The organism is Chitinophaga sp. CF118 (assembly GCF_900112615.1).
Classification (GTDB): domain Bacteria; phylum Bacteroidota; class Bacteroidia; order Chitinophagales; family Chitinophagaceae; genus Chitinophaga.
On sequence record NZ_FOMK01000002.1, the window covers coordinates 1 to 230,686 of the forward strand.

Below are 230,686 nucleotides of genomic sequence, written 5' to 3' on the forward strand. Positions count from 1 at the left end.
GCTGGAGAACTAACATTTGCCACAATCACTGTATCACCCGTAAATGCCTGCGTACTGGCAAGGAACTCCGCACTGATTACATTATCAACCGTTTTAATCACTACTGTATCATGCGCCACACAACCATCAATATCCGTAGCTGTTATATCATAAATGCCAGCCTCGTTTATTCCTACCACAGCCGTATGAGCAGTATATCCGTTATTACTGTTCCAGCTGTAATCTGCTCCATTCGGAATAGTACCATCTGTAACTGCTACCTGACCTTTACAAAGCGTACGGTCAACACCCAAAGAAACAGTTAATGGCTGTGGATCTACGAGGGTATATGTATGACCTATCAAACACCCTGTACTATCTTTCATCTGTACAGTATAAGTACCGGCACCCAGTTGCTGTATATCCTTATTTGTGCTACCAGTACTCCATTGATAAGTATATGGTAAACGCCCTCCGGACGGTAGCAGGGTAATAGCAGCATCCTGGAAACCTGTACAGGTAGGCTCTTTTATGGTTTCTCCTATGGCCAGCGCACCAGGTGCTATAACCGCCGCGGTAGAATTTAAGATACATCCATTGGCATCGGTTACTTTTAAAATATAATCACCTGCTTCTAAATTTTTAATACTGGTATCAACAGAGCCGTTGCTCCAGGAATACAAATAAGGCGCTACGCCACCACTTACCGTAGCTGTGGCGGCACCATTTGCTTCACCATTACATCCCACTTCCTGAAGTACAAAAGTGGTATTCAATGCCGGTGGTTGTGTAAGTTTAATATCAGCTTCTGCTATTACACCACTCATATCTGTAACTTTCAAATGATATGTCCCTGCAAGTAACTTCTTTGCTACTGAATCTGCAGCACCATTTGACCACGCATATACGTAAGGCCGCACCCCTCCGGTAACATAACCATATACCTGTCCTTGTGTACTGTCATGACAAAGGACCGGCGCCTGTTGTTGTAATGCCAACACCAGTGGGTCCGGTTCATGCAACACAAATGTTCTCACAAGACTGCAATTATGAGCATCAGTAATAGTAAGATTATAACTACCATCACCTACGTTACTCAGATCTGGCGCAACAGTGCTATTACTCCATGCATACTGATAAGGCAATGTACCTCCTCCTACAGTAGTAACAACACCTCCATCTGTAGAACCATAACGTGTTGGTGTGGTAATGACCCCAGTAGCAGCTAAATCATCCGGTTGTGTAATGGTTGTGTCAGCAGTTGTTACACACCCATGTGCATCTTTAATATCCAGATAATAGTCGCCCGGAGGAAGATTGTTTACATTAGCTGTAGTAGCTCCATTGCTCCAGGTATACTGATAAGGCAAAGTACCACCGGTAGTATTACTTAACACTATTCCATTTGCCACGCCATAACAGGTAACATTGGTAGGCGTAAGTCCCAGTATCAGTAAGTCCGGTTCTGCAAGATCAATACTGTCAATTGCTTGATTATTATTAGCATCAGTAATCGTTACTGAATAAGTCGCTGTTACTAACCCGGTGATTTTCCGGGTAATTTTATTCGTATTCCATAAATAAGTGTATGGACCCACTCCTCCTGTCACATTTGCCTGTAATGCCCCATCGCCATCGCCCTTACAACTGATAGGAGTAGTTGTGAAACCTACTACCAGTGAATCCGGTTCTACAAGTAAAATACTTTGAGAAGTAGTACATCCATTCAAATCCGTTGCCACTACATCAAAAGTTCCACCACCAAGACCTGTAATAGTTGCAGTACTTTCTCCATTGTTCCAGGCATAGGTATAAGGAGATGCACCACCACTCACACTGATGCCCGCGCTGCCATCATAAGTATGATAACCTTTGGGATCAAGCGCCACAGAAATATTGGATGATATACCGGTAGGCGGCTGCCCTACTGTAGCTACTTGTGATGCAGCAGCTAAACATCCATTGCCATCTTTTACAAGAATAGTATAATCACCTTTTATCAGGCCATTGAATACATTACCGGCCTGCCATGTAACGCCATTATTTTTGGAATATTGATATGTATTATTACCTCCCGCAGCTGTAATGGTTACGGATCCATTATTACCACCGAAGCAGGTAGCATCAACCGGCTGAACGGAGAATGTTACAGGGGCCGGAGCCGTAATAGTAAAATGATAATAGGTTCTGTTTACTTCCACTACACTCCCATACTTTCCTTCTACGGTAAGGCTGTAATCACCTGGAGGCATATCACGCAATCCTGTAATTGTTACACTTTTATTGACATCCAGACTGGTAATATCAGTATTAGTCTGATCCCAGATAATGGAGTCTGTAGGTGAATTAAATTTATAGATAGAGATGGGTTTTAGCACCTCACCTGGTATCATATCCCTGTCAAATTTTACAGTTACAGAATTACTAACACTATAAGAACATAAAGGAGATGCTCCTGTCACGGCAACAGGTATCGGCGTAGTGGGGTAAAAATATAATACCCATGGATTAGATCCTTCACTGGCCAGCCTGGGATAATGTGAACTATCAGATTCTAAAGTATATGCGTTATAATAACTTGACGACATTGTAGCACGGAAGAAGACAGGTTTACCAATAAAATTGACGTAGTCCGTGCCAAAAGTCTGTTTCAACGTACGTGAAGTATAGTTGTTGGTAAAATCCATGTAATTGGGCAAGTTAGCATACGTCTGTGCATCAAGACTATATTGCCATTGTCCATAACAGCTGCCCGCACTCGCACTACAATAACTATATTCAAAACGTATTGTCTCATCAGTGGTATAAACGTTATCAGCCGGGGCACGGTCCACATTATTAATCATCAGCACTCTCGAATTATAGAGATCAAAATGCACCTGCTGAGGAGCGCAACCCAGATAAAATGATCTTCCGGTACCAGAGTTTCCAGGAATAACATAATCATACTCCTGGTTAGCGCAACCAGTTCTGCTAACATCCGCATATACATGTGAAAGTAGTGCAGTCATATAAAGGTTGGTATCGATCACTAATGTAGAAGTAGGTGAAAAATTTGCTCTTTCAAATATTTTCTGTTTACCGGATCCCTGCCAGTCAGTTTTATATAATGTAACCGTATAATTATTACCTGCCGGTACTACGATATTGGCATGAATACGTAAAAGATTGGGTGCACCCTTCTGAGCCACACTACACAGCGAGAAAAGTATACAACTTAAAAAGAGTAATATTTTTTTCATTCCATTATTATTTGAAGATAGCGCCACTAGTATGTCACTTTTTCAATTACAGAGAATTGACTTTGCTGGCCACTCTTTAGTATCGCCTTAATCGTGTATTGGTAAATGGTATTTATTCTCAATTGGCTGTCGGTATAGTCCTGCTTTGCACCAGTGAATGTTTGCAGCAATGCAGGTGGCTGGTCACCTTCTGCACGGTACAGCCAGTATTGTGCAACATCGCCCTGCTCCATACGCCAGCTAATTATAATTGCCTTCTCCTCTCTATCTGCCTTACAGCTTATTTTTGGCCGGGAAATGCTGGTAATATCTTTAGCAATATAAATGGTGAGTGGGGTAGCCTGGGGTGATATTTTTCCATTGGCACCAATTGACTGCACTGTATATTGATACTCTACATCTCTTAATGGTATAGGATCTGTCAAACTATCTTCTTCAGCACCAGCGTTGGGAATATCTTTCAATACCTGCCATACAGCAAAAACGGAATCTTTACGTTTACGCAATACCTGGTAACTGGCAACCGTTTTTTCATAACTGTTAATCCAGTAAAGTTTCACTTTCCCGCCTTCAATGCTGTAATGTTTAAATGCCGGCGCAGACGGAGCCTGTAAGTCCGGTTTCGTTAATTCCAGGATATCGGAAAATTTAGACGTGTTATAACGCTGATCCACCGCCTGTATCTTATAATAAATCTTAGTATGCAATGTATTTACCTGTACTGTATCATAGAAAACAGTATCTGCCTGCGGAGAAACCGTAAGCTGAATAAACTCTGCATCAGCGCGGGTTCCTCTGAAAATACGATATCCCATCAGATCTTTTTCCATATTGGCTGGCCAGTGAATGGTAACGCGACCTGTTGTATCTACCTTTCCCTTTAACAATGAAGGAACTGCAGGAGGAATGGAGTCTATCGGTTGCACCAGCACAGGAAAAGAAGGTGCATGGGTACCATCTAGTCCATTGGCAACAACTGCCATATAGTTAGATGCCTGTAGCGGTTTTTTAAGTATCCATTTACGTTCGGATGCCGGAATGTTTGCCTGTAATGTATCATAAGGCCCACCTACATTAGGTGCACTTACTATACTGAAGCTCTTGATAAGTGCATTACCTTCCTTTGGAAATTCCCAGCCGAAGCTCACCTGATTTGAACCTGTGATATCGGATGCTGTGATGCGTGGGTTATATGGTAATGACGGCAATCCCTGACCAGTAACTGTATCCGAAGGAGCTCCATATTCACCAAAGGCATCCATTCCTTTTACACGGTACATATAGGTAGCAAAGTTCTGCGGAAGACTATCCACATAATAAATACGTGTAGGTCCACTGCTGTCACGTTCATTTGCATTTACCAGCGGCTGTGCATTTATTCGCACAAATGGTTTTCCTGCACCTTCTGAACGTTCAATAATATAACTGTTGTAAATCTGTTTCAGCAATGTAAAATTCCAGCTAAGCATGGCCTTGCGGTCATTGAAAACAGCAGACAGATCCAGTGGCGGTGGTAAAACCTGATAATCTTTTAATCCCACATAAGCTGCGCCAGTATCTGTTTTCATTTTAGCAGCAGGGATATTCGTAAATACGCGGTACAGGTATTTCTCATCCTGCTTTGCGGTGGAATCCACCCATCCAAGACCAGCAAATTTTGCCAGACCAAAATTCCCGTCACATGCAAATAATGCATAGCCGAAACGCTCTTCCAGCTCGGTGGCCTTGCTGGCTATCTCCATCATCCCTCCTTTGCCTTGTTCAATAGTGGATTTAAAACTCTCTCCATACAGCGCCATTGCTATAATAGCAGCACCATCGCTGCTATCTGTAAGCGGCTTCCAGTCGGGCTGCGGATGTGGTTTCACTGGCACCGGTGTAAGCAGTTTCCTTTCCGGTATGGTCAACGCGTGTCCCCCACGGGTAATGGTATATCTTTCTATCGTATAACCGTAATTATTAGCATACTTCCATGCCAGCGGAGAGTTGATTGCCCAACGTAACCAGATGGCATCCTTTTGTGGCTTCGCCAGCACCATCACCGCAGGAGTGGGTGGTGGTGCTGATGATGATTTCTGCTGGGCTTTTACTTTTGGCACTAATGCCACCAGACAAACAAAAGCCATAATTCTAACACTGGCCCTAAAGCCTTTCAGGTCTCGCATACGTTTAGTTAATAGGATTGAACAATGTTAATTTCCCGATACTTCCCCCCTTCTTACCAGGCATCATATACTGCAGCTGTAAGTCGTAGTTGCCTCCTTCTATCAGCGGGAACATGCTTGTAAGAATACGCTGCCATGCAGGATCCACACCACCACGGATCATTTGTCCGGCAAGTTGTACCTGGATATTATACATATCCGTTTTGAACTGGTATGGCAGATGGTAACGGAATGGCAAACGGTCTGCTTCGGGATAGTTATAGTAATTCTCTATCGGGAATATGGACCATGCCGGAATTAATGACTGCTCTGCGGTACGTGGCAGATTTACCAGGCCTCCATACGGATAACTGCTATAGATTAACGGATTAATCTCCTGTTCGAAATAATGATTACCTGTCAGTATAGCCGTAGGCATTATCAACGGTTTATTGTCAGTATACTCAGATCCTCTCAGTTCTACAGCATCAAACAGTTCAATATCCTGCATCAGCACCTGTAATGCATGTACATCAGGCAGGAAGATAGGTTCTCTCAATACTTTGGTAATAGATACAGCACCTATTTTCTGTGCGAGCGTAGTATACATACTGGTACTAAAGTCATATTTAAGAATATCCTTTGCACCAACACTACTGTTAGACATATTACCACTGGCCTGATTATTCCTTATAGACAAATCTCCACCTGTACTATCTGCTCCGCTAACCTGTACATAGGAATTGCTGACAGACTGACCTGCACCTTGTGTTCCCGGAGGAAGATTCACAATATCCAGCGTATAGGAAGTTTGCTTACTGAGCGTTGGCATGGTAAACATTACCTGTTTATTGGCGGTATCATATGCAATGGATAACGCCTGAACATTACCCGTTTTATCCTGCACCTGTAATTGCTGCGACCAGCCCGTAGCCTGATCAAACAGGTAGGATTGTCCTCTTTTCAACCGGATATACCCGCTGTTGGATTCGCCGGAGAAATAATGCTGCTGATCTACTACCGGGTAAGCATATTGTACATTGCTCAGCGGAATACTTTCCGGAGCATCGCCGGTAGTAAACGTAATGGTTTTATTTTCTGTTGTCACCTTACCATTCGTCATCACAGGGCGCCAGCTACCACTTACCTGTTCTTCAAAACGTACCTGCACAGTCGCTTTCAGGGAAGTATGAGGAGGCAGGATTTCAGAAGAATAGAATGCAACTGCATCATTATTCTCAGACCATTTTAAATCACCAGCCAGGTTTGCACCACCATTTGAGATGTTGAAGAAGTCAAGTGTTGCACGGTATTGCTTAGTATTACCATTATCGTCTTCCAGCTCCATTGTCTTATTCAAAGCGATATTGAATACAGCCTGTGGAGCGCCAAATACGTCTATATCTTTAGATTGATCACGTGGAGTAAGGTCTGTAATCACCGGCACATCACCCAGCGGATTACTGCCTTCTATTTCACACTCTTCTCCCAATGTAACTTTGAATCTGCATTTACCCTTTATCAGTCCACCCATCACAGAATAATACCCACCTGCATAACCAGTGAACCAGAAAGGATTAGGCAATTTAGCCTGAACCAACACTCCTACACCTAGTTTCAGAATACTTATTTTACGCCGTTTCATAAACAGCTTGAAACTAATCCCTACATCACCCTGTAAGTATGCATAGGCTTGTCCGTTAGCATACCATCCGTTCATACCTATAGGACCTGAATGACCTTTACAATGAACGTCAGTTCCATAATCTTTCAACATGATATCAAAACCTAATCCCATATCGAAGCTGGCATAGAACATAAGGAAGGTGAGATCTCCTGTACTCAGGGAAAGATTTGCACCAAAGGCAATACCTTTTCCGGAACCGAGGGCGTTAAGATCACGCATATAGTCAAGCTGCTCCTTTTCTACACCCAATATATCTGCCAGGATATCCGGTGGCGGCGGACTACCAGGCAGGTTATTTCCTACCATAAAGTACGAACCTACCTTCAGATTAATAGGTCCTAACCCAAACCCGATTCCACAACGGTTATCTGGTCGTCCAACATTGATATACCATTCATTTGGATCAAAGTGAATTACGACTGTCCCCGCTTTATAATTAGGGCCTGTCCCTTTTAAAGGACCGGCATTTATATACGCTTCAAATACACCGTGCAGGGAATTGTTTACAAAGTCAATATCCAGACTGGCGACAGCAGTTATAGGAGCATCAGAAATTTTCTCCCTGTCTTTATCATATGCCTTCTGAGATTCTGCATTGTTGAAATTCAATTTATCCATGTTCTCAGCAACACCATCAATAAAGTTTGCCGGCAGTACGCATGCAATTTTTGCGGTACCATCAAAATGGATATAAGCTATACCTCCGGTACTGAGGAAGGCTATTTCCAGGGTAGCACGACCATTAAGTACCTTATCTGACTGTGTGGCAAAACCTACAGATGCTTTAAAACCAAAACTGATAGTATTATCAGGTTTATAGAGGTAGCCGGTAGGTGTAACACCTATACCCGTTTTAGCATCACTTTTACCTGCCAGTCGCATATGTGAATACGCACCACCACCAAGACCATTGAGCTTGAATCCAGGGAAAATAGGTATCCCCGCTACACCCAGGTCAGCAAAAGCATCGGCGTACCAATACCGGTATGTAGGCAGGCGGCCAAAAACCGCTTTGGCCTCTACTTTCACTTTCAGCTTCTTCAGATTCAGTGTGAGATCACCGGCAAAGCCTTTACCATAAATAGGATCATCCTCAAAAATAATGATATGGCCATCCAGCTCAATACCACTATTATCAAAGTGAACACCCAGGCTATCCAGTTTCATCTTCTGAAACTTCCAGTTATCATGGTTATTCTTTGTACCTATCTGGCCAATGAGTTCCAGCCTCGCTCCTGCAGCAAATCCACCATCTCCTTCACCAGCCAGATGTACTGCAACGGTGAAAGCTAATCTTGCCTGGTCATTGCTGGCAGCTACCTCAATATTGCTGATGCTGGCCGGGAAATTACCAATAGAGATGTCGCCATCATATCCGAAGCTGGCTACCTGGATCTTGGGAGATACTGTTTGCAGTTGTAATTCCTTAAACTCTATTCCAGGCATTTTGCCCAGGCTGCTATCTGTAACCGGCGCATCTGATTTCAGAGATGCATTAATGGTCATTTTACCACTCAGGGTAGCCTTGGGCAGGAACTTACCATCCAGTACTCTTAATTCAATGGATGAGTTCTTATACAGGGTAACCTTTGAAGCCCGCAGAAATTCGAACTGCAGGGTATCTTTAGGTTTTACAGTGAGCAGGTATTCATTACCCGGACTGATCATTGCATCATACAGGAATGATGTCTTCTCATCTACCGGTAATTTTATCGTACCTCCAAATCCTGCACCCTTCAGGCTATTAGCTCTTACCTCTAACGAAAACCTATCGATAGAGAATGGCCAGGTTCCTGCAGAACCATCACCAATACTAACAAGACTATCGGCTGTAACGATACCACTGAAGCCCTGATTATCGATCAGGATATTCTTCCCTGTAATACTTATACGCTGATTATTACTCCCCCGCTTTAATTGCCGGGGCAGATCTACACGAAGGCTACTGATATACACCCCTCTCCATACGTTTGAATTACCTGGTAGCAGGTAATCCGCTTCATAGCCCTGGGGGAATTTAGTAGCAGGATCATTACGCAGGTCACTGAAGTCAAAAACCGCTTCGTTGATACTAAAACCAAAATCCTTTACTCCTTTTATCTGAAAATCAGGCAGATTAATTTTTACGAGGATATCATTCCAGTCGCCAGCTACCGCCTTAAAATTACCTTTAACCATTCCCGTATCCACATCCCCATTAGCATTAACAGGCAGCAGGATATCGCGAGAGAAGATCACATCTGCATTGAGGCTAAGTTCCTTAAACCCGGAGCAATCAATACTGGCATATGTTTGCGGCTCACCACCATTCACCATATTGTTCTTGCTGTCAAAAGCACCCTTCAATATCAGCTTCACTTTCCCGCCACCAAGATCAATAGGAAAATCGCCCAGCAGAGCCAGCTTGGCATCACCTATCAAACCACCGCCACGGGAGAGTTTAACACCATGTGCACCAAAGAATAAATCCTTTGCAGCCGTGGTACCCTGTTGGGGTATCTTAATTCTCAAAAAGGCTGTAAACTCCGCATAGGTGGGATTCATTTTCACCTGTGTAATACCCACAGTATACTCCACATTACTCAGCGTACGTTTGTTGCCGATAGGGAGCTTCTGCAGATCATCAGGTGTAATATCCTCCACATAGTTGTTCTCTTTATCGATCTCATCGAATAAAGCAGCAGCTATCTGTGCAGACATGGAAGTATCTACAGGCACAGTTGCAGATACAGGGTCAATGGTGGATGTCGTCAGGTCTTTCCCTGCAAAAGCATTGCTATTTGCCAGTAAACAACCGGTAACGATGATCCATAGGTATAAGTACTTTCGCATGCGCGATACAGGATTTTAAGGATATTATTTCAATAGGGTATCAGATATTATTCACCATCAAAACCTTGATCATCTTCATCTTCATAGGTCTTTATTGTCCATTTCTTGTCAGCTTCTTTTTTAAAAGCCATGTATGCGTCATATCTTTCACCGCTTTCAGGCATTTTATAATTTTCAATAAGGTTGCCATCACTGTCCCATTCTTTATATGAAACATAGAGACCATATTGCTTCAATCCTGAAGATTTGACATTTCCTTCTTTATCCCATCTGTAACATTTTCCATGTGCAAAACCTTCTCTGTATTTCTGCATATCAGAAACTTCTCCATTCGGATAATAGGAGATCATCCATCCATGAAAACGGCCATTTACCACTGCTGCATCATACTCTTTTGTATTAATATGAACAGGGTGCTCACCATACACCATGCCGGTGTATGGTTGCCCATCTAATTCCATGTAATAATATTCCACTGCAGAATCTTTTTCTGAGGTATTATTTACATATGAAAAGTTCATATATAGCTCATCCTTTTTCATTAGTTATGTAGTATTATTATTACATCAGTAGTTAATGGATTACAATAATTACATCTTGGAGGGAATCCTAGTGGCCCCGTTTCAGGTGCCAGACTCCTGTTATGTAAAATTAATTCTTTCAATGTAGCATCAGTAGCTCCCGGTATCTCTTTCAATGCCTGGTCCAGTGCCCTGATTTCGGCATGGGTACCGGGTATTCCAGCTGTTAAATCAATCATGCTAGGATTTTCTGCAAGCTTTTTCAGAAAATCCATCACACGCTTTTGCAAAACAGGATGAAGTTTATCAACCCATTCAGTGATGAATTTAGTGTTATTTAGCAGAACTTGTCCATCCCCAGGAATGATTCCAAATCTACCCAGCTCCTCTGCAGTAAGATTTATCCCAAAATACCTTTTTCCGGTTGCCGGGTTTAAAACACCGCTGAGCACTGGACCACGTGTAGCTTTATCTAATGCCGCCATCTCAGAGATTGACATTTCCTGTAATTCATTAACCAGTTTAACGGCATCTGGTCCAAATTCCTTTTCAATAGCTACCAGGTCATATCTATCCATAGCCCGGTAGAACATCTTGAAGAATGTCTTATCACTTCCTGCTACTGTGAAACCTTTTTTATTGGAGAATAAAGCAAAGAACTTCTTATATTCTTCTCTTATTGCAACAAATGGTTTCGTTTCAAAAGGAGCCTTTGCCAATTGATTAGCCTTAGTAAACATTCCCTCTATTTGCTCTGCATAGTTATTCTTACCAATAACATTCAGCAGCGCATCACGAAGGTCTGTTTTCACACCTTTTATAATTACAGACTCACCTGTCAGCCTGCTATCTTTAAGTGCTTTAATAAGCATTGATTCCCCGTTAAAGAGTTTCATAAATGCCTCATTGTCGCTTAACAGGGCGGCCAGGTCTTCTCCGATATTAAATGCCTGTCTGAGTGCATAACGAGCCTCATTATTCACCACCCGCATGACAATGCTTCCCCCAACTGTCTTTACAGCTTCCAGATCACCAACTATCGGGGCTTTACCTGCAGCACTTTCATACTTGATATTTTTGAAAGTACTGACAACACTCTCTACTTCACCATGAGCGGAAGCACTATACCAGCTAATATCCTGCAGCACAATATCACCATCTTTTAAGGCCGCAGTTGCAACCTGCTGTGCAAAGCCTTTCGGTACCTGCATACTCACTTTAGCCCCTTGCGATACCAGCAATTCCGTTCCTGGAATAAGTTTTGCAAACTTCAGCACACTCATATTTAGCTTCCAGGCCAGCACTGTAGAGTAAAACAGGTTTCTACCCGCAGCACTCAACTCTGTAGTAGATGATAATAATACCAGGAACCTATCCAGCGCCGCCTCCAGGTCCGCAGCTGATTTAACAGTTTTTGTCAGAGAACCGGCAACATCACCTAATAGCTGTGTAGTATTAATAGTATAACGGGTAACAGTCTGAATTACCCTGGGAGCAACATTTACAACTAACACCTTCGAAATCATAACCCCACCATACAACATGTAAATCTGGTTCCACAATTCACTATAATGTTTCTGTGTATCAGTTCCATGGCTTGCAATGTCATCTTCGGCCAACGTAAAGCCAATATCGATACCGTTAAAGAGTACTTCTGCCGCGAGTAAGGGGCCCGGTTCCATTGTAGCAACAGAGAGTATCACAGCACCCACATTTACACCAATTCTCACACTGTTCCAGTTCTCAATTGTTTCCTGGCGCTGAATTAACCAGTAAGCCCATATAGCTGGTACTACAATTTCTGACCCCTGCGTAATCTTCTCATTAGCACCCAGCTTAGCAAACCGGTAGTCATCCATGAACCTCAGATGTACATAATCATACGGGCCGCATGCATACTTGGTTGTATGTTCCTTGCCGTGATGCAATGGATCTGATTTATTATAATAAGTGAAAGTAATCTGACCCGTACTTTCATTCATATCAGCTTTTGTAAACGCCTTTAAGCCATCTACGTCATTTGCTGTTATCTTGATAACGCCTATGAATGCAGTGGCATCCGTTGGTGCATCATCTACTTTTTCCGGCCATTTAAGAATATTCGAATTCGTATTGGGTTTTAACTTCGTTAAGGAATTAGATACGCGACCAATAAGACGGTCAATATCTCCACCATTAATGTCGTTAAACAAAGTTCTGAGTAGTTCATACTTCTTATCCTTACCTTCAAGTTCATCGAGCAGGCCTGACATCTGATCATCTGGTGTCATTTCCACCAGATCAGCCATCAGACTTTCTTTCGAATTCGTCCATGTCCTTTGCGTATGCAGATGTAATAATGAAGTGCGCAGATTGAGCGGCATACATTTTATTACACAGGAACGACCTCTCACATTGTTCCCATCAAGCATATCTACAACATTATCAACATCAGTCTGATCTTTCAGCTCCAGTGACTTATTCTGAATGGAGTTGTAATAAATATTAAGTGTCTGATATAGATATTTATAGAAGCCTTTTGACTCTTTATGCCTTCTCTCATACTCCTGTTTCATGATAGCCGTTTCTACATACGTCTTAGCTACGTAAGTTGCATCCGGCTGTGTATATAATGAACGGTTATCTGCATCCACCTGTAAATTTGCTGCTGATTGTGCATCTGTCACACAATTAATCATATTCGGCATCTTTCTGATCAGGGAGGCCGCCTTATAGGCGTATAATGCATTTTCACCACAAAGATTTCCTTCAATTCCGCAAGTACTGAGGAATAGAATTTCATTTTGTGTAAGCGCAGGCATATCTGCAAAAACCTCTATAGCAGCATCCACACCATTCAGGTATTCAGATAAGAAGAATATGTCTTTAAGTGTGCCATCTCCCTTATTATACTTATCAACCTTAGCCATATTATCATTGGCAGTCAGGTAATTTGTCGGGAATACTTTGAAAACCGGCGCACCATTGTTCAAGCATGGTATACCTACCAATACATTGATATACTTTTTAAGAATGCTGACAGAATCAAGGTAAAAAGTTTTCTTATCCAGTGAATCTAAATATCCATTGAAACTTTTGTTGGCACCTGATTTCACCGCGTTGTAATACTTATCGTTTACCTGGAAAGCAACCAATGCTCCTAAAGGCACATCACTATTATCGGAGAGCCAGATATCTGTAGAAGTAGAGAAGCTGACCATTGACAACTTACCTTTTATCGTCAGCGGCTTGCCTGCCAGACTTAAGAAAGTATAAGTACCGTCAGGATTTACGAATTTCTTCAATGCCGTCATATCAGTTACTATCGCCTGTGCAGCATCTCCATCTTTCTCAAACACACCCCATACTATCGCAGGGTCATGTATAGCATCCCATTGCATTTTAGTAAAGCGGGTACCATCATGATAATTCATGACGTTATCCTTCAGGTCACTGTCAGTGAAGCCAAAACCATCAAAAGTATGTTTCAGATGGAATACACCATGGCCGACTTCATGCGCAACAGTTGCAGCTACGTCATTATTACGGTCTGTAAAGATGTAACCGTATTGTTTTGCACGTGGCATATCTCCGCGCAGTACCTGACTCTCTGCACCAGTACCACCTTTCAGTACAAACAGATATACAGATTGTGCATTCACTCCGCGTGCTGACGCATAAGCTGCATGCAGCGCTTTCATCTCAGCCGTTTCTGTGCTGAACACACCACTTCCTGTAACATTCAGCAGATGGTCATTATCACTATCCCATAGTGATTCATCTGTAAACGGTTCATCAGTGACAACTGTCCAATGAACACCCACAGAATCATATATACTGTTCAGTTTCTGTTCCAGTTCATCAGCATCCGGCATCTCGCCATTGACAGGAACCAATACCAGTTTGCGTTCCAGCGCCTGATAAGAAGCGATTAAAACTTTACCCAGTGTTATAGGTGTCTGACTTCCGGCAGGGAGATACACAGCATATAATTCCTGCGCATCATTTGAGCCTCCACCCACTATATTTACAGTGTAAGTACTGCTGTCAGCATTCTTATAACTTGTAAATACAGTACCTTTTCCTGTGATAAAATAAATACTGTCTGGATTTATAGACTTATCCTTTATGCTGATTTCCGCTGTTATTACGTCCGGCTTACCTGCTACTGTTGCTTTTGCAGGCACATAATAATCGTTGGCAAGTTTTTGATATTCGGCACCAAATAACAGACTATTACTATACACAGGATTCCATGCATCAAATGCATATACCTGTGCAGGATGAGATGTAAAGCGCACAACAGCTTTATCTGCATGTAACTGATTCAATTGGGAAGCAGCAGGTAATCCCTGATTAGTACCACCTTTTGCAATCTGTGTTACCTTATAATCATCTCCGTCTTTAGTAACACTATATACATTTCCAGCAGCATCCTTCACTGTTACAGGTACATTGGCTACTTCTTTGGTAATAGTCTCTCCGTTACTGCCAGTAATCGTAAGCGTTACCCCGGTGCTATCATGCGGCGTAACTTTAATATCCTCAGGTTTATTGATAACTACAGGCACTGTAATATCTGCACTGTCTTTACCCGTAACAACTGCACCAGTTGTGCCTCCACCTTCAAAGTATTTATCCAGATCATTAATACCACTCCAGGTAGCGTCATACTGTGTAATCACCTGGCCTTCTGCCAACTGATAGTCTGTATTTATAAGTACATTGGAGAAACTAACTCCTATTTTAGCATCGTTGAGATAAGGTACTACCACATATCCCACCCCGGTAAAACGACCCTTAGAACCTTCTACTTTAGTAACGTTGATATCAAAGTCGCCAGCTTTGAATTCATCACCGGCCTTCATGGATTCCAGCGGACTTTGATTAGTAATAGCAATTGCTGCCGGTATTACACCACATTTATAAGTAGTGGTATCTCCCGCAGCTGTAGTAGTCTGTTGCGAAGGAGTAAAACTACTCTGTGCACCATCACTGCAATTTGCTCTTACTTTGAATTCATAAGCAGTATTGGCCAGTAAACCAGAAAGCGTATACTTGTTACCATTTACTGTTTGATTAAACCAGCTGGCATCAGCTACATTCGCTTTACGGTAAGAAAGCTCAAACACTTCCTGGTCTGGCGTGCCTCCCAGCCAGCTGATCTCCAAACGGGAACTTCCTTTTGTCGTTGCTGTTAGTCCGGTAGGTGTTTTGCAGGTACCCAGGTATATAAAGCTGTAAATTTCGCTGTAGCCATTATTCTTGAAGAGATCCATCTCCTCCCCGTTCACCATACTTTTCGCCTGCACACGGAACACATATGTTCTGCCGGCTGTAAGCGGAGGTTCAGAAGGTCCATATACCAACATGGTATTGCTGGTAGTGGTTTCATATAAAGGAGTAGTTGCCAGGAAAGCTGCCTGAGGATTTGAATTAAACCCGGGCAGCAGTTCCACTAATTGAAAAACATATTCTGTACTAAAAGCTGAGTTAGGGGATCCTTTATGGCGGGGAGTCCACTGAAAAGTAACATACTGCGGATCATTTACCGCTACATTCGCATTATTGGCAGGGAAGTTAATCAATGGTGGATCATTCATCACAATCCATGCATTAGCACATCCACTGGCTACACTTAGTTTCGCTCCTGTTTTAACTTCATATACATCAAAACAAACCCTGTAAAACCCTTCCGGTAATTGCCCGCCTTTTTGCCGGTATTTTGCTGCGGTGATACCATTCAGTATTAAATTATCCGCATTGAAATATGGAGCAAGGTCAGTACCACTTAAACGTTCGGGTATACCACCATCAAGAGTAATGATAGGTATATTGGCAGTAGGGTTCGTACGCAGACTAACGCCTTGCCCTTCTATGTTTACCCGGAGACGCACCTGCACATTGGATGCCTCAAGGTCACGCAGCAGCAGGTTTACAATCAGTTTATCATTGACAGAGTTTACGTAATCGCTGGTATACGGACTGTAAGGGGGAATAATAATCGTATTCACCTGTACCGGGTATATCTGCTGCGCCTGCAGCAAAGACGATGAGAGCAAACCTACTGTCATTAACAGTATATATGTTTTCCTCACATGGAGTAAACATGATAAGATCCGGGTAGACAGCGTAGAATATTTTTGAAGTAGGTTCATCATTAAAACAGTAAAGTATACACGAAATAATAATAGGCAGTTTGTCCCTGTTAAAAGCTATAGCTATAACCTGCAGTTGTTGTCAAATCGAAAAGATGCGCCGGTGAACTTGTCTGCGCCCGCATATTATTCCTGAAAAGTGAAACAACACTAAGATTAAAATTGTGTTTTCTTTTCCAGGTATATCCTGCGCTCCCCCTTAGATTTACAACACTCATCTGAGTGGCTCCGTTGTTTGCACTGGTATTGTAAGATGCAGACAAACGGGTTTTTATCTTCTTATTAAAAAATGCTTGTCCAACAGCCAGAGTAGGTCCCCAGGCCAGAGAGTTATTTCCAGGTAGTACAGAATAACTTAAATTCAGTGCCACCGTAACAGTAGTAGCCGTAGGTACTAAAGACAGATTGTATCCGGCATTGGTATTATAAAACTTAGTCCCGCCTGTAGTATCAGCATGTCCGGCCTGCTTTTCAGTGGCCTGCTGATAAGAAAAATTGACATTGAGGCTTTGTCGTCGTTTTTTGTTACCTGCCAACTGGTAGTTCATGTTAAGATTTGCATTCTGCGATATCTGCACATAATTCAGTGTATCAAGATTGTCATAAGGCGTTAGTTGATTCACCACAGCAAACTGCGGTTTGATATTGGTGAACGATTGAAAGTTCCCATAAGATGCATCAAACTGTAACCTGTCACTGGCGGTATAGTTAACATTAAGTGAACCTACAAGGCGACGCATATTGCTGATTTTTTTATGAGCGAGATCATCGTTCTGGACACCTGCATTTCCACCAATCGTCACCTTATGATTGAAAATACTTTGAGAGAAGTTAACAGTGATATTCTGGAAGTCGTTCGTAAAATAATATGCCCCCAGCGTAGCATACTCTGGATCTACCCTTTCATAACCAATACCTAATGTAAATGATTGAACATTATAATTTATACCTGCTTTGTAAGCATGATAAATACCGGTAGAAGTGCGGTTACGAATAAATGGATTAGTGACATTAAAAGCCCCATGTTCAGCCAATGGAGAGCGGATATCGCGTGTCATCTGACTGGTAGCATATTCACCGGTAAACGTAATGTGTTTGTAAATGGTAAAGCCCCCTGTAAATCCTATGGCGATATTTTCCTGTGGCACTACCTGCAAACTATCCGGTATTGCACGCACAGAATTTATATCATCTTTTGCACGGAATAAATTAATACCAAGATTATAATTGTCTCCTGCATATTCAATTTTAATACCGTAACCCATACGTTTATACGCAGGAAGGTATTCCGGATGGGCAGTATCTATGCCTATAGCCTTTTGCAATCGCCCATACATAGCGCTGTAGTGCAATCTGCCCGGAGGTGCGGCTTCCACACCCACTCCGAAAAACTGGTGTCCATTGAGTGTATAGGGCGAAAAATTCATGCTTGTCCATCCGATATGTGTTGTTAACCACTTATAAGTTGGATTCAGACTATATTGATTAAAAGGCTGGGTGTAGCTAAATGTGTGGTTAGTATAAGCAAATGTTAATGGTACACTCCATCCGTACAGGTTGAAATTAATATTACCATTTATAAAGAAACTAAAAGGACTACGAGTAGCGGGGCCATTAGAAGTATAAAAAATACTATTCATGGCTATTCCCCCATTAACTTTCAAGGCCTGTCCTTTACCAATAGCACCCACATCCTGAGATTTGATCTGGAAAGAATATAAAATGATTACCAATAATAAATAAATAGTGCGTACAGTTCTACTCAAAGTAACTTTGGATTCATAAGTTAACAGATCTCACGTAATAACTAACTGAGGATTAATAGGTATTGGGCTCTTGTCCGATTGCTTAGTTATTATTGCTCCATAGGGTCCCGGAAACAAATATATAAAAAATATTAATTGATAAAACTTTTTTATACTAATAGTAGTAAAATTCAGGGGAATCAAAAGACAATAAAGGGTAGACTTAAAAGAGTCCTTTACGAAACAAGGAGGTAAGTGGCAGGTGTCTGGCACAATAGTTTATAAATAGGTTATCGGTAAACCATAGGTTGATCATCCTTTGTTCGCTGTACCAAGCGATGAAAGGATGACCAACCTATGGCTTACCGATGTTTTATAAATGCGCTACTCTCAGAGACTCCCCGGAGCTGCTAGTAACTCAGGCATACCGGGGCCCCAATCTTATTGACAATCATCCATTTATTTTATAGTTGCTCTCACCATCTTCACCTGGGCTGGCGTAATTGCAGCAGCCTTATTCCCGAAGTTATTACGAACAAAAGTAAGCACATCTGCAATTTCCTCATCTTTAAGGGCTGCCTGTGCCGGCATAGGATTGGAATAATATTCTCCCTCAATCTCTACATCTTCGTTTAGTCCGAGCAGTAATACTTTAATGAGTTTCGTTTTATCTCCCAGCACGTACTTTGTTTTGATCAACGGCGGATTCATTCTTGGTACTCCTGTGCCATCTGCCTGATGACAAGTGGCACAGATTTCCTTATATAAAATCTTCCCCCTTGCAATTGAAGCAGTTACGCTTACGGCTGTAGGTTTTTGCTGTGCTGCATTCTTTACAGGTGCTGTTTTTTTCACCTGAGCAGTAGCAGGCACCGATATGGCAATTATTGCTGTGATGCCTGTCAGAATCCATTTGTTCATACTATTTACCCTTATAAACAATCCTGTAGATTGTTCCTTTTACGTCATCAGATATATATAAAGAGCCATCCGGGCCTTGTGCCAGTCCACAGGGGCGGTGCTGAGCCTGGCCGGGAGATTTAACCGGTGCAGGGCCTGCAAAGCCATCTGCAAATACTTCCCATTTGCCGGAAGGTTTGCCATCTTTAAAAGGTACGAATACTACAAAGTATCCTGCCTGATCTTCAGGTGAGCGGTTCCAGGAACCGTGGAAAGCAATAAAAGCGCCATTACGGTATTTTTCAGGGAACTGAGTACCCGTGTAGAATAACAGACCATTAGGGCCCATGTGTGCAGGAAAAGCAACTACAGGATCTTCTACTCCTTCGCCGGCTGTCTTTTTACCATCGCCACCATATTCAGGAGCCAGCATCTTTTTATGCTGTTCAGGATCGTAATAGATGTATGGCCAGCCATAATCAGCACCTTTCTTTATAGCATACATACATTCTGCAGGCAGATCTGCTGACTGTTTTTCATCATAGAGATCAGGGAACAGGTCATGCAACTGATCACGGCCATGCTGCATAACGAACAACTGATTCAACTGCTGGTTCCAGTCCAGCCCTACCACATTACGTAAACCGGTAGCATAACGCACACCATCACCATAGGTTTGTCCCGCTTTATCTGCTTTGAATTGCCAGATACCTCCCGCAGAGTCGAGCACAGGGCATGGTTTCATCCCCATAGAACCTTTAGTCCTGTCCTTTTCCTGGCAGGAATTGGAGAAGGCTCCTATGTTTACGTAGATGTTACCCTCGTTATCAAGCGCAAGTGATTTAGATTCATGCTGATGACGATCGATTAAGCCGGTAACAATCTTTTCCGGATGTTCGGGGTCAACTGTCTGTTGTTTAGCATCCAGCTTATAACGGAATACTTCTGTATTGGAAGAAGCATACAGGTAATTTCCTTTTATGATAATTCCTGTTCCGCCATAAGTACCAAAGCCTGTTTGTTTGTCGACCTTACCGTCGCCATTTGTATCCTTTAGTAACAGAATACCTTTACCCTCTTTGGGCCGGTCCAGTTTTACATAAATATCACCGGAAGCGGTTACGGTAATGTGACGGGAATGCCCGATTCCATCCGCCGCTTTTAAAGCACCAAAGCCTGCAGGTAATTTCAATCCTGCATTGTCGGCATCCGGTTTTACAGGACTATCCGTTGCGCCCGGTTTACCAGGGCCTCCGGTACCTGCGTACGCAGTGTTGATGCCTGCTATTATTATAGCGGCTGACATAAACACCTTACTCATTTTGTACATAAGCATAATATGGGTCATTTATAAAGATTGTGATTAAAGCCAACCCAAATTACGAAATACCAGGGGCTCCCTTTACTATTTATTTGATGAGTGGAAAACAGGCTCTTTTTTGAAAAAGAACAGGCTTCCAAAACTGGAAGCCTGTTCAATATAAAGATTTTGGCTAAGTCTGACGACTAGTATCCCGGGTTCTGCACCAGTTTGTTATTTCGGTTTATTTCATCACGTTGTATTGGCATAAAGTACATTTTATCCAGCCACAAGCGATTCTCATTTACGAGAGTTACCGGCGTATAGGTATAATCGTAATTAGCCGGATCGTATTTGTACAAAGTGACCTTGCTTCCCGCTTTCAGCTTACCCGCCACATTAATACCCTTTAACGCACGGCCAATAGTTTCAGGAGCAATCATCCAGCGGCGTACATCAAAGAAACGCTGCTCTTCAAACACCATTTCAATTTCCCGTTCATGCTGATATTCCGTTTTCAGGGCAGCACCGGATGCTGTGATGGCCGGCATTCCTGCACGGGTACGGATGGCATTCAGATAAGTGCGGGCATCTCCCTCCTCTCCTAATTCTATGCAGGCCTCCACATAATTAAGAATTACCTCTGTATACCGGAAGAATGGATAAGGTACTTCCTGGTGGAAATACTGTGCATCTACAGCCGGGTCTATGAATTTCTTAATATAATAACCGGTGAAGCTGCCATTCCAGTCTTCTACAGGTCCCTGACGAGTATCTAGTCCGGGGTTGGGGATTGCCTTCTGGGCCACCGCATCCCACACTTCATACGCACCGGTCTGTACCTGGTTAGCCGGATCTTTATCCGTTACATCTGAAGGGCGCGGCCGCCAGTTAGCTCCATCATAAAGAATGGTAGCATAAAAACGCGGGTCGCGGTTACTATAGGGATTCGCTTTATGCGCGGTTACATTCCAGTTAAATGGTGTGCCGTCGCTCATCTCATAATCATCTATCAGTAATTGAGTAGGTGTATTACCAGACCAATTATGATAACCATTTAATCCATTGTATAAGCCAATCTGTCCGCCTGCTTCTGATTTGTTATTCGAGAAATAACGGCTAAAAATACTTTCACTGTTATCTTTCAGAAACATCTGCTGATAGTTACTACTAGCCTCAGATGCACTTGCCGGATTAGGAAAAGCCAGGGAATAAGCGCCCAGATCTATCACGGCTTTTGCAGCAGCTTTTGCTTTCTGCCAGCGTTCAATACGATCACCAGAGGGATATCCCAGCACTTCCGGTGATTGTGCAGCGGCGATAATGGGAGACTTTGCCTTGGCGGTAGGAAGATCATGCAGATCGCTGGCAGCATATAATAAAACGCGTGATTTTAATGACAATGCACCTCCTTCATTCGCACGCCCTTTTACTATAATAGCTTCCTTGCCATTCAGATACTTTGCAGCAGAATCGCAATCATTAACAATATGATCTACACATTCAGCAAAAGTGTTACGGGCTTTGGTATAATCGTTATCATCCAAACCATACACGTTATCAACCAATGGAACGCCACCATATGCACGTACCAGTTGATGATAATAGAAAGCCCGGAGAAAAAATACTTCTCCTCTTAATCTTTCTCCCAATGCGGGTTTATCGAACGGCACCTTATTTATATTCGAAAAGAACACATTGCAGGCACGGATTCTTTTATACATTTCACCCCACTGGAAAGTACCACGGCTTGTTACAAATTCGGCATCCGTAGGACTGATAGTAGATTCCACCATGTTTTTCAGTCCGTAGTTATGGGTGAACATAGTTTCATCCGTAGCGGAGGCCAGCATAGTTTCCAAGAATCCACCGCTACTCAGACCATTATAGATATCGTTTACAAATGCTTCCGTTAATGCAGGATCTTTCCATACATCGTCTGCGGTCGCTTCGCCCAAGGGCTTCGTACTCAGAAAATCAGTTTTACAGGCACCCGTTGTTAATACAGTAGCCAGTGTAATGCCGAAGTATATTTTTTTAATAATCTGCTTCATACCAATCATACTTTAAAAAGTTAACGTAAAGCCTGCATTGATCACTCTTGCCTGCGGATAATACCGACCATTTCCATTGATAGATTCTGGATCAAAAATCTTCAGCTTATCAATGGTGAACAGATTGAGACAGTTGGCATAGATTCTCAAACTGTTGATACCTATTCTTTTCCTCAGAAGATCTCCCAATCCGTAGCCCAGTTCCAGGTTCTTGAGGCGCAGGTAGTTAGTATTGCGTAACCAGTAAGTGTTACCGGTGGCCCAATAGGTATCATTGCGGTCATTTACCCGCGGATCAACGCTGCTCGGGTTATCCGGACTCCAGTGATGATCGGAGTAGTCCTGTGTAAAGTTGCCAATCTCTCCGGATTCGGTATTCACAGGCAATGCACCACCAAGTGCGCCCTGCATCAGGATGGTACAGTCAAAATTCCTGTATTGCAGACTGATGTTCAGCCCACCGGTGAAAGTAGGTTGTGTACTTTTGGAATTACGCACTTTATCATCCCCATTAATCTTACCATCAGCATTAACGTCCTTAAATTTCATATCGCCCGGACGCAGGTTGTTCGTGAGTGCGCTGTAGTCTATTGTATTTTTGTTGATGGCATCAAAATCCTTAAACACACCATCATACTGGTAATATAATGCGGTATTCATTGGCTGACCTGTAGAACGCTGCCAGGAAGGAGCACCAGGAGTTTCGTCCCAGAATACGATCTTGTTTTTGGAAACACCACCATTCACACTCACATCGTAACGGAAATCATTGCCAATTTTATTGTTATAGCCTATGCGGAATTCCCATCCTTTGTTATCTACTTTACCAATGTTTTCAGCAGGTAATGTTAAACCGGTACTTTGTGGAATAGAGGCATTTCTCCTTACTAAAATGCCTGTACGTTTATTGATAAACGCATCCAGTTCAAAGTAGATCTTTCCATTGAGCAGTGCACCATCCAGCCCTACGTTATAGTTATTGGCCACCTCCCAGGTGATATATGGATTAGGGATACGAGCTTCGAACAACGATTTTGCAACAGTACCGCCCAGGATATAACTGTCAAATCCATAGGTAGAATAATATTGGTATTCCTGGAGGGTGAGTTCACCATCATTATCATCATCGAAGTAGATCTGATCATTCCCGAGTTTACCCCAGGAAGCACGCAGCTTCAGGTAATTCACAACAGGCACATTGTTTTTCCAGAAGTTCTCCTCTGAAATACGCCATCCGGCCATGATACCAGGGAAGAAACCAAACCGGGACGTTGAAGGGAACATATAGGAACCATCATAACGCCATACAAATTCAGCAAGGTATTTCTCTTTATAATTATAGGCAGCACGACCGAAATAATTAAGACGGGCACGGTCCCAGGCACTACCTCCATTATTTTTTTCGAGTTCGCCACCAGCAAGCATCTGGTCGATCAGAGAGGAGGTAAAATATTTACGGGAAGCATTGAAGTTATCAGAGTTCACAGTTTCCCTTTCTACCCCAAAAACCAGGTTGACTGTATGTTTTTTATTGAAGGTATGATCGTAGGTGAGTAATCCACGTAACAGCATATTACTCTGATCTTCGTCACCCTGGGCAAGTGTAGCCTGATCAATACCACGTTTACCTTTTACAAGTAATGGAGTGGTACCATCTGCTTCATATGTCTTCTTATCCCAGGTATAGAGGTACCATGGTGTCATCCATGTTTTGGTACGTTTGAGATATTTATCGAAGGCAACGTTACCACTCAGCTTTAAGCCATCTACCCAGGGTACTGTCACATCCAGGCGGGCATTAGTCTGCATAAAGTAACGCTTATCCCTGTCATACCCTGTCTGATCAGTGGTGATCACCACCGGGTTGTTTCCGTATTCAATATCCGGACCAGGTAACCCGTTTGGCCAATAGGCGGGTTCTGTAGGTTTTCCACGCATCAGCATCCGGAAAATGTCGCTGGCATTGCGGGTGGGGAAATGACGATATTCCTGACGCCCCAGCACATCTACACTTACACTCATATATTTGTTGATCCTGCCGTCCAGATTAACACGCAGGCTGTACTGATCGTAACCGGTAGCAGATTGTTTGTAATAAGCATCCTGTGACTGATAACCGAAAGATGCCAGATAACGCATAGCATCATTACCTCCTGAGATCTGCAGGCTATGATTGGATTGTGGAGCCCAGGTCTTGAAAGTAGATTTGTACCAGTCAGTATTAGGATGTAACCAGGGATCGTTACCGTCTTTGTATTTTTGAATCTCTTCCTGTCCGAAAGCTACATTCCATTGTTTATTCGTAACAGGAGAAGTGTAAGTGCCATTCTGTTTATATACTTTCCAGGCAGCATCCCATTCGTTGGCTGGCACATCCCTGTAAAGGCTTAATTCATCCCGTATCTGTGCATATTGCGCAGCATCGGCCATATCCGGGATATGTGTTGGTTGCGACCATCCCTGGTTGAAGGAATAAGTCAGTTGAGGTTTACCGCTTTTACCTCGTTTGGTAGTGACGAGAATTACACCGTTTGCTGCTCTTGCACCATAGATAGCGGCAGAAGCATCTTTCAATACGGAGATACTTTCTACATCAACGGGATTTAGTCTTTCAAGCCCACCGGTGCGAGCCGCCACACCATCAATAACAACGAGGGGATCGTTGTTACCCAGAGTGTTGGAGCCGCGGATGCGCAGGGAAGAACCATCATATCCGGGTTCTCCGCTGTTCTGCATGGCTGTTACACCAGGCATGCGGCCTGCGATAGAGTTTGATAGATTGGTAGCTGGTGATTTGATTAGTTCTGCACCTTTTACGGAAGCAATTGCACCTGCCACAGCTTCCTTTTTCTGTGAGCCATACCCTACAACCACCACTTCGCTCAATCCCTTGCTATCCGCTTCCAGCATGATATTGAGCGGAGCATTATTTTTTACATCAATCGTTTGTGATAAGAAACCGATTGCACTAATAGTTAATTGTGCATTTGCCGGAATGCTCAACGTAAATGAACCATCCGGACTAGTTGTGGTACCACGTGAAGTACCCACTATTTTGATAGTAGCACCAATAACCGGGTCACCATTCTTATCTACCACTTTTCCTTTAAGGGTAATATCCTGGGTAACGGAAAATGTTATTTCCCTGGAAAAGACATTTACGGGTGACTGGAAAGCGATTAATAAAGTAAGAAGTAAAGTTATTTTCATACGCAATGGTATTGACTGCCAGACATGAGAATGCCTGACCTTCAACAGGCCTGAATTTTTCATACTTTAAAGTTTGACAAAGTTTAGAAATAGCATGCCGAGTGTAACAGCTGGCTACCGGCATGACAGATTTTGGTTTTACTCAGAATGAGATAACATCCTGGTAGTTTACACACTTTTGTTTCTGATAATCCTCATAACGTGTTTGATTTTAATAGTTAAAGAATGGCAGGCAATGGGTCAATAGTTGAACTATACACGGGCTTCCAATATATAATACCTGCAAAGAGATGATGTGCTACAATATCTTTTTTATGCTTTTAGTACGAACAAAAAATACGGTTTGTTTTCATAATGGGTTATAACACATGTTCGCTAGTGTCATCCACAGGCCTAAAATAGAAAAAATAATTAAAGATTTATAATTCTTTTAACATCCAGTTAGTGCAGGAAAAATGACCGGTATTACCCTGTGGACTATCAAGGTGTTTAAATCCAAAATATTCGTAGAGTTTAATGGCTTTCTGAAGTTCGGATACGGTTTCCAGGTAACAATGAGTATAATTTTCCGTACGTGCAAAATCGAGGCATTTTTCTATTAATGCGCGGGCAATACCATTTCCACGAAATGCAGGCAACAGGTACATTTTCTGTAATTCACAAATATGTACGGGACCTCCTTCCAGTGGGGCAATACCAGCTCCGCCGGCAATTTCTTTATCTATTCTGGCAACATAATATATAGAACGCGGTGTTTGGTAGATATCTGATAAGTGGTCTAATGTAGTGTCTGCAAATGCCGTTCCAGGCTTGTTAAGACCAAAGTCTGTTAATACACTCCTTACGATATGGGCTATTACCGGATTATCATCCGGTTGGATCGGGCTGATAGTAATAAGTGGCATTTCTTATTTAATTGATTGGTGAAGATACTAAATGAGCAATATAACAGGCTGGTTAATATTCCTGTACAAAAGAGATGGAGGTAATACTAAAAGGACTGCTACCTTTAGCTACCAGATAGAGGTCGTGTACCCCGTTAGAGTACTTTGGATTTCCTGTAAATTTCAGTGTAAATGTTGTATCGCCGGTAAATGGAATTTTCAGTGTCCCTATCTTCCTGCTTTTTTTACCTCTTGGTTTATCTATCCGGAATTCTAACCGGGCATTCTTGCTATTTTTACTTTCACAAAAGACAACAATCCTGAACCCTACTTCTCCCATACTGAGGTTCACCTGTCCGAAGCCGAGGCAACTCCCCGATTTCATTTTGAATTCGGTTTCGAAATTCCCCTTTTTTGTTTTTACACTGTCCGCTGGCGCAGCGACTGGCGGTGAGCTGGCTGGCGGTGGAGCAGCAGTCTGCCCCCTTGCTATTAACTGCACAATAATTAAAAAAAGACATAGGATCGGCCTCATATAAAATCAGTAGGTCTGGCATCTTGTAAAGGAAGCTCAACCAGTGTCTAAATTAGTAATCAGGGCGAAAATTACGCAATTTATATTAAAAATTACAATAATAACCTTACAATGATTACCAGTCGGTTAAAACTCTCATTAGGTAAAGGTAAATATCAAGTAACCTTTGGAATAGATACGTAAATTCTTGCCTTTTATTGTGTTGAGAGGAAAAGTTAATAGCTGAAGGAGATAAGCAAAGACTTAAAAACTACTTAAATTAGTAGCTATATCCCCCAGATATCCTAAAGCTAATCAGCGTTTACTTATTGCGGATTTGAAACAGAAAGGGCTGATCCGCTAAATAATTGCTGATCAGCCCAATAGATTTATTCAAATCTTACTTTGCTTCTTTCTGAACCATATCAATAGTGATAGCACCAGCTACGATGGCAATTTTGTTAACATCTTCCGGACAATCTTTCTCAATAGTAACGCGGTACTTGTCGGCAGTGGTAAATGCTTCCTTCAGGATACCGGCCCATTTTTTAGAGATCGTACCTAATGCTTTTTCATTAGAGTCTACAATGCTGAAATTCCAGGCTTTCCAGTCACCTTTGATCTGTGCTATTGTTTCACCATACTGATTGGTAATATGATACAGGGGTTTCATAAATGCAAATTTCTGCTTGATACCACCTATCTGCGTGCCATTACCATCCAGGATCAGGATTTTAGACGTCCAGAAAGTCCAGCCACGTTGAATACTGGCCACAACTACATTGTTCATGTCTGTGATATCCAGTGTGAACGGAAATATAGCTTTACTCAGAAATAAACGTAAAAATTTGTGCCAGAGAGGAACGGTTTGCTGGACGTTGCCAATCTGCTGCCCCTGCTCATTGTACACTTTGTACGCATTTGAAAATTTGAGGAGTCCTACTTTTTCGTCAATAAAATAATCATCGCATTTAAAAAACTCTGGTAAGTTCGTTTGTCCCATAAGGTTGAATAAAGGTGGTTAAATAATAGAATGAATGGGCGTAAAGATATATAAATTATTTTCCTTCTAAGTAATTATCTAATAATTTAATCAATTTCAACATTTTATCAGGGTATTTCTCTGCCAGATTTACTTTTCAACAGGGTTTTGAATAAGATTAAAAAGTTCAACTATATGCATGGCTTCAGGGTAATACTTACCTGATAAATGGGCTTTTAGTGAGGCTGATTGAATAATATATAATACCCTCTTGACTGATTTTTAAATTAAAAAGCTTCATAAGGATTGCAGTTTTATGGCAATCCTTACGAAGCTTTTTATAAGATCAGCATTGACGTTTATTAGTTGTATCCCGGATTCTGGTACATTTTAACAGGATCCAGTTTGTATTCATCAAAAGGAATCGGGAAGTAGCGGTCTTTTCTTGTAAAGTTGCTTAACTTGGGAGTACCAAAGTCTCCCTGATTCTTTGCATGGAAATGGGTCACCAGTTCATCAGTTGTAAAAAACCTCAGCAGGTCGAACCAGTATTTATGCTCAAAGGCTAACTCTATCCTCCTCTCGTGTAATATTGCCAGTTTCAATGTAGGATATTTAGTACTGTAATCAGCATCTGTAAGCGATACTGTGTAGCCGGGCAAACCAGCTCTTGCACGGACCATATCCAGATAAGATATCGCAGTCGCATTATCTCCCAGGTACATATTTACCTCTGCCAGCATCAGGATCACATCTGCATAGCGGATCAATGGACAATCATTACCGCCATAACCATTGCTACCTGCCAATGAAGATGTATCACGATACTTGGTAACGAACCAGTCTTTTACATTTGATGCATTCGCATATTTAATGGAAAAATCTTTGCGAGGGTCTGTTGTTTCATACTCATTTACGAGGTCATGTCTTACATTTCCTCCTATTCCTGTAGTTACTCTTTTGGAGTTTATGGTTTCTAAATTCGCCTGGTTATTGCGGGCGATGGCAGAAGAATTATCTATATCTCCCTGTTTGTAAACGATGGTCAGGATTAGCTCTGGACATTTAGTTTTTTTGGTAACATCAAAAACATCCGCGTAAGGAATATCCTTTAGGTTAGTGAAAGTACGCATATCATAACAGGCTGTCAGATATGTCTTAGCATTTGTAAGGTTTTCATTCTTCTTGCCCTCATCAATTGTAGTTGCCATGGTAAGGTATACCTGTCCAAGTAATGCATTTCCAGCTGCTTTGGAGACTCTACCTAAGTTGGCTCCTGTCTGAAAATTCGGTAAAGGACTGGCCAATACATCTTTCAGGTCTTTTACAATCTGTGCATATACAGCCGTATCTTTTGCACGGAAAGTATAATCGGGAACTTCAGTTGAAGTTAATTGTTTTGTTACCAATGGTACATCTCCCCATTTGCGTACGAGGTGGAAATACATCAATGCACGGATAAACTTTACTTCAGCTATGTAACCTGCTTTTGTATCTGCATTGGCGAATTCCACCCTGTCTATATTTGATAATAAAATATTGGCACGGGTAATAGACTGATAAAAGGCCAGCCAATGATTTTTCACGTAAGAGTTACTTGGCAGAAGAGAAAAATCACCAAACTGAAAAGGTTCTCCGGAATTAGATTGCACATCAATACCACCAGTATTTCCAGCGCGGTCTTCAGTAAACAATCCACTGGTTTCACCAATACAGTTACCGCTTCTCAATGACTGATAAACGCCGTTCACTGCCACCAGCACATCGTTTTCCGACTGATAATAATCAGTTATAGTCGATGCGTTAGGGTCTGTCTGATCCAGCAGATCCTTGCTGCAGGATGATAAAAACATTGCAGTTGTGAGAAATAATATTATAGAAAGTATATTTTTCATTTTATGTCTGTTTCTGTATGAAAGAAATTAGAAAGCCAGTTTTACGCCTGCATTATAAGCACGTACAAGGGGATACATACCATAATCGACACCTGGAGCAAGATTTGAATTTGTCGTGCTGTTTACGTTAAAATCAACTTCTGGATTATACCCTTTGTATTTTGTAATCGTAAAGGCATTGTCTACACTGGCAAATAAAGTAGCGCGACTTATACCCAGGCGGTCCTGCAGGAAACGGAATTTAAAGTTATAGCCAAGAGTTGCATTTGTGCATCTGAAATAAGAAGCATCCTGCAGATAGAATGTAGATAACCTGGTGCTGTTACTTTGTGTACCAGCTCTTGAAGGCCGGTAAATATGTCCGTTACCAGGTTCTGTTATTGAACGGAAATGTTCTGCAACATCTGCATACTGATTACCGGAACCTTCCATGTTATAGAGATAATAATCCTGTCCGTCCAATACCTGGTTACCATAAGAACCGTTAAATGAAGAACTGAAATAGAAATCTTTATAGGTTGCAGACAGATTAAAGCCGTAAGTGAATTTAGGATAAGGATTACCGATCACGTCTTTATCAGCGTCATTCACAACACCCTCTCCTGTTTTATCATAGAAGTAAAGGTCTCCCGGATGCATTGGATTAGATGATGAAGCAGACGGTGCTACTTTATTATAATTATCCGCAGTAGCTACACCCAGAACTTTAAAGCCATAGAACATGCCAACTGGTTGCCCTGTTTGTGTGATATGAGTTTTATAAGAACGTTCTGCACCAGCGGTAATGATAGTGCTGGCACCACCCATATCAAGTACTTTATTTCTGTTCACAGAGATATTACCCGAGAGGTTAAGGTGAAAATCTTTCCCATCAATTACCCTTGCATCAATCTGCAGATCTATCCCTTTGTTGCGTATTTTTGAATCACGCAGGTTGGTAAGCATAGTTGCAGATCCGGACACTGCAGAAATAGGCTGATCAAACAGTAAGTTATAAGAATAACTCAGATAGTAGTTGGCAATCACAGATATACGCCCATTAAATAAGCCGACATCCAGTCCCGCATTATATTGGGATGTTGATTCCCAACCCAGTTTTTCATCTCTGATATCATCTGGATAAGCTGCATTCAATACATTATCGCCAATTACAACACCAGTTGGCTTAGCCATTACTTGTATTGATTTGTAATCCCCAATATTATTATTACCACTCAATCCCCAGCTGGCACGCAATTTAAGAGTGGAGTTTTGGCCCAGCCAATCATGATAAAAAGATTCATTAGATATATTCCATCCTGCTGCAACAGATGGGAAAGTACCCCACTTATTCTTGGGTCCAAAACGGGATGATCCATCTGTACGGAAAGAAGCCGTGATGAAATATTTACTGTCATAGTTGTAATTAACACGAGCCAGGTAAGATAACAAAGTTGTTACTCTCCTTGTAGCTTTTGTTAAGGTGAAATAAGCTGCTGCAGCGCCTTTGGCGCTCACATCCTGGATACGGTCATTGTCAAATCCTTTGGCTTGTACCTGCAGCACATCATTTGTTGTTTTCTGAGCAGTATAACCAGCCAATACATCAATTTTATGTTTATTGATCTGTTTATTATAGTTAAGAGTATACTCTCCCAGCTTATCCAGGTACGTGGTATTTTCTGCTTTTGCATTTGCTGCATTTTTAGCATCAACAGAATAAGGTGCACTTACTCCAGAGCTTAAACTGGTTGGGTAGTAATAGTTATACTTTTCCGAATAACTTTGCATTCCCAGGTTTGCTTTAAAGGTCAATGCAGGGAGGATCTCATAAATAGCATAAGCATTATAAGTTCCTCTGTTGCCGTTCCTGGTAATATTGATTTCCTTTGCCAATGCAATTGGATTCTCGAAGCTGTTATAGCCATAGGTTGAAGAAAATTTCGCTACCTCATTCTTTGCAATATTACCCTTCTCATCATAAGCACGGTATGAAGGTAACATCAGCAAAGCTGCCATTATAGGATTATGATCCCAACGCCCTTCTTCCGTTTCTCTGTTCTGGTTATTGGTATAAGAAACATTCATGCCTACTTTCAGTTTTGCATTTACCTTGCCATCAATATTTGCACGAATGTTAATTTTCTTAACCCCTGTATTTAATATAATACCATCCTGATTCTGATAACCACCACTCAGATAATAACGAACATTATCTTTACCCCCTGAGAATGAAAGGTTATGTCTTGCAAAGAAAGCATTTCTATATAATTCATCCTGCCAGTCAGTGTTGTACTTTGATTTGATGATCTTCTGATTAGCGAAATCATAAAATTCAGGTGCTATACTAATGGCATTGGCATTACCAATATTTGCGATACGGGTAGCGTTATCATCAGAATACATAGCATCTGTCCATGGTTTATTAGCATTTACCATGAAGTCATGATAAGAGTTATTTCGGGCATCTACCATTAACTGTGAAAACTGGTCGGCATTCAGCAACTTCACCTTTTTAGCCAGTTGGTTGATACCTGACTGGAAGTCGTACTCAAATTTACCTTTGCCATCCTTACCACGTTTGGTAGTGATCAGGACCACACCACCAGAAGCTCTGGAACCATAAATAGCCGCAGAAGCAGCATCTTTCAGGATATCTATTGATTCAACATCCTCAGGATTGATATAAATATCATTGTCCATAGGATAACCGTCTATTACATACAACGGATTGGAAGAAGCATTGATAGACCCTATGCCACGCACTCTGATCTTAGTGCTCGCATAAGGAGCACCACTCACCTGGGATACCATCACACCGGCCACTTTACCAACGAGTGCCTGTCCTACAGAAGGAGATGTAAGATTCAGCTCACTTGCTTTCACACTGGAAATAGCACCAGTAACATCGCTTTTCCTTACTGACTGATAACCGATAGCTACGATTTCTTTTAACTGGCTATTCTGTACTTTCAGTTGCACATTCAGTGAAGGCTGATCTGTTATAGTTGCTTCGTATGGAGCATAACCAATGAAATTAAACACAAGTACATCACCGGTATTTACCGCGATACTGTATTTACCATCTCCGTCGGTAGAGGTGTTCTTTTTTGTTGTTTTCTCATATATACTCACACCGGGTATGGGCTGATTATTTTCGTCTGTCACTTTTCCGGAAACTACTATCTGCACAGCCGTTATAGTGGGGGCTAGCTGCTTTTCAGCTATCTTCTTCTTTTCTACTTTCAGGAAGATGTGTTTATCATCTACCTGTTTAACAGAACCTTCATAGTCTGCCAGGAGTTGTTGCAATACGGCAGACAACATTGCGCTTTCTGCTTTGCAGTTTACCAGCTGGCCCGCATTTACAGCCGTTGCATTGTACCCTATGGAAATACCTGTTTTCTGTTCGATTAATATGAAAACATCTCTCAACGGAACTTTCTTAACATTGAGGCTGATGCGTGTGTCGCGTACATTAATGGTGATATTCTGCCCATGCATTTCATTTGCAAAACAGATCACATGACAAAAGAAAAATATTACCAGCAAGCGCAAATGCCGGGTAAAAAAAGTTGGCGCATTACATTTTATTCGCATGACGTAGTGTTGATTTTTATTTCATGATTATTTATATGATAAGTGATTCCTGAAAGCTGGGATAATAGATGCATTGCATTCTCAATAGGCTCATTTTTCAGTTGCAGGGTATAACGGCAAGTTCTTTTGGTGCTACCACTGAGAGTAATGGTAATATTATATTGTCTTTCCAATACAGCAGCGATTTCAGCAATGGTAGCCTGTTGGAAATAGAACCGGTTTGTCTGCCAGTCGGCTATTTCAGCGGCATTTGCGACTTTCAGCTGATGTTCATTTTTCTGTTCATTGTACGTAAGCATCTGGTTATGTGTAACGCTGGCAGCCAGTACTTCATGATCATTTTCTACCCGTACTTTTCCTGTTAATACAGCTACCTGTATCGCTTTTTCTTCAGGATATGCCTTGATATCAAAAGAAGTACCCAGTACGACAGTCCTTAATTTACCAGTGTGAATGATGAAAGGTTTGCTTTCGTCACTTTTAACATCGAATACTCCTTCTCCTATGAGGAACAGTTCTCTTTTTTCTTTTCCGAAGTTGGATGGAATTTTCAATGCAGACAGTGCATTCATGGTAACAACAGTACCATCGGGTAATGTGATCTTTTTCCGCTTTCCTTTTCCAACATTGATCTCCGCATATGTAACGGGAGGAGGTGTTCCTTTGAAATGCCTGAAGAAAAACAGAAGTCCCGTTAATGCCACTACGAGAACTGCAGCTACGCGTAGCAGGGGGACATAACTAATCCTTTTTACTTCCGGGAACAGCTTACGCATTACATTTCCCGCCGCTTCATTAGCAGCAGCTGTAAATGCCGGATCGTCCGGAAGCTCATTCTCGAAGGAATGAAACCACTCCTGTATACGTATTACCTCTTCCGGTGTGCATTCACCGGATCTGTACTTTTTTAAAAGCGCTAAGATGGCAGCTTTGTCTGATGATGTTCCCATTCATCAGTAAAGTCTTTAAATCATGCAGGCGGTACCATTAAGGAATTGTGAACACAATGTTAACGAAATGTAAACAAGCATCCAGTGATCTGTATTCAGTTTTAGTCTGATCCGTTTAAGCGCAAGGGAGATATAATTCTTAACGGTTTGCTCTGAAAGACCATATTCTACCGCTATTTCGCGAATAGATTTTGCTTCCCAACGGCTTGATACAAAGACCTTTCTCATTGTATCATTCATCTTAGATACTTCGGAATCTACTTCGTTTCTCAGCTCCATTGAAATCAGCTGGTCCTCTATAGGAAAAGCGGTTGGCTCATCTTTTTCAAGTAATACGGTTTGCCTGGCAAGAATCTTTTTATGCTGAATCTGCCAATCGATCACCGCATAATATGCTGCGCGGGTTAAATAAGAGAGAATTCGATCCTGTGTAATAATGTTCTGCCTGTTTTTCCAAAAGGAGATAAAAATCTCCTGAAGCAGATCCTTGGTGTCATGTTCTTCGCGGATACGCGCATAGATGAACTTGTACAGCGTAACATTATACCTGTATACAAGTGTCTCAAATGCCTTTTCATCATCCTTTTTCACTAGTGATAATAGCTCCGCATCGTTCAGATTCTTCATCATAACACAAAAAAGTTGGCGAATAGTATTGCGGTGCGAAAATATACATCGCAAATTTAGCCTTGTGTTATGTTTGCGTTAAGAGTGTTCTCTCACTATCAGAAATATGCCAACCGAGATAAGCTCCTTTTTAACAAGGGAATTCATCCTGGAAGGTATCTCCTCTCTCCATTGCATTTATTTCATCTTCATTACACAAACATGCTTCCATTTCCATTGTGATCTGATGCTGATCCAATTCCTTCCCAATGATGACAAGTTCATTCTGCCTGTCACCAAAACGTTTATCCCACTTACTTTCTATTTCTGCCTGATTATCCAGAAAGGAAGCGTAACGGATCCTTTCTTTGTAAGACATGCTGCTCCACCATACACCGGCACGCTCGGCACGAAGACTACCGCCTGCCTGGCTCCAGTTCAAAGCATCGTCTTTCCGGGAAGCGAGCCAGAACAATCCTTTACTGCGGATAACACCGGAATGCCAGTGATTATTGAGATATTCCCAGAAGCGTTCGGGATGAAACGGACGGCGACTACGGAACACGAAACTGCTGATACCATATTCTTCAGTTTCCGGCGTATGGTGCGACTTGTTCAGTTCTTCTATCCAACCGGCACTCTGACTGGTTTCTTCAAAATCAAACAGGTTGGTATTGAGGATGGTTTTCAAGTCTACCTTGCCAAAAGAAGATTCTATGATCTTAGCATTTGCATTGAGTTTCTTCATTACAGATTTGAGGACCCCAACTTCTCCAGGTTTCATCATATCAGTTTTATTAAGGACGATTACGTTTGCAAATTCGATCTGATCTGTGAGCAGGTTTACGATAGTTCTGTAATCTCCTTCCATATCTGTTACCTGCCTTTCCTGTAATGTTTGTATACTGCTGAAATCTCTGAAGAAATTAAAGCAGTCTACAACGGTAACGAGTGTATCCAGGCGGGAAATTTTACTCAGATCTGTACCATTTGCTTCATCCTGATAGGTAAAAGTCTGCGCGACCGGCAACGGTTCGCTGATGCCGGAACTTTCTATCAGGAGATAATCAAATTTATTTTCTTTAGCGAGCTTCTCTACTTCAATGAGCAGATCTTCGCGCAGTGTACAACAAATACATCCGTTACTCATCTCCACTAACCGCTCTTCTGTTCTGTTCAGTGTATTTTCATTTTTAATAAGTTGTGCATCAATATTTACTTCGCTCATGTCATTTACAATGACGGCTACTTTCATCCCTTCCTTGTTGTGCAGTATATGATTGAGCAAAGTAGTTTTACCGGCACCGAGAAATCCACTCAGCACCGTTACTGGTAAACGGTTCGTTATCATAATAAATTAAATATTTTATTGTTTTACCTGTTCGGCCCCTTCCAAAATGTAATAGAACTCATTCACATCTTTTTCGTTAAGGCGTAGTTTTCCTTTAAAACTGCGGTATTGGTCAGTCCGATATTTTGTATTGGGTACTTTAAGATTAATTGTCATAACGGAAGCCGGTCCAGCCTTTCCACAGAAAAAACATGCAGCATAAGAGTTGGCAGAGAGGGCGATCTTAGCGCCGGTTTTATCAAAAGGAACGACGTATCCTTCTATTCTTACTATTTTCCCGTCGAGTTTTTTTAAAGCAGGTGTAAAGTTGGGGAAAAGCATGTACCCTCCTATCTCCTTTACAAATGCTTCTCTGAAAGGCACGTCCTGCAAGGTATCCCAGCTTACGGGTAAAACTTCATTCTGTAATACGAATGATTGCAGAACACCTAAACAACTAACTAATAATATAAACTTATTCATCTGCCAGGGTTTTAGAGATATTTAGTTTAAAGACGCTTAATGCAGGAAAAACAGATGCGATGATGCCGATACCAAGGGTTACGACCAGTAACACAATTTCTCCGTTTAGAAAACTAAAGGCCTGCAGATTGAAATGATATTCAGCAGAAGCATAGTTGTTCAGCAGAAGCAGTCCTATCCTACTGACTACAATACCACTGATAAAACCAACAACAGATAAAAGTAATCCCTCTGCCATGATGATACTGAAAAGACGGAAACGGCTATATCCTAGTGAGCGAAGTAATGCCATTTCGTATTTCCGTTCATGGAGACGATTGAATAATGAAATGAATACACTAAGCCCTGCCATTATCATGATAGCAATAGCGATATATTGTAAAGTAATTACGCCTATGCCCATGAGCCCGACAAGACGATTGATTTCCAGCACAGGTGAAGCAGCCTGCATATTCGTTGTTTCATTAATCATTCGCGGCAGTATCATGAGTCCCATAGGGCTGCGAAATTTGACCAGCACAGCTGTAATCTGTTTTTCATTATGGTCATCAACATCGCCATCATCATGATGCTCGTGAATTTCTCTTATTGTAGCAATGTTGGTGATTACCAGATTATCGATCACTGTACCGGTAGGCCGCAGAATCCCAACGACTTTGTAATAATGCCCTTTATGCTGGTGACCATGAATCCCTTGTCCGTGTGTGCCAATAAAAGTGCTGCCGACATCCATATTATTAGTAGCCGCCACATTACTTCCCAATACGGCTTCCATTGACTGATGAAAAAGTTTTCCTCTTGCAAACTGTGCCTTTTTTATGTAGGAGCTATCTGTTCCCAGAATGCAGTATCCCCGGAAGTTGTCACCATAAGCTAATGGAATGGATTGCTGAATTAATGGGTTGTGTATGATCCTGTTCACTTCATTTTCGGAGATATTCCCGGTGGGTGCATCTACATGATAAATAGCGGATAAAACCAGTTGCAATGGGCTGCCCTTCGCCCCTATTATAAGATCTACATCCTGCAAATCGTTACTGAACTTTTGTTCCAGTTGTTGTTGTACGACTAACAACAATGATATAATAGCCACACCGAATAAGAGCAGTATCCAGCTTAACACTGTTGACAGCGGCTTGTATAATATATTTCGGATGATGAGTTTAAGTGTCATAGCAGAGAGATGCTTTTAGAGATTTCTTTTTTCAGTCGATCATCGTGCGTTACTATTACCAAAGCACTCTGATACAGAGCAGCTTGCTCCTTTAACAGGGTAATAACAGCAGCTGCATTTTCATCATCGAGACTGCTCGTAGGTTCATCTGCAAGCAGTACGGCCGGCTTATTAATGAGTGCCCTTGCAATAGCAACCCGTTGCTGTTCCCCCTGACTGAGGCGGGAAGGGTAATTATTCAAGAGGTGACTGATCTGCAGATTCTCTGCCAGTTGCTGCAGATTTTTATTGTGTTTCGCAGCAACGAGTATATTGTCTTTTACAGTGATGGAGCGGATAAAGTGTGCGCGTTGAAATACAATACCAACACGTTGCCCTCTGAATGTATCCAGTTGGGTGGTAGTGAGATTGTTCAGCAATACATTATCAATACGCAACTCTCCCTTATAGTCCGACAGTAATCCTCCCAGGATATGCAGCAATGTTGTTTTACCACAACCTGATTTACCGGTGAGTAACAAGGCGTCTCCCGGATTACAGGAAAGATCCGGATAGTGCAGGGCAGACCTTCCCCTGTACGAATAAGTAATTCCTTTCGCTAATATCATTGATTAGTATATGTAAATGTGTATTATTCCACTCCCGGCATAAATTGACAATCTGAATAATTGCAACAATATTGCAAATCTATTACTTTTAAGATAATATCCAAATAATGCTTTGAAACTGCGGTATAACATTTGGTGTAATTTCTTAACTTCCTGTTGTACCCCAAATTGTTTACTATGAAATCCACGTACATCATTGCAGCCTGTTTGTTATTTTCATCCTGCACCAAAACAGAAACCCGCTTCCAGGTATTTCGTAACCCTTCTACTGTTATTCCCAAAGCAGACATTAACAACTTTGTGGAAGAGCAATTAAAGCAGCATGAATACTTTGACTGGAAAATGGCCGGGGATACTATGACATGGAGCGCCCTGATCCAGTCTGACAGTGTGCTTTCCATTGGTTATCAGCCAGCAGGGGTAAGAGACCTTGACAAAAAGATCCATACCATCGATTTTAAGAGTGCTGCCTGGAAGGAAGCACGAGCTGATATACTCGCTCTTGTGAGAAAAAATGAGCAGTCGGACGTTACACAGATCGTTTTTAAAGAAGGGTCCCTGCCAATGATCAACGTGAAGGTGAGCCAGTTTGCCACGCTAAAAGCATTGCGGGCATCCCCCCTGGTGCGGTATGCAGAACCTATCGGTTATGGCGCATATATGGACGACACGAAAAAATCTGACCTTGAGGCAGCCTCCAGCATCTTATCCTCAGGATGCGGTTATAATGTACCAAAAACAGATCTTGTAACGAACATTGATTATACCCCGATCCTTCCGGGCGCTAAAGCATCCTGGAACTACGATTATCACAGGATCAACCAGGCATGGGCTAAAAGCAGCGGACAGAATGTGACAATTATGTTGATTGATACAGGAGTCAGCGATGCACAGGAGAATCTTGGGAATGCTTTTAATCAGGGTCTATCTTCCGGACGGAGTATTCAAAAGCTGGTTACCTTTTCAGGGGCATCCGTGAATGATGAATGCGGACACGGGACCAGTATGGCAGGTGTTATTGCCGCGCCGAGAGGCATTGACGGCAATACAGCGGGTATTGCATACAACAGCAATCTTATTACCGTGCATGCTGCCGAAAATGTTGTGATCCTCTCCTCTGCTGCGATTAATGGTGTTACTAATGCGTATGTGCTGGGAGCTGATGATCCTTCCGTAAAAATAATCAGTATGAGTATGGGCACGATTTTCAGTTCAGGTCAAATAAAAGATGCGCTAAGCTATGCGTTTAACAAACAGAAACTGATGTTCTGTGCAGCGGGCACTTCCACATCTTTCTTTGCAAGTTTTGTAGGAGTTATCTTCCCGGCAAATCAGCCGCAGGTAATAGCCGTAACCGGTATTAAGGACAATCTCACTGATCGTTGTGGCCCTTGTCATGTAGGAAGTAAAGTGGACTTTGTGATTGTGATGGAGAAGACCAGTACAGGAAGGAATCCACTTTCGACCGCAATGAGCGGAGATGTACCCTCTACAGTGGGCGGCTCCTCAGTAGCGACTGCCAGTTGTGCGGCCATTGCAGCACTGGTGTGGAGTAAGTATCCCGCTTATCCGAAGGATAGTATTGTTGCGCGACTTACAAGAAGCGCGAGCAACGCTTATAACAGAAGCAGTAAATTTGGATGGGGGGTTATTAATGCAGAAGCGGCAGTAGGAATTTGACTGTACATGTATGATGAATGCCTAAATGGTTTCTAAATATAATTTCTGAGGAGCACTGGCATTAATATCACTGGTTCAGCAGTTCATTAGTTGTTCTGGAATCAAGCCGATAGTGGGTTCATCCATCAGGATGACGCCTGCATTATTTGTCAGATCGATAGTTATGCCGACCTTCTTTTAGTAGGTGTGCCTGTGAATTTCAGGATTACAGAAAAATAAAATTATAGATTTAAGAAAGAGCGGAGCAGTTGCAACACTCTTTCTTAAATTTTAAGAATTTGAAAATAATTTTTGATATCCCAATAATTTATTTTTACTTTGATGTCATTACATGTGAAGTTTGTTAACCGTTAAAATGTCCAATCCCGGACATTGACCACCAACAGTCTACTTAGGAATAGATTGTTTATGAAAAAACAACTCACACAATGATATATTATCAGATGCATGATGTAAAAAGAATGTCAGTAAAGATTTGGAAATTGGTATCGCAGATGCTGGTTTAAATGAGATTATTGCGTGATTGTAATGATTTATTGAATCATGTGAATAATATGTAACAATAAAACTACAGGAATGAGAATTTAAAAAAAATTAACGCACAATTATGCTATACATGAAATTCGATTTGTTAATCCGAAAAGCTATCGTCTTTTCTTAATAATTGCACTCTCAATTATTTAATTAAAATATCATTAAGATCCTTTACTGTAAAGGATTTCACATTTGTTAACCAACAATTTATTTAATACATTCGCATGGCAAAGATATATATAGACACTTCTGTGGTAGGAGGATGTTTTGATGTTGAATTTAAAGAACCCAGTCTTGAGCTTTTTGAAGTATTCAAGACTGGGCTTATGAAGGTGATTTATTCGGATATTGTCATCATGGAATTATTGCCTGCCAGACAGGAGATAAAAGACAAAATAGACGAGATTCCAGTAAATTATGTAATTGATGTTGAAAATAATGAAGAAGTTGAAAAACTGGCCGATACATACATTCAGCAGAAGGTATTGACCAATAAAAGTTATGGTGATGCTCTTCATATTGCACTTGCCACATTGAATAATGCTGATACACTTGCAAGCTGGAATTTTAAACATATCGTTAATATTGACAAGATAAAATTATATAACGCAATCAATTTAAAATTGGGCTACAAGACAATAGAGATCATGACGCCCAAATTAATCTTAAAATCCATAATTCATGAAAAAGAAAAAAGAGTATGATGCAGTAGCAGAAGTCCGCAAAATCAGGGATGAGTTAAGTTTGAGATATTTGGAAAATCCGGCTCAATTCAGACTGGATTTGAAAGCTGCGGCCAAATTATTCCGCGAGCAATCCAAGCGGGTATTCGTTCAAGCATAGATTGTAAAATCTTTGAATCGGGCTATCAAACATTAAAACATGACGCCCGGGTTAATCTTAAAATCAATAGTTTATGGAAATGAAAAAAGAATACGATGTAGTAGCAGAAGTCCGCAAAATCCGGGAGGCAAATAGTCTGAAACACTGGTTTAACCCACTACAATTCAGACTCTATTTGAATACTGCGGCTAAAAATCTTGATGAGTCACGCAAATTAGTGCAGATTCAATGATAAGTTGTGAAAAACAGCACATTATTAAGAATGGGGTGATGCAAAATCTAATGATGTGCTGCTTTTATATTCTCTTTTAGCCTAAGTAGTACATATTGCTGTCCGCTCTAAAAACCTATTATATAATTTCCAGATTGTAATCTCTTGCATTCCAGGAATTTGTTTATTGCCACCAACTCGCTTTCAAAGAGAATAGGTACTGTATGTAAAATACAAATTTACAATTCCTTCTTTTACATCATTTTATGCAGTGAAGAGTATTGCCAGCCAATTGATGGTATTGCATTTCCCGGAGAATTATATTAGTCTTGCATAAAGAATATATCCTATAAAAGTCCCTACATGAAAAGATACCTGTTAGCTGTATCCCTATTCCTGTTCTGTAGTTCCGCTATTAGTCAGCCCACCGCCAACTCTATGAAATATGCAGGATCCGGGGAAGAACATTTCACACACATTATCAAGCTCAATAATGGAAATTATGTGTGCGGGGGATATAGTACTTCCGACGCAATGGGTAATCATGGGGGAAGTGATTTTGTTATAGCATGTATTTCGGCTCAGGGTGAAGTGATATGGAAAAAGATGGTAGGAGGAAGTAAAGAAGATGGTGGTAATTATTCCGGTAATAGAGAATGCCTTAGTCTTACGACGGATGGAGGTTTCTTTTTTGCAGGAGCTACCTCCTCTTCTGATGGTGATATTACAACATCCAAGGGTGGATGGGATATTTTTGTGGCAAGATTTGACATAAATGGAAAGATAACATGGGAGAACACATATGGAGGTGATAAAACAGAGTATTTATCCGGTATAGCGACTACATCAGATGGTGGGTGTATTTTTTCGGCTACGACCTATTCCGGTAATAATGGAGATGTTCCGGCAAATCATAGTGTGGATACAAGTGATATCTGGATTGTAAAGTTGAATGCAAGGGGAACCATTGAATGGAGTAAAACTTATGGGGGCTCAGGCACAGAAATGGCAATCAGTATCAAAACCACCAGTGATAACAGTTATATTTTCACAGCTGATGTGACATCGGAAGATGGTGATCTTAGCGGTAGTGTACCTGAAGGTGAGGTGAGAAATATGGATATGTGGATTGTTAAAATAGATAATGCAGGAATGATTAACTGGAATAAAAGGTTGGGAAGTGATGAACACGGGGCAAAATAATTAAGCTCGCCTTTATTAATACTAGTAGAAGTATCATAACAGTACATTCTCCACATTTAATAAACTAATCCCCTAAAGATAATATACTCTTTATTAGCCCTCAATGATTAAGAGTGACATTAGGTCAATCTGAAGAAGTGTGTTTTGCTTTAATAACCTTAATTTTGGCGAAAGTTTTTTATGTTGGGAACCGTTCTGATAATAGATGATGAGGAAAAGTTACGCAGCCTGATGAAACGGATCATTACGCTGGAAGGATATAATGTGCTGGAAACAGGTACTCTTAAGGCTGCACAGAAGCTGTTGGAAAAGGAAGAAATTGATGTTATCCTATGTGATGTAAAACTACCTGATGGCAGCGGTGTAGACTTTTCCCGTACCATTAAGGAGAAGTACCCTTCCCTGGAGGTAATATTACTTACGGCCTATGGCAACATTCCCGATGGCGTACAGGCGATCAAAAACGGAGCGTTTGACTATCTCACCAAGGGAGATGATAATAACCGCATCATCCCTCTCCTTAACCGTGCCTTTGAAAAGGTACAGCTACAGAAAAGGATTGATAAACTGGAACAGCAGGTAGGTAAAAAGTATAGCTTCGACAGCATCCTGGGTAGCTCCCGCGTTATTAAAGAAGCTATAGAACAGGCTAAAAAGGTGGCTCCTGCCGATACTACTGTATTATTATTAGGAGAAACAGGTACGGGGAAAGAAGTATTTGCACAGGCCATCCATAATAATAGCAAAAGAGTTGGCAAACCTTTCGTTGCTTTAAATTGTAGTGCTTTTAGCCGGGAGTTACTGGAAAGTGAGCTGTTTGGGTATAAGGCTGGTGCTTTTACCAATGCTGTGCGGGATAAGAAAGGATTAATAGAAGAGGCTAATAACGGGACTATTTTTTTAGATGAAATAGGAGAACTACCACTGGACTTGCAAAGCAAGCTGTTGCGGGTACTGGAAACCAGCGAGTTTATTAAAATTGGAGATACCAAACCTACGAAAGTAAATGTGCGGATCATCACTGCTACTAACCGCGATTTGAAAGAAGAAACTGTCAAAGGACAATTCCGGGAGGACCTGTATTACAGACTGAATGTGTTTGCAATTGTTTTGCCTCCTTTGCGGGAACGTAAAAAAGATATACCGGTGCTGACGGAGTATTTTGTAGGATTCTTCTCTGCAAAGATTAATCAGAAGAAACTTTCTGTTAGTGATGCTTTTATTGAAAAACTGCAGTTGCATGAGTGGAAAGGGAATGTCCGTGAGTTAAAGAATGTACTGGAAAGAGCCGTGATCATGGCAGGAACAGAAGAATTAACCGTAGCCCACCTTCCATTTGAATTACAGGTGAATGATAAGCCTGTGCATACATTGTCAGCATTTGATCTTGCCAGCGTGGAAAAGCTGCATATTATCCGGGTATTGCACCATACAAAAAATAATAAAACAGAAGCCGCGAAGTTGCTGAATATTGGACTTGCAACACTATACAGGAAGATCGAAGAATACCAGATTGGGTAGGATAAAACTATATGGAGACAAAGTAATACCCTGCTGAGATAAAGCAGAGATTCGAACATCCTACGTTCATCCTACGTTAAAAACGTAGGATGAACGTAGGATGACTTTTACCATCCTTTATAACGAGTGAATTACATATTAAGATGTGATCTTGGTTGAAGTAGTATTTTTAGACATTCCTCATCATTATGATAAAACCCTCTCAAATTGAGAGGGTTTTTTATAGCCCTTTAGACCTCTCCCTTCTACACTAAAACATATAAGTAATTCATAATGAATTAGTTAAATGGGAGAGATTATACTATTTAAAGAACGGGCATGCCATTGGCCTATCTATACTCAAATGAAACAACTATGAACCAGTATGAAGTATCTGCTGAAATAGCCGATGAAATCCCGGAAATACAAAAAGAGATTGTACGCGAACCTGTATTCGGAAGTGTATATATGTCGATCAAAGTATTGACGACTTACACCGGAAAGATGCTGCATGAACATCAATTACGGCAGGTAGAACGCTGCATGAAATTAGCCGACAAAATCTACAATAAAGGCAATAAACTGGTAAAGACTGCTGTAGAGAACGTATTCGTTTATTCATTCTCCAACCTGCAGGGATCCTGCACAAGAAGAGAATGGCAGGAAATACAAACAAAGATGCCTGTTATGCTGTTCTCTCTCTACATACAGCAAATTATGAAACCCGGAATCTGATAAACTTTAATAATATGCTCACATTTCTTTACCTGGTTATCATGCTGGGATGCTTTTACATCTTCTTTAAATCAATTGATTTCTTTGAAAACATTTAAAACACCTGCTATATGATGACAATGTTGCTCATAACATCCATTCTCGTATTCATTTACCTGGTGTATGTTTTACTGAAACCTGAAAAATTCTGATCCTTAAACCTTTCAACTGATGAATAGCGAAATGACAGGCGTCATCGTCACATTTATTATCACCTTACTGATTGCTTTTCCACTTGGTAAATACATTGCCAAAGTATTTAAAGGAGAGAAAACAATCACCGACTTCATGTCTCCACTGGAACGGCTCATATTTCGTATATCCGGAATAGATACCACTAAGGAAATGAATTGGAAACAGCATATGGTTGCTTTACTCTGTATCAATGGAGTATGGCTGATCTATGCTTTTTATGTGCTGCTTTTCCAGGGCAGCCTGCCGCTGAACCCGGATGGTAATCCCAGTATGGCTCCTGACCTGGCATTTAATACCAGTATCAGCTTCCTGGTAAATTGTAACCTGCAACACTATTCTGGCGAAACAGGACTAACCTATCTTACACAGTTATACGTTATTACATTCCTGCAATTTGTTTCTGCTGCAACAGGCGTAGCCGCAGTTGCTGTACTGTTCAGGGCATTTGCAGAAAAAACAACCGAGAAGCTGGGTAACTTCTTTGTGTTCTTTACCAAAACCATTACCCGTATTCTGCTACCACTGAGTATTATCGTTGCCTGCTTACTGGCATTTAACGGAACACCTGCCAGCTTTGATGGAAAAGATAGCATCGTAACTCTGCAAGGAGATTCTGTCCAGGTATCCCGAGGACCTGCGGCAGGGATGATTGCTATTAAACACCTTGGAACAAATGGTGGTGGATGGTTTGGTGCTAACTCCGCTCATCCGCTGGAGAACCCTACCTATTTCACGAATATGGTAGAAGTAATAGCACAGGTGATTCTGCCAATGGCGCTCATCTTTGCTTTTGGTTTCTTTATCCGGAAAAGAAAACTGGGATACGCCATATTCGGCGTGATGACTTTAGGCATGCTGACCTTTATGATCCCTACAATGTTTTCAGAACTGGGAGGCAATCCTTCATTCGCTAAAATAGGGCTGCATGATATCTCTGCAATGGAAGGAAAAGAAGTGCGTTTCGGGGTACCGGCGTCTGCTTACTGGCAGGTAATGACAACTATCATTTCTACAGGTTCGGTGAACTCAATGCATGATAGCTCCATGCCTTTGTCAGGTGCTATGCAGATGCTGGGGATGATGACTAACTGCTTTTATGGAGGTAAAGGTGTGGGGCTACTGAACTACTTCATTTTCCTGATAATAGCAGTATTCATTTCCGGTTTGATGGTAGGTAGAACGCCTGAATTCATGGGGCGGAAAGTGGAAGCCCGTGAAATGAAAATAGCAGCAATGATCGCCTTGTTCCACCCATTCCTGGTGCTGGTGGGAACCGCGATATCTGCATATATCGTTACTTATCATCCTCAGGCAGCATGGGCTGTACAACCAGGCTCCTGGCTGAATAATCCCGGAAATCACGGGTTCTCAGAAATGCTTTACGAATACACTTCTTCCTCCGCTAATAACGGATCCGGATTTGAAGGATTGGGCGATAATAATATCTTCTGGAATATCACTACTGGCATCGTGATGCTATTGGGGAGGTTTATTCCTATCATAGGACCAGTAGCCATTGCAGGTATCCTGGCCAAAAAGAAATATATCCCTGAATCAGCGGGTACATTACAGACGGATACGGCGACTTTCGGAATTATGACTTATGCTGTAATCATGATCCTTGCAGCACTCGCCTTCTTCCCTGCACTTACATTAGGCCCGATCGCTGAATTCTTCCAATTGTAATAAATTATAAAAATCATGTCTGATCATAAAAGTAATAAACTCTTTGAAGCGGCGCTGGTAAGTGAAGCATTGAAACAAGCTATTGTGAAGCTGTCTCCTAAAAGTATGTTCCGCAACCCGGTGATGTTTACCGTAGAAATTGGCACTGTCATTATGATGATGGTGACTATATACACCTGGTATTCCGGAGATCGTGCACAAGGTTCTTTCGGCTATAACCTTGCAGTATTCTCCGTGTTATTGTTAACGCTGCTGTTTGCCAACTTTGCGGAAGCGATTGCAGAAGCGAGAGGTAAAGCACAGGCAGAAAGCCTCCGGAAAACAAGAGAAGAAACACCTGCGAAGAAAATATTTCCTGTAGGTGAAATGTTTACAGATGAAATAAAGATCGTTCCTTCTTCACAACTACGTAAAGGTGATCTGTTTGTATGTGAAGCCGGAGATATGATTCCAATGGATGGTGAAATCATTAAAGGATTAGCTACCATCGATGAATCTGCTATTACCGGTGAATCTGCTCCCGTAATCAGGGAATCCGGCGGAGATAAGTCATCTGTGACCGGAGGTACGAAAGTACTGAGTGATAAGATCATTGTGCGGGTTACTACAGATCCGGGCGAAAGCTTCCTTGATAAAATGATTGCATTGGTAGAAGGTGCCAGCCGCCAGAAAACACCCAATGAGATCGCATTGACTATCCTGCTGGCCAGCTTCACCATCGTATTCATTATTGTGTGTGTGACCTTAAAACCTTTTGGCGATTATGCTCATACACCAATCACTATAGCGGCCTTTGTGTCTTTGTTTGTTTGCCTGATCCCTACCACTATCGGTGGACTGCTAAGCGCCATTGGTATTGCAGGTATGGATCGTGCTTTACGGGCCAATGTAATAACCAAGAGCGGGAAAGCTGTGGAAACAGCGGGCGACCTTGATACCTTACTGCTTGATAAAACCGGGACTATTACTATTGGCAACCGTAAAGCCACACACTTCTGGCCAGCCCTTGGCATCGATAAGAAAGAATTTATTGAAACCTGTGCGATGGCTTCCCTGGCAGATGAAACTCCTGAAGGAAAGTCTATTATAGAACTGGCAGCTGAAAAAGGTGTGAAAGTAAATCTCCCGGATAAAAATAAAGTCACTTTTATACAGTTCACTGCTGAAACAAGAAGTAGCGGACTGGATTTTGACGGTATAAAAATCAGAAAAGGTGCTATGGATTCTATCCGGAACATAGTACTGAAAGCGAACAATCCTTTTACTGATGAAACAGTAGAAAGAGTAAAGGAAATAGCTTCTAATGGTGGTACTCCGCTTGTAGTAAGCCGTAATTCTCAGATAGCAGGCGTGATAGAATTGCAGGATATTATCAAACCCGGCATAAGAGAACGTTTTGAAAGATTACGCCGTATGGGTGTGAAAACTGTAATGGTAACGGGCGACAACCCACTTACTGCAAAATACATTGCAGACAAAGCCGGTGTGGATGACTTCATTGCAGAAGCAAAACCTGAGGATAAAATGATTTACATCCGTAAAGAACAGGAAGGCGGTAAGCTTGTAGCTATGATGGGCGATGGTACCAACGATGCTCCTGCCCTTGCACAGGCTGACGTAGGAGTAGCGATGAACAGTGGCACACAGGCTGCCAAAGAAGCTGGTAATATGGTAGACCTGGATAATGATCCTACCAAACTGATAGAAATCGTTGAAATCGGTAAACAGCTGCTGATGACAAGAGGTACTCTTACCACCTTTTCTATTGCAAACGACGTGGCTAAGTATTTCGCTATCGTACCTGCACTTTTCATTACCTCTATTCCTGCATTACAGGGACTGAATGTGATGCATCTTGCCAGTCCTGAGAGTGCGATTCTTTCTGCTGTAATCTTTAATGCGCTGATCATTCCTGCGCTGATTCCGCTGGCGTTGAAAGGGGTGTCTTACAAACCAATTGGTGCGAGTGCCCTGTTACGCAGAAACCTGCTGATATACGGATTAGGCGGTGTGATTATTCCTTTTATAGGGATCAAGCTGATAGATCTACTGCTCGCTCTTTTTATGTAATTATCTTTTAAAGAAAACAAGATGAAAAAGTATTTGCTTCCTTCTATAAAACTAACAGCCCTGATGATTCTCCTATGTGCTGTGTTGTATCCCCTGTTGATTGCAGGGATTGCCAAACTGGCTCCGGGACAGGGAAAAGGAGAAACCATTTCGCTTAATGGGAAAGTAGTAGGATATGAAAATATAGGACAGAAATTTACTGCTGATAAATATTTCTGGGGGCGTCCTTCGGCTGTAGATTATAATGCAGCAGGATCTGCAGGTTCTAATAAAGGCCCTTCTAATCCGGATTACCTGAAAACAGTACAAGCCCGTATAGATAGTTTCCTGGTGCATAATCCGGGTGTGCGTAAGGAAGATATTCCTGCAGAGATGGTAACAGCTTCCGGTAGCGGACTGGATCCGGATATCTCCCCTGCTTCTGCTATCATACAGGTAAAGAGAGTTGCAGCGATTAGAAACCTCAATGAAAATGCAGTGATGGATCTCGTAGCTAAACATACAGAAGCTCCGCTGCTGGGCATACTGGGACCTAAGAAAGTGAATGTACTGAAACTGAATATTGATCTGGACAAGTTACCATAGAATAACCGTACAAAGTGCTGGCTTCTTAAAATATATGTGCAGAAGACGAGATTCGAATTCCCGGTTGCCTAATCCAGACCTTTTAAAACTTGAATATCGACCTATATATTAAACAAACAGAAATGAAACGAATCTTATTAAGTGCTGTAATTGCGCTGAATGTAATCAATGTGAATGCTCAGGATAGCACTGGAACAAAAAACGCGGATAGTATCGTAATTAAAAAAGTTCCCTTTGATGGGATGGATCTTACCTGGATCAATGGCCAGAACAGACAGAAAGATTTTCCACTGGTGATGAATGATGCTAAGGGAGAAACGATCCTTACAGGAGTTGTACTTGTGGATGGTTATTTTAACTACAACTTTGCACGTCCGAAAGATAATACACAAACTATTTCGGCCACTACTGCCCGTAGTAATGAATTCTCTCTGAATCAGGCAAGTATTGGTATAGAAAGCAATTATAAGAACATCATCACGCGGTTATGGTTACAAACCGGTAGTCAGACCGCTGTAGTACAGGAAGCCGATGGTTCTGTTGCCAGGGGACGAAATACCAGCACCGGCAACCTGAAATTTATACGTGAGGCAGCAGCAGGATATCATTTCAATGTCAAATATGGTTTGAATATAGAGATGGGGATTTTCATGAGTTATATCGGACTTGAAAGTTATGTAATGCAGGAGAACTGGAGCTATCAGCGTAGCATGGTGTGTGACTTTACACCCTTTTACTTTCAGGGAGCCAGAATCCAGTTTTATCCTACTAAAAAATTCAAAACAGAATTATGGTTATTGAACGGCTGGCAGAGTTATAACAGCTGGAGCAAGAATCCGGGGGTAGGTAATTCAAACTATTACCGTCCTAATGAAAATCTGCAGTTAGTTGCCAACTTCTATTATGGCAATGACAGCAAAAGTGGTACGACCGAGTTATCAAAAGTGCATCGTTTTCACCATGATAACAGCATCGTATACCGTTATTATAAAAGCAAGAGTGGAAAGGGAATTTCTCAGGCGGCTTTTAGTCTGAATAACCATTACGGTTTTCAATCGGGAGACGGTGTGAAAGCGAAAGATAATTATATGGCAGGTTCTTCCCTGGCAAACAGGGTTTGGTTTAAGCAGAATAAGCTGGCTTTGACATTACGCGGAGACTACGTCACTAATCCGGGAGGTTATCTGGCCTTTTCTCCTGCTGCCCCGGGAGCTATTCCAAATGACTATGATATTGCTATTGCGAATGGAGAAAAGTTGAAAATGACACAGCTTTCAGGAACATTTGACGTGATGCCGAATGATCATGTCACTTTCAGATTTGAATTTGCGCATCGCAATAGTAATGTTCCATATTTTGCAGGCCCCGGCGGCACTACCTCACAAACCGGCTTCATTACAGATGCCCCCGATCCTACATGGAAACCTGACCTTAGAAAAACCGAAAACAGAATCATTGTTGCTGTAAATGTAAGGTTATAGAGGTGTAACCAATGGCGGCCTATTTATTAGGTCGCCATTACATCCTTAAAAATAAATAAAATGGAAGATATTATAGTCCGTGTGGCTACAGGAAAAGATGAATTGTTTGCAAAGATTATTACTGACGAAATGGAAGCGTCTGCTAAAGTACGTGGTACAGGAATTGCCAAACGTTCTCCTGAGGCCATCATCGAAAAAATAAGAGATGGTAAAGCTGTGATTGCGGTAACCGGGAATAATACATGGGTTGGTTTTTCCTATATAGAGACCTGGGCTAACGGAGAATTTGTATCCAACTCAGGTCTGATCGTAAGTCCTTTATTCAGAGAATTAGGAGTGGCCTCTGCCATCAAACAAAAGATTTTTAAATTATCGAAACAAAAATATCCTGCTGCTAAAATATTCAGTATTACTACCGGTCTGGCAATTATGAAAATGAATTCCCGGCTGGGGTTTGAACCCGTTACCTATAATGAGATTACACATGAAGAACGTTTCTGGAACGCCTGTAAAAGTTGCCCCAATTATCAGATACTGGAAGGCAAATCCTTCAAAAATTGTATGTGTACTGCCATGCTGTATACACCCAAAGATCATAGTCCGAAAACAAGAAGATTAGCTGTTAAATATAATACCTTTGAAAAGCATGAGAACTCCGTATGACTGAAAAAGAAAACAATGCACAACACTTCCTTGATCTGATCCGGCAATCCAGACGTGGAAAATTTAAAGTGTACATAGGCATGAGCGCCGGTGTAGGTAAAACCTACAGAATGCTGCAGGAAGCCAGTACCCTGTTACGCAATGGTGTGGACGTAAAAATCGCCTATATAGAAACGCATAACAGGGCGGAAACACAGGCCTTGCTGGAAGGACTACCAGTAATACCCAGACGACAACTTTTCTATAAAGGTAAAGAGCTGGAAGAAATGGATGTGCAGGCTGTACTGAACCTGCATCCTGAAATCGTGGTGGTCGACGAGCTTGCACATACTAATATAGAAGGTAGCAAAAATGAAAAGAGATGGCAGGATGTGATTGAAATCCTGGATGCAGGTATTAACGTAATCAGTGCGGTGAACATCCAGCATATAGAAAGTCTGCAGGAAGAAATCAGGAATATTACCGGTATAGATGTGGCAGAAAGGATTCCGGACAGCATACTCCAACAGGCTGATGAGGTAGTGAATATAGATCTTACGGCCGACGAACTGGTGATCCGGCTGAAAGAGGGCAAAATCTATACAGCAGATAAGATAGCAATTGCAATGAAGAATTTCTTTCAACCTGAGAGAATTCTGCAACTGCGGGAATTGGCGTTAAAAGAGGTGGCATCGCAAGTGGAGCGAAAGATAGAATCTGCATTGCCGGGAACAGCGCATTTAAGGAATGAACGTTTTATGGCCTGCATCAGCAGTAATCATACTGTTGCCAGGAAAGTGATACGCAAAACTGCCAGGCTGGCCGCTTATTACCACTCCAAATGGTACCTGCTGTATGTACAGACGCCTAAGGAAGACGGAGATAAGATAGGACTGGCAGCACAGCGACATCTGATCAACAATTTTAAGATGGCCATGGAAATGGGAGCAGAAGTGATCAAAGTGAAAAGCACTAATATTGCTAAAACTATTATAAATTCGGCGGAAGAAAAAAATATTACTACTATCTGTATGGGTAAACCTCATCTGAACCTGACAGGCATCATATTAAATACGGCTGTTTTTTCACAATTGCTGGGGAAGCTGTCTACATCGGATATCGATATTGTAATTTTGTCATAACATGCGTCTCAAAACTAAATTAAGTATAGGCATTGGTTTTTTATTTATTGCGATCCTGGTATCCGGGATCCTGGGGATCTTATCGATTCGTGTGATGAAACATGATGCACGCATGATCCTGGAAGACAATTACGAAACTTTGGTTTACAGCAATAACATGCTGCAACTATTGGATATGTTCATGGAAGATTCTACCAGCGTACCGCTGTTCGAGAAAAACCTGAAGCAACAGGAAGCCAATATCACCGAACCAGGAGAAGCTGCCGCCACTGAAGCTGTTCGTACATTATTCGAACAATTAAAACGTGTTCCAGGTAATGACTCCCTCCTCTCCCTCATCCGCCAGAAAATATATATTATCAATACGGCTAATCAGCAGGCGATATTGAAGAAAAATCATATAGCTGAAATGAATGCCAAAAATTTCAGTAACTGGCTGATGATCATTTTTGGTATGCTCACACTTATAGCATTCACACTGGCTGTTAATTTCCCAGGCATAATCAGCGAACCTGTAAAAGCATTATCAGATGGGATTAAAGCGATCGTCAATAAAGATTATTCCAAAAGGATCCGGCTTTCGCAAAAAGATGAATTCGGCGATCTGGCGCAGGCTTTTAACAGCATGGCCGAAAAACTGGATGAGTATGAACATAGTAACCTGGCTAAAATAAAATTCGAGAAAAGCCGTATTGACACTATCATTAATCAAATGAATGATGGTATTATCGGTCTTGATGAAAACAGGCGATTACTATTTCTGAATAAAGTGGCCGAAAAATTACTGGGCTTAAAGGAAACAGAAATTATGGGGCAGTATGCACCAGATGTGGCCCTGCATAATGACCTGATGCGGAACCTGCTGCAAACAGAAGGGAAAGAAAAAGAACTTAAGATTTATGCTGATCAAAAGGAAAGTTATTTTCACCTTGACATCTTCAATGTAAATAATAATGAAAAGGTGATCGGCCAGGTGATAGTGCTCCGTAACATCACTCCTTTTCATGAATTGAATGAAGCTAAAACGAATTTCATCGCAACTATTTCCCATGAACTGAAAACACCTATTGCTTCTATTAAGATGAGTGCACAACTGTTATCCGACACAAGAGTTGGCGGTGTTAATAAAGAACAGGAAGAACTGGTGAAGAGTATAAATGAGGATGCTAACCGGTTATTGAATATAACGAGCGAGTTGCTGAATATGAGCCAGGTTGAGACCGGGCATATACAGTTGAAAATACAACCAGTACTACCATCTATCATTATCAATAACGCGACTAATACCGTTAGTACTACAGCACAACAGAAGAATATTTCTCTCAGGGTCATTAATAATTCTTATAATGAAAAAATCCTCACTGATCCTGAAAAAACGGCCTGGGTACTGACAAATTTCCTTACCAATGCGATCAAATATTCTCCTGAGGAAGGAGAGATTGTGTTAACTACTTCTATAGAAGGAGCTACTATCCGGTTCACGGTACAGGATCACGGAAGAGGTATAGAAGATAAATATCTTCCCCGGATCTTTGACCGTTACTTTAAAGTACCCGGTACAACAGAAAAACCTGGCACAGGGCTGGGGTTATCTATTTCCAGGGAGTTTATTGAAGCACAGGGCGGACAGATATGGGTGGAAAGTAAACTGGGAGAAGGCAGTACTTTTGGATTCAGCTTACCGAAACAATAGCTATATTAGCGCTATATGAACAAGATAAGCGTAATCATTACAGGCGCTACCGGTATGGTAGGTGAAGGCGTTCTACACGAATGTCTGCTACACTCTGAAGTAGAAGCCGTACTATCTATCAGTAGAAAACCTTCCGGTGTTACTCATCCTAAACTGAAAGAAGTTATTCATGCAGACTTCTTTAATTTATCGGCTGTAGAAAGCCAGCTTAGTGGCTATAATGCTTGTTACTTTTGCCTGGGTGTTTCGTCTATCGGTGTGAAAGAAGCAGAGTATACTAAAATGACGTATACCTTAACCATGCATGTAGCAGAAACGCTCAGTAAGCTAAATAAAGAGATGACGTTCTGCTATGTATCGGGAGCAGGAACGGATACTAATGGAAGATCGATGTGGTCGAAAGTAAAAGGGAAAACAGAAGATGATCTGTTTAAACTACCTTTTAAAGCGGTATTTGCATTCCGTCCGGGGTATATAAACCCCACCAAAGGATTGAAGAATACACTCTCTTTTTATAAGTATATAACCTGGATGTATCCGTTTTTCAAGGTTGTGTTTCCAGGAATGGTTTCCACGCTGAAAGAAGTAGGATTAGCGATGATCAGTGTTACACTATATGGAAGTGATAAGCGGGTGCTGGCGGTGAAAGATATTATTGCGTCTGCGAAGAAGGCGGAATAAAAAAAAGCCTTTCATTTCTGAAAGGCTAAAGGGGGTGCAATCAAAAGGATACGGGCTTTCATGGACAAGTAAAATATCATCAGCATACTGTTAATATGCGGTTAGTTATATTCTATAATGTTTTAGGTTTTTTGTATGGTGGAATCTTTCAATACTGAAGATGATACAAATATAAGTTCCCACTTATATTAATAAAATACAACTAACCGGCTATTTTTTATATATGAGTACACTGGCACAATAAATCAATGTGGTATTACGTTTGCGGCAGCGCTCGCTATTAAGTATTGAAACTGATGGGGATAGGGATTTGTTATTCTCTAAAAGGGCTATGGATAGTCCGTACCCCTTTATACTCATTCCTTTTTATAAGGAAATAAATAAGTCTGAATAAAATGAGAAACAGGCCAAAACCTGCAAATACATAAGCTCCAAAAAATCCATCTATTCCCTCTATTTGTACGTGCTCAGAAAAGAATTTGTCATAATAAACAGTCACACTATCTCCAATTGAATAATAAGCCGTATTTGAAGACATGTGCGATATATACGTTTTCTTCTCTCCATTTTGCCCTGTATATTCAGCTATGGGCGACCACGTATTATTAAAAGCACTTCCTTTTCTACTACTTGTTCTCTGGTAAAATCCGACTATAAGACCTTTTGTTTTTACCGCTTTTGATTTAAAGCTTTCTCCGTTATAAAACAACAATCCCCCTGTGAAAAGTAGAATTACGCCTATCACTAAAACTATATTGCTTAACCGGTTAATAGTTATTACCACGTACGTTTTATTTTCAAATAATAAAAAACGATCCTGCCCCACTTTAAAGAGTAATCGACACAAGGTCACATAGCCAGTAAAACGGCTACATAGTGGCATACAGCTGCTGCAAATACCAGTGCATGCCATACTGCATGGGTATACTTATATTTATCCCATACATAAAAGAATACCCCAATAGAATATAACCCGCCTCCTATCGCCAGCAGGATAATAACAGGCAGTGGCAATAATTCGAAGAATCGCTTACCTCCTACTACCATAATCCATCCCATTACCAGATAAATCAAAGTGGAAATGAGATTGAATTTACCGGTGAACCAGCTTTTGAATAATACGCCTACAAGGGTAAGCCCCCACAATACCGATAACAGGCTAATACCAAAGGCATTATTCATGTAGATGAGCAGAAAAGGCGTATATGTACCAGCTATTAAGAAGTAGATACTAATATGGTCAAAGATCTCAAAGATCTTTTTTATGGCAGTTTCCTGTGAAAGATGATAGACCGTAGAGCAGGTGAAAAGCAGCAGAAAGCAAAAGCTATAAATACCTGCTCCTACTACACCAGGTACATTACTGTGGGATGCAGCAAGACCAGTCAGCACGGGTAGGGCCCCCAATCCAAAAACGACTCCTGCACCATGAATCAAACCATTTACAATTTCCTGTTGGCGGCTATATATTTTATGTTCCACGATATTATAATTTAATCCTTTTTACAGCTGGTAATATAGGATTAAATTCTAAACCATTTTATGACTTTACCACATATTGTACCTATTTTTCAGTCAGCCAGGTATCTATTGCCACACCTATGGTACTGGTTTCTTCAGTTTCATTATCTGAACCTTCTACAAACCAGTGGCAAGCTCCTTCATTGTCCTCTTTCAATACCAGTGTAATATCTCCGCCTAGCAGGTGAACGGTAAAATGAGTATTGTCCAGTTGCTCTACCAATACGGTATCATTGTTATAATCAATTTTAAATGAATTCATACTATTCTTTTTAGGTATATGCACAATCATTGTGCCTGTATTAGGCAGAAATGGCACAGAGTTGGTGGGCTTACATTACCTTTGTGCTTATGACTGACGATTTGCAGGTTATTTCTCAAACAAAGAACTGGATCAGGGTATTGGTAGTGGGTTGTAACTTCTGCCCGTTTGCATCAAAGGTGGCTAAGCAGGAAAGTATCCATTACCGGGTAGAAAATGCGACTACATCTTCAGCAGGCAAGGATGCCCTACTGGAGGAATGCAGACGATTGGACGAGGATCCTTCAATTGCGACTACCCTGCTCATTTTCCCAGATGCATTTCCGGTATTTGATCAATATCTTGATTTTGTTTTTACTGCAGAAAAAATGATGCGACAAAAAGGATATGACGGGACTTATCAGCTTGCCAGCTTTCATCCGTTATACCAGTTTGCCGAAACAGCATTGGAAGACCCTGCAAATTATACTAACAGATCGATCTATCCTATGTTACACTTATTAAGAGAAGATGATATTACAAAGGCACTGGAGCGATATCCCAACTCCTCCAAAATACCTGAAAACAATATCAACTTTGCCAGAAGCAAGGGTGAAGCTTATATGAAAATGTTAAGAGATAGTTGTCTGTAAAACATATTTATTTCCGGTAAGTTTGTGAGCTGCCGCAGGAAATCCAGACCGAAAAATCTATAAAACAGGCATGTACAGATCAGGGCTTTAACCATACCAGTCTGGCATTTCTTTGTTTCCCTCTCCTTTCCACTTTTAGAGTGATGAAAATATTATTTTCCCGGTCATAATCAGATACTGTAAATAATGCGAGATTAGAGAAATTCTCTTTTGCGGGTTTACCGAATATAAAATTTCTTTCAGGAAGCACATTGCTTCCATCTAAGGAGTAATAGAAACCATTACATTCTCCCAATGCCCGGATCGTTGTAATGTGTCCTTTTTTAATTGATTCTGCATTATCTTCCACATCATTCAGCAATGCATATTTTTTCTCCTTTCCATCCAGGAACATGAATGATTTGTACTGATCGCCCTTTGCAAGCTTCTGAGCACTATTGATCCTTTCTGACAGATAAAAGGAAGATACTTCCAGCTCACGCATTACCTGTGACTTGGGAATCAGACTACTACTGATCTCTTTTCCTGTTACGTCGAAAAGAGCAATAGCTGCACTGTTCATGAAACAATAAACATAAGGACCAGAATTCAGCGATGTTATAACCGAATGTGTCAGCTCTTCATATGCAATTGAAAAACCACCATCATCTTCAATAAATAATTGCTGCGGCATACCAGTGAATGCCTGTTTTTGCCCAAACAGTTCCTTTTTACGGGTATTTACCTTTTCAGGATAGATGTTTACTTCCTTGTCTACTTTTTGTGTGTATGGGTCCAGGATTGCCAGGAAACCATCATATTGCTCTTTCCTCGTTCCCTGTGCATGAGAAGCACCTAATAACAGGAGTTTTTTAGTTAAAGGATTAAATTTCACACATGCGCTGTCCACTATTTGTCCGTCTCTTACCGGCACATCATTCGCAATCATATGATCTATCCCTTTATCCAGATTAGAGATTACCAGGTGTCCGTCTTTATAATCTTCAGCTACCTGATCATATGCAAAGCCGATAATACTCAATTTCTCGCCTCCCATTACGGCCATATCCAGGTAATCAAAATACCGGTAGTGTTGGAACGGAGGTACATAAAAATTCTTATTTACTTCTTTATGCATACTGTCATACAGCACTACTTCAATCGCCCGTTTCCCGGCAGAATTATCATTCCGATGCAGGATCACGAGCCCATAATAGTCACTGTTGGGATCTTTGCGAATAAAGAAAGAGGAGTCCGGTCTGAATTCAGGAATGATAGACCGGAACTTGGAGGAATACCTGTCTGCTTCTGCTATCTTATCTTCATTTTTTAATTCGCCGGTATTTCCATCGATTTGTACCCTGTAGAGTGCGGGATGTTTATCATTTATCTCACTGATGAATAATACGGCTTCGCCCGCAATCTCAAAGATACTATTGATACGAAACCCTCTACTCTTGCCCAGTGCAGGTTTCAGATGTTTCTGTACTTTCCGCATATGGTCAGCACCATATATGCTGACATCTATCGTTTCTTCCTGTGAAATATAAAGACAGAGGGTATTCCCGTTTTTCATCTGTAAAATCCTGGCGTAACCAGATTCGGGTTCTTCAAATAATGGCCCTTCTGCAATAACGTTAAATTGCGCAAAAGTGAGTACCTGGAATAATGTAAAGATGAATAGTAGGGACAGCGTTCGCATAGGATATTTGATATTCAGTCAAACAAATATAGCCATTTTTCTGAATATCTAAACAGAATAGAGGTTGTTGTTACAAAGCCCTGTAATCACTGATTACAAGGCTTTGAGATGAAATCAGACAACTACGCATTCCAGGGAACAGATAGTTGGACAAATGTGATTACAACTGGAATTACTGATGGCGTCATTTACCTGACCTTTCCCTGATACAGGGCTTACAGGATTTAAGCTGGCAATCTTGATCTTTACAAGCTGCAGTTTTTTCTGGGTGTTCTTTTTCATAAAAGATAGTTTATAATGGTTAAATACCTAGTTAGTAAATTAACCATTCTTTCTATGAAAAAGCCCTGACGGAAATTAAAATCAACTTAAAGATCGCCTAAGATTATCATGTTAGGAATATGCCGGATGCACAGAAAAGCACCTGGGGTAAGCCTCGTCTGTTTAATGATAGGTTTAGCTTCCATTGCCTGGTGCTTTGTAAGGATTTTTCATACAACACTGGCTGCACCTAACAGGGCTGCGTTTTCATCGAGCGTTGACAATACAAAAGATATGTTCAGGTTTCTCTCATTCAATTTATGCTGGAGAGCAATTTTAAACAAGGGAAATGTTTGTGCAATATTCCCACCCAGTACAATACGTGAAGGTACTGGATTCAATGTACTTAAGAATAAAGCCAGGTTTGTTCCAAATTCATTGAATACTTCGATGGTGTATTTATTCATCAGCCTTGCTATTTCTTTTACATCCTTTGCCTCCCTGCCGCTTATTTCACGATATCTTTTTACAAGCCACCTGGAACAGAAATAATCTTCGGCTCTGGATGCTAAAAAAGGAATATCATAAAAAGCAGCATCCCGGGCTATGCCATTTTCAGCAATGGCAGAACCAAAGCCAGTACCCAGAGTGAGCCCAGTGACATCCAGTTCTCCCTTTACAGCACCATTAAAAAGTTCTCCCTGTAAAAAGCAGCGAGCATCGTTGGCCATCCTTATATTACAGGCTTCCATCTGCAGTTCTTCTGCCAGCAATGATTTCACATTCAGCCCGTACAATGCTTCATATTTATGTAACCCGGTAATCAATGAAACACCTGCTTCGTAATCAAAAGGTCCGGGCATGGCAATTCCAATCTGGTATACTCCTTCTGCAGCACACAGGCTTTTCCTGATTACCTGTCCCCAGCTTTTGATAATATTACCGGCACTACCATTTGCGTTTACATGCTCACGTTGGAACGAACCTGGTATTATTGTACCACTCTCCATATCAATGAGAGCTGTCGTAATATGAGTTCCTCCAATATCCGCTCCAAGGATGATGAAATGGTTCATTTTTAATGCATTAAGTCTTTCCAATAGTTTTGAATCTGCTCAAGGGATTTACCCTTGGTTTCAGGAAGTAATCTGAATACGGCAATGAAAGCCAGTAAACAAAAGAATGCGAAGAACCAGAATGTCTGCGCTACGCCCAGTGCATGTAAAAGCATTGGCGTGAGCTGGCCTACAATTGCATCGGCGACCCACATTACCAGAATACTTAAAGACAAAGCTTTTGCGCGGATGTTATCCGGAAAAATCTCTGCTGCAATTACAAATTTCAAAGGACCGATCGAGAAGGCAAAGAAAGCCAGGAAGGCCAGTACACATAACAATAACCAGATACCATTGCTAGCTCCCACATAAAAACAAATGCCTGTAAGCAGTAAGCTGATTGTAGCACCTGCAGTCCCCCAGAGATAAAGGGGTCTTCTACCCAGACTGTCTACTTTCCAGATGGCGATTAATGTAAAAAGTGCATTGGCAGCACCAAAGAAAAGCTGGCTCAATAAAGAATTACTTAGAGTGATGCCTGCTTTTAATAAGATAGTAGGGCCATAATAAATAATTGCATTGATACCACTGAACTGGGAAAAGAGAGGCAGTAAGATCCCTATTAGTAAAGCCCTGCGCAAAGCAGGAGCAAATAACAGTCCATATCCGGCCTCCTGTTTTGCAGGTGTTTTTTCGTCCTTCTGCATGAGCCAGCGCGGGCTTTCCGGAATAAACATTAATCCCAGCAAAAAGAGTATTGCTGGCAGCATGCCTACACCAAACATTATTCTCCATACATTTATTAGTCCTGATGAATCCAGCTTCAGTAACAGGCTGTTGCTCAGGTAAGCACAAAAGATACCGATGGTAATAGCCAGCTGATAAAAGGTAACCATTCGTCCCCGTTTATTATCCGGAGCAATTTCAGAGAGATATAGGGGAACCACACTGGAAGCGATTCCCACAGCCAATCCGCCAGTAATTCTTGCGATAATTAACAGTGAGAAATCCGGAAGGAAAGTGCAACCCAGTGCAGCCAGCAGGAAAAATAATGCCGACAGGAACATGCTCTTTTTACGGCCCAAGCGGTCACTAAGGTCACTGGCGAAAACTACCCCGGTAACACATCCTACCAGTGCAGAAGAAACGAACCACCCCTCCTGTAATGAAGACAGGCCGAACTGTTTTTGTACCAGTGGTAATACGCCCGATACTACGGCCATATCAAAACCAAACAGGAAGCCGCCTAAAGAAGCAACCAATGTGGTTAGTACCAGTTTATCATTTGATTGTTTTTGCATGTTATTTATATAGACGTTATACTATTAAAAATATAATGGTCTTCTTTTAAAAAGGCTTTAATCACTTTTGCTTTTCTCTTACCTAAATTACTAATAAGGCACATCTTAGTCGCGGCAGGAATGACAAAGGTTTCTGCGTATTGATAAACAGTACTTTCTCCATTTGCTGCGATTACAGTAATAGCACTACCTTCTACCAGCATCATTACCAGGCAACAGTCATAAGTCTGTACCACAATTTCCGTATCAAATTCCAGCCGGTGTACATCGTAAAAATGATCTGCGTGTGTAGGTAAATGTACAACCTGCCAGTCTGCACTTTTCTCTATTATCTTTGGTACGGATAACAATTGTTTGTTTACAACAGAACCCTGGCGGCTGAAATTCAGATTATTGAAAGCATGGGGAATATTGATGGCTCTTGGTTTGTCATCAAGGCCCCGTCTGAGCCAGTCGTACATCTTAAAGGTAAAGATATATGGTGTAGCGCTGATCTCAAGAACCATATTATTAGCGCCTGCACTATGTACGGTACTGTTGGGTATTAAGAAAAGATCGTGTTTATTGGCCTTATGTTTCTGTACGTACTGTTCAATATCCAGAGGCTGGTTATTATCCCTGCTGAATTCCAGTTCTTTCCTGAATGTAGCTGCATTAATCCCTTCCTGAAAGCCCAGGTAAACTACAGCATCTTCTTTGCAGTCCAGAATATAATATGTTTCGTCCTGGGTGAAGGTTTCTCCGAAATATTCTCTGATATAATTCAGTGAAGGATGACATTGTATTGACAGGTTACCACCATCGAATGTATCAAGAAAGTCGAACCGTATCGGGAATTCGTACTTGAAAATATCTGCATGTTTGCCAAGGATGGCTTTGTACTGATAAAACATCATCCATTCAAATGGCAATTCCAGTATGTTACCACTACTTCCAAATAAAACTCCGTTTTCCGGCACGATCATTTCGAAAGACCATGCATAATTTACTTCTTCTTTGTTCAGGCCTTCGATATGTTCTTTCATCCATTGGCCGCCCCAGGCCCCCGGCTCAAACCAGGGACGTACACGAAATACAGCATTACAGAGTTGTGCTATGCCTTCCTGCAAGTCTGCACTTGTGATCCAGGTGAGAGTATCGTACCACTGAGCATCTCCCAGAATCCTGATCCTGTTCATCAGGGTACGTTTATATTCATTCAATACAACCCAATCTACAAAATAAAAGCGTTTATACATTTCCGCTTGTGCCGTGATAGCTTTACTACCCAGGTTGACTGCCTCCCCCGCACGCATACGGTATTGCAATTCGTTCTTTGCAATTTCCAGGAATACAACAGGTCCTTGTAGCCGGGTTAATGCAGCACCCGTACCTAATACGATATTGAGATCGAAGGAAGCATCCGGTTCTACAGCAACCAGTTTATCCGCATCAAAAAAATCAGCTAATGAAAGGGTACTTTTTGTTCCCCATACATCTCCATCTTTACCAATAAAAGGTATTACGAGTGCATCTATTACTTCTGGATCTTTAAACAGATTTTCCGTAAAGTGCCACTTAACTTTCACATGGAGCCGGCGGAATTCCTTATCTAAAGCATCGTATACAATGTTCCAGAAAACACCTGTATAACCGTCTATCAGTACCAGGTTTTGCGTAGCCATCCAGTTAGCCAGACTGGTATATCCTTCATGAATCTTTCCATTTCCTAATTCATGAACCGGATAAATATTGTATCCATTATGTTCTTTTTGCCCATCTATATGGACTGGCAATAAAGGTTGTCCTGAATTACGCCATTCTTTAAGTATGTTCATCTCTCCTATTTAATTGCTACACGGATCATCATCACATCTTTCGCAGGTATATTGAATGTGGTACTAAGTGGAGATTTATTCTCTTCCAGCAAAGTGCTCTCCCATATATTCAGAGAGGCCATTTTGTCTTTAGCAGTCAGCGTTACTGCGGCAGGTGTTTCCTGTACATTCACCAACTGCAGCAATACACTTTTACCATCCCTGGAAGGATTGATATTTTCTATGTATACATTCTTAGCAGTTATATTAAAGAACAGGGATTCTTCTGCAGGGCCGGCAGCAGGCATAACAACCAGTTGCTGATGATTTTCGAGACCATAGCGATTTACATCGTCTGCATTATAGGCATTATGTACCTGGAGATAATAGCGGAAAGTAGTCAGTCCTTCCTGATCTCTCCGGAAATTGGTATGCCATAAGTTATTCATTACCCAGGAAGAGATTGTGGGTTGCTGTTCTGTGAAATTCAGCCAGTGTTTCGGATCATCAAGGCTACCTAATAATCCAACAGTGGTATATTTACCGATTTCGAACAATGGAGCATCGGGACTTGACCAGGTGATGCCAAAATCTTTGTTGGACACATCTACCCATCTCTGCATCGTGTACCAGTTCCTGTTAGCATGTTTCAGTTGGTCAGCTTCAGCGTTGATACCTGCCCATGGAATGCTGTAACGTACCTGTGCCGCAGGCACACGGAAAGAAAATGCGAAGTGTACACTTTCTTTTGCAGGGACAGCTGTTTTGTCGATGGTATTGATCAGTTCTATGTTATCCAGACCTGCTACCAGTCTTATTTCACGGGTGAGTTTATTTGCACCCGGAGCAGATGAAGATACCAGCAGACTTGCTACCAGCGGGCCTTTTTCTTTAACAATGATAGTTGCTTTACCTGTGTATTGAATCTTTTCCAGGGAATCACCGGGTAGGTAAGTATATTGATTGAGACCTGTAGAATCGGCCAGGTTATGGGTATTGCCGGCCTTTTGTAATTGAATGATGTTACCTGTAATTGTATCCAGAACGATAGTATAAATACCATTCTGCAAACTGTTTCCTCTTACTGTCACAATACCTTTTTCATATGCTTTACCTTTCTGAATAGTAAATCGCCGTTTTGAATAAGGAGGAATTTGTTCCGCCAGGATTGCCAGTTCTCCTGAAGTAAGGCGCTGGGAAAGTACTTTTTTACCATTGCTGTTCGTCACAAGATCTCCCGCAGAGCTTTGGGCAGTTGGAATAATAACAAGGCCGGTATGTATTGTGTTCAGTGTGTTATATACATCTATAGCATTGGCCACAGGAGTACCTTTTGCGCTTTCTGCCAGGAGAGCCTCTGCCTGAGATTTACCATTCAGTGCAAAAGCCTGTTTGTAATTCCATTGAGAAACTGCTTTAGGATCTTCCGGTTGGGAAACACTGTTATATGCCCCCCAGGTATGTTCGTTGAACATTACAATGTTAGTCCAGGCTTTATCAAAAGCAGCAACGGGATAGTCTTGTTTGCCTCTTATAGCCCATATAGCACCTGCTTGTTGCAAATGATCTGAAGCATTCCTGTTGATAGCTGTTTCACGTGCAGCAGAGGCGATTCCGTCTGTCCAGTATTCTGTGTAGTCCCCTTCTATTACCGGAATCTTATCTTTATAAGCTGTTTCGAAATCCTGGAAGAATTGTTTTGTAGAGGTAATAATTAAACGTGGTGATGCATAATGTTCATTCCATGCTTTTACAGCTTCCGGTAATTCCGGATCTATGGGTGCATTATCGCTCATTGCCCATGTAAGCAATGTCATATTGTAAGGGTAACTTTTCTGATCAAGTTTAGCGAGATAGCCGAACAGATAAGGGTTCAGGAAGTTTTCAGAAGGTTTACCAGTAAAATATGGTTTAGGATCTTCTATAGTAAAGAAGTTTGGGATTTTAGTCCCTTTGAGTGCGTAACCGATGGAATAGGGAGAAGATTGATAGAAGAGTAATTTCTGATTACCGGAGGGGGAAGACCAGTAGAATGGTTTATCGCGCCAGGAATCTGCTGTACCAATACGGTCAGAAGCATTTGGTGCGCTCAGAAAATATTTGATACCTGTAATATCGGCCTGGCTGGATAACCCCCAGGAGGAACCGGGAACATCACCCTGGAACATGGTGTTTACTTCGATACCATGTTCTTTAGCAATGCGGGTACCGGTGGCGAACATATGCATGAGTTGTGCAGGACTGGTAGCGCTTGTGTTGATATTACCATAGGCACCATCAAGATTGATCCATCCTTTTTTCACGGCGTCCCAGAAAATGCGTTTCTTTTCATCATCTGCACGGGCCAGGTAGTTTTCCACTACCCAGATAGCTTCCGTATTCCATTTAAAGCGGGCTTCGGCCGGATAATTTTCTGAGTGCTGCCCGATTTTAATAGCTTCATCGATATTATTCATGTGAATAGCCAACACTTTTTCCTGTATGTTCGTATATCCCACATCGACATGAGAGTGAGGCATTATGTATACACTCCACTGGCGTGTAGGAGCTACGATACAGCGGGCGACATATTCCTGTCCGTTTGACTGATAGCGGACACTTAACTGTCTCTCTTCTTTTACAGGAGCACCCGGCAGCGGCAGTTCGTAATATGAGAGACCGGTTTCGCTGGCGGCTATAAGGAGACTGTCTTGCAAACCGTTAAAAGAAATATAGACCTTACCTGGAGAATAACTGTTACCACCGTGAAATATAAGCCGGACCATACGGCTTTCAGTTCTTTTATATTTCAGGTAGGCAACAGTTGGCTGCAATTCTACTGAAGTAAATGATGGCTTTGCATGTTGTCCATTGGTTTGCCCATGGGATGCAAGGCAAGGTATACAGCAGTACATTAAAAGTTTAAACACTTTTGTTTTCATAAAAAACCTTCTATGTACAAACATATATACATACAATCAGGAATGCAAATAAAATTCTCCAGGCAAGGCCTCTATTTTATCTAAGTAACTGTTTTACAACACTTAAAACCCGGTATTATTGGGTTGTAAGTTAGGATTCACATCTATTTCCTGTTTTGGAACCGGGAATAATAATTGTTTTTCGGCGAAAGTTGCGTTGAAAACGGTAGTATGTCCTACAAAGTTATCCCAGTTGCCAGTCACATCATTATGGACTTTCCTGGTACGGATCATATCAAACCACATTTTATTTTCGAAGCACAGTTCATAATAACGTTGCAACCACACTTCCTGTTCAAAAGCCGTCTGGTCCAAAGCACCTATCGCAGCCTGGTTAGCACGGGCACGAATAGCATTCACATAACTGATAGCATCAGGATTAGGCGCCCCCTCTGCACGGTTAGATGCTTCTGCATACATGAGGTAAACATCTGCCAGGCGGTAAAGGGTGAAGTTCAGATCGGATTTCGCGGTGCTGGTAATAGCTGTAGAATCGAAGAACTTATAGATGTAAGTAGAAGAAAATGTAACAGTATCAGTGCTATTGATTTTACGATATTTTGTATAAAAGAACTGTCTTTCCTGTACCCTTTTATCTCCAACAGGGAACGATTTTATAAACTGAGGAGTTGGATATACAGAGCCATATTCATCGGAATATTTTGAGATACCTGCATAATTGGGAATAGTAAGTGGAGTTAGCGGATTGGTAGACGGAACGGAAGCCGCATACTGCACCTGGAAAATAAACTCTCCTTTATTCTTATTAGCGGGATTGATCATATCGGTATAATTCGGGAATAAGGAATAGCCACCATTCTGGATCACAGCTTTTGAGCGTTTGGCAGATTCAGCATAGAATTCCTGTCCCCCATTGATAGCAGCTCCCGCATATGTGAGGTATACATCTGCGAGAATAGATTCCACTGCACTCATAGATACTTTACCTGTGTTGTCCGACCATGCCAGTGTTGATTTCTCAGCTTCCAGCAGATCGGGGATAATGATGCTATCATAGATCGCTTTGGCCGGTGTACGTGAAAGATTGAGATCCAGCGATGTAGGTATAGTAGTCACTTTTGGTACTGCTCCATACATCCTTACAAGGTAAAAATAATACAGTGCCCTCAGTGTATGTGCTTCTGCCAACATGTTTGTTTTATCGGCATCTGCAACAGAACTGATAGGTGGAATGCTTTGCAGGGCAAGGTTACAGGCACCTACACCGAGATATAAATGCTGCCACCAGGTATCCACATAAAAAGAGGTAGAGTTATAACTCAGATTCTGGAAATTGGTGAAGCCTGTTTGTCCGAGATCTGTATTAGCTTTCCCAGTCATAAATTCCATGAGGTTATATGTATTACCACCGTAGGAACCTGACTGGCCATTTAAAAAGCCCTGAAGGTCTGTATAACAACCATTTGCAAAGGCGCGTGCCACTTTCTCGCTGGAAAGACCTGTACCAGGAGAGATGAAATTGGTAGGATCTTCTTCCAGGAACTTCGTACAGGAGAAGTTCAGTAGTATTACTGCTGCTAAGAATATATATTTTGACGTTTTCATTTTGTATTAGTTTTTGCTTAAAAAAGAACCTCTTACAATCCCAGTGATACACCTACGTTCCATACGCGGGGACGTGGATAGGAGAAGAAGTCAAGGTTTTGTGAGAATGCATTGTTTGCACCATAACTTGAATTATAAGTATCAACTTCCGGATCGTAACCTGTGTATTTTGTAATCAGGAAGAGATTTTGAACGCTTGCATAAACACGCAGACGGCTTATTTTCATTCTTTGGTTAAAGGCATCAGACATGGTATATCCAAGTGTGAAATTCTGGCCACGGATGTATGAGCCATCTTCTACCCACCATGTATCAAAGTGAGAATCCTGGGTAAATTTATAAGTGCGTACCTGTGCTATCATTGTATTCTGATGCTCTGGAGTCCAGGCATTCAGTACTGTTTTCAGGCTGTTAGCCAGAGTTTGCCTGTCTTCCGTGGAATGTTTGAAGGTAGCAGCAGTATTTACCCCTTGTACAAAACGGATATCGAATGAGAAGTCCCATCCTTTATAATTAATGGTACTGCTAAAGGTTCCTGTCCATTTAGGATATGCACGCCCAATGATGCTGTAATAATTACTACCGTCAGCATTGTAGATATATTTCCTGTCTCCCGGTTTCAGATTGTGTGTGGCAGCGTCAGCAGCTTCGTCGGTACTGTAGGTACCCAAACGTGTCATACCATAGAATGAACCGATAGGCTCACCTACACGCAATACGTTTGTTTGGCCGAGGAAGTTAGGACCCGGAAAGATATCTGCGTTACCGTTATTCAGTTTCAGTACTTTGTTCTTGTTGGTAGTAAAGATGAAGTTGGTTGCCCATGTGAAGTTTTTTGTTTTCACATTTACGGTATGCAGGTTTACTTCTAAACCGGTGTTTCTTACAGAACCTACGTTCTTATATACATTCGCATTACGCATACCGGCAGACCATGGAATAGGAGCCTGTAACAACAGATCTTTTGTAGTACGGTTGTAAAGGTCCACGTTCAGATCGATACGATTTTGTAATAATCCCAGTTCAATACCAGCATCAGCCTGCAGGGAACGTTCCCATTTAAGATCTGCGTTACCAATGTAACCGGGCAGTAATGTAGACTGGTTAGCACCGTTCAGTACAGTTGTACCTGGCTGTACCTGTGCGATGGACTGGTATTGTCCGATTTCCTGGTTACCCGAAACACCGTAGCTGGCGCGAATTTTCAGATTATCGATCCATTTAGAGTGTTTTAAGAAATCTTCTTCAGAAACACGCCATGCAACACCTGCAGAGGGGAAGAATGCATATTTGTTATTAGCACCGAATTTGGATGAGCCATCATACCTACCGGTAGCAGTGAAGAGATATTTATCATTGATATTATAAGTAACACGAGCAAAGTAGGAGTTCATGGTCCATTTGTAATTCAGAGATCCTGTATTAGAACGTACGGACCCTGCATTCAGATAGTACCACTGGAAGAAGTCATCCACGAAGTTTTGTGTTTCAGCCAGTAAAGTCTGTTGCTGGAACTTCTGAAAGGACATACCAGCCAGGGCTGTCAGGCGCTGACGTGAAGTAACCTGTTTATTCCAGGTGAGATAGTTTTCAGATTGCCAGTAGGTATTTGTATAACTGGTAATACGTGCAATACCACCCTGATCTTCAGATAAGTGAGGCAGGTCACTTGCAGAATAGAAATTGTTCTTTTGTGAATTCAGGTTATAACCGAAATCGGTTTTGAAATCGAGATCTTTCGCAATATGAAACTGCAGGTAAATATCTCCCAGCACTTGTTGCGAATTGGAAGTAGTATCCCTGTTTTTTGCGATATGTACAGGGTTTGGACCACCTTCCAGACCTGCAATATCAAAGTTACCAGCCCAGCTGCCATCCGGATATTTGATTGGAACGATGGGTACTTCTTCGCTCACCATGCGGGGAACGTTCAACGAACCATTAGCATCTGATACTACTTTTTGCTGACTCTGAATGAGTGAAAAGTTACCTCCTACGGTAAGCCATTTATTCACATCATTGTCGACTGTCAATCTTGCTGAATATCTTTTAAAACCGGACTCTATCATCAGACCATTCTGATTGAGATATCCTACTGAAAGGCTATATAAAGATTTCTCCGAGCCGCCCTGAAAGTTCAGGTAATGGCTGGTTGAATAAGAAGGTTTGTAAACCTCTTTTTCCCAGTTAGTATTATAAAGAGGTTTATCATTCTCATCAAACAGTTTGGGCAGGCTGGCATGATTCATTTGTACAGGGGGAGTCCAGGTACCACCATTTGGATCGAACTTGGTAGCATTTGCAAAGGCCAGGTTGTAGGTCTTAACAAATTCTTCTGAGTTCAATGTTTCCAGGTGTCTTGACAGAGTACTCACGTTTACATTTCCTTCGTAGGTGATGTGTGATTGTCCGCGTACACCACGTTTGGTAGTAACCATGATTACACCGTTTGCACCTCTTGCTCCGTAAATAGCTGTTGAAGAAGCATCTTTCAACACTTCAATGGAAGCAATGTCATTAGGATTGATGGCATTACCATCCACTCCTATTACACCATCTACCACATACAGCGGGTCGATATTAGAGTTGATGGAACCGATACCACGAACGCGCACTTTAGCTACCTGACCGGGAGTACTGCTGTTCACGTTTACATCCACCCCTGCCACTTTACCCTGCAGGGCCTGTGAAATATTCGGGACGGGTTTGTCCATCAGCTGTTCTGCTTTAAGCGTAGTAACAGCTCCGGTGAGGTCGGATTTTTTAACGGCACCATAACCAATTACTACAACATCATTCAGTGTACCTATTTTCTCCTCTAAAGTGATGTTGATAGTTGTCTTGCTACCTACGGTTACTTCCTGTGAGGCGTACCCCGTATAAGAGAATATCAATACAGCCTTTGCATCAGGCACCTGTAATGTATAGTTCCCGTCTACATTCGTGACAGTACCACTAGAGGTTCCTTTGACGGCAATATTAACACTGGGCAACGGCGATGCCCCTTTTGCATCGATAACCCGACCGCTTATTTTTAGCTGGGCCATTGCATTCATGGAGAATAGAATGCATGCAAGGACATAAATAAAAATCCTTTTCATAACGAAACTTTTTGATGTTGGGAATTGTTTTCAAAAACTTTTATAACGTGATACTCTAATCCTCCCTAATTATGAGTTTCCGGGTATTTTTCTCTGCTACAATGTCGGGTCTTATCCGGGTTTTTATTTTTGTTGGGCTGCCCACTGTTTTAACAGTGTAATGGCATCATACAATACGCCGGCTTCTCCTCTGAAATTGCCGGATCCTTTAGGTTCTCCTGTCTGAACATCATACCATTCGTAGAAGCCATTGTGCTTAATAGCGCGGTCAATGATTGGGTTCAATTCATCCCAGGCTTCCTTGGTAAATCCATTTAGCAACAATGCCTGAATCATACGTCCACCGAACCATGTCCAGTCACCTGCATTCTGATACAGGTAGGGTTTCATGTTTGGGAATTCCTTTACCGGATATGGTGGGTAAACAGTAATACCGATGGTAGCGTATTTTTCTTTTGATGCTGCTTGCACTATTTGTTTATTGATCAAAGCAACTTCTATGGGCGTATTAAAGCCAGCAAGAATTGCACAGGCAGAACCTCCTGTATACAGAATTTCTTTTTCGTTGAATGATGCAGAGAACGGACTTCCATCCAGATAAATATGCGGTAGATATTTATTTTCTTTAGTCATCCATAGGTGTGTGCGTACATTTCTCCGGATTTCTTTCGCTACTTCATTCCAGTTTTTCGAAGAATTATAGTTATGCGGTTTCATGGCCAGAAAGTCCTTGATAGCGATCACATACATCGCGTTATCATAAATATCGATGGCCCATTGGGTTTTATTGTTAATAGCTACCCCCCACCCTGTTTCTGGCTGAACGTCTCCCCAGTCGATGGTAGTAGCACCGGTTACCAGTCCATATTGTTTCGACCATCTTTCTTTAAGGATATAGTTGAGAGCATCTTCCAGCCGTTGCAATACAATTTTATCACCTATCTTTTCTGTGAGTATGGAACTGTCTTTTGTAACTTCTATATATTTTCTTACAGCCTGTACCAGTGATGATTCCTGGTCCGTTTCCACTGTATTTTTGTGTGCGGCCCATCCAGGGGCGAGGGCTGAATAGCGATACTGATAACCTGCATTTGCTTTGCTGCTATCAATTACACCATCTACAATATCTCCTGTATTTCCCTGCATTCTGAAAAATAGTAACAACATCTCCCTTACCTTTTCCGGAGTCTGGACCTTCAGCGATCCCTTGATGAATGTGTTGAAATCTCTGATCCAGACCTCTCCATAGGATGTACCGGCGGCAAATCCGGTGAGCAGACGCAATGAGCGATCCTGGATTGTATCCAACCTTCTATCAGTTAAGATAGCTTTTGCAAGTGATGCCGGAACCTGGATTTGTGCAGATGCATTCTCAAAAAAAATACCGGGTATCCAACAACTGAGTACAATAACGGGAACTATAACAATTTTTCTCATGGGTCCTTCAATTCAGAATACTATGTACAAACATAGAAACAACATGTTATTAAAGCAAGAGATTATTTTTAAAATTTAACTTTTTATATGAGATTTATTTCATTACACTGATATATAATGATTTATAAATTTATTATAAACACAATAATACATACATAGTCCTTTAAAAAGGATGCTTTGAGCATACATATTATACAAAGTAATCTGGTAAATTGTACTTTTAGGTAATTTTTTACCTTTTACAACATGAATTTTAGTATAGATCATAAGAATCCTTTACCTCTGCACATCCAGGCTGAAAACCTCTTACGCACCATTATCAAGGATCCACAGTATGCTGAAGGGAAATTCTTACCAAATGAAGTGCAGTTGGCTAAGCAACTTGCAATATCCAGGTCCACATTACGCCAGGCATTAAATAAGCTGGTGTATGAAGGCTTGCTGATCAGAAAAAAAGGGATCGGTACTAAAGTTGCAGAACCTGCAATCACTTCAAAATCGAAGAACTGGCTTTCCTTTACACAGGAAATGACAGCCAGAGGGATCGCCATAAAAAATTATGAGCTACATGTTACGTGGACTACTCCGGAAGAAACAGTCGCCAACTTTTTCGATATTAATGTAAGTAAAAAAATATTGAAACTGGAAAGGCTTCGAGGAAAAGCAGAAGGCCCTTTTGTTTATTTCATCTCCTATTTTCATCCAAGAGTAGGATTATCCGGTGATGAAGATTTTAAACGTCCGCTGTATGAAATCTTAGAGAAGGACCATATGGTAACGGCTACACTCTCTAAGGAAGAGATCAGTGCAAAAGCTGCAGATAAATTCCTTGCAGCGAAACTGGAAGTAGAGCCGGGAAGCCCATTACTAGTGAGGAAGAGATTTGTTTATGATCAGGGAGAAAGGCCGATAGAGTATAATGTGGGATATTACAGAGCAGATAGCTTTGTATATACTGTGGAGAGCAGAAGGGAATAAGAGACAAACAACAGATGAAAACTTACTACACCTGTAAGTGTGGCGGAAGGGGGATCTGTTGACTTAATTCATCAGCCAACGGGTGCATTCTTTTTGTTTCCAGGGGAATAATCCCAGACCATATAGGAAGTGCCTGATCTTCTTCATCATCAATTGGCATTCCGGTACGCACCTTTGCAGATGCTTCGTCCAGTTTAAATGCCAGCACTGTTGTTTTTCTCACTTCATTCTCTTTAACAGGCCGCAGGTAATCCCAGCTGCCAGGTACAACCTTTTCAGTGAGCCATTGGAACATGGCCTTCTTCAACTCCGGGTCTTCAATCTTCTCTGCTTCAGCAAATATTACTACAGAACGATAATTCATTGAATAATTGAAGGCTGACTTAGCCACGACCAATGCATCGCCCAGCGTAACAGCAATACATACCGGTATCCCCTTTTCCAGCTCACGCATAAAATGACTACCCACTGATCCATGGATGTAGATCTTGTCCTCATAGCGAACAAAGGCAGTTGGAATAGTAAATGGCTTATTATCAGCTGCATAGCTTACAGTGCAAAAGATTGCTTCATCCAGGATGGGATAAATAGTGTCTGCATCAAAATGTGCCCGTTTGGCCAAACGGCTGGGAATTAGGTTTGCCATGTATTTATTTTTTACAAAGTTGTACCTTTATTGGATGGATATAATCATCCAGTTTTAACAAAACGAGTAGTCCACTTTATCATGCAACCACTTTCCACCCTCCTTACAGTCGATAAAACGGTTCGTGAACCAGTTTACCTGCAGATTTCCAATCAGTTAATGGAATTAATCAAAAAGGGTACGTTACAAGCCGGACACCGGCTGTTAAGTACAAGAGAGCTGGCGGAACAACTAAACATTCACCGGAAAACGGTGGTGCAATCATATGATGAGTTGCTGGCGCAAGGCTGGCTGGAAAGTCATGCAGGGAGTGGAACATTTGTAGCAACTCATTTGCCGGAGATCAAACCACAGCTTTTGCTGAAGGATGCTATCAACCCGGCCAGAACAGCAGGATTTACCTTTAAGGCAACACCGCACCTTAACAAGGACGTGGTTAAACCTCAATTCAATCTACACCTGGATGATGGCTTTCCGGATGCCCGGCTGGCCCCGCTGGAAGAGTTATCAAGAGCTTACCGCAGCCAGCTGTTGAACGGCAATCCCTATTTACGTTTAGGTTATGGGGATACCCAGGGATCCTCCTGGCTTCGACAGGAATTATCCTCTTATCTGAATAAAACACGTGGACTAAAAACTACCCCGGAGAATATCCTGATTATCAGGGGAGCAGTGATGGGAGCCTACCTGATAAGTACAAGCTTCCTGCAGAGCGGAGATAACGTAGTGGTAACCACTTTAAGCTGGGTAGGCGGTAATATGAATTTCATGCAGGCAGGCGCTAACCTTATAAGGATAAAAGTAGATGAATACGGCATGGATGTAGATGAACTGGAACAGCTTTGCAAAAAGAAGACAATCCGCATGGTATATGTGACCTCTCATCACCACTACCCTACTACTGTGCCATTACGTGCCGACCGCAGGATCCAGTTACTTCGCCTGGCTGAAAAGTATGGCTTTATCGTTTTTGAGGATGATTATGATTATGACTTTCATTACCAGAGCAAACCCTTACTGCCTCTGGCCAGTGCCGACCAGAGAGGTATGGTATTATACTGTGGTTCTTTTACCAAAACGGTCTCTCCCGCCTTCCGGGTGGGTTACATGGTAGGATCCGAAAATGTGATCCAGCACCTGGCAAAACTACGCCGGATCATAGACAGGCAGGGTGATGCGATGCTGGAGAATGCCATGGCTGAGCTATTGCAAAATGGTGTTATTCAGAAACACCTGCGTAAGTCATTACGATTATATAGAGAAAGAAGGGATGTCTTCTGCGAACTACTGAAAAATGAGTTATCTGATTATGTGCAGTTCAAGGTTCCTGATGGTGGTATGGCTGTATGGACAACCTTTGATCCCAAAGTAAACCTGGTGAAACTGGCACAACAGGCATCGCAGCAATTGCTTTATATTTCTGACGGGGTATGGCATCATAACGATGATCAACAAGCAAACGCTACCCGCCTGGGGTTTGCATCTTCTACCCCTCAGGAGTTACAGCGATGTATTGAGATACTATCAGAATTACTTAAACACAAACAGGTGAAAAGTGCATACTTAATTAAGCAATGACAGGGTATTGAAATTACATAAGGTAGTAATTATACAACCAGGACTACTCAATATACACTGACGGAATACTCAAATTATGCAAGGTTGTGAGTATATTACCAGGATTGATCAATCACTGACAGAATATTACCCGCAATGTCTGTAAACCAGGCAACATTGGGTTTTCCCCGGGAAATACCTTTCTCATCTGTTTTAATCTGACCTTCGTATTGCAGGAACTTCACACCACGGCTTGTTAACTCATCCACTGCCTTATCAATATTATCTACCGGAAAATTCAGGACTGTGAAAGTTGCTGATATATGGTTATCTTTAGGATAGATGAGCACGTTTGTACCGCCAGCAAGATGTAATGTTAACAACATCATATCATTATCCTCAGAAACATTTAAACCCAATATTTCCTGATAAAATGCTTTGGTCTTTTGCAGATCGTTTGTAGAAAAACTGCTGAATGCTTTGGTGTTACTGAACATGGTGCTAATTGTTTGGTGATTTAAAAATTGAAATAATATATCAGAGAATATTTGTTCTTAATGTGTAATTATCTGGCAATATAGGCGGGATAAAGTCATCCTTCGTTCATCCTTCGTTTAAAAACGAAGGATGAACGAAGGATGACTTTATCTCATTCCTCTCTCATTTGTTATCAAATTTTGTTCCATTGATATTTAATTAGTTACAACAGGAGATACCTGGTAATATCAGAGAGAAATTAAAGCTAACGATAAGGTAACATACAATTAACAGTTGGCTCATCAATTCCTGCTAATTTCGCGCTTCAGTAAAAATTAGTTCACGGATTTGTTACATTATACCTGCATGCAAGGCGGGTGTTCTTTTGTAATTAAATATGCCTTCTTGAAAATCGTTCTACTATTCTTCTCAGTAGCAATACTGTGTTTTGCCCAACTTGCCTTTCACCCACCTGTTAACAGAGCCGGGGAGTTAGCCATATCTTATGCTGAAGCATTTGGTAAAGCGACTCTTATACTGGAAGAAGTAAGCAGTGCTTATAAATTCAATAAGGCATCCCTGGATACGCTGAAGGCCACACTCAGTAATACACGAAAGGCGTATAAGAAGATAGAGTTCCTGCTGGCATATTATTACCCGGAATATACTGAAGAACATATTAATGGAGCACCGGTACTCCGTTTAGAACGGAATGATTCGCGTGCTGTAGTAATGGAACCACAGGGATTACAAGTACTTGATGAGCTGATCAGCACTGGGGAAACACCTGTAAAGATAGCCTCAACGGCACAACAACTAAAGATACATTATAGTGTATTGCTGGCTGATTTCAGAACACGGACATTTAATGAACGGGACTGGTATTCGGCTATACGATTGCAGTTAGTACGCATCTTTGCAATGGGCATTACCGGCTTTGATACACCTGGCTCGTTGAATGCTCTGGAAGAAACTAGTAGTTCATTAACCGGAATAAGGAATATTACGGAGGCGATAAGGCCGGGAGATGAAATTATGCTATTGCTGGATAGTGCTATTGCTTATCTGCAACAACCAGTTTCCTTCAATGATTTTAACCGGCTTATTTTTCTAAAGCAATATATTAACCCGTTGTATACTTATTATGGGACAGATGCTATTTCTGATAATAATGCGTGGAATAATCAGAGCAAAAACATCTTTTCGGAGGATTTTTTAAATCCTTATTACTACACAGAGTTAAGAAAAGACGATGACAATAAAACATTGCGGTTGTTAGGAAAGAAGTTGTTCTATGATCCCGTACTGAGCAGCAATCATCAACTAAGTTGCGCCTCCTGCCATAATCCATCTATGGCCTTTACTGATGGGCAACCTCGATCCTCCGGTATTGTAAAAGATCGTCCGGTACAACGCAATGCCCCTACGCTACTGAATGCGGTGTATGCTGACCGGTATTTTTATGATCTGCGCGCATTTAGCCTGGAGCAACAGGCGGAACATGTGATCTTCAATCAGCAGGAATTTAATACAGCATATGAGGAAATTATAAAGAGACTGGAAGGAAATAAACAATACAAACAACTATTCAGGCAATGCTTCGGTAAAAAAGCAATCACTCGTGATCACTTTTCAAAAGCACTATCATCTTATGTGTTATCGCTAAGATCATTCAATAGTCCGTTTGATCAATATGTACGGGGCGAATCAGCAACATTAGATACTCTGGTACAACAGGGGTTCAACCTATTTATGGGAAAAGCCGGTTGTGGTACATGTCATTTTGCCCCCACTTTCGCAGGACTTGTTCCTCCTTTATATATAGAAAGCGAAAGCGAGATTCTGGGAGTATTACAAAACCCGGATGCCAGGCAGAAAAAAGCGGATCCTGATAATGGAAGACTGGATAATCAACTTTATAGTGAGATGACCTGGATTAATGAGAAATCATTTAAAACCACTACAGTCAGGAATGCAGCGCTTACGGCTCCATATTTTCATAATGGCGCCTATAAAACACTGGAGCAGGTAATTGATTTTTATGATCATGGTGGTGGTACAGGGGCTGGCTTGCACATTAAGAATCAGACATTGCCGGCAGATTCATTACATCTTACAACAACAGAAAAACAAGCACTGATCGCTTTTATCGGAGCTCTCAGTGATACCACTATATTGGCCCACATACCATGAAACGAATAACAGCCGCTTTGTGCGTATCTATATTATTATTGCTGATTCAATCATCCTTCCGGAATACTGATCCAGATGAAGAGTTGCGTGCTGTTATTATGAAAAGAGCAATGTTATTATCCGCACAGGTACATGCACTTCATAATGCCGCGATTGGTTATGCAACAGGTAAAACATCGCTGGCCGTACTTCGCAAACAACTTCTCAAGACCAGGAATGCTTATAAAGGCGTTGAGTATATCGTAGAATATTATTACCCGGAACATACGAAGGAATATCTGAATGGTCCTCCTTTATATCACCTGGATCCATATCCATATCATGAAGGAACATATTATTCTATGCCTGCGAAAGTGTATGTGAATAGTATGCCGCTGGATTACCTGGATAAAGATCATTACCGGGATGAGGCGAAAGTGATTGCTCCGGGAGGATTACAGGTGCTGGATGAATTGGTTTTTTCAGAAGCAGTTGATGCCAAAAGAGTGATGGCACTGGCCATTGCATTGGAGACTAAGTGGGAGATTATTGTGCAGGCATTATCCAAAAGAAAATATTTCAGAGCCTTTGAAATTACAGAAGCAGTCAGATTGGAACTGATCCGTTGCTTTACGCTTGGTATTACCGGTTTTGATACACCTGGCTCATTGAACGCGCTTGCAGAAGCCAATGCCACCATGGGAGCCCTCCGGGAGGTGATATGGCCGTTATTAAGGCAGACTAATCTTGCACAGCGTACAGAGGTTCTATTCTCAAAAAGCATTCTCTATCTATCTCAAAACAATCACTTTGATACATTCGACAGACTTACTTTTCTGACGGCATATATCAATCCATTGTATAAGGTAATTGGAGATGTGCATGAACAGTTACACCTTAAAACGTCTGCTGTACTTAGTGGGAAGGTAGCATCATGGAATTTTTACAGCAGTAATATTTTTTCGGAGGATTTCCTGGATCCCTATTATTATACCCTGCTAAAAAAAGAGAAAGACAATGATACATTGAGGGCTTTAGGGAAAAAACTCTTTTATGATCCGCGGATCAGTCATACAGGTAAGATGAGTTGCAGTAGTTGCCATCAGCCAGCGATGGCATTTACGGATGGGGTAACGAAATCATTTGAGCGAAATTCGCCTTCATTAATTAATGCTGTGTATGCCGACAGATACTTTTATGATCTGCGTGCTTTTGACCTGGAAGATCAGGCCAATCATGTGATCAAAAATCATCTGGAATTTGATACTGATTTCCCGGAGATTCTGCAGAAGATAAATGCTGATACAGCCTATGTAGCCTTATTTAACAGTGTTTTCCACAAACCGGTAACCAGGTCACAGTTTTCATCTGCACTATCATCATATGTATTATCGTTACGATCTTTTAACAGTCCATTTGATCAATATGTAAGAGGAGAAAAACGTACGCTTCCCAAACAGGTAAAGGAAGGGTTCAATCTTTTTATGGGAAAGGCCGCCTGTGGAACCTGCCATTATGCACCTACATTTAGCGGACTGGTACCCCCACTCTATCATGAATCGGAAAGTGAGGTATTAGGTGTATTCCAACATCCTTTGCAGCAGTTGACCGATGACGATAAAGGTCGTGTTGCCAATCATACATTTTCTGAAGATGTAGATATATACCGATACTCGTTTAAGACCGTCAGTGTAAGAAATGTGGCGATTACCGCACCTTATTTTCATAATGGAGCTTATACTTCCTTAAATGATGTAATCGATTTTTATGACCATGGAGGAGGATTGGGTATGTTAACTAATCAGACATTATCAACGGATTCACTGCATCTGTTAAAATCAGAAAAGGCAGCTTTAATAGCTTTTCTGCAATCATTAACAGATTCATCTGCCATCCGGAAATTTTCCAGGTAAGTTTTAAATTTTAATTCAACCTATATGCAAAAAAAGGAGTTATGGATGCTGCTACTGGCCATTGCAGGATTCTTTGTGACTGCGAACGGTCAATCCCTACCGGGAGACTCTATCGTATTTGGCCCAATGTATAGCCCGGTCTATAATGACTCTGTAAGAGTATGGATACTCACCAAAGACAATACCGGCTCCGGAGATGTGCTTTCATTGGAAGTATTGGGCTCTCTTGGGTCTGTGCTTTTAACCGGAACAGAATATCAATCTGATGATCGGCTGGGATATCACTTACGGTCGTACGTATATTCCAATCTTCACACCGGTGAAACGTATACAGCAATCATTCGAAAAAATGGGATTCCTACTGTACGTAAGGCGATTATTAAGAATGCCGTTAATGAAGTGGTTGATTTTGAGTTTCTGGCAGGCGGATGCGGACGTATTTATGATACTACCCGTTGTATAGACCGGCCTGAATCGCAAACGCACGTGAACGGAGATCCAGCTATTTATAATAAAATGGCAGGTGAAGGCAGTGATATGATGATCTGGTTAGGTGATGCTACCTATCTGCTGGGCTTACAGCATGCTAATGGTCAATGTCCTAACGGGGTAGATGACTGGGCGAATAAAGATATGGCCTTTGCGCGTTACATGTTTTACCGGAAGTTTCATGATTCACTGACCCGTGCCATGCCACAGCTGGCGATTACGGATAATCACGATCTGGGACCCAATGAATATGATAAAACAATGCCTACTCTGGCAGAGACGAAGGATATTTTTATGGACTGGTGGCCGAATCCTCATTATAACAGCACCACTGAAGGACAGGGCTTATTCTCTTCTTATAAATACAAGGATGTGGAATATTTCCTGCTGGATAACCGGAGTTATCGTGATGGTATACAGCAGCACCTGGGCCCCGAGCAACTGGCATGGTTAAAGCAAAGCCTGCTGCATTCTACAGCTACGTTTAAGGTTCTCATTTCAGGAACACCGGCTTTTGCCAAACACTGGGGAGGCAGGAACTTCTCTGTCACAGCACAGGGAGATGAACTAGTAAAATATATCAAAGATAATAAGATTGACGGAGTACTTTGTTTCAGTGCGGATATTCATGAGCAGGAATTATACGGTCGTTATGGTGATGTAAATTATCCTCTCTATGATATCCTTTCCGGCAATCTGAATTCGGATGTAGGTACTGGCCAATATACGATTGATTATACCAGCGAGAGTATATTGAGAGGAATTAAACAAACTTATTTAAGAGTTAGTGTATATGGACAGGAAGGTAACAGGCGGATGAAGATAGCCTATGTAGGATTAAATGGCCAACCTTATTTTGAATCAGTGATCCATGCAGATATGCTGAGAAGTGTGGACGACAGTACTATCAATTTATCATTGAGTTTTGATGGATCTGTAACAGATTCTTCTGTATATGGGCATGTATTTCAATCCTCCGGAATTACCTATGAACCAGATAGAAAGAATAAATTGCAATCTGCTATTCGTTTTAGCCCGGGATCTGAAGTACGGGTATTCGATTCCAAGAAACTGGAACTAACGGATCGCGCTTTTACGTTCACCTGCTGGGTAAATCCATCACAGCTACCTGATACCAGCGCTGCTATTTATTCCAATGCTAGTATTACACTCGGCATTGATAAGGATGGTTATCCGCAGTATATTGATCATGTTGCCAATAAAACGTATACAGGTACAAGTAAGATCTTTATTAATAAGTGGACACATCTTGCATGGAAATTTGACAATGTAAAACACCAGTTGTTTATATATTATAATGGCATACAGATCCAACGCTGGACGAATGTAATGCCACCCGCACCTAATAATGCGGTTCCTATATTATTAGGTAATAATTATCAGAACAAACATTTTATCGGTTCCATTGATGAAGTAAAGTTATACGGTAAACTTATTTCGGATATACGTATACAAGAGGTTGCCGAATATACTACTCATCGTGGTGATGTACTGCAATTATCGTCTGCTTCAAGGATGTTTGTTCCCTCTACCCTTGTTAATGCTGCACTCAGCAAAGATTTCACTATTGAATTCTGGGGGAAGTTAAATGCAGATCCGGGAACTAATTTCAAGATCCTTGCCAGCAACGCCCGTGTGAATAATAATACCACCGGACTTTCTTTTGAGTTTCCTGATAATAATAAGCTGAACGTAGTTGCCGGTACGAATGGCAGTAGCTGGAATTCTATTTCAGATAAAGGAGACGTATGGAACATCGGGGAATGGAACCACGTAGCAGTTACTGCTATACAGAATGGGAGCCTTATCTATTATGTGAACGGAGAGAAAGTAGGAGAAACAGCTTTTGCCTCTTATGTACCAAATACCACAGGATTAGGACTTGGTTATAGTCCTGCGTATGTTAGTAATGTAGCAGCAGAGATGGATGAGTTAAGAATCTGGAAAGTGGCCCTGCCACAGGACAGTATCAGAAAACATATGCATTATCCGGTAGCAGTTCCTGCAAACGGACTCGAATTATATTATGACTTTGGTACACATACAGATACCAGTATCCTCAGTACTGGTACACAGCCCAGTGAAATCAAGCTGAATGGAGGAACGCTGATAGCAGCAACTTCGCCAGTAACTGATGTGGCACCTCTATACCAGGATACAGTAAGGGGTAACTGGAGCCGTGGGAATAAGATGAATGCTGGTCTTAGTTTCCCTGATAAAATTACTTCTTATACTAACAATATTATAGTTGGTAAAGATGTTGACAATTCTTTTGGCGTTAAAGGTGACATATATTATCTGAAAGGTGGCTGGGAGATTGATCCATTAAACATTTCTTTTGCCAACATAAAAATCAATCTGGCACAGGCTTTACCAAAGGCAGATTCTATAGTAAAGAAAGCTGGATTGTATTATCTGCTGAGTACGGATTCGCTGGTAATTATCAGTCAGGGGGTATCTGATGGAACGAACATTACCTTTGCGAATGTATTTCTTGAGAAAGGCATTTATCGTCTTGGCTGGAAAGCTGATACAGCCGGTGTGATAGGCGCCACTTTTCAGGTAAGTGCGGGTAGTGACGATGCGGAACAGGATATTACTGCCGGTACAATGTATCTCACCAGTTCAGATCTTGAATTTACGAAAGACGGTGCCAGTGATCAGTTACTGGCTGTAAGATTTGCCGGTGTAACTATTCCACAGGGGGCGGTAATCAACAGTGCTTATCTGCAATTTACTGTAGATGAAGTAAATACTACCGGTGATGTGAATGTGCTGCTTGGTGTGGAGAATGTAGATAATCCGCTTACCATGAGCACATTTGATTACGATATTTATCACCGTATCATGTATTATGGTGATACTGTGATCTGGAAGCCAGCTGCTTTTACAACTGTTGGCGAAGCAGGTGTTAATCAACGTACACCTGATATTTCCGGACTTTTGCAAACCATTGTAGACCGACCAAACTGGACACCCGGCAATGCAGTATTATTTAGTATGATAGATCCGGCTGCCGCCAGGATTCCCGGATATACTGCGAATACCGCAAAACGGGTAGCACAGGCATACGAGAATAATCCTTCAAATGCTGCTCGCCTGGTAGTGAATTATATCATCCCCCACAAATATTATAATGGAAAGTTTCCTGTTCCTGCAAAGACTTCATGGAAATATCATGATAAAGGTATTGATCTCAAAGACAGCAGTTGGACAGCTATCAATTACAATGACAGTGCCTGGGCCTTTGGTGATGGCATCTTTGGCTATGGAGACGGGAACGAATCCACTACCCTCAACTACGGCACTGACGCTGCACACAAGCGTACTACCTATTACCTGCGTCACATTTTCAAAGTAGATGATCGCACACAATACGACTCTCTCCTGTTTGATGTTCTGAGAGATGATGGAGCCATTGTATATGTAAATGGCACGGAAGCATTCCGTATGAATATGCCTTCAGGAAGCATTGGTTATAATACCTATGCTTCTTCTACTGTGAATGATGGGGATGAAACGAAATATTTCAGAACAAAAACGGCTAATTTATTAAAGAATGGGATCAATGTAATTGCGGTTGAACTGCATCAATCTTCTGCCAGCAGTTCGGATCTGAGTTTTGATATGTCTGTTGGTTATGAGCTGCCTCCATTAGGACCGGCTGTTTATCCATTAGCCAAAGGATCTGCATGGAATTATCTGGATACGGGTGTTAGTCTGGATGCCGAGGCATGGAAAGATACAACCTATAATGATACTTCCTGGCCAGAGGGCAAAGGTCCGTTGGGGTATGGAGATCCGATGACGACAACTATTTCTTATGGTCCGGATAATGCCAATAAAATCATTACTGATTATTTCCGCAGGGCTATTATTATAGATACTTCATCGATCGCTGATTTTGTGGAAATTGGTTTAAGAAGGGATGATGGAGCAGTTGTATACATTAATGGTAATGAGGTGATCCGTGATAATATGCCAGCGGGTACGATTGATTATAAAACGATTTCGGTTAACACAATAGATGGAGCGGCAGAAACTACCTATTATACTTTCAGGCTGCCTAAATCCGTTTTTATTTCCGGGAAGAACCAGATAGCAGTGGAAGTACATAACCGCAATGGTCAAAGTTCAGATCTGGGTTTCGACCTTTATATGAAAGATGGGCCTACCCTGAATCCGCCAGCAGATTGCAATGGAAGGCATATCTCCTGTTTTACGTCTATTGTACCAACAGCACCTACAGATAAACTGGTCATTGCAGATGAACATCGTTTCCAGATGATCTTTAAACAAGGTCAGAATTATACTATAGGTGGTGCAGTACCTGGCAACGCTGATTACACGGCATACCTTCCTATTAATGGCAGCAGTACCCGCGGGCATCTTTCAGTGAACCATGAAAATACACCGGGGGGTGTTTCCATGCTGGATCTGCATTATAATGATTCGTTGCGCCTGTGGATGGTGGACACTTCTCAACCTGTGGATCTTTACAATAATAACCTGATAACAACAACCCGTAATTGTTCCGGAGGTATCACCCCCTGGGGCACAGTCATCACTTGTGAAGAATCGCTGAATAGCGGTGATGTAAATGGAGATGGTTATGAAGATGTAGGCTGGGCAGTAGAAATTGACCCTGTAACATCAAAAGTAATAGACCATGATGGTGATGGCAAACAGGATAAACTCTGGGCACTGGGACGAGTGAATCATGAAAATGTAGTAGTATCATCTGACCGAAAAACAGTGTACTATGGGGAAGATGGCGGTACCCATTGTATGTATAAATTTGTAGCTGACGTTCCCGGCAATCTTAGCGCGGGTACTGTTTATGTGTTAAGTCTTGATCAGGCACTGGTGAATGATGAGCCTACTGTCAGTACCGCTAAATGGATACAGGTACCGAATACGACGCAGCATGACCGTAATAGTATGAGCGCGATTGCCGCTTCTCTGGGCGGTACGAATTTCAATGGTATTGAAGATTGTGATATCAGTCCGATAGATCATAAAATATATATTGCGTCCAAGGGTAAGGGTCGTGTGTATCGTTTTGATGATAAGGGAGATGTGGCTACAAACTTTGAAACATTTGTAGGTGGAATGTCTTATAACATTTACACGAAACAGGGAGTGTATACCGAAGCATGGGGTGGCGGTAATGATAACCTGGCATTTGATGATAAGGGGAACATGTGGGTATGTCAGGATGGTGATAACAATTACATCTGGGTGGTTCGTCCGGATCACTCACAGAGTGCACCGAAAGTGGAACTTTTCGGATCTTCGCCTGCCGGCGGAGAGCCTACCGGTTTGACCTTCTCTCCTGATTATCGTTTCGGCTTTATTTCTATACAACATCCGAACGGCTCTAATGCAGCACAGGCAGATGCGACTACTAATAATGTGAAATTTGATAATTCAGCAACGATCGTATTTGCACTTCATGAGAACCTTGGCAACCAGCCTCCGGTAGCGGGATTCAAAGCGGATACAACGGTGGTAGTTGCCGGGGGGACTGTGGTGTTTACAGATACCAGCCATTATTATCCGACTACCCGTAAATGGCTCTTTGAAGGAGGTTCACCAGCGACATCCGCGAGTGCCACTGAAACAGTCATTTATGATAGTATCGGGTTCTATACCACCACTTTGCAGGTAGCAAATACTGCGGGTGCTGATACGGCTGTTTATCCTAAATATATAGAGGTGATTGCTCCCCCACCGGTGGTAGATTTTACAGCGTCTACTATGGAGGTGTTTAAGGGCAATGAGATTACTTTTACAGATCTTAGTACGAATAAGCCTGCTAGTCGTAACTGGACATTTACTGGTGGTACTCCTGCCGTTGCGGTTGACTCCATGCCGGTTGTGACATATAATACGCCTGGTATCTATGATGTAACGCTTCAGGCGGGTAACCGTGCCGGGTTTAATACAGCTACGAAGAGCCGTTATATTCTTGTAAAGGATAGTGTTGAGATTCCGAATAAAAACGTATGGATCTTCCCGAATCCTACTGATGGTCGTATTACGATAGAGTTTAAATTACCTGCCGGGGAGAATGTATCCCTGGAATTGTTTAATATGGCGGGAAGCAAACTGGTACAGATAGGTAGTTTAAAAACAACTGGTAGTTTGCAAAAGCTGCATTTTAATGTTGCACCTTATGTAAAAAACAGTCAGGTACTTGTGATTGTAATTCGTACGGCACATACGAAGACACGTCGTTTGTTATTCTATTCGAAGTAATGTAACAGGAATTACAAGCAGGAAACTTCTAACGGAGTTATAATTCAGTTATGAGTTTCCTGTTTGTATTTTCGTTTTTAAAGTATCATTTTATGAAGTTAGTAGCACTGTGTATGATGTTTTCTATTAGTTGCTTTGCACAGCATGCGAATCCTGTTAAGGAAGTTGTTTATTATAATATTGCGGAAGCGATTGTTGCAGATGGTAGGCAGTTAAATTTACGCGACCGGCAGTTGTTTAATGTAAATGACAGCATTACGCTTTTGAAGCACCTCCGGTTTTTGAACCTGATGCGGAATAACTTTGAAACATTTGATGCGAATATATTTTCGCTAAGAGAACTGGAAGTGTTAAATGTACAGGAAAATAAACTACGGGATATTCCATCAGGAATTAAGTATTTAAATCGATTAGTGAGGTTGGATTTAGCTAATAATAACATTTCAAAATTGTCTGCGGAGACCGGGAAACTCCAGAAATTGCTTTCACTGAATGCCGCATTGAATAACCTGATATTAGTAGATGATGCGATTGGAGACTGTCGTAAACTGGAAGTGCTGGAACTGGAGAATAATCAATTGAGTCATTTACCTGGTACAATAAAAAGATTACATCATCTCAGGGTTTTTAATCTTGGATACAATCAGTTTAATGAATTTGATCCTATGTGGGCGGAGCTTTCTAACTTAGAAGAATTAAATCTCAGTTATAATTATATAAGACAGATTCCGGAATCATTGGGGAATATGCAGCACCTGCATACATTGATCATTAACAATAATAAATTAGTTACTATCCCCCATTCTCTTACACAGTTAACTAAATTACAGTTGCTGGTGATATCAGGAAATAGTATTACTACTTTACCGGCGGATATTAATAAATTACAACGATTGAAAACACTGATAGCATTGGATAATCAATTTAGTGCTGAGGAAAAGGAACGGGTTAGAAAAGCATTACCACAGTGTAAGGTGTATTTTTGAAATTATATTGCTTTGTTAGGGACAAAACGTTTAATGTGGGCTACTTTACCACTATCCTGCACTTTCCAAAGATCGAATTTAGATTGCAAATCCAACCAGAATTGGGTATCTACATAAACCCTGTAGTCCTGAATTGATTCAGAACTACAGGGTATAAGATATTCAGCAATTAATTGGAATTACTCTTTTATATAGGCAAGCGTTGCATTCTTATATTCGGCTTTCTTCAATTGTTCTTTCAGCTTTTTGAAAGTTTCATGCGGGCCTTTTGCTACGAACAAGTTTACCAGCCAGGCGGGTAACGAACCTCCCGGATCAGTTTCCAGTGTGTATTCGATTTTTACGCCGTTCTTCTGAGGTGTGAGTACCCATCTGCCATAAGAACTCTTTACCCTGACGATATCCTTTTTTTCTGCCACATAGTTATCTACAACCGGACCGTCTATTGTAACAACCTTACTGTGAGGATCCTGTGTAACTTTCAGGTGGGCTACAAAGTCCCGGTTACTGATGGGCCAGGGTAAACTTACTTCGGAGTAGTAATACAACTCGGCAGCACTCACTTTTTTGAGTAAGGAACTGGATTTGGTACTGTATACCCAGTCGACTGCGGTATTGACGTCCATTATGACAGTCACCAACTGTGATAAAGTGACTGGAAGGGCGCAATGCACCCTGATGGCTTTCAGGTTGGAAGTCTCTACTGACTTCGTGTAAATTTCAATTCCATCCTTGTTTTGTTTCAGTTTCCAGTTATTTTGCCCTTTGCAAAAAAGGCATAATAACATGGCCATGCTAAAGATCATTATATGCTTATTCATGTCTATCGGTCTCTTATCCGAATGCAATTTACGGATAATCACCTTTAAATCATGATTTCAGACACTTCTTATATAACACTTCATCCGCCATTTTGTCCGTTTCGGTCATTTTAGGCCCTATCCGGCTCACAAATGAGTTTCAGGCAACAGTTCCGAAAGTAATCCGTCTAAGCTAGCCGTTAACAGTAACGCTCTTTGTTCGTGCCTTTTCAAGATCCTTTGTTTCGTACAATGCTTCCGGAATTTCAGCAAGTGTGGAATAATGCACTTTATCTCCAAGACCATAGAATTCCTGAAAGCTCATGATGAGGGGCCGCCATTTATCGGGATCTACCCGGTTAGGATTTCCATCCATTAAAATGGACTCTTCAAGATGCACACGCTGCATGCGTAATTCAAAAGTTATAATCTTTCCGCTGAGAGCCGGATCACCTTGTGCCAATCCGTGTGTACCTTCCAGAACAGCTTCAAGTTGTACGGGACATTCCAGTACTCTAGGAGGCAGAACCGTCTCAGAAGCCACCGGAGTAAGACCAGCCAGGTCGAATTTCTCCCGTTCGTACCTGTAACCCCTTTGAAATTTTAGCGGGGGAACAGGATCGACACCGGTGGTTTTGGCCAGCAGGTTTACTGCCTCTACCTGGTTAACTGATGGGAGATTCAATACACATTCACCCGTACGCAGGATATTCTGTGCTGTTTTTCCGGATGTTCCAAGGCCAATCATACAGCGCCAGCCCAGCCAGAAAATGGACGACATTGGAGCCAGGTTATATGAGCCATCTTCATTTAAAGTACTAATCAGTACTACAGGTGTTCCAAAGTATAAAATAGCAGGTGTTGAATTGAGATGCATTGATTATAGAATTTAAATACATCTCAAAATTATATTCGTTCTAAAGCAGGGACAACCCGATTCTTGCGGAGGTTATTCCCATTCTAAACTTCTCATATAAGGTATTGGATTAAAACCAGAGAAAATTAGTAAATTAGCGAGAATAACTTCTTATTAAAAAGAATTAGTTTCTTAACTCTAGTTACAAGTACTTTTATATGGACCCCATCTCTACTAAAGCTCTGCAACTAATACTTGATGCAGAGGGACTCAATCAACCAGGCAAATGGCCAGGAGGTAATTCTGGTGTAACTATCGGTATCGGATATGATCTTGGTTTCACTACTGTAGATAATTTTGAATCAGACTGGGAAAATGATTTGTCTTCTTCGCAGCTACAAAGGCTCAAGGATGCAATTGGTCTTACCGGAATTAAAGCCCGGAATAAAGCCGCGCTATTAACTGATATCAAGGTTAAAAGAGCTGGTTCTGAAAGGATTTTTAAAGAGCGGACAATTCCACAGGTACAATTTATTACAGAGAAGGCATTTCCCGGTATTGATGCATTACCACCCGATGCACAGGGCGCATTGGTTTCACTGGTTTATAACCGGGGTGCTTCAATGGTGGATAAACCAGGCCAGGATAATCGTAAAGAAATGCGGGCAATCCGTGATGCAGTGGCTGCACATGATCTCCAGAAAATCGCTGATCAGTTACGCTCTATGAAAAGACTCTGGATCGGTAAAGGACTGGATGGTCTTATCAACCGAAGAGAGGCAGAAGCAAAACTTGTTGAATCCTCCATTCAAACATCTTAAATAAAAAAATCCCCTGCTCAAATTGGAACAGGGGATACAAAATCTGATTAACTGGTTAACCGGTAACTAAACAGAAACCGGGAGTTTTATCTGCTTATGAGAAATAATTTATACGATGATCCTGCTGTCGATATAGCAGGATATTATTAATCTTTACTGTCTAATTTCTGTTCAAATTTCCTGGTTATCGTTGCATCCATTTCTTTCAGGTGTAGCCTTGTTTCCTTATTAAGAGCAAGATTCTGCACTCCTTTTTTGCAAAGCTGCTGTATCTGACGGATATTATCTTTTATGATACCCGGCAGATCGCTGAGATACATATGAAAGCTATAATCGCCTAAAATCACACTCGGATCGTCGGGTATGAAAGCCTCCTCCAATAAACGATACAAATAGGTTTTCTGAAGGTTACGTCTGTAAACATCTACATTTTTTCCGGCATATAATTCGGTCATGATTCCCTTGTTTAAATCGGTGAGCATTTCCTGTAATGTATAAGTTTTATTAGCGCCCAGCTTGATTTCCTGATTCATTAACCGGCTCATACGATCCCTGTTAATAACGGCATTGATAGCTTCAATATTCAGGCTTGCCAGTTCAATAGCGAAGTTCATAGGCAGCCTATCAGTAATGCTGCTTTCATTCAGCCACATAGGTGTTGTGAATACATGTTTATTAAGGAATTCCACTGCTGCTTTCTGCCGGGTAGGTTCTACTGAAACATAAACAGGTCCAGGGTCGCCAGCAATTTTCACATTATTATATATGCCTCCAATGCTTTTGAGCACATGCCCAACATATCTCATATACTGGCTGAATACAACTGTGTAAGTATGGTTTAATTCAAGTGTTCCTTCCCCAGGAATAGTGGTCCATTCAGGCAGTTGTGGAACAATACGCTGAAGGTTTTTGATTCCATAGGTACTTGCTTTAACGGCATCATCACCAATGTCTTCACTCTGAGATCTCGGATCATAAGGCTCAACTTCGCTACCAAACCAGAGACGGTGATTATTTTTCAGACTGTCTGTTACGATCTTAGTTAGCGGTAACATTTCTTCCTCTGCTGTTTTATATTCAGGGCGCCATCTGTAGCCCCATTCAATCGCCCATTTATCATAATCGCCAATACGGGGATAGAGGCCAGCAGTACCAATGTTATCCTCTGGTTGTGCTACATAGTTGAAGCGGGCATAGTCCATGATAGAAGGTGTGTGACCATGTACTTCTACCCAGGCTTTATTACGCAGATTTTCTACAGGAACAGTGGAACTGGAACCGAAGTTGTGTAATAAACCAAGCGTATGACCTACTTCGTGAGAAGATACAAAACGAACGAGGTCGCCCATTAGTGCTTCATCGAATATTGGTTTTCTTGCACGCGGATCAATGGCACCACATTGTACCATGTACCATTTCTGCAATAACTGCATTACGTTGTGATACCAGAAGATATGGCTCTCCAGAATTTCGCCACTTCTCGGATCTGCCACGTTAGGGCCCATAGCATTTGCAATTTCTGAAGGGCGATACACAATAACGGCATGACGCGCATCATCAATGCTCCAGGTACTGTCCTCTTCTTTTGAGGGTGCTTCCCGCGCATAAATGGCATTCCTGAAACCTGCCTGTTCGAAAGCCTTCTGCCAGTCGTTCACCCCCTTTATCAGGTAAGGTACCCATTGTTTCGGTGTTACCGGATCTATATAAAATACGATTGGTTTTATGGGTTCTACCAGTTCGCCTCTTTTGTACTTTTCAACGTCTTCTGGTTTAGGTTCGAGTCTCCATCGACGAGCAATAACTTCGTATTGAACATTCTGAGGATTGGTTTCAAAGTCTTTGTGCGCAACTGCAAAATATCCTACGCGATCATCAACAAACCTGGCCTGCATTGGTTTCACAGGTAACAGCACCATAGAAGCATTCAGTTCAACCGTATAACAAGGACCGCTGGGGTTGAGTCCTGCGGTATAGGTCTTTATTGCATTAATCTCTATGTTAGTAGGATAAGTATGTATGTCCTTTATGTAACTTCTCTCATTAATCTGGGATCCCATACCGGCCCTTAATTTGAATACAGGACGCTGGAAGTAGATGACATCATTATCACGATTGAGGAACTCAGTAGCCTCAAATACAACACCTGAAGAATCCGGGCTATAAGCCAATACAGGAAATGCCTCCGCAATCGCCTGTATATTATTCTTCTTCAAACCCGCATAAATGGAGATAGTGCTATCTTTCGCATATTCTGAAAAAGAGATGCGTCTCATAAAGATCTTATTACCGGTACCTTTTTCAAAGGTATACACTGTTTCTCCGATCTGATCACCTGCGTATCCGTTTGGCCCGTTGCGCATATCAGCAGAAGCCTTTGATATACGGCTTACGATCATAATATCGCGGTTGAGAATACTGTCGGGTATTTCGAAAAAGTACTTATCTTCTTTGTTGTGTACTTTTATGAATCCTGCGCAGGTTTTCATCTCTTTCGTGATCACTTCACTGTAAGGCTTTATTTTAGGGGGGTCTTTCTTTTTTGTAGAATCTGCTACAGGTGGCGCTGCAGGCATGGCATTTTTCTTTTTTCTCTGTGCTAAAGTAAGTGTGCTTATACCAAGGAATGCACACGTCATTACACAAGCGAAAAATTGCGTTCTTCGTTTAAACATAAAATATAATTTGATTTGTCTTTATTATAGGTTATCGCGGATTCTGTTCGATTTCCGGATTTAACTGTATGTTTTTATCTGCGATAGGAAATACGTAACGGTTGGCTCCAGGTGCCAGAGAGAATGTTTCACCCAGGAATGTCCTGGTTATCGTCTTAGCGAAAGCCTGTTCTTTGTTTAACCTTTTCTGATCAAACCAGCGGATACCGCGACAGAGGAGTTCTCTTCTTCTTTCATCAATTACCAGTTTTAATGCTTCATCAGCATTGGCAGCAGAAAGGTCTGAATAGTCTACTGTTCTGAAACGGTTTGTACGCAATGTATTCAGGATAGTCACGGCTACCGGGAATGTTCCTGTTCTGGCTTCGCTTTCAGCTTTGATCAGCATCATTTCAGGCACATTAGGCCCCACTGGTGATCCCTGATAATTGAGGTATGGTCTGTAATAACCCCGGCCGACAAAGGAATTAAAAGTGAATTGTGAACCATTTGCTGTGAATAATTTATAGCGCAGGTCTGTTGTATCATACAGCTTCAAAAGGCCAGCGCTTAAAGGGAATACTGAGGAAAGTGATAACACTTTTGACAGGATGGTTTCAGGATCTTTCAGTTTCAATGGCATAGATCCAGGTGCCGCTATATAAGATTTCAGATCCAGTAGGGCATGCTGGCGTACCAATGCACTATCTGCAAATTTACCGGCATCTGCATATTCTTCTTTTTGTAAAGAAGTCTTTGCCAGAATAGCATATGCAGCTGTTCTGGACGGATTTGAAGGAACATCCGGCAGCTCTGGTAAGTCGGCGACAGACAGTTCAAGATCCAGTTTTATCTGGTCGTATACAGATTGTACGGACGCTCTGTTCAGTTTAGCAAACAGGTCAGGCTTTAACAGCATGGGTACACCGGGATCGGTAGCGGCGGTAGCAGCATCATACTGTTTAGCATATACATTTACCAGGTTAAAATAGGCATATGCACGGTGTACTCTGGCTTCGGCAAGGATCATACGTTTTTGTGCATCTGTACCACCATCACTGGTCATTACTCCATCAATGGTCTCGTTACAGATGTAGATTTGTTTATAGAGCAGGTCCCAGTCTGAATCAGACTCATCACCAAAAATTTTTTCTGCCCACGTGTAAGCACGGGATAATTTATCATTCATTCTCTGTTGAAATCCTTCATCGGTTATCTCTATATCATCACTGGCCAGTACGGGGTAAGTATATACAGGTTCCATATTGGTCAAATTGTTCAGTATATATTGATAGTCGGATGTATAGTGCAGTGAACGGATTCCCTGCTGATCAATCTCCACATATTTGCGGCAGCCTGTGGTTACTGACACCAGCAGGCAGGCGATGAATATATATATGTTCCTGGTCATTGTACGAATCGTTAAAATGAAACATTAATATTAAAGGTGTAATTCTTAGGTTTGGGAAGCGAGTTATATTCACCAGCAAAAATATAGTCTGGATCGAGTCCTTCTTTATTCTTTCTCCAGATCAGTCCAAGGTTACTGGCAGTGGCACTAAAGGTCACTGACTTCAGGAAATTAACCCTTCTGAGCACAGATGCAGGCAGTATATAGTTCAGTGTGATCTGTTGTAATCTTGCATTATCCGCATCTATTACATTAATATCTGAATAGGCGTAACGGTTAATGCTGTTGAAGTTATTGTTCTGGATTCCGGGAACATCTGTAAATGCCTCATCGCCCGGATTTCTCCAGCGTCTGGCCATAGCTTTGCTGCTGGCAAGGAATCCCTGAGCAGTACTACCTGTAGGATAAAGGGTGGTATTGATATCATTTTTCAGCAGTTTATGTCCCAGGTAGAATACCATTCTTGCCGACAAACTGATGTTTTTATAACGAAGTGTGTGTAAAAAACCACCAAAATAAGGAGGTGTTTTACGGCCTGCGTATTTTTTATCGGACGGTTTCAGATCTGTACCATTCATATTGGCAGTCAGGATCTTAGCACCATCATAATAGATCTGTGATTGTCCTTTATTATCAAGTCCTGCCCATCTGTAAACAAACAGATTATCTGTAGGATAGCCATCAATTACCAAAGAGACATTACCTGGTTGCTGTATAATATCCGGATAACGATTATCTGTTATTTTATTTGTGTTGTAAGAGATATTAAAGTTTGCATTCCAGCCCCAGTTCTTTTTACGGATAATATCGCCGGTAATATTCAGTTCTACCCCATGACTTCTCATATCTGAGGTATTATATGTAAGGGTAGTCCAGCCGTAGGTTGAATTGATTGGCAGGTTAGAAACGATGCCATAGGAATACTTACTATAGATATCAAGAGACACGTTTAGTCTGTTTCTTAACATTGTTGCATCCATTCCACCATTCAATGTTCTTGTGGTTTCCCAACCAAGCATCTGGTTACCTGGAGTACCAATGTTACCATATATTAACTGGCTATAGGGGTCATTGCCGAAAATTGATACCAGTGGGAATGGCGTTCCATCTTTGGGTACACTTCCACCCAATCCATAAGTCAGCCGGAGGTCAAGAAAGTCCAGCCATTTAACTCCTTTCAGGAATGCTTCTTTACTCATGTCCCATTTAGCACCAGCAGACCATAATGGTAGTGCCCTTTTTCTACGGTCTACGCCGATCATACTATAATCATCAAAACGAACACTAGCAGATATATGATATTTGTCCAGGTAAGCATAGTTGGCATTACTATAATAAGAAAGATATCTTTTTCTGTCCATGTATATTCCACCGTCAGTGTTGCCCAATGTTCTGGTAGAACGATAAATGGTTGTATAAGGGATTAAAGGATTTACTGTCACGAAACTACCAATATCCTCATTGTATCCGTATTTGGTTTGATTATAACCGGTGTATTTGGTTTGACGAATTTCATTACCCAGGATTACTGTTAAACGATGTTTCTCGCGCCAGCCCTTATCTATATTTAACTGGGCCCTGAGTGAATATTCTTCAGAAGCTGTGTTACTCATTTTATACACTCCTCCCATTGGCACACCATATACTGGTTTACCATTCACAATAGTAGTGCCTGTGTTAATCAGGTCTACCGTACTATAACTGTTCTGTTCTGCCAGATTCTTCATTTCGAAAAGAGCGCGCTGGAACATACCGGAAACATCCAGTTTCAGCCAGTCCAGAATTTTTGTGCTTACGAGGGTATTAAGTCTGGTTCCAGTCTTACGGTAATAAGTATTGTTTCGGTTTAATTCTTCGATAGAATTTAACTTCCATGGAAGATAGCCCAAACGTGTAAGGCTATCTGTTACCCTTGGTGTAAAAACAATATCACGTCCGATAGAATTACCCTGGTCATCAACCAGCATTTCATAGGGGCGCAAACCGCCATAACCAGCACCTATAGCATCCAATGCAGCCTGATTCACTGTACTATTGGAAATGGACTGGTTAATACCTGTAGATACTGTTACTCTTTTATGAAACAGTTCATTAATAAGGTTAGCAGTGAGGAAATAATTTTCCGCATTATTACTTTTAAAGACAGTCCTATCTTTAGAATAATTTCCTGAAATATAATAGCTGTTATTATCGCTACCACCGCTTAAGGACAGGTTATATTGCTGTGTCATTGCATTTTGCAGCAGATATTTCCTGATCTGATCATGATTACTTCTTTTGCCTAGCGCTGTCAGTTTCTGATCTCTATCTTCAGCTGTGATAGTACCTCGTTGCACCTGGAACATATATTCCAGTGCTTCGCTCTGATTTGGATAACGCCAGTAAGATGCCGGATCAGTGAAGTAATTTTTATCGAACAGTTCTTTTTCATAATCGATGTATTCACTGCTGCTCATAGTATTCAGGTTCGACATATCTGCGGGGGCCGAGATACTGACTGTTGAATTGAAGTTTGCACTCGTAGTGCCTTTGCGACCTTTTTTAGTTTCTATTACAATTACGCCGTTTGCAGCACGGGACCCCCAGATAGCTGCAGCAGCAGCATCTTTCAGGAAGGTGACACTCTGAATATCTGCAGGATTGAAAGAACTAAGGATTGCATTGTTGGTAGCAAAAGTGGTACCCTCTAAAGATGAACCGGGATTTTTTGTCAGATCCTGATCCATTGCAGGAAAACCATCAATAACTACCAGCGGGGGTGTATTTCCAAAATAATTGTTTACGCCACGGATCTGAATGGAATTATCTTTCAGATCGAAACGTACACCAGGTATAAGTCCTTCAAGTTTTGCCAGTATGTTGATATCAGGACTAGCTTCAATTTCTTTGGCAGTAATAACACTGTAAGAACCAGTAGTAGCCTTCTTTTCCATCAACTGGTAGCCTGTGCTCACAGTTATACCTTCCAGTTTCATTAAAGAAACCTTCATGGTAATTTTTACATTCAGGGATGAATTGCCGAGTATTATTTTCTGTTCCAGCTTTTGAAAGCTGACATGAGTAATTTGTAATGTATACTCCCCCGGAGGTACATCCGGGAAAGTAAAGATACCGGAGCCACCGGTTACTACGCGCCTGTTCAGTGGTAGTAATGTAATGGAAGCCTGCTCAATAGGATTGCCATTTTCATCTTTTAAAGACCCTGTAAGCAGTTGCGGCACTACCGGCGCAGGAATATCGGCCAGCATCTGGCTGACCATAGATCTTTTTGTAACGATGATGGTTTTATCCTCGAAGGAATAACTGAGGGGCATACCTTTCAGTATCTGCCTCATGAGGCTTTCCAGGGGCAGGTCTTTCACATTCAATGATACCCGCTTTGAAACATCCAACTCATTCTGATCATAAAATACGAGGTAGCCAGTTTGCTGCCGGATCACCTTAAATACATTTTCCAGCGATTCATTCTGGCAAGAATAGGTGATACTTTGCGAATACGTTTTTGCACTTACCTGAATGCAGCAGGCAAGGATGATAATGGTTGATAATCGCATAACACGCAGTGTTTGGATACTTAACCGGTTGTTGTTTAAACAATGCCACAACAACAAACTATTGCGCTTTATAAACATAGCAATAGCATCCCGGTTACAAAAAGCTTCAAAATGCATACTTTTGTAAAGGTTATTGGTTGATAAATAGATTAAGTCTGAGCAGACCTTTTTTATAATGAGATCATAGCCATTGCCGTTCTACCTCCCCGTAGAACGGCTTCTTTTTATGATCTTTACTCCCCGACTATCAGTTTCCGCCCGTCCATGCGGAATTTTACATCCATTTTTTCCAGGATATGCAATACCTGCAGTAATTGCAGGTTGCGCTGAATAGCGCCACCAAAGTGCCGTTCCGGCACTTTGCCACTGAAAACTACTTCTACATCATACCAGCGGGACAACTGCCGCAATACGGACGACAGATCAGTCCCATCAAAGTCGAAGGCACCATTCTTCCAGGAAACTACCTGATCCACATTGATGTTATCTAACACTTTCACAGCTATATTCGCTCCTGTGATTCTGCCCTGCTGTCCTGGCAGCAGAATGATCTGTGGATTATTCCCGGTCAGCAATCCTACACGCCCTTCCACAAGAGTGGTGTTTATAAAAGGCTCATCTGTATAGGCATTAATATTAAAACTTGTACCGAGTACCTGTACTACTACTTCTTTATTGATCCTTACAAAGAAAGGCTTCCCTGCCATTTTAGTCACATCGAAATAAGCCTCTCCGGTTACATTAACAGTACGATCTGCGCTGGTAAAGGCTGTAGGAAAGGTTATAGAAGATCCGGCGTTCAGCCATACATCTGTACCATCTGGCAGGGTGAGGTGAAACTGGCCACCACGCGGAGTAGTGAGTGTATTATAGCTGATCCTGTTATCGTTGTTGCTGCCAGCGTATTGGAGCAGTCCGCCAGATTGCCGGATAGTGGTGTTACCCTGCTTGATGACCTGATTGCCTGTACTGTTCAACGTTACGGAAGAGCCATCGGCCAGGGTAAGAACAGCTTTGTTCGTACCGGGCATGACTACCTGTGCCAGTTGAGGTTTTACACCAGGTTGCTGCCAGAAAAAAGTGGTAATGCCTGCCAGTAACAGGACGGCGGCAGCGGCTGCCCAACGGAAGCGGGATATGAAGCGAACTTTCTCCTTTTTGCCAAGTATCGTTTCCAGGATAGGTTGCCCTGTCGTTAATGAAAAACGCGGATCGGCAACCGATAGGTTTTCCCATTGTTGTTCCAGTAAGGAAGCCATGACCTGATCCTGCACTGGATCTTCCAGCATGTTCATCAGCTCCTGAATTTCGTCATCTGAAGCTGTTTGTGTGTAATACTGATTAAAAAGTTGTTTTATTCGTTCCATAGTGATTCCTGTATACAGGACAACCTGGAATGTCCAAAAGTAGATATGCGATTTAAAAAAAGTTTAAAAAAAGAGGGAAGCGAGTAAAAGCGGGGGAATAATGAGGTGATACCTCTCTCTTATATAATTACTTATGAATTCCGTAGCCAACTGAATATATTTTTTGATGGTAGACAGGGTAAGATCCATCTGTGCAGCAATTTCTGCCTGTTTTAACCCTTCCCTGCGGCTGAGCAGAAATACTTTCTGCTGTTGAGGAGGTAATTTAGAGATCGCTTCGTCGATCAGGGAATGGTAAATCAATTGGGAATCGCCTGTATCAGCCACTGATTTGTATTCGTTCTTTAGCCAGGTTTTCTGGTTATTCCGTTCCCGGGCCTTCTTCTTTAAGGAATTCAGAGCCTGGTTTTTTGCAATGACCCAGAGATATGGTTTGAAATTTTCTACATTAAATAATGATTCCCTGCTCATCCAGATCTTGAAAAATACATCCTGGACAATTTCTTCTGTTTCAGGCATTGAACGGGTGATACGGAATACATGCGTTGATAATAATGGGTAATAATTATTGAACAAAACAGTAAATGCCGTTTCATCACTAGCTGATACTTTTCTCAGCAATTCCCTCTCATCCATTAAATTGTCCTGTTCCAATAAAGTCCCCTTTGTATTGTTTGCCCAAAATGGAGGCATAAAAATAATAAAAAACGAATATGGGAAAGGACAAATCTGGTAGTTATAACCGGGGGCCTCTTTTTAATGAGTACTATCATCATAATGTTTGTGAATATCGATTTTCAGTACGATTCTCTGCTCAGCATCATTTTTATTAAAAAAAGACTGCCCCGATGAATGGAACAGTCCTTATTTAGTAAAAGATTATTAGTGCAGCTTAACAGATGTATTGGGCATATAACCGGCATACCACTTCCCCAAATCAGTAAGAGTACCATCTGCGGCTACCAGTGCAGAAGGCCATAACCTGGTACTTGTAGGTGAGCCGGAGAACCATGAGTAACGCTGTACAAAAGGTAATGCTTCCAACTGGGGTAGTAAACGCTGCATAAATGCCAATACCTGGGCAGGAGTGTATCTGTTTGCCTCCACAGTTTTAGCATCCTGATCAACCGTTGCAAATTCAGTGATCCAGATAGGCAGATGGTATTTATTGTAGAGGTCCTGCAATACCCCTACAAAATGTACATCATCCAAACCAACGTACATGTGTACACAGATAAAATCTACCCGGCGTTTCTGAGCAATTGCCTTATCCATGAAGTCATAGATCCATTGTTGCGTAGGCCAGGCAGCAGCCGGACTTCCAAGTGGCAATCCTATGGTTTCAAGCTTAGGCCAGAGTGCCAGAGCTTCGTCTACAGTCATGTTTGATTGATCACCAAGATCTGGCTCATTAAATCCGAGTACGTATTTAATCATACCAGAATCCTTCCATTTCTTTACGTACGCAATGTTCTCATCTGTAACATTTGCCTTGCCCCAAAACATGCTTACAAATTCAGCATTCTGAGGTTTTTGCTCAAATGGCAAAGTGGTACCCCAGGTATAAAACCAATGGCTCTTAAGGTTCACAACATTTCCATACCAGCTGCCATTTGTGCTTCCTGTATTGAAATCGACACCTTTTTTATTGGTGAATGGTGTGTTTACAGTTGGTGAGGTGGTATCCTTCTTTTTGCTACAGGCCATTAATAACAGACTCAGTGAGAGTACAAGTTTGTAATTCATTCTAAAGTTCGGGTTTTGTAGAATAATGGTTATTTACGCAATATTATTAATTTTAATTAACATATTACATTAATTAAAGCTCAGGGCTTCAATACATTACTAATGAATAACTTAACTAATTTCAATTTTTTCATGAAAAGAACGAAGTATTTCTAACTTTGCGCTTTGCTAAAATCCAATACATATAATCCCTTTGAGGAACTGACGCCGGACAGGATCCGGCAGCTAATCCAGCTGAAAGATTATTTCCTGGTGGTGCAGCGTTTTCAATGGGTAGGTCTGCCAGCAGGCACCGGTTTTATGGCTTCTTATTATAATGACCTGCAAGCTGCAAATGAGCATCAGTCGTATTTAGTAAATTACGACGGCAAAGTAGTGGATCTTCAACAGGAAGATCAGAAGAACAGGTTTCTTCAGCTGTTCAAAGCAGGATCTCCCTATGTTGTTTATATCAATACGCTGAAGGATAAGGACTGGGCTAAACAGATGGTAAAAGCCTATGCTGAAAAAATTCGTCATTACATCAGAATTTCCGGTAAGATAAAGGTAAATCGTGATTATGGTATCGAGATTGACTTTAATCTGAAACATGGGTATGTAATGGCAGTCATCCACTCCGGAGAGCAAAAGATGGAAGTCCCTTTTTATGAAATTATAAAATAACCTTTGATGTGCTACGATATTTCATTCAATAGTGATATACTGTTAACTATAGATGCTTTCCCTACCATCATCAATGATCTGAAAACAGAGTTTGATAAGGAAGCGCTGATCCATGTGGAAGGTCATCGTCTGCCTGAGTTTTATACCATCTATACCACCAATAATACTCCTCACCTAACTACTATGGCATGGGGTGTAGATCCGCTTTATATAAGTGATCTGAAAGAAAGGTTAAGCAGAAGAGCCGGGATGTTAAATGCCCGAAGTGAACGTATTCTTGATGATCATAAATCTTATTGGTATAGGATAAAAGATAATCGCTGCCTTATTCCTGTAACAGGGATCTATGAACACCGGCAGATTACTGGCTGGAAGAATAAAGTACCTTACCTGATTCAGTTGCAGGATGCAAAGATCTTTTATATTCCGGGGCTTTACCAACTGAGAGATGAAGTAGATACGACAACAGGAGAGATTTTCCGTTCTGGTACTTATACCGTAATTACCCGTCCGGCAAATGCATTGATGGGAAACATCCATAACAGTGGTGAGAACAAACACAGAATGCCCCTTTTTATTACGACTGAAATTGCACAGCAATGGATAAATCCAGCTCTGACAACTACCGAAGTACGTGAGATACTGGCATATGAAATACCTTCTGATAATTTAGCCTGCAAGACAGTATATAGTATTCGTGGAGGAAAACACCGGCCTGATAATAAGGATAAAGATGCTTATTGGGAATGGGCGAATCTGCCATCTTTAGGAAATGATAATCCATTAAATATGGTATCGCAGCAAAGTTTGTTTTGATCTGTGATTGTGCTGGTTCTTTTAATGCAGAAAAAACGATGAGTTGTTGTCAATATCCCGATTTTAGTTTGCTAAATCACAGATACCCAAAATAATCCCGGTTTTAAAGGGTATATTAGATAGTCTATCTGACCGCATGAAATTTAACCCAGATACAGGTAGTTTAAAGACACAACAAACAAAACCTTAACCCAGGCAATACTTATGAGCAAAATTATCAATTCTAAAACGGTTGTATTTGTAACCGGAGCTTTTGTCAGCAACAGAGGCTGGCAGGAATGGCAAACCTATTTTGAAAGCAAAGGATATAAAACCATTGCACCAGCATGGCCTTTTAAAAATGGTACTGCGGCTGAACTCAGGAACAGACAACCCAATGATACAGATTTAGCGGCATTAACGCTTTCTGAGCTGATAGATCATTATGCGAATATTGTAAAAAGTTTTCCTGAAAAACCAATTGTAATTGGTCATTCTCTGGGAGGCTTGATTACTCAGATCATCGTAAACAGGGGCCTGACGGCTGCCGGTGTAGCGATACATCCTGTTCCGCCACAGGGTGTATTTCCTTATGAATTCTCCTTTCTAAAAGCAGGATGGAAATCCCTGGGGCTGTTTACTTCTCTGAAAAAAACCTACCTGATGTCTTTTAAAGACTGGCAATATGCATTTGTAAATAATATGCCCCTTGATGAACAGCAGAAAGCATATGATGAGAATACCATTCCAGAGTCTAAAACAGTAGCACGCGGAGGATTGACCAGTGCTGCAAAAGTTGATTTTGCGAAAGAACATTCACCATTACTGATTACTTCAGGTAGCCTTGATAATATTATTCCTCCTCATCTGAACTACCGTAATTTCAAAAAATATAAGAAGAATAATTCCATTCTTGAGTATAAAGAATTCGCTGGAAGAAATCACTTTGTAGTAGGACAATCTACCTGGAAAGAGGATGCGGATTATATACTAGAGTGGCTAAAGAAATAAATGTGTTAGTTCCTGCAGGGATCAAGCCTTGCAGGAACTTTTTGTATATGTGGAGTTGATAAGGCTGTTACTAATAACTTCCTGTATATTTTTTATTTTTTATAAGCCAGCTGGCACATTGATAATAAGCTATTGCCTGCTTTGACAGGCTATCTGTTAATGCTACGCTGGTCGCCTTGCCTGTTTTGAAATCTGGCTCAAATTCAGTTTGTTTTCTAACAGGTGAAAGAATTACCAGTTTGTTTGCTTTAATATAACCCAATCCCTGATAAGTACTGATAAACGCTTTTTCATTTCCCGGAGCTTCTGTAAAAATATCCTGTCCAAAGAATTTACTCTTGTAATTAAAATGCAGTAATCCCAGGATGGTTGGTGCAATATCAATCTGTGCTGTTAATTTATTTACCTTTTGTGCTGATATATTTCCGGGAGAATAAATAATCATTGGTATGTGATATCCGGTAACCGGTAATTGTACGCTACCAGCACTACCTGCACAATGATCTGCTACTATCACGAAAATGGTATTACTGAACCATGACTTGCTTTTAGCTTCCCTTAAGAATTTACCGATAGCATAATCCGTGTATTTTACGGCGCCTTCGCGGGTTTGCGTGGAAGGTGGAATATTGATACGCCCATCAGGATAAGTAAATGGACGATGATTAGAAACAGTCATTACATGTGTAAAGAAGTTTTTCCCTTTCGCATATTCCTGGTCAACCTTTTGTAAGGTGAGTGTGAAAAGATCTTCATCAGCAACTCCCCATATATTGGCATAATGGATTTGTGCGGGCAAAAGGGCATCCCTGTCAATTACCGTATAACCATTATTACTAAAAAAGTAATTCATGTTATCAAAATATCCATATCCTCCATAGATGTATTGTGTACTATATCCTTTTGATTTAAATACTGACCCCAGAGAGAACAGGTGTTCATTATCCGGACGTTTTACAATGCTTTGTCCGGGGGTAGGCGGAATAGCCAGTGATAATGCTTCCAGCCCTCTTACAGTTCTTGTTCCGGAAGAATAGAGGTTGGTGAACAACATACTTTCTGTCGCCAAAGAATCCAGTTGGGGTGTGATATTGCCTGTATTACCAAAGGACTTCATAAAATCAGCACTCAAACTTTCTACACTGATCAGCACCACATTCATCTTTTTCTCCGGTTCAGCGGGCGTAATTGATCTTTCAATATCAAATACATCATTGCTGGTAAAATGAGCATTAGGTGCAGAGAGTTCTTTTCTCAATATGGTAAAGGCTTCTTTATCAGGTAAAGTGCGATAGAATTTAAAATAATCCAGTTCATTATTCCAGAAAGCCGTTCCAAATTCAAACATGCCATTACCGGCCAATTCATTCACATATTCATTATCACTGAATTTTCGTAATGAATTGCCCACTATGAGATAAGAAGCAAGTGGCAGTAACAATAAAGCAACAGAGGAATAAGAGCGCTTGAATAAACCCGGACGATATTCCAGGGAGCGCATAACGGGTTTTCTTAATAACCACAATGTAGATACGGCTAGTACGAACACCCCTGTCAACAACCACCCCACAGGGTAAGACTCCCAGATATTTCCTGCTACTTCACTGGTATATACCAGGTAATCCACCGCTATAAAGTTATAACGGGCAGAAAATTCATTCCAGAAGAACCACTCGCTGACCGCATTAAAAAGCAACAGGTAAGTGATAATAAACATGTCTATCATCAATACCCACTTCCTCCACCCCATCCTGAAACGTTCGCCTGCAAAGGAGAGTGATATGTAGATAAGCAACCGGACCATCACATAGATGATCACGAACTTCCGGAGGTCTTCGTTGAAGTCTTTTGGTACGAGGTCTGTAAAAATGAGAATCCCCAACAGCAGCAATCCTGCCACTATGGCTATAATCCGGCGTCTGGCCGTATAGATCCCTTCATTAATTCCCCATAAATGGAGTACCAACGGGATCATGACATAAGAGGCTATAACAAGATCGTAAAACAATCCTATCCCCACTATGCCTGCAATATTTAGCAGGCTCCAGTCAATACCCGAAGCGGAATAGACAGCAAGTGAAATCCTTGTAAGGGTGGAAATAATCACTGCTACCATGCAGACTATAAAAACAGGCGTGTAATAGTGCTTTAGTGACTTTGCAGAAATATAGGAACTACTCATGACAAATGAAATCGCGACCTTTTAATAATCAATAACTATTTTATGACAATCATAAAATAGTTAGCAAAGTTGACTATAAAACCCGGTTCTGTCAATGCCTATTTGTCGGAATCTATTGTATATATTTCGGGTAAAATGGTCAATTCTTCGTCTGAGAATACCCGGGAGCGGGTATGGAACCTTACTCCCAATGGTATTTCCAGGGAGAAGCTGCTGCCCCTCCCTGGAATTACGTCCAGGATCAATTGTGTATGCTTCCAATACTCAAACTGGTCTCTTCCCATATAAAATTTACAGCCTCCTACTTCTCCCAGGCACACATCGCTCTGGCCAGTGCGAAACTCGCCCTCTGTAAAACACATGGGCTGGGAACCATCGCAACATCCCCCGCTCTGATGGAACATTAAGTTACCATGCTGTTGTTGTAATTTTCCTATTAATTCAATAGCGGCTGTTGTCGCAATAATCCTTTCCGGCATGATCACTGATTAAAAGAAGCCCAGCTTCTGTTTATCGTAAGAAATAAGCATGTTCTTGGTTTGGCGGTAATGATTCAGCATCATTTTATGGGTTTCCCTACCAAATCCAGATTTTTTGTATCCTCCGAAAGGTGCGTGTGCAGGATAAGCATGATAGCAGTTCACCCATACACGGCCGGCCTGGATGGCCCTTGGCACCTGGTAGAGTTCATGTGCGTCGCGGGTCCATACACCAGCACCCAATCCATAGAGAGTATCATTTGCTATCTGGATAGCTTCTTCAGTGGTTTTAAAAGTGGTTACGCAGAGTACCGGACCGAAGATCTCTTCCTGGAACACTCTCATTTTGTTATGCCCTTTCAGAATAGTGGGCTGAACATAATAGCCATGCTCCAATCCATTGTTCTGGTGGAAGGCTTCACCACCGCAGAGCACCTGTGCCCCCTCCTGCTTGCCAATATCCAGGTAACTAAGTATTTTATGATACTGGTCTTCACTAGACTGAGCCCCCATCATTACGGTACTATCCAGAGGATTACCCATTATAATGGCATTGGTACGCTGGATGACACGTTCCATGAACCGATCGTAGATATGCTCATGTACAAGCATGCGACTTGGACAGGTACAAACCTCTCCCTGGTTGAGCGCAAACATTACCGCACCCTCAATTGCCTTATCGAAGAAAGCATCATCAGCATCTGCTACGCTTTCAAAAAAGATATTTGGACTCTTGCCACCCAGCTCCATTGTTACAGGAATGAGGTTTTCAGAAGCATATTGCATGATGAGGCGGCCGGTAGTAGTTTCCCCAGTAAAGGCTACTTTTTGTACACGGGGAGAGGATGCCAGAGGTTTTCCTGCCTCCACACCGAACCCTGTCACGATGTTCAGAACGCCTTTGGGCAGGATATCGCCCACCAGTTCCATGAGACACATGATGCTGGTAGGAGTTTGTTCTGCAGGTTTTACCACTACGCAGCAACCGGCAGCTAAGGCAGGAGCTATTTTCCAGGTGGCCATCAGCAGTGGGAAATTCCAGGGGATGATTTGTCCTACCACACCAATAGGCTCGTGCAAGTTGATGCTAACAGTGTTTTCGTCGTGTTCGCTTATAGTCCCTTCCTCACTTCTTAATACTCCAGCGAAATACCTGAAGTGGTCCACGACCAGAGGCAGGTCGGCTGCGCGGGTTTCCCGGATGGCCTTGCCATTGTCTATTGTTTCAACAATAGCCAGGTATTCCAGATTATCTTCAATGATCTGGGCAATTTTCAACAGCAGGTTACTACGGTAAGCAGCCCCTGTTTTGCACCATGTTTCAAAAGCCTTATGTGCGGCTTCGATAGCTTTGTCAATGTCTTTAGCATTGCCTCTCGCCGCCTGGGTAAAGACCTTTCCATCTATTGGAGAAACATTATCAAAGTATTCTCCGCTGGAAGGCGCTACCCATTCTCCGTTAATGTAATGATCGTACCGAGGTTTAAATGTGGGACGTGCTGCCAGATTGGACTTAGGCACGGCAGTGGCTGTATTGCTCATAATAAGTGGAATTATTTTGTATTGTTAAACAATACTGCAATATCAGTAACAGGGAATAGTAATCTGACATTTTAGTATTTTTTAATAGCACAATCGTACTTTTTCTATTGTTTGTCCTGCCGAAAAAATAGCTTAACTTGTTAATAATAAATTCCAACGTTGATATGCAGGTAAATAACTATTTGCAGAAGCCCGCTCTAACGCGGCCAGAGGAATTGCAAACACTGGTGGAGAACAGGCGTATATTTAATCTTAAGAACTGTGAACTGAATATTTTTGAGAGTTACCAACAAGCTTTACATGTACCCCTCACATTTAATGACCTCGTTATAACCAGTATGATACGAGGCAAAAAGGTGATGCACTTGTTTGATAAACCATCTTTTGATTATTTGCCCGGGGAAACGGTGATTGTACCATCCAACGAAACTATGATCATTGATTTTCCAGAAGCGACTGAACAAAACCCTACACAATGCATTGCACTTGCAGTAGATGAAGCATATATACTGGATACTCTCCATTACTTAGACAGCTATTATAATACTGGTAATGAACAGCACCACTGGAATCTCACCTTTAATCAATATCACTTTGAGAATGATCATGAGGTAACAGAACTGATCAATAAACTGATCAGGGTTTGCAGCAGTCAGGATAAAGCAAAAAACATTTATGCAGATCTGCATATGAAAGAACTGCTGATCCGGTTAATACAGACTCAACACTTAAAACAGGTAACCCTCGACAGTCTGACAGATAACAATCATAACAGGTTGAATTATGTATTGAATTATATTCAGGAACATCTGACAGAGAAGATAGCTGTAGATGTATTAAGTCGTAAGGCATACCTGAGCCGTAATATGTTCTTTAAATGGTTTAAGGAACAGTTTGGCATCACTCCACTGGAATATATTAACAGGGAACGGTTGAAGCTGGCCAAGCAATTGTTGTGTAAGCCAGAGCATAATATTTATACCGTAAGTAAGCTATGCGGTTTCTCTGATGTAAATTACTTTGTAAGGATCTTTAAAAAGATGGAAGGTACTACTCCGAAGGCTTATCAGACATGTATATTGTAATTATATCCTTTATACTTTGTTACATTTTATCCCCTTCGTCTATAATATTACAATAGGACTAATCTTCAAAATGACCTTCATCTATAATTTTATAGCTGGCAGCGTACTGCTTAATATAACTGCGCATTTCGCCAATATTCGTTTTTGCAGCAGAAAGATGAATTTTTAGCTGTTCATTATTATGATATGTTAACAATACCTCTGGTAATTTAAGATCATTATTAATACTAAATTGTGTACGAAAGCTTCTAACAGTATTCCAGTATATCATCTTCCTCCCATAAAGCATTCCCTCTCTATCAATTGTAATCATGAATTTAATTCTGAAGATTCCCCGCCAAAAATAAATAGTTCCAAATAACTGCAAACCAATGAATGTGATGAGAAGGGATAGCTGAAAGGTATTCAACGAGTGGATGTTAATCCAGGTAATCAAAGCTGTGAAAATAGTGGTCAAAGTAATGATGATAGAACCACTCGAGGCGCTTGCCGATTTCTTAATATAAATAGGTTCCATAGGATAATATAGATTTCCTCTACAAAATAATACCAATATAATTCCGTTTATGCTATTGAACCATAAAAAACCTAAAAAGCGATCAACTACCAGGATGTACTGAAAACCCATGTCTACCTTTTCCTCATCATAAACATTTAAAGCAAAATGAAAAAAACAAGTAGTTTTTTATTTGCGGCTATGAGCATTTTAGCCGTTAGTTGTACCAAAAAGAATCTTCCTGACAAACTAATGCAAGAGAAAGATCTGGCACTGAACATCCAGTCATCTCCTGTAGGCGATGTTGTGGGAAAAGTTACGGTTGGCTACCAGGGCTGGTTTGCCTGCACCGGAGATGGCTCTCCTATTAATGCATGGTGGCACTATACACAGAACTGGGGACAAGCTCCTTCTGCCACGAACAATGGTATAAAATCCTGGCCAGATGTAAGGGATTATACTTCTACTTTTGCCACTGCCTGGGCTAATCTTGGTAATGGCCAGCCAGCAAAATTGTTCTCGTCTTTTACTGATCAGACAGTGAATACACATTTTCAGTGGATGCAACAGAATGGCATCGATGCAGCCGCTTTACAGCGTTTTAATCCAAACGGACAGGAAGGTCCCGTGCGTGATGCAATCACTGCGAAAGTAAAAACTGCGGCAGAGACCTATGGCCGCAAGTTTTACATCATGTATGATGTGAGTGGATGGACAAATATGCAATCAGAACTGAAGACCGACTGGACCAATAAAATGTCTGCATATACTTCGTCATCAGCGTATGCAAAACAGAATGGCAAACCAGTGGTATGTATCTGGGGGTTTGGTTTTAATGATGATAATCATCCCTGGTCTGCAGCTGTATGCCTGGAGGTAATCAACTGGTTTAAAAACCAAGGGTGTTATGTAATAGGAGGTATCCCTACACACTGGCGCGAACAAAACAGCGATTCAAGGCCAAATTTCCTCAATACCTATAAGGCATTGAATATGATTTCTCCCTGGATGGTAGGTAGGATCGGCAACATCGGTGATGCTGATAATTTCTACACCAATGTGAATACACCGGATCAGGCTTATTGTAATGCCAACGGCATCGATTATCAACCATGTGTATTACCGGGTGATCTGCAGGAACGTCAGCGTGCACACGGAGATTTTATGTGGAGACAGTTTTACAATATGATCAGACTGGGTTGTCAGGGGATTTATATTTCTATGTTTGATGAGTATAATGAAGGTAACCAGATTGCAAAGACGGCCGAAAATGCGGCTATGATACCTGCAGGATCTTCCTTTCTTACATTAGATGAAGATGGTGTTGTCTGCTCAGCAGATTATTACCTGCGCCTTACCGGAGATGGAGGCAAGATGCTGAAAGGAGAAATTGCACTAACATCTGTTCGTCCTACCCAACCAGTTATAGGAAATAATACCGGGACTGTCCCTATCGGACAAACAATTACTATTAAATCCAATGGGTTGTATGTGTGCTCTGAGAATGGCACACAGGCGATGAATTGTAACCGTACAGCCGTTGGCGGATGGGAGCAGTTTAAAGTAGTGGATGCAGGGAATGGCAAGATAGCACTGATCAACAGCGATAAATATGTATGCTCTGAGAATGGTACTCAGGCGATGAATTGCAACCGTACTGCTATTGGCGCATGGGAACAGTTCGAGTGGATCAGAAACGCGGATGGTTCCGTTTCATTTAAAGGAAATAATGGTAAGTTCGTTTCAAGCGAGAATGGAACAAAGGCGATGACCTGTACGAAAGATGTGGCAGGAGCAAGTGAATCTTTCAGGATAAACGAGTAGAATTTATATCCTTATTTTAAGCGGGAATATTACAGACTGTAATATTCCCGCTTTTTTATTACCTGTTTTTTGAAGAAATATGTTATTTGCTTACATTGTGACACTATTACAAACCTCAAAACATAGTCTAAATTATAATAACGTATATTATACTTATTGTTAACCAAAACTTCAATAGTTTATAGGAAGTGAAAAAATAATTTCACTTTTAAGTAAAAATGTGTAATTTTATGGGAAGGGAAATGAAATCCAAACTAGTTACCCTAGAAAATTTTTCCGGTTCCAAAGCAACGATATATTCGATCTTAGAACAGGGACACGGTAATGAAGCTTTTATGCACTTTGATCGCTTCATCAACAATCATAAAAAAGATAACCTGGCGGAAGTATTAGATATACACCGTCGCTTAAAATCTATAGGCAATATTACAGGTTGTAATATTAACTTCTTTAAGCAGGATGAAGGGCTAAACGCTGATGATTTAGTATGTGCATTGTATGATGTACCTAAAAAACACCTTCGTTTATATTGTATTCGTCTCAGTGATAAGATTGTTATTATCGGAGGTGGCGGGCCAAAGAATACACGAACGTGGCAGCAAGATGCTTTACTAACTAAGGAGGTTCATTCTATGATGCATATATCGGGAATTATCAGGGCGAAATTAAAGACTGGTGATTTGTGTATTTCATCATTGGGTTTAAAGTTAGAAGGAGATCTTCATCTGTCAAGGGTGTAAATTGCGCGGAGTTGATACTATTTATCGTATATATTCTGAGGAAATTTTTATTGTTTAAGGATAAAATGAAGAGACCTTTATTGTTTAAGAGCAAAAGAGGAAGCTCTTATTATTTAATTGAAGAGACCTTTATTGTTTAAGAGCAAAAGAGGAAGCTCTTATTATTTAATTGAGGAGGCCTTTATTTTTAAGAGCAAAAGAAGAAGCTCTTATTATTTAACTGAGTGAAACCTTTATTTTAAAGATAAAATTATGAGTAAGATGAAAAAAATTGAAGATTTTGGAGACTCTTACAAGAGTGATTTGATAAATGAGATGTTTGCCCAGATTACTCCTGAGCAACAGGAAGAAACAGATTACAAGATGAAGATGGCAGCAAAAATCTATGCTGCACTTCAACGTAAGGGCTGGACACAAACCCAGTTAGCCGAAGGTATGAATAAACAAGTGTCCATCATTTCCAAATGGTTGAGTGGCACTCATAACTTCACTATGGATACATTAATTTCTATACAACACATCCTGGATATCCAGTTACTTAATGTAGAAGAAACGCCTGTATCTCCTTTTAAGTTGACCGTTTCATCCAAAGCAATTCCTATCAGCAAAAATGATCTGCATCAGCTTGCTCAACAAAAAAGTGGTATGCGTATGACAAGTATTTAAACCTTACGTTATATTAATAAAAAAATGACAGAGATAGAATCCCCCTATCAGATAATCGCGGCTGACATTACACATTTTGAAGTTCAGCCATCGGTTAATATTTCAATTGCTCCCAGCCATATATTAGATTATGATGTGGAACAGGAGCAAAAGTTAAATGCTAAGAAACGCCTGCTTCTCTTGACTACATCAGTAAAGATCCGGTCGAAGAAGACTGGTGAGCTAATCATAGCTATGGAGTGTATAATTGTCTTCAAAATCAGAGATTTTGAAAAGACAGTCTATCTACTAGAGCCAGATCAATTTTCCTTATTGCAGGAGGTCAGCATATCCATTAATAAGATATCCATCGGCGTAACAAGAGGATTATTATCAGGAAAATTAACTGCAACCTTTCTCTCCGGTGCCATACTCCCACTGCTCCCTTTTGAATATTGAACCTGGAAAGTATTAAGGATCAAATAGCTACTTAAAAACAGAAGCCGGCTCAGATTTCTCCTTTTTTCAGCTGTGTAAATGCATGGTCTACAGCTCTTGCTGTTAAGGCCATGTACGTCAACGACGGGTTCTGCGTAGAGGTGGAAGTCATACAGGCACCATCTGTTACATAAACATTATTGCAGGCATGCAGCTGATTCCATTTATTTAGCATTGATGTTTTAGGGTCATGTCCCATGCGTACTCCGCCCATTTCATGGATATCCAGTCCGGGAGCCTGTTTAGAGTCGTTGGTTTTAATGTTAGTAAACCCTGCTTTGGTGTACATTTCTGTCATTTGTTCGAAAAAGTCTTTCAGCATTTTTTCATCGTTATCATCATAACCAACATTTATATGCAAGGTAGGAATGCCCCATTCGTCTTTTCCGTTTTTGTCCAATGTGAGCTGGCTACTTTCTTTGGGAATGGTTTCGCCCATCATATGGGACCCAACGAACCAGGGACCCAGTTCTTCGTTTGAGAGTTTGTTTTTTAGTCCGATACCGAAGCCTTCATTGTCTGACCTCAGGCGACGGCCTCCATCGAAACCGGCAGCATATCCACGAAGGAAATCTGTTTCCTGCTTTACCACGTTGCGGAACCTGGGAAGATAAGCGCTGGTAGGACGGCGGCCATCTGTTGTAAAATCTTTGAAGCCTTCATATTGCGCGGAAATATGGCCTCGGTAATTATGGAAGGCAAAATATTTACCCAGTACACCACTGTCATTTCCTAATCCGGCCGGGAAACGGTGAGAGACAGAGTTTAGTAAAATAAGATTGGTATTTACTGCTGCTGCATTTACAAAAATGACACGGGCGTAATACTCAGTCATTTCTTTTGTATTTGTATCTACGACTCTTACTCCTGTAGCCTTTCCTTTCTGTTCATCATAGATAATGGAATGTACCACTGAGAAAGGACGCAGTGTCAGATTCCCTGTTTTCTCTGCCCATGGTAATGTAGAAGAGTTACTGCTGAAATATCCTCCAAATGGACAACCGCGCTGACACAATACTCTTTTCTGACATTTTACCCTACCCTGTTCTATATGAATAGGTTTAGGCTCTGACAGATGTGCGCAACGTCCGTAAATCACCTGACGATCTTTATAATTAGCCGCAACGAAATCCTTAAAATAATTTTCAATATGGGTGAGTTCCATTGGTGGCAGGAACTCGCCATCAGGCAAATTAGGCAGATTGTCTTTATTACCGGAGATCCCTACGAATTTCTCTACATAACTGTACCAGGGTGCAATATCTTCATATCGGACAGGCCAATCCACAGCGAAGCCATCTCTTGCGGGACCTTCGAAATCGAAGTTACTCCATCGCTGGGTTTGCCGAGCCCACATCAGGGATTTACCACCTACCTGATATCCGCGGATCAGATCGAATGGCTTGTCTTGAATATAGGGGTGTTCTTTGTCTTTCACAAAAAAGTGCATGGCATCTTCCTTAAAAGCATAACAACGGCTGATGACTGGGTTCTCTTCCTTTATAGCCTTCGGTACCTGACCTCTGTGAGGAAATTCCCAGGGATACATATTTGTAGTGGGATAATCTTTTAAGTGTTTAACATCACGACCTCTTTCCAGCACCAGTGTTTTTAATCCTTTTTCCGTGAATTCTTTTGCTGCCCATCCTCCACTGATACCTGATCCAATTACAATAGCATCGAAGGTGCGGTCTTGTACACTATTATTGATGTTAGCCATACTAAAGCGTCTTCTTTTTTAAGTCTTTAACGGGAATACTGCCATGAAAGCGGGCAGGAACCAATTCGTATTCTTCTACTTTGGTGAGATAATACTCGGAGCTGGTGTAAGCCTGGATCGTTAAGCGTTTGGTTACCTGGTAGAAATGAGCGGCTGGTACTTTTGCCGGATCTTCCCTTTCCAATATTTTCAGGAATACTTCTTTTTCTGTGGAAGTAGATTTTACAAAAGAATGTCCGTTCGTCTTTTTACACAGTTCTTCAAATGCTCTCATCCCTCCGAGCCACTTCTGTTGCCTTTCTTTATCAAAACAATCGTCAATCATTGTAATCGTAAACAGGTGAGCGGATACTTCTTTCGCACCGGGCGTTGTAGTGGTGGGGATAATAGTTGCGGTCAGTTCGGCCAGCATCTTCTCATCATCACCGTCGACATCTATATTTTTCAGTTTGACGGAAGCCGGCGTTTTTTGCAGGCATGAGGGTAGCAATGCTATTCCGGCAGACACTAATAAGACCTGTTTAATTGCAGTTCGTCTACTTACTGGCATGATAAATATTTACATTAAGGGGCAATAAGGTATCAGTTATATTTAATATTTCCAAATGGATGTACCATTCTTTAGGACGAGTGGTAAAAAACGGGGAAGCATGATACTTTTTTTACCCGATCAATATAAAATTATCAATGCTTTTTTCTTCACCATTGATGATAACAGATAGTTGTTGCTGACCGGGGTAGAACGCCCTGGTGGTAATAAGTTTAAAACTCTGATTCCGGAGAACTTCTGCCCTTTCGCCTGGTTGATAGATGCGTTCGCTGATCTTAAAGACCTTCCTGGCCAGCTGACCATTTGCTCTTCTGTAATGAACTGCATATTCCAGTCTGACTGTCTGCTCCTTTGTATGTTTATTCAGAAAAGAAAAAGTAAAAGACAGGCTCTCTCCTATTTTCACCTTCGGAGTGAGAATTTTAAAGCTGGTCAACGTTATATGTTTGCCTACAAGGTCGTAGTGTTTTAATATTTCTGTATGGCCCTGCTTTAACAGGGTACGACTGCCATGTTTGATAATGGCATCAACTTCTTTGCTTATACCTTTCCATTGACCGGCGATCCGGATGACAATATCCGGATGATCTTTCGCTATATCATTCAAACTATTGGCAACACTTCTCCTTACAGATTCTGAAGGATCCTGTTTCAGGTTGTCCAGGATGGGTAGAATAGGTGCAGGGTCTTTTTTAAGGGCCGGTAATGCCATTGCCCAGGGTAAGCGTGGCCTGCTGCCTTCACTAGCTAAACGCCTCACACTGGCGTTTTTATGCAAGGACCAGGCATTCATCTGCTCAATCATCTGCTTTTCGTATTTGAGTATGAAAGGCCTTACTGCGAATTCACAGCTGATGAATATTGTAATGAACTCAAATGCTTTTACTGAATTTTTATAGTCTTCCAGTCCGAAGACCTCTATGTAGTCGGGAAAGAACATGAATTCAAGCCTCCCATTTTGGAAGCCGTCCTTTCTTAGTCCATTTATAATTACAGTGAATAATTTTACTGTTTCCGGGTAACTTTCGGGCATGAAAGTATGTAATACTCTCGCGGTATGCCTCATCCTTTCTTTCAGTTCCATATTTTCAAATTCTTCTGTGAAGATTTTCTTTATGAATGCTGATTTTTTGAATGCAGGAACAGTTTTCACAAGACTGTCTGCAAACATGTTGTAGAATGGTAATGAGTAGAGGTCTTTGAGTAATGCCATTGCCAAATATTGAGATGCAAAAGTAAGGTATTGAGAGAAAATGATGGGGGATGTTTTAGGGTATAGATTGTAATTGATCATAAATACACTGCGTCTGCCTGTTAGTATCTTAATTTAGATTTAGAATAAGATTCTAGATTAGATCTTTATTAAACCTCACCTAAGTATCACTGCAGACAAGGTGTATTTATTGATCAATTACAATCACGCATTGTCAGCAATCCGACTATAAACTTGAAATTACAAACAGGAGATCATAAACTTGAGACTATAACGAAGAAAATTGTGGAGTGTCAAATCATTTTTATTATAAAGAAACAGGCTGTATCATTTTGCGATACAGCCTGTTTTCATTCGGGTCACTGATGGCGATATATAATCGTCCTAGCAATTCTCAGCCCCTCTTCAATGGATTAAACAGGATATGGATTACTTTTCAGGCGGGCACACCTGCATCATTTCCACCGCACTGCTAGCCTCATAAGATTGTACAATACCCGATGGACAGGGTATTTTATAGTTCCTGTATGTAATACCGCGGGTAGCATCCCGGTTACCCCAGGCTGTATTGATATTTTTCCTGATCCAGGGTAGATATTGTTGTTGTCCGGCATCTGTGATAAGGGTCATGATATAGTGACCAAATATTGCTTTCAGCACTCCCTGTTCATTCCAGTCTCCTTCGGCGGGTAAGATCCCATCTTTGTCACTCATGGTTTTCTGTGTATAGTCTGCCGCCAGCTTTGCATTATCGAGATAAGACTGTTCACCGGTTGCCTTGTATAGCATTACAGCTGCCCCGATGAAGGTCCCCAGATTATACGTGTAATCAGACCATCCTTTATTACCATTGACATTATTATCTGCCACTCTGCCTGTAGTATTATCGTAGAGGTTAGTAACACCCCAGCTGTATATACTTTTGGCTTTATCCAGGTATGCTTTGTCTTTGGTAATGTTGTATAATGTCATGGCTGCTATTACTGTCGGGAAATTGATGCAGGAGTTCTTGCCGGTATGGTTAAAATCCCACCACATACCACCATTGGCAGCATCGTATGAGTTATCCCATACATGGTGAAAACCAGCTATCGCATGGGCCAGGTAATCAGCATTACCTGTGATTTGGTTAGCGCGTGCAAGAGAAATGATCCACCACATCATGTCATCATAAATAAACCAGACAGTTTTATTAGTCCAGTCGAAATGATCATAGCGGTTATAGCCGCCCTGGTAGATATCGTTGATCATAGCAAGTTGTTCCTGATCAGATGTACGCTTATAGATATCCATTACCAGATCCCAATATACGGCCTGTGTCCAGATGGCTCCGATGTCCTTTTTCTCAGTGGTTGCGTAATACAATTTATCAGTCTTGCTGTAGAAGTAACTATTAAATGTATAGAATGCAGCATTTGCATCTTTTGCTGTAAAAGACACAGTAGGTAATACTACCGGAGGATCTACGACCGGGCTTGCAGGGCTGCTTTTACCACATGAAGTGGTAAACAGCAGTGCTGCAGTGGCGATGGAAGAGAATAAATTTTTCATGATGAATGTCTTTTTAGTTATTACCATCCTGGGTTCTGCACTATTTCCTTATCATTACTTACATCATCGGATGGGATCGGGAAGAAATAATGCCTTTTGTTGAATACACGTGTTTCAAAAGTAACCACATTCAGAAAGTCTGGCATATCCGCACCGATATTTAATCCGCGCATAGCACCATTCTCAGTTTGTTCTGCAATTTTCCATCTGCGAACATCGAAGAAGCGACTGTTTTCGAACGCCAGTTCTACACGGCGTTCTTTACGGATAGCTTCACGCATGGCAGACTGGCCAGTTGGAGCGGGTAATTCGGCAGAACCGTACAATGGCACGCCAGCTCTTTCACGAATGAGGTTTAAGTATTTCAGTGCATCTGCGTTAGCAGGATCTGCTTCATTTACACACTCAGCATAACTGAGGTAAACTTCTGCCAGGCGCAGGAGTACCAGTGTACGGGCATCTATATTCCATTTGCCTAATCCCATTGCTTTACGTACAATGTAACCAGTTGGTGAGTAGTCTCCCCCACCTGTTTTTTTACCGGAATTACCTGTGTTATACAGACGGGTAATAATCTCTCCAAAGGAGGTATTCAGCCAGGTACTTCCATCGTAGGTAATGTTCACATAAAAGCGTGGCTCACGATTCACCCATTGATTATAGATGCTCTTGATATGTGTATCATTCGGCGCCTGGAAGTCGGAATAACCGGTAGCAACATATCCTGATAACGGATCGTCAATATTTCTGCCATTGGCTGTAAAGAAAGCATCAACCATATTTTGAGTAGCACCTAATCCACCACTGCCTTTTACATCGCCAGAACTTTGTCCGCCATGATAGGGACACAATTCATATTGACGAGCACCTACTGAATTACGTGGGCGACCAAAGATCACTTCAGAGTTCCAATCGTCCAGCATTACATCGCGGCAGGAAAGGTATGGACTGAAATTACCGTCTGCATCATTCTTCCTGTACAAGGAATAAACACCAGGAACAAATTTATCCAGATAAGCTTTGTAGGCATCTGCTGCTATTTTCCATTTATTTACATCAAAAGACTGGCTAATCAGTTGTTTGCCATCTTTATTAACAAGATCCACCTGTTCTGTATTGCCATTGTATAAAGGGCTGGCAGCATACATCAATGCGTTTGCCCTGAAAGCTAAGGCAACGCCTTGGGTAATGTGTCCATAATCCAGATCATTGGTCTTTATTGATAAATCCGGTGCTGCTTTTTCCAATTCGGTTGTTATATAAGTAACACATTCATCGAAGGAGTTACGTGGCAACTGGATGCTGGCATCTACTGGAATTGCTTTTTCGTCGAGGATAATAACAGGTCCGAAAATACGGATCAGGTAAAAATAGTACATGGCTCTCAGGGCTCTTGCTTCGGCCTTATATCGTTTTATAAGATCCGGAGAAAGGTCTGTGATTTTATCTGCATTTTCCATGAACACACTTGCCGCCCGGATACCACGATAATAGTTCCTCCAGTAATCTCCTACAAAGGAAGAACTGGCGTCCCAGCTACCTGTGTTTACATCATTGGACTTTACAAATGACCACAAATATTCTCCTTCATCAGAACCACCGGTCCAGAGGCCGGCACAATTATCTCCACCGGGATTACGCTGTCCGAATTCATCGGGTACACGGCGGTATACATCCGCAAAGAATTCTTCTGCAGTAGCCCAGGTTCTAAAGGTTTCATCGATAGTAAGCCTGTCATCAGGCACCTGATCCAGATATTTGGAACAGGATGGGAATATTATTAAAGTAAGAAAAATATAGAAAAGCTTTTTCATAATCGGTTACTTAGTGGATTAAAATCTTAAGTTCATTCCAAGAGAAATCGTTCTCACATTTGGATAAGTAGATCCGTTGATTGCACCCTTGTTAGAGAAATTCAGTTCAGGATCCCACAGTTTGAATTTGCTAAAAGTAAGCAGGTTAATACCCTGTAAATAGATGGAAGAATTACGGATGCCCACTCTGTTCAGAAAACCTGATGGCAGGTTATAGGCAATCTGCGCTGATTTAAGTCGCATGAAACTCATATCCTTTACCCACCATGAACTAGCCTGTGTGTTATTAATATTCTCTGATTCACCATATGCTAAACGTGGATAGAATGCATTCTGATTAGGATTCTCTGGTGTCCATCTGTCTGTTGCAATACTGTAGGCATTTGTTTTTCCACCACCACCATTGAATGGAATGATAGCTGACCCTTTCAGCATGCGGTCAGCATCAGAAACGCCCTGAAATAATACGCCGATGTTAAAGCCTTTATAGCTCACATTGAAGCCGAATCCATATACTACTGAAGGCACGTCACCCCGTCCTATTTTAGTGACATCATAATTATTGATCAGGCCATCATTATTAAGATCTTTATATTTGATATCACCTGGTTTCACTGCTGCTTTTGCACCAGGAACAGGGCTGGCTGCGATCTCTTCATCAGTCTTAAATAATCCGTCTGCCTGATATCCATAGATTGCGAGTACATTGTTACCACGATGTTCCATCCATGGGTAGTTCTGCGGAGGACGATCATCTTCAATCAGCTTGTCTTTTGTGTAAGTGATATTACCACGTACGGACAAACCTACTTCACCTATGGTGGTATTATATTCTACTGATGCATCAATTCCTTTATTGTCTACGATTCCGAGGTTAGCATATGGTTGGTTCTGTAATCCCATGAAAGCTGCATTTGAAGCTCTTTGCAGGAAAATACCGGTACGGTGTTCTTTAAACAGATCGATGATTACAGACAGATGGTCATTCGCCGTGCGAAATTCCATTCCCAGATCCTGTTTGTTGGATAAAGACCATTGTACATTGGTAGCGTATCTGTCTATGTTAATCCCGTCTACATGTGTAAAGTTCTTACCAAACCAGTATGCCTGATTATAATTATTCAGTTTTGTGATGTACAGAAATCTTTCATTCGCACTACCCAGTCCGGTGTTACCATTTGAATAACGGAACTTCAGGAAGGAAACAGCTTTCTTCAATGGCTCAAAGAATTTCTCATTGGATACAACCCAACCGAAACCAATAGCAGGGAAGAATCCATAACGATTTTCAGGAGCGAATAATTCGGAACCGTTATATCCGAAGTTAAATTCGGTAAAGTAGCGATCGTCGTAGGAGTACATAACTCTCCCGGCAGCACCTAATGATCTTTCAGGAATAGAGCTGATGAAATCGTTGGCCAGTGTGTTTGATAAGTCGCTGGAATAAAATAATCCCAATGCTCCAACTCTATGTTTACCGAAAGATCTATCGTAGTTGAGGGCACCTTCTGTGTAGAATTTGCGGGTAGTTTTACGGTCACCATCATTTTTATCGAAGCCCAGATAGTCATTTCCCGTGAAGGTTTTAATCAGGTTCAGGCTACCATCATCTTTATAAGGGTTTGTCTGATCAGGAAAATAAGTGTCCTCTCTTTTTGAACGGGTGATGTAGTTTTGATTGTATGTATCAAAAGCAAACATCAATGTTGCTGACAAGCCTTTGGTTAAGAGGCCCAGATCCTGAGTAGCCCTGATATTAGAGAATAACTGGTTTTTGAATTCATTACGATAACCTCTCCTGGTGAGATCCGCATAAGGATTTCTGAAACCACCATTAGATGACTGCCCCGGCACCATACCTCCGGGGTACATTACAGGATACGCAACAGGAGCAGCATCCATTGCACTCTGGAAAATATCTGTCGTATTAATACCCGGATAATTTCCATTGGAGAAATATCCCTGCAAACCTACATCCAGTTTAGTCGTTTTAGTGAGCTTCAGATTGAGGTTACTTGTAAATGTATAACGGTTATATTTCAGAGAAGAATTATAGTTTGCCAGTTCATCTGTTTTAAGGAAACCGGTTTCATTGAAGTAGCCCAGTGATACATAATACTGTGCATTTTCCACACCGCCGCTGGCATTCAGGTTTGCGCTGCGGGTATGTCCATATTTGTTGAACACAGCATCCATCCAGTCTACGTTTGGATACAACAACGGGTCAACGCCATTCTTAGTATTTTCGATATATTCCTGTGTATATTGAGGAGCGCGGTTACGTGTTGTATTGGCTTCATTTGCCAGGTTCATATAAGTGATCCCGTCCAGCATTTTGGGCCTTTTGGTAAACGTGTTCACCCCTTCATTGTAATCGAAATACACCTGTGGCTTTCCTACTTTACCTGTTTTTGTTTTGAGCAGGATTACGCCATTTGCACCACGCACACCGTATACAGCAGTACCAGCCGCATCTTTCAGCACAGTAAATGATTCAATATCTTCCGGAGAGATATTATTAATGCTACGTTCAACGCCATCTACAAGAATTAGGGGATGGGAATTATTACCATCGCCAAAAGTAGAGATACCACGAATCCAGATATCAGCAGCGCTTTTACCAGGTTCTCCGGAGCGTTGTACACCTACTACCCCGGCAATGCGTCCGGCCAGCATTGTGGAAATATCTGCCGCAGGCTGTTTAAATTCTGCTACTTTAACAGAAGACTGTGCACCGACGAGACTCACTTTACGTTGGGTACCAAAACCTACTACGGCAACTTCACCGAGTGATTTACTAGCGATTCTCATCTGGATATTAAAAGTTGTTTTAGTACCAACAGAGGTTTCTACTGTTTCATACCCGATGAAACTAAATGCAAGCACTGCATCCGGAGATTGTACAACAAGTTTGAATTTGCCTCCACCATCGGTGGTGGTCATTGTACTTACGCCTCTTACGGAAACGCTTACACCGGGTAGTGGTTTTCCGTTTTCATCAATGACGGTACCGGAAATCACGATATCTGTCCGTGTTTGTTCAGTCTCCGCGGGAATGATTTTGCTGATCACCACGATATCATTGACTTCTTTAAAGCCCAGTTGTTTATGCTGGAATAACTGCATCAGTACATTATCAAGGCGTTCATTTGAGAAAGAATAGTTGCCGATGGGATAAGAGCTGAGCAGTTGTTTGTCGTACGCAAAAGTTACTTTCGTAGATTGTTGTAATTCCCTGATAGCAGATTCAAGAGAACCGCCTTTCAGGTTAATGGTAACATTCGTCTCTTTCAAAATCTGCCCCTGCCCTGCATATACAGGTAATATAAGGGAAGCCGTTGTGAGAATGAAGACGATGGCCAGCACTCTGTTTCTGAGTGTTTTGATCATTTTTTTCATACGTAGTTCAGGTATTGTATGTGATATGGAATTTTAGCACAGAGGTCTGTACGCGATTAAGATTTCAGTTTGTTATTCGTAAATCAGAATTTGCCGGTCAACGGCTTTTACTTTCAGTTGATGGATGGCAGCCAGTACCTGTACTGCTTTCAGAGGCTCCATAGCTGTGGATAGTTCCGTGGTGTACCTTGTTGTTTTGACACGAAGCTGGTTGGCGGTGATAGTAATTCCGAAATTCTTTTGCATCATGATAACCATTTCATCAAAAGAGGCATCGTTGAGCAGCAGTTTACCGTTCTGCCATTCCAATGTATTTTGATCCAGAGAGTTGATAGTGCTGGTATTGGTTTGTTTGTCATATATCAGCGCCTGATCTTTTATCAAGATGTTTGCATTCACACTCACCTTACCGCTGACTACCCCTACGCTGAGGTTATGCATTGCTTTATAGGCGGTAACATTAAATGAGGTGCCTAGTACAGTAGTGAGCAGCGGGCCACTTTCCACAATGAATGGTTTGCGCGGATCTTTTTTGACCTCAAAAAATACTTCCCCATCAATGATGTTCAGCCTTCTTTCGGAGGTAAAATTTGCTGCTATATGGATTGTAGAACCCGCATTGATGATGAGGGTGGAACCATCTTTCATGTGCAAGGTTCTCCTTTCACCAGCTTTGGTGGTGATTTCCGTATAAGCAGGCCGGACTGACTGTTGCTTCAGCAGGAATAAGGTAAGACCGGCACCTGCCAGTAAGAAGGCAATGGCAGCGGCTCTATACAGGTAGATGCTTTTAGCGACTACAATTTGCGGCTGGATCTGCTTCCACATTTCCAGGCGAAGCCGATCTTCTTCAGCTTTGCTTAGTGTTACAGGCGGGTCCTCATCAAAGGAACTATACCAATGATCAATGATCCCGGATTCTTTTTCCCGGGCCTGACCAAGCAGATATCGCCTGAAAAGTTGTTTTAGTTTTCTAACTTCCAAGGGAACTCGTTTAATAGCTTATCTCAGAAAAAGAGATTTGGTACTAGTCTGTTGAAAAATTTTATTTTCAACTATTTATGGACCTCGCAGAATATATAGAGAAGCACCAATGCCCATTCGCCTGGAGTATTGGATTGTAAAGAGTTACGTAGCCTTTTAAGTGCTTCTGTAAGTTGGTTTTTAACAGTTTGTTCAGAGATATTTAAAATTCTTGCTATGTCTGCAATAGAGTAATCTTCTTCCCGGCTCATCCGGAAGATCTGCTGCATACGGACGGGTAGCCGGTTGACGGCGGCTTCTATTGATGCTTTAAGTTCTTTAGTTTCGAGTGCATCCGTTTGGTTATCAAGCGCATTGAACAGTTCAATCTTTTTGATTTCTGCAGAATTGAAGGCATAATGGCTAATTACCCTGTATTTAATCGCTGTAAAGAGGTATCGGCCCAGTTCTCCGTCTTTATCTACCGTGATAGTTTTCCTGCGGCGCCACAGGCTCATCATGACTTCCTGAACAATATCTTTCGCTTCATCCTTATCTACCCGTTGGCAGGCTTTGAGATACAATGCTTTCCAGTAGCGATCATATAAAATTTCAAATGCAGTAGTATCGTCTCTCTTTACAGATTGCAATAACTCTCCATCGCTGATCTGCTGTTCGTTCATTTATAAAGAGTTATGTGTAAAATAGTACATATTCACATAAAATAAGGCATAAATTTAATATTCTCTGCTTAATTCGGAGTTTAATTTTAGGACTTAATGTAAATATTACATTATCGCCAGTTTTAAAATTGGGCCTTTATTTTTAGACGTAGTCATTTATTGCTATTGATCATAAATACACTGCGTCTGCCTGTTTAGATTATTAATTGGGCTTTAGAATAAGATTATAGATTTATTCTTTTTTATACTTCACCTAAACATCACGGCAGACAAGGTGTATTTATTGATCAACAGCAACAACATATTATCAGGAGACATATACCCGAAGAGCAATAAAAACGAAACCCGCTTTAATCTGTGGTTAATTTACATCTAAGCGATTTGTAGCGCAGACAGCATCGCCTGCTGTGCATTTAACTGCTGTTTTAATACTTCTATATATTGCATGGTTTCCCTTTTAAAGGATGGGAGCAATCCTTTATAATATTCAATACCTTCTATCAAATTAGTTTTGAAGGTATTCAGATATTTACTTTGTTTGGCATTCATAGTATCTACACTCTTCCCGATCAATTTTTTCAGGTAGTCAATATACAACTGTGCTTCATTCACAAACATATTAGGCCGTGGCAATGAATTTAGTACATTCCACCGCCCATAGATATGATCTACCATTTCCCGGAGGGAGAACACGCCTGAGAAGTAAGCCAGATTGGGGCCTGGACAGATAGTAACCGCAGTCATCTTATGCGGCACCGGAATATTATCTTTCAGAAATACTGACACGCTGAGACCTTCGCACAAACAATCTTTGCTGGTAATATGATCAAATTCCACCTGGAACTCTGCTTCTGGCAAGTTCTTTTCTTTCAGCTGTTTTATTTTCAGATCCTGGTACTGACGCGATGCTGTACAAATCGGTGTTGTTGTAAATTCAGTATCAGAAGCCAGAAACTTTTTATAACAGGGGCTTCCCGGTCTTCCTTTGGCAATGCGTTCTTTCCGTTGTTCTTCTGCTGTACTGTTTCTGAAATTCTGGAATGGTATTCCCAGAGGAGAAGCTGCACTCAAAAAGTAATCTTCTTTTTTTGCGGTTGCCAGTTGCTGCAAGGTGTGGTCATCTACATTTGTAACCTCCGGTACAAGTAAGAACGGACTCCCCCACCCTGTGCCATCCACCCCATAATATTCCATCAAAAACAGGTCTTCATTGGATGTTCCGATTCCCCCCTGTACGGTGATCTTTAATGGAGGCTGTTGTGGGAAAACAGGGTTCCCTTTTACCATGTTAGCGATGTTGCAAAGTTCAAATAACTCTGTTGCCAGTTCAGATCTTTTTTGTTTGAATTCTTCCAGGATGGGGCCAAGCAACATTCCTTCGGTTGCGAAAGCATGTCCACCACAATTTAAACCGGATTCTATTCTGAATTCAGAGATCCAGATGCCTTTTTTTGCAAGCAGCTTACCCTGGATTAAAGCGGAGCGGAAATCACTTACTTTCAGAATCACTTTTTTGCTTAGCACACCATTTGTGTCCGGGAAAAAACATGGGAAGTTTTCTATGTAATTATATAACCGTGGATTATATCCAGCAGAGAATACAATGGATGAATGTAACTGACTGTTTGCAATACCCCTTAATGCTGATAGTGCATCTGAGAACTCAGGGCTGCCATGCGTGAGGTTGTCAATCTTGGACATAATATTTACATCAATAGCACCGGGCCGGATTTCCTTTCTCAGCAGTTCCTGCAATGTTTCTTTTTCACTACTGATCAACATCACTTCATAATGTTTCCTTACTGGGGAATCTATAGGCAGCATCTCGAAATACTTTACGATATCAGCATCTTTTGTAAAAGGTTGAACTAACAGTTCCTTCATTTGCCTGTCTACTATCCGTCCTAATAAATCCAGATAAGCAGTTATCCTGCGGGCACGATAATCATCATCTTTTTCCGTAATGGCAATATATTCTTCATCAGACTGCGCGCAGTGGTATTCCCGCATCTTCTCAATCAGTCCATCTTCAACGACTGATACGACTGAGGAGATCCCAAACCTGGCCACTTTTACAGGTGTATCAATAGAATAGCCTAATCCCAAAACTGGTATGTGAAAGGTGTGTAACGTTGTTTTACGCATTTATCATGTATTTTTTTCTAAAAACAAACAAAGGTTAGTTCATTTTGTTATCAGAATAATGACCAATATCATCCCTTCAACTGCCAGTAAACAGATTATTCTCAGATAATAAAAGACATTTTTGTCCTAAATAATCACTGGATCTCAGATAGTCGTAACAGGTTTATCTGCTTTATCTAATGAGAATAGTTCGATTCTCTATAATGATTTCTATAACATCATCAATTACCAGGTTAATATAAAAACTGCAATCATGAATCAAAAATTTCAATTAGCAGCAACAGTTATTGTTTGCTTGTTTATTTACAGTTGTGGCTCTAGTCCGCAAACACCTTCCAGCACTTCATCATCAGTTGATTCCTCCATGATAAAACCGGAAGCGAATGCCGGAGCTGCTGACTCCAAAGGGACTGGAAAGTTTACTGATGTAAAACTTACTCATCCGTTAGACAAGAAAATGATAGCAGCAGGGATAAGCACGTACGATATAAAGTGTGGAGCATGTCACAGGCTGACTAATGAAAAACTGGTTGGTCCGGGTTGGAAAGAAGTCACAGACAGAAGGACACCTGAATGGATCATGAATTTCATAACTAATACAGATGAGATGATTGATAAAGATGCCGCAGCACAGGCGATGCTTGAAAAATGTATGGTACGCATGCCCAATCAGCATTTGAAAGATGAGGAAGCCAGGGAAGTGCTGGAATTCATGCGGCAAAATGATGGTAAAAATTAATTTTCACTTATACTTCCAATATAATTATGAAACAAATTTCCTTAGCGCTTGGCACTGTTGCTGTAATAGCATTTCTGCAAAGTTGCAAAATGAAGAGCGCGGAATCTGCCGTAAAAGGGGATGCCGCTGAAAAAGCATATGTAGCACCAGGTAAATATGATGAGTACTATAACTTTGTATCCGGTGGTTTTAGTGGCCAGGTATCGGTATATGGGTTGCCTTCAGGGAGACTATTAAAGGTTATCCCCGTATTTTCAGTATTCCCGGAAAATGGTTATGGTTATAGTGAAGAAACAAAGCCAATGCTGAACACCACGAATGGCGAAGTTCCATGGGATGACCAGCATCATCTTGATCTATCACAAACAAATGGAGAACAGGATGGGCGGTGGCTCTTTGCCAATGCAAACAATACCCCACGTGTGGCAAGAATTGATCTGACCACATTTAAAACGATGGAGATTATACAGATTCCTAACAGTGCGGGTAATCACTCTTCTCCATTTATTACAGAGAATACCGAATATGTGGTAGCTGGCACCCGGTTTTCTGTACCAATGGGAGAAGAGGATGTTGCGATAAGTTCATTTAAGAAAAACTTTCATAGCACGGCTTCATTCATTAGTGTTGATAAAACATCCGGGCACATGAACATCGCCTTCCAGATTGTATTGCCAGGAATGAACCTTGATTTGAGTCATGCAGGGAAGGGACCATCACATGACTGGTTTTTCTTTTCCAGTTATAATACTGAGCAGGCTTATACCCTACTTGAAGTAAATGCATCACAAAAAGACAAGGACTATATTATAGCGGTAAACTGGAAAAAAGCAGAGGAATATGCCAAAGCCGGTAAGGGGAAAAAGATTCCAGCTGAGTACGCCCATAATACATTTGATGAAAGCAAACAAACAGCTACTTCAGTAATAGAAAAAGAAGTATTACTATTAGATCCCAAAGATTGTCCGGGTATGGTTTACATGATTCCATGTCCTAAATCTCCTCATGGCTGCGATATTGATCCAACAGGAGAGTATATTGTTGGCAGTGGGAAGCTGGCGGCATTAATACCCGTTTTTTCCTATACCAAGATCACCAACGCTATTCAGAACAAACAATTTGAAGGTGATTTTTATGGTATTCCGATTATAAAATATGAAGCTGCTTTACACGGAGAGGTACAAAAGCCTGGTCTTGGACCTTTGCATACAGAATTTGATGGCAAAGGTAATGCGTACACATCTATGTTCCTTTCATCGGAAGTAGTTAAGTGGAGCATAAAAGATCTTAAAGTATTAGACAGGGTACCCACATACTATTCAGTTGGTCACTTAATGATTCCCGGAGGAGATACAAAAAAGCCATGGGGGAAATACCTGGTAGCGTATAATAAGATAACAAAAGACCGTTTCCTGCCAACAGGTCCGGAGCTGGCCCAATCAGCCCAGTTATACGATATATCAGGTGATAAAATGCAATTAATACTTGACTATCCGACTATTGGTGAACCTCACTATGCTCAGGCAATTCCAGCGAGCATGCTGAAGGATAAGCAGGTTAAATACTTTGATATTAGTAAGAATCAAAATGAGTTTGTAAGTATGGGTGAGAAGAAAACAAATGTTGTTCGTCAAGGGAACAGGGTTGATGTATACATGACTGCGATCCGTTCCCACTTAACACCTGATAATATAGAAGGTGTGTATGTAGGTGACGAGGTTTATTTTCACGTTACAAACCTGGAGCAGGACTGGGATATTCCACATGGTTTTGCCATCAAGAATTCAACAGCGGCAGACTTACTCATTATGCCAGGCGAAACACTTACAATGAAATTTACGCCTCAGAAAAAAGGTATCTATCCATTCTATTGCACGGATTTCTGTTCAGCTTTACACCAGGAGATGTCCGGGTATTTACGCGTATCTCTCAAAGGGAGTAGTGTACCACTAAAATTTAGTACAGGAGTTATCGCAGATGCTACCGAAAATAAATAGTATTTAATACCAGGGTGCATCATGCTTTTGATGCACCCTTTCTATTTGGATCGCTTTATTATTTTTGAATGCATACTCTATTTCTAAGATCATGAAGAAGTTAACTATACCAGGAAAAATAAGTGTTTTAATAGTTATTCTATTCCTGGCAACATTATGGTTGTTCCCAATGTGGCGGATTGATTTGAGAGCGCCACAATATCCAGGGGGATTGTCCATGCAAATATGGCTAAATGATGTAAAAGGTGATGTGGATATTATAAATGGTCTGAACCATTATATTGGTATGAAAATGATCCATAAAAATGATTTTCCGGAATTTGTTTATTTACCGGCTGTCATGTTGATCTTTATGGGATTGGGTATTGTGGTGCTGTTATTAAAGCGAAAATTATTTTACTACATATGGGCGTCTACATTCATGGTTATTGCTATATACTCGTTTTATGACTTTTATAAGTGGGAATACAATTATGGCCATAACCTTGACCCACATGCCCCAATTCAGGTACCAGGTATGTCATATCAACCACCATTATTTGGTTATAAGAAGTTGTTAAACTTTGAAGTATTATCTCAGCCGGATATTGCAGGATGGTTTTACATGGGAGTTGGGGTTTTATTGGTTTCGATAACAATTTATGAATGGAAAAAGCAATTGAAATGAAGAAGTCGGCCTTGATATTTTTTATGATCAGTCTTATTTACTTACCGGGCTGTAAACAATCCTTTGAGCCAATCAGCTATGGACATGATGCGTGTGTGCAGTGCAAAATGACAATAATGGATAAACGGTTTGCAGCTGAAATAGTAACCAGCAAGGGGAAAGTTTACAAGTTTGATGATATAGGCTGTTTACTGAAATATGCAACCGGGCAAATTTCCAGGGATACAGGCGCACTGATACTTGTATCTGATTACAACAATCCGGAGAATCAATTCATAAACGCATATCGGGCAGTATATCTGCATAACGAAATTTTTAAAAGCCCAATGAATGGTAATTATGCAGCCTTTGCCACCGTAGAAAACACCGGGCAACTCAAAGACAGTCTGCATACTGAATTACTAAAGTGGGAAAACCTGCATAAATGAAAAGTATCCCGGCCATTATATTATTGAGCTCATTTCTACTACTTGCGATTGCAGATAGCTTTGCGACCATTACAAAAGTAAATCCTGGCCCTAACAGTATCCACAATGCCATAAAAGCTGCAAAAGATGGAGATACCTTGTTATTACTAAAGGGATTTTACAGAGAACATGATATTGTTATTCAAAAGAGGCTTATAATATTGGGAAGTGATTTTCCGGTAATTGATGCTGAAAGTAAATACCAGGCTTTTATTATTATGAGAGATTCTGTAACACTGCAGGGGCTGCAGATACAGAATATTGGCAAAGCGAGTATTACAGATATGGCTGGTATTAGAATTGTAAATGCAACTCATGTAATAATACGGAATAACAGATTGATCAATAATACCTATGGTATATATTTCCAACATGCCGGGCAATGTGATATTCTCAATAATACTATTCATTCAAATGCAAAAGGTGAAATAAATGGAGGGAATGGGATCCATGCATGGAAATCTGACCATCTAACGATAAAAGGGAATTCGATATCAGGGCACCGTGATGGCATTTATTTTGAATTTGTTACGGATTCACGCATTACCGGAAATATTTCTTACAGCAATGCCCGTTATGGATTGCATTTTATGTTCTCTCACAATGATACTTATACTCAAAATACATTTAAGGATAATGGTGCAGGAGTAGCCGTAATGTATTCCAAAGGTGTAATTATGCATGAGAATGAGTTCCTGTTAAATTGGGGTGACGCTTCTTATGGTCTTTTATTGAAAGAGATTACTGATAGTAAGATTGAGCATAACCGGTTTATAAAAAACACAATAGGCATTCATATGGAAGGCACTACGCGTGTGGACGTACAACATAACCTATTTCAGAATAATGGATGGGCATTGCGTGTTCAGGCAAGTTGTAGCGGAAGTAATTTCTTAGAGAATAATTTCACAGGAAATTCTTTCGATGTGTCTACAAATGGTACGATGATGCTAAATACATTCAATAACAATTATTGGGATAAATATGATGGTTATGACCTTGACAAAAATAATATTGGGGATGTACCATATTACCCGGTAAGTGTATATTCAGTAATAACTGAAAAAATACCATCGGCGATGGTGTTATATCATAGTTTCCTTACCGACATCATCGATCAGGTAGAAAAAGTAATGCCCACCATGATACCTGATAAATTAAAAGACAATTATCCCTTGATGAAAAAGCTAAACTTATGATCGCTATAGAGCACCTTACCAAATCATACAGAAAATTTAAGGCTTTAAATGATATTAATCTGGATTTTAAACGTGGGCAAACTATATCACTATTAGGACCTAATGGCTCGGGAAAAACTACGCTAATAAAATCCATCCTGGGACTTGTGGTTCCTGAAGGCGGAACAATCAAAATAAACGGGAGTGAGATAAAGACCCATTGGGAGTACAGGTCAAAAATAGGATACATGCCGCAAATAGGTCGTTATCCGGAAAATATGACTATTGGGCAGGTAATCAGAATGCTCAAAGAGATTCGAAAAGATTGTGTTAGTTATGATGAAGAATTGATTGAGGGATTTCGTATTCCGGATTACCAGCATAAAACAATGCGGAGTTTATCCGGAGGTACCCGGCAAAAGGTGAGTGCAAGTCTTGCATTTCTTTTCTCTCCCGATATATATATTCTTGATGAGCCAACGGCAGGGCTTGATCCGTTATCCAGTGAAATGCTGAAAGATAAGATTGCAAAAGAAAGGGCAAATGGAAAGCTTATTCTTATAACTTCCCATGTACTCAGTGATCTGGATGACATTACGAGTCATATTGTATATCTGCAGGATGGGAAGTTGATGTTCTATAAGACGGTTGGGGAATTAAAACATTCTACCGGTGAGGAAAAGCTGAACAAAGTCATTGCCTCAATTATGAAAAATAATTATTTAACAGAAATCCTGACGAATGAAAATAATCATTAAATATGTGCTGCTTGATTTGTTAAGAAATAAAACCATACTTGTTTATACATTTATACTTGCCGTATTATCAGTAAGCTTATTAAGTATGGACGACAACACGTCGAAAGGGCTTTTAAGCCTGTTAAATATTACCTTATTATTTGTGCCTATTATCAGTATCCTTTTTTCTACAATCTATTTTTTCAATTCCGTAGAATTTATCGAATTATTGCTGGCACAGCCTATAAGAAGAAAAACGATGTTATTAGCAGAATATGCAGGCATTGCCTTTGCGCTAAGCATTGCTTACCTGCTGGGGGTTGGCGTTCCAATCTTTGTTATGAGTTATAGTACTGCAGCGGTTACTTTAATAATAAGTGGGTTATTCCTGACATTGATTTTCACAGGACTTGCGCTTCTTATTTTTGTATTATTTAAAGATAAGACGAAAGGTATAGGTGCCGCAATTATTACCTCATTATTCTTTGCCATATTATTTGATGGCCTGCTTCTTTCATTTATTTACTCATTCAGCGACTATCCGATTGATAAACCATTATTGGGATTAATATCTTTAAATCCCATTGACCTGGCCAGGATATTAGTTCTATTGCAATTAGATGTAGCTGTCATGATGGGTTATTCAGGAGCCTTATTCAAGAAATTCATGGGGTCTGCTACCGGAAGTATATATAGCGTTGTCTGCATGCTGTTATGGGTAGCTGTTCCATTGATGATTTCAATGAAGGTATTTAAAAAGAAGGACCTATAAGTAATTATTAAGCATTACAACAGGTTGCAAAAATTTTCGTACAAGCGTAATGCTTAATTCTTATGAGTACTGGTATAAATTTAATTCAATTCAAAGATTGTCTTTTTTATATCCGGCCACTCTGTGTGTAAGATACTGTAGAAGATTACATCCTGATAAACACCATTCTCTACAAAATATTTTCTAAAGAGCCCTTCTCTGGTAGCTCCTATCTTTTCCAATGCTCTTTGTGATTGCAGATTTGACCCTCTGGTTCTGAATTCTACCCGCACAAAGTTTTCTTCTTCGAAGATGTATTGCAGCAATAGGTATTTAGCGATCTTATTCAGTCCTTTCCCCTGGAAGGCTTTTCCCATTCAGGTATATCCGATCTCTACCCTCTTATTTTCCGGTGAAATATTTGCGAAACTGGTATTACCGATGAGTTGCCCACTTTTCTTATCAATAATAGTGAACTGCATTCTTTGAAACCGTGCTTTTTCATCGTCTGCATTTTGCAGGAATAACTTCAGCTGTTCTGTGTTTGTTACTTTTATGGAAATATGTTTCCAGATATCGGGCTCTGTAACCTTACTTAATTCGGTCAGATCATCAGGCTGGGAAGGTCTTAATAAGAGCCTGTCATTTTCAAGGATCAGACCTGGGTTAAATAATTTCATATCAATTTACCAAAAAACGGGTGATGTGAAAAAAGAATGTGGTGTTTGTCCGGTGAATGATTTGAAATCTTTTATAAAATGGGCCTGATCAAAGTAACCGGCGGCATGGGCTGCCGCAGTCAGACTGGTTGATTGCGGATATTTCGCTATCACATTTCTCCATCGGACGATACCCGCAAATTGTTTCGGTGAAGTACCCACAGTTTTGCGGAATCTCTTTTCAAAAGCATCCTGACTGATATATAGTTTGCTGATTAATGATTTGATTCTAAGATCTCCGTTGGCTTGTTTTATCTCTTGTATAGCATTGGTTATGAGCAAGTCTGACTGCTGTACTTTTAATATTGATAAGAGGAAGCGCTCAACGATTGCAATTCGTTGTTGCGTGTTACCTGCTTCTCCTAACCGTTCTTCCACTTCATTCAACCGAAAACGTGGGATTAAATCATCCAGAGATAAACTACCCTGGAATAGCTCGTGCAAAGGTTGTTTTAAAAATGCAGCTGCTCCACCTTCGGTGAAAATAACAAGTAATGCAGCCGTTGCTTTCGAATAGCCAATTAAGCGTGGAGAATTTCTGAGGCCGCTAATCATAGATACAGGTAATGGATTACCTGCAATGGAAATATTCCCCATATACCTGAAGGCCATCACTACGGATGTATCTGGCAATGTATTGTTTTCCATTCCATTGTCACTTTCAATGATCATGAAAGCTTTAATGAATGGTTTTAGGTTATCAGCCGGAAGATATCGCTCTATTTTCATATTGAGTTGGCAATATTCAGCCTAAAAATAAGGAAAATTTATAACGATGTAATATCTGCCGGTATTGAAAGATTATTAATTATTGCTATTTTAGGCGAATCAACCCATTTACCACGTATGAAAAAATTGATTGGCCTGGCTATATTACTACTGTTGTTCTTAACAGGATTTACCCAGGGTAAAGAATTGGCGGCAAAACATTCCATTATATATAACAAACCGGCTCCGGGCTTTTTTGAAGGTGCCTTACTGGGTAATGGTGGATTAGGTATAGTGGTTACCACCCGGCCGGATGCGATTGTGTTTTATTTCGGACATAATAATATATGGGATATCAGGATTGCGGAAGAGCATAAAGAAGAATTAAAAGACTTCAATTATGTATTTAATAAGGTGAAGGATATACCAGATACTCTGACTAACCTATCCGACGATCCCTGGTATAACCAGTATAACCAGATGTCCGGCGACAACTACCGTAAAAAGTATCCCCGGCCTTTTCCCTGTGGATCGATACTATTGGGATTCGATACGCGGAAGGTTCAGATGGTCGGTCATACGCTGGATATTTCAAATGGGCTGTGTTCAGTAAGACTATTGACGGTTGACAATAAAGAATTGATTCTTCGGATATTCACCAATATGAAGGAAGACAAATTAATGATGTTACTGACTGATAAAGATGGTCATCCTCAGAAAAATATTTTTGAACGGGTAAAGGTAATACCGGATCCTTCCACTCCTGCAGAATTCCCCCATTATGCTGTACAAGAGGAACTTTCAAAGGGCATCCTTTCATTCCGGCAAATATTACCATCTATTGATAACAAATCGAATAAGGCATTCCGTTTGACCGCAAAGATGAATAGCCTACTGAGTAAAACGACACGGATTAACTGGAATGGTAACAAGGAAACGATGTTATCACTTGAAGCAGCGTTATCGTCCGAAAATATATTTAATGCAGTAATGTCACTTGAAGAAGGAACAGATTCACTTGTTAGCAAAGAACCGGATATGGAACAGCCACTTTCTCCTGAAGAATATAACCGGGTATTTAAAACCAATGTTGCTATCTGGGATCAATACTGGAGTAAATCTTCTGTGCAATTAAGTGATTCTTTCCTGGAGGAAATATGGTACCGGAACCTTTACTTTTTTAACTGCGCCGCCAAAGATGGTGTTACATGTCCGGGGTTATATGCCAACTGGAGTTATAAGGATATTGGTACAGCCTGGCATGGTGATTATCACATGAATTATAATACCCAGCAACCTTTCTGGATGACCTTTAGCAGTAATCATCTTGAAAAGAACCTGCCTTATGTTAACCTCATTGAATCCCTGATGCCAGTGAGCCGCCAGTGGGCAAAGGAATATTACGGCCTGCCCGGGGCTTATTTTCCCCATTCCGCGTACCCTGTAAAGATGACAATGAACCCTTATCCTGTTCCTGACTGGGGCTGGGAAGTATGTGAAACACCCTGGGCTGTACAGGGCTTATGGTGGCATTATCTGTATTCCGGTGATACTGCTTTCTTAAGGACAAGAGCATATCAGCCTATGAAAGCGGCTGTTGAATTCCTGACCGCCTATATGAAAAGACCGGATGCACATGGTGATGCACGATGGAAAGATAAAGACTATCACATCTTCCCTACTATTCCTCCGGAGTTATATGGATTAAGGCCGGGCTTTAAGTATAACTATGACTGTTCTATTGATCTGACATTAACACGTTTTATTTTCAACGCATTTAAGCAGGCTGTTGAATTATTGCACACTGATGAGAAGAAATTACTGGCAGATGTTAATGATGTGCTGGCTCATTTCCCCGCATACCCTACAGCTCATTCTAAGGAATATGGAGACATTTTTGTATCTGCGCCGGGTGAACATGACAAGGTGGTATATAATGTCCCTAATGCGCTAATTACTGTGTTCCCGGGGGAAGATCATGGCTTGCACTCAGATCCCGCTACACTGCAAAAATTAAAGAGCACTTTTTATAATCAGCAAAATGAAGGAGGCAATGCACTTGTATTTATGAACCTGCAGGCTGCCCGTATAGGGATGCTGGACATTGAGCGGTTTAAACGTCATGTGCAATACGCCCTACTACCCAATGGTACTGCAACGGATGTAGTATTGCAGGTTCATGGACGTTATAACGACCTCACAGATTATTATTACATGTCAAAGATGGGGATCTGGTTTGAGAACTTTGCCCTGCCAGTTGTAATCAATGAATGTTTAATGCAGAGTTATGATGGTAGCATCCGTTTATTCCCGAACTGGCCTGCTGCAAAAGATGCAGCCTTTACTGATCTGCGTGCTGCAGGCGCTTTTTTAGTAAGCGCCCGCCAGGTGGATGGCAATATCTCTTCTATAAAAATTCTTAGTGAAAAAGGTAATGAGCTGCGGGTGATCATTCCCTGGAGTAAGGGAGTGATGATAAATGGAAAAAAAAGGGTGAATACTAAATTACTGACGATGAAGACATCACCCGGAGAAATGATCACGTTAACTCCGTGATCTGTTACGGTTTAAAGTTTATGGGAATTTGCCTTATTCAATAAGAATACTCTCTTATGGCCTGCCTTTTGATACAAATATCTTATTACTCACCTTTAAATTCTATGCAATGAGAAAGTATTCAAAAAAAAGCGCTGAGAAAGTTGAAGAAATCATAAAAGAAATGAAGGCAGGAAAGTTGAAAAGTGGACGTAGCGGAAAAAAGGTAACCGACAGAAAACAAGCTATTGCCATTGGTTTATCTGAAGCAAGGGCGGAAGGTGCTAAAGTACTAAAGCCTAAGAAAGCTACTGCGAAGAAAGCTGCCCCTAAAAAGGTCGTGGCTAAAAAAGCTGCACCAAAGAAAGCAACGGCAAAGAAGGCTGCTCCTATAAAAGCCACAGTTAAGAAGGCTACTCCTAAAAAAGCCACAGTTAAGAAGGCTATTGCAAAAAAAGCGACACCAAAGAAAGCTACAGCTAAAAAAGCTGCTCCTAAAAAAGCTGTGGCGAAGAAAATGTCTGCACCTAAGAAGAAAGCAGTTCTCCGGAAAAAAGTTACAAAATAACCTGGAAAGAAATGGATTTTGCTGAGTCTGATTTTAATGAGATAAGAAGTATTCTCCTTAGTATACCAATATCTTAAAAAGAAGGCTGTTGCGAAATCCATTCCATATGTGTACTGAACGTTCCCTTTGTTTTAAGGAATCCAAGGAACTGATCCATCTTTTTATACATTTTTATACCGGAGGTTTTGCGGATATAAGCAGGGAGGCTATATCCTTCCAAGTCATTTAATTCCCAGGGATGGAAATAAAATGACAACAGATGATCTTTTCTCAGAATACTGTTACTGAAATAACGGGTGACTGCACCCGGCATATTCTTTACGCTGAGCCAGAATACAGGATAACGGCACAGGGGAGAAACTGAAGAAGGCATGACCCATAAGCCGTTCTTCTGAAAAGGTATTCTAGGTTTATCCAGGTTATTATAACGACCTGGGAGCCATGTAGGATTTAAAGAAGCATCATACTTATAACCTGCCTCCCTGAGTTTTATATAATCCACAGGGCGAAGCCGGGGCATTCTGAATCCATGTACCGGCTTCTGACAGATCTCCTCCAATACCAACCTGGAACTTTCCAGATGAGACATTTCAAATTCACTATGAAAAAAGAGATGAGATGCTATTTCATGTTTCTCTGCGAGTGTACGGACCAGCTGCGGATAATGCTGTGCCCAATAAGCAGTGATGAAGAAAGTAGCTGTAACATTATGGCGTTCAAACAACTCCAGCGCAGATAGTAATCCCTTATGAGAAACGGAGAGTTTCTCCTGCAGAGAAACCTCCCCTCCGAATTCTTCAGGAATATCAAATTCTTCTACATCCATGCTGATCAGCAGTTTATTATTTATACTCATTTCCTGTTGGTTAAAATCTTTAAATAATTCCGTAGTTCCTTTAGCAGCAGTTTTGTTCTGAAAGAAGAGAAACTGACACCTGGTCGACAACTGATCGTGATTGGATTAATTCTAAGTGCTGTATTTCTGCTTGCCTTATAAATGAACTCACTATCATATAAGAACCCGTCAATAGAGGTACGCTCTAATACGGATCGTCCCATCCCGTTAAATCCTTTCAGACCTGCCTGTGCATCACAAACCGGCAGTCTTAATACCAGGCGGTTGATAGTCCTGCTTAAACGTGTAATGATACGACGTTTAGCGGGTAATAGTTCCAGATAGGCATTTCCTCTTTCTCCTGCTACTACATCGGCACCAGCCAGCAGTTGATCATAAGCTTCTTTTATCGCAGCTGTTCCAAATGGGAAATCGAGATCTGTACAAATCTGCAGCTCAAAGGTAGCTCGTTTTATTCCTTCTCTCACAGCGTGGCCTTTTCCTTTGTTCACCGGGTAGCTGACGATAATAATTCCGGGGATAGAAGCTTTCAATTGCAGGATATGCTGTGTGTTGAAATTAATAGTAGATCCATCATTGACTACAATTAATTGTAACGGTACAAGGGGCACGATCTGTTGTACCTCCCTATAATGTTTTACTAAAGTATTTACCCAATCCTCAGGAGGATTACAGCAGGGTAAAATCAGATCGAAGCCGGTCGTTATTTGCAATAACGATCCTGATTCAGCTTTATCAGCTGAATGTTTAGATAAAAATTGTACAGACATAATATAGGTTAGCGATAAATTATTTAATTGCCCACATCACAATGTTTATTGAGTTTTTATAAAGACGTTAGAATTTTTCCATCCCCCTATATATCCCTGTAAAAAAATTAAGGTAACCGTACAGGCGAATGATTTTATATGATAAGCAATGGCATACTGGTTAATGAATTTTGGGACAAGATCTGTTGGGGAGAGGCTTGTCAGTACTAAAGCAAGCCATAATAACATACTGCGCCACTGCGGTTGCAGCGGCATTGCATAACATGCAACAGCAATGCCCAATACGGCGATAATATAAGTTGGCGACTCTGTGCTTTGGTTAAAGATTACGATCCATATTAACACATAGGAAATCAGTAACCAGGGATACATCCTTACTTTCCTGATAAACCCACATAATAAGGTATAGAGCAATAATGCGACTGCGGCTAATAAAGCAACCTTGTCGAATATAGCAGCGACAGAAGGCTTTAACAAAAGCATGGTATGCAACATACCTAATAAAGATCCGTCTTCTTTAATAGTGGTACTCGTCAGCAGTCCTATCCAGTCGATATAATGCTGCCATAATAAAGTAGGAGAAATAAATAGCAGGGGTAACGCTGTTCCTATAATACCCCATACTAATCCCCAGCCAATGAAAGCTCCTTTACGCGGAAAAAAGAGAAAAGCAATAGCTGCGATACCACCATATCCTTTTATTAAGAAGCTTAGTGCTGCAAATAAAGCGGCGCGTGCCGGCTGTTGTTTCTGAAGATACACTACGGTGAGTACCATAAAAGCAGCCATAGCAGGATTGGTTTGTTCTGACTGGATGGCATTGCTTAATTCTACCAGCAGAAACCAGGTAATAACACATTTAGCATTGTCACTGAATGGCAGTTTACGCAGCATAGCCAGGAAGATGGCAGTGCTGGTCATCAGCCAGCATAGCAGTCCGGCTTCTTTTGGCAACAGCGCAAAAGGCGCGAATACTACCGGAAAAGAGGGATGATAAAGGAAATAATCATAATATTCTGCGGGGTAGAGCTGGTATAACGGTAACCCATGAATAAGATGATAAAAAGATGTACGAAAAATGATAAAATTGTTATACCTGCCGGTGGTAATGGCCTGTATATAAAGGATGAGTGTAATTAAAAAATAGATAACGGTAATACTAACCGGTCGTTGTGTCCACCCAAAAAATTTCTTCAGCCTCTGGGGTATAGAGATATTATTAACAGCTATAGTTGTCATACAAAATACGGAATAGGTATCGGTCAAACGTAACATAATATTAAATGTTACACCTTTTCAAAAAAAAGGTCTACATGTTACAACGGCAAAAGTTGTGATCCCCCCTATAGATACCTTTAAATTTTTTTCAAAAAGGTTTATGTTTGTAATATGACGACGAGCCAGGTTAAAAGCAACAAGCTATCTGATATATACCGTATAATAAAGTTATCACTCAATGGAGAGCAGCAGGACTACACACAGGGAAGTATTCCCCGGGCAGTATTCCTGCTGGCCATTCCCATGATCCTGGAACTGAGCCTGGAAAGTGTGTTTGCGCTGGTAGATATGTTTTTTGTGAGCAAATTAGGGCCGAATGCCATTGCTACCGTAGGGCTTACCGAATCTGTCATTACCCTTGTGTATTCAATAGCGATTGGATTAAGTACTGCTTCAACAGCGATTGTAGCCAGGAGGATTGGGGAAAAGAACGCAGGGGATGCAGCACATGCAGGCGCACAATCGATTGTAATTGCCCTGATTGTCACGGTTATTTTGAGTATATCAGGGATTCTTTTTGCGGGTGATATCCTATCCTTTATGGGTGCCAATCCGGAAGTGGTAGCAGAGGGGGCTATTTTTACACGGATCATGTTCGGCGGATGTTTGTTCATCATCCTGTTATTTCTGATTAACGGTATATTCCGGGGAGCCGGTGATGCTGCAATGGCGATGAAGAGCTTGTGGGTAGCCAGTATTATTAATATCATCTTATGCCCTGTTTTTATTCATTTTTACGGATTAAAAGGTGCGGCTATTGCTACTGTTATAGGCAGGTGCTGCGGGGTGCTTTACCAGTGTTATCATTTATTTAAGGGCAAACGGATCCTTAAATTTCATGCTTACCAGTTCAAGCCAGATATGAAGCTTATTCAATCGATCTTCAACATTGGGTGGCCGGCAACTTTACAATTCCTTATTGCCAGCGGCAGCTGGATCATTTTAGCAAGACTGGTAGCCGAGACAGGCGGAACAAATGCATCGGCAGGATATCAGATTGCTGTTCGCAATTTTGTATTTTTTATATTACCGGCCTGGGGGTTAAGTAATGCTGCGGCTACGCTTGTAGGTCAGAACCTGGGGGCCAAACAAATAGACAGGGCGGAACAGAGTGTTTTGCTGACAGCAAAATATAATGCCATATTTACTGGTTTTGTAATGATATTGTTCTTGTTTTTTGCAACACCCATTATACGTTTCTTCACACATGATGCGGAAGTAGTACAGTATGGTGCGCTTTCATTACAGATTATCGGATCTGCTTACATCTTTTACGGTATAGGAATGGTAATGACTCAGGCACTAAATGGTGCGGGTGATACCAGAACTCCAACCGTTATCAACTTTGTATGCTTCTGGTTGTTCCAGATTCCATTCGCCTACATTCTGTCAAAAGGTCTACATTTGAATGCAACCGGTGCCTTTATTGCAATCCCGGTTGCAGAAACATGCATTGCATTACTGGCCTGGTACTTCTTCAAGAAAGGGAAATGGAAAGAGGTGAAACTATAATACCTTTAAATGAGCACTAAGAAAAAAACGAAAGAACAGATACTGTCATTTAACAGTTTGCTGGATCAATATATTTATCTTGATCTACCCGTAGACATGATAGATACGACTACCCAGTTTACCATTCATAACCTGAGAGAGATTCATGCTGAACTACCTTACATCTCCCCTACTTACCGGGCTAACTTCTACTCTTTTGTATTTGTAAAAGACGGAGAAGGCAGATATACGACTGATGCGCAGTCCTTCCCTACAGAGCCGGGTACCATCTATTTCACAAATCCGGGCCACTACAAATCCTTTGAGTGGAAAAGGCTAAATGAGGTGTATCTGATTACACTAAGTGAGTCCTTTTTAAAAGAGAATGTACATCCCAATATATTTACAGAATTTTCATTTTTACTGGCAGAAACTGTACCTCCAAAAACATTGCATGATGAAATATTTGCTGAGTTCGAACAACTGTACCAGCAGATTCTAAAGGAATATTTTTCCCACTCTCCTTATAAAAACAGAATGATAGGCAACCTGTTTGTCGTTTTGTTACTGAAGATCAAAGAATACTTCTGGGAAGACTACAACCCCATTTATGAGGGTAACCGCAGTTCCCAGATAGTAAAGAATTTCAAACGTACGCTAGAACAACACTACCGGGAACTAATGAGTGGAAAAGTGGATAAGCCTTTCCGTGTACAGGATTATGCGGATGTACAGGGGCTTCATTCCAATTATTTAAGTAATGTGATTAAGAGTAAGACGGGGAAACCTATTGGGACCTGGATTATCGAGAAAACGATCTCGGAAGCCAAATCTTTATTACAGAATACGTCTGTTCCTATTAAAGAGATTTCTTATCAACTGGGGTTTGCAGAATCCACACACTTCAGTAATTACTTTAAGAAACATACCGATCTTACTCCTGTGCTGTATAGGAAACAAAATTCTTAGATTTTGGCCGTGGGATATAAATCCTACGACCCATGTAATGCAGTTGATCAATAAATACATTGAATCTATCTGTTTGGTTTGTTAATTGGGCTTTAGAATAAGACTCCAGAATAGGTCTTTATTAAACTTCACCCAGGCAGCATGGCAGATAAGGTGGGCTTCTTAGATATTTGCAAAGAATAGTGTGATATATGTAATTCCTGGAATTACCAATGTCTGATCTTTGTTTTAAATCATTCTAATATGATACTCAAAGTTATTAATTCATTCCTGATCCTTATTGCTGTGTTTATGGGACTAAAACAGGGATGGGCTATGTTCAGCGGAAAACCTGAAATGCTCAGCATGTTTAGCAAATGGAATTTCACAAAGACTGCTGTAATGATCAACGGAGCAATCACTATCATCAGTGCTTTGCTTATCTTGTTCCCTAAAACATTTCTGTGGGGGAACTTCATAATGGCAGCAAGTATACTGCTCATCATCTGCTTTCATCTCCTGGATAAGGATCTGAAAGGAGTTGTTATTGAGTTACCGTTTTTGTTTTTGAATTTAGTAATTATTTATTTGCAGCATCCGCTAAATACAAACAGCAATCCCGCCACTACATAAGTAGGCGGGATCGACTGTTTCATCAGGACAATTTTACCATTTAGAATTCTGGATCAAGTTAGGATTCAATAATAATTCCTGAGTAGGCAGTGGGAAGAGGTAATCCCTCTCCTCACTAAATGTTTTAGGGATAGTACCATTCACGATGATATTACCACCGGCGGTACCATTTTCCAATACGATATCTGTACCCAGTTTTAAGAACTGTACATTGGGCACGGATGGAGGGTTACCTGAATAGATAATGAGATCTGTGTTGCCATCTCCATCCAGATCGAAATTACCTTCGCCGGGGAAATAAGCGCCCTTGTACTGAACAGCCAGCAGATGTCCTTCTTTCCAGCGCATAAGGTCATTCCAGATGAAACCTTCCATTACAAGTTCTATACGACGTTCACGGCGAATTTCAAGGATGATACCTTTGTTTGTACCCGTTACATGGGTGTACTGATTAGCCAGGTAAGAATCCGGATCTGCATTGGCAGCTGCCAGGTTCATTCCGGGCATTGATACCCTGTCACGCAACAATTTCACAGACTGATCCAGATCTGCCTGCGTAATTGTTCCCAGTTCGGCTTTAGCTTCAGCATAGTTTAAGAGTACCTCAGCATAACGAATTACAGGTAATGGATTGGGCGATTTTCCATTTGCATCATTGCCCGCAGCTGTTACGAATTTGGTTAACTGGTAACCCGTAACCGTTCCTGCGTATGAAGGCGGCAATACTACATTTCCGTCAATTCGTTTATAGCCAGCCGTACGGATGGTTTGAGATAAGCGGGGATCACGGTTCTGCGTTTCGTCGTAGAACTGCATAGTAGTATAACCGGGGATATCTGTGAACCGGGTACCATCTTTCATCAGGTAACTGTTCACCAGACTTTTTTCCAGTCCTGGTTTACCAAAAGAAGGTGAAACCGTATAATAATTTACGTTGTGAAATATTTGCAAAGCAGCACTGAACTGTCTTGACAAAATCACTTCTTCCGGAATGACGGACAAAGACGAGAACAAGTTACGGTAAGCCTGATCAGGAGTACTCTTATAAATAATATATCCACTGGAACTGATTACTTCAGCCGCTGCATCTACAGCCTTTTGGAGAAATACATCTGCATTTGGCAAACTAAACTCTGTATGATACTTCCGGAACGTACCCTCAAATAAGCATAAACGGGATTTTAGAGCCAGTGCGGTCCACTTTGAGACTTCAGCCACATTCCTACCTGTTCCCAGATGAGCAATAGCAAAATCGATATCATTCAGTACAGAATCCATTACCAGCGTACGGGAATCTCTTTTTTTATTCAGGCTGGCCGTATCGTTTGATTCTATCACTTTTGAGTACCAGGGCACATCACCGAAACGGGCTACCATATTAAAATAGAAATATGCACGGAAAAATTTAGCTACCGCTACATATTTATACGTGATAGTCGTATCAAGGCTGCCACGCTGATAATTCTGCAAAAAGTAATTGATATTACGAAGGTTTGTCCAGTCCCAGCCTCCACCAGACACTGGTACGGTACGGTTACCAGTATATTGTGGTGTAAGGCCGTTGAGTACTATATTGTTTGATGTTTCTGTATACAAACCGGAGGTACCATTATCCTCATTATCTGCTTTAGGCAACATTTTATCATAAAAGGAGTTGACATATAATTGTAGTTCACTCTCAGAATTAAATCCATTATCCGGAGAAATCTTTGACAGCGGTTGCCTGTCGAGAAATTTCGAGCATCCTGAAAGTAATACCAGACCGGTTGCGGCGAAAAAAAGTATTCTTTTCATCTTATTATAGAGCTTTTAAATTAGAATGTAATATCAAAACCACCAGAGTATTGTTTAAAGAAAGGATAATCTCTTCCTCCTGCATCATTAGCACCTGGGCTCACTTGTTCAGGATCTATGTATTTGGTTTTCATTTTTGTAAAAGTGAGTAGATTCTGACCTGTGAAATACAAACGTAGTTTCTGCATCTTCCATCTTCTAACCAATGATGTTGGCAGATTATAACCAACTGTCAGGTTCTTTAAGCGGATGTAGGCCAGGTTCTGCAGGTATTTATCATTATTTACGGATAACTCACCACCGGGATATGCAGCATATCCTCTCAACAATGGATAATAAGCATTGGGATTGTTTTCACTCCATATCTGGCTTTCGAAATCTTTAGGTACAAAAGAAGCATATGGTCTGCCATAAGGGCCCCAGAATTTGGAAGATTCTACGTTAGGATACCAATTTTGTTTTCCGATGCCCTGGAAGAATAAAGACAAATCAAAATTATTCCAATTGAAAGCAGCATTAAAGCCAAAGGAATATCTAGGCAATGAATTCCCGATACGACGCAGATCTCCGTGATCAGCAAGAGTATTTTTTCCCTCGTTCACAATTTTATCGCCATTCAGGTCTTTAAATTTCAGATCACCGGCATGCAGCTTGCTCCATTCGCCAGGAGAAGTGAGGCGTTGGTCCCTATCCACATAATCCTGATTAATTGCCCAGTTTTGTGCTTCTGATTCTGATTTAAAAAAGCCGTCAATGCTATAGCCCCAGATTTCGCCTAATTGCTGACCTACATAATGATTGCTCAGCAGGTTTTCAGGGTTATCGAATTTGGTAATCTTAGCGGTATAATCTGATAACACGACACCAACATTGTAAGAGAATGGTTTGCCAGCCAGTTTGCCATGATCCTGCCATTTTACCGATACTTCAAAGCCTTTGGTCTGTAAGTCTCCTGCGTTTTGCAGCGGAGAAGCTGCGCCAAACACGGAGGATAATGTTTTACCTGGGATCAGCATATTCGTAGTTTTCCGACTATACCAGTCGTAGCTGACCTGAAGGCGGTTTTTCATAAACCCTACATCGATACCAGCATTTGTGGAAGCTGATCTTTCCCATGTAAAATTTGGTGTTATAGGATCCGGCACACTTAATGTTTGTGTTTGGTTACCGTTAACTATCCATTTGCTTAATGTGCTGTTCATTACAGGCACATACGGATACAGGTTATCATTTCCTACATCCTGGTTACCCAGGGAACCATAAGAAGCCCTTAACTTAAACTCATTCATTACATTCTTTAAGCCTGAGAAGAAAGCCTCTTCACTGATGCGCCATCCGGCAGAAACAGAAGGGAAGAAACCGTACCTCTGATTAGCAGGAAAACGGGAACTACCATCATAACGACCATTCAGCTCCAGCAAATATTTACCTTCGTAATCATAATTAATACGGGCAAAGTAGCCCAGTAATGCCCATTCAGCAGCGTTTCCGGCAACGGTGGTTGCACCTGTACCAAGATCTATCTGGTTCAGGTCTTCAGATAACAGATTTTGTCTTGCTACGGAATTCAGTTTGTATTTCTGCAACTCCATGTTGTACCCGCCTACCACTTTCAGATTGTGTTTACGCAGACTCTTTTCATAAGTAGCAAAGAGGTTTACAGAATGATGCTGATCGAGATGTACATTCTCACTTAACTGGTCATTTCCTGCTTTATTGATGATACCAGGATTCACAGACCAGGGGATAAATGCGGTACGCTGATAATCGGAATACGGATCCAGCTGATAAGCGTAATTACCGGTAAGGGATAAGCCTTTCAGGATAGTAGCATTAAACCCCACTGTATTGGTGATATTATAGTTTTTGTTACCACCATGAGATTTACCATTTTGCAAATCTGCATACTCGTACGCACCATAATTATTAAGATTTGTTCTGAAGGTAAAAGTACCATCAGGGTTTTTAGGTAGATAAGAAGCCATTGCATGGTTATACAGACCAGTCATATTCTGATTATAACCCGGCCAGGTATAATCGTTCGCACCAAATTGTGTATTGCTGTAAACAGTTAACCAAGGTGCCAGATGAACATTGATCTTTGCCCTGAAGTTATAGGCATTATAGATATCCTGTTTCAGATAACTCTGAAACATTCCTTTCTGCTGGTAGTATCTGCCGGATAATAAGAAATCCACTTTATCACTACCACCACTCATACTGAAATGGTGTTCTGTACCGGGCTGACTTTTTCTGAAAAGGAAATTCCACCAGTCTGTGCTACCATAATATACATATTGGTTTTGTCCGTTACGGTTTTGAAGCACTACGGAGGGCAGGGATTTATCTGTTTGTCTTTTTTTCAGTTCTGCATAATCATCCGCATTGTAGCCGGTATAGCTGTTTCCCACGTTGCGGGAGAAAGCAATATCTGCCAGGTTCACTTGTGTATAACCATCGGTGATAAAGTCGGTTCGGGTAGTATTTTTCTGGGTACTTAAGCTGGTACCGTAGTTAATACTCAGCGCACCTTTTTTAGCCTGTTTAGTAGTAACCAGGATAACCCCGAATGCCCCTCTTGCGCCATAGATTGCAGCAGAAGCAGCATCTTTCAAAACGGTGAGTGTTTCGATATCCTGAGGATTCAGCATGTCGATATTACCGGGTACCCCATCAATAAGGATGAGCGGAGAACCGCCAGAGTTGGTGATAGACGCATAACCACGGATGTTGAAATTACCGGTACTTCCCGGATGACCATCGCCAAAGGTGATATTCAGGTTAGGAATGGCTCCCTGTAATGCCTGGGCCACGTTTGACACTGGTTTGTCTGCAAATGTTTTTGCATCAACCTGGTTTACAGCACCGGTCAGATTCACTTTTTTCTGTGTACCATATCCAACTACAACTACGTCATTCAGTCCGATACTTTTTTCAGTTAATCTTACCAGGAGTAAATTCTTACCTTTATTTTCCACAGTAAAATTCAGGTAGTCATTCTTTTCATATCCCATGATGGAGAAATGAAAGTCGTACTGTTTACCTACCTCGAAATTGCGGAATATAAAATCCCCATTGGGATCGGTAAGGGTATTAAATTTTTGTCCACTTCCCTTTTCAATAGCCTGTACGGCCACGCTGGGCAATGATTCACCTTTTACAGTGAGCACGGTACCGTGAACGTCTGATACCCCATTCTGAGCTACCGTTCGTTCTCTCATGAACATAATAAATAACAGGCATACAATGCCCTTGAACAGCGTTCTTGCTTGTCCCATTTTGATTAATTTTGATTAATTTTTTATGATCAGATGCTACTTATAGGGAAAGAAAATTTATTGAATGATAAATACTCCTTCTCTGGAGATCAGTGTCAGATTATTTATTCTTGTGATAGTTTTTAATATCAGCTCCACTGGATCGGAGGCCAGTACTTTCCCTGAAAAATAAACGGATGAAATGCTTTGTTCATCATATTGAATGGTGATATGATACTTGTGTCTGAATAATTCCAGTACATCTTTCAGTGGTGCATTATTGAACACCATGTTATCATCATAGATACTTATGCCCTTTTGCTGAACAGGTACAGGTAATATGTTATTATGTATTCCTTCAAAACGGCTTACCTTTTCTTTATGTGTTACATAACTATATACCAGTTCCTCTCCGGGGCGCAGGCAAACTTCTTTGAATGCGTTATCCGTTTTTCTAACTACCACTTTACCGGAAAACAGTCTTACCTGTAAGTCGTGCGACTGTTGTGCAGACACCATAAAAGATGTACCCAGTGCGATGGTAGAAAAGCCGGCAGCATTTACAATAAAGGGTTTTTCCCTGTTTGCGGTTACTGTGAATGATGCTTTCCCTTCCAGGTATAATGTTCTGTTATTATTGTTATATACAGTTGAATCATATTGCAGAAATGCCCCAGGCTCTAATGTGATGATTGATCCATCAGTCAGTTTTATCCTCATTTTTTTATTTGCCGGCGCATTATAAGAGATCCCGTTTATTGCATGTTTATTTTTCAGAGAAGCGATGGGAGTAACTTTCCTTTCATTTCTTCTCACTATGAAGAGGGAGCAAATCAATAACACACTAGCTGCAACTGCTATTTTCACCCAGGTCATGTTTCTTACCCTTGTTTTGCTACCAAAAGTATTGGCATGAATGGCAATCAGCATTTCTGCCTCATACCCGTTACCTGTAAATGGGGTATTTCCCCACTCTTCAGAATCGGTTTCCTGTGCAAGGAGCAAGTCCATTACCATTTTCGCTTCATCCGGCGTACATGTCCCATTGTAAAACTTATCTAATAATGCTTCTTCCCGTTTCATATGCGTTTATATATACACCACGAATGATGGTTGTCCCCTACCGGTAACAATTCCTTAACAAACCAGTATCACGAATACGATCACCAGTTCGGCAGATAGTACCCTCATATGCTGATGTGCTTTAGTAATATGGTTTTCCACTGTCTTTACGGAAATGGATAATTCTTCAGCAATTTCTTTGTTGGATAGTCCTTTGTGTACTTTGAGCAGGATAATTTTTTTGCGGACGGGGGATAATTTTACGATAATCTTTTCCAGGTAATCACTAACCTCAAAGTGGCTATAAGATTCAACATCTGACTGTTCTTTAGAATAATTCGTATCTCTTAGTTTCCGTCTGTTTTCCAGGCGGATATGGTTGATGAGGATTGACTTAGCGATAATATACACCTGTTTTTCCAATGGATGCTGTTCTGACAAACTTTCCCGGTAGTGATATAAACGGATGAAACATTGCTGGGTAAGGTCTTTTGCAACATCCGTCTGACCGGTTTTTTTAAGAAAATAATTAAAGACTCTCCTATTTAGCAGGTGATACATTTCTACAAAAGCATGTTCATCCCCTTTCTTTATTAGCAGAATATCGGTTGGCTTATTCATTGCAGACCCTTTACTTTGTGGCACCTGCAAAGTTAGAAATATGATATCGGGAGGTATATTACCTTCTTATTAATATTTTTGGGCTAATTCCTTTATAAAAATTACCTTTAAATCCCCACCTAAAGAATTTTTTTTCTAAAACGAAAAAAATAATTATCTGCAAAAACGCTCCCCCTGTAAAAGCTTCTATAAATACTTAATCCAGTAGAGATAAACTCATCCTACGTTCATCCTACGTTTTTTTCGTAGGATAAACGTAGGGTTCCGGCCTATAAAGTAATAAACCGTTACTATACCCGCTTATAAAAGTGCGCGGATAAAGCGAATCTCTGCACTTATCATGCACCTTTTGTTTCGAAAAAATCATTAAATTTAATAAAAGACAAAACAATGGCTAAGTGGGTACGTGAGGAACCTCCTCCTTTTACGGGTACAAAAGATGGCGTTACTGTTTATCAGTTACCGGATGGTCTGTACTATGCCCGCATGCAAAGTTCTATCACCGGTAAACGGATAAAGAAAGACAAGGCTTTTGCCAACTTCAGGAGAAGTTCGGGAAGGCTGAGTGAGGGCTCCCGTATCGCATCCCAGCTTTACCGGCAGTTACCCGTAAAGAATCATAAGGTGTACAGGGAAATGACCGGGAAAGCCATTTTAGGGCTGAAGGAAGGCCTTTCAGCGGAAGTCATCACAGCTAACCTTTCCAGGGAATACCTGCCTGTTATAAAAAAGGTAAGCAAAACAGTGGTGCCTGTTGTACGTAAATCTACCCCAAGGCTCTTTAAAACATTGCCATTCAAGACCTTTATAAGAAAACAGAACCAGATTAAATTACCCGATAATACAGCCCCTGCCAAGGAGGTCATGATTTTACGGGAGTAGACAAACTGCGCGGTATATACGGGTGAAAGCAGGGATAAACCAGGATGATCTATGGGATTAAGCAGGATGAAATATGATGGATTCCATCAGATACAACGTAATAGCTAACCTGGAGAACATCCAGATAATATACACCTACAGCAGCGCCGGCGGTTACCGCTTACTAAAATACATATCGAATGATTCTTTCACGTCCTGGATATCTTCGAAAGTTGGTCTTATAAATCCGAGTGATGGTGTATCAAGATCATGGATTGTGTTTATGATAAGGATACTTATAATCATGAAGATAACAGCCGTAATATGTAACTTGTTATGGTGAATTTTATTAATAAAACCCATGAGCACCCCTATCAGTAATGAAAAAATTACCAGGATCAGCAGGATCAGATGTGGAGTATTTTCATGGTAGGAATACATTAACCTGTAATAAACATCCTCCATCTGTTCTATCAACCCTATTAGTTCATTCACCTCATGCTCTCTTTCCGGAGATGATCTGGCATACTGGATAAGATAAGTATCCAGGTTATTATCAAGCGTTTCTATTTTATTGATGGATTGATGTACAACTTCACGTGATGACTGAATCTCACCAAGCAAAATTTCAAACAACCGGCTATAATAGGGTTTTAACTTCTCCTTCAACTCAGGGTCGTACAATTCACTCTTACGGATCAGCAAAGCCATTCTATCACCAGTGTCATGAATATACACCATTCTCTCCCGGTGATGACTCGCCGCCTGTGCCAGGGAAAAAGAGATTAATAAAGCATAAAAGCCAACCATACCGTTTTCCACACCCAGCAGCTTCCACTCATATTTTCTTTTAAGCGCCCGTTTGGCAAAGAAAGCCCCTACATATAGGCTTGCCAGTAACAATAATGGGTATATTACCAGGTAAAAGAGAAGTGAGTTCATATGGAAGAATTAGATATTTGAAATCGCTTTTATATCTTCTTATAATTCTCATGATTCTGTGGAGAAAATTTCTATCCTTACACTTAAATACCTTGCAGGCTTCTTCAATATTCCAAAGATAATAATACATTCTTTAAAGCAATCACATGCGTATAAACCTCAAATAAATACCAATTCAATAAAAATAAAAGTTACATTAGAGTTGCAACTCATAATAATCAACTTCTTCGTTTCAAAGTTTTATAGTACAGATCTAAATAAAAAGATCTTTACATATGAAAATTCTCAAAACAAATCATGTAGTAATCTTGTTATTAAAATTGTAAGAAGATTTATTCTTATTGTCTTATCTGCAATCTTCTTTGTTTTAAAGTAAAATTTAAAACTCCTTCTTTCCTTTAAAATATGAAATAGTTCTGCTGTAAAACATCACAGCTGTTATTTCGCATTCCATACAGTACATTAAATATAATCCCCAGAAGATAATCATAAGTTATTAGATACATTTCAACGATTTCACTTCTGAAAAACAAATTAGCTTACCGGAGAATCAAAAACTTTAAATATTTCCCTAAATGGAAAAAATAGAAATTCTGTTAATAGAAGATAACTTAAATGATGCTGAAATGACTATTCGGGCATTAAAAAAGAATAATCTGGCTAATAATATTATTCATTTAAAAGATGGTGTATCAGCCCTGGATTTTATCTTTTGCACGGGAGAATATAGTAGGAAAGATCCAAAAAATAAACCGAAGCTGATTCTTCTGGACTTAAAAATGCCGAAAGTGAATGGAATTGAAGTGTTGCGCAAGATTAAGGCTGACGAAAGTACTAATACAATTCCTGTGGTAGTTTTAACTTCTTCTAAAGAAGATCCGGATATTCGAATCTGTTATGATTTAGGTGTTAACAGTTATATAGTCAAACCTGTTGAATTTGAAAAATTCACAACCGCAATATGCGAAATAGGGCTGTATTGGTTAATACTAAATGAATATATTCCGAAAGCACAAGTGACAAAAAATTCTGCTTAGACATATCAATGATTAAGAGGGATCAAACAAAAATGAACCAGCTAATAAAAATGTTACACCTTGAAGACTCTCCAACAGATGTTGAATTAATTGGATATGAATTAAGAAAGTGTGACTTTGAATTCGAAAGGTTAGTAGTTAGCGATAAGGAAGGCTATGTAAAAGCGCTTGAAAGCTTTTGCCCGGATATTGTTTTATCTGATCATTCTCTTCCTTCGTTCAATTCATTGAAGGCCTTTGCAATCTTACAGGAAATCAACGCTAATATCCCATTTATACTTATTACTTCCAGGATGTCGGAAGAATATGCAGTTGAAATGATGAAAGAAGGCTTTGATGATTATATTTTTAAAGACCGTCTTCAACGACTCCCAATTGCAGTGAAAAAAGCCATAAATAAAAAAAATGAGGAAAAGCTTAAACAGTTACTTGCCAGAGAAAGAGAAATAAGCGAAATGCGATTGAAGTTTGTTTCACTGGCATCTCATGAGTTCCGCACTCCGCTAGGGACAATTTTATCCTCAAGTTTTCTTCTTTCAAAATATGTTAACACAGAAGATCAGGGCAAAAGAAGAGTACATATAGACCGAATAATAGCATCTGTAAACCTACTGACTGAAACGTTGAATGATTATCTTTCTATCAGCAAAATTGACAATCAAAAATTAAGGGTTTATTACTCCAGTTTTAGTATAACAGATATAACTTCAGCTATTGTAGATACCATGAGATTATCCAGTAAAGAAGGGCAAACTCTTATATATGACCACGAGGGGTTGGATTTAGTAGATTTAGATTCAACTCTTTACAATGCAATACTAACGAATCTAATATCTAATTCCATTAAGTATGCTAATGAGGATGGGCTAATAAATGTCAGAACAATAGTTACCAATTCAACATATATATTATCTGTAAAAGATAACGGAATAGGAATTCCTAAAGAAGAAATTCCGTTGTTGTTCGAATATTTCTTTCGTGCATCTAATGCAGCTAATATTAAGGGAACAGGGCTAGGGTTATACATTGTACGTAGATATATTGAACTTATGAATGGCGTTATAGAATGCAAAAGTGAGTTAGGTACCGGAACTGAATTCATCGTACAATTCAAACTGAATAACTAACTGCAGTTCAAAAAATCACGCTAATTTATACTACCAAAACTTTTGTAAATGAATACCAAAACAGAACAAAGTACTAAAGAAATACAATCACACCTGCAGTCGCATCTAGCCGCCATTGTAGAATCTTCCGATGACGCAATTATCAGTAAGACGATGGATGGGCTTATTGTTTACTGGAATGTTGGAGCCGAACGGATATTCGGATACTCCTCTCTGAAGGTATTGGGGAAATCCATCAATATTCTTGCTCCACATGAAACAGATGAGCATAAGCAACTATTAAAAAAATACAAAAAAGGTGAGAAATTAGAACACTATGAAACACAAAGAGTCAAAGAAGACGGTTCAATCATAGATGTATCCTTAACTATTTCTCCCATTTTAGATGGCAAAAAAAAGGTTGTTGGATTTTCAACCATAGCGAGAGATATTACAAAGCGGGTTCTTTATTCTCAATATGCAAGAAGCTTGATTGAAGCAAGTTTAGATCCGTTGGTTACCATTAGCGCGAACGGAAAAATTACAGATGTAAATGAGGCTTCTGTAAAAGTTACAGGTCTTAATCGCGAAAAACTAATAGGAACGGACTTTTCAGATTATTTTACGGAACCAGAAAAAGCAAGAGAAGGCTATCAACAGGTTTTTGAGAAAAGTTTTGTTGCGGACTACCCTTTAACTATCAGACATATTAGTGGAAAATTAACTGATGTCTTATATAACGCTTCGGTTTATAAAGACGACAGAGGTAATGTACTTGGTGTTTTTGCTGCTGCACGTGATATTACCACACAAAAACAAGCGTCACAGTATGCCAGAAGTTTGATAGAAGCAAGTTTAGACCCATTGGTTACCATTAGCGCAGACGGAAAAATTACGGATGTGAATGAGGCTTCTGTAAAAGTAACAGGCATTAATCGCGAAAAACTTATAGGAACAGACTTTTCAAATTATTTTACAGAGCCTGAAAAAGCGAGAAAAGGTTATCAGCAGGTATTTGAAAAAGGGTTTGTTGCAGATTACCCTTTGACCATCAGACATATAAGCGAAGAATTGACTGATGTGTTATATAACGCCTCCGTTTATAAAGATAACAAAGGCAATGTACTTGGAGTTTTTGCTGCTGCGCGTGATATTACTACACAAAAGCAATTAGCGGAAAGAGAAGTTGCAGGACGGGAAAAAGAATTAATGCGATTGGAGGAATTGGAAAGATTCAGAAAATTGACTGTAGGAAGAGAATTGAAAATGATTGAATTGAAAAAGGAAATTGAAGAATTGAAAAACTTAAAATCAGTTTAAGAAAAACAGAACCATTTTAAAATTTAAAAAGAAATAAATGCGCAATTTCCATCCTCGGAATAAAATATCCCATACCGATTTCAGGGAATTTAAAAATATTCCGCCAACAAATGATGCAAATGTTCTTCAAGAGCAAATTAATCTGATGGATATGCAAAAAGCATTATTAAATATTTTAGATGATTATTCTGAAGAGAGATACAGAGCTGAAGATACACAAAGAGCTTTACTGAACATATTGGAAGACTCTGCCGCTGACAAAATAAATATGGAAAATATTCAGCGTGCCGTACTTAATATTCTGGATGACTATTGCGAAGAGAAATATCTCGCAGAAGACACACAAAGAGCTTTACTGAACATATTGGAAGACTCTGCCGCTGACAAAATGAATATGGAAAATATTCAGCGTGCTGTTCTTAATATTCTGGATGATTATCTGGAGGAAAAAATAAAAGTAGAAAGTATTAATATCGAATTAATTTCTGTCAATAAAGAATTAGAAGCATTTTCTTATTCTGTTTCCCACGACTTACGGGCACCGCTTCGTGCTGTAAATGGATATGCACAAATATTGAATGAAGATTATGGAACAAAATTGGATACTGAAGGAAAACGAATTATAGAAACCATCAGTCATAATGCATTAAAAATGGGAACACTGATAGACGAACTACTTTCGTTTTCAAGACTTGGGCGTAAGGAATTGCAAAAGACGGAAATTAACATGAATGAATTGACAGAAAAAATTTTAATTGACCAGAATATATCAATTTCTAATACGGTAAAAATAAAGATAGGCAAATTGCACAATGTAAAAGGTGATTACGGTTTACTTCACCAGGTGATGTTCAACCTTATTTCAAATGCACTAAAATATTCTTCAAAAAAAACACATCCCTTTATAGAAATTTTCTCAGAAGAAATAAAAGATGAAATTATTTTCTCTGTAAAAGATAATGGTGCGGGATTCAATATGGAGTATTATGATAAACTTTTTGGAGTATTCCAACGGTTACACATGCAGGATGAGTTTGAAGGAACAGGAGTAGGACTAGCGATTACACAACGCATCATAATGAAGCATGGAGGGAAAGTATGGGCAGAGGGAATAGTTGATAATGGAGCAACATTCAATTTTTCGTTAGCAATATAAATTAAAATAAAAGTTCCCTTAGCTTAACATTTGCCCTGGGCGCCACCATTTGCTTTGATGAATCCATAAAATCCCTAGGCAAGGGAGGTGTTTACGGAAGGCATTCCAGACCTAAAAATACTATAGGCAAAATTCTGAATCATTCATAGTATCTTTAGCATATGTTAGAACTTCCTATTACAGTAAGGATACCCACAGACCAGGAATTAGATTACCGCCCGGATCTCGATGAGATCCTGATGAAAAGGAGAAAGGCAAATATCAGGGAAGGCTATATGCTTAAGATGAATGATAACCCGCGCCTGCCCTTCAGGTTCCAGGCAACGATCAATATAGACAACAGCAGTTTATGGGAACTATTCCAGGCGCTTGCGGCAACTTTCCCTTCGAAAGTGAGTTGTGTGTACGGCCTACATGAAGATGAGAGCGCGACAACAGAACAATTACAAAAAGCCTTTGTGTTAAAGGAATTAGAAAGATATGAAAGCGAATTAACACAGGATTGCCAGCTTGAATTTGGGCTACTCTTTCATAATAAAGATGTGCTGATAGAGCTAAGTGTGAGCGAAAGTAAATATATCCGGTACTGGGGTGTGGAACTGGAACGTTTTAAGCAACTGATGCAATCATTTCAGTTACCGGCAGATGATAAGCTGGAATTTATTGATGAATATCCTAAAATAGTACTTCCGTTAAGAGAAGTGAAACAAGGTTCGAAAGCCCCGGAAACGGTGATCTATTATCTCGATCAGGCTTTTCATATCGACAGGAGCGCTTCAAATGCTTTGTTCGACTGATCCTCTCCCCAGTAAAAATGAATGTAAGAAGCTAATACGTTATTTTGTTTATAAATGGGCGTGTCTACTTTGATGCCCTTTGCGTTCTGCACCTCTCCTACCCGTTTTATACTGCTTAATTCCTTACAGGTTGAATAATGAAACTCATGGCCTTTAAAGAAACTATTTACCGTGCGATAACCCAATGATAGTTTAGCCTGTTCCATAGAGGTATTTATATCCAGGAACCCGGCCATTGGGTAACTATTGCCATCTTTATCTGTAATAGATTTCCCCAGGTACATCATACCACCACATTCAGCTATTACTTTTCCTCCGTTATTACAATACCTGAGCATTGCTTCTTTCATTTCCGTATTAGCGGATAATGCTTCCAGGTGAAGCTCGGGATATCCACCAGCGAGATATAGCAGGTCTGTCTCCGGGAGGATGGTATCATGGATGGGGCTAAAAAAAGAGATTGTTCCCAGCCGTTTTAATACTTCTATATTTTCATAATAAGTGAAGTTAAAGGCATCGTCTTTTGCTATAGCTATTCGTAGTTTACCCGTTTGCGGTAGATCGGGTTTTTCAGGGATAATTGCTATTTCTGTTGCAGTGATAGCAAGCAGTTTTTCAACGTCTACCGTTTTACTGATTTGTGCGGCGATAGCGTCATAATCATGCTCAGTAGAGATTACCAGTCCCAGGTGGCGAGAAGGAATCTTTACCAGATCGTTCGCAGGGACGTATCCCAGAGCTTCTATACCTACATCTTCACAAGCCTCTTTTAAAAACCGGTAATGGCTTTCTGTATTGACGAAGTTGAAGATGACGCCGACAATATTTATGGAGGGGTTAAAATGTTTAAAGCCGAAAAGTAAGGGAGCGGCGGAGTAAGCCATTGCTTTAGCGTTTACCACCAGGATCACAGGCAGGTTGAGCAGAATGGCTATTTCAGCACTACTGCCTTTCATCCTGTCGGCCCCATCAAATAGGCCCATGACACCCTCTGTGATTGCTACATCGGCATGATTGCTATATTTATTATAGAGTGTTTCCACATGTTTGGCACTCATCATAAATGTATCGAGATTGATACTCTGAGTGGCAGCTGCTAATGAGTGGTGTTTTGTATCTATATAATCCGGTCCGCATTTGAATGGTTGTACCTTTAATCCCTGGTTATGCAGTAGCCTTAACAAACCAAGTGTTAACGTGGTTTTACCGGAGTTACTCGATGGTGCAGCAATTAAAAATCGGGATCTCATTCGGGCAAAGATAGTACATTTGCGAGATTAATTTTTTCGACCAGATGCAAAGATTAAAGCCTATCATGTTTGTTGGCACAGCATCCGATGTTGGCAAGAGCATTATCAATACGGGGTTCTGCCGCATCTTTAAGCAGGATGGTTATTGGCCCGCACCGTTCAAGGCACAGAATATGTCCCTGAACAGTTATGCAACTCCGGAGGGCCTTGAAATAGGACGGGCACAGGCCGTACAGGCTGAAGCCTGCGGCATTGCCTGTAATACCGATATGAACCCGGTATTGTTAAAGCCCACATCAGAGAAAAGCTCGCAGGTAGTATTGCTGGGTAAACCAATAGGTAATCAGTCGGCCTATGATTATTTCATGGGAAACAATAAACAGGAACTCTTTAAAGAAGCGAAAGCAGCATATGACCGGTTGTCCGGAAAGTACAACCCCGTTGTATTAGAGGGCGCCGGTAGTATTTCCGAACTGAACCTGAAACACCGGGATATTACTAATATGCGGATGGCTATGCATGCCGGAGCTGATGTATACCTGGTGGCTGATATTGACCGGGGTGGCGTGTTTGGCAGTGTGTATGGCACTATTGCCTTGCTTACCCCGGAAGAGAAGCAACTGATAAAAGGTATTATCATTAATAAATTCCGGGGAGATGCCCGTTTATTTGAAACAGGGAAAAAGTTGATAGAGGATCTGTGTGGGATTCCGGTAGTAGGTGTAGTGCCATACAGAAAAGATATTCATATTGAAGAAGAGGATTCTGTAGGGCTGGAACAGAAACATCATCAGTCCTCCACTGGCAAAATCAATGTAGCCGTTGTACTGCTGAACCGCTTGTCGAACTTTACGGATTTTAATGTATTGGAAAAGGATGAAAGGGTGCATTTGTTTTATAGTAACAATCCCACAGAAATAGAACAGGCTGCAATTATTATTATACCGGGCAGTAAGAATACGATTGCAGATCTGATAGATCTTAAGAATAATGGGGTTGCGAAGGCTATTGTAAATGCGCATAAACAGGGCAAAACAGTAATTGGTATATGTGGTGGTTACCAGATGATGGGGCAGCATGTAGAAGACCCTTTTCATGTGGAAGGCAGCATAGAATTGATGCCGGGACTGGGACTACTGCCTGTGAAGACTGTATTGACAGAAGAGAAGATCACGCAACAGTGTACTTTTCACTATAAACAGGATAAGGCAACCTGTACCGGTTATGAGATTCATATGGGAGTTACGGAAAGTGACAAGCCTTTGAACCAGACAGGAACAGGTTTTGACGGTTACTTTCAGAGTGATACCTGCTGGGGAACTTACATTCACGGTATCCTGGATAATGGGGTAGTAATTAATGACCTGCTGAAGAGTGATGTAAGGATTGATAAGCCTTTTGATTATAACGTCTTTAAAGAGGAACAGTATGATAAACTGGCGGCACATCTCCGGGAACATCTTGATCTTAATTACATTTACAGTCAATTATTAAAATAATGCTAAACGGTCACGGAGACGACAGGTATCTGTTTGGTAAAGAGATTACGGCTGACTTCAGCTCTAATGTGTATTATGATGGCGTATCTGATGGATTGAAGAAGCAACTGGCAGCCAGCTTAGAGAAAGTAAATAATTACCCGGAAGCGAATGCACAAAGCCTGCAAAAATCGCTGGCAGCATGGCATGGTATTGATCCGGAGCAGGTGCTGGTGACCAATGGCGCAACGGAAGCCTTTTACCTGATAGCACATGCTTACCGTAATAAGTCTGCCACTATTATCATTCCCGCTTTTGCAGAGTATGAAGATGCCTGTTCCGCGAATGATATAGCGATACAATATCTTCTGTGGGCGGATGTTTCTGCGACGACGGTATTTAATACTGACCTTGTATTTTTCGGTAACCCTAATAATCCCACGGGGGCTATTTTTCCCAAAGGGATGATTAAAGAAATGCTTGCCGGGAACCCGGCAACAGTGTTTGTGATAGATGAAGCCTATATTGATTTTACGCGGGAACGGGCATCGATGGTGGAAAGCATAGGTAAGAATTTAATTATTGTGAAGTCTCTCACCAAAACTTATTCTATTCCCGGTTTACGATTGGGATATCTGTTAAGTGATATAGCTATCATCCAAAAAATATTAAAATATAAAATGCCGTGGTCTGTCAATGCCCTAGCCATTGAAGCAGGTATTTATATTACACAACACAGGGAGGCTTTACCGCTGGAAATATTATTACAGGATACAGCCGAATTGATTAAACAGTTAAGGCAGATTGATGGCATTACGGTGCTTGATTCTCACACTAACTTCTTATTATGCAGGACTAATAAAGGTACTGCCGCTGCGTTGAAGTTATTCCTGTTAGATACATACGGTATCCTGATCCGCGACGCCGCGAACTTCCGGAGTTTAAGTCCTGCGCACTTCCGTGTAGCCACGCAGACAAGTGATAAGAATGCATTACTGGTAAAAGGGATAAGTACATGGATGAACAGTTGATCCCTTTGGTAGCAGGCTATCTGCTGGACCTACTTCTCGGTGATCCCCGCTGGCTCCCCCATCCTATCAGGCTGTTTGGAACGATAATCGCGAAAGGGGAGCAACTGCTTAATAAAGGCAGGTATAAGTTATTAAAGGGAGCATTATTAAGTGTAACTCTATGCGCGGCTGTTTATCTGTTCTTCTATATGCTGGAGTATTATATTCCAGGTTATTATTTATTCAGTGGTATTTTTGTTTTTTACGGGCTGGCCAATAAAAGTCTTTTAGAGGAAGGCATAGCAGTATTTAATGAATTGCAGATACATGGCTTGGCAGCAGGGCGTAAACGTTTATCCTGGATAGTGGGCCGGGATACGAGCCAGCTGGATGAGAACCAGATACGTACAGCTGTATTTGAAACCCTGTCTGAAAACCTGAGTGATGGTGTTATTGCACCTTTGTTTTATTATGCCATTGGTGGTGTACCAGCAATGATGGTATATAAAATGATTAACACACTGGATTCCATGATCGGTTACAAAAAGGAACGGTACCTGTTGTTTGGCAGGTTTGCCGCCCGGTTGGATGACGTAGCTAATTTTATTCCTGCCCGGCTTACCGCTTTATTAATGGTGTTGGTTACGTTCAGTAAACAAGGATTGTTATACATTTTTAAATATGGGCATCAGCATGCGAGTCCGAATTCCGGTTACCCCGAAGCTGCGCTGGCAGGCATTATGCAATGCCGGTTTGGCGGTCCGAATACCTATGATGGAACAGTTGTACATAAACCGTATATAGGGAATGAAGCACGCCTTATTCATCATCATGAGTTAAGAAAAGTAATGTATGTTAACCATGCCGTAACCCTTGTAATGGTTGCCGGTATTATTCTTATACGGCTTTTTATCAAAATTTAATTACTTTTACGCAAGTTTTTGGTTTTTGTCGGTCCATTCAGGTACTGATAAAATTAAAAGGGAACCTGGTGAGAATCCAGGACAGTTCCCGCTGCTGTAAGTTCTATTAAAGCTTTTAACATACTACTATGCCACTGTTCCCCCGGGGAATGGGAAGGCCTTAAAAGCAGAACAAGTCAGAAGACCTGCCACAAACAATGTTTATCCAACGCTTCGGGAAAAAAGCCAGGGAGATGCAAACATCATATGTAATGTTTGTCCTGCCATTTTATTTCCTAAAGTTTTGTTTAATCGTTAACGGGTAATTAACTGTATTAAAACAATTTGTTAAAAAGTATGGCGATCAAAGATCTGACCAAAGTGCAGAAAATTGTGTTTATCTGCAATGGAGGCACCTGTTCTAACAAATCAGGATCTGATGACAACACAGCAGAATTAAGGAAACATCTTACGGAGCATGATTTGAATGATGAGGTTCACACTATACGTACCAAATGTATGGGGCAGTGTGATAAAGGGCCTATTATGTTCATTCATCCCGATGGTATATGGTATGGTGGGGTTAACTTAGAACTTACCGGAGAAATTGTAAAACAACATCTGAAGGAAAATATTGTAATAACAGAAAGTGTAGTTTTCCCTGAACAGGAAGTAAGCGTCACCAAAAACAATTAGGCCCCACCTTTATCAAGTTACCAGCGTATGAAAAGAATTTTAAGTAAGGTTACCTTATTTACTATGCTCGTTTGCAGTATAGAAGCCAAAGCACAAACCGCCAGAATCACAGGTACAGTTACTGATCACCTTGACCAGCGTGGCATACCAGGAATCAGCGTATCAATTCCCGAAGCGACCAAAGGTGTAGCTACAGATGAAAACGGGAGGTATACATTTACGCATCTGCGTGCAGGAGAATATACTATTGTATATTCTTTCACAGGATATCAGAAAACAATCAAAAAAATAATATTATCAGATAACGAAAGCAAAAAGTTAGATATTTCTCTGAAATCCGATATCATGAATCTCTCGGAGATTAACATATCAGCATCTACTACCAGGCAGGGTGAGAATAAAATGGATCTGCTGGCGATGCAACTGCAACCGGTAAAATCTGCACAGGATCTATTACGTGCTGTGCCAGGGCTGTTCATTGCGCAGCATGCAGGTGGCGGTAAAGCAGAACAGATTTTTGTACGGGGAACAGATAATGATCATGGTACTGATTTCGCTATTTTCTTTGATGACATCCCGGTGAATCTTCCCACCCATGCACATGGACAGGGCTATGCAGATATGCATTTTATGATTCCGGAAGTAACTGGAAAGGCCAGTTTTTTTAAGGGACCTTATGATGCACGGTTAGGTGATTTTTCCATTTCCGGTGCAGCATTATTTAACTCCCTTCCACGCCTGGAGACCAATGTAGCAAAAGTAGAATATGGAATGTATAATAGTCAGCGGGCATTACTAATGGTAAATGCACTGGGTAAAAAACATCTTGTAAAAAAGTGGGAAGACAATGCCTACATTGCTGCAGACTATATGTATAATGATGGTTATTTTATCAATAAGCTCCACTATAAGCGTTTCAATATTTTTGGTAAATACAATGCACACATCAGCAGAAATACAGACCTTACCTTTACGGCATCTACCTTTTCCAGCGACTGGGATGCCTCCGGACAGCTGCCTTTACGTGCGGTAGAAGCAGGCAAACTCGACAGGCTGGGGTCTGTAGATCCCTCTGAAGGAGGTAGTACTTCCCGTACAAATATCAATCTTAAAACTATCACTACGTTTAGTGATAACAGTACTTTTAAGAACCAGCTTTACTACACGAAGAATATCTTTACATTATACTCCAACTTCACCTTTTTCATGAATGATAGCATTAACGGTGATGAAATCAGGCAATGGGAAAACAGAGATCTGTTTGGCTATAAAGGTACTTATAACAGAACTGATAATATAGGCAATACCAGCTTGAGTTCTGAAGCAGGTATTACTACAAGGACGGACCTGATAAACAGAGGAAGAGATCATGTAAAGGAACGCCAGTTATTGAGTGTAGATGATGTGGGTTATGCGCAGATCACCAATTATAGTTTTTATATCAATGAAAACTGGCAGTTTCATCCTAAATGGAATTTAAACCTGGGTTTAAGGAATGATGTATTCGACTATAATTATGATGATAAACTGAATGCCGCTAATTCCGGTAGTAAGTGGGTATACCGCTTTAACCCGAAGCTGAACCTCTATTATGATGTTACTAATAATGTAACGTTGTTTGCAAAAGCTGGTTCCGGATTTCACTCCAATTTTGTACAGGCGGTAGTTGCTAAAGACGCCACAGCCAACCCGATACCCCGGTCTTACGGAGCTGATCTGGGATCGAATTTCAAGCTGGGACATCATATGGTAGTAAGCCTCACAGCCTGGTGGATGCATGTAGGCTCCGAATATCGCTTTAGTGGTGATGATGGTAGTTTTGAAGATATTGGCAATGCCAGAAAAGTGGGCGTGGATGCGTCTGTCCGCTATCAGGTTACTCCTTTTTTATGGGCCGATGTGAATGTAAATTATGCACATGGTATTTTAATTAATGCACCTAAAGGAGAAAATCTGTTGCCATTGCATCCAACGTGGAATTCTACCGGCGGACTGACCGCCAAGCTAAAGAAGGGGATTAATGCCAGTTTGCGTTACCGCTATATGGGAGACCGTCCGGCCACTGAGGATGGTACTGTAAAATCACAAAGTTATTTCATCACAGATGCTGTTATTAAATATACAAGATCAAGATTTGAACTTGGCATTTCTGCAGAAAACCTCTTCGATGTGAAATGGGCAGAAGCACAGTTTTATGATGAGTCGAGACTTAAAGATGAACCAGCACCGGTATTCGATTTTCATAATACACCCGGCACTCCGTTTTATTTAAAGGGAAGTGTGAGTGTATTCTTTTAAACTATTCATCAATGGAAGCATTGCATCACAATTTTACAGGATTTATTATCCTGGCCGTATTGGGCTTACGTCATGGACTAGATCCTGATCATATCACCATCATTGATGGTTATACTTACCGGCTGCATTTAACGAAAAGTGTGTGGACACGATGGGTAGGCACTTTATTTACCTTTGGTCATGGCATCATGGTAACAGTGATTGCCCTAACGCTATGCATCTTAAAGAATAACTTTGAGATGCCCTCAATGCTGGATATTATTGTAGAGTGGACATCGACAGTGATGCTGTTCTTTATAGGAGTTTCCAATCTGATTGCCTTAACACGAAAGCAACAGGGGCAACTTAGTGGTGTGCGGAAATGGTTATTACCCAAATCCTTCAGTAACAACATCAGTCCCTTTACGGTGATTGTAACCGGTGTGATCTTCGGGTTTATCTTCGATACTTCCTCACAGATAGCGGCCTTTGGTTATGCCATATCAGTGTCCAATCAATGGATTTACGCTATTATTGGCGGGCTGGTATTTTCGCTGGGGCTGATTATGACCGGCACCTGTGACTCGCTGCTATTGAGTAAACTGTTAAAAACATTTGACCAGAAAAAGATCCAGAGTCACCGGTTTAAGCTGAATGTACTGATTACGATCATGTGTTTTGCCATTCCTTTTTATAAGGTACTGAGCACAATCAATCCTTCGCTGGAGCTAAGTGACCTTCAAAATAATATTGTAGGCCTGACTTTTATTACTATAATCATATCTTTATATACTGATTTATATTTAAGGCATAAATACGCGAAACCAGTATTAACTGTTCATGGAGACGATTAGTATATTAGGTTGTGGATGGCTCGGGCTACCATTAGCAGAACATCTGTTTCGGGAAGGTCTTTCAGTGAAAGGCTCCGTATCCCATCCACAAAAGGTTGAATTATTACGACAGAAAGGGATTCTACCCTACGAGATACAAATTACAGACACTGAAATAACCGGGGATGATATTCCCGGTTTTTTGGCGTCTGATATACTGATCATCAATTTCCCACCTGCCCGCAGGGAGGATATCGTAACTTATCATACCGCACAGATGACGTTATTGATAGATGCGATTAAAAAGAGTAGTGTACGTTATGTGCTGTTTGTAAGTTCTACGTCGGTATATCCCGAGCTCAACCGGGAGATTACAGAGGCAGATCAGTTTGAGCCTTCGAAAGGCAGTGGAAAGGCCTTGATAGCGGTGGAGCAGATGTTGCAATCGCAAACTGGTTTTCAGACCACGATATTGCGATTTGCCGGATTGATTGGTTATGATCGTCAGCCAGGAAGATTTTTAGCAGGGAAAACGAATGTAGAGAATGGAGAATCTCCCATCAATGTAATTCACCAAGATGATTGTATTGCCCTGATTACAGAGATTATCCGTCAGGGAGCCTGGAATGAGGTTTTCAATGCCTGTTCGGATATCCATCCTACCCGAAAAGAGTTTTATACATTAGCAGCAGAAAAGATAGGATTAGTATTGCCAGACTTTGCTCCTTCCGGGAGTAATCAGTTTAAGATCATTAATTCGGATAAGATCAAACATCGTTTAGGTTATTCTTTTAAATATCCTAACCCACTCGAAACATTATGAAGGGAATATTAATCTGCGGGCATGGCAGCCGCGACCCTGAAGGCGTTGAAGGGTTTAAAGAATTAGTGCGGTTATTGAAAATCCGCTATCCGGATAAGGTAGTTGATTATGGATTCCTGGAGTTTTCACATCCGGTATATGCAGCAGCGGTAGAGCGGATGTATGTAGCCGGTGTAAGGGAAATCATTGCTATTCCTGCAATTCTTTTTGCAGGAGGGCATGCCAAGAATGATATTCCTTTTGAGATGAACACATTACAGGGGCAGTATCCGGATCTGAAGATTGTGCTGGGCAAACATATCGGCATCACTCCTTCCCTGTTACAGTTGTCGAAAAAGCTGGTGGAACAGGCAGAAGCAACAGCCCAGGAGATAGATAGAAAAGATGCCTGCCTGCTGGTTGTTGGCAGAGGCACGTCTGACCCGGATGCCAATTCCGACGTTGCAAAGCTCACTCGTTTGTTATGGGAAGGATTGGGTTTTGGTTTTGCCACAACGGCTTATATCGGGGTTACACAACCTCTTTTAAAGGATTTTCTGCCAGTGGTGGATGTGTTGCCTTACAAACGGGTGATAGTGCTTCCGGTCTTCTTATTTACCGGTGTGCTGCTTAAAAAGATTTATGCCCAGGTAGATGCATTCAGGGAATTATCTGACAAAGAATTTATTTATACGCGATCATATGAGAGTGATGAATTGTTGCTTCAATCATTGGATGATCGTATAGCAGAAGTAGAAACCGGTAATCCGAATATGAATTGCCAGTTGTGTAAATACCGCACACAGATTATTGGATTTGAAGATGAAGTAGGCAAAGAGCAGATTGGACATCACCTGGCAGTGAAAGGAATTTTGTTTGAGGAAGACGAGAAAATTGAAGATAAAAATACGGTAATAACCAAGTTTAAAAAGATTTTAGGCATCTGATGGGGAAGATATATGGCGTATCACTTGGACCGGGAGATCCTTTGCTGATTACAGTAAAAGGGTTGCAGGTATTGCAGCAGGCAGACAGGATTTATTATCCGGGATCTTTGCTTTCTGATGGAACGACCAGCAGTTATTCGCTGGCCATATTAGAACATTATCAGCTTGAGCCCGTTAAATTACGGGGAATGTTCCTGCAAATGTCTGACGATCGTGTTTCCGCAGAACGTACTTATGCAGCAACATTTGCCGAAATGCTGGCAGATTATAACAATGGATTGCAGATAGCTTTTGTGAGTGAAGGAGATATTTCGTTCTATAGCACGTTTGCTTATTTATTGAAACATATTCAGCAGGCGGGATTGAATCTTGAGATTATTGCAGGGGTGCCTTCTTTTATTATGGGAGCAGCGGTGCATCAGTCGCCCTTAGCGATACTAAATGAAAAGATAGCCATACTTCCACGTATGAAGGATATTGAGACGTTAATGCGATGTATTGAAGAGTTTGAAACGGTGGTATTGATTAAAGTAAGAAGTGTGATCAACGACATACTTCCGTTTATTAAGCAGTTGCATATTGTGTATTGCGAGCGGTTAGGAACTTCGCAGCAATATATCACTACAGATATTGAAGATCTGAAGGATAGAGAAATACCATATTTTTCATTACTTATATTAAAAAGGATATGAGGCTGAGTGTAGTAGGCATTGGTCCGGGCGGACAGGATTACATTTTACCGGTAGCACAGCAGGTATTGGCGGACGCAGATATTGTAATAGGCTATAGCTATTATTTCCAGTTCATACAGCATCTGTTAAAACCGGGTTGTGAATGTATAGGAAAAGATCTCACAGAAGAAGAAGCCCGTGCAGTACTGGCGGTAAATTCGTGTGAGCCGGGGAAACATGTGGTAGTGATCAGTTCCGGAGATGCAGGTATTTATGCGATGGCATCGCTGGTATATGAGTATGCCAGCACTCGTCCGGATAAAGATCTTGATTTACAAACGATACCGGGCATCAGTGCTTTCATTGCTTCAGCAGGAAAGCTGGGAGCTCCTTTGGGGCATGACTTCTGTTGCATTTCCCTATCGGATTTAATGACGCCGTGGACGACTATTGAAAAGCGGATTCATGCAGCAGCCACGGGCGACTTCGTTACCTCTCTTTATAATCCGAGAAGTAAAAAAAGGCATTGGCAGCTGGCACGTTTTAAGGAAATATTCTTACAACATAGGGAACCGGAAACACCGGTAGCCATTGTACGGCAGGTAACCAGACCCGAAGAGCAGATTATCATTACTACTCTGGAGGAGTTTAATGTGGAGCAGGTGGATATGTTTTCTCTTGTGATGATTGGCAATTCGCAAACGTATCAATTTAAGAACTTCCTGGTAACACCACGGGGTTACCTTGCACGTAAGCCACAGACGGGGCAGGAAATACAGGATGAAAGTTTCCGGCAGATAACATCGGAACTTCATCGTACGGATGTCAGCGCAGCCGATCAATGGGCTATTACCCGCTGTATCCATACGACGGCAGATTTTGAGTATGAAGATTTGTACCTGTCTAATAAAGATGCGATCCTTCAATGGCATAACTATTTAAAGAACGGCGGAACAGTGGTAACGGATGTAACGATGGTACAGAGTGGTATTACCAAAGAGTTCATCAATCGTTATAATGTACCAGTATTTTGTTACCTGAATGATGAAGGCACTATTCCTTTAGCGGAAAAAGAGGGGCTTACCCGTAGTCAGGCGGGGATGCGGATTGCGGTAGAGAAACATCCCAATGCGTTGTTTGTAGTAGGTAATGCTCCTACAGCATTGTTTGAGTTATGTGATCAATTGCAGGACGGAAATTTTACCCCGGCAGGCATTATCGGAGCACCTGTAGGATTTGTCAATGTGGTGGAATCAAAGTTGAAATTACAGGCAATGAAACAGGTGCCTTATGTAATTATCAAAGGTCGGAAAGGTGGCAGCAACGTAGCTGCCAGTATTGTTAATGCAGCTTTTACAGTACAATCATGACAACAGGAAAGATGTTTACAGAGAAGGAGGCCGAACTGTTGGAAGAATTTATTCTAAACAGAAGAGACGTTCGTGGTAATCGTTTTTTAGATAAAGCGGTAGAAGATGAAATACTGGAAAGGCTCATATTTGTTGCATTGAATGCACCATCAGTAGGCTTTTCACAACCCTGGGAATTTGTAATTGTCAAAGATCCTGTTATTAAAGAGCAGATAAAACAAACTTTCAACGAAGAAAATAACAAGGCTTCTGCATGTTTCAATGACGAAAAGCAACAGGAATATATCAGGTTAAAGTTAGAAGGAATAATAGAAGCACCGGTTAATATCGCGGTATTTTATAAGCCATCAACGGGGCCGGTACTGGGGCAGACAAGCATGGAAGAAGTTGGGCTGTACAGTGTAGTATGTGCTATTCAGAATATGTGGTTAATGGCAAGAGCGCTGAATATTGGAATGGGTTGGGTGAGTATTTTAGATCCTGAAAAAGTGAAAAAGATCCTGCATGCACCTGATAGTAATAAACTGGTTGCATATTTATGTATCGGGTATGTAGACAAGTTTTCCGAGCGGCCGGAACTGGAAATATTACACTGGGAAAAAAGAAAGGAAAAAGAAGCAGTCGTTTTTTTTGACCGCTATAAATAGAAAATGAAGTACATCGTAATCGGCATATCAAACAATCCTGCTTTCGTCCTTACAGATGAAATAAAGGAGTTATTGCCATTACATAAGATATTCTCGGGAGGCAGGAGACATTATGAGCTGATACAACAGCATTTGCCTTCAGGCCATCAGTGGATTGACATTAAAAGTGAGATGGGGCAATTGTTTGCGCAGTATAAACAACTTGACGAAACGATTGTGGTATTTGCTTCCGGAGATCCTTTATTCTATGGTTTTGCCAATACAATTAAAAAGTTTCATCCTGAAGCGGCATTAAAAGTATATCCTCATTTCAATAGTTTACAGGTATTATGTCACCGCTCTAATATTGATTACCGGGAACTCAGTAATACATCCGTACATGGCCGCACCTGGGATGAACTTGATACGGCGCTTATTTCCCAGAAAAAATTGATTGGCGTACTGACGGATGGAGTGAAGAATCCTGCATCAATTGCTGAAAGGCTGTTGGAATACGGTTTTGATAACTACCGGATGATTGTAGGAGAAGCGCTGGAGGGACCGCAGGAAGTGATCAGGGAGTTATCTCTTACTTCCGCAAGAGATAGCAGCTTTCATACATTGAATTGTGTGTTGCTGGTAAATACGTTTACAAAACATAAGGCATTGGGGATTGCTGATGATCAGTTTTCGGGATTGGAGAACCGTCCGAATATGATTACTAAAATGCCTATTCGTTTAGTAAGTCTTTCGCAGTTGGATTTATATAACCGTACAACTTTCTGGGATATTGGATTTTGTACGGGCTCTGTTTGTATTGAAGCTAAGAAACAGTTCCCTGCTTTACAGGTGACGGCTTTTGAAAAACGGCCGGAATGCAGTGAGCTATTTGATATGAACACCCGCAGGCATTGTGCTCCCGGTATTACAAAAGTAATGGGAGATATTTTCTCTGCTGAATTACCAGCTTCTGTAGATGCAGTATTTATTGGCGGGCATGGCAACAGGCTACTGGAATTGATTTTATTGATTGATAAACATCTTGTACCTAAGGGCCGGCTGGTAATGAATGCAGTGAAAGTGGAAAGTAAAGAACAATTTATAGCAGCAATAGCACAGCTGGACTACCATTTACAGGAACCGGTTGTAATAACAGTAGACGATCATAACCCCATCACCATATTAACGGCAGAAAAAAATTAACATGAGTAATACAGCGATTATAGCGAGTACTGACAAAGGAGTAACACTGGGTTTACGGATTCAGAAAGAGTTCTCTAAATCTGTATTGGTAAGTACACGGTTGAATAATATTGAAAGCATTGCCGGATTTTTAGAGAGTAATTTCTCAAAATTTGATACACTTATATTTATCGGAACGTTGGGTATTTGTGTAAGAAGCATTGCACCTTATCTCAAAGATAAGAAGGAAGATCCCGCTGTAATCAATCTGGATGATAATGGCACTTTTGTGCAGTCGGTCGTATCCGGGCATATTGGCGGAGCGAATGCGCTTGCACGGAAAATAGCCAATGCCATTGGGGCACAGCCGGTGATTACCACCTCCAGCGATTTGCAGGAGCTTTGGGCATTGGATACTTTAGCGGCGCAATTTAACTGGAAAGCGGATAGTGATCTGAATAAGATCATCTCACTGTTTGTGAACAACAGGCCTACGGTTTTATTACTCGACATTAAAGATAAGGGAACACAGTATCTGGAAAAAAGCAAACCGGCCTTTGTAGATTGTTATTATAACATTGACCAGATAGATTTTTCTCAATACGAATTGTTTATTGCTGTTACCTATAAAACTTATACCGTTTCGATACCTGCTTTATATTATTATGCACCTGTATTGAATATCGGCATGGGATGTTCCCGTGATATCGAAACGGAACTGTTATCCGCTTCTTTTCAGGAACAGATGCAGCAACATCAGTTAGCCGTAGCATCGGTAAAGGCGCTGGGGTCTATTGATGTGAAACATGATGAAACCGCGTTTATTGAATTAGCCGCGGAGCTTCATGTTCCATTTGTAACTTATACGGCAGATGAGCTCAACTCTCAGACTGTGATTAATCCGTCTGAAGTAGTGATGTCTAAACTAGGTGTACATAGTGTATCAGAAGCATCGGCTATGTTATTGTCCGGCAATAAAGAACTGGTCCTGGAGAAGCAAAAGATTTCGCTGGCATCCGGCAAGAAACACACCATTGCAGTGGCTGTTGACAAACAGGTTTTACGAAAGGCTGTAGTAGCCATTGTAGGTGCTGGTCCGGGGGATGCGGAACTTATCAGCGTAAAGGGTAAACAATTACTGGAAGAAGCAGATCTGATATTATATGCAGGTAGTCTTATTCCTGAAGAGCTGACCCATTACGCCAAACAGGGAGCTATTATCAGGAATTCAGCCAGTATGACACTGGAAGACCAGGTAACACTGATGGACGAACATTATCTTAAAGGACATCTTATTGTAAGATTGCAATCGGGCGACCCGTCCATATATGGCGCTATACAAGAGCAGATGACGATTTTTGATGAGAAAGGAATGGACTATTATATTATTCCGGGCATCTCTTCTTTCCAGGCCGCCGCAGCATATTTAAAGTCGGAGTTTACTATTCCGGAAGTAGTGCAGAGTATTATACTTACACGGGGAGCAGGTAAAACACCATTACCGGAGAATGAGAAGCTGAATGAGATGGCAAAACATAAAGCGACGATGTGTATCTTCCTGAGTGCAACTATTGCCAAATCTGTACAGGAACAATTATTGGAACATTATGAACCAGAGACGCCTGTAGCTGTATTATACAGGGTAACCTGGAAAGATGAAGAAGTGTATACCGGGCAGTTAAAAGATCTCGCTCAAATCATTCGTGAAAATAAGCTTACGTTAACTACACTGGTGATTGTAGGTGCGGCAATTGGTGCGAGAAAAAATCGTTCACATTTGTATAGTCCGGAATGGAAACATACTTTCAGAACAGGTAAAGAAGTAAGAATATCATAAGATGATTTTAGTATTTGGCGGAACAACAGAAGGCAAAAAAGTAGCTGGTATTCTTGAGAAATCGGGGTATCAGTTTTGTTATTCCACCAAGACTGAGATTGATTTTCAACCAGGGGAATATAGATTCGGAGCGTTTATTAAAGAGCGTTTAGAAGAGTTTTGTATACAGCATGGTGTAGAGGTAATTGTACATGCCAGTCATCCATTTGCAGAAGAGTTGCATCAAACAATTCATCTGGCGGCAAAGGTACCTGTATTACGTTTTGAACGGGCTTATCCGGAACGGTATCATCATCCACTGATAAAATATTTCTCCTCCTACCCTGCTGTAATAACTTATTTAGAAGAGAAAAATGTAGAGGGGCTGTTAGCTTTAACGGGTGTGCAGACTATAGAAAAATTAAAGCCTTACTGGGAAAAACATAAAACAGTTTTCAGGATTCTACCTAGAGAGAGTTCTGTTGTACTTGCAGAAAAGGCGGGGTTTCCAAAAGAGAACCTGATCCTGGAAATGCCGGGTGATGATATAGTACACGAACTGGCTATCATCAACAGTAATAATATTCAATGCATTCTTACAAAGGAAAGCGGAGAATCTGGTTTTTTATCGGTTAAGATTGCCGCTGCCCTACAGGCAGGCATTCCTATCCTGATTATTGAACGCCCTGCATTACCGGAAACATTTATCCCGGTACATAACGAAGAAGAGCTTTTATTTCAATTAAATCAATTGTTGAAATGAGTTTACAAGCTATACCCGAAGGTCCGCTAAGAACTGGCTACACAACAGGAGCCTGTGCTACTGCATGTACCAAAGCGGCTTTACTGGCACTCATTCAACAGAAGAACATACAAGAAATAGAAATTACTTTGCCTTTAGGAGAAAAGGTAACCTTTAGTGTTAACTGTTCATTCACAGCGGAACAGGCGACCTGCACCACGATTAAAGATGCAGGCGATGATCCGGATGTTACACATGGAGCCACTATTGGTTCTACTATTTCATTTAATACATCCGGTGAGGTGAAGTTTTTACGGGGAGAAGGCGTAGGTTTAGTAACGTTACCCGGACTGGCTATTAGTGTGGGAGAACCTGCTATTAACCCGGTACCAAGAAAGATGATGACGGATGCGGTTCATTTTTTAACGCATCAATATAAGATAAACAAGGGCGTTGATATAAAAGTTTTTGTGGTGAATGGAGAGGAAATTGCGAAGAAGACCCTCAATTCGCGTATAGGTATTCTTGGAGGGATTTCTATATTGGGGACCACTGGTATTGTGAAACCATTCAGTGCATCCGCTTATATAGCCAGTATCACGCAGGGTATTGATGTGGCTATGGCGAATGGTTGTACGGAGATTGTGATCAATTCGGGCGGCCGGTCAGAGAATATTTTACGGAAGCGGTTTGCTCATTTGCCGGAGTTTGCTTTTATACAATATGGTAACTGGATAGGTGAAACATTGGATAAAATAAAGGGGTCTTCTTTACGAACTGTAACGATGGGAATTATGCTGGGCAAAGCGGCCAAGTTAGCACAGGGAGAGCTGGACACACATAGTGGAAAGTCGTCGTGGGATAAACAATTCATTTATGATCTGGCGAAAGAATGTGGTTATAGTGATGAACAATGTTTGCCAATTCTTGATCTGAATATGGCAAGGCGGTTAACGGAAATATTTGACTTTACAGAGGATGAGCCTTTCTTTAAAAAACTGGCAGAGCGTTGTTATACGGTATGTGCAGCTATCATTCCAGGGGTACAGTTACAGATACTACTGATTGATGCGAATGATACCATTCTCAATTTTTCGATGTTATGATAGGATACTTATTTACAGATTCGATATTATTAGGGATCCAGCACTCTTTTGAGCCGGATCATATGGCAGCGGTATCTGTACTGGCATCTGACAAGGCCAATAACAGGATTAAAACATCGAAGCTGATCTGGCGATCGTCTCAATGGGCATTAGGGCATTCTGCATCTCTGATCCTCTTCAGCGTATTTGCATTGTTGTTAAAATCGGCTTTGCCGCTGAATATTTCCGCTTATGCAGAAATGGCTGTTGGTCCGGTAATGATATGGTTAGGCATTTCTGCCATCAGGCGCAATCATAAATTGAAGAAGATGATGGCGGAGCATAAAGTGTTTGCAGAACATGAGCATATCAACAATGCACTGCATATCCACGGTAAGCAGGGGCAGGAAATAGCGATGAACCCGTTGAGTCGCTCTTTCTGGGTAGGCATGTTACACGGCCTGGCCGGAACCGGAGGAGCCTGTGCTATTGCGTTGGTATTAGCTTCGGAAAATACCAGTACGGCTATTGGCATTATCGTATTACAGAGTGTAGGCATTGTGCTCGCTATGACCACTTACAGCCTCGTATTGGCGTTTTCTGTTTCCAGGTTCATAGAACGTAACCAGGTAGCTTTTAAGTCAATGAATGCCATTGTAGGCTTATTTTCAATTGGAGTAGGATGTCTCTGGGTTTATAATATTTTTATATGAAAGCATTTCCATTTACAGCCATTAGCGCACAGGAAGATTTTAAACTGGCACTGATCCTTTGTATGATAGATCCCAGTTTAGGTGGTGTGCTGGCATTAGGCGACAAGGGAACAGGTAAAACAACAACCGTACGCGGGTTGAGTAACCTCATGCCCGACTTTCCATTTGTGAACCTTCCGATAGGTGCTACGGAAGACAGGGTGCTGGGCACTATGAAACTCGATACACTGATCAATGAGAAGAGAACGGAAGTACAGAAAGGGCTGTTGGCCGCTGCCAATCATGGGGTATTATATATTGATGAAGTGAACCTGCTGAATGATTATCTTATGGATGTATTATTAGATGCAGCATCCAGTGGCGGGTATTATCTGGAAAGGGATCATATTTCGCAATGGCTGGAAAGTAAGTTCTGTTTAGTAGGTACCATGAATCCGGAAGAAGGTGAATTAAGGCCACAGTTGTTAGACCGTTTCGGATTGAGTGTTACCATAAAAACACCAATGGATAAGGCCATCCGGATGGAGATCGTGAATCGTCGTTTACTGTTTGACGCCGATCCTGCCGGTTTTTGTGAATTGTATAAAGAACAGGAGACTTTATTATCCCAGCGGATTGTCCGGGCAAAAAGTAAACTGCAATATGTCATCTTATCCTCTGTACTTCATGAAGCGATTACAGATACCTGCATTCAATACCAGGTAGAAGGATTGCGTGCAGATATCCTGTTAATGAAAGCAGCAAGGGCGCATGCAGCGTGGTATGATAAGAAAGAAGCTGATAGTGATGATGTACATAAAGTAATGTCATTTATATTATCTCATCGTTCAAAGAATTTCTCACACAATAAAACTCCTCAGCAGAACAGGGAAAATCAATCCCCGCAGGAAGAAAAGGAGGGCGAGACGAAAAGCTACAATCTGGCGTAAGTTCGGGATTGCAGCAATATCTGCTCCAGGCAAAAAGCACACAGCGATATATGAAATATAAAGCTGGTAAAGAAGAAGCCAGGAAGGGATTGAAGATCTCTGCTCACAGGGGTATTAAAGAACAGATCAAAGCTACAAAGGTAGATGTACTATCGACCGTTAAACATTATCTGTTGGCCGATAAAGTAGATCTTAAATTCAGGGGGAACAACACTAAAGCAGATATGCAGTTGTTGTTTTTAATTGATTCCAGCGGGTCTATGGTAAAAGACCAGCAGATTGCGTGTATGAAAGGGCTGATCCAACAAACGATAACCCATTACAAAGGCAAACGATTGAAATATGCAGCAGTAGCATTGAGTAATGGAGAAGCACAGTTATTATCTCCCTTTACTATTGATTCAGATCATATGTTGCATACTATCGCACGACTAACATCCGGCGGCAAAACCAATATGAAAGCAGGATTTGTGCTGGTCAATCAGTTGGTTAATAACAACGTTCGTTTGTACATCTTCACCGATGGACAGATTAATGCAGGTGGTAGTTTTCATGAAGCAGTTACTTATTATAAAACTTATCTCAGGAAAATAAAAGAAACAACAGTAATTGACAATGAAAGCGGGTTTATTCAACCAGGACTTTCGAAAAAGCTGGCAACAGCCATTGGTGCAAAATACATTCAATACTAAATATATGATCTATTATATATCGGGCGGTCAACGATCCGGAAAAACAAATTACGCATTGCAACTAGCTTTGTCATTATCAGATAAACCTGTATACCTGGCTACTTCCAGGATATGGGATGACGATCACAAAACAAGGATAGAAAGGCATAAAGGTGAACGGGATCAATCCTGGGAGAGTATTGAAGAGGAAAAAGAACTGAGCCGGTTGGATCTGAAAAACAAGACGGTTGTATTGGATTGTGTGACCCTATGGCTCACCAATTTTTATACAGATACGAATCATGATATTGCCTCTTCATTGCAACAGGCAAAGCAGGAATTTGATCTGTTCATACAACAGGAAATGAACCTGATCGTTATCTCCAACGAGATAGGAATGGGTACTCATGCAACTACTGATATGGGACGTAAATTTGCAGACCTGCAGGGCTGGATGAATCAACATATTGCGCAAAAAGCAGACACTGCTACTTTTATGGTATCTGGCATCCCGGTTAAAATTAAATAGACAGATGAAAACGTTCAACATCAAACCCGTTAACAGGAACAACGCAGCGGCATTAGAACTGAAGATCAACTACAAAACGAAACCGCATGGTGCTTTAGGGTTGCTGGAAAAAACAGCCTTTCAGATCGGCTGTATCCAGGATACTTTAACACCTGCATTACATAGCCCTACTATCGTGGTATTTGCCGGTGATCATGGGATAGCCAGAGAAGGTGTTAGTCCGTTTCCGCAGGAAGTAACTTACCAGATGGTGTTTAATTTTTTACAGGGAGGTGCTGGTATTAATGTATTTGGTCAACAAAACGGGATAGCCATTAAGGTAGTAGATGCCGGTGTAAACTTCAACTTTGATCCACATCCAGACCTGATCAATGCAAAAATTGATATGGGTACCAAAAGTTACCTGGATGAACCGGCTATGACAGAAACACAATGCGCGGCCGCGATCAATAAGGGAGCCGAAATTGTACAGGATATTCATTCTGCCGGATGTAATGTGATTGGCTTTGGTGAAATGGGTATTGGCAATACATCTTCTGCTGCTATTATTATGAGCCTGTTATGTGAGCTTCCACTTGACCAATGTATTGGACGTGGTACGGGATTAAATGATGAAGGGCTGGAAAAGAAAAAAGCAATTCTGACAACAGCGATGACACGACAGAATGGTTTTGAAAAAACACCATTTAATATACTGAAAACCTTTGGAGGATTTGAAGTAGCTATGATATGTGGAGCCATGTTAAAAGCTGCGGAGTTACAGATGATCGTCCTGGTGGATGGATTTATCACGACTGCCGCATTGCTGGTAGCAGCAGCCATCAATTCGAATGTGACTGAATATTGCATCTTCTCTCATCAATCAAACGAGCAGGGACACCGCTTAATGCTTGAACACCTGAAAGCTGAGCCCTTACTACATCTTGGCTTACGCCTGGGAGAAGGCACGGGTGCTGCTGTAGCATATCCTGTTGTGCAATCAGCGGTTAATTTCTTAAACCAGATGGCAAGTTTTGAATCTGCCGGAGTATCCAATAAAGCATAATATGCAATTGATAAAAAACGAAATACGCGTATTCCTGGCAGCAGTCATGTTCTTTACGCGCATTCCTGTTCCTCACCATAATACGGCAGACCTGAATAGGGCCAGTCGTTATTTACCATTGGTGGGCATCATTGTAGGGCTGATCGGGGTCTTCATATTTTCAGTTGCACATTTTTTGTTTAAGGATTCTTTTATAGCCGCTTTTCTTTCCCTGGGAGCTACGTTGCTAGCAACAGGCGCTTTTCATGAAGATGGGTTAGCAGATGTAGCAGATGGTTTCGGCGGAGGCTGGACGAAAGTCCGGATTCTGGAGATTATGAAAGATTCACAGGTTGGTGCTTTCGGGGTTATTGCACTGATTATAGTGATTGGGTTAAAGATCTGTTTAGTTGCAAGGTTCGCAGATCTTTGTAGTTCTTTCAGATTTGGAATGATCTTTATTTCAGCACATTCTGTAAGCAGGATTATGCCAATATTTCTTTTACGGTTTATGCAATATTCACGTGAAGACGATACTTCGAAAATAAAGCCATTAGCTACAAAAATTAGCTGGTCTGGTTTAATTTGTGCCATTATACTGGGTATTTTACCCTTATTTATCTTAGTTTTTGTTTTTCATTTTACGCCTTATGTGTTCCTTAGCCTGGTTCCCTGTGGATTATTAACCTGGTATCTTGCAAGATATTTTAACAAATGGATCAATGGATATACAGGTGATTGCCTGGGTGCGATACAGCAATTAAATGAAATTTTGTTTTATTTATCAATACTTCTATTTTGGAGTTATTCTTCGTAAGACATATCAAACCGGCTATTGCAGCAGGTATCTGCTATGGGCAGATGGATGTTCCTGTTCCGGACGGCCATCAACCGGAAATCATTAAATTACTACCTACGGACTTTGATATTGTGTATACCAGTCCGCTTATCAGGTGTAAGTTATTAGCGGAACAGATATCTTCTACAGCGACTTCCGATACCCGCTTAATGGAATTGCATTTTGGAGATTGGGAGGGGATGAAATGGGATGATATTGATAGAATGGCATTAGATATCTGGGGAGAAAATTATATTGATTCTCCCCCACCTAATGGAGAATCATTGCTGGATTTGCTGGGAAGATTACAGTCGTTTATTCAGGAATTGAGTGAACTATCTTATAAAAAAGTAATTATAGTTACGCATGGAGGTATTATCCGCTGCGCCATGCATTTATTTAATGATATTCCTTTACATCAGGTGATGATGGAAAAGGTAGATTTTGGAGGAATTTATACATTTAAGCTATGAAGATTTATACAAAAAAAGGTGATAAGGGTACTACGGCATTATTTGGTGGCAGCCGTGTAGATAAAGACGATGTACGCGTGAATTGTTATGGTACGCTGGATGAAGTTAATTCTACTATTGGATTATTACGTGCTAAATTAGGTAATGACCATGAATGGCAGCCTAATCTACAAAAGATCCAGAAAGATATGATGGATATGATGTCGCACTTAGCGCGACCGTCGGATTGTAAGAAAGAGAATCCCAATCCGAAGCCAATTGATGGCGCTGAATTTTGTGAACAATGGATTGATGAACTGGAAGCGGCAATGACAAGCAAATCTGATTATTTTTTATTACCTGGTGGTAATGAAATATCAGCTCTATGTCATGTTGTAAGAACACAGATGCGCAGAGGTGAGCGACTGCTGGTAACACTAATGAAAGTGGATATAGTAGAGGATTATATTTCTGCATACATCAACCGTCTTTCTGACTTGTTCTTTATTCTTGGTCGCGCCGAAATGGATAAAGCAGGTGTAGCGGAAGAGAAATGGCAATTGTTTTTGTATAAGAGAAAGAAGCAGGTAGAATAGTTATAAAATAGAAACAGGCTCTCTGATAGGAACTGGAATCCTTTCATTTGTACCTTCGACATCATTATACTTCATGTATGTAATACCAATACTAACAATTTCCTTTCCTGGTATTGTAAAATTATGACTTGGAATTATCATTGTTCCACCTGAATTAGAATCATAGGAAACGGTAGTTGTTGTCGGAGCAGTATCAGTATTTTTATAAGTAAGCTGATTAGATCTTAAATCACGGCGTATAGCATCAGTCATGGTAATATAAGCTAAATTGTCTGTTTGCTCTATTACATCATAACATTTTAACCATCCGGTGTAAATCATGCTTGATTCTTTTGTCATAGCCAAAACTTCTACTACAATAAATGACAGTTCGTTTCTTTGATCAGGCGAGAGTAACATTCCTGAAAATAATTTGTACCAGATATTATTACCCATTAATAAACGAAATAACCATGGTTTACTACCAAAGTTGTAAACCAGCAGCAGGCCTAGTAAAAAAGCTATAAAGGCCTGGATAAATGTGTATACGAGGAAGGAGATTAGTTTAACTTCAAATTGCATCGCCTCCATATTTAATACATCATCTTTACCTGAAAAAACATTTAACAGCAAGCCAAAATCAATCTTACAGTGAAATATTTTTATAATTAGTAATGATACAAAATGAAGGAAAACTGGTATGATGGAAAACAGAAAAACTGTTTCTGTAAAGTTTAATTTAGAGAAAACTTTACTAACATTACTACCTATCAAATTTGTCTTGTTATCAAGCAAATAATCTTTCCGGATTGGCATTGATATTCCTATTCGAAAGAAGAAAGCCGGAAGTAACAGTAATATGATTAGTAGCGCACTGAGAGCTAAATTCATAGGAAATTGAGGATAACAATGATTGGGAATAACAAACTATAACTGACTATTGCTTTTTGGCTCTTTCAGGAAATGCTTTTAACATCAGTGCATCTACATCTATTTCCTTACCATCGCACGGAGAATAAAGTTTATATCCTAAACGCCTTTGATAATCATAAAATAATGCTCTTGATTTTAAAGAATCTTGCATTATCCGGTAACCTTCTTCGTTTAATAATGGTTCCATAAAGTATTGTTTTTTACAAATATAAATCCCGCAAGATAATTTTCAAAAATATTCTTTTGATAACCAACCATGTATGATCAGACTATTATCACTTCGATTCCCAGATTCTCCAGGTCATGAATCATGGTTTGACTGATACCATCATCCGTGATGATCTGATCGATATCATTCAGCGGGCAGATTTTTCCGAAACCCCTGCGACCAAATTTTGACGAGTCTGTAAGGATGATCGTTTTCTGTGCCGTACGGATCATTGCTTTGTTTAACAATGCTTCCATCATGTTGGAAGTAGTACAGCCCTGTTCCATATCGATTCCATCTACGCCAAGGAATAACTTGCTACAGGTGAAATTATCGAGAATGCTTTCAGCATAGTTACCGGTAACGGAAGTAGATGTTTTACGTACAACGCCTCCCAGTTGTACAATCTCAATATTAGGTTTATCGAGCAATGACATGGAGATGTTCATAGCAGAAGTAAGTACAGTCAGTTTCAGTTCGTCCGGGATAGCGCGGGCCAGTTGTAATACAGTGGTGCCGGAACCGATGATGATAGCATCATCTTGTTCTATCATTTCTGCTGCTCTTTTTCCAATACGGATTTTCTGATCTGCCAGGATATTTTCCTTTTCTCCCACACTACGGTCTTTACTGTACGGATTTGCCTGACTAATGTTCCCATGTGTACGAAACAGAAGTTTCTTATCTTCCAGGATCTTTAAATCTTTCCTGATAGTGACGGCAGAAACATCTAAAGCGTCGAACAGATCCGCAACCCGAACATTTCCTTCCGTTTGCAAACGTTCAAGAATATAGGCATGACGCTGTGACATTGAATCAAATTTCATAACAGTTTTAACATGGTTTGGTAAAATGCTGAACAATTACACAAGGTTAACGTTTTCCTAAAATAATAGCAAAACAAAGAAAAATTTGGAAATAATAACAAAACGAAACATATTTACATAACAAAAGGAAAGTAAAAGAAAGTTTCGATTGGTTTAAATTACTTATTTTATGGATAGATCACAGTTATTACAGCAATTATCCTCTGAAAGTCAATGGGATGTGATCATTATAGGCGGAGGCGCCACAGGTCTGGGAATAGCGATGGATGCAGCAACTCGTCAATATAAGACCCTATTAGTTGAACAGGCTGACTTTGCCAAAGGAACTTCCAGCAAAGCAACCAAACTGGTACACGGCGGAGTTCGTTATATGGCACAGGGCGACCTTGGACTTGTAAGGGAAGCCTGCCACGAAAGAGGATTACTCCTCAAAAATGCCCCTCATCTCACAAAAAACGAAACATTCATCATACCCAATTACTCCTGGTTTAATAATATCAAATATACTCTGGGATTGAAGTTTTACGACATGCTTGCCGGTAAACTCAGTCTGGGGGCTTCTAAATACATAAGCAAAAAGCATACTATCGAAGCCCTGCCCACTATACGGCAGGAAGGATTGAAAGGAGGTGTACTGTACCATGATGGGCAATTCGATGATTCCCGCCTGGCGCTGAACATTGCCCAGACGGCCATCGAAAATGGTGCAACTGTGCTGAACTACATGAAGGTAGAATCCCTGATAAAAGATAACAATAAGAAAGTAGTAGGGATTATTTCGAAAGACATAGAAACCGGAATTACCTATAAAGCGGTAGGAAAAGTAGTAATTAATGCTACCGGGGTGTATGTTGATAATATCCTTCATATGGACAGGCCGGATGCGCCACATATGGTACGCCCTAGTCAGGGAGTGCATATTACACTCAGCCGCTCCTTTTTGCCCGGAGAAAATGCTTTGATGATACCGGAAACAGACGATGGAAGAGTACTCTTTGCGGTGCCCTGGCATGATAAACTGATTGTAGGAACTACAGATACTATCCGGGATCATCCGGAACTGGAACCACATGCATTAGATAAAGAAATTGAATTTATCCTTTCTACTGCCGGGAAGTACCTTGTTAAGAAACCACTCCGCTCAGATGTGCAAGCCGTTTTTGCGGGCTTGCGACCATTAGCAGCACCTGCAAAAGAAGGAGCTAAAACTAAAGAAATATCACGCAGTCATAAGATCATCATATCTGATTCCGGTCTGATCACCATTACCGGCGGTAAATGGACCACCTTCCGGCGGATGGCACAGGATACCGTACAGAAAGCCATTGAGAAAGGGTTCATTCCTAATAAAACTTGTGTAACAGAACATCTGCATATACATGGGTATTCCGGTATTGATCACAAAGATCCTTTGCATTTTTACGGATCTGATCTGGCAGAGATTCAGAAACTCATAGCTGCCAATCCTGCTCTCGGAGAAAAGTTGCTTCCACAATATCCATACACTAAAGCGCTGGTAGTATGGGCCGTAAAGAACGAGTATGCAAGACATGTGGAAGATGTGCTGGGACGCCGTTTCCGTCTGTTATTCCTGGATGCACGTGCGGCTGTTTCGGCAGCTCCTGAAGTAGCCCGGATTATGGCAGATGAATTAGGCCGTGATGCCGGTTGGATTCAAAACGAGATCAATGATTTTACTCAATTAGCCAAAGGATATACGTTAATCTAATCACATAAAATTTTGCTTTATGAGCACAACAGAAAAGTTCATACTTGCCCTAGATCAGGGCACTACTTCTTCACGTGCAATTATTTTTAACCATGCAGGTGAAATTGTAGCCGTCGCACAAAAACCGTTTGAACAGATCTTTCCTCAACCGGGATGGGTAGAACATGATGCCAACGAAATATGGTATAGCCAATCATCTGTGGCTGCAGAAGTAATAGCTAAAGCAAACCTGAATGGTACCAATATTGCAGCTATTGGGATTACAAATCAACGGGAAACGGCTGTTGTATGGGACAGAGCAACCGGCACACCTATATATAATGCAATTGTGTGGCAGGACAGGCGTACGGCTAAATATTGCGACGAGCTGAAGGAGAAAGGCTTATCAGACAAGATAAAAGCAAAAACCGGACTTGTTATCGATGCTTACTTTTCCGGCACAAAAGTGAAATGGATTCTTGATAATGTGGAAGGCGCGAGGGAAAGAGCAGAGAAAGGAGAACTTTGTTTTGGTACGATCGATAGCTGGCTGATATGGAAATTTACCCGTAGTGAAATGCATATCACTGATGTAACGAATGCCTGTCGCACGCTATTATTTAACATTCACACCATGCAATGGGATAAGGAACTACTTGAACTCCTCACCATCCCCGAAAGCATGTTACCGGAAGTAAGAGAAAGCAGTGAAATATATGGCAATACCGCCACTACCCTCTTTGCGACTAAAATCCCTATTGCAGGAATTGCAGGAGATCAGCAGGCAGCGTTGTTTGGCCAGATGTGTGTAGAAGAAGGTATGGCCAAGAATACTTATGGTACAGGATGTTTTATGCTGATGAATACCGGCAATAAACCTGTGCCTTCCAAAAACAATTTACTGACAACTGTTGCCTGGAAAATAAAAGGTCAGGTAACGTATGCACTGGAAGGAAGCGTGTTTGTAGGCGGAGCAGCAATACAATGGTTACGCGATGGGCTTGGTATTATCAAAACTGCCGCTGAAAGTGAAACCCTTGCAGCATCTGTGAAAGATAATGGCGGTGTATATTTCGTGCCCGCATTAACCGGCCTTGGCGCACCTTACTGGGATCAATATGCCCGTGGTGCAATCTTAGGAATTACCCGTGGTACAACGTCTGCACATATTGCACGTGCTGCATTGGAAGGAATTGCATTCCAGGTGAACGATCTGTTGCGCAGCATGGAATCTGATTCCGGAAAAAAATCAACAGAACTAAGAGTAGATGGAGGTGCAGTGGCAAACAATGCATTGATGCAATTCCAGTCAGACATTTTTGGCAGTAATGTAACACGTCCACGGATACTCGAAACAACGGCTTTAGGAGCAGCTTATCTCGCAGGACTTGCGGTAGGTTACTGGGATAACGTTGACGAAGTGAAAAAGCAGTGGGCCGTTGAAAGAAAATTTGAACCTGAAATGAAAAAAGAGGATACTGAAAAACTACTTCATTTCTGGAAAAAAGCAGTAGAAAAAGCTCAAGGATGGTCTGAAGAATAAGAATCACACGCGCAGTTCCACAACTCCACGTTAAAGAAGACATTTCTGCCAACTTTAAGATTCATTCAGACATCCTTGCATTAGCATTGATAACTTTTTAATGTATTAATTATGACACCCTTTATTGCAGAGATAATTGGCACCGCCCTCCTGATACTCCTGGGCAATGGCGTAGTAGCCAACGTTGTATTAAAAGATACTAAAGGTAATAGCGGTGGATGGATCGTTATTACCACCGCATGGGCTTTTGCAGTGTTCGTAGGTGTTGTTGTCGCGGGGCCATACAGCGGGGCGCATCTTAACCCTGCTGTTACCCTTGCGCTTGCCATAGCCGGCAAGTTTCCCTGGGCTGATGTGCCAACATATATTGCCGGGGAATTTATTGGTGCTATGATAGGAGCATTCTTTGTATGGCTCACATATAAAGATCACTTTGACCGTACCGAAGATGGTGGTACAAAAATGGCGGCTTTCTGCACCGCTCCTGCTATCAGGAATACCGGCATTAATTTTATCAATGAAGTAGTAGGCACCTTTGTGCTTATCATCAGTATTTTATACATCACAGGGGCCGAAATAACGCCTACGCACCAACCTGTAGGAATGGGTTCAATAGGAGCATTACCTGTATCCATAGTTGTATGGGTGATTGGCCTTTCCTTAGGAGGAACTACCGGATATGCCATTAATCCGGCAAGGGATCTTGGGCCCAGGATTATACATGCACTCCTGCCAATTAAGGCTCAGAAGGCCGGCAGCGACTGGGGATATGCCTGGATTCCTGTGCTGGGACCGATACTGGGAGCCTCCCTGGCTGCTGTTGTTTTCCTGTCATTAAAATAATACCATCTCCTGAATCTTTCGTAAATGCAGACTAACCGGCTGCACGCCGGTTAGTTATTTGTTCTAAACACTAGTTTACCATTAAAAAAAAGGTACCAGAAGCCTCTCTGGTTTACCTGTCATTAAATAACAGACATCATGAAAACATTCTTAAATGCGGGCCTGCTGGCTGCCTGCCTGACAATCGTTTGCCTAAACGGAAACGCACAGGATAAGGACTCTCTTCCTGTTAAGAAATACCAGCCTTTTAATGTAAATCTACAAGTGAGGAGTCTATATTTATGGCGCGGTTTTAAAGTCTCCAATGCGCCCATCACAGATGTTGACATGTACTACATATCTAAAGATGGACACTTCCAGGCAGGCTTCTGGGGCGGCGCCAGCTTCACCGGAGATTACAAAGAGTTTGATTACTACGTGAAATATACTGCAGGAAACTTCAGCGCGGCAATATGGGATATTAACAACTTCAGTAATTATCCGAATGCTAATATCTTCGATTACAGCAAGGATAGTACTTCTCACTTTATTGATGTAGGTGTAGCCTATAAGATTCCGATGAAGTTACCGCTTACCGTTAGCTGGAATACGATTATACTGGGTAGAGATACATATAGAAATAAGAATGGCGATCTGACAAATGCCTATTCACATTATGTACAACTTGATCAGGCACTTTATATTGCTGATACTTATAACGTGCATGCTTTTGTTGGTGGTGGATTTGCGTTTGGATTACAGAAGAATTTTTACGGAGATCATCCTAATGTAGTGAATGCGGGGATTACAGTGAACAAAGATCTGACGGTGTTTAAGTATCATATTCCGGTGTCGGCCACTGCGATGTTAAGTCCGGAACATAAGTATGGGGCTTTGCAGCTGATTGCGAATATATTTTAGTTAGTTTGGTTCTTTTTATATAGCCAGACGGCGTCGGGGTATATAAAAAGAACCATTCTCATGCGGAAAAAGATTATGCTGTCGCGTTGGATTCATGTAGGATTGTGGGCTGTACCCGTTTGACAGTAATTCTATCTGGCTTTATCAAACGTATGGACTTTAGAACATCAATTGGACGATATCAAGCGTGTGTCAAATGGCCAAGGCCCACAATTACCCACCCGAAGCCTCAGATATTCAGACTACCTGCAAACATTGTCTTAAGTCAATTATTTATATTTCCGTTTCTACAAAAAGTGCCTGTAAACGTTCCAGTGTTTCTGGTTTGGGTTCTTTCCACATACCCCGTTGTACAGCTTCCAGCATCCTTTCTGTCATATCTTTTAAAGCCCAGGGGTTTACCTGTTCAATAAATTCCCGGTTGTCTTCATTGAATAAATATTCCTGTGTGATGCCTTCATACATAAAGTCATCTACCAGGTTGGTAGTAGCATCATAAGCAAACAGGTAGTCCATCGTGGCGGCCATCTCAAAAGCACCTTTATATCCATGCCGTTTTACCCCTTCTATCCATTTGGGATTGATGACCCGTGAACGGTATACTTTCAGTAATTCTTCTTTGAGTGTTTTCACCTTCGGGTTTTCAGGACGGGCATGGTCACCGAAATAAATAGCCGGCTGCTCCCCTTTTATGGATTGCACCGCATTCGCCATTCCTCCCTGGAACTGGTAGTAGTCGTCTGAATCCAGGATATCATGTTCGCGATTGTCCTGGTTGTGCATCACGATCTGGATATCTGACAAGCGTTTTTCAAATACTTCGTGTGCTGATTCTCCGATACGATCGCTTCCATAGGCATAACCGCTCCAATTGATATATACTTTGGCAAGGTCTTCTTTTGTTTGCCAGTTCTTTTCATCTATTACAGCCTGTAAGCCTGCACCATAAGCGCCCGGCTTAGATCCGAATACACGGAATAATGCCCGTTTGTGCGCTTTACTTTCATCAACTCCCTTATCCTTCCATTCCTGTTTTTCTTTCAGGAAACGCTTGCGGACAGGATTCTGATCCAGTGGTTCGTCTAGCTGTGCTATCCTTTCCACAATAGCATTGAATAAGGAAATCACGTCCGGGAAAGCATCTCTGAAGAACCCCGAAATCCTTAACATCACATCTATACGTGGCCTTCTTAGCAAGATGAGGGGGATGATTTCGAAATCAGATACTCTTCTGTTTGCCATCTGCCAGACCGGCTTCACACCCATTAAAGCAAATGCCTGAGCAATATCATCGCCACCGGTACGCATGGTAGAAGTGCCCCAAACGGACACGCCTATTGATTCAGGATAATCTCCATGCTCCTGCAGATATCTGTTGATTATTAAATTTGCACTTTTCAGACCCAGATTATACGCTGTTTCTGTAGGAATGGTACGAACATCCACAGAATAGAAGTTACGCCCTGTAGGCAGTACATCAAGCCTTCCGCGCGTAGGTGCTCCTGAACTGCCGGAAGGCACATAGTATCCGTTCAATCCGGTTAAGAGGTTGCCTATTTCTTTGGTGGTAAGGCGTATTTTGGGAAGTGTATCTTCCAGAATAAATTTACAATGAGCAGTTGTAAGTTGATACTGCATTGATTCTGTAAGCTTACCCGAATCGGTTGAATCGCCTGACAGTAATTCCGTAAGTATTGATCTGATTAATAATTCCAGTACTTCAACAGCATCTCCAATGATTCTGCAATCGGTAAACAGCGGATTGCCTGTCATTGAAAATGGTTCCTTATAATCACAGTTCAGGGGATCAAATGGTAATTGTAAATCCTTTGCCAGAGATTGTGTAATCCCTGCTTGTCCTGATACCGGTACGCGGTGCAATGCTATCAGCAGATCGATTAACTGATCGCCCTCAGGTGCCTTGCCCAGAATATGCAGTCCGTCGCGGATTTGAGCTTCTTTCAGTTCACACAGGTAACCATCCAGTTTAACCAATAGTTCATCAATATCATTGACAGATGATTGCAGGTCTGTTTCCAGGTTAGCCTCACTTACCAGTTGTTTGATCTTTGTTTTGATGCTGGCCGTCCGCTTAGGATCTATATTATATGCTTCGTAATATTCATCGATTAAATGTTCCAGTTTCGTTAACGCGCCATAACTCTCAGCCCTTGTCATAGGGGGAATCAGATGGTCAATGATAACAGCATGATTCCTTCTTTTTGCCTGCGTTCCTTCTCCCGGATCGTTGACGATGAACGGATAGAAGTGAGGGATGGGATTGAGCAATGCCGCAGGGAAACAGCTATCTTTACTTAAAGCAACACTTTTACCCGGCAGCCATTCCAGGTTGCCATGTTTACCTACATGGATCACAGCATCTGCATTAAACACATTGTTCACCCAAAAATAGTAGGCAAGGTAAGCGTAGGTAGGCGCTAGATCGGGCGAATGATAGATCGCCTTTGCATCCTGATTATATCCACGCGAAGGTTGGATACTCACAAAGATGTTTCCCAGTAAAAATCCGGGGATGATAAAAGCATCCTCATTATAATTTGGTGAGTTTTCCGGCTTGCCCCATTGCTGTGTTACTTTCTGTTGTAATGCGGAAGAAAGCTGGTTGAAGTGATGAGAAAACTGTTCCACAGAAAGGCTTACCTGATAGGGCCTGTAGAGCGAAGTATCTGTATCGTTGGTAACATAGTGTGTAATCAGTGCTATCAGTTCTGCACTGTTGGCCGGGATAAATTCCCCCACGTGATAAGCGTGTTGTTGCAAAGCATGCAGGATCTCTATGATGCTGGCCGGAGTATCGAGACCCACGCCATTTGCGAGACGGCTATCCTTATTGGGATAGTTGGGCATGATGAGTGCAATATTCTTTTCCTGGTTCGTTTTGTATTTGAGTGTGATCCATTTCCGGGCAAATTCCACTACTACATCACAACCTTCCGGATGGCTACTGTACTTCAGCAGATCTGAATCTGTCAGTGCATCTTTACCCAATGATGATTTGAAGGAAACCGCTGTAGTGATAATACGCCCATCGATTTCCGGCAGGGCAATATTCATGGCCACATCTGTAGGCGTTAAGCCAAACAGGTTTTCCTCCCATATTTCCCGGGTGCAGGATGCAAAAATAGCCTGGATAACAGGTGCATTTATTTTAAGGAAGATGAACTGATCATCTTCTTTATCACTTAATGATTTTATGGAAAAACTTGTAGTGTTAATGATTACATCAATAACGCGTGTATTCCTGTTAGTGAGCAGATCAAATAATTCATCGCAGGTATGCTGATCCCGTAAATTGTTCACAAAAGCAATCACAGGATTGACCTTACTGTTGCTTAGCTGTTCTGCGAGATAATATACCGGCTCCAGGTTATCTGCAAGGTAATGAGTCTGGTATACCAGGATTACGACATTAGGCAGATTATTATTACAAATAACTGTCTGTTCTTCCTGGGAGATAATTCCCTTTACAGGATGGAATAAAAAAAGATCCGCAATACGTTGAGGGGCTATAAATGAATATTGTAAATTAAAAACAGCTTTGAAGATATATTTCAGGCCGTTAATAAGGTTCTGTTTCCCACCAGCACATAAATATTTCCAAACGGTATCGGCAATATTTGCCTCTACCGTAGAGCTGTTCAGCAGTTCAATATCTGGAGCATCATACCCTGGGAGGAATAATACGGGGATTTTCTTTTGTTCACATATAATACTAATGGCTTCAAAGAGATATGGGTAATAATTCCTACCACCCAGTAAGCGGCAAACGACCAGCTTAGCCTCCCCTATCACTTCTTCAACGTATTTGTCAATCGTTAGTTCCTGTTTAAGGTAAACAAGATTGGCAATACGCAGTGAGGGAATGTCTGATTGACCGTTTGCAGCTGACTGGTGAATTTCCCTGTATGCATTATTCAGTGAATGTATTTCTGTATCGGCAGCCGAGAGAAATACAATATCACCGGGTGTCTGCTCTATATGAAAAACGCCTTCGGCATTAGGATTCCAGCCTCCTGGAATAGTAGGAATTAAGTGCAATTATTTTCTGTTTAGTTTTCTGAGCTGATTATTAACCTTTCATTGATGATCGATTCCAGGTTCTTTTCGTGCAGTTCATCGCCAATGATCACGAGGCTTGTTTTACGGGTTTCGCCCTCTTTCCATTTACGGTCGAAATAATGTTCGAACCGGCTGGAAACACCCTGTAATACCACACGCATGGGTTTATTCTCTATATTAACAAACCCTTTCACACGGTAGATCTCATGTTCTTCTATCAGTTCTTTCAGTATTTCCACGAGGCTTTCGGGAGTATGAGGCGTATTGATATTTACCACTACTGAATCGATATGATCGTCATGTTCATGTTCCAGGCCATTGGCATGATCTTCTTCATGATGAGAATGGCGGCTTTCCAGATCGTTTTCTGCCGCGGCATTAACACCCAGCAGGATACCAGTTGCCAGCACTCCATTGGAAGCAGATACCATTTTCACATTAGGACGTACTTTATTAGCGATAATGGCTTTAACAGCTTCGAAATCTGTTTCGCCGATCAGGTCCTTTTTGGTCATTACTACCAGGTCTGCACAGGATAGCTGGTCTTCAAATAATTCCTCGATTGGTGTTTCATGATCAAGGGAGTCATCTGCAAGGCGCTGTGCCTGTACGCGTTCCCTGTCGCAGATTTCACCTGTAGCCTGGCCGACTGCATCTACGACGGTCACTACGGCATCCACGGTAATTTGTGGTTTCAGTTCAGGCCAGTTGAAAGCATGTAACAATGGCTTAGGTAAAGCCAGTCCGGATGTTTCGATGATGATATGATCAATGGTATCTTTACGTTCCATCAGTTTCAGCATTACAGGAAGGAACTCTTCCTGTACGGTACAGCAAAGGCAGCCATTGCTCAGTTCAAGTACATCATCTTCATTCGTACAACAGGACTTCAGGATTTCACCATCAATTCCCATTTCACCAAATTCATTTACGATCACAGCCAGCCGACGGCCTTCTGCATTTTGAATGAGATTACGGATCAGGGTGGTTTTTCCAGAGCCTAAGAAACCTGTTATTATTGTTACCGGAATTTTATTCATAATCAATTTTTTAGAGGCACTAAAATACGTTATATTCTTAAATCTGAAAGTTTAGTATAATCTTCCACGTATGCAGCTGAGGTCTATCCAACAGCTGCAATACTTCCGGCCCGCCGGGTTTTGTTATTATTATCGCCTTCATTAGTTGTTTTAATTTTAGATCAGCTCATTGAGATTCAACGGCAGCAGTAAAAATCGTCCAATTAATGTTTTTCCTGCAATGTGTACTTGCGCCCCTCATTCACTTTTTTCAGATAACTCATTAGTGGAGCAAAATAATCAACCATTGCCTTAGCGCTCATCTCACTATGGATAGACGATTTTTGTAGTTCACGCCAATCCGCGCTTGCTCCAGGTTTCATTATTTTGTGCAGGAAATTGCCTACTGCTTTATTGCCCCAGTAATTGGTAGCATGCGGGTTCTGATGCAAAATACTGTCGGCAATATAGGTATGAAACTGGAACACCAGTACATTTGCAATTGAGTAATCATAGTACTGAGCCGGATCATCATTAATATGCGTTTTTGTAGCAGCATCGCAATATTCTTCTCCACGAGGTGAGGAAGGTACTATCCCCTGATATTCTTTTACAAGATCCCACCAGAGTTTATTATATTGGTCTTTCGGCAGTTTTTTAGCATACAGATTATATTCGAATTCCGTCATTACCCCGCTACCCCATGGAATGTTTACGATATAACTCAGAGCTTCTTTCAGTAGTTTCAATGTATCATTGGTAGGGATATTTTTCTTAATCAATCCCAGATTTTCCAGGAAGGGCTTTTGCAGCGATGCTAGTCCCATCATGGTTCCAAATGCTTCATGATATCCTCTGTTGGCACCAGCACGTAAAATAAGAGGAACTTCTGGATTGGAGTAAGACTGGTAATAATAGATATGTCCGAATTCGTGTAATACAGTACTCCAGTATTCTGTTGTAGGTGTAATGCTTTGCAGTGAGCGTACATCCTGATCCAGGTCAAGATGCCATGCAGAAGCATGATTATTTTTGGTAAAAGGAGAATCTACAGGAACGGGATATAAGCTGCTCTTTTCCCAGAAGGATGCAGGCAGTGAATCAAAACCAATACTCTTATAGAATCTTTCCCCTTCATGCGCCATCCATTCAGGACCGTGGGTTTTTAATACCGAATCAATGCTCAATCCTTTAACATCAACTAATGCGGACCAGTCCTGTCCCCAGCGGTTAGGTAACCATTCTGCCGGGATATAATCCGGCACCGGCTGTTTATATTTAGCGGCCAGTTCATAACGCGCCCAGGTATGTAGTTCCCTGTAGAGTGGCCAAACTTCCTTTATGAACTGATGTGTTATCTGCAGAATCTCATCTTCACCCATTCCATACTCACGGGCATTATAATCGAAGAAGTCTTTATAACCGAGAGGTGTTACAGAAGCATTACGCAGGTATTGCAGGGAGTCCAGCCCATCTTTCAATACTTTACCCACTTCTTTACTCGCAAGCCATGCTTTAAGACGTTGTTTAGGATCTGTAGACGATTCCAGTAAAGCATCAATATCGCCAGTTGTAACTGGTTTCCCATCGATGCTGAATTTAAAGCCAAACAGTGCTGAAGTTTGCTTGTTATTAGCTATGATTCTGCGGTTAACAATATCCCCTGCCACAGCAGGGTTGTTACCCGCATTAAACAGTATCACTTCAAACTGGCGAACCTGTAAAGGGGTGAGCTGGTCTTTTATAGCCAGGTATTTTTTCGATGAATCAATATTAATTTTGCTACCGGTGAACTGCGCTATTGCTTTATCGGCAGCATCTGCCAGTTGTCCGGTAATGGTATCTCCCTTTACAATACGGGTGTTCAGTTTCCACTGAGCAAGATTATCAGCATAACATAACTCCTGATATTGTTTATTGTAGCCATCCAGGTATGTTTGCGCCTGTTGTTGTACTAACTGATGATTGTCTGGTGTATTACAGGCTGCCAACAATAAAGCAATACCTGTACCCATGATAAAAATGTTATTCATGTGGGAAAGATTTAGAGGCACTAAATTTAATGCTAGTTTTTCATATTCCAGTCACTTCGTTTTAAAAGGCCTTATACGAATGCCAGTGGTCGGGTATTTTTTTAATAATTTCTTTTAAGTGAACGAACATTCATTTATATTTGCATTATTATGCGTGTTCTTAATGAAGCTAAAAAGGAAACGGTAAGGGATACCGCCTTACAAATGATTGTTGAAGAGGGATTTAAGGGGCTTAGTATGCAGAAGCTGGCAAAAGCGGCCGACATTTCTCCTGCCACTATTTACATCTATTATAAAGACCGGGAAGATCTCCTGAATCAATTGTATCTATATGTATATAATACGTCTAATCATTCTGCGCTGGAGAATTTCTCAGCAGATATGCCATTCAGTGAAGGCATGAAAGTATTATGGTTAAACCGGTTTAATTATTTTACTGCTCATCCTTATCATTCCTTTTTCCTGGAACAGTTTATTAATTCGCCCTTAATCACGGCAGCAGTCCAATTGGAAGACAATACCTACAGAACGCAGATGAAAGCGTTCTATAGTAATGCTGTAAAAAAGGGGGAAGTAAAAAAGCTGGATATTGAAATCTATTGGTCAATTGCTTTCTCACCGCTATATCAACTTATTAAATTCCATAATCAGAAAGGTCCTCATCCTCAGAAACCAAAAGGCATTACCCGGAATAAGGTATTGCAATGTCTGGAGATGGTACTAACCGCTTTAAAACCTTAACCTATGAGATTAAATCACATCAACTTAACAGTTAAAGACGTGCCTTCTGCACGATCTTTCTTTGAAACTTATATGCAGTTTCAATCTGCAGACAGTAAACCTAATGATACATTATCTGTGCTAAACGGACCCGATGGATTTGTGCTGGTACTGATGAATGAGCGCCTTAATCAGCAGGGTAATACTTCCTACCCTGATGCTTTTCATATAGGTTTCTATCTGAAGAATGAAGCAGAAGTATTATCGCTTTTCGAAGATCTTAAAAAAGGTGGAATAACGCTGGAGCAGGAACCACAAAGGATCAGGAAGACCTTTGGTTTTTATTTTCATCTGCAGAATATCTTAGTAGAAATAGCTGTGGAACTGAGTGAATAAAGAGTGATAAATAGGAAAAGACAATCCTGGCGATTGTCTTTTCCTATTTAAATTAAGCTTTTTGCCCCTGTAATTTATGCCATGTGATATAAGAAATAACCAGGACTACAAACATTATAACCGGGAAAAGTGCTTCAGGTTTAAGTCCATCCACGGCAATAATTCCAATCGTGGCTGATATAAAATCAATACCAAAAGCAACGTATGCCCACTCTTTAATGCGATTAGGCAAGAATGGCAGAATCAGGATGATTCCTCCTATGAATTTACCAATACTTAATTCCCAGTGAAACCACATTGGTAATCCCATATGTTCGGTTCCTTTTAAAGCCATTTCGCTTTTCACGAAGAAAATACCGGGGAGGATAAATGCTGCCAGAAGGCCGGTAGTAAACCAATAAATAATTTTGATCTTTTTGTTGCTTTGCATGTTATTTAGAGTTTTGATTGAATTCTTACCATACATTTTACATCCTTCTCATTTAAATACCATTCTACACATGCACCTTCAGGATCTATACGCGGATCTGCCAGTAATTGTTCAAATGTTTTTCCAATTGCCGGTACATCTTTCATAAAATCAATAATGTCTATACTAATATAGTTTCCTTTCTTCAGAACAAACTTTTCAAGATGTAATCTCTCCGCTTCACCTCCAGATAACTCTTCAACACCAGCCTTATAGATGATTTTCCGGCTCTTATCAGGACGCGAAATTCCAAACTGTTTGCGGGTACTGTAATCCGGAACCAGGGAATGCAACTTTTCAAAAGCAGGCAAAATACCAGCAGGGAATGAATCAGCAGTAACACACATTACATTGATATCATCTTTTAATATGAAGTTTTCCATGACTGATCTATTTACAAACAAAATTAAGCCCCATTCAGGCAATGGAAGGTGTGTGAATACGACAAATGTGGAGGCTGATTGCGACATAAAAAAGCCTTACAACGTTATGGTGCAAGGCTTTTATCTGATTTCATTCTTAAAGGTTTGTCTTTTATTACTGTTGTCCCCACATATATGCATAATAGGCTGCAGCATCCTGGTTATCCGGATTGAGTGCCAGTGCTTTACTGATTGCTTCTTTTGCCAGCTCCGGCCGTTCTGCCATCAGCTCACATAATCCTATTCCAAGATAGGCATAATCACTGTTGGGATCTTTGCTGAGGATTGCATTAAAAGCGGCCAATGCTTCCTGTGCCTGCTGTAGTTCAATGAAACATAAGCCCTGGTTATACAATGCCATCCAGTTGTCCGGCGACAGTTCCAATGATTTATCGAAATAACTGATTGCTTGCAGAGCTTTTTCCCTGATACTTTCTGATAGATTTTTCATTGCTGCGATCAGTGTTTCCATTTCCGGTAGTTCCTCTGCTGTGAAATATTGTTTCCATTGGGCAGGAGCAGCGTGGATCCAGCTGGGCAACATTTCTTCGGGTAATTTTTTCAGGATGTTTTCGGATAGGCTTGCGTAAGCCATACCGATGGGTGAATGCTTATAATCTAAGTTACCACGTTGCTCATTAATAGCTTTCATGGTTTCGTGGGCCAATTGCGTCCAGTATTCCGGGTGAGATCCGCGTTCTGCATAATACATCTTCAACGGTTCATACCACCAATCAACAAAAGCAACCAATTCCGGCATCTTCTCCTCATCAATATCTAATAGTGTATAATCTGCCAGTTCCTCCGGGGAAGGCATCTGACAATAGCCGTAATCGTTATTATAACGACATGCATCTGTATCTATGACTATTTCCCTGATTTCGTGCATGCTTTTGTTCTGCATCAGAGCTGGCAATTCAGCTGGTTGTTTAGTAACAACATATGATGGTATCAGGGCATAACATATACTGATCAATTGTGTATCTTCTTCTTGTAACAGGGATGCGTTCAATGCCAGCAAAATGATCTCTTCCAGCGGAATTTCTTTCGGAGGCTGAGCATCTTTACCTGTTAGCCGGCCGGTAGCGACGAAACGTTCCCACAACTCCCCTCCAGCATCAAAATAAAGCATTCCTTTATTTAGCAATTCAGGAGGGATGCTTGTCACATAATCACTCCATTCCTCTTCCGGATGGCAGAAGATGCCCACTTCAGGGTTATTCTCGCCATCCCAATCAAGACCAGGCACCCGACAGATCGTTTCATATCCGTGCAGGTTATCAAAATATTCCTTGTTTGCCTCATAATCCGGGTGCTCCTGCACCGGGAATACATAAGTAAACCGGTGATAGAGTAACTGTTCCAGTACATGAAAGTGTTGCAGGCTTGCATCCCAATTACCAACAAAAGCAGCAATAGACGCGTACATAGACCTCAGATCCAATTGCTCGCTGTCGGCGCTACCATCAAGGGCAAGTACTAATCCGTCTGCCAGTCCTTCAAACTCATGCATTCCCATATGTATTCTTTTAAATAGTCTGCAAATATAGTCTTTGCGGGTATTGTTTCCATTACAGAGAACCTGTACATGTATTTATAATAGGAATTGGGATCGGAGAAGTAATGGGGGATGGAATAAGACCTGGATCAAGTAAATAGAGAGAGGCCATATCAGAAGAATACAGCCTCTCTGTCATTTTGTTATTCAGTAACAATAAAAGTCGCTTCATTTACCTTTTCAAGTCCGCTCATTCCACTGCCATCGTAAGTAATCTGGTACTTACCGGCTGCGGCTACGTCATAGGCTTTCAGCAAGTCAATGCTTACTGTTACACTTTTTCCTGCAGGCACAGTGGTATAAGCATCTGCCGGAGGAGGCATGATTCTTTTTGCCATAATTCCTTTGTAACGAACTTCTTCTCCATTGCTGTTCTTAATATTAAAGTAGGAGTTTTTAAAGCCTTCAAAAGGAGTGTGCCATTTACAGAATTTAAGTTCTTTTCCTGAAGTGTTACTTACAGTAAATGTTAACATTAATGGGCTTCCAACTTTTACGGGTTGTTGTACAGAAATGTTGGTTACTAATTCTCCTGTTGTTGCAGGAGCTTTTTTTGTACTTGTACAGGCTACAAAACTGAATAAAGACAGGCATGCTGTCACGATGCTAAGCTGGTTTCTCATTCTAAATTATAATTATGGGCGGCAAATTAAAGGAAATTATTCAGAACAGAATGTCATTTTTAATCTTTGGGCAAGTGCAGAATCGCTTAACTGGTGAAAGACAATCATTTGTCATTTATTGAATGTTCTATTGCAATTTTACAAAATCAAAGTATTTCTTTTTTTCATTTTCGAACAGTTCTGCTCCACCAAGAGTGTATGCTCTTAAAAGATATTCCTTTGCATTCACTGTATCATTCAGTTCAAAATAGCTCTGTCCCAAGCGAAGCATAATAAAAGGGTTGGCATAACCGTTTTGCTCATTATTACTCTTCGCGGCAAAAAAATGCGCAGCTGCTTTTTGAAAATCATTCAACAGGAAATAGGCATCTCCGATAGAGCTATGCAGCCACAAGCTCTGACTAAAACTATTTTTAGGTTCTGGAATTAATCTAAATGCCTGTTCCCATGTTCTGATTGCTTTTAAGTATTCATTTTCATCAAACAATTCACTACCTTCCTCACAAATCCTGTCTATCTGTTCAAGCATATCATTCGAAACGGTATGTTTCGCACTGATCACTTCTTCATTCTTAAACCAGACTTCCAGCAGATCTTCTTTTTCGAATGCCTGCATGATCGATTCCTGATCCGTGATTTTTTTTGAAGCAATATCCAGGTATAAGGCAGGTTGATCGGCAAAAGTTGCCACCCCACCTATTTCTAATGCTTTTTGCAGATATTTTTGTGCTTCTATTGCCTGTTCAAGAAAGAGCAATGTTTCTCCCATGAGCAAATAAGGGGAAGCTTTATCAATTTTGTATCCACTCATTTCCATGTCTTTAATCCAGCGATCAAGCAACTGTCTTGCATCTTCATGTTTTAGCGCAAAATTCAGGATATAAATACAATCATGCAGTAGTGCATCCGATGAACTGGTATTAAATTTAGGTGCAGGAAGGAGTTTCCAGGCAGCATGTATACTAACTACTGCTTTATGAATATCATTAGGAAAATATCTACGGGCAATCCGCTGCTGTTCAGCAATTTTAGCTGCCAATTCGGCGGGAAGGCTTACTACTACTCTATTTTCGTCTTTTTCCATGATTTGTTTGTTATCGGCACAAACTATGAAACTAGCTCTTTTTTGCTGATTTAAAGAATAAAGAGCGATTGTACCGTCTGACGGCTGTGTGCCAAATAGGAAACCGGCGAATGAAGCTAATCGTACTTTTAATGGCGTAACCATAATGTTTGTTTTTAAATTCCGGCGGGCATAAGGTGCCAGTTCAGCCCAGTAAAGGCTGCGTAATTGGGGGTGGATCACTGGTCACACACATCCGGAACATCCTTTGAGCACCTGTTCGTGTTCTAAGAGTGTTCAAAGTATGTTCTACGTGTGTTTCAGGTGTGACGCAACTATAGACTCACTATTAACTTGCTATCCACTTACTATTAACCTGCCCTCCCATTTGTCCATAATCCCTGAAAGGTTTCGTATGAATTTATTATTTGTGGTCTTTTCCATTATAGCGGGTTTAAGGATGAATAAATTGATTGTCATCGTTATTACAATTTAAGTACTAATTCATTTCCTATTCCGAAAAACTATATGGGCATCACAAAAAAACTACATGAACACCTTAAAAAGCACCATGAACGATTTTTCCCCTGGTTTATAGTGGCAGGCCTGACAGAAAAAATCTGCAGAAACATGGATATAAAACATTCATAATCACGGTGCAAAATGTTAAAAGGCACCCCTCTAAGCCAAAATAACTAAGTCAGATTTCCCATAACAGGAAAATGTTATTATGTTCGTGAAACAAAAATGACGCTTTGGGACAGATCAATTTAAATACAATCAGGATTTAGCCTTTTATACACTTACTTGTGGGACATTATCAAAATCTATTCATTGACGATTTTGCATTCTTGTGCGTAAACGAAATATTAAATGAGTTTCTTCAAACGACTATTTTCACCAACAGATAGTAATGATTCTGACAATTCGATTTGCTTTTCAGAAGGCGACATCTTTTATACGCAATTTGAGGATAAATGCCATATTTACAAATTGCTTGTAGAAGATGCGGAGACTTATCACGTTTTGACATATGTCGAATTGGACAAATTGCCAAATATTCCAGATCTTGACAATCTACCGGTATTAATTCATCATTCCCCATTCGACAGAAAAGCATTCGAAAATGCAGTTTTGCTGGCAAACAGACCGGTTAATTCGATTGACTTAATTGGCTACCACGAATACCTGAGACAGACACAATCCCCTAATTATTATGTTCAAATAGCAAATGATTACTATCAATCTGGACTAAGATTAACTGATGAGAAGTTGTATAAAGATGCAATTGATGTTTATTCAAAAGCAATAGATTTGTTTCCACAATTTTTTGAGGCTATCGATAACCGGGCATTTTGCAAAATGGATCGGGGACTATGGAATGAGGCAATTGAGGACTTTAAACTTTCATTGCAAGTAAATCCCAACAGTTTGCTTGCTGAATTTTCTATTGGAGAATGTTATTTCAATATGAGCGACTATCAGAATGCCAAACTACAATTTGAAAAAGCACATCAAATAGATCCTAACCATCCGGCACCGCTACATTTTTTAAACAGAGTGAATGAAATAATTAAGGGATAAAACATTATTCCTTTATAATCTTCTTATTCAATTGAAGGTTGTTATGGAAAGATTTTCTGAATTTCCGAATGTACTCAGAGGGATTCATGCCAAAAAGTTCATGGAAATATTCGCGGAAATATTTAGTATCATTAAATCCTACCATATTGGCAATTTCCGTGATATTGTATTCGGAATTTATCATAATTTCTGCCGCTTTCCGAAGCCGGATAAAACGTATAAATCCTTTGATAGATTGACCAGATACGGATTTTACTTTTTTATACAGGCTCGAATGGCTCATACCTATTTCAGAGGCAAAGGTTTTGATCGAGAAGTTATCATCATCCAGATGACTTTCAACTATTCTCATACAGGTATTGAGAAATTCCCGGTACTCTTCAGAAACCTTCTGTTCATTTTTTTTCAGTGTGACTTCATTATAAAAATATTGTTGCAGCGTATTCCTTTTCTTAAGCATACCAATTACCCTGGCATACAATAAATCATTCTCAAATGGTTTGGTAATATAATCATCTGCACCACTTTGAATCCCTTTTAGACGGGTTTCCGAAGCGGTACTGGCCGTTAGCAGGATAACAGGAATATGTGAGATAACGGGATCCTCTTTGATCAATGTACAAAGTTCTATACCATTCATACCCTGCATGGTAATATCACTTATAATGATATCCGGCAGGTAATGTTTGGCCAGTCTTGCTCCTTCCGTTCCATTATCAGCTTGTATAACAGTAAATTCATTTGCAAATACCTGTGTAATATAAGTTCTCAGCGCATCATCATCATCTATCACCAGGATTGTCTGTTTTTCAGTTACCAGCAAGGCCAGGTCAATGTTTGTTTTTTCGGGAATATCTTCAACAGGCCTTTCATCAACCAGTTCATGCAACAATGTGCCCCCCTCTGCAATATCATCATATACAGGCATGTTCCCAAAGTGCTCATTCCCCTTTCGTAATGTGAGCAAAAATGTAGTGCCTTCTCCTTCCCTGCTTTCATAACTTACCGTTCCAAAGTGACTTTCCATAAAATGCTTAACAAGATAAAGACCTATCCCGAAACCACTACCAGAAGAAACATTGCCCCTTACCTGGTAAAATTTCCGGAAAAGCCCTTCTCCTACATGTGACGGAATACCAGGACCACTATCCGCAATCCTGACCTCCACACTGTTTGCCATCTCCTGTACAGCAAACAGGATCTTCCCTCCTTCTGGAGTGAACCTGAGCGCATTAGACAAAAGGTTATACAACACTATCTCCATCTTTTCGCGGTCTACATACATTTCCGGCATTGCGCCCGAACTCTCAAAATGATAGTCGATCTTTTTTATCCGCGCCTGCTCCTCAAAACAATAATATACTTCACTACAAAGAGAACTGAAATCCAGTTTAACCAGTTTAAGACTATCGCCATCAGTATCAGCTTTGCGGAACAATAACAAATGATCTACAAGTCCCAATAACCTACGGGCATTCCGATATATGATATTTAACTTTTCCGGTTCCGCTTCATTCCGCGCACTGGCTAGCATCTCTTTTACCGGATTAACGATCAGTGTAAGCGGCGTTCTGAATTCGTGTGAGACATGGGTAAAAAAGGCCATCTTCTTTTCATTCATCTCCTTTTCCTTCTCTGCACTCACATGGGCAACCCTGATCTCATATTTCAACCTGTTTTGCCGGATCTTATAAAGGAAAAACATGTACGCTGTACAAGACAATATCATTCCATAAGCAAGCAGTGCCCACCAGCTTCTATACCAGGGAGGCAATACAGTAATATACAGCACAATCTCTTCAGGATTCCAAAGCCCTCCTGCATTAGTACATTTTGCTCTGAAAATATAATTGCCTTCGCTGAGATGTGTATAAGCAGCCATTCTCATGTTACCGGCGTTGGTCCAGTTCTTATCCCAACCTTCCATAAAATAGGCGTATCTGATTTTATCGGGGGCTGAGTACTCAAGCGCAGTAAAGTTTAACAAAATAACCGCCTCATTATAAGGCACCTTTATAGATACGATGTGATCATCATCTACCTTGCTGATATATTTATTATACTGTTCCAATGATTTACCATCAACATTTACCCCTGTAAGGAACAGACGTGGCATGGCATGAACCGGAGATATACTATCGGGATGAAATAAATTGAACCCTTTTATGCCACCAAAAGCCATTTCACCGGAATGTAATGCTGTTGCTGCATTAAAGTAGAACTGATTGCTCTGCAGTCCATCTCCCTGGTAGTAGTTTTCAAATTTCTTTTCTTCAATACTGAATTTTGATAATCCCTTGTATGTGCTCATCCAAAGATTACCATGATCATCTCCCAGGATATTCAGCACTACATCGTTAGACAATCCTTCAAGTGTAGTATAAGTAGCTGTTACCGTATTTTTTGTCCTGTCAAAGAGCATCAGTCCGCCGCCTTCTGTACCTATCCATAAATTGCCTTTTTTATCTTCATAAATGGTTCTTATAGTATAACCAATATGGTAAAACTGATGCTTCTTATTAAGCTTATCTATTTTTACCAATTGCTCCAGATTTCCACCCCATAGCGTACCATTACGGTCTTCTTTCAACGTAAAAAGGTCTGAAAGATCAGTGTCAAATGCTTCAAAACGGTCTGCTTTATCATTATACCGGTACAGAGCTCCATAGACTCCCTTGGTTCGTAAAGTACCTGCCCACAATTGATGTCCACTGTCTTCATACAAAGAAAATACCACATTGTTCTCTTTGCCCGAAACAGGATTCATACAAGCATAATGCTTAAATCTCTTTGTAGCATTATTAAAGCGGTTTAGTCCATGTCTGTATGTTGCAATCCATATATTCTGTGCATGATCTGCTTTAATACCAGTAATGAAATTATCGGATAATGATTCCGGATCTGCCGGGTTATTGGAATAAAAGGAAAAAGTATTCCGCTTCCTGTCCCATACATTCACCCCATCACCATCTGTTCCTATCCACAGGCTTCCATCAGGCGCTTCGTTCAATGCGGAAATTGTATTACCGGTAAGACTATTAGTATTCCCTGGTTCATGCGTAAAGGTCTGGAACCTGTGTTTCTGAGGATCTATGATATTTACACCGCTCCTTGAGGTAGCTATCCATTTCCGGTGATCTTTATCCTCATAAATATCGCGGATACCTCCTCCACCCAGTGAAAACCGGCTATCACCCGGCGTCAGGTATTCCATCTTTTTTGTGTCAAGGTCTAATATATTCACATTGCCGGATTCGGTGCCGATCCAAAGTTTACTATTACTATCCAGAATAAGAGATTCGACTCTGTCTGTTCCTTCTGTTAGTTTAATGGTGGAATGACTTTCTGTATCATAATCATATACCGTATTTAATTCGCCCATCCATACGTGCTTTCCATCTGTTTCAAGGCAGCCTGATGATGGAGCAGACTGATCTACCAGTCGCAATTCCATAGAACCGGGATCAAATAAGCCCAGGCCATGATCCTGTACAATCACCCATACTCTGTTCTTCTTGTCTACTCTGATTGCATGTACACCATAGCTCGTTATTTTAGTGCCCGACTGTATCAAAGGAACAGAAGCAGCCGTAATCATACCATCTCTGCAAATCAACAAACCAAGACCCTCAGTGCCTATAAAAACATTGTTTTTTGTGTCCGACTTAATATCTCTTACAACAGCCCTTAGCTTTTGAGCCGGCTTGTGACCACCCGGATCCCAGCTTACGGTAGTAAATTTATCTAAAAGATGATCAAACCGGCTAACTCCCTGCCTGGTACCAATCCATAAAATGTGGCGCTGGTCTTCTGTGATAGAATAAACAATATTATGTACCAGGGAAGTACTATCGCCCGGCCTGTTTCTGAAAACTTTAAAATCATATCCATCATACCTGTTCAGGCCATCATGAGTAGCAAACCACATAAAGCCCTGATGATCCTGATAAATGTGCCGGACACTATTATTTGACAAGCCATGCTCAATCCCTAAGCAGGTTATAGGGGGGTATGGGAATGCAGGAGTCCCGGTACTTGTCAACGGGGAAGTTATTAAAAGGCATATAAAAGCCCAAACCACTTTCATGTTCACTCTTTTCATAACGCTATAAAGTGGGAAACTAATAAATTTTAAGATCAGTTGTATACAAAATACCCTGATATTTCCGGACAAAAAAATGGGCGGGATTACCCTATGTGGTAACCTCGCCCGGTCCGCTTATGCCCGATATACTATTCTGGCCTGATCCAGATAGCCTGACCTCCGGATGCTACAAGTTTTACATCCAATACTGTTGCGGCATCTATCTTTTTTTCCGTCATACCAACTTTAGTAGCAGTATTAACGGCAGGATCATCCTCATATATTTTTGCAATAAACTTTTTCCCTTCCGGAAGGAACCGAAAGTTGATCTTTATTGTCCTTGCTTTATCATTTGTAATGGTTCCCATGAACCACTCCTCTCCTTTTCTCCTGGCGGTAGTAATATATTGTCCCGGACTACCCTGTAAAACTTTGGTTTCATCCCATGTAACCGGAATATGATCCCAGAATTCCAGTTCCGGTTCATTGTGACTTCTGGCAGGTTCATCATACCAATACAATGTTTGCAAAGGGCTGTAATAGATAGCTGCTAATGCCAGCTGGTGGGCATGGGTGGTTTTGATTCGTTTATCATAATAACAAATTGTATAGTCTGCCGCGCCCGCTATATAACGGGTAAAAGGCAAAACTGTATTATTAGTAGCATCGGGCATTTCTTCATTTCCCCGGACCCCTTCAGCCGTCATTAGGTTAGGCCATGTTCTCTGTTCGCCCGTAGGGCGCCAGTCGTCATGTACATTCACCATTATCTGATTTTCGGCAGTTTTCCTGAACATGTCTTCTATCCAGGTGGTCCAGCGATGAGATCCCGTTTGTACAAATCCGAATTTGACACCTTTTACGCCCCATTGTTTATATATGGAGAACAATGAATCCGACTGTGCATACAATCCCTGCAGGTTTACATAAAGCCATACCCCAACGCCTTTTTCTTTTCCGTATTTTATAATGCCAGGTAGATCAAAATCAGGAATGGCCACTTTTGTGGCATCCGAATTGAATGTAAAAGAAGGACCATACCATTTCCAATCGAAGAGGATATATTGCAGATGATGTGTTGCAGCAAAATCTATGTTTTCTTTTGCAGCTGCTGTTGTTTGTGTCATCACCCTCATTATTTTACCTGGCTTGATCCAGTCAGGATCTTTGATCTTTGAAGGATCATTGAGGTTAAGGATAATATTGTTGTTAACTATCAGGTCGCCAGGTTTTTCAGCAATCATAATCACCCTCCATGGCGTTCCGAAAGGAGAAATCAGGTCGGCCGGAGTATACATGCTTGTAACAATAGTGTTTCGCTTCGCAGTACTGAGTTTAAATTTAGCGCGCGCATAATCGACCATCCGTGCTTCTGCAAGGCAAGCATATATATTACCTGGAAGTTGCAAAGTGAGTGGTCGCTCACTCTCATCCGGCCAGTTATTGATTGGCAATAATCTGTATGGAGCCTGGGCCCAGGATGCATGCCATGCAAGGGTACCTTCAGGCAAACAAAATTCTGTATTTTCATTTGTTATCCTGTAATAAGTCCCCCGTTCATTTTCCGGGAATACATAACGAATGGCAGCGCCTTCATTATATACCCGTATTTCTACCAGCATTGAATAAATCGGATTATCATCCTTTACCATTTCAACGGTAGCTGAATTATAGTGATCACGGATAATGTTCCGCTCTCCATATAATGGTTGCCAGGAAGTATCTTTGGAAGCAGTTGTAATATGCTTTATCAACAGGTTCTCGCACCACTTCTCATGCCTGTCAACCTTTAAAGCCATTGCCTGCTCGGAAAGATGATTATCCAGTTGAACATCAAGAGCAGATTCGTGAATGACTGTACTGTTCTTAAACGACAGCTGGTAATACATTTGCTTTTTTCCGGGCGACATTTGTTTCTGATAAAACTGAAGGGTAATACGCTTGTCAGGAGATTGAAGTGTTACCCTTGTATCCTTTAATATATCCTGTGCAATAGCCGTTGTTCCCACAGTTAACAACAATAGTATGTAGCATAAGTGTTTAATCATTTTCCAGGCTGCTTTTTTAGTTTCTTCGGAAATAAGGAAGGAGTTAACACTCCTTCCCTTCACGTTTGTTCCTATTCTATAAAATAATTTTACATGCAGAAACTATTGTTTAATTACTTTTTCTGTTGTGACAGTATCACCGTTTTTAATTTTCACATAATACACTCCCTGCATCCAACCTCTGGTTTCAACTGTATTGATTACATTCGTTAACCGCTGTGTATGCACTATTGCACCATTATTATTAAACACATACACGATTGCATTGTCTGCTACTTTACTGATTTGTACGATCAATACATCTGCTACCGGATTAGGATACATCTTTATAACTGCTTTTAACACATCTGCCTGCCAACCACTTTTCACAGCAGTACGTGTGGCAGCACCATTAGCAACAGGTTCCGCACCATATATCAACTGTCCTTTATAGTAAACGGTAACATGAGAATTCTCTCCAAATGAAGACAACGGCAGATAAGAGTAATCATTTGTTTGTACAAAATTTGACCAGTTAACTTTGGCAATCCGGTATTGAATATTCCCTGTATTGCTTAACGGATACAGTATACCAGCAGCAGGTTTCACCTTTAATTCAAAATAAGTATCAGCACCATCGGCCGTTGGATTTAACCGTTCAAACCGGCCAGTAATATTATAGTTACTTAGCTTCGCATAGTCTATCCAATAGTTTAAAGCAGTGGTATCTTCTGCTGTAAACCAATAGCGAACCGACACATCTTCATAAGCCACCGGCATATTCCCCTCATTATTTATTTTCAGGTAAGTGCTAATGGTATTCTGTGCGCTGCTTATGGACTGGGTATAGGCTTTCAAACTCATTACCTGTGCAGCATTTACCGGTTCTTCGCCCCAAATAAGCTGACCATTGCGATACAAGGTAATGTGACTATTGGCTGTATAAGTTTGATTAACTGCATAAGAATAATCATCTGTTTCAGCCAGGATTGACCAATCTTTATTGGCTATCCTTGATTGAATAATCCCGGAATTACTACCAGCGGAAATAGTGCCAGCTGTAGTATCAAAGCTGTATTCAACATACCCGAAAGCACCTGTGCGCGGAGCATCCAATGCTACATAATTCATCTTTATATGGTTACCAAGCGCGGCATAATCAATCCAGGTATTTATACCCGCGAAATTCTCAGCCGTAAACCAGTAACGCGCAGTGAGTTCTTTATAAGTAACAGGTACGGTATCCTCGTTCACAATTTTAAGATACGGCCGGAGAATGTTGTTAGCAGTCTGCCCAATATCTCCATCACTGTGCATTACTTTCAGATAAAGCGGAAGTACGTTCAATGTTTGCGGATAAGTAGCCGGTTTATGAGTAACATCCCCCGCTTGCGTAGCTGTAATAATAGTACTACCCGCTTTTAGCAAATGAACCACACCATTTGTTACCGTAGCCACCTGTTCATTACTGTTGATAAATGTTACAGGAAGGCCGGAAGAAGCAGTTGCCACCACATTAAAATCAGTGTCACCTGTTTTTCTGCTATTGATAGGAGCAAAAGTTATTACCTGGTCTACCTTCAACGCTTCTGCAATTTCAGCGGCATTTAATGCCCTGCTGTAGATCTTAAATTCATCTATCGCGCCCTTAAACATTGGATCAGCTGAATACTGTGATTTCCCGATATAGTTCTGGTTAGTACTTCCCAGCGTAGCAGGTTTAATATTAACATTTGTATTTGATGCAACCAGCACCCCGTTGATATAAAGGCTGCAGGTATTACCTGACTGAGTAACAGCAAAATGCGTCCAGGTATTCAATGGCAAAGTGTAGTTGTAAGTAACTGCCTGCTCTGCTCCTCCATTTTTAATAGCATAACGTATGATTGATTTACCAGAGGCAGTCCCTCCCTGCACAGTCAGGAACAGGTATTTACTGGTACCAGTGCCAAAATCAAAGATCCGTATCCAGTTAGAAAGCGCATCCATGCTCACCCAGGCACTGATAGTAAAATCATTTAAAGTACTTACCAGATCCGTAGGTAGAGATGCATAAGCAGTAGCGGTGCCATTCAGTTTTAGCGCCTGACCGGCGTAGCCGGTACTGCGTGTAGCTGTGGTAGCTAAGGTAGCATGATTAGCACCCCATGCATCAACTCCACGAGTACCACTTAGTTCATCGTACTTCCAGTAACCGTATTGCCCGATATTGGGTATGGCTACCACAGTATCACTGTTAGGGTTTTCTGTAACGGAATCTGCGGAAGCAACCACATAATAGTATGCGTTTCCGTTAGTAACTGTTGTATCTGTATACTTAGTGGTATTAACGTTTGCAATAACAGTGTAAACACCATCCGGAGTAAGCGAACGTTTTACATGATAACTAAGATTCTGGATAACTTCCCATTCAATAATATTCTTTCTATCACCAGCTGCAACAATAAGACCAGCAACAATGTTACTCAGCACCTTCAGTTTGAGTGTAGCCGTTCCGGTGCCAATTGCATTTGTAGCACTTAATGTAACAGGGAAAGTACCTGATACTGTAGCTATACCGGAAATCACACCTGTACTTGTATCTATACTCAAGCCAGCAGGCAGCCCTGTTGCATGGAAACTAACAGGTGATTTGATAGCCGTAATAGTATAACTAAACGACTTGCCAATTAATACAGTGGCGGTGTCTGCGCTGGTAATCATTGAAGGCGTTGTACGGTCGTCCAGTAACAGGATATCATTGCCGGTTCCGCCTTTGTAAGTAATCCTGAAATTGAAGCTACCAATGCTAACGGGAGCCAGTTCCGGTAAGCCGTTAAAGGTGCCCGTTACAGCTGCGCTTCCTGTATTATCAATAATAGTAAACGAAGTGCCTAAGGGCAATGAATCTGCACCAATAACGGTAAACGATAAACGGGGATTGTTAAGATTTAAACCATTCGCACTTACTTTGTCGCCTTTACCCTGGCTCGTATTCAGCTCAACATTATATGCCGCATCTGGCTGCATGGTCAGCAAACCTGTTGTGGTAAATGTACCTATACCCTGGCTGCCCGGAGCCAGCATTGCACCCGTTCCTGATCCTGTACCAATATTCAGCGCGGCGTTACAGGTACCTATGCCCCCGATAGTACCTCCTTTAACAGTAGTGACACTAGTGATCTGCCCTACACTATCCAATAATAAGGTACCCGCAGTAACAGTTGTTGTACCACTATAATTATTGTTACCAGTGAAACGGAATATGCCTGTACCCTCTTTTACAATAGTAAGTGCTCCTGTAATTACACCGCTGAAAGTTGTATTTGTATTCAATGCCCCAATACTGATAACAGGAGTTCCGTTATCTCTGCGTAACTGCCCGCTACCTGACATGGAACCAAAATGAATCGTATCTGTAAAAGTAAAACCTTGTCCGTCTGTAAATCCATTGTTGAATACCCAGTTTGCTTTAGCACTGCCAGAGGCTGCTGTATTAAAACGGATACGGTGATTGGAGCTTCTGTTTATGGAGATAAACGTACCTGTGAACTGACTATTATCTCCGTTTAATTGCAAACCATTCGTACTATTACCATCATGTTCAATAGTGCCGCCGCCCAACAATCTTCCTGCAAAGGTTAAGCCACCTGGTTGACTATAGAGATAACTCTTTACACTATCTTTTACGACAACGTCGTTATAAATGACCGCACTGCCAACGTTCATCAACGCACCACCATTCATCACCAGTGCACCTGTACCAACTGGTCCTGATATTGGCGCACCAATAGCACCTGTGCCTATACCGCCAATGGTTAATGTATAACTGGGTGCCCAGCCTCCCGCACCACCACCATTAATGGTAGTACCGCCGGTCCATGTATTTGCCCCTGTGAGGATAGCGGATGCCGGTCCGCTTTTAGTAATGCTGCCGCTACCATTGATGATACCACCCAGTGTAATATCACCAGCATTCGCGTTGATAGCCGAAACCCTGTTTAGTGTTACCGGAAGGTTAATGACCTGTGCATTTACAGAATTGTTTGTAATATCATTGCCAAGAGTAATTGTATTCCCTCTTATTGTAAAGGCGTCGGCCCCGGCATTAAACTGCATTCGCGGAATTTCCAGCCCGGCAATATTATTATTCAGTGTATCGGTGGTAGAACTGTTGAAAGTAACTATCGCGGGACTAACAGGAGCTATTCCACTCACCCAATTCGTGTCCTCATTCCAGTTACCCGTTGCCGCCGTGGAGCTCCAGCTACCGGAAGAAGATCCTGGTATTGCCAATGCTTCAATAGAATTAGCACTTTCAAGTACTCCCCCCTCAGCAGAAATTACATAGTAGTAATATGTTCCATTGCTCAATCCCAGGTCGGTGTATAACGTATCGGTTACTCCCGAAGCAATGGTAGTATAAGGACCGCCACTAGCGGTACCCCGTTTAATATTATAAGTAACTGCTCCAATAGCAGCAGGCCAGCTCAGACTCACCTGTCCATTCAGATTGATGACAGCAGGTATTGAAGGTACCGACGGAGGTAACAGCAGCGAAACTTCATTGGAAACAATACTTTCCAGAGCCCCTGCCAGGGCTGTAACGATATAGTAGTTAGGACCGGGAAAAGCGCTAGCATCAACATACGACGTTCCGGTAACACCAGACATAATAGTCGTATAAGGTCCTCCGGCAGTCATAGAACGCTTCACCGTATAGCTGGTAGCGTTAGCAGATCCTGTCCAGGAAAGCTGAATACTGGTATTGCTTTCTTTAATAGCAGATAACGATCCAGGAGCAGCCGGTGCAACATTACTTAATACTGTCAGCATCAATATGGCAGCCCCTGTACCACTTCCATTCGTAGCATTCAATGTTACAGGAAATGTACCAGTAACAGTAGGCGTTCCCGTAATTACTCCGTTAGCGGAATCAATGGTCAGTCCTGCAGGCAACCCAGTCGCGCTAAAGCTGGTGGGCGTTGCCGAAGCAGTGACCGTATAATGAAAAGCCGAACCAATAGTCGAAGTATCGGCAGTAGCGCTAGTGATCACAGGAGATCCCGCGGGAGAAGGATTGGTAATAGCCACTCCGGTAAAAACGGAAGTGTTCAGTACCGAAGTGTTGTGAGAAGTAACGCATAAACCAACATACAGCGAGTTAGCCATGGCAATCTCCACAGAACTGATACAGGTCCAGCTGATTCCATCAAAAGAGTGAAAGGCCGTTATCCTGCTACCTGATTTTTCCAGCTTCAACCAATAAGGCACTGCAGGCAAATAATGATCCTGGTATCCCCCTGGCGGATTATTCCATGAGGTAGCCGTTTTATTCCAGGCAGTAGCACCACGCCAGGTGACCACAGCGCCTCCATTTGCACGTAAAAACAGCCCTACATACCTGGAATCATTGGTTAATGATTCCCTGAACATAATACCCGCTTTTGCCCCGGCATCCGTATTTTCAAGCGCCGTTACACGGGTAATAATCACTGCATCTCCGGTAACTTTCTGAAAGGCGAAGTTAAATGCATCTTTAGCCGTAAGCGGCGGAACTGGGATATCAGCCCCCGCCCCTTTGACTGTCCAGCTATCGTTGTTATAGCTGGCACTTCCAGCAAGCCCTGTATTTCCAATGTCCGTATTAGTTAGATTGGTAACACTTTGTGCTGCAGGGTGAATGATAGGCGGCAAGGCTGTAGCAGAAGAGGGGTCAGCACTTTTCCGGTAAAGAAAAGTGCTGGTATTTTCACCCACCACATTCCGCATTTGAACGGTATAGGGAACCGGAATACTTTTCCGGATAGCATATGCACCTTCAATAATATTATAAGTCCTGATCAGGCGCTTGGCAGTACCATTCGAACCCCATCCATTATACGATGAATAGGGGCCACCAAATGGGATAAATTTCAGGCCAGTAGTGTCAGTATGAAATTTTGCATATAACTCACTAATTGCCAATAAGCGATTATCCAGTTCACTAAACACATCAATGCCTTGTTTCCAAGCTACTTCGGCACTCCATGCAAGAGCCTCCGCCTCGCCAGCCCAATGCCCCTCATCACGCCCGGCATCTCCCACCTCTCCATTGCTAAGGCTGTTCGCTAGTCCGCCCCCGGCATCTCCGCGGTATGATGCAATTGCCTGTCGCCATTTGGTAGTGTCGTCCAGAAATGCAGCAATGCCCACAGCTGCTTTCAGCTCAAGAGCACCCTGATTAAGTCCCCTTACCGGATTGGGTACATCCAGTTTTGGCCAGAGCACATTAGCGAAATAATTGTTCACATTGGCTGTATTTTCAGCCGTCCATCCCGGATAAGTTGATTTGAGTATATCCGCTCCTGTTATAAAAATATCAGCATAATCTCCCAGGTCAAGAAAGATCTCGTCGCCTGTCCACTGGGTATTGGTTAGTGCCCAGGCATTCAATATGCCAGTTGCTTTTTTAGCATAGGCAGTATCGCCGGTAAAGATCCACATAAGGGCAAGATTGTGGACAGCCGTCATATCATTCATCCATGGTCCGCGGTTTATATCCACTGCACGTCCTACAGTAGCGAAAGGCCCTTGCATCGCGTAGCTAAGTTGCGACTTTGAATCGCTTGCCAATGAATTATAAGCGGATAACCAGGGCTCTGTTTTGATATTTGTTTTTAACAAATTCAGATCACTTGTGGTGAAAGGTATACCTGGATGTACAAATTGCTGAGCTATTATTCTCTGGGATATACCCATAGCAAATAGCAATAACAGCATTTTCATTAAAGCAGTTATTCTTTTCATAAAGGGAATTATTTGCTGAGCATTATTTCCAGGGTTCATTTTGTGTAAGAATACCCTGAGAACTAGTGATCATATTTTGAGGAATGGGGAATCTGCTGAATTTATTATAATTGAAATTTGCCCGTTGATATACATTCTTCAACAGGTTTTCTGTATATCCTGGCACTACTTTATTGTATCGTACCAGATCGAACCAGCGATGACCTTCCAGCGCAAGTTCAATGTGGCGTTCATGCCAGATTTTCTCACGCAGGTCTGCCTTATCTGTAGTGATAATTTCAGGTAGTACACCTGCATCGGCAAAGGTTTTATTACCACGTGCCCGGTAACGGATCTGTTCTAATGTAGTAAGAGCGTTACCTGATTGTCCCAATTCATTGCTGGCTTCCGCATAGATCAGTAAAATCTCCGCATAGCGCATGAACATTGGGTTTACATTCTGAAAAGAAAATTCACCATTGTTCCAATAAGATTTTGGCCAGATCACTTTCTTGTTAGCATAATTAGTATTTGACGGAAAGTATACGCTACCGTCTTTGGGAGTATTGGCATTTTTACTTTCCCAACCTGTTACTTTATCCCCTTTAAAGAAGATGGTAGCAGCTTCACGAGGATCATTAGTCTCATAGCTATTCACCAATGCATCGGTAGGATATACAACGCCATCTCCAAATTCACCTGCTACTCCCTGATATTGTAAATACGGGTTATACCAGCGGCCGGACCAGATAGTGCTCGTGAATAAATATCCACCCGGCATCATGTTCTCGCTGGAGTACAAGTTATCCGGACTAAATAATGCCCGGTAGTCTGCAAAAAGGCTGTATTCCCCTCCTGTGATTACATCATTCGCATACTGTTGTGCTTTAGCATAATCCTGGCGGAATAAATATACTTTAGCAAGCAGCCCTTGTGCTGTACCTTTTGTAACATGTCCTAATCCTGCTGCCCCCCATTGCCCACGGGTAGGCAGCTTTTCTATAGCATATTCAAGATCTTTAATGATCAGGTTATAAAATGCATCTTCATCGCTTTTCGGAATATCATATTCAGCAGCAGAAGGCACATGATCGCGCAAAGGAGCCTGACCAAATACATTTACCAGATCGAAGTTGTAATAAGCCCTGAAGAATTTAGCTTGTGACTCCGCTTTTTCCGCAAGATCCCGGTTTTTCATAGCCGGAGTCCGGTCTATTACCTGATTACAAAAGTTGATGTTAGCGTAAGTCCTGTCCCAATATTGTTGTATATAAGCATTGCTAGCATCATAAGTATATGTTTGAAACATATTCAGCACAGTACCGATACCATTATTTGTGTTCCCTACAATATCTTCCCCTCCCATTTCGTGCGTACTGAAAGACTGGCGGCCTATTGTATATTCGCGCCAGCTGATTGTTCCATAGATCCTGTTTACAGCCTTCTCCACATTTTTTTCATCTGCAAAAAAGAGTTCATCAGATACTACTGCCTGCGGTGATTTCTCCAGAAATTTTGTACAGGAAACCAAGGCCAGGATATTCGTTGCTAAAAGAATATATTTAATGTTTTTCATAATGTCTACACTTAAAATGATGTTTAGAGAGTCATATTCACACCTATCCTTGCCGTACCTGAAACTGGGTACGTGCTGAAATCTGTTCCCATTTCCAATACGTTAGAGTTGGCAATCTCCGGTGAAAATCCTTTGTATTTGGTGATGTATAAAGGATTCGTAAGGTTTACATAAATGCGTAGGTTAGAGATCTTTGCTTTATTCAGCAGACTTTTCTGCATATTATATCCCAGCTCCACATTGCGGATCTTACCATAGGTACCATCCTGCACATTAAAGCTTGATCCCCATGAGTTGTTGGAATTCGCAGCTAAGCGGGGCATATCTGTATTGGTATTAGTGGGAGTCCATGCTCTCAGCCAGTCTTTGTGCAGATTAGTAGTGGTAGTAGTGATCTGGTTGCGGGCTGTATTATAAATTTTTGCGCCAAAACTGCCCATCAGGTCTATCGCAAAATCAAAGCTTTTATAGGAAGCAGTCAATGTTAAACCACCAATAAATTTAGGATGCGGTGAACCTATATTGGTTTGGTCATTTCCTGTAATATACCCGTTGCCATCTGTATCAGCATATATCAGGTCGCCTGGTTTAGCATTCGCCTGATATTCTTTCCCCTGGCTGTTCTTGCCATTATATTCACTGATCTGCGCCTGGCTCTGGAATATTCCAATTGTTTTGTAGCCATAAAAATAACCGATAGGCTGACCTTTTTCTCCTCTGTGAACAGAAGAGGATAAGAATTGGGTACTGGAGATGATCTGACCGCCAAAATCAAGTACCGTATTTTTGTAAGTACTTCCTGAAAACCTTATCCCATAATTCAGATCGCCGACGTTGTCGTTCCAGTTCACCTGGAATTCAAACCCTTTGTTACGAATACTACCTACATTTGAATAGGTCGGTGCTATACCAGCTGATCCTCCCGGAATGGGAACAATCAGGAGTAAATCTTTAGTATCACGATTAAAATAATCAAACTCCACGTTTAATCGCTTATTCAATGTTCCAAACTCAATACCTGCATCCGTTTGTACGGTACGTTCCCATTTAATGCCAGGATTTGATGCGGTTGTAACAGTACCATTGGTAGCATACTGGCCATTGAACAATGCGTTATAAACAGGATCTTGCGTAACGGTACTATAAGCTATATAGTTATTAATTTTATTATTGCCCACCTCTCCCCAGCTTGCACGCAATTTCAGGTTATCTATCCAGGAAATATTCTGCATGAAATTTTCTTCAGATACACGCCATCCCAGTGCCAGTGAAGGAAAATATCCATAACGGTTATCCGGTCCGAATTTAGAGGAACCATCGGCACGGAAAGTACCGGTAAACAGGTAACGGTCTTTAAACGAATAGTTAGCCCGGAAAAGGTAGGAAAGTATTGATTCACTGTAAGCTGTAGATGTCACGGCCAGGTTACCCGCAGGCACTGCACCCAGGTATTGATAATCTGGACTGTCAAACGCCAGGCCGGTACCTACACCTTCCAGTTTATCATAAGTAGCATCCTGTGCGGTAATCCCTCCTAATAAATTCAGATGATGATCCCTGCCAATTTGTTTGTCGTATGTAAGGGTGTTCTCCCACAACCATACTTTATTATTAACATGGTTTTCTGTTAAGGAATTGCTGGCATGGATCTGATTAGGGCCCGAAATATTATAAGCCGGCTCGAAATAATGGTATCTGTCATATGAATAATCCACCCCATAGCTGCTGCGGAAAACCAAACCCGGAATCACCTCATAATTTAACCAGCCGTTGCCCACAAACCGCAGGCTCTTATTATTGGCATCTTTACCGTAATAAAGCGCTGCATAGGGATTAATAATATCAGGATCCTGTCCCGCGTTAAAATTACCATTGGCATCATTTACCGAGATCAATGGTGAAATACGGACAAGCGCATTCATTACACGGAGGCCGGCACTACTACCTATACCAGTCATATTCGAACTGCTAAGAGACAGGTTATGACCAATCTTTAACCGTTTATTCAGCCTGTATTCATTATTAGCCCTCAAAGTGAACCGGTCATAGTCAGTAAATTTCATCACCCCATCCTGCTTAAAATAGCCTCCGCTAATATTATAGCTGGTGTTTTCAGAACCACCTGAAATGGATAACTGGTAATCTCTTACCCAACCTTGCTGAGTACTTTTATCGAACCAGTTAGTGCCTTCACCCAGGGAGTCGGGATGCGGATAAACGGTTGTTCCCGTAATCATATTTTGTAACCGGGCATATTCACTGCCATTGGCCACATCATAGCGCCGTGTCAGGAACTGGAACCCCTCACTTCCACTGAAGTTAACCACCGCGTTACCTGGTTTCCCTTTTTTAGTGGTCACCAAAATAACACCATTGGCACCCCGCGATCCATAAATAGCAGTTGCAGAAGCATCCTTCAATATTTCGATGGAAGCAATATCATGGCTATTCAGATACTGAATATCATTTACGAACATGCCATCAACTATATACAAAGGGTTGGGATCGCCATTGGTACCAATACCACGAACACGAACAATTGGAGCATTACCCGGAGCTCCAACATTTAATACCAGCACGCCCGGAGCTTTCCCCTGTAAGGCTTCCGCGGCATTACTACCACCTATTTTAGTAATATCGGCAGCTTTAATGCTGGAAACAGCACCGGTCAGGTCGGATTTTCTTTGAACACCATAACCGACAACCACCACATCCTGTAAACCGACAGATTGCGGTTTTAAAATGATATTTCCCATATCGGAACCAGTAGCAGCCAGTTCCTGCGTAGCAATACCAATATGCCGAAATACTAACACATGCTGATTATCGGGAACAGCAATGCTGAATTTCCCATCGGCAGTAGTTCTGGCAGCGATTTTAGAGTCTTTCACCGTTACCTGCACACCTGGTATAGGGGCACCGCTGGAATCTTTAACAACTCCCGTTACGGTTTTTTCCTGTCCATAACCAGCATGGAAGAAAATAAGGGAGATTAAAGAGAATAATAGAAAACGGTTTAAAAAATACAATAGTGTAGTTTTTTTCATCTCGGGAATTTATTATTATTAAAAAGAGTACTATTATTTATAAGACTTGTCCCAACATCTAGCTTTGGTTGATTATATGTCCCCCCTAAATACCGCTGTTCAGATGCTGCTGATTGCTACATCCGAATGTTAGCAGCATTCCAAAAGTACTTCCCTCCAATAAGAAGACAGGGGTCGTAATTCGTAAAATAAGGGGTATTTTTCACCTTTTCAGGGTATGAAAAAGAGGGGGGTAAAACTCATTTATTATTGATATTCAATCAATTGATTTCATACTGAGCTTCTAAATTATGACGGAGCCCAAATTTTATTTAATTTCATTTTATGAGAAAAACCTTCTTCTTTTTCCTTTTGAGCTTTCTCATTGATCAATTAGTTTCGGCCCAAACACCTGAGGTTCTAGCAATCAGAAAATACGGAAATAGAAATGCCGGCAATATTATCAATGAGTTCTCTGAATTTCTTTCTTTGCCAAATGTTGCTGCTGACCCCGCCGGCCTGCAAAAGAATGCAACTTTTATTATGGCAATGATGAATAAGCGGGGTATTCAAAAAGTACAGCTTTTAAATGCTTCCACATCAGGCGTACCTCCGGTTGTTTATGGTGAAGTAATATTCCCCGGTGCAAAACAAACCCTTGTTTTTTATGCCCATTATGATGGGCAGCCTGTTAATCCAACCCAATGGGCAAAAGAGCTCGATCCGTTTCAGGCAAAGTTATTTTCGAATGCTATAAATAAAGGAGGAATCAATATTCCTTTCCCTACGGATGGCAGTTATAATAAGGAATGGAGAATATATGCCCGCAGTACGTCTGATGACAAGGCAGGGGTAGATGCTATTTTGAATGCTTATGATGCAATCACTAAAAGTGGGTTGACGCCTGGATATAATCTTAAATTTTTCTTCGAGGGTGAGGAAGAAGCCGGTTCTACACATCTTAGTGAAATACTGGAAAAGTACCGGCCGTTACTCCAATCTGACTTGTGGATCATTTGTGATGGACCGGTTCATCAATCAGGGAAAAAACAAATTGTATTTGGTGCTCGTGGCGATGCGCATCTTGATCTTACGGTGTATGCTTCAAAGAGGCCATTACATAGTGGTCATTATGGCAACTGGGCTCCTAACCCTGGCATGATGCTGGCAAAATTGCTGGCTTCTATGAAAGATGAAAACGGAAGAGTGACTATAAAAGGATTTTATGATGATGTGACTCCTTTAACCGCTTTTGAAAGAAAAGCTTTGGAAGAAGTGCCTTCAGTGGATGAACAAATGAAAAAAGAACTGGGAATAAGTGCCGTTGAAATGCAGGGCGTAACATTAAGTGAAGCTATCATTCAGCCTTCATTAAATATTAATGGTATGCAAAGCGGGAATGTAGGCAAGATGGCTTCCAATCAAATACCGACCTATGCAACTGCAGTTCTTGATTTAAGGTTAGTATTGGGTAACGATTGGAAGAGGCAGCAACAAAAAGTAATCGATCACATAAAAACAGAGGGTTACTATGTAACAGATAATGAGCCTACCGACGAAGAAAGAGAAAAATATGCAAAGATTATAAAAGTGATACCTGGACAGGATGGTATCAATGCGCAGCGTACATCCATGGATCTGCCCATCATACAAAAAGTTATTGCAGCAGTTAAAACTACATCTAAAGACCAAATTGTACTGCAACCAACATCGGGTGGTACTCTTCCTCTTTTTTTATTTGAAAAATATCTGAATGCCAAAACTGTTACAGTTCCTATAGCCAATCATGATAATAACCAACACGCCGAAAATGAAAATATTCGTATTGGCAATTTGTTTGATGGAATAGAAACGATGGGATCGTTGATGATGATTAAATAATTGCGGTATGGTATCTGCTCAATAGTTTCTTTAGTAACAACATAACAAAAAGATGAAGTAAATACTTCATCTTTTTATACCACTTTATCTAAATTATCAATATCAATACCGTTGTACTACGCGGAACATAAACCGTACAGGCTCGCCTATTACTCCCGCTGCAACTCTTCTGTTTTTAAGTATATCTGATTTCATGTAGGCATTCGCTTTTGCAGTGTCCATCAGGGCTGTTACCAACATTACTTTGTGGTTATCGTCTGCATCATGACCATAAGCCCTTACGATTATACCATTATCCATCCTTTCCTGTTTACCTTCTTCAAATGCATTTTGCCATGCATCCCAGTCTTTAACTGTGAACATTGCACTGGACCGGATGTCGGAAGTGATAATAGCAGTATCCTGGAAGGTCATCGTAACAAAACTAAACGAAGGCGTACCCAACACCCCAGCTTTTCCCATGGCATTTTTCAGACCAGCATCTTTGGAAAATGCTTTTGCTTTGTCCATATCCTCTGCTTTCAAGGCTATGAACACCATATTGGGATCCTCCATACCACGGCCAATTACGTAGTTATGTAGTTTATTAGCCAACCGCGCGGAATCGTGCTCATCATAGCCGATTTTCCATTTTGCGAAGTCGGCTACCTTGTGTTTGATTACCAACATATTTTGCGGGGTCGTAACAATAGTATTCATTATGGGTTCTACATTAACAGTAGTGCTGTCAATGCGGGTACTGTCAGTGGTGGTTTTCCCTCCACCTCCTCCGCAAGATGTTAATAAAGCTATCATAGTTGCATAAACGAACATACAAGTAAATCTTAACCGATTCATCGATTTAATTTTAAGAATGAAGAAATTAGAAGACGAGGAAAGGGATTGTAGGAGGATAAAGAAGTAATGAAGGTAGATTATATTAATTTACCAGCCGAATTTATATTTACCTCTCAAAACCTTGCCCTCACTGCTGTTTTTGACATTCCATTTACTTAAGTTGTTACGCGTTTTGAATCGTACTTGTTTCATTTGCTATATACACCTTCATTTCAGATATTATTTTACTTTCAGCAAACTTGCGTTGATGGCTACTACAATAGTGCTAACCGTCATTAAAACGGCACCTGCCGCGGGGCTTAACCAAACGCCCTGTTTGTACAATACACCTGCCGCTAATGGCAAGGCAATTACATTGTAGCCTGTTGCCCAGATTAAATTCTGAATCATTTTACGGTAAGTAGCTTTGCCAAATAAAACCAAACTCACAATGTCTTTCGGATTACTATTTACCAAAACAATTCCCGCTGTTTCAGCGGCTATATCGCTGCCACTGCCAACCGCGACACCAACATCTGCAACGGCCAAAGCAGGCGCATCGTTTACACCATCACCTGTCATGGCAACAAACTCTCCTTTGCTTTGCAACTCTTTTATCTTTTCTAATTTTTGATGGGGTAATACTTCAGCAATGAAGCTATCCATACCCAAAGTTTCACTTACACTTTTCGCTACTTTATTGTTATCACCCGTAAGTAATATTGACTTTATATTATTCCGTTTTAAGATTTTAATTGCTTCTGCAGATTCAGGGCGTATCTCATCGGACAAAGCAATATATCCCGCTAATTGATTATTGACAATGACAAACACAACAGTTTCCGTATCGTTGACAATAAAGCCTTCGGGGATAGTGATCTTATTCTCTTTTAAATATCCAGGGCTAATCACCAATATTTTCTTACCTTCTACTTTTGCTTCAACCCCTTGTCCTGTGATGGCATTAAAACTTTCTGTTGCCGGAATGGAGATAGATAAATCTTTTGCTTTTTGCAGGATGCCTGTTGCAATAGGATGTTCTGATTTCTGCTCTAATGCCGATGCCAAACGAATAATTTCATTTTCGCTAACGTCTTTTTGCAGCGATACAATTTTTGATACTTCAAATTTCCCTATAGTAAGTGTGCCTGTTTTGTCAAATACAATAGTGGTGATTTTTCTTGCATTTTCAAATGCTGTCCTATTCTTAATCAGCAAACCATTTTTAGCGGATAAAGCAGTTGATTTTGCCACTACCAATGGCACTGCTAAACCTAAAGCATGAGGGCAACAAATAACAATTACCGTTACCATTCTTTCCATTGCAAACGCCAAAGATTGTCCTGTTAAATACCAATACAAAAATGTAGCGATGCCTGAAAGTAATGCTATAATTGTTAACCATCTTGCAGCCCTATCTGCTAACAACTGTGTTTTTGACTTTGATTTTTGCGCATCATCCACCAACTTTATTACCTGCGACAAATAAGAATCTTTTGCGGCATGGGAAACGGTAACTTTAATAGAGCCGTTACCATTGATAGCACCTGCAATTACCTTATCACCTTTTACTTTTTGTACAGGTTTAGATTCTCCTGTCAGCATACTTTCGTTCAGATAGCTTTCCCCTTCTGATATGATTCCGTCCGCTGCCACTTTTTCGCCTGGCTTTACAAGGATAATATCATTTTCTTTTAATGTATCTGTTTTTACATCATGTACCATATCCGGCATTACCATATGTGCATCGGCCGGCATCAACTGCACCAATAGTTCCAGTTCTTTAGAAGCACCGGCAACAGATTTCATTTCTATCCAATGGCCCAAAAGCATTATTAGAATTAGTGTTGCTAATTCCCAAAAGAAATCCATACCCTGCAAACCAAATACAATTGCAACGCTGTATATGTAGGCTACGGTAATGGCGAAGCCAATCAGAAACATCATACCAGGGTTTTTCGATTTCACTTCATCAACCAACCCTTTTAAGAATGGCCAACCGCCATAAAAAAACACAACTGTAGATAACACAAACAGGATATATTGGGAGCCTTCAAACTGCCAGTTTATACCAATAAAATGTTGTATCATGGTTGATAACAACATGATGGGAACGGTAAGCACTAACACCACATTGAACCGTTTTCTAAAATCCTGAATCATCATCGAATGGTGGTTATGTCCAGCATGTCCCATTGCAGGATTGTCATTATGCTGCATGCCCTGATGCTTATTATTTTCATGAGCTACATGATTCACGACAGACGCCGGATGAAGATGTTGATGTTCCATATAACTTTTTTAACAGGTTAATGTAATCCCCCGCACCTAAACACTGGTTAAAAATTTATGGTGCGCAGTTGATTGGCAGCAACTATACGTATTTAGTTCGTATAGCTGCTGCCTTTGTTAAATCAACATTATTTAATCGTATCATTTATCTTACCACAGGTAAGCATCTGGCTACCGTAGTAGGGGTTTTTGATGGCTGACTCACTGCTCAACCAGTAAGCCTTTTTCATGGGGCAATAATCCTGGTAAACGGGTTTATCAGAAAGCTTTACAGCTTTAGCCAGTTTATAGAAGTTATCAGAAAATGATTTGAAATGATCTCTCTGATGGCCTATTTCTTTTGTTCCGGAAATGTGTTCTGCATCAAAAGAAAGTTTCTCCTTTAAAGGCATAAAGGCATTCATGTCTGCTTCAGAAAGCGCTTTCATGTCGATACCGTTAATGGCTTTTACAAATTCACCGGCCTGCACAGCTGCAGTATTAGCATCACTGCTTACCAAAGCATTTTTGATATTGTAATAGAGGCTAAGCAAGGAGGATAAAGGTGTTTCTTGCGCAGCTGTGTTATAATCTGCCTTTGCTGAAAATGAAATGGAAGCAAATAAGATTGCTGAAAGAATGAATGTTTTCATCTTAAATAGATTTAATTCTTGCATTAATAAAATAATACATCTTCAATGCCTGAAAGGCATGACATATATAATAACAGTAGGAAAATCTGACTGTTTATCAGCAAAAATCAAATCTGGAAGGACTGAATAGACACACGTATCCCACGTGAGCTTGATACGTATGGTCGGACTACCTGTATTTGTGCCCTGGTTAGGGGAAAGGAAGATAAATAAGACTGGTACAAAAAATGGAGATGCAACACTATAACAGGTACCTCAATACCTGCATTTACCGCATGTGCAAGCAATTTATCTAATTGAGAAAACTGAACTACATCGTTGTTGCAGCAATTGTCTTTTTCCGTTTCGTTCTTAGCTTTCGTTTCTTCTTCGTGGTGATGATTATGCGTTAACCCTTCATGATGATGAGAGGCTATTGCAGAAGGCACAGCATTTTCTTCATGGTGATGCTTTGCATTAAACCCCATATTCAAACCAACCGCACAGGCAACCCCTACCAACGTATTTAAGGCAAATACGGCCAGGAGAAAGATTGCTTTTAACTGTATGGTTCTGTTTCTTTTCATTGTAAATTAATACGAAAGTAAACATAATATGGCTAACGACAAATACATCGCTATTCCGAGCCAGAATATACCTCAAAGGTATAATCACAGCCGTATTCTCCCCTTATATAATTCCGGAAAAGATTTATATAATTTCAGGTGCTGATCCGATTTGACTATTTCCCCATTGATACAGTGACTGTAGCCAAACAAGACTACCTGGTCTGCGTATAAGTACTCAACAACAATTGTGCAAATCCGGATAATGTTTATATTACAAATTATAATACTTATTTTTATAGTGGTCTATACGCATTTGAGGATCCTACTATAAACGGTGCGACTACTACCGGATAAATTGCACTTAGCCCAACAATTTCCCTTCTGATAAAGGTCACGTTATATACTAATTACATTAAGCTTTAACCTATGATTAAACCCATTAACCCATCAATCAAGATTGCATTGGTATTGCTGCCCTTGCTTCTGTTGTTCATCATGCCATCAATGGCTCAAATAACATGGCCATCGGGTCAGCTCCTTCCTTCTTTTCCTTCATCAGCACAAACTCAGGATCTGATTATTCTTCGTGAAACGTCCTCGTCCACACGTTGGGAAGGTGAAGGTCCATCTCTTGGTCATAAGACTGGTCGGTTAGAGACCGACGGCTGGCTTTGCCAAACAGGGATCGACGCACCAAATGAGCATATGATTTACGGGCCTTATGATACAAACACGCCAGCAGGGCCCAATGTAGCAGAGTTTCGGATGAAGATCGACAACAATACTGCTAATGACGATCCTGTAGTGGATATTGATGTCAGGAATGCAACAAATGGCCAGATCCTTGCCTCACAGACGATTACCCGCAGGCAATTTCCTATTGCCTCAAATTACACAAGTTTTACTTTACCCTTTACAATGCCGGCAGATAATCAATCAATCGAGTTACGTATATATTGGCGGGGAAGTGCTTATACGAAAGTCGACTGGGTGAGTGTACAGCAAAATAACGCTGGCGAGATGTATTTATTCGCCTCATTGAAAGGCATCGTCAACAGGACACAACCGCGCATTTTCTCTTATGAAGGTGATGCGTTTGCGGAAGGACAATATACCTGGTTGCAATCTTTGGGTTTGAACTGGACTGAGCCTGCAGATAAGTGGGATCTTATTACTAAATATCGGAGCGAGTTATCCGGTTTGATTGTTTACGACCCAACACAAATTCACACTGTTAACCTGGCAACAATACTTGCCAAAGACCGGAAAGCGCTCATTGCCTCACCAGCATTGATATCACGGCTAACATCTGCTCCATATAATTTACCAATATTACTTGATTTACGCGGCCAGTTTTCCAGTAAATTGCAGGTATACCAGACATTATACAACACTTACTGGCCAAATCTAGATCATCGTATATTAATAGGATTAAATCCGGAGGCTCATAAAGCCGCCCTGCGTGAATATGCAACAGCATTGGGTTCCGCGGTTATATGGCTGGATCCTCAGGATGCTGCTGAAAGCACATTATTGAACAGCTTTTTATCCTCCATGCCTGCAGGTTCAAACTACATGGGATGGTGGAAGGACGAAGGCCCAGGAGTAGAAAGGGCTTCAACCTATGGTATTACAACCATTGCCAGCGACTGGGCTACAAACCTGACAGTACACAGTGGCATGCCCAGAACAGTAACGCTTAAACCAATACCTCCTAAACCGGCATTACAGAACAAGATTTATGTGGCCTTCATATTAAGTGATGGAGATAACTTACAGTATGTGGAACACCTTATGCGTAAGCTCTGGAATAATCCTGATCGTGGCGCGATCCCAATAGGATGGACGCTCTCTCCAGCCATGCTGGATGCCATGCCAGGAGCACTAAACTATTATTCGCAGAGTTCCACTGTTAATGATAATCTTATTTCAGGACCTTCCGGCTATGGTTACACGTATCCCAACAGCTGGCCTAATCAAAATTTGCTGAATCAGTTTGTTGTTAAAACCGAAGACTACAACCAGCGTGCAGGATTCAGGGTTGTTACCGTCTGGAATACTATCACAGGTGGAATTAATCAGAATGTGGGACAAGCCTTCGCTACCAATGCACCATCTCTGCTTGGCTTAACCGCCCAAAATACCGGTGGTGGACTTACGATATACAATAACAGTCTTCCGGGAATGGCGCTTTCCTGCAACTACTGCACACAGGAACAGCCTATGAAGGATCACATTGCCGCCGCAGCTTCCGGATGGAATAGGACCTCACCACGCTTCATTATTATACAGGCGCAACCCTGGCAAAATGTGACACCTACAAGCTTTAAGAACGTTGCAAACTCTCTTAACGCAGATTATGTGGTGGTGCGTCCTGATCATATTTTCCAGCTTATCCGTGAAGCAAATGCTCTTCCGGTTAATGCTGCCAGTACTAATTTATTTAAGCTATCACAAGCTATGGGAGGAACAATAAGCGCTGAATATCAGACAGATCCTTCCTGCAGGTAAATAAAAAGGCTCTGAAATTCTTTACAGATAAGAATTTCAGAGCCTTTTTTATAACTCTTTCCATTTTGTTATATACAATGAGCGCTGTGCAGTGACGCTTACGCCTGTTATACCAATCATATATATTTGCTGTGAATTATTTACGTGTGCGTTCACCTTTGCGGGGGGACCTTATTATTATAAGTCAAATATTTTATAGCCTATGGTGTGGTATTGCGGACCAGTACAATTGCGACCGCAGGGGGTTAAAGTACATTTATAGAGATAACCAATTTTCACCCTTAAACCTAAGCTACACATGAGAAAAGTGTTACTATTCGCAACGGCATTGTTGTGCAGTACAATATCGTTTGGACAAGATTACTGGAGGCCACACACAGATGCCGCCAGGATTATTACGGACAAAGCCGTAGCCCGGCTTGCATTTCCGGCTGACTTCAAATTATTTGATCTGAATTTAACTCCTTTGCGGAATGAAGTATTCAAAACTGTCCGTAATGCGTCTGCACATTCAACAATTATCTCTTTGCCAAATGCAGACGGGCAAATTGAACAGTTCGAAATTATAGAAGCTTCCAATTTCGAGCCTGCATTACAGGCTCAATTTCCGGAAATTAGAGCATTTTCCGGAAAAGGTATTACCGATAAATCTGCCATATTAAAGTTGAGCATTTCTCCGCAGGGGATACAAACAATAGTCTTTCGTACAGAAAAGGAAAATGAATTTATTGAACCTTATTCTGCTGACCATACTGTTTATACTGTATTCAAAAAACGACCGAACGCTTTACCATGGAAGTGCTCTACTCCGGAGGAAAAATTGTCAACTAATATAGGTAACCAGTTACCTAACATTGGTGCCAGATCCACCGGTGATATGAAAACATTGCGACTGGCTCAATCAGTTACTGCTGAATACTCCAATTATTTTGGGGCCACAAGCGCTTCGCAGGTTTCATTAGTGCTGGCGGCCGTCAATGCTACGCTTACCCGTTGCAATGGTGTTTATGAAAAGGACCTGGCTATCCATCTTAACCTGGTCGCCGCAAATACCAGTATATTCTATTATAATGCTTCAACGGATCCATATTCCGCGGCCAGCACGGGTGCCGGCGGAGCATGGAATAGTGAATTACAAAGTACACTAACCTCTGTAATTGGTGCAGCGAATTATGATATTGGTCACCTGTTCGGCGCATCCGGCGGTGGTGGTAACGCTGGTTGTATAGGTTGCATTTGTGTCGACAA

General features: G+C 41.1%; 169 protein-coding genes, 1 pseudogene and 1 riboswitch (1 of these 171 cut by a window edge). Of the genes and pseudogenes, 83 read left to right on the top strand and 87 right to left on the bottom strand.

Annotated features, from left to right (window positions below):
- From BM176_RS08390 to BM176_RS08490, 21 genes are all read right to left on the bottom strand, one after another.
- The coding region (locus tag BM176_RS08390; RefSeq protein ID WP_177230338.1) for a SprB repeat-containing protein at positions 1-3,221 on the bottom strand (3,221 nt) is incomplete at its 3' end.
- A gap of 26 nt (positions 3,222-3,247) precedes the next feature.
- Positions 3,248-5,386, bottom strand: coding sequence for a fibronectin type III domain-containing protein (locus BM176_RS08395; RefSeq protein WP_090101766.1), 2,139 nt, complete (start codon positions 5,384-5,386; stop codon positions 3,248-3,250).
- A gap of 4 nt (positions 5,387-5,390) precedes the next feature.
- Positions 5,391-9,884, bottom strand: a complete 4,494-nt coding sequence (locus BM176_RS08400; RefSeq protein ID WP_090101769.1) for a hypothetical protein — start codon at positions 9,882-9,884, stop codon at positions 5,391-5,393.
- A gap of 47 nt (positions 9,885-9,931) precedes the next feature.
- On the bottom strand, positions 9,932-10,405 hold the full coding sequence (locus BM176_RS08405; protein WP_177230339.1) for a toxin-antitoxin system YwqK family antitoxin: 474 nt from the start codon (positions 10,403-10,405) through the stop codon (positions 9,932-9,934).
- A gap of 20 nt (positions 10,406-10,425) precedes the next feature.
- Entirely contained in the window at positions 10,426-16,545 is a 6,120-nt protein-coding gene (locus BM176_RS08410; RefSeq protein ID WP_090101772.1) for a fibronectin type III domain-containing protein, read from the bottom strand.
- Between the two features lie 47 nt (positions 16,546-16,592).
- Complete coding sequence (locus tag BM176_RS08415; protein ID WP_143097754.1) at positions 16,593-18,308, bottom strand: hypothetical protein; 1,716 nt, start codon at positions 18,306-18,308, stop codon at positions 16,593-16,595.
- A 438-nt stretch (positions 18,309-18,746) separates the two neighbouring features.
- Entirely contained in the window at positions 18,747-19,208 is a 462-nt protein-coding gene (locus BM176_RS08420) for a c-type cytochrome (protein WP_090101775.1), read from the bottom strand.
- A 1-nt stretch (position 19,209) separates the two neighbouring features.
- Complete coding sequence (locus tag BM176_RS08425) at positions 19,210-20,523, bottom strand: PQQ-dependent sugar dehydrogenase (RefSeq protein ID WP_090103315.1); 1,314 nt, start codon at positions 20,521-20,523, stop codon at positions 19,210-19,212.
- 170 nt (positions 20,524-20,693) lie between these two features.
- A complete protein-coding gene (locus BM176_RS08430; RefSeq protein WP_090103317.1) occupies positions 20,694-22,541 on the bottom strand; it encodes a RagB/SusD family nutrient uptake outer membrane protein in 1,848 nt (615 codons plus the stop codon).
- A 12-nt stretch (positions 22,542-22,553) separates the two neighbouring features.
- Entirely contained in the window at positions 22,554-25,814 is a 3,261-nt protein-coding gene (locus BM176_RS08435) for a SusC/RagA family TonB-linked outer membrane protein (protein ID WP_090101777.1), read from the bottom strand.
- A 356-nt stretch (positions 25,815-26,170) separates the two neighbouring features.
- Entirely contained in the window at positions 26,171-26,656 is a 486-nt protein-coding gene (locus BM176_RS08440; RefSeq protein ID WP_090101779.1) for a GNAT family N-acetyltransferase, read from the bottom strand.
- A gap of 52 nt (positions 26,657-26,708) precedes the next feature.
- A complete protein-coding gene (locus tag BM176_RS08445; protein WP_090101781.1) occupies positions 26,709-27,170 on the bottom strand; it encodes a carbohydrate-binding protein in 462 nt (153 codons plus the stop codon).
- A 379-nt stretch (positions 27,171-27,549) separates the two neighbouring features.
- Positions 27,550-28,152, bottom strand: coding sequence for an LURP-one-related family protein (locus BM176_RS08450; RefSeq protein ID WP_090101783.1), 603 nt, complete (start codon positions 28,150-28,152; stop codon positions 27,550-27,552).
- Between the two features lie 341 nt (positions 28,153-28,493).
- Positions 28,494-30,026: a RagB/SusD family nutrient uptake outer membrane protein gene (locus BM176_RS08455; protein ID WP_090101784.1), complete on the bottom strand. Its 1,533-nt coding sequence runs from the start codon at positions 30,024-30,026 to the stop codon at positions 28,494-28,496.
- 27 nt (positions 30,027-30,053) lie between these two features.
- Positions 30,054-33,605 carry a SusC/RagA family TonB-linked outer membrane protein gene (locus BM176_RS08460; protein ID WP_090101786.1) on the bottom strand — a complete coding sequence of 1,184 codons (3,552 nt, stop codon included), beginning with the start codon at positions 33,603-33,605 and terminating at the stop codon, positions 30,054-30,056.
- Complete coding sequence (locus BM176_RS08465; RefSeq protein WP_090101788.1) at positions 33,596-34,555, bottom strand: FecR family protein; 960 nt, start codon at positions 34,553-34,555, stop codon at positions 33,596-33,598. The genes BM176_RS08460 and BM176_RS08465 overlap by 10 nt, the downstream gene beginning before the upstream one ends.
- A gap of 15 nt (positions 34,556-34,570) precedes the next feature.
- Positions 34,571-35,185: an RNA polymerase sigma factor gene (locus BM176_RS08470; protein ID WP_090101790.1), complete on the bottom strand. Its 615-nt coding sequence runs from the start codon at positions 35,183-35,185 to the stop codon at positions 34,571-34,573.
- A 127-nt stretch (positions 35,186-35,312) separates the two neighbouring features.
- Positions 35,313-36,512 carry a GTP-binding protein gene (locus tag BM176_RS08475; RefSeq protein WP_090101792.1) on the bottom strand — a complete coding sequence of 400 codons (1,200 nt, stop codon included), beginning with the start codon at positions 36,510-36,512 and terminating at the stop codon, positions 35,313-35,315.
- A gap of 15 nt (positions 36,513-36,527) precedes the next feature.
- Positions 36,528-36,974, bottom strand: a complete 447-nt coding sequence (locus BM176_RS08480; protein ID WP_090101794.1) for a hypothetical protein — start codon at positions 36,972-36,974, stop codon at positions 36,528-36,530.
- Positions 36,967-38,148 carry an ABC transporter permease gene (locus BM176_RS08485; RefSeq protein ID WP_090101796.1) on the bottom strand — a complete coding sequence of 394 codons (1,182 nt, stop codon included), beginning with the start codon at positions 38,146-38,148 and terminating at the stop codon, positions 36,967-36,969. Before BM176_RS08485 ends, BM176_RS08480 begins: the two co-directional genes overlap by 8 nt.
- Entirely contained in the window at positions 38,145-38,756 is a 612-nt protein-coding gene (locus tag BM176_RS08490; RefSeq protein ID WP_090101798.1) for an ABC transporter ATP-binding protein, read from the bottom strand. The genes BM176_RS08485 and BM176_RS08490 overlap by 4 nt, the downstream gene beginning before the upstream one ends.
- A 177-nt stretch (positions 38,757-38,933) precedes the next feature.
- Between BM176_RS08490 and BM176_RS08495 the strand changes: the two genes are divergently transcribed.
- From BM176_RS08495 to BM176_RS08560, 16 genes are all read left to right on the top strand, one after another.
- Positions 38,934-40,436, top strand: a complete 1,503-nt coding sequence (locus BM176_RS08495; RefSeq protein ID WP_090101801.1) for a S8 family peptidase — start codon at positions 38,934-38,936, stop codon at positions 40,434-40,436.
- A gap of 758 nt (positions 40,437-41,194) precedes the next feature.
- Positions 41,195-41,674, top strand: a complete 480-nt coding sequence (locus BM176_RS08500; RefSeq protein ID WP_090101803.1) for a PIN domain-containing protein — start codon at positions 41,195-41,197, stop codon at positions 41,672-41,674.
- Positions 41,652-41,813: a hypothetical protein gene (locus BM176_RS32410; protein ID WP_177230341.1), complete on the top strand. Its 162-nt coding sequence runs from the start codon at positions 41,652-41,654 to the stop codon at positions 41,811-41,813. The genes BM176_RS08500 and BM176_RS32410 overlap by 23 nt, the downstream gene beginning before the upstream one ends.
- 73 nt (positions 41,814-41,886) lie before the next feature.
- On the top strand, positions 41,887-42,045 hold the full coding sequence (locus BM176_RS32415; RefSeq protein ID WP_177230342.1) for a hypothetical protein: 159 nt from the start codon (positions 41,887-41,889) through the stop codon (positions 42,043-42,045).
- Between the two features lie 342 nt (positions 42,046-42,387).
- Positions 42,388-43,227 carry a hypothetical protein gene (locus tag BM176_RS08505; protein ID WP_090101805.1) on the top strand — a complete coding sequence of 280 codons (840 nt, stop codon included), beginning with the start codon at positions 42,388-42,390 and terminating at the stop codon, positions 43,225-43,227.
- Between the two features lie 180 nt (positions 43,228-43,407).
- Complete coding sequence (locus BM176_RS08510) at positions 43,408-44,748, top strand: sigma-54-dependent transcriptional regulator (RefSeq protein ID WP_090101807.1); 1,341 nt, start codon at positions 43,408-43,410, stop codon at positions 44,746-44,748.
- A gap of 354 nt (positions 44,749-45,102) precedes the next feature.
- The gene (locus BM176_RS08515) at positions 45,103-45,462 is read left to right on the top strand and encodes a DUF7674 family protein (RefSeq protein ID WP_090101809.1); all 360 of its coding nucleotides are present in this window, start codon (positions 45,103-45,105) and stop codon (positions 45,460-45,462) included.
- Positions 45,463-45,581: 119 nt separating this feature from the next.
- Positions 45,582-45,653 carry a K(+)-transporting ATPase subunit F gene (kdpF, locus tag BM176_RS33100; protein ID WP_369823736.1) on the top strand — a complete coding sequence of 24 codons (72 nt, stop codon included), beginning with the start codon at positions 45,582-45,584 and terminating at the stop codon, positions 45,651-45,653.
- A 19-nt stretch (positions 45,654-45,672) separates the two neighbouring features.
- A complete protein-coding gene (gene kdpA / locus BM176_RS08525) occupies positions 45,673-47,382 on the top strand; it encodes a potassium-transporting ATPase subunit KdpA (protein WP_090101814.1) in 1,710 nt (569 codons plus the stop codon).
- Between the two features lie 15 nt (positions 47,383-47,397).
- A complete protein-coding gene (gene kdpB, locus BM176_RS08530) occupies positions 47,398-49,452 on the top strand; it encodes a potassium-transporting ATPase subunit KdpB (protein WP_090101816.1) in 2,055 nt (684 codons plus the stop codon).
- A 21-nt stretch (positions 49,453-49,473) separates the two neighbouring features.
- Complete coding sequence (locus BM176_RS08535) at positions 49,474-50,037, top strand: K(+)-transporting ATPase subunit C (protein ID WP_090101818.1); 564 nt, start codon at positions 49,474-49,476, stop codon at positions 50,035-50,037.
- A 122-nt stretch (positions 50,038-50,159) separates the two neighbouring features.
- Positions 50,160-51,518 (top strand): outer membrane beta-barrel protein, encoded by a 1,359-nt coding sequence (locus tag BM176_RS08540; protein ID WP_090101819.1) that lies wholly within the window; start codon positions 50,160-50,162, stop codon positions 51,516-51,518.
- A gap of 60 nt (positions 51,519-51,578) precedes the next feature.
- Positions 51,579-52,181: an N-acetyltransferase gene (locus BM176_RS08545; RefSeq protein ID WP_090101821.1), complete on the top strand. Its 603-nt coding sequence runs from the start codon at positions 51,579-51,581 to the stop codon at positions 52,179-52,181.
- On the top strand, positions 52,178-53,302 hold the full coding sequence (locus BM176_RS08550; RefSeq protein ID WP_090101823.1) for a sensor protein KdpD: 1,125 nt from the start codon (positions 52,178-52,180) through the stop codon (positions 53,300-53,302). The genes BM176_RS08545 and BM176_RS08550 overlap by 4 nt, the downstream gene beginning before the upstream one ends.
- 1 nt (position 53,303) lies before the next feature.
- Positions 53,304-54,995 (top strand): HAMP domain-containing sensor histidine kinase, encoded by a 1,692-nt coding sequence (locus BM176_RS08555; protein ID WP_090101825.1) that lies wholly within the window; start codon positions 53,304-53,306, stop codon positions 54,993-54,995.
- A 15-nt stretch (positions 54,996-55,010) separates the two neighbouring features.
- Positions 55,011-55,676 carry an NAD-dependent epimerase/dehydratase family protein gene (locus tag BM176_RS08560; RefSeq protein WP_090101827.1) on the top strand — a complete coding sequence of 222 codons (666 nt, stop codon included), beginning with the start codon at positions 55,011-55,013 and terminating at the stop codon, positions 55,674-55,676.
- 313 nt (positions 55,677-55,989) lie between these two features.
- Here the strand turns inward: BM176_RS08560 and BM176_RS08565 are convergent, their stop codons facing one another.
- From BM176_RS08565 to BM176_RS08575, 3 genes are all read right to left on the bottom strand, one after another.
- The gene (locus BM176_RS08565) at positions 55,990-56,460 is read right to left on the bottom strand and encodes a DUF3592 domain-containing protein (protein ID WP_177230343.1); all 471 of its coding nucleotides are present in this window, start codon (positions 56,458-56,460) and stop codon (positions 55,990-55,992) included.
- A gap of 65 nt (positions 56,461-56,525) precedes the next feature.
- The gene (locus BM176_RS08570; protein WP_218162170.1) at positions 56,526-57,158 is read right to left on the bottom strand and encodes a PAQR family membrane homeostasis protein TrhA; all 633 of its coding nucleotides are present in this window, start codon (positions 57,156-57,158) and stop codon (positions 56,526-56,528) included.
- Positions 57,159-57,240: 82 nt separating this feature from the next.
- Positions 57,241-57,459 carry a hypothetical protein gene (locus tag BM176_RS08575; RefSeq protein WP_143097755.1) on the bottom strand — a complete coding sequence of 73 codons (219 nt, stop codon included), beginning with the start codon at positions 57,457-57,459 and terminating at the stop codon, positions 57,241-57,243.
- A gap of 50 nt (positions 57,460-57,509) precedes the next feature.
- On the opposite strand from BM176_RS08575, the gene BM176_RS08580 reads away from it, so the two are divergent.
- Positions 57,510-58,091 (top strand): DUF1415 domain-containing protein, encoded by a 582-nt coding sequence (locus tag BM176_RS08580; RefSeq protein WP_255373475.1) that lies wholly within the window; start codon positions 57,510-57,512, stop codon positions 58,089-58,091.
- Positions 58,092-58,170: 79 nt separating this feature from the next.
- Here the strand turns inward: BM176_RS08580 and BM176_RS08585 are convergent, their stop codons facing one another.
- From BM176_RS08585 to BM176_RS08620, 9 genes are all read right to left on the bottom strand, one after another.
- Positions 58,171-59,772 (bottom strand): hypothetical protein, encoded by a 1,602-nt coding sequence (locus BM176_RS08585; RefSeq protein WP_090101834.1) that lies wholly within the window; start codon positions 59,770-59,772, stop codon positions 58,171-58,173.
- 114 nt (positions 59,773-59,886) lie between these two features.
- Complete coding sequence (locus BM176_RS32420) at positions 59,887-60,054, bottom strand: hypothetical protein (protein ID WP_177230344.1); 168 nt, start codon at positions 60,052-60,054, stop codon at positions 59,887-59,889.
- 209 nt (positions 60,055-60,263) lie between these two features.
- Positions 60,264-61,109: an ROK family protein gene (locus tag BM176_RS08590; RefSeq protein ID WP_090101836.1), complete on the bottom strand. Its 846-nt coding sequence runs from the start codon at positions 61,107-61,109 to the stop codon at positions 60,264-60,266.
- Between the two features lie 2 nt (positions 61,110-61,111).
- Positions 61,112-62,389, bottom strand: coding sequence for an MFS transporter (locus BM176_RS08595; RefSeq protein WP_090101838.1), 1,278 nt, complete (start codon positions 62,387-62,389; stop codon positions 61,112-61,114).
- Between the two features lie 5 nt (positions 62,390-62,394).
- The gene (locus tag BM176_RS08600; protein WP_090101840.1) at positions 62,395-64,206 is read right to left on the bottom strand and encodes a class I mannose-6-phosphate isomerase; all 1,812 of its coding nucleotides are present in this window, start codon (positions 64,204-64,206) and stop codon (positions 62,395-62,397) included.
- 5 nt (positions 64,207-64,211) lie between these two features.
- Positions 64,212-67,106 (bottom strand): glycoside hydrolase family 38 N-terminal domain-containing protein, encoded by a 2,895-nt coding sequence (locus BM176_RS08605; RefSeq protein WP_090103320.1) that lies wholly within the window; start codon positions 67,104-67,106, stop codon positions 64,212-64,214.
- A gap of 102 nt (positions 67,107-67,208) precedes the next feature.
- On the bottom strand, positions 67,209-68,711 hold the full coding sequence (locus BM176_RS08610) for a RagB/SusD family nutrient uptake outer membrane protein (RefSeq protein ID WP_090101842.1): 1,503 nt from the start codon (positions 68,709-68,711) through the stop codon (positions 67,209-67,211).
- A 32-nt stretch (positions 68,712-68,743) separates the two neighbouring features.
- Positions 68,744-71,812, bottom strand: coding sequence for a SusC/RagA family TonB-linked outer membrane protein (locus BM176_RS08615; RefSeq protein WP_090101844.1), 3,069 nt, complete (start codon positions 71,810-71,812; stop codon positions 68,744-68,746).
- A 123-nt stretch (positions 71,813-71,935) separates the two neighbouring features.
- Positions 71,936-73,249: a glucosidase family protein gene (locus tag BM176_RS08620; protein ID WP_090101846.1), complete on the bottom strand. Its 1,314-nt coding sequence runs from the start codon at positions 73,247-73,249 to the stop codon at positions 71,936-71,938.
- A gap of 246 nt (positions 73,250-73,495) precedes the next feature.
- Here BM176_RS08620 and BM176_RS08625 point away from each other — a divergent pair, with 246 nt between their 5' ends.
- Positions 73,496-74,227 carry a GntR family transcriptional regulator gene (locus tag BM176_RS08625; protein WP_090101848.1) on the top strand — a complete coding sequence of 244 codons (732 nt, stop codon included), beginning with the start codon at positions 73,496-73,498 and terminating at the stop codon, positions 74,225-74,227.
- 25 nt (positions 74,228-74,252) lie between these two features.
- Here the strand turns inward: BM176_RS08625 and BM176_RS08630 are convergent, their stop codons facing one another.
- Positions 74,253-74,873, bottom strand: a complete 621-nt coding sequence (locus BM176_RS08630; RefSeq protein ID WP_090101850.1) for a pyridoxamine 5'-phosphate oxidase family protein — start codon at positions 74,871-74,873, stop codon at positions 74,253-74,255.
- 81 nt (positions 74,874-74,954) lie between these two features.
- On the opposite strand from BM176_RS08630, the gene BM176_RS08635 reads away from it, so the two are divergent.
- Positions 74,955-76,451: a MocR-like pyridoxine biosynthesis transcription factor PdxR gene (locus BM176_RS08635; protein ID WP_090101852.1), complete on the top strand. Its 1,497-nt coding sequence runs from the start codon at positions 74,955-74,957 to the stop codon at positions 76,449-76,451.
- Positions 76,452-76,546: 95 nt separating this feature from the next.
- On the opposite strand, the gene BM176_RS08640 is transcribed toward BM176_RS08635, so the two are convergent.
- Positions 76,547-76,927: a VOC family protein gene (locus BM176_RS08640; protein WP_090101854.1), complete on the bottom strand. Its 381-nt coding sequence runs from the start codon at positions 76,925-76,927 to the stop codon at positions 76,547-76,549.
- A gap of 385 nt (positions 76,928-77,312) precedes the next feature.
- Here BM176_RS08640 and BM176_RS08645 point away from each other — a divergent pair, with 385 nt between their 5' ends.
- The 4 genes from BM176_RS08645 (at position 77,313) to BM176_RS08660 (ending at position 88,749) form a co-directional block, all read left to right on the top strand.
- Positions 77,313-79,100 carry a cytochrome-c peroxidase gene (locus BM176_RS08645; RefSeq protein WP_177230345.1) on the top strand — a complete coding sequence of 596 codons (1,788 nt, stop codon included), beginning with the start codon at positions 77,313-77,315 and terminating at the stop codon, positions 79,098-79,100.
- On the top strand, positions 79,097-80,992 hold the full coding sequence (locus tag BM176_RS08650; protein ID WP_090101857.1) for a cytochrome-c peroxidase: 1,896 nt from the start codon (positions 79,097-79,099) through the stop codon (positions 80,990-80,992). Before BM176_RS08645 ends, BM176_RS08650 begins: the two co-directional genes overlap by 4 nt.
- 24 nt (positions 80,993-81,016) lie before the next feature.
- On the top strand, positions 81,017-87,763 hold the full coding sequence (locus tag BM176_RS08655) for an alkaline phosphatase PhoX (protein ID WP_090101859.1): 6,747 nt from the start codon (positions 81,017-81,019) through the stop codon (positions 87,761-87,763).
- Between the two features lie 92 nt (positions 87,764-87,855).
- Positions 87,856-88,749 (top strand): leucine-rich repeat domain-containing protein, encoded by an 894-nt coding sequence (locus BM176_RS08660; protein ID WP_177230346.1) that lies wholly within the window; start codon positions 87,856-87,858, stop codon positions 88,747-88,749.
- A gap of 179 nt (positions 88,750-88,928) precedes the next feature.
- Here BM176_RS08660 and BM176_RS08665 read toward each other — a convergent pair whose 3' ends face one another.
- Both BM176_RS08665 and BM176_RS08670 read right to left on the bottom strand, forming a co-directional pair.
- On the bottom strand, positions 88,929-89,570 hold the full coding sequence (locus tag BM176_RS08665) for an START domain-containing protein (protein WP_090101888.1): 642 nt from the start codon (positions 89,568-89,570) through the stop codon (positions 88,929-88,931).
- Between the two features lie 172 nt (positions 89,571-89,742).
- Complete coding sequence (locus tag BM176_RS08670; RefSeq protein WP_090101890.1) at positions 89,743-90,426, bottom strand: flavin reductase family protein; 684 nt, start codon at positions 90,424-90,426, stop codon at positions 89,743-89,745.
- Between the two features lie 197 nt (positions 90,427-90,623).
- On the opposite strand from BM176_RS08670, the gene BM176_RS08675 reads away from it, so the two are divergent.
- Entirely contained in the window at positions 90,624-91,226 is a 603-nt protein-coding gene (locus tag BM176_RS08675) for a glycoside hydrolase family protein (RefSeq protein WP_090101892.1), read from the top strand.
- Between the two features lie 146 nt (positions 91,227-91,372).
- Here the strand turns inward: BM176_RS08675 and BM176_RS08680 are convergent, their stop codons facing one another.
- From BM176_RS08680 to BM176_RS08705, 6 genes are all read right to left on the bottom strand, one after another.
- On the bottom strand, positions 91,373-93,901 hold the full coding sequence (locus BM176_RS08680; protein WP_090101894.1) for a zinc-dependent metalloprotease: 2,529 nt from the start codon (positions 93,899-93,901) through the stop codon (positions 91,373-91,375).
- Positions 93,902-93,932: 31 nt separating this feature from the next.
- Positions 93,933-95,291, bottom strand: coding sequence for a RagB/SusD family nutrient uptake outer membrane protein (locus BM176_RS08685; RefSeq protein ID WP_090101896.1), 1,359 nt, complete (start codon positions 95,289-95,291; stop codon positions 93,933-93,935).
- An 11-nt stretch (positions 95,292-95,302) separates the two neighbouring features.
- Positions 95,303-98,845, bottom strand: a complete 3,543-nt coding sequence (locus BM176_RS08690; RefSeq protein ID WP_177230347.1) for a SusC/RagA family TonB-linked outer membrane protein — start codon at positions 98,843-98,845, stop codon at positions 95,303-95,305.
- A gap of 233 nt (positions 98,846-99,078) precedes the next feature.
- Entirely contained in the window at positions 99,079-100,212 is a 1,134-nt protein-coding gene (locus BM176_RS08695) for a FecR family protein (RefSeq protein WP_090101900.1), read from the bottom strand.
- A gap of 63 nt (positions 100,213-100,275) precedes the next feature.
- Positions 100,276-100,905 (bottom strand): RNA polymerase sigma factor, encoded by a 630-nt coding sequence (locus BM176_RS08700; RefSeq protein ID WP_090101902.1) that lies wholly within the window; start codon positions 100,903-100,905, stop codon positions 100,276-100,278.
- 189 nt (positions 100,906-101,094) lie between these two features.
- Positions 101,095-101,958 carry a glycosyl hydrolase gene (locus BM176_RS08705; RefSeq protein WP_090101904.1) on the bottom strand — a complete coding sequence of 288 codons (864 nt, stop codon included), beginning with the start codon at positions 101,956-101,958 and terminating at the stop codon, positions 101,095-101,097.
- Between the two features lie 165 nt (positions 101,959-102,123).
- On the opposite strand from BM176_RS08705, the gene BM176_RS08710 reads away from it, so the two are divergent.
- From BM176_RS08710 to BM176_RS08720, 3 genes are all read left to right on the top strand, one after another.
- Positions 102,124-102,621 (top strand): hypothetical protein, encoded by a 498-nt coding sequence (locus BM176_RS08710; RefSeq protein ID WP_090101906.1) that lies wholly within the window; start codon positions 102,124-102,126, stop codon positions 102,619-102,621.
- A gap of 6 nt (positions 102,622-102,627) precedes the next feature.
- Entirely contained in the window at positions 102,628-103,437 is an 810-nt protein-coding gene (locus BM176_RS08715) for an SOS response-associated peptidase (protein WP_090101908.1), read from the top strand.
- A gap of 204 nt (positions 103,438-103,641) precedes the next feature.
- Positions 103,642-104,427 carry an alpha/beta hydrolase gene (locus BM176_RS08720; protein WP_090101910.1) on the top strand — a complete coding sequence of 262 codons (786 nt, stop codon included), beginning with the start codon at positions 103,642-103,644 and terminating at the stop codon, positions 104,425-104,427.
- Positions 104,428-104,497: 70 nt separating this feature from the next.
- Here the strand turns inward: BM176_RS08720 and BM176_RS08725 are convergent, their stop codons facing one another.
- From BM176_RS08725 to BM176_RS08735, 3 genes are all read right to left on the bottom strand, one after another.
- Positions 104,498-106,609, bottom strand: coding sequence for an LTA synthase family protein (locus BM176_RS08725; protein ID WP_090101912.1), 2,112 nt, complete (start codon positions 106,607-106,609; stop codon positions 104,498-104,500).
- Positions 106,610-106,707: 98 nt separating this feature from the next.
- Positions 106,708-107,088, bottom strand: coding sequence for a DUF779 domain-containing protein (locus BM176_RS08730; protein ID WP_090101914.1), 381 nt, complete (start codon positions 107,086-107,088; stop codon positions 106,708-106,710).
- Between the two features lie 9 nt (positions 107,089-107,097).
- Complete coding sequence (locus BM176_RS08735; protein WP_090101916.1) at positions 107,098-108,630, bottom strand: aldehyde dehydrogenase family protein; 1,533 nt, start codon at positions 108,628-108,630, stop codon at positions 107,098-107,100.
- A gap of 137 nt (positions 108,631-108,767) precedes the next feature.
- On the opposite strand from BM176_RS08735, the gene BM176_RS08740 reads away from it, so the two are divergent.
- Positions 108,768-109,715: an AraC family transcriptional regulator gene (locus BM176_RS08740; protein WP_255373476.1), complete on the top strand. Its 948-nt coding sequence runs from the start codon at positions 108,768-108,770 to the stop codon at positions 109,713-109,715.
- 58 nt (positions 109,716-109,773) lie between these two features.
- Here the strand turns inward: BM176_RS08740 and BM176_RS08745 are convergent, their stop codons facing one another.
- On the bottom strand, positions 109,774-110,232 hold the full coding sequence (locus BM176_RS08745; RefSeq protein ID WP_143097756.1) for a hypothetical protein: 459 nt from the start codon (positions 110,230-110,232) through the stop codon (positions 109,774-109,776).
- Positions 110,233-110,379: 147 nt separating this feature from the next.
- Here BM176_RS08745 and BM176_RS08750 point away from each other — a divergent pair, with 147 nt between their 5' ends.
- The 4 genes from BM176_RS08750 to BM176_RS08765 all read left to right on the top strand — a co-directional run bounded on the left by BM176_RS08750 (position 110,380) and on the right by BM176_RS08765 (position 113,879).
- Positions 110,380-112,035, top strand: coding sequence for a lectin (locus BM176_RS08750; RefSeq protein WP_090101922.1), 1,656 nt, complete (start codon positions 110,380-110,382; stop codon positions 112,033-112,035).
- Positions 112,036-112,265: 230 nt separating this feature from the next.
- The gene (locus BM176_RS08755; RefSeq protein ID WP_090101924.1) at positions 112,266-112,775 is read left to right on the top strand and encodes a hypothetical protein; all 510 of its coding nucleotides are present in this window, start codon (positions 112,266-112,268) and stop codon (positions 112,773-112,775) included.
- Positions 112,776-113,036: 261 nt separating this feature from the next.
- Positions 113,037-113,441 (top strand): helix-turn-helix domain-containing protein, encoded by a 405-nt coding sequence (locus BM176_RS08760; protein ID WP_218162171.1) that lies wholly within the window; start codon positions 113,037-113,039, stop codon positions 113,439-113,441.
- A gap of 24 nt (positions 113,442-113,465) precedes the next feature.
- Positions 113,466-113,879 carry a hypothetical protein gene (locus tag BM176_RS08765; protein WP_090101927.1) on the top strand — a complete coding sequence of 138 codons (414 nt, stop codon included), beginning with the start codon at positions 113,466-113,468 and terminating at the stop codon, positions 113,877-113,879.
- 49 nt (positions 113,880-113,928) lie between these two features.
- Here the strand turns inward: BM176_RS08765 and BM176_RS08770 are convergent, their stop codons facing one another.
- From BM176_RS08770 to BM176_RS08810, 9 genes are all read right to left on the bottom strand, one after another.
- The gene (locus BM176_RS08770; protein ID WP_090101929.1) at positions 113,929-115,638 is read right to left on the bottom strand and encodes a GMC oxidoreductase; all 1,710 of its coding nucleotides are present in this window, start codon (positions 115,636-115,638) and stop codon (positions 113,929-113,931) included.
- Position 115,639: 1 nt separating this feature from the next.
- A complete protein-coding gene (locus BM176_RS08775) occupies positions 115,640-116,188 on the bottom strand; it encodes a gluconate 2-dehydrogenase subunit 3 family protein (protein WP_090101931.1) in 549 nt (182 codons plus the stop codon).
- A gap of 112 nt (positions 116,189-116,300) precedes the next feature.
- The gene (locus BM176_RS08780) at positions 116,301-117,401 is read right to left on the bottom strand and encodes a DNA alkylation repair protein (protein WP_090101933.1); all 1,101 of its coding nucleotides are present in this window, start codon (positions 117,399-117,401) and stop codon (positions 116,301-116,303) included.
- A gap of 429 nt (positions 117,402-117,830) precedes the next feature.
- Positions 117,831-118,952, bottom strand: coding sequence for a glycoside hydrolase family 76 protein (locus BM176_RS08785; RefSeq protein WP_090103322.1), 1,122 nt, complete (start codon positions 118,950-118,952; stop codon positions 117,831-117,833).
- A 20-nt stretch (positions 118,953-118,972) separates the two neighbouring features.
- Complete coding sequence (locus BM176_RS08790; protein ID WP_090101935.1) at positions 118,973-120,766, bottom strand: RagB/SusD family nutrient uptake outer membrane protein; 1,794 nt, start codon at positions 120,764-120,766, stop codon at positions 118,973-118,975.
- 18 nt (positions 120,767-120,784) lie between these two features.
- Positions 120,785-124,165 carry a SusC/RagA family TonB-linked outer membrane protein gene (locus BM176_RS08795; protein WP_255373477.1) on the bottom strand — a complete coding sequence of 1,127 codons (3,381 nt, stop codon included), beginning with the start codon at positions 124,163-124,165 and terminating at the stop codon, positions 120,785-120,787.
- Positions 124,166-124,237: 72 nt separating this feature from the next.
- A complete protein-coding gene (locus tag BM176_RS08800; protein WP_090101939.1) occupies positions 124,238-125,149 on the bottom strand; it encodes a FecR family protein in 912 nt (303 codons plus the stop codon).
- Between the two features lie 71 nt (positions 125,150-125,220).
- Complete coding sequence (locus BM176_RS08805) at positions 125,221-125,811, bottom strand: RNA polymerase sigma factor (protein ID WP_090101941.1); 591 nt, start codon at positions 125,809-125,811, stop codon at positions 125,221-125,223.
- Positions 125,812-126,183: 372 nt separating this feature from the next.
- Positions 126,184-127,956, bottom strand: a complete 1,773-nt coding sequence (locus BM176_RS08810; protein ID WP_090101943.1) for a hypothetical protein — start codon at positions 127,954-127,956, stop codon at positions 126,184-126,186.
- Positions 127,957-128,209: 253 nt separating this feature from the next.
- Between BM176_RS08810 and BM176_RS08815 the strand changes: the two genes are divergently transcribed.
- The 7 genes from BM176_RS08815 (at position 128,210) to BM176_RS08850 (ending at position 134,513) form a co-directional block, all read left to right on the top strand.
- Positions 128,210-128,695: a c-type cytochrome gene (locus BM176_RS08815; protein WP_090101953.1), complete on the top strand. Its 486-nt coding sequence runs from the start codon at positions 128,210-128,212 to the stop codon at positions 128,693-128,695.
- A gap of 26 nt (positions 128,696-128,721) precedes the next feature.
- A complete protein-coding gene (gene nosZ, locus BM176_RS08820; protein ID WP_090101955.1) occupies positions 128,722-130,692 on the top strand; it encodes a Sec-dependent nitrous-oxide reductase in 1,971 nt (656 codons plus the stop codon).
- 91 nt (positions 130,693-130,783) lie between these two features.
- On the top strand, positions 130,784-131,359 hold the full coding sequence (locus BM176_RS08830) for a hypothetical protein (RefSeq protein WP_143097757.1): 576 nt from the start codon (positions 130,784-130,786) through the stop codon (positions 131,357-131,359).
- A gap of 23 nt (positions 131,360-131,382) precedes the next feature.
- Positions 131,383-131,787 carry a nitrous oxide reductase accessory protein NosL gene (locus BM176_RS08835; protein ID WP_255373498.1) on the top strand — a complete coding sequence of 135 codons (405 nt, stop codon included), beginning with the start codon at positions 131,383-131,385 and terminating at the stop codon, positions 131,785-131,787.
- Positions 131,784-133,025, top strand: a complete 1,242-nt coding sequence (nosD, locus tag BM176_RS08840; protein ID WP_090101963.1) for a nitrous oxide reductase family maturation protein NosD — start codon at positions 131,784-131,786, stop codon at positions 133,023-133,025. Before BM176_RS08835 ends, nosD begins: the two co-directional genes overlap by 4 nt.
- Positions 133,022-133,762 carry an ABC transporter ATP-binding protein gene (locus tag BM176_RS08845; protein WP_090101965.1) on the top strand — a complete coding sequence of 247 codons (741 nt, stop codon included), beginning with the start codon at positions 133,022-133,024 and terminating at the stop codon, positions 133,760-133,762. Before nosD ends, BM176_RS08845 begins: the two co-directional genes overlap by 4 nt.
- Positions 133,746-134,513, top strand: a complete 768-nt coding sequence (locus BM176_RS08850) for an ABC transporter permease subunit (RefSeq protein ID WP_090101966.1) — start codon at positions 133,746-133,748, stop codon at positions 134,511-134,513. The genes BM176_RS08845 and BM176_RS08850 overlap by 17 nt, the downstream gene beginning before the upstream one ends.
- A gap of 80 nt (positions 134,514-134,593) precedes the next feature.
- On the opposite strand, the pseudogene BM176_RS32880 reads toward BM176_RS08850, so the two are convergent.
- Positions 134,594-135,172: pseudogene (locus tag BM176_RS32880) on the bottom strand (GNAT family N-acetyltransferase).
- Between the two features lie 6 nt (positions 135,173-135,178).
- A complete protein-coding gene (locus BM176_RS08865) occupies positions 135,179-135,940 on the bottom strand; it encodes a helix-turn-helix transcriptional regulator (protein ID WP_090101971.1) in 762 nt (253 codons plus the stop codon).
- Positions 135,941-136,057: 117 nt separating this feature from the next.
- Here BM176_RS08865 and BM176_RS08870 point away from each other — a divergent pair, with 117 nt between their 5' ends.
- Together BM176_RS08870 and BM176_RS32885 are read left to right on the top strand one after the other, a co-directional pair.
- Positions 136,058-138,475, top strand: a complete 2,418-nt coding sequence (locus BM176_RS08870) for a glycosyl hydrolase family 95 catalytic domain-containing protein (RefSeq protein WP_143097758.1) — start codon at positions 136,058-136,060, stop codon at positions 138,473-138,475.
- A gap of 109 nt (positions 138,476-138,584) precedes the next feature.
- Positions 138,585-139,022: a DUF6496 domain-containing protein gene (locus tag BM176_RS32885; protein WP_143097759.1), complete on the top strand. Its 438-nt coding sequence runs from the start codon at positions 138,585-138,587 to the stop codon at positions 139,020-139,022.
- Positions 139,023-139,095: 73 nt separating this feature from the next.
- Here BM176_RS32885 and BM176_RS08880 read toward each other — a convergent pair whose 3' ends face one another.
- Genes BM176_RS08880 through BM176_RS08890 form a run of 3 tightly spaced genes read right to left on the bottom strand, consistent with a single transcriptional unit; the run spans position 139,096 to position 141,923 of the window.
- Positions 139,096-139,878 carry a polysaccharide deacetylase family protein gene (locus tag BM176_RS08880; protein WP_090101974.1) on the bottom strand — a complete coding sequence of 261 codons (783 nt, stop codon included), beginning with the start codon at positions 139,876-139,878 and terminating at the stop codon, positions 139,096-139,098.
- Positions 139,875-140,648, bottom strand: coding sequence for a glycosyltransferase (locus tag BM176_RS08885; RefSeq protein WP_090101976.1), 774 nt, complete (start codon positions 140,646-140,648; stop codon positions 139,875-139,877). Before BM176_RS08885 ends, BM176_RS08880 begins: the two co-directional genes overlap by 4 nt.
- A 45-nt stretch (positions 140,649-140,693) precedes the next feature.
- Positions 140,694-141,923 (bottom strand): glycosyltransferase family 87 protein, encoded by a 1,230-nt coding sequence (locus tag BM176_RS08890; protein ID WP_090101978.1) that lies wholly within the window; start codon positions 141,921-141,923, stop codon positions 140,694-140,696.
- 114 nt (positions 141,924-142,037) lie between these two features.
- Between BM176_RS08890 and BM176_RS08895 the strand changes: the two genes are divergently transcribed.
- From BM176_RS08895 to BM176_RS08905, 3 genes are all read left to right on the top strand, one after another.
- Positions 142,038-143,438 carry an MATE family efflux transporter gene (locus tag BM176_RS08895; RefSeq protein WP_090101980.1) on the top strand — a complete coding sequence of 467 codons (1,401 nt, stop codon included), beginning with the start codon at positions 142,038-142,040 and terminating at the stop codon, positions 143,436-143,438.
- Between the two features lie 9 nt (positions 143,439-143,447).
- Positions 143,448-144,386, top strand: coding sequence for an AraC family transcriptional regulator (locus BM176_RS08900; RefSeq protein WP_090101981.1), 939 nt, complete (start codon positions 143,448-143,450; stop codon positions 144,384-144,386).
- Positions 144,387-144,629: 243 nt separating this feature from the next.
- Positions 144,630-144,998, top strand: a complete 369-nt coding sequence (locus tag BM176_RS08905; protein WP_090101983.1) for a DoxX family protein — start codon at positions 144,630-144,632, stop codon at positions 144,996-144,998.
- Between the two features lie 33 nt (positions 144,999-145,031).
- Here the strand turns inward: BM176_RS08905 and BM176_RS08910 are convergent, their stop codons facing one another.
- From BM176_RS08910 to BM176_RS08925, 4 genes are read right to left on the bottom strand one after another with little or no spacing between them, the layout of a single operon-like run.
- Positions 145,032-146,792, bottom strand: a complete 1,761-nt coding sequence (locus tag BM176_RS08910) for a RagB/SusD family nutrient uptake outer membrane protein (RefSeq protein WP_090101984.1) — start codon at positions 146,790-146,792, stop codon at positions 145,032-145,034.
- 20 nt (positions 146,793-146,812) lie between these two features.
- Positions 146,813-150,070: a SusC/RagA family TonB-linked outer membrane protein gene (locus BM176_RS08915; RefSeq protein ID WP_090101986.1), complete on the bottom strand. Its 3,258-nt coding sequence runs from the start codon at positions 150,068-150,070 to the stop codon at positions 146,813-146,815.
- Positions 150,071-150,127: 57 nt separating this feature from the next.
- Positions 150,128-151,132, bottom strand: a complete 1,005-nt coding sequence (locus BM176_RS08920) for a FecR family protein (protein WP_090101989.1) — start codon at positions 151,130-151,132, stop codon at positions 150,128-150,130.
- Between the two features lie 54 nt (positions 151,133-151,186).
- Positions 151,187-151,732 carry an RNA polymerase sigma factor gene (locus BM176_RS08925; protein WP_090101991.1) on the bottom strand — a complete coding sequence of 182 codons (546 nt, stop codon included), beginning with the start codon at positions 151,730-151,732 and terminating at the stop codon, positions 151,187-151,189.
- A 390-nt stretch (positions 151,733-152,122) separates the two neighbouring features.
- Between BM176_RS08925 and BM176_RS08930 the strand changes: the two genes are divergently transcribed.
- Positions 152,123-152,614, top strand: coding sequence for a hypothetical protein (locus BM176_RS08930; RefSeq protein ID WP_090101993.1), 492 nt, complete (start codon positions 152,123-152,125; stop codon positions 152,612-152,614).
- 153 nt (positions 152,615-152,767) lie between these two features.
- Here BM176_RS08930 and BM176_RS08935 read toward each other — a convergent pair whose 3' ends face one another.
- The gene (locus BM176_RS08935) at positions 152,768-153,535 is read right to left on the bottom strand and encodes a hypothetical protein (RefSeq protein ID WP_090101995.1); all 768 of its coding nucleotides are present in this window, start codon (positions 153,533-153,535) and stop codon (positions 152,768-152,770) included.
- Positions 153,536-154,110: 575 nt separating this feature from the next.
- On the opposite strand from BM176_RS08935, the gene BM176_RS08945 reads away from it, so the two are divergent.
- From BM176_RS08945 to BM176_RS08965, 5 genes are all read left to right on the top strand, one after another.
- Positions 154,111-154,572: a response regulator gene (locus tag BM176_RS08945; RefSeq protein WP_090101999.1), complete on the top strand. Its 462-nt coding sequence runs from the start codon at positions 154,111-154,113 to the stop codon at positions 154,570-154,572.
- 32 nt (positions 154,573-154,604) lie between these two features.
- Entirely contained in the window at positions 154,605-155,699 is a 1,095-nt protein-coding gene (locus BM176_RS08950; RefSeq protein ID WP_177230349.1) for a hybrid sensor histidine kinase/response regulator, read from the top strand.
- 48 nt (positions 155,700-155,747) lie between these two features.
- Positions 155,748-156,998: a PAS domain-containing protein gene (locus tag BM176_RS08955; protein WP_090102002.1), complete on the top strand. Its 1,251-nt coding sequence runs from the start codon at positions 155,748-155,750 to the stop codon at positions 156,996-156,998.
- A 37-nt stretch (positions 156,999-157,035) separates the two neighbouring features.
- Positions 157,036-158,154, top strand: coding sequence for a sensor histidine kinase (locus tag BM176_RS08960; protein WP_090102004.1), 1,119 nt, complete (start codon positions 157,036-157,038; stop codon positions 158,152-158,154).
- A 161-nt stretch (positions 158,155-158,315) separates the two neighbouring features.
- A complete protein-coding gene (locus BM176_RS08965) occupies positions 158,316-158,951 on the top strand; it encodes a hypothetical protein (RefSeq protein ID WP_090102006.1) in 636 nt (211 codons plus the stop codon).
- Here BM176_RS08965 and BM176_RS08970 read toward each other — a convergent pair.
- The gene (locus tag BM176_RS08970) at positions 158,912-160,201 is read right to left on the bottom strand and encodes a cobyrinate a,c-diamide synthase (RefSeq protein WP_090102008.1); all 1,290 of its coding nucleotides are present in this window, start codon (positions 160,199-160,201) and stop codon (positions 158,912-158,914) included. The two genes, BM176_RS08965 and BM176_RS08970, sit on opposite strands and share 40 nt — an antisense overlap.
- 44 nt (positions 160,202-160,245) lie before the next feature.
- Between BM176_RS08970 and BM176_RS08975 the strand changes: the two genes are divergently transcribed.
- The 23 genes from BM176_RS08975 (at position 160,246) to BM176_RS09085 (ending at position 182,390) form a co-directional block, all read left to right on the top strand.
- Entirely contained in the window at positions 160,246-161,700 is a 1,455-nt protein-coding gene (locus BM176_RS08975) for a cobyric acid synthase (protein ID WP_177230350.1), read from the top strand.
- Positions 161,700-162,710, top strand: coding sequence for a pyridoxal phosphate-dependent aminotransferase (locus BM176_RS08980; protein ID WP_090102010.1), 1,011 nt, complete (start codon positions 161,700-161,702; stop codon positions 162,708-162,710). Before BM176_RS08975 ends, BM176_RS08980 begins: the two co-directional genes overlap by 1 nt.
- A complete protein-coding gene (gene cbiB / locus BM176_RS08985) occupies positions 162,695-163,612 on the top strand; it encodes an adenosylcobinamide-phosphate synthase CbiB (protein ID WP_090102012.1) in 918 nt (305 codons plus the stop codon). Before BM176_RS08980 ends, cbiB begins: the two co-directional genes overlap by 16 nt.
- 2 nt (positions 163,613-163,614) lie before the next feature.
- Positions 163,615-163,820: riboswitch (cobalamin riboswitch) on the top strand.
- Between the two features lie 128 nt (positions 163,821-163,948).
- A complete protein-coding gene (locus tag BM176_RS08990) occupies positions 163,949-164,287 on the top strand; it encodes a (2Fe-2S) ferredoxin domain-containing protein (RefSeq protein WP_090102014.1) in 339 nt (112 codons plus the stop codon).
- A 27-nt stretch (positions 164,288-164,314) separates the two neighbouring features.
- Positions 164,315-166,585 carry a TonB-dependent receptor gene (locus BM176_RS08995; protein ID WP_090102016.1) on the top strand — a complete coding sequence of 757 codons (2,271 nt, stop codon included), beginning with the start codon at positions 164,315-164,317 and terminating at the stop codon, positions 166,583-166,585.
- 11 nt (positions 166,586-166,596) lie between these two features.
- Entirely contained in the window at positions 166,597-167,418 is an 822-nt protein-coding gene (locus BM176_RS09000; RefSeq protein WP_090102017.1) for a HoxN/HupN/NixA family nickel/cobalt transporter, read from the top strand.
- Complete coding sequence (locus BM176_RS09005) at positions 167,405-168,220, top strand: SDR family oxidoreductase (protein ID WP_090102019.1); 816 nt, start codon at positions 167,405-167,407, stop codon at positions 168,218-168,220. Before BM176_RS09000 ends, BM176_RS09005 begins: the two co-directional genes overlap by 14 nt.
- Positions 168,217-169,146 carry a sirohydrochlorin chelatase gene (locus BM176_RS09010; protein ID WP_090102021.1) on the top strand — a complete coding sequence of 310 codons (930 nt, stop codon included), beginning with the start codon at positions 168,217-168,219 and terminating at the stop codon, positions 169,144-169,146. The genes BM176_RS09005 and BM176_RS09010 overlap by 4 nt, the downstream gene beginning before the upstream one ends.
- The gene (cobI, locus tag BM176_RS09015) at positions 169,146-169,838 is read left to right on the top strand and encodes a precorrin-2 C(20)-methyltransferase (RefSeq protein ID WP_090102023.1); all 693 of its coding nucleotides are present in this window, start codon (positions 169,146-169,148) and stop codon (positions 169,836-169,838) included. Before BM176_RS09010 ends, cobI begins: the two co-directional genes overlap by 1 nt.
- Positions 169,835-171,187 (top strand): precorrin-3B C(17)-methyltransferase, encoded by a 1,353-nt coding sequence (cobJ, locus tag BM176_RS09020; protein WP_090102025.1) that lies wholly within the window; start codon positions 169,835-169,837, stop codon positions 171,185-171,187. Before cobI ends, cobJ begins: the two co-directional genes overlap by 4 nt.
- A complete protein-coding gene (gene bluB, locus BM176_RS09025; protein ID WP_090102027.1) occupies positions 171,184-171,834 on the top strand; it encodes a 5,6-dimethylbenzimidazole synthase in 651 nt (216 codons plus the stop codon). Before cobJ ends, bluB begins: the two co-directional genes overlap by 4 nt.
- Positions 171,835-171,837: 3 nt before the next feature.
- Positions 171,838-173,016, top strand: coding sequence for a precorrin-6y C5,15-methyltransferase (decarboxylating) subunit CbiE (gene cbiE / locus BM176_RS09030; RefSeq protein ID WP_090102029.1), 1,179 nt, complete (start codon positions 171,838-171,840; stop codon positions 173,014-173,016).
- A 1-nt stretch (position 173,017) separates the two neighbouring features.
- Positions 173,018-174,832 (top strand): precorrin-4 C(11)-methyltransferase, encoded by a 1,815-nt coding sequence (gene cobM, locus BM176_RS09035; RefSeq protein WP_090102031.1) that lies wholly within the window; start codon positions 173,018-173,020, stop codon positions 174,830-174,832.
- Between the two features lies 1 nt (position 174,833).
- Positions 174,834-175,574, top strand: coding sequence for a precorrin-6A/cobalt-precorrin-6A reductase (locus tag BM176_RS09040; RefSeq protein ID WP_090102032.1), 741 nt, complete (start codon positions 174,834-174,836; stop codon positions 175,572-175,574).
- Entirely contained in the window at positions 175,571-176,659 is a 1,089-nt protein-coding gene (locus BM176_RS09045) for a cobalt-precorrin-5B (C(1))-methyltransferase (protein ID WP_090102034.1), read from the top strand. The genes BM176_RS09040 and BM176_RS09045 overlap by 4 nt, the downstream gene beginning before the upstream one ends.
- A complete protein-coding gene (locus BM176_RS09050) occupies positions 176,656-177,351 on the top strand; it encodes a hypothetical protein (RefSeq protein WP_090102036.1) in 696 nt (231 codons plus the stop codon). The genes BM176_RS09045 and BM176_RS09050 overlap by 4 nt, the downstream gene beginning before the upstream one ends.
- A complete protein-coding gene (locus BM176_RS09055) occupies positions 177,348-178,280 on the top strand; it encodes an ATP-binding protein (RefSeq protein WP_090102038.1) in 933 nt (310 codons plus the stop codon). Before BM176_RS09050 ends, BM176_RS09055 begins: the two co-directional genes overlap by 4 nt.
- Positions 178,281-178,330: 50 nt before the next feature.
- Positions 178,331-178,972 carry a vWA domain-containing protein gene (locus BM176_RS09060; RefSeq protein ID WP_090102040.1) on the top strand — a complete coding sequence of 214 codons (642 nt, stop codon included), beginning with the start codon at positions 178,331-178,333 and terminating at the stop codon, positions 178,970-178,972.
- A 4-nt stretch (positions 178,973-178,976) separates the two neighbouring features.
- A complete protein-coding gene (locus tag BM176_RS09065; RefSeq protein WP_090102042.1) occupies positions 178,977-179,480 on the top strand; it encodes a bifunctional adenosylcobinamide kinase/adenosylcobinamide-phosphate guanylyltransferase in 504 nt (167 codons plus the stop codon).
- A 4-nt stretch (positions 179,481-179,484) separates the two neighbouring features.
- Positions 179,485-180,525 (top strand): nicotinate-nucleotide--dimethylbenzimidazole phosphoribosyltransferase, encoded by a 1,041-nt coding sequence (gene cobT / locus BM176_RS09070; RefSeq protein WP_090102044.1) that lies wholly within the window; start codon positions 179,485-179,487, stop codon positions 180,523-180,525.
- Position 180,526: 1 nt separating this feature from the next.
- Complete coding sequence (gene cobS, locus BM176_RS09075) at positions 180,527-181,321, top strand: adenosylcobinamide-GDP ribazoletransferase (protein WP_090102053.1); 795 nt, start codon at positions 180,527-180,529, stop codon at positions 181,319-181,321.
- Positions 181,303-181,815: an alpha-ribazole phosphatase family protein gene (gene cobC / locus BM176_RS09080; protein WP_090102056.1), complete on the top strand. Its 513-nt coding sequence runs from the start codon at positions 181,303-181,305 to the stop codon at positions 181,813-181,815. The genes cobS and cobC overlap by 19 nt, the downstream gene beginning before the upstream one ends.
- Entirely contained in the window at positions 181,812-182,390 is a 579-nt protein-coding gene (locus BM176_RS09085) for a cob(I)yrinic acid a,c-diamide adenosyltransferase (protein ID WP_090102057.1), read from the top strand. The genes cobC and BM176_RS09085 overlap by 4 nt, the downstream gene beginning before the upstream one ends.
- Here BM176_RS09085 and BM176_RS09090 read toward each other — a convergent pair whose 3' ends face one another.
- The 3 genes from BM176_RS09090 to BM176_RS09100 form a co-directional block, all read right to left on the bottom strand.
- The gene (locus BM176_RS09090; RefSeq protein WP_143097760.1) at positions 182,391-183,260 is read right to left on the bottom strand and encodes a hypothetical protein; all 870 of its coding nucleotides are present in this window, start codon (positions 183,258-183,260) and stop codon (positions 182,391-182,393) included.
- 46 nt (positions 183,261-183,306) lie between these two features.
- Positions 183,307-183,489 carry a hypothetical protein gene (locus BM176_RS09095; RefSeq protein ID WP_090102059.1) on the bottom strand — a complete coding sequence of 61 codons (183 nt, stop codon included), beginning with the start codon at positions 183,487-183,489 and terminating at the stop codon, positions 183,307-183,309.
- Positions 183,490-183,566: 77 nt separating this feature from the next.
- Positions 183,567-184,322 (bottom strand): DeoR/GlpR family DNA-binding transcription regulator, encoded by a 756-nt coding sequence (locus BM176_RS09100; RefSeq protein ID WP_255373478.1) that lies wholly within the window; start codon positions 184,320-184,322, stop codon positions 183,567-183,569.
- 184 nt (positions 184,323-184,506) lie between these two features.
- On the opposite strand from BM176_RS09100, the gene BM176_RS09105 reads away from it, so the two are divergent.
- The 4 genes from BM176_RS09105 to BM176_RS09120 all read left to right on the top strand — a co-directional run bounded on the left by BM176_RS09105 (position 184,507) and on the right by BM176_RS09120 (position 189,331).
- A complete protein-coding gene (locus tag BM176_RS09105) occupies positions 184,507-186,066 on the top strand; it encodes a glycerol-3-phosphate dehydrogenase/oxidase (protein WP_090102061.1) in 1,560 nt (519 codons plus the stop codon).
- A gap of 19 nt (positions 186,067-186,085) precedes the next feature.
- Positions 186,086-187,588: a glycerol kinase GlpK gene (gene glpK, locus BM176_RS09110; RefSeq protein ID WP_090102062.1), complete on the top strand. Its 1,503-nt coding sequence runs from the start codon at positions 186,086-186,088 to the stop codon at positions 187,586-187,588.
- Between the two features lie 111 nt (positions 187,589-187,699).
- A complete protein-coding gene (locus tag BM176_RS09115) occupies positions 187,700-188,431 on the top strand; it encodes an MIP/aquaporin family protein (protein ID WP_090102064.1) in 732 nt (243 codons plus the stop codon).
- A gap of 138 nt (positions 188,432-188,569) precedes the next feature.
- Positions 188,570-189,331 carry a hypothetical protein gene (locus BM176_RS09120; RefSeq protein ID WP_090102065.1) on the top strand — a complete coding sequence of 254 codons (762 nt, stop codon included), beginning with the start codon at positions 188,570-188,572 and terminating at the stop codon, positions 189,329-189,331.
- Between the two features lie 273 nt (positions 189,332-189,604).
- On the opposite strand, the gene cobN is transcribed toward BM176_RS09120, so the two are convergent.
- From cobN to BM176_RS09135, 3 genes are all read right to left on the bottom strand, one after another.
- Positions 189,605-193,390: a cobaltochelatase subunit CobN gene (gene cobN / locus BM176_RS09125; protein WP_090102066.1), complete on the bottom strand. Its 3,786-nt coding sequence runs from the start codon at positions 193,388-193,390 to the stop codon at positions 189,605-189,607.
- Between the two features lie 11 nt (positions 193,391-193,401).
- A complete protein-coding gene (gene cobW / locus BM176_RS09130) occupies positions 193,402-194,451 on the bottom strand; it encodes a cobalamin biosynthesis protein CobW (protein WP_090102067.1) in 1,050 nt (349 codons plus the stop codon).
- A gap of 203 nt (positions 194,452-194,654) precedes the next feature.
- A complete protein-coding gene (locus BM176_RS09135) occupies positions 194,655-196,463 on the bottom strand; it encodes a M2 family metallopeptidase (protein ID WP_090102068.1) in 1,809 nt (602 codons plus the stop codon).
- Positions 196,464-196,613: 150 nt separating this feature from the next.
- Here BM176_RS09135 and BM176_RS09140 point away from each other — a divergent pair, with 150 nt between their 5' ends.
- On the top strand, positions 196,614-197,204 hold the full coding sequence (locus tag BM176_RS09140) for a TetR/AcrR family transcriptional regulator (RefSeq protein ID WP_090102069.1): 591 nt from the start codon (positions 196,614-196,616) through the stop codon (positions 197,202-197,204).
- Between the two features lie 3 nt (positions 197,205-197,207).
- Positions 197,208-197,579 (top strand): VOC family protein, encoded by a 372-nt coding sequence (locus BM176_RS09145; RefSeq protein WP_090102070.1) that lies wholly within the window; start codon positions 197,208-197,210, stop codon positions 197,577-197,579.
- A gap of 52 nt (positions 197,580-197,631) precedes the next feature.
- On the opposite strand, the gene BM176_RS09150 is transcribed toward BM176_RS09145, so the two are convergent.
- The 5 genes from BM176_RS09150 to BM176_RS09170 form a co-directional block, all read right to left on the bottom strand.
- Positions 197,632-198,009 (bottom strand): DoxX family protein, encoded by a 378-nt coding sequence (locus BM176_RS09150; RefSeq protein WP_090103327.1) that lies wholly within the window; start codon positions 198,007-198,009, stop codon positions 197,632-197,634.
- Between the two features lie 5 nt (positions 198,010-198,014).
- A complete protein-coding gene (locus BM176_RS09155; protein WP_090102071.1) occupies positions 198,015-198,431 on the bottom strand; it encodes a transcriptional regulator in 417 nt (138 codons plus the stop codon).
- Positions 198,432-198,585: 154 nt separating this feature from the next.
- The gene (locus BM176_RS09160; RefSeq protein WP_090102072.1) at positions 198,586-199,989 is read right to left on the bottom strand and encodes a tetratricopeptide repeat protein; all 1,404 of its coding nucleotides are present in this window, start codon (positions 199,987-199,989) and stop codon (positions 198,586-198,588) included.
- 182 nt (positions 199,990-200,171) lie between these two features.
- The gene (locus BM176_RS09165) at positions 200,172-200,651 is read right to left on the bottom strand and encodes a hypothetical protein (protein ID WP_090102073.1); all 480 of its coding nucleotides are present in this window, start codon (positions 200,649-200,651) and stop codon (positions 200,172-200,174) included.
- Positions 200,652-200,778: 127 nt separating this feature from the next.
- Positions 200,779-201,879, bottom strand: a complete 1,101-nt coding sequence (locus BM176_RS09170; protein WP_090102074.1) for a tetratricopeptide repeat protein — start codon at positions 201,877-201,879, stop codon at positions 200,779-200,781.
- Positions 201,880-202,587: 708 nt separating this feature from the next.
- Here BM176_RS09170 and BM176_RS09175 point away from each other — a divergent pair.
- Positions 202,588-203,298 carry a tetratricopeptide repeat protein gene (locus BM176_RS09175; RefSeq protein WP_090102075.1) on the top strand — a complete coding sequence of 237 codons (711 nt, stop codon included), beginning with the start codon at positions 202,588-202,590 and terminating at the stop codon, positions 203,296-203,298.
- A gap of 4 nt (positions 203,299-203,302) precedes the next feature.
- On the opposite strand, the gene BM176_RS09180 is transcribed toward BM176_RS09175, so the two are convergent.
- The 5 genes from BM176_RS09180 to BM176_RS09200 all read right to left on the bottom strand — a co-directional run bounded on the left by BM176_RS09180 (position 203,303) and on the right by BM176_RS09200 (position 220,779).
- Positions 203,303-207,400 carry a hybrid sensor histidine kinase/response regulator transcription factor gene (locus BM176_RS09180; protein ID WP_090102076.1) on the bottom strand — a complete coding sequence of 1,366 codons (4,098 nt, stop codon included), beginning with the start codon at positions 207,398-207,400 and terminating at the stop codon, positions 203,303-203,305.
- Positions 207,401-207,531: 131 nt separating this feature from the next.
- Complete coding sequence (locus BM176_RS09185) at positions 207,532-209,430, bottom strand: glycoside hydrolase family 97 protein (protein ID WP_090103329.1); 1,899 nt, start codon at positions 209,428-209,430, stop codon at positions 207,532-207,534.
- Positions 209,431-209,532: 102 nt separating this feature from the next.
- Positions 209,533-216,177: a cellulose binding domain-containing protein gene (locus BM176_RS09190; RefSeq protein ID WP_177230352.1), complete on the bottom strand. Its 6,645-nt coding sequence runs from the start codon at positions 216,175-216,177 to the stop codon at positions 209,533-209,535.
- 22 nt (positions 216,178-216,199) lie between these two features.
- Positions 216,200-217,732 (bottom strand): RagB/SusD family nutrient uptake outer membrane protein, encoded by a 1,533-nt coding sequence (locus BM176_RS09195; RefSeq protein ID WP_090102078.1) that lies wholly within the window; start codon positions 217,730-217,732, stop codon positions 216,200-216,202.
- A 23-nt stretch (positions 217,733-217,755) separates the two neighbouring features.
- On the bottom strand, positions 217,756-220,779 hold the full coding sequence (locus BM176_RS09200) for a SusC/RagA family TonB-linked outer membrane protein (RefSeq protein ID WP_090102079.1): 3,024 nt from the start codon (positions 220,777-220,779) through the stop codon (positions 217,756-217,758).
- Between the two features lie 324 nt (positions 220,780-221,103).
- Here BM176_RS09200 and BM176_RS09205 point away from each other — a divergent pair, with 324 nt between their 5' ends.
- Positions 221,104-222,639 carry a M20/M25/M40 family metallo-hydrolase gene (locus BM176_RS09205; protein WP_090102081.1) on the top strand — a complete coding sequence of 512 codons (1,536 nt, stop codon included), beginning with the start codon at positions 221,104-221,106 and terminating at the stop codon, positions 222,637-222,639.
- A gap of 102 nt (positions 222,640-222,741) precedes the next feature.
- On the opposite strand, the gene BM176_RS09210 is transcribed toward BM176_RS09205, so the two are convergent.
- The 4 genes from BM176_RS09210 to BM176_RS09225 all read right to left on the bottom strand — a co-directional run bounded on the left by BM176_RS09210 (position 222,742) and on the right by BM176_RS09225 (position 226,945).
- Positions 222,742-223,476, bottom strand: coding sequence for a hypothetical protein (locus BM176_RS09210; RefSeq protein WP_090102082.1), 735 nt, complete (start codon positions 223,474-223,476; stop codon positions 222,742-222,744).
- A gap of 219 nt (positions 223,477-223,695) precedes the next feature.
- A complete protein-coding gene (locus BM176_RS09215; protein ID WP_090102084.1) occupies positions 223,696-225,747 on the bottom strand; it encodes a copper-translocating P-type ATPase in 2,052 nt (683 codons plus the stop codon).
- Between the two features lie 128 nt (positions 225,748-225,875).
- Complete coding sequence (locus tag BM176_RS09220; RefSeq protein ID WP_177230353.1) at positions 225,876-226,379, bottom strand: DUF3347 domain-containing protein; 504 nt, start codon at positions 226,377-226,379, stop codon at positions 225,876-225,878.
- A 107-nt stretch (positions 226,380-226,486) separates the two neighbouring features.
- Positions 226,487-226,945, bottom strand: coding sequence for an HYC_CC_PP family protein (locus BM176_RS09225; RefSeq protein WP_090102088.1), 459 nt, complete (start codon positions 226,943-226,945; stop codon positions 226,487-226,489).
- 408 nt (positions 226,946-227,353) lie between these two features.
- Between BM176_RS09225 and BM176_RS09230 the strand changes: the two genes are divergently transcribed.
- Positions 227,354-229,438, top strand: a complete 2,085-nt coding sequence (locus BM176_RS09230) for a GxGYxYP domain-containing protein (protein ID WP_090102090.1) — start codon at positions 227,354-227,356, stop codon at positions 229,436-229,438.
- A gap of 298 nt (positions 229,439-229,736) precedes the next feature.
- Positions 229,737-230,686 carry the beginning of a reprolysin-like metallopeptidase gene (locus BM176_RS09235; RefSeq protein WP_090102091.1) on the top strand. It continues 2,245 nt past the right edge of the window, so only the first 950 of its 3,195 coding nucleotides appear in the window; it begins with the start codon at positions 229,737-229,739; the stop codon falls past the right edge of the window.

What these genes read in the sequence shown, in the direction of transcription:
- BM176_RS09065 (WP_090102042.1), top strand. Translation starts at nt 178,977, where the DNA reads ATGATCTATTATATATCGGGCGGTCAACGATCCGGAAAAACAAATTAC.
- BM176_RS08660 (WP_177230346.1), top strand. Translation starts at nt 87,856, where the DNA reads ATGAAGTTAGTAGCACTGTGTATGATGTTTTCTATTAGTTGCTTTGCA.
- BM176_RS08460 (WP_090101786.1), bottom strand. Translation starts at nt 33,605, where the DNA reads ATGCGAATAAAATGTAATGCGCCAACTTTTTTTACCCGGCATTTGCGC.
- BM176_RS08870 (WP_143097758.1), top strand. Translation starts at nt 136,058, where the DNA reads ATGAAAAAATTGATTGGCCTGGCTATATTACTACTGTTGTTCTTAACA.
- BM176_RS08450 (WP_090101783.1), bottom strand. Translation starts at nt 28,152, where the DNA reads ATGGGACAAACGAACTTACCAGAGTTTTTTAAATGCGATGATTATTTT.
- BM176_RS08765 (WP_090101927.1), top strand. Translation starts at nt 113,466, where the DNA reads ATGACAGAGATAGAATCCCCCTATCAGATAATCGCGGCTGACATTACA.
- BM176_RS08960 (WP_090102004.1), top strand. Translation starts at nt 157,036, where the DNA reads ATGCGCAATTTCCATCCTCGGAATAAAATATCCCATACCGATTTCAGG.
- BM176_RS08755 (WP_090101924.1), top strand. Translation starts at nt 112,266, where the DNA reads ATGGGAAGGGAAATGAAATCCAAACTAGTTACCCTAGAAAATTTTTCC.
- BM176_RS08635 (WP_090101852.1), top strand. Translation starts at nt 74,955, where the DNA reads ATGCAACCACTTTCCACCCTCCTTACAGTCGATAAAACGGTTCGTGAA.
- BM176_RS08775 (WP_090101931.1), bottom strand. Translation starts at nt 116,188, where the DNA reads ATGCCAGTAAGTAGACGAACTGCAATTAAACAGGTCTTATTAGTGTCT.
- BM176_RS08420 (WP_090101775.1), bottom strand. Translation starts at nt 19,208, where the DNA reads ATGAACAAATGGATTCTGACAGGCATCACAGCAATAATTGCCATATCG.
- BM176_RS09085 (WP_090102057.1), top strand. Translation starts at nt 181,812, where the DNA reads ATGAAGATTTATACAAAAAAAGGTGATAAGGGTACTACGGCATTATTT.
- BM176_RS08995 (WP_090102016.1), top strand. Translation starts at nt 164,315, where the DNA reads ATGAAAAGAATTTTAAGTAAGGTTACCTTATTTACTATGCTCGTTTGC.
- BM176_RS08750 (WP_090101922.1), top strand. Translation starts at nt 110,380, where the DNA reads ATGAAAAAAACAAGTAGTTTTTTATTTGCGGCTATGAGCATTTTAGCC.
- BM176_RS09185 (WP_090103329.1), bottom strand. Translation starts at nt 209,430, where the DNA reads ATGATTAAACACTTATGCTACATACTATTGTTGTTAACTGTGGGAACA.
- BM176_RS08845 (WP_090101965.1), top strand. Translation starts at nt 133,022, where the DNA reads ATGATCGCTATAGAGCACCTTACCAAATCATACAGAAAATTTAAGGCT.
- BM176_RS09000 (WP_090102017.1), top strand. Translation starts at nt 166,597, where the DNA reads ATGGAAGCATTGCATCACAATTTTACAGGATTTATTATCCTGGCCGTA.
- BM176_RS08675 (WP_090101892.1), top strand. Translation starts at nt 90,624, where the DNA reads ATGGACCCCATCTCTACTAAAGCTCTGCAACTAATACTTGATGCAGAG.
- BM176_RS08690 (WP_177230347.1), bottom strand. Translation starts at nt 98,845, where the DNA reads ATGCGATTATCAACCATTATCATCCTTGCCTGCTGCATTCAGGTAAGT.
- BM176_RS09170 (WP_090102074.1), bottom strand. Translation starts at nt 201,879, where the DNA reads ATGGTTACGCCATTAAAAGTACGATTAGCTTCATTCGCCGGTTTCCTA.
- BM176_RS32885 (WP_143097759.1), top strand. Translation starts at nt 138,585, where the DNA reads ATGAGAAAGTATTCAAAAAAAAGCGCTGAGAAAGTTGAAGAAATCATA.
- cobT (WP_090102044.1), top strand. Translation starts at nt 179,485, where the DNA reads ATGAAAACGTTCAACATCAAACCCGTTAACAGGAACAACGCAGCGGCA.
- BM176_RS09140 (WP_090102069.1), top strand. Translation starts at nt 196,614, where the DNA reads ATGCGTGTTCTTAATGAAGCTAAAAAGGAAACGGTAAGGGATACCGCC.
- BM176_RS08405 (WP_177230339.1), bottom strand. Translation starts at nt 10,405, where the DNA reads ATGAACTTTTCATATGTAAATAATACCTCAGAAAAAGATTCTGCAGTG.
- BM176_RS09205 (WP_090102081.1), top strand. Translation starts at nt 221,104, where the DNA reads ATGAGAAAAACCTTCTTCTTTTTCCTTTTGAGCTTTCTCATTGATCAA.
- cbiB (WP_090102012.1), top strand. Translation starts at nt 162,695, where the DNA reads ATGGATGAACAGTTGATCCCTTTGGTAGCAGGCTATCTGCTGGACCTA.
- BM176_RS09010 (WP_090102021.1), top strand. Translation starts at nt 168,217, where the DNA reads ATGAAGGGAATATTAATCTGCGGGCATGGCAGCCGCGACCCTGAAGGC.
- BM176_RS09195 (WP_090102078.1), bottom strand. Translation starts at nt 217,732, where the DNA reads ATGAAAAACATTAAATATATTCTTTTAGCAACGAATATCCTGGCCTTG.
- BM176_RS08695 (WP_090101900.1), bottom strand. Translation starts at nt 100,212, where the DNA reads ATGGAACGAATAAAACAACTTTTTAATCAGTATTACACACAAACAGCT.
- BM176_RS08830 (WP_143097757.1), top strand. Translation starts at nt 130,784, where the DNA reads ATGAAGAAGTTAACTATACCAGGAAAAATAAGTGTTTTAATAGTTATT.
- BM176_RS08560 (WP_090101827.1), top strand. Translation starts at nt 55,011, where the DNA reads ATGAACAAGATAAGCGTAATCATTACAGGCGCTACCGGTATGGTAGGT.
- BM176_RS08435 (WP_090101777.1), bottom strand. Translation starts at nt 25,814, where the DNA reads ATGAAAAATTCAGGCCTGTTGAAGGTCAGGCATTCTCATGTCTGGCAG.
- BM176_RS09055 (WP_090102038.1), top strand. Translation starts at nt 177,348, where the DNA reads ATGAAAGCATTTCCATTTACAGCCATTAGCGCACAGGAAGATTTTAAA.
- BM176_RS08615 (WP_090101844.1), bottom strand. Translation starts at nt 71,812, where the DNA reads ATGAAAAGGATTTTTATTTATGTCCTTGCATGCATTCTATTCTCCATG.
- BM176_RS08815 (WP_090101953.1), top strand. Translation starts at nt 128,210, where the DNA reads ATGAATCAAAAATTTCAATTAGCAGCAACAGTTATTGTTTGCTTGTTT.
- cobW (WP_090102067.1), bottom strand. Translation starts at nt 194,451, where the DNA reads ATGAATAAAATTCCGGTAACAATAATAACAGGTTTCTTAGGCTCTGGA.
- BM176_RS08925 (WP_090101991.1), bottom strand. Translation starts at nt 151,732, where the DNA reads ATGAATAAGCCAACCGATATTCTGCTAATAAAGAAAGGGGATGAACAT.
- BM176_RS08935 (WP_090101995.1), bottom strand. Translation starts at nt 153,535, where the DNA reads ATGAACTCACTTCTCTTTTACCTGGTAATATACCCATTATTGTTACTG.
- BM176_RS08640 (WP_090101854.1), bottom strand. Translation starts at nt 76,927, where the DNA reads ATGTTCAGTAACACCAAAGCATTCAGCAGTTTTTCTACAAACGATCTG.
- BM176_RS08890 (WP_090101978.1), bottom strand. Translation starts at nt 141,923, where the DNA reads ATGTTACGTTTGACCGATACCTATTCCGTATTTTGTATGACAACTATA.
- nosZ (WP_090101955.1), top strand. Translation starts at nt 128,722, where the DNA reads ATGAAACAAATTTCCTTAGCGCTTGGCACTGTTGCTGTAATAGCATTT.
- BM176_RS08975 (WP_177230350.1), top strand. Translation starts at nt 160,246, where the DNA reads ATGCAAAGATTAAAGCCTATCATGTTTGTTGGCACAGCATCCGATGTT.
- BM176_RS08910 (WP_090101984.1), bottom strand. Translation starts at nt 146,792, where the DNA reads ATGAAAAGAATACTTTTTTTCGCCGCAACCGGTCTGGTATTACTTTCA.
- BM176_RS08495 (WP_090101801.1), top strand. Translation starts at nt 38,934, where the DNA reads ATGAAATCCACGTACATCATTGCAGCCTGTTTGTTATTTTCATCCTGC.
- BM176_RS08490 (WP_090101798.1), bottom strand. Translation starts at nt 38,756, where the DNA reads ATGATATTAGCGAAAGGAATTACTTATTCGTACAGGGGAAGGTCTGCC.
- BM176_RS08885 (WP_090101976.1), bottom strand. Translation starts at nt 140,648, where the DNA reads ATGTCTGTACAATTTTTATCTAAACATTCAGCTGATAAAGCTGAATCA.
- cbiE (WP_090102029.1), top strand. Translation starts at nt 171,838, where the DNA reads ATGAAGTACATCGTAATCGGCATATCAAACAATCCTGCTTTCGTCCTT.
- BM176_RS32415 (WP_177230342.1), top strand. Translation starts at nt 41,887, where the DNA reads ATGGAAATGAAAAAAGAATACGATGTAGTAGCAGAAGTCCGCAAAATC.
- BM176_RS08480 (WP_090101794.1), bottom strand. Translation starts at nt 36,974, where the DNA reads ATGAATAAGTTTATATTATTAGTTAGTTGTTTAGGTGTTCTGCAATCA.
- BM176_RS09050 (WP_090102036.1), top strand. Translation starts at nt 176,656, where the DNA reads ATGATAGGATACTTATTTACAGATTCGATATTATTAGGGATCCAGCAC.
- BM176_RS08445 (WP_090101781.1), bottom strand. Translation starts at nt 27,170, where the DNA reads ATGAGGCCGATCCTATGTCTTTTTTTAATTATTGTGCAGTTAATAGCA.
- BM176_RS08580 (WP_255373475.1), top strand. Translation starts at nt 57,510, where the DNA reads ATGGCACAGAGTTGGTGGGCTTACATTACCTTTGTGCTTATGACTGAC.
- BM176_RS09105 (WP_090102061.1), top strand. Translation starts at nt 184,507, where the DNA reads ATGGATAGATCACAGTTATTACAGCAATTATCCTCTGAAAGTCAATGG.
- BM176_RS09150 (WP_090103327.1), bottom strand. Translation starts at nt 198,009, where the DNA reads ATGCAAAGCAACAAAAAGATCAAAATTATTTATTGGTTTACTACCGGC.
- cobJ (WP_090102025.1), top strand. Translation starts at nt 169,835, where the DNA reads ATGAGGCTGAGTGTAGTAGGCATTGGTCCGGGCGGACAGGATTACATT.
- BM176_RS32410 (WP_177230341.1), top strand. Translation starts at nt 41,652, where the DNA reads ATGAAAAAGAAAAAAGAGTATGATGCAGTAGCAGAAGTCCGCAAAATC.
- BM176_RS08500 (WP_090101803.1), top strand. Translation starts at nt 41,195, where the DNA reads ATGGCAAAGATATATATAGACACTTCTGTGGTAGGAGGATGTTTTGAT.
- kdpB (WP_090101816.1), top strand. Translation starts at nt 47,398, where the DNA reads ATGTCTGATCATAAAAGTAATAAACTCTTTGAAGCGGCGCTGGTAAGT.
- kdpA (WP_090101814.1), top strand. Translation starts at nt 45,673, where the DNA reads ATGAATAGCGAAATGACAGGCGTCATCGTCACATTTATTATCACCTTA.
- BM176_RS08920 (WP_090101989.1), bottom strand. Translation starts at nt 151,132, where the DNA reads ATGAAACGGGAAGAAGCATTATTAGATAAGTTTTACAATGGGACATGT.
- BM176_RS08760 (WP_218162171.1), top strand. Translation starts at nt 113,037, where the DNA reads ATGAAAAAAATTGAAGATTTTGGAGACTCTTACAAGAGTGATTTGATA.
- BM176_RS08610 (WP_090101842.1), bottom strand. Translation starts at nt 68,711, where the DNA reads ATGAAAACGTCAAAATATATATTCTTAGCAGCAGTAATACTACTGAAC.
- BM176_RS08780 (WP_090101933.1), bottom strand. Translation starts at nt 117,401, where the DNA reads ATGGCATTACTCAAAGACCTCTACTCATTACCATTCTACAACATGTTT.
- BM176_RS08510 (WP_090101807.1), top strand. Translation starts at nt 43,408, where the DNA reads ATGTTGGGAACCGTTCTGATAATAGATGATGAGGAAAAGTTACGCAGC.
- BM176_RS09180 (WP_090102076.1), bottom strand. Translation starts at nt 207,400, where the DNA reads ATGAAAAGAGTGAACATGAAAGTGGTTTGGGCTTTTATATGCCTTTTA.
- BM176_RS08900 (WP_090101981.1), top strand. Translation starts at nt 143,448, where the DNA reads ATGAGCACTAAGAAAAAAACGAAAGAACAGATACTGTCATTTAACAGT.
- BM176_RS09100 (WP_255373478.1), bottom strand. Translation starts at nt 184,322, where the DNA reads ATGTCACAGCGTCATGCCTATATTCTTGAACGTTTGCAAACGGAAGGA.
- BM176_RS08770 (WP_090101929.1), bottom strand. Translation starts at nt 115,638, where the DNA reads ATGGCTAACATCAATAATAGTGTACAAGACCGCACCTTCGATGCTATT.
- BM176_RS09160 (WP_090102072.1), bottom strand. Translation starts at nt 199,989, where the DNA reads ATGGGAATGCATGAGTTTGAAGGACTGGCAGACGGATTAGTACTTGCC.
- BM176_RS08550 (WP_090101823.1), top strand. Translation starts at nt 52,178, where the DNA reads ATGACTGAAAAAGAAAACAATGCACAACACTTCCTTGATCTGATCCGG.
- BM176_RS08575 (WP_143097755.1), bottom strand. Translation starts at nt 57,459, where the DNA reads ATGAATTCATTTAAAATTGATTATAACAATGATACCGTATTGGTAGAG.
- BM176_RS08540 (WP_090101819.1), top strand. Translation starts at nt 50,160, where the DNA reads ATGAAACGAATCTTATTAAGTGCTGTAATTGCGCTGAATGTAATCAAT.
- BM176_RS09165 (WP_090102073.1), bottom strand. Translation starts at nt 200,651, where the DNA reads ATGAGAAACCAGCTTAGCATCGTGACAGCATGCCTGTCTTTATTCAGT.
- BM176_RS08795 (WP_255373477.1), bottom strand. Translation starts at nt 124,165, where the DNA reads ATGAAAAAAATGATCAAAACACTCAGAAACAGAGTGCTGGCCATCGTC.
- BM176_RS08725 (WP_090101912.1), bottom strand. Translation starts at nt 106,609, where the DNA reads ATGAGTAGTTCCTATATTTCTGCAAAGTCACTAAAGCACTATTACACG.
- BM176_RS08400 (WP_090101769.1), bottom strand. Translation starts at nt 9,884, where the DNA reads ATGCGAAAGTACTTATACCTATGGATCATCGTTACCGGTTGTTTACTG.
- BM176_RS08670 (WP_090101890.1), bottom strand. Translation starts at nt 90,426, where the DNA reads ATGCATCTCAATTCAACACCTGCTATTTTATACTTTGGAACACCTGTA.
- BM176_RS08835 (WP_255373498.1), top strand. Translation starts at nt 131,383, where the DNA reads ATGATCAGTCTTATTTACTTACCGGGCTGTAAACAATCCTTTGAGCCA.
- BM176_RS08505 (WP_090101805.1), top strand. Translation starts at nt 42,388, where the DNA reads ATGAAAAGATACCTGTTAGCTGTATCCCTATTCCTGTTCTGTAGTTCC.
- BM176_RS08850 (WP_090101966.1), top strand. Translation starts at nt 133,746, where the DNA reads ATGAAAATAATCATTAAATATGTGCTGCTTGATTTGTTAAGAAATAAA.
- BM176_RS08865 (WP_090101971.1), bottom strand. Translation starts at nt 135,940, where the DNA reads ATGAAAATAGAGCGATATCTTCCGGCTGATAACCTAAAACCATTCATT.
- BM176_RS09190 (WP_177230352.1), bottom strand. Translation starts at nt 216,177, where the DNA reads ATGAAAAGAATAACTGCTTTAATGAAAATGCTGTTATTGCTATTTGCT.
- BM176_RS09060 (WP_090102040.1), top strand. Translation starts at nt 178,331, where the DNA reads ATGAAATATAAAGCTGGTAAAGAAGAAGCCAGGAAGGGATTGAAGATC.
- BM176_RS09230 (WP_090102090.1), top strand. Translation starts at nt 227,354, where the DNA reads ATGATTAAACCCATTAACCCATCAATCAAGATTGCATTGGTATTGCTG.
- BM176_RS08955 (WP_090102002.1), top strand. Translation starts at nt 155,748, where the DNA reads ATGAATACCAAAACAGAACAAAGTACTAAAGAAATACAATCACACCTG.
- BM176_RS08410 (WP_090101772.1), bottom strand. Translation starts at nt 16,545, where the DNA reads ATGATGAACCTACTTCAAAAATATTCTACGCTGTCTACCCGGATCTTA.
- BM176_RS08980 (WP_090102010.1), top strand. Translation starts at nt 161,700, where the DNA reads ATGCTAAACGGTCACGGAGACGACAGGTATCTGTTTGGTAAAGAGATT.
- BM176_RS09155 (WP_090102071.1), bottom strand. Translation starts at nt 198,431, where the DNA reads ATGGAAAACTTCATATTAAAAGATGATATCAATGTAATGTGTGTTACT.
- BM176_RS08535 (WP_090101818.1), top strand. Translation starts at nt 49,474, where the DNA reads ATGAAAAAGTATTTGCTTCCTTCTATAAAACTAACAGCCCTGATGATT.
- BM176_RS32420 (WP_177230344.1), bottom strand. Translation starts at nt 60,054, where the DNA reads ATGAAAAAGAACACCCAGAAAAAACTGCAGCTTGTAAAGATCAAGATT.
- BM176_RS08455 (WP_090101784.1), bottom strand. Translation starts at nt 30,026, where the DNA reads ATGAAAAATATACTTTCTATAATATTATTTCTCACAACTGCAATGTTT.
- BM176_RS08630 (WP_090101850.1), bottom strand. Translation starts at nt 74,873, where the DNA reads ATGGCAAACCTAATTCCCAGCCGTTTGGCCAAACGGGCACATTTTGAT.
- BM176_RS08715 (WP_090101908.1), top strand. Translation starts at nt 102,628, where the DNA reads ATGTGCTACGATATTTCATTCAATAGTGATATACTGTTAACTATAGAT.
- BM176_RS08545 (WP_090101821.1), top strand. Translation starts at nt 51,579, where the DNA reads ATGGAAGATATTATAGTCCGTGTGGCTACAGGAAAAGATGAATTGTTT.
- BM176_RS08705 (WP_090101904.1), bottom strand. Translation starts at nt 101,958, where the DNA reads ATGAATTACAAACTTGTACTCTCACTGAGTCTGTTATTAATGGCCTGT.
- BM176_RS09215 (WP_090102084.1), bottom strand. Translation starts at nt 225,747, where the DNA reads ATGGAACATCAACATCTTCATCCGGCGTCTGTCGTGAATCATGTAGCT.
- BM176_RS08700 (WP_090101902.1), bottom strand. Translation starts at nt 100,905, where the DNA reads ATGCCTCCATTTTGGGCAAACAATACAAAGGGGACTTTATTGGAACAG.
- nosD (WP_090101963.1), top strand. Translation starts at nt 131,784, where the DNA reads ATGAAAAGTATCCCGGCCATTATATTATTGAGCTCATTTCTACTACTT.
- BM176_RS08470 (WP_090101790.1), bottom strand. Translation starts at nt 35,185, where the DNA reads ATGATGAAGAATCTGAACGATGCGGAGCTATTATCACTAGTGAAAAAG.
- BM176_RS09005 (WP_090102019.1), top strand. Translation starts at nt 167,405, where the DNA reads ATGGAGACGATTAGTATATTAGGTTGTGGATGGCTCGGGCTACCATTA.
- BM176_RS08620 (WP_090101846.1), bottom strand. Translation starts at nt 73,249, where the DNA reads ATGAGAAAAATTGTTATAGTTCCCGTTATTGTACTCAGTTGTTGGATA.
- cobS (WP_090102053.1), top strand. Translation starts at nt 180,527, where the DNA reads ATGCAATTGATAAAAAACGAAATACGCGTATTCCTGGCAGCAGTCATG.
- BM176_RS09225 (WP_090102088.1), bottom strand. Translation starts at nt 226,945, where the DNA reads ATGAAAAGAAACAGAACCATACAGTTAAAAGCAATCTTTCTCCTGGCC.
- BM176_RS08685 (WP_090101896.1), bottom strand. Translation starts at nt 95,291, where the DNA reads ATGACCAGGAACATATATATATTCATCGCCTGCCTGCTGGTGTCAGTA.
- BM176_RS08650 (WP_090101857.1), top strand. Translation starts at nt 79,097, where the DNA reads ATGAAACGAATAACAGCCGCTTTGTGCGTATCTATATTATTATTGCTG.
- cobM (WP_090102031.1), top strand. Translation starts at nt 173,018, where the DNA reads ATGAGTAATACAGCGATTATAGCGAGTACTGACAAAGGAGTAACACTG.
- BM176_RS08475 (WP_090101792.1), bottom strand. Translation starts at nt 36,512, where the DNA reads ATGATAACGAACCGTTTACCAGTAACGGTGCTGAGTGGATTTCTCGGT.
- BM176_RS09115 (WP_090102064.1), top strand. Translation starts at nt 187,700, where the DNA reads ATGACACCCTTTATTGCAGAGATAATTGGCACCGCCCTCCTGATACTC.
- BM176_RS08425 (WP_090103315.1), bottom strand. Translation starts at nt 20,523, where the DNA reads ATGCTTATGTACAAAATGAGTAAGGTGTTTATGTCAGCCGCTATAATA.
- BM176_RS09045 (WP_090102034.1), top strand. Translation starts at nt 175,571, where the DNA reads ATGAGTTTACAAGCTATACCCGAAGGTCCGCTAAGAACTGGCTACACA.
- BM176_RS08665 (WP_090101888.1), bottom strand. Translation starts at nt 89,570, where the DNA reads ATGAATAAGCATATAATGATCTTTAGCATGGCCATGTTATTATGCCTT.
- bluB (WP_090102027.1), top strand. Translation starts at nt 171,184, where the DNA reads ATGACAACAGGAAAGATGTTTACAGAGAAGGAGGCCGAACTGTTGGAA.
- BM176_RS09145 (WP_090102070.1), top strand. Translation starts at nt 197,208, where the DNA reads ATGAGATTAAATCACATCAACTTAACAGTTAAAGACGTGCCTTCTGCA.
- BM176_RS08515 (WP_090101809.1), top strand. Translation starts at nt 45,103, where the DNA reads ATGAACCAGTATGAAGTATCTGCTGAAATAGCCGATGAAATCCCGGAA.
- BM176_RS08600 (WP_090101840.1), bottom strand. Translation starts at nt 64,206, where the DNA reads ATGAACATACTTAAAGAATGGCGTAATTCAGGACAACCTTTATTGCCA.
- BM176_RS08395 (WP_090101766.1), bottom strand. Translation starts at nt 5,386, where the DNA reads ATGCGAGACCTGAAAGGCTTTAGGGCCAGTGTTAGAATTATGGCTTTT.
- BM176_RS08655 (WP_090101859.1), top strand. Translation starts at nt 81,017, where the DNA reads ATGCAAAAAAAGGAGTTATGGATGCTGCTACTGGCCATTGCAGGATTC.
- BM176_RS09040 (WP_090102032.1), top strand. Translation starts at nt 174,834, where the DNA reads ATGATTTTAGTATTTGGCGGAACAACAGAAGGCAAAAAAGTAGCTGGT.
- BM176_RS08785 (WP_090103322.1), bottom strand. Translation starts at nt 118,952, where the DNA reads ATGAAAAATTTATTCTCTTCCATCGCCACTGCAGCACTGCTGTTTACC.
- BM176_RS08950 (WP_177230349.1), top strand. Translation starts at nt 154,605, where the DNA reads ATGAACCAGCTAATAAAAATGTTACACCTTGAAGACTCTCCAACAGAT.
- glpK (WP_090102062.1), top strand. Translation starts at nt 186,086, where the DNA reads ATGAGCACAACAGAAAAGTTCATACTTGCCCTAGATCAGGGCACTACT.
- BM176_RS08790 (WP_090101935.1), bottom strand. Translation starts at nt 120,766, where the DNA reads ATGAAAAAGCTTTTCTATATTTTTCTTACTTTAATAATATTCCCATCC.
- BM176_RS08430 (WP_090103317.1), bottom strand. Translation starts at nt 22,541, where the DNA reads ATGAAGCAGATTATTAAAAAAATATACTTCGGCATTACACTGGCTACT.
- BM176_RS09220 (WP_177230353.1), bottom strand. Translation starts at nt 226,379, where the DNA reads ATGAAAACATTCATTCTTTCAGCAATCTTATTTGCTTCCATTTCATTT.
- BM176_RS08915 (WP_090101986.1), bottom strand. Translation starts at nt 150,070, where the DNA reads ATGGGACAAGCAAGAACGCTGTTCAAGGGCATTGTATGCCTGTTATTT.
- BM176_RS08625 (WP_090101848.1), top strand. Translation starts at nt 73,496, where the DNA reads ATGAATTTTAGTATAGATCATAAGAATCCTTTACCTCTGCACATCCAG.
- BM176_RS08905 (WP_090101983.1), top strand. Translation starts at nt 144,630, where the DNA reads ATGATACTCAAAGTTATTAATTCATTCCTGATCCTTATTGCTGTGTTT.
- BM176_RS08745 (WP_143097756.1), bottom strand. Translation starts at nt 110,232, where the DNA reads ATGGAACCTATTTATATTAAGAAATCGGCAAGCGCCTCGAGTGGTTCT.
- BM176_RS09120 (WP_090102065.1), top strand. Translation starts at nt 188,570, where the DNA reads ATGAAAACATTCTTAAATGCGGGCCTGCTGGCTGCCTGCCTGACAATC.
- BM176_RS08880 (WP_090101974.1), bottom strand. Translation starts at nt 139,878, where the DNA reads ATGAGTATAAATAATAAACTGCTGATCAGCATGGATGTAGAAGAATTT.
- BM176_RS08730 (WP_090101914.1), bottom strand. Translation starts at nt 107,088, where the DNA reads ATGCCGGAAAGGATTATTGCGACAACAGCCGCTATTGAATTAATAGGA.
- BM176_RS08485 (WP_090101796.1), bottom strand. Translation starts at nt 38,148, where the DNA reads ATGACACTTAAACTCATCATCCGAAATATATTATACAAGCCGCTGTCA.
- BM176_RS08990 (WP_090102014.1), top strand. Translation starts at nt 163,949, where the DNA reads ATGGCGATCAAAGATCTGACCAAAGTGCAGAAAATTGTGTTTATCTGC.
- BM176_RS08590 (WP_090101836.1), bottom strand. Translation starts at nt 61,109, where the DNA reads ATGAACCATTTCATCATCCTTGGAGCGGATATTGGAGGAACTCATATT.
- BM176_RS08680 (WP_090101894.1), bottom strand. Translation starts at nt 93,901, where the DNA reads ATGTTTAAACGAAGAACGCAATTTTTCGCTTGTGTAATGACGTGTGCA.
- BM176_RS09200 (WP_090102079.1), bottom strand. Translation starts at nt 220,779, where the DNA reads ATGAAAAAAACTACACTATTGTATTTTTTAAACCGTTTTCTATTATTC.
- cobI (WP_090102023.1), top strand. Translation starts at nt 169,146, where the DNA reads ATGGGGAAGATATATGGCGTATCACTTGGACCGGGAGATCCTTTGCTG.
- BM176_RS09210 (WP_090102082.1), bottom strand. Translation starts at nt 223,476, where the DNA reads ATGAATCGGTTAAGATTTACTTGTATGTTCGTTTATGCAACTATGATA.
- BM176_RS08555 (WP_090101825.1), top strand. Translation starts at nt 53,304, where the DNA reads ATGCGTCTCAAAACTAAATTAAGTATAGGCATTGGTTTTTTATTTATT.
- BM176_RS08585 (WP_090101834.1), bottom strand. Translation starts at nt 59,772, where the DNA reads ATGCGAACGCTGTCCCTACTATTCATCTTTACATTATTCCAGGTACTC.
- BM176_RS08595 (WP_090101838.1), bottom strand. Translation starts at nt 62,389, where the DNA reads ATGCAAAAACAATCAAATGATAAACTGGTACTAACCACATTGGTTGCT.
- BM176_RS09175 (WP_090102075.1), top strand. Translation starts at nt 202,588, where the DNA reads ATGAGTTTCTTCAAACGACTATTTTCACCAACAGATAGTAATGATTCT.
- BM176_RS09095 (WP_090102059.1), bottom strand. Translation starts at nt 183,489, where the DNA reads ATGGAACCATTATTAAACGAAGAAGGTTACCGGATAATGCAAGATTCT.
- BM176_RS08465 (WP_090101788.1), bottom strand. Translation starts at nt 34,555, where the DNA reads ATGGGAACATCATCAGACAAAGCTGCCATCTTAGCGCTTTTAAAAAAG.
- BM176_RS08805 (WP_090101941.1), bottom strand. Translation starts at nt 125,811, where the DNA reads ATGAACGAACAGCAGATCAGCGATGGAGAGTTATTGCAATCTGTAAAG.
- BM176_RS08735 (WP_090101916.1), bottom strand. Translation starts at nt 108,630, where the DNA reads ATGAGCAATACAGCCACTGCCGTGCCTAAGTCCAATCTGGCAGCACGT.
- BM176_RS08440 (WP_090101779.1), bottom strand. Translation starts at nt 26,656, where the DNA reads ATGCCACTTATTACTATCAGCCCGATCCAACCGGATGATAATCCGGTA.
- BM176_RS08970 (WP_090102008.1), bottom strand. Translation starts at nt 160,201, where the DNA reads ATGAGATCCCGATTTTTAATTGCTGCACCATCGAGTAACTCCGGTAAA.
- BM176_RS09090 (WP_143097760.1), bottom strand. Translation starts at nt 183,260, where the DNA reads ATGAATTTAGCTCTCAGTGCGCTACTAATCATATTACTGTTACTTCCG.
- BM176_RS08965 (WP_090102006.1), top strand. Translation starts at nt 158,316, where the DNA reads ATGTTAGAACTTCCTATTACAGTAAGGATACCCACAGACCAGGAATTA.
- BM176_RS08810 (WP_090101943.1), bottom strand. Translation starts at nt 127,956, where the DNA reads ATGCGTAAAACAACGTTACACACCTTTCACATACCAGTTTTGGGATTA.
- BM176_RS08945 (WP_090101999.1), top strand. Translation starts at nt 154,111, where the DNA reads ATGGAAAAAATAGAAATTCTGTTAATAGAAGATAACTTAAATGATGCT.
- BM176_RS08930 (WP_090101993.1), top strand. Translation starts at nt 152,123, where the DNA reads ATGGCTAAGTGGGTACGTGAGGAACCTCCTCCTTTTACGGGTACAAAA.
- BM176_RS09135 (WP_090102068.1), bottom strand. Translation starts at nt 196,463, where the DNA reads ATGAATAACATTTTTATCATGGGTACAGGTATTGCTTTATTGTTGGCA.
- BM176_RS08720 (WP_090101910.1), top strand. Translation starts at nt 103,642, where the DNA reads ATGAGCAAAATTATCAATTCTAAAACGGTTGTATTTGTAACCGGAGCT.
- BM176_RS08895 (WP_090101980.1), top strand. Translation starts at nt 142,038, where the DNA reads ATGACGACGAGCCAGGTTAAAAGCAACAAGCTATCTGATATATACCGT.
- BM176_RS08605 (WP_090103320.1), bottom strand. Translation starts at nt 67,106, where the DNA reads ATGAAAACAAAAGTGTTTAAACTTTTAATGTACTGCTGTATACCTTGC.